The sequence below is a fragment of the Cognatishimia sp. 1_MG-2023 genome (genome assembly GCF_030548175.1).
GTDB lineage: Bacteria > Pseudomonadota > Alphaproteobacteria > Rhodobacterales > Rhodobacteraceae > Cognatishimia.
In genome coordinates this window covers 1-227782 of record NZ_JAUORX010000005.1, presented here as the reverse complement: position 1 = coordinate 227782, position 227782 = coordinate 1, and the positions used below count along the sequence as shown (strand labels likewise).

Here is a 227782-nt window from a genome sequence, read left to right as displayed (position 1 = left end):
CAAATGACTTACCACACTCATCACCAAATGCGTCCATCATTCAATAACGCCGTCATTGCCGCGTTTCGCGCCTAACGAAACCTGTGGCCCAACTGAAACACATCTCGTTGATCTAAGACAAATCAATAAAACGCTCTGTCCATTTTTAGGGGAAGTATTAGTGCAACCGCAGATCAAGAATATTATGTGCACTAAGGTGAGAAATGATCAAAAAATTAAGTGGGTTAGCTGCGGTAACGCTCTGGACATGTTCCTTTACAGCTCCGGCACTTGCAGGGTCACTCAGTGATCCGATTGTCGAACCACCTCTGCCGTCGATCGTGGACAATGACTGGCAAGGCCTCCGTGCAGGTCTGACGTATAATGCAGAAGTTGACGGCGTCACTCGTGTCTTTTCCGAAGGGTTTCCATTCATCAACGGGCCAAACCAAGGGTTAAACGATTTTGGCGGCTTTGTGGGCTACGATCACCAGTTCCAAAACTTTGTTCTAGGCTTAGAGCTGCAAGCGGTCGCAGGTGAAAACCCGGTGCAAGGCAACCCAACACGCCTCCAGAGTGATCTGCAATCTCTTCGTGCCCGACTCGGCTATGCTACTGGTAAAACACTCTTTTATGGATCATTCGGCCTCGCCCGCAGCCAATTCGATGATGCAGGCTCCATGGTTGACATGGAAGGCAACGTTTACGGCTTAGGCGTCGAATACCTGATCACTGACAACACCTTCATCGGTCTAAGTGTCGATCACTACACGCTTTCAGGCGAAAACATTTTCTCTGCAAGCTCAGTTGAAAGCGAACAAACAGTCATTCAACTGCGTGTTGGTTTCACATTCTAAATTCTCGGCAGGCACGCGTCCCAACTGACGAGTGCCTGTTTCCAACGCTGCCAGCTTTGATAAGGTGAACCAACGATTCAATTCCGGGACCTTATCGTGACACAAGCTAACTCCGCCGACCTTATCAATGATCCAAAAGGTGGCATGCCGCGTTTGGTTGAAATCATGCGACGTTTACGCGATCCCCAAACAGGATGTCCGTGGGATATTGAACAAGATTTCAGCACGATTGCTCCCTACACAATCGAAGAAGCCTATGAAGTCGCCGACGCGATCGAGCGTTCTGCATGGGATGAGCTAAAGGGCGAATTGGGCGATTTACTGTTCCAGTCAGTCTTTCACGCGCAAATGGCGGATGAGCGCGGGCTGTTCAACATTGATGATGTCGCCAATACGATGTCCGACAAAATGGTCGCCCGGCATCCCCACGTATTTGGCGACGAAAGCCGCGATAAATCAGCCGATCAGCAAACCCGCGACTGGGAAACCATCAAAGCCGCCGAACGTGCCGGCAAAGAGCAAAAAGGGGCGCTAGACGGCGTCGCACTTGGTCTACCAGCACTCTTAAGGGCCCTTAAGCTTCAGAAACGCGCAGCGCGGGTTGGGTTTGATTGGCCAGACGTCTCGCATGTTCTGGACAAAATTGTCGAGGAATCACACGAGCTTGTCGAAGCCCGCGATACCCTGACCCAAGACGACATCGAAGACGAATTCGGTGACTTATTGTTTGTGATGGCCAATCTGGCACGCCACATGAACGTTGAGCCAGAGGCTGCGTTGCGTCGAACGAACGCGAAATTCACTCGACGATTTGAGCAAGTCGAAGCCAAGCTAGCTGCGCGGGGTAAACGACCAGAAGAGTCAGATCTAGCCGAAATGGATGCGCTTTGGGACGAAGTGAAAGCCGAGGAAAAGGCCCGGCGAAAAGTCGCAAATAATACCTGACTACAAAATTCAGGTATTGACCTGACTAAAAAAGTCAGATTAAACGCGACCATCGAAACAAGAAACGATTGGTCTTCCCATGTTCGCGAATTTCAAAAATTCCGTCTTCGCAGCCGCCGCTACGATCATCGCCCTGCCCGCCGTTGCCGAAGAGGTGAACGTTTATTCCTATCGTCAGCCAGAGCTTATTAAGCCGCTGACAGATGCTTTCACTGCCGAAACTGGCATCAAGGTGAATGTAGCTTACCTGCAGAAGGGCATGATTGAACGCCTGAAAGCCGAAGGCGAACGTTCTCCAGCTGATGTTATCCTGACAGTCGACATCTCTCGTTTGGCAGGCGTTGTGAACGCTGGCTTCACACAAGCTGTTGAATCCGAAACACTAAACGCAAACGTACCAGCGCAATACCGTGATCCAGATGGTCACTGGTTTGGCCTGACAACACGCGCTCGGATTATCTACGCTTCCAAAGACCGCGTTGCTGATGGTGAAGTCACCACTTACGAAGACCTTGCTGATCCAAAATGGAACGGCCGTATCTGCACACGCTCCGGCACGCACGCTTATAACGTTGCGCTGACCTCTGCTGTTCTTGAGCATAATGGCGCTGAAGCGACTGGCGCTTGGCTAGAAGGTGTGAAAGCCAACCTAGCCCGTAAGCCACAAGGTAACGACCGCGCTCAGGTTAAAGCGATCTGGGCTGGCGAATGCGACATCTCAGTCGGTAACACATACTACATGGGTAAAATGCTGGCTGATGAAGAGCAAAAGGCTTGGGCGGACAGCGTTAACGTGATCTTCCCAACTTTCGAGAACGGCGGCACGCATGTGAACGTGTCTGGCGTTGCCATGGTGAAGTCAGCGCCGAACAAAGATGCGGCTTTGAAAATGATGGAATTCCTGACCTCGCCTGAGGCACAAGAAATCTATGCTAAGGCGAACTATGAATACCCAATCGCAGCAGGCACCGAAGCGGACCCGCTGGTTCAAGGTTGGGGTTCATTCGAAGCGGATGACGTTAACTTGATGACATTGGCAGCCAACCGCGATGCAGCGCTGAAATTGATCGAGACTGTCGACTTTGACGGCTAACTGATTGATAGAACACTTAAAGGGCGGGATGTGCATAGCACCCCGCCCTTTTTCTTTGGGACAAGGTGGATCCCTTTTCAATTCGGCGATGCTTTGCCGTAGGCCCGTCTTTCGCCTAGACATTCCATCGACCATTCCCCACTCTGCGCCAAGCAGGTTAGGACAGCGGAATGCCCCGGAAAATCATCATCGACACCGACCCAGGCCAAGACGACGCAGCGGCCATATTCCTCGCGCTGGCAAGCCCAGAAACGCTTGAGGTATTGGGGATCACGACCGTCGCCGGCAATGTGCCGCTTCCATTGACCCAAAAGAATGCGCGGATTGTCTGCGACTGGGCTGGAAAGCCTGACACCAAGGTCTTTGCCGGATGCGACGCGCCAATGAAGCGGCCACTGGTCACGGCAGAGCACGTGCATGGCAAGACCGGCCTTGATGGCCCCGATCCCCTGCCCGCGCCTGTTATGCCTTTGCAAGATCAACATGCTGTTGATTTCATTATCGACACGCTCCGTGCAGAGCCGGCTGGCACCGTGACGCTTTGCACGCTTGGTCCGCTCACGAATATTGGTACGGCCTTTTCGCGTGCGCCGGACATCATCGAGCGTGTCCAAGAGATCGTTATGATGGGCGGCGCTTATTTTGAGGTCGGGAACATCACGCCGGCAGCAGAGTTCAACATCTACGTCGATCCTGATGCTGCGGATATTGTGTTTCGCTCAGAGCGTCCTTTGACTGTCATGCCGTTAGATGTAACGCACAAGGCATTGACGACGAAACCGCGTGTCGAGGCGATGCGTTCGCTTGGCACGCCTGCCGGAACAGCCATGGCCGAGATGCTTGATTTCTTTGAGCGGTTTGACGTTGAAAAATACGGCTCTGAAGGCGCGCCATTGCATGACCCTTGTGTGATTGCCTATCTACTACAACCCGACCTATTCACAGGCCGGCACGTGAACGTACAAATCGAAACGCAATCTGAGCTGACGCTTGGCATGACCGTGGCAGATTATTGGGGTGTGACGGATCACAAACCCAACGCTATGTTCATGCAAGACATCAATGCAGACGCGTTCTTTAACCTTTTGACCGAAAGACTGGCCCGCTTATGAGCACCGCACTTCATCTTGCGAAACCGCAGGATCTTCCTAAGCTGATGCCGCTTGTCGCTGCGTTTCATGCCGAGATGGGTATTGAAAGCGAAGAGACCACTGTTGAACGCGCATTGATCCCCTTGCTCGAAGGATCGCCCTATGGCGCGGTGTATTTGATGGGGCCAACAAAGGCACCGATTGGTTACATGGCACTGACCTTTAGTTGGTCAATTGAATTTGGCGGTATGGATGGCTTTGTTGACGAGTTGTTTGTGCGCCCCGGTGTGCGTGGTCGTGGGATGGCAACAGATGCGTTGATTTCCATGCGGAACCTGTTGAAGTCAGCTGATGTTCGCGCGCTGCACCTGGAAGTGGATCGTGGGAATGAACCTGTTCAACGGTTGTACTCACGCGCGCATTTCAAGCTGCGGGATCAGTACGCTCTTATGACATTGCGTATGTGAGGAATAAGTCGCTCATGACCTTATCTATCCCCTTTGACAACAGCTACGCCCGCTTGCCAGAGCAGTTGTTTTCCCGCCAAGACCCAACCGAAGTTGGCGCGCCAAAGTTCATCGCCTTTAACGCTGGGCTGGCCGATCAGCTTGGGATTTCGGGGTATGAGGATAACGGCGAATTGGCCCGCGTCTTTGCGGGCAATGAGGTGCCTAAAGGGGCCGACCCTATTGCGCAGCTCTATGCCGCGCATCAATTCGGGCAATGGAACCCGCAACTGGGGGATGGTCGCGCCATATTGTTGGGCGAAGTTGATGCAAAGATGGGTCGGCGTGACATTCAGCTAAAGGGATCAGGCCCCACGCCTTATTCGCGGAATGGGGATGGTCGCGCGTGGCTTGGTCCTGTGTTGCGCGAATATGTTGTGTCTGAAGCCATGCATGCGCTGGGCATTCCGACGACACGTGCGTTGGCCGCGATGGAAACGGGCGAGTCAGTCTTGCGCGAAACCGTATTGCCCGGAGCCGTTATCACACGCGTTGCATCCAGCCATATGCGGGTTGGGACGTTTCAGGTTATGTCCGCGCGTCGCGATACCGAGGGGCTGACGGCTTTATACGAATATGCGGTGGACCGGCATTACCCGTCTGCGAAAGACCCGTTGGAGTTTCTGAAGGCTGTGATGGATGCGCAGGCGGCCTTGATTGCGAAATGGATGTCTGTTGGATTTATCCATGGTGTGATGAACACCGATAACTGTGCCATTTCTGGCGAGACGATCGACTATGGCCCCTGCGCCTTTATGGATGAGTTTGATCCGATGCAGGTGTATTCCTCGATTGATCGCCGAGGGCGCTATGCCTATGGCAATCAGCCGGACATCATCGTTTGGAATATGGCGCAATTGGCGACGGCATTGGTGCCGTTGATGCCGGATATGGATGAGGCGATCCAGCTGTTTACGCAGGCCGTGCATAGCATGCCTGATGTGATCCAGTCCTATTGGACACAGGCGTTTGGCGCAAAGCTAGGGTTATCAATCCCTGACGCAAACGACGTTGAACTGATCAATGGGTTGTTGAAAATAATGGCGGCGCAAAAGGCCGATTTCACCAATACTTTCCGCACCTTATCCGCGGATAACGCGCGCGATCAGTTTACCAATCCTTTAGAATTTGATGCTTGGGCTGAAGGGTGGAAGCAGCGGATCGAACGCGAGCCGTCTGCCACAGAGACCATGAACGCGGCGAACCCTTGGGTTATTCCGCGCAATCATCAGATCGAGGCGATGATCCAATCTGCTGTTTCGGGTGATTATGCGAAGTTCCATGAAATGAACGCGCTTCTGGCAACGCCTTATACCGAGCAACCTGATGCTGTTGCATACACCCGGCCACCAGCAGAGGCCGAGCGCGTTCAGGCGACGTTTTGTGGGACTTAGAGCATAACAACCTAGATTGGTGATCTGCTGCGTGTTAGGCCTTGGCCAAACGCGCAATGGATTGAATGCTCATGAATTTTCTACAAATCACCTCTTTGCTGATTGTCCTTGCTGGGGCATTTGGCGCCATCAATTATCTGTTTCTGAAACTGCCATCCGCCATCGGTATTTTGGTAGTCGCCCTATTTGCGAGCTTCGCCATCCTAGGCGTAGATCTGATGGTGCCATCGTTGGGCATTGCGGATACCGCGCGTGGCGTAATCACGGGGATCGATTTTTCGGACGCCTTGCTAGAGGGCATGTTGGGACTGTTGCTGTTTGCAGGTGCGTTGCATGTGAAGCTGTCTGATTTGCGGGCGCAGTGGCATGTGGTGTTCTTGATGGCGACGCTTGGCATTGCCTTGTCGACAGCCGTTGTTGGGTTTGGCTTTAGCTGGATCACGGGCATGCCATTGATGATTGCTTTGGTGTTTGGATCACTGATTTCACCGACTGATCCGGTGGCCGTATTGGGTGTATTGCGCGAGGCGAACCTGCGTAAGTCATTGGAAACAAAGATTGCAGGTGAATCGCTATTCAACGATGGCGTTGGCTATGTGGTGTTCTTGGTTCTGGTGGGGCTTGCTTTCCCAAGTGACGATCACCATGCCTCTGGCGCGACGGGTGCGATTATGTTGTTCGTGCAAGAAGCGCTGGGCGGTGCTGTGTTGGGTGTCGTGCTCGGCTGGCTGACGTTCCGGGTGATGCGCCGCATTGACGACTATAGCCTAGAGGTGCTGCTGACGCTTGGGTTGGCCTTTGGTGGGTACGAGCTAGCGGTCGCGCTGCATGTGTCTGCGCCCATTATGGCGGTTTGTGCGGGGCTGTTGATTGGCGACATCGGTGCGAAACACGGGATGAGCCAAGAAACACGCATGTATGTAGATGCGTTTTGGAAGTTGATTGACGAAATCCTAAACGCAGTCTTGTTCTTAATGATCGGCTTTGAGGTCTTTGCGATTGCCTTTGACACAAGCTTCTTGGTGGCTGGCGTGGCATCGATTGCACTGGCGCTTTTGGCACGGCTGAGTGCTGTGGCCATCCCGGTTCTGTTGCTAAAACCGTTCCGTGACTTTAGCCAAGGTGTCATTCCGATCATGACTTGGGGTGGTCTAAAGGGCGGAATTTCCGTCGCTTTGGCGCTGTCCTTGCCGGATAGCGAATGGAAGCCAGTGATCTTGGCGGCGACCTATATCGTGGTGATCTTTTCAATCGTTGTTCAAGGCTTGACCGTTGCGCCCTTGGCCAACAAGGTGGGCCGTGAACCAGACCTGATGTAAGGCCACGTAATGACCGACTACCTTGTGTACGATGTGTTTTCCGCCAAAGCCTTTGGCGGGAACCAATTGGCTGTGATTCCTGATGCGACCGCCCTGCCCGAGTCTGATCTGCAAAAGATCGCGCGGGAGTTCAATTTTTCGGAAACGACGTTTGTGTATCCGCCAGAGGATGCGCACAACCAAGCCAAGGTGCGGATTTTTACACCGACGATGGAAATTCCGTTTGCGGGCCATCCGGTTGTGGGTACAGCCGTTGCATTGGCTGATCTGGGTGTATGCGCAGATGATGGCAACATGGTCTTGGAGCTGGGCGTGGGGCCACTGCCGTGCCATGCGGCGAATGGGAGTGCTCGTTTCACAACCGAAGTTCCGCTGGACGTTATTGCCACCCCGGATGTGGCACAGGTGGCTGCGGCGCTGGGGCTTTCGGTCGATGACATTAAAGTAGATGCGCATGTGCCGACCTTGGCGAGCGTTGGCCTGCCCTTCACGATCACAGAGCTACACTCGCGTGAGGCTTTGGCGCGGATCACAACGGATGTTTCGGGCTTCAGAGCGGGTGCGGCGCAATATCCAACGTCTTTGGACTTTGCCCAGTTTGCCTATTTCCGCGAAGGTCAGACGTTGCACGCCCGTATGTTCGCGCCATTGGACAACATCCCAGAAGACCCAGCAACGGGGTCGGCTTGCGCGGCACTTGGCGCATTATTGTCTAAGGTAGAAGGCGCTGATCAACAGCTATTAATTCGCCAAGGCGAAGATATGGGTCGCCTTAGCTTAATTGACCTCACCACACAGGGCGCAGCGGTCACCATTTCTGGTGCCGCTAAACGCGTGATGCAGGGAACCTTCGTCTATTAAGACGCTGCTGCTTTGGCTGGGCGTTTACCGCGCCCACCACCGCTGCGGCGTTGACCGCCGGGCTTGCCGCCACCGCCGCCGCCAGGACGACCACCACCTGGTTTGCCGCCACCGGAACCGAAACGACGACCGCCGCCTCCGCCACCTGGACGACCACCGCCGCGACGTGGGCTTTTGGATTTCTTGCCAGGTTCAGCCAAGTCCATCCATGGATTGCCAGAGGCAACTGGGATGTCCATTTTCATGACCTTCTGGATGGCTTTCAATTCATCGCACTCATCCGGTGCACAGAATGCAATCGCCGCGCCATCCATGCCCGCACGTGCTGTACGGCCAATACGGTGGACATAGTTGTCTGGAACATTCGGCAGATCGTAGTTGTAGACGTGACGTACGATTGGAATATCCAAGCCGCGTGCCGCTACATCTGTCGCGACCAAGATCATCGTCTCGCCCGTTTTGAAGGATTTGATCGCGCGCTCGCGCTGTCCTTGGCTTTTGTTACCGTGAACGGAACAGGCCGCAAAACCAGCTTTGTCGAGTGTTTTCATCAACCGCTCTGCACCGTGTTTGGTGCGCACGAAGACGATCGACGCTTCTTCGCGATGCTCTTTGAGCAGTTCCGTCAATAGGCTGGTTTTTTCAGCCTTGGCGATGAAGTGGATTGATTGTTTGATCTTATCCGCGGCTTTGCCCGGAGGCGATACTTGGATGCGGATCGGGTTCTTTAGGTAAGAATTCGCGATCTCTGACATCTGCTTTGGCATGGTAGCCGAAAACAGCATGGTCTGGCGATCTTCTGGCAAAACATCCGAAATGCGGCGTAGTGCGTGAATAAAGCCAAGGTCCAGCATCTGGTCTGCTTCGTCGAGCACCAAAAAATCGGTTTCTTCGAAATCAATTGCGTTGCGTTCGATCAGGTCGATCAAACGACCCGGTGTCGCAACAACAACGTCTGTACCGCGGCTGATACGGGTGATTTGTGGGTTGATCGCAACGCCACCAACAACGAGGCCAACCTTAAACGGCATGCCTTCGGTCAGTTCTTTGAGCGCGGCCGCGATCTGATTGGCCAGCTCGCGTGTTGGCGCAAGGATCAATGCGCGCACGGAGCGTGGAGCCGGTTTTGTGCCGTAGCTTTGCAAGCGTGCGACCAGTGGCAGACCAAAGGCCAGTGTTTTACCGGTGCCGGTTTGGGCAAGACCCATCACGTCTTTGCCGTTCAATGCATGTGGGATTGCACGGTCTTGGATTGGTGTTGGTTGTTTTAGGCCCATCTTTTCGAGACGTGTCACCAAAACTTTGGGCAAGCCCAATTCGTCAAATTCTGCCATATCAATTCCTTTCGCGCCCGATTGGGCAATGGCGTGTAGCCGCCCATCGCGAAAGACATCGTATATGTCTCTGGCTCGACAGCTCGTGTCTGGCATGTGCCAGACAATCGTCTCGCCAATGGTTTTTCCATCGGCTGCCTGTTCTGCCTCAAGAACAAAAGTCAGGATGCGGGCATGTGCGCCCATTTCTAAGCTACGTCAAGTCCGAAATGCTGTGGAAATCTCTGAATAGGCAGTAGAAATACGTGCCCCACCCCTGTATTGAGGAAGGCCAGAGCGTTTTGAGGCTAGCATGACCGATACCATCACTTCACGTTGCGAAGCCAAAGGGCTCCGAATGACAGAACAGCGCCGGACCATTGCAGCTGTTTTGCAAGAATCCAGTGATCACCCTGATGTCGAAGAGCTATATGCCCGCGCGAGCGCGCGCGATTCAGGGATTTCTTTGGCGACGGTTTATCGCACCGTGAAGCTTTTTGAAGAGGCAGGCATTCTGGATAAGCTGGAATTTGGTGATGGACGTGCGCGCTACGAAGATGCGCAACGCGAGCATCATGATCACCTGATTGATATTCATACGGGTGCCGTGATTGAATTCATGGACCCTGATATTGAAAAGCTGCAGGAAAAGATCGCCGAAAAGCTGGGGTTTCGTCTGGTGGGGCACAAACTGGAACTTTACGGCGTACCGATCAAACGGAAAGATTAATGCCTGATCGCGACGTGCCCTAAGTGCAGAGCCTAACGAAGCCCTGCGATTGATCTGTTATGGGTTGATTTGCGGGAATTTCACCCAGAACGTTGCACCACCATCTTCATTGTTAAAGTAGCCAATTGCGCCGCCCATGCCCTCGGTCATCTGTTTACAGATCGACAGACCCAGTCCAGTGCTTTTGAAATTACGCTTTTCGCCAGACTTTGCTTGGGTGAAACGTTGGAACATGCGTCCCTCAAGCTCCGGAGGTACGCCGTTTCCGTGATCGCGTACAGAGAACTGGATTTCACCGTCTTTGATTTCTAGCCCTAGCTCAATTGCTGTTTCCGCAGGCGAGAATTTTGCCGCGTTGGACAATAGGTTGGCTAGGATCTGTTGCAACCTATTCACATCAGCATTGATCCAAATAGGGTCGTCTGTTTCCGGTAAATGCTGAACGATCTTTTGGCCGTCTTGAAGGTAGCCTTGCATCGACAGCACCGCATCAGAAGAGGCTTCGCGGGCATCAAGATGTGTTAGCTCGTAGGACAGTTCACCGCTTTCAAGCGATTTGAAATCCAGCAGTTCATTGACCAGATGCAGCAACCGGTTGGAATTGCGCTGTGCCAATTGTAGCAGATTGCTGATTGGTCCCGGTAATTCACCGATCTTTCCGCTGTTCGCCATTTTCAGCGCGCCAAGTACGGATGTCAGCGGGGTTCGCAGCTCGTGGCTGATCATTGCGACGAATTCGTCTTTTGCCTTTTCTTCGTCCATCTGTTCTGTGACGTCGATGTGCACACCAGACAGTCGCGATGGTTTTCCATCCTCATCATATTCAGAAATACCAGCATCCGACTTTAGCCAGACCCAGTGCCCTTCTTCGTGACGAACGCGAAAAATAGCTTTGCTGCGGGGTGCTTTGCCTTCGAACAAGGCTTTGTCAGCGGCGCGTACGCGATCCAAGTCTTCTGGGTGGATACGGCTTAGCCATTCTTTCTGCGGCGCGATTGGCGCGTCCGGGGAAAGACCTAACATTGTTTTCCATGCCGGTGAAACTTGCGACGTTTCGCTTTTAAGATCCAGATCGAAAACACCGATCCCAGCGTCTTCTAACACAGTATTTGCTGCGATCATTTTTTTGTTTTCTGTGGCCAGCTTTGTTACTTGCGTCAAGCTGTCCTCCGTCCCTGTAAAAATACTCATCATTCGCTGCACCGATTAATAAACAAAAAAATAAATTACGCCAGTAAAACGCGGTAATCACGCCGGTTAAGAAGGAATTTTGGCAAAATTAAGGACAGTTAAAAACAAATATTTAACTGAATTCTCGCCTAGATTGAACGCAATCTCCCTAAAGTATTGCAGAAATTTTCGAATGTTTGCCCTAACGTAGGAAAAAAGACCATGTTAGCGATAACATACACCGTTTACTTTTCACATTACATCGTTATGAAAAGCGCAACTGAATGCTGACTTAAGGACAGTCTTATGAGCACCATCATTGATATTCACGCACGCGAAATTCTAGACAGCCGTGGTAATCCAACTGTTGAAGTAGACGTTACCCTAGAAGACGGCACCATGGGCCGCGCTGCGGTTCCGTCTGGCGCATCGACTGGCGCCTATGAAGCGGTAGAAAAACGCGACGGCGACAAGTCCCGCTATATGGGCAAAGGTGTTCTAGAAGCGGTTGCCGCTGTGAACGGTGAGATTGCAGAAAACCTGGTTGGTTTTGACGCGACAGAGCAAGAATCCATCGACGCTGCTATGATCGAACTAGACGGCACCGATAACAAAGGTCGTCTGGGCGCGAACGCAATCCTTGGCGTTTCTATGGCCGTTGCCAAAGCTGCGGCAGATTTCACTGGTCAGCCTTTGTATCGCTATATCGGTGGCACATCTGCACGAGTACTGCCTGTTCCAATGATGAACATCATCAACGGTGGCGAACACGCAGATAACCCAATCGACATCCAAGAATTCATGATCATGCCAGTGTCGGCAACGAACGTGAAAGAAGCGATCCGCATGGGCGCCGAAGTGTTCCACACGCTGAAAAAAGAGCTGTCTGCTGCAGGCCACAACACTGGTATCGGCGACGAAGGTGGTTTTGCACCTAACCTCGCAAGCACACGTGTCGCGCTTGATTTCGTTATGACCTCTATCGAAAAAGCGGGTTACAAGCCTGGCGAAGACATCTTCCTCGCGCTCGATTGTGCCGCGACCGAGTATTACAAAGACGGCAAATACGAGATGAAAGGCGAAGGCATTTCGCTGACATCTGAAGAAAACGTCGAATACTTGGCGAAACTGACCGAAGATTATCCAATCATCTCCATCGAAGATGGCTGTGACGAAGATGACTGGGACGGTTGGAAAATGCTGACCGACAAAATCGGCGACAAGGTTCAATTGGTTGGCGACGATCTGTTTGTGACCAACCCTGCCCGCCTGTCCACAGGTATCGAAAAAGGCTCTGCCAACGCGATGCTCGTCAAAGTGAACCAAATCGGTTCCTTGTCCGAGACTTTGAAAGCCGTTGATATGGCGCACCGCGCTGGTTTCAAAAATGTCATGTCGCACCGTTCCGGTGAAACAGAAGACGCGACTATTGCTGACTTGGCTGTCGCAACGAACTGCGGCCAAATCAAAACCGGTTCTTTGTCACGTTCTGACCGTTTGGCAAAATACAATCAGTTGATCCGCATCGAAGAGATGCTGGGTGAATCAGCAGAGTACGCAGGTAAGTCTATCCTGAAGTAAGGCTTTCCTGAGCTATTCGAAAAGGCGGCCCAATTGGGTCGCCTTTTTCGATTCTACTGTTAGGGATGTTGGTTAATTTGGCGTGCTAAGAATACCGCCGCCGACCAAGGCACTGACGCCCGTCGTGGATGGGCAGGATGTGGGCAGCCCCCGCGCGACACGTGCCGCTAGGTAGGCAAAGGCCTGCGCCTCTAGCATATCGCCGTCCAGCTCTACCTCTTCGATTGGCACAACGGGGCAATCTAAGGATACGCGCAGCATTTCCATCATGACGGGGTTTTGACGGCCGCCACCGGTTACCAGAACCTGTGTGGGCATTGACGGGCAATGCTCCATCCCTTTGGCGACGGCTGCTGCACTCATGGCGGTTAAGGTGGCGGCGGAATCTGCATCAGACAGTTCCTTGACCAAAGAAATCATCTCTGAAAAATCGTTTCTGTCTAAGGACTTCGGAGGCATTCTTGAGAAATATTGCTCTGCAAGAAACAGCTCTAGCGCGCCGGTTTCAACGTTTCCACGCAGAGCAACTGCGCCATCTTTATCATAGGCCTGCCCTAGACGTTCACGCATCAGATCATTGATGGGCGCGTTGGCGGGTCCAGTATCAAACGCCAGCAATGCACCGGGGTCTTCTGGTGCGGATTTCGTGGGATCAACCCACGTCAAATTGCCAACACCGCCAAGGTTTAGGAAAACGACAGGCTGTGTCGCCTGCATCCATTTCGCACAGGCAAAGTGGTAAAATGGTGCAAGCGGCGCGCCCTCGCCGCCCATTTGTACATCAGCAGACCGGAAGTCCCAGACCACGGGAACACCAAGCGCCTTTGCCAATGCTTCACCGTCACCAACCTGCAGCGTTCCGCGACCACGAGGTTCGTGCGCTAGGGTTTGGCCGTGAAATCCAATCAGATCGCAGTCTTTGATTACGCTGAGTGCATCTATATGCGCCGCTTGTATGACTTCGGTCGCGGCCTCTACTTCTGGGCCTGCCCATTTGCCTAGGGCTGCTGTTAGAACGTACTGTTCTTCTTCGGAATAAGGGCGAAAATGGCTTTCGCCGAAATGTTCGATGGATGTGCCATCCGTTGTTAAAACAGCCACATCCACCCCGTCTAAAGACGTGCCAGACATCGCGCCCGCTATCTTTAGGGGGCCATTGCTCAATTTGGCCTTCATCATGGCCTTTTCCTTTACCTCAAGCCTGTTATACACAGCCAACACATCATACGAGACGGATACTATGACCTACCACCCCAAATCGGAATTCATTGCAGTGATGATGGAACGCGGCTTTTTGGCCGATTGTACCGATTATCAAGGCCTAGACGACGCATTGGTTCAGGGTGTGGTGCCGGGATATATCGGCTTTGATGCAACGGCTAAGTCCTTGCACGTAGGCAGTTTAATCCAAATCATGATGCTGCGCTGGTTGCAAAAAACCGGTCACAAGCCAATCACCTTGATGGGTGGCGGCACGACGAAAGTTGGCGATCCTTCTTTCCGTGCAGATGAACGCCCTTTACTGACCGATGATCAGATCAACGACAACATCAGCGGCATTCAGCAGGTTTTTGCGAAATACATCGACTACGGCGATGGCGAAACGGATGCGTTGATGCTGAACAACGCGGAATGGTTGGACGGGTTGAACTACCTGGAATTCCTGCGCGATATTGGGCGGCATTTCTCTGTGAACCGGATGCTTTCGTTTGAAAGCGTTAAGTCGCGGCTGGATCGTGAGCAATCGCTGAGCTTTCTTGAGTTCAACTACATGATCTTGCAAGCCTATGATTTCCTTGAGCTAAACCGCCGTTACGGTTGCTTGGTTCAGTTTGGTGGCAGCGATCAGTGGGGCAATATCGTTAACGGTATTGACCTGACGCGTCGTGTGATTGACCAGCAGATCTTTGGCCTGACATCACCGTTGCTGACGACCAGCGATGGTAAAAAGATGGGTAAATCTGCGGATGGCGCGGTTTGGTTGAATGCGGATATGCGCAGCCCTTATGAATTCTGGCAGTTCTGGCGTAATACAACCGATGCCGATGTTGGCCGGTTCTTGAAGCTGTACACCGAAATGCCGGTTGACGAATGCAACCGTTTGGGGGCGCTTGAAGGGTCTGAGATCAATGAAGCTAAAGCAATTTTAGCTAATGAAGTCACAACCTTATGCCACGGTGCTGAAGCTGCGGCTGCAGCGGCGGCGACTGCAAAAGAAGTGTTTGAAAAAGGTGGTGTTGGGGATGATTTGCCAACGCTTTCTTTGAGCGCTGAAGAGATCGGCGATGGTATTTCGATTGTGCAGTTGATCGTGAAATCTGGTCTTGCGAAGTCTGGTAAAGAAGCGAAACGCTTGATCGCCGAAAATGGCGCAAAGCTGGATGACCAGCCGTTGACCGAAGCTGGCAAGGTGTTTGATGCGGCAGCTTTGGCGTCACCTATCAAGCTAAGCGCGGGTAAAAAACGACATGCGCTGGTTAAGCTAGACAGCTGATTTAAAACAGCTATTTTGATGAGTTGATGTAAAGGGAGTGCGAATTTCGCGCTCCTTTTTTTATTTGGAACGTCGCGTCTTTGTGGACAGGATGGGCCTCTAGCCAGTATTTGAACGTATGTTCATAAATGCCGTCGGAGAGACAAAATGAAGATTTCGGAAACTGCTACAATCATCACTGGTGCGGCTTCAGGTTTGGGGGAAGCGACGGCTCGGGCCTTTGCGGCGGCTGGTGCGAAGGTTACGATTTTGGATCGTGATGTGGCGCGTGGGACGGCGGTTGCAGAGGAAATTGGCGGCTATTTCGCCGAGACGGATGTGACAGATGAAGATTCTGTTAAGGCCGCGATTGCCCTTGCGCAGGAGAAGATGGGAAAGCTTAACGCGGCGATCAATTGCGCAGGTATTGCGCCAGCAGCGACCACGATTGGCAAGAAAGGCCCCCACCCTTTGGACCTGTTCCAAAAAACTATTGATATCAACCTGATAGGCTCGTTCAACGTTGGACGTTTGGCCGCGGATGCGATGCAGGATAACGAGCCTGATGAAGACGGCGCGCGCGGTGTGATTATTAACACGGCGTCGATTGCAGCTATGGATGGCCAGCGTGGTCAAGCGGCCTATGCAGCATCTAAAGGCGGGATTGTTGGGCTGTCCTTGCCGATGTCGCGGGATTTGGCGCGTGCGGGGATTCGGGTGATGGCGATTGCGCCGGGGATCTTTTTGACGCCTATGCTGATTGGCCTTGGCCAAGAGGTGATTGATGGGCTGTCAAAAGACGTAACCTTTCCTAAACGCTTAGGAAATCCGGCTGAATACGCGAAACTGGCGCAATTTATCGTGGAATGCGGCTATCTGAATGGTGAAGTGATCCGCTTGGATGGCGCGCTGCGGATGCAGTAAACGAATCGTACGTTTCGGTAGGTTCAGACCTCGAAACGTACAATTCGAAAATTTTAGCTATTTTTTGCCGAGATCGCTTATGCGGTCTCGGCTTTTTCTTCGAGCATCAGCCATTCTTCTTCGGCTTCAGCGATCGCGTTGTGACGTTCGATCAGCGCATCTGTCGCCTTTTGGAATTTCACCGGTTCTTTGGTGAACATCTCTGGGTCGGACATGAACTCTTCGAGTTTTGCGACTTCGGCGTTCAGACGTTCGATGACGGTTGGCAATTCTTCGAGGCGTTTTTGTTCGGTGAAGGTGAGGCCCGACTCGGTTGGTTTCTCGGCCTTAACCTTTTCCTTCTTAGATTTGGATTTGCCGCCCGGCTTAATATCTGTGTCTTTTGGCTGCCGCTGTGCGCGGTAGTCAGACCAGCCGCCTGCATAAACAATCGCCTGACCGTCGCCTTCCATAGCGATGGTTGTTGTCGCCACCCGGTCCAGAAAGTCGCGGTCGTGGCTGACAAGAAGAACAGTGCCGTCGTAATCGTCTAGCAGCTCTTGGAGCAGGTCCAGGGTTTCGACATCTAGATCGTTGGTCGGTTCATCCATCACCAACAGGTTGCTTTCCTTGGCCATCAGTTTGGCCAGCAGCAAACGCGCCTTTTCCCCACCAGAGAGCGAGCGCACGGGGGCGCGGGCTTGGCGCTCGTCGAACAGGAATTCTTTGAGGTAGCCAACAACATGCTTGGGGTTGCCACGCACCATGACCTGATCGGCTTTGCCAGAGACGCGCATGTCAGGATCGCCGGTCAACGAATCCCATAGGGTCATTTCCGGATCAAGGGCAGCACGGCTTTGATCAAAGATTGCGGGCAGCAGATTCGTGCCCAAAGTCACGGTACCTGTATCGGGCGCTTCTTGGCCCATTAGCATTTTGATGAGGGTCGTTTTACCCACGCCATTGGGTCCAACAAAGGCGATGCGATCACCGCGTTGGATCAGAATGTCGAGGTTTTCGACGATGGTCTTTTCGTCAAAGGCTTTGGAGATTCCTTTGACTTCGATCACCTTGCGGCCAGACTTTGGACCTGCTTGGAAATCCATTGCGGCAGAGCCTTGGCGTTTGATCTGTGAGGCACGTTGATCGCGAAGTTCACCGAGCGCGCGGACGCGGCCCTGGTTGCGTTTACGACGGGCAGAAATGCCTTCGACGGCCCAGCGTGCCTCTGCTTTGATCTTGCGATCAAGCTTGTGGCGCTGCATGTCTTCTTCTTCCCAAATCTTATCGCGCCATTGTTCGAACCCATCAAAGCCGGTTTCTTGGCGACGCGTCATTCCTCTGTCAATCCAAAGGGTTGCGCGGGTAAGTTCACGTAAGAATGCACGGTCATGCGAGATCAGAACAAAGCCTGCGCGGGTGGATTTGAGTTCGTTTTCAAGCCATGCGATCGCCTCGATGTCGAGGTGGTTTGTCGGCTCGTCCAGCAGCATCAATTCCGGCGCTTCGGCCATCAATTTGGCCAAGGCTGCACGGCGACGTTCGCCGCCAGATGCGGTTTCAACAGATCGGGCGGGATCGAATTTTAGGCCTTCGCCTGCACGTTCCACTTTGTAGGATTCGCCCGGATCAAGGTTGGATAGGGCAAAATCACCCAGAGTGGCAAAGCCCGCCATGTCTGGGTCTTGCTCCATGTAGCCCACGGCGACGCCGGGTGGGATGACGATGTCACCTTTATCGGCCTCCACCAAGCCCGCCATGACTTTCATCAGGGTGGATTTACCGGAACCGTTGCGCCCAACGAGGGCAACGCGGTCACCCGGTTGCACCACGAGATCGAGGTTGTTGAAGATCGGATCTCCGCCGAAAGTCAGCGAGATGTCGTTCATTTGTAATAAAGGTATACGTGCCATGGGGCTGGGCTACTTTGCAGCGCCCTGCCCGTCAAGCGGCGAATCCTACGAAGACATGGCGCGCAGCAATCGTTTGCGGGCCGGAGGAATCGCTTTGATTTCCAGACCTGTGAAAACGTGCAGCGTGTTCATCTGGTCATCGACAACTGCATGATCGCTAACCCAGCCGCCCATCATCAGATAAGTGCGTAGGAGTGGCGGCATTTTGGTCTGGGCTTTTTTCAGGTCTGGCTTGCGACGCAAGCGCTTTGCGAATTGAAATACATTCGGTGCTTTGACCCGTGGCACCCAGCGTCTGGGTGCTAGATGGCGGTCGCGCAGCACGGCGAAGGCATCAAGGTATGGGTCCGCATCGGTGCCTTTGAAAGAAGAGCATCCGAACAGCATTTCTACATTGTTATCATCAACATAGCCGGTCATTGCGGCCCATGCGACGCGCAGGATATCTGGATCATTCCAGTCTGGATGGATGCAGAAACGACCCATTTCGACCATGGAGCCTTTGAAGGCCTCTAAGGCCGAGAGTTCGTAGAATTGGGCGGAATAGCTGCGGGTGATGTCGTTGCCATCAGCCAGTGGAAGCATGCGGAAGCAGCAAACCAGCGCACCGGTTTTGCGTTCTTCGACTAAGATATGCGCGCAGATGGCGTCAAAGTCATCTGCATCCAGCTCGCCGGATGCGCCGCCATGAAAGGCCAAGTGCCGCAAGGATTGCGCGGCGAGAATGTCGCTATCGTTTTCTGCCAAGCGGGCGACGTAGCGCCCTTTTTTTAAGCCAACCATATGTCACCTCGTCGGTATTGGTGCCCCTTCGATATAGGGCACCATTCGTGACATCCTAGTGACAAAGCTATTGCAGAATGCTTCCGGCATCAAAGTTGCCGATGTTTCCAAGCAACTGACGGATGAAGGAAACGTTGTTCAAACCGTTATCTGTGACGCGGCGTGACAGGGTGACAACGCGGCCATCCTCTAGGCCGAAGCGCTCGATGTTGGTCACTGTGCCGCTGTTATCAAAGGTGACAGCCACAAGCTGGCGTTCGACTTCTTCGGGGCGGAACGGGCCAAATGTTTTGACGCGGCTGCGGACGTAGTAAAAGCCGCCGTCCTCTAGAACACCGCCGGCTGTAGGAGCGCCGATAGATTCGGCGACGCTGTCGCGGGTGTCTACGCCGACGATGACATTTGCCAAGTCATCCTCGCTCGGCACATAGCCATGATTGCGATATTGTGCGGCACAACCTGCTGCAAATATACAGAGTGCCAAAGCTGTCGCTTTGAGTGGTTTCATTCTAAGTTCCATCCCTGCCCTCTTGCTTTGGCACGCTTTGCCTTTTAACGGCTTACAAAATGAAGGCTCAAGGTTCAAGAATGGAAGGCAAAATGCGTCATGACAGGTAAACTCTCTGGCAAAACACTCTTTCGCGTGGCCGATCTATCGCAGAATCAAGCGACAAAGTTCCAAATCGAACCTGATTCTGAGATTCTGACTCGGATCGCGGACGACTTGAATTTGCTTGGTTTGAAGAAATTACGGTTCAGCGGACAGATTAAAGCCTCTGGAAAACGAGACTGGAAAGTCACGGGTCAATTGGGGGCAACTGTTGTGCAGCCCTGTGTTGTGACTTTGGAGCCGGTCACGAGTCGTGTGGAAAGCCAAGTAAGCTTGTTGTTCAAACACGACTACGAAGAACCCAATGACGAAGAGTTCGAATTAACGGACGAAGAAAACACCGAAGCTTTGGGTGAAGAAATCAACGTCGAAGACGTGATGCAAGAAGCGCTGGCGTTGGCTTTGCCGCTCTATCCACGCAGCGAAGATGCAAATTTAGAAAATTCGGCCTATACAGAGCCGGGAAAAAAGGCGATGACAGACGAAGATGCGCGACCTTTTGCTGGGCTCGCCAGTCTGCGGGATAAGCTTGCAGGTGGTGACGATAAATAAAGACTTGCGCTGCGCGGAATTACGTCTATTTTCGCGCGCTCATTGGAATTTAGCGTTGGACTTGGCCGCGTGATGCGCGTAAAGCCTCGGAACGCAGTGGAAATCGGGCGAAAGCCCCAGTAAATCGAAGGTTGCGACATGGCTGTCCAGCAGAATAAAGTATCGAAATCGCGCCGCAACAACCGCCGTGCACATGACGCGCTGGTTGCCGGTAACCCAAACGAGTGCACCAACTGTGGTGAACTGAAACGCCCGCACCACGTGTGCGCGTCTTGCGGCCACTATGACGACCGTGAAGTCGTTGCTATGGCTGACGAAGTTGAGCTGGACGAAGACGCAGCATAAGTAAATCGGAACGCGCCCGCATGACCGTTATGAGCGATACCGCCGAAACGGGTGCCGGGCGCACCATCATCTCTGTAGATGCTATGGGTGGTGATCGTGGGCCAGCAACTGTTGTTGCTGGCATTTCGCGTTCCGCCAAGAAGAATCCAAATATTGGTTTTATCCTGCATGGGCCTAAGCCCCAGTTGGAAAAACTTGTGGCGCGTAAAAAGAACCTTGCGGGCCGTGTAGAGATTCGCGACGCCGAGGGCGTTGTGACGATGGATGACAAACCTAGCCAAGTGATCCGGACCGGTAAGTCGACATCTATGTGGTCGGCCATTGAATCCGTGCGCAATGGTGATGCGGATGTTTGTGTTTCCTGTGGGAATACTGGCGCATTGATGATGCTGTCGGTTGTCCGCTTGCGGAAATTACCCGGTGTGAACCGCCCTGCCATTGCGGTGCTTTGGCCATCCAGAAGCGCGCAAGGGTTTAACATCATGCTGGATGTCGGCGCGGATATTCGCGCGGATGAGCATGATTTGATGCAATATGCGCTAATGGGCGCCTCTTATGCTCGAAACGGCATGGGATTAAAGCGCCCACGTATTGGTCTTTTGAATGTCGGTACCGAAGAACATAAGGGACGCGCGGAGCTAAAAGCCGCGCATGAGCTTATTACGGAGAATGCTGAGGCTGCGAAGTTTGAATTTGTTGGCTTTGTCGAAGGCGGCGATATTCCAAAAGATGTGGCCGATGTGATCGTGACCGATGGGTTCACTGGCAACATCGCGCTGAAAACCGGTGAAGGCACAGCAAGCCTGATCGGAAGCCTTTTGAAAGAGGCCTTTAAGTTTTCGCCACTGTCACGATTGGCGGCCATTTTGGCCTATACGTCACTGCGTCGTCTGAATAAGCGCATTGATCCACGTCGTGTAAATGGCGGTGTTTTCCTAGGCTTGAACGGCACTGTGGTGAAATCTCATGGCAGCTCTGACGCGACTGGCGTCGCTGCGGCGGTCAAATTGGCCTTTAAACTATCCCAATCCGGGTTTTCCGAAAAACTCGCGGCGCGGGTTGCATCCGCTGTGCAAGTGCAGCAGGATACGTCAACCCATGGGGAAAAGAACGGATAATAATCATGACACTACGCGCCGTCGTAAAAGGCGTAGGCCACTACCTACCCGAGCGCATCGTCCCCAACTCTGAATTCGAGAAAACTCTCGATACATCAGATGAATGGATAAAATCACGCTCTGGTATTGAACGCCGCCATTTTGCGGCGGACGGTGAAACCACATCAAACCTGGCGACGAAGGCGGCCTTGGCGGCTTTGGCGGATTCTGGGCTTGTTGCGGATGACATCGACGCGATGATTGTGGCGACCTCGACGGCGGATCTGACCTTCCCATCCGCGGCGACGATGGTTCAGGCACAATTGGGCATGAACAAGGGCTTTGCCTTTGACGTTCAGGCGGTTTGTGCGGGGTTCGTTTACGCCTTGTCTAATGCGAACGCATTGATTGTATCCGGTCAGGCGAAACGCGTGTTGGTGATTGGTGCTGAAACCTTTTCGCGCATCATGGATTGGACTGATCGTGGCACCTGTGTGCTGTTTGGGGATGGCGCTGGTGCGCTGATCCTTGAGGCGCAGGAAGGCACGGGCGATAAAACGGATCGTGGGATTCTGTCGACTGATCTAAATTCTGACGGTCGTTACAAAGATATTCTTTATGTGGATGGCGGGGTTTCCAGCCAAAACACTGGATTTTTGCGTATGCAGGGCAAAGAAGTGTTCCGGCATGCGGTGGAAAAACTGGCCGCCACAGCACATACCGCGATGGATAAAGCGCAGATTTCTGCAGAAGAAGTCGATTGGGTTGTGCCGCATCAGGCCAACATCCGTATCATCAAAGGCACCGCCAAAAAGATGAATGTGCCCATGGATCGGGTCATTGTGACCGTCCAAGATCACGGCAATACATCGGCGGCGTCAATCCCATTGGCGCTGTCTGTTGGCAAATCAGAAGGCAAAATCAAACCGGGCGATGTGGTTGTTACAGAGGCAATTGGCGGCGGTTTGGCATGGGGATCGGTGGTTCTTCGCTGGTAATTTGCCAAAATGGCAGAAGAATTGACGGTAAACCATTGATTTCATGCCATTGATATTGACTCGGAAAAATTCTTGCCTCTATGTTTGTTCAAACAAATTTAGGGGGAAGCTATGTCTGACAAAACATTAACGAGAATGGATCTAAGTGAGGCCGTTTTCCGTGAGGTTGGACTTTCCCGAAATGACTCTGCTCAATTGGTCGAAAGTGTACTGGCGCATATGTCAGACTCTTTGGTCAAAGGTGAGCAAGTTAAGATTTCATCATTTGGTACATTCAGCGTGCGCGAAAAAGCGGCGCGTGTGGGTCGTAACCCAAAGACTGGCCAAGAAGTGCCAATCAACCCACGTCGTGTTTTGACGTTCCGCCCATCGCATCTGATGAAAGATCGCGTTGCTGCTGGAAACAAGAAATAAACAAGGCGTAGAGTATGCCCAAGTCCAAGGATGCCTTTCGCACAATCAGCGAAGTTGCCGAGTGGTTAGACACTCAGCCGCATGTGCTACGGTTTTGGGAGAGTAAATTCACGCAAGTGCGCCCCGTCAAACGGGCCGGTGGACGCCGTTATTACCGACCAGCAGACATGGTGTTGTTGGGCGGTATTAAGTCGTTGTTGCACGATGATGGGATGACCATCAAAGGCGTGCAAAAACTGCTGCGTGAAAAGGGTATCAAAGAGATTAGTGCCCTATCGCGCGCATTGGACGATGATTTGGACACTGCCATTGATATGGACGCTGGCGCGGTTGAGGCTCCGGTCGCCGAGGTGGTTGATCACCCCGCCGTGCAAACACCTACGGAAGTGGATGCGTCTCCTGTTGAGGACGCTGTAATCGCTGAAGCTCCGCCTGAAGAGCCAACGGCTGAGGTGGAGGACCCTGCCCCTGTTGTTGAGGATCAGGTTGCTGCGCAAGTGGACGCGCCTGCAATAGCTGCGGAACCTGCGCGCAAGGTGCCGAAAAAGCCGTTGATTGAAGAAGCAGATGCTTGGGAAACACGCCGCCGGTTGTTGGCGCGGTTGACTGAAATAGACCATGTTCCATCGGATCAACTTGCTAATGTTGCGCAGTCTTTGGCCCAGTTGTCAGCACTGCAAGCAAAGTCGAAAGAGGCCCACGCCTCGTGATCAGAATTTCGGATTTTGGGACTTGCTCCTGCGAAAGAATGCGTTATGAACGACGCCATCGGCGGGCTATAGCGCAGCCTGGTAGCGCGTCCGTCTGGGGGACGGAAGGTCGCAGGTTCGAGTCCTGCTAGCCCGACCATTAAAAAACGCCTGGGCGTCGTTTCGCCCGGGCGTTTTGTACATCTGGGGGAAGTTATGACTGGTGTATTGCCAAGCCAAACCATTGAAACCATGCTTATAAGTGGCGAAATCACGCCAGATGTTGCGCCGGTAGAGGGGCAAGTTCAGCCTGCGAGTCTTGACCTGCGTTTGGGCACTGTTGCCTATCGCGTGCGTGCATCGTTCCTTGCAGGAGACGGCAATTCGGTTGCTGATCGCTTGGCAGAATTTGAAATGCATCGGATTGATTTGAGCGAAGGTGCCGTCCTGGAAAAGGGCTGCGTTTACGTGGTGCCTCTGATGGAATCCTTAGCGCTTGCACCGGATGTAAACGCGGTAGCGAACGCCAAAAGCTCGACCGGGCGATTGGACTTGCTGACACGCACGATCACAGATGGCGGCACTGAATTTGATCGTATTCCGGCGGGGTATCACGGGCCGCTTTATGCTGAAATCTGCCCCCGCTCTTTTTCTGTCCTCGTTCGTCCGGGTATGCGCCTGAACCAAATCCGGTTCCGTAAGGGGCAAAGCATTTTGACCGACTCGGAACTGACAGCCGTGCATTCCGAAACACCTTTGGTGGATGGTGACGCGGTGATTGACGACGGTCTTGGCTTCTCCGTCGATCTGCGTCCTGCAGATGGTGATCTAGTTGGCTATCGCGCCAAACCCCATACGGGTGTGATTGATCTGGACCGGATCGGGGAATATGACCCAGCTGAATATTGGGAAGAGGTTCGCAGCCAAGACGGGCAGATCATTCTGGACCCCGGCGCGTTCTATATTCTGGTCAGCCGCGAAGCCGTGACAATCCCACCGCAATATGCGGCTGAAATGGCGCCGTATTTGGCAATGGTTGGGGAATTCCGCGTGCATTACGCGGGCTTCTTTGATCCGGGCTTTGGCTTTGCAGATGCAGGCGGTGCTGGATCACGGGGCGTGCTAGAAGTGCGCTGCCACGAGGCGCCGTTTGTTTTGGAGCATGGACAAGTTGTAGGCCGGTTGGTTTATGAAAAGATGGCCGCCCTACCCGAGCAGCTGTATGGCGTCGGCATTGCATCGAACTATCAAGGTCAGGGTTTGAAGCTGTCTAAGCATTTCAAAGCACCTGCCTAACCCAATCGTTTAATTGGTTCGGATTAAAACTTGGAGACGCGGCGCATAAAACGCATTGCTTGGCGTGCGCGTTTTCCATCAGCTTTTGGGCTGGGACGATTGCCTTTGGCCGATAGTTTTTCAGCACCTGCTTGAACGCCGCTATTCACCACTTTGCGGATCACTTGGCGTACAATCATGTTGATCAGTCGGTTCATGTTCATCGGTGTTCTCCATCCGTTAGGCTGCGCCTATCAGACAAATGCGCCGAATTCATGGCAGGCTTTATCAATCCTCAAACAGTTCGGATTGCCCCTCGTCGGTTTCTTCGGCCAAATCTTCGTCTTCGCTGACGGATGGCATGGTGCCGGGAGGCAGACGATTTTCAAGCAGCCCAGCCGCGCGCAGCTCTTTAAGACCTGGCAGATCGCGGGCGCTTTCTAGGGCGAAGTGATCAAGGAACTCTTGGGTCACAACAAAGGTGACGGGACGCCCCGGTGTCATCTTACGACGGCCGAAGCGAATCCATTCCATTTCTAGAAGTTGATCCACGGTGCCACGACTGACAGACACGCCACGAATTTCTTCGATTTCAGCGCGAGTGACAGGTTGGTGGTAGGCAATAATCGCGAGGGTTTCAATTGCTGCTCTGGATAGCTTACGCGTCTCAACCTGTTCTTTTTGCATCAAAAAACCAAGGTCAGGCGCTGTACGAATAGCATAAGCATCGCCCACTTTATTGACCCGAACACCGCGTCCTTCGTAGCGTTTGCGCAGGTGAACCATGGCCTCGGCGGCGTCAGCACCGTGGGGCATGCGTTCATTTAACTCGCGAAGTGTCATGGGTTCCGCCGAGGCGAAAAGCAAGGCTTCGATCATGCGTTCTTGTTCACCGATTGGCGGCGCTTCGAACAGGCTTTGCTCTTCCTCTTCGGTGGCCTCAACGGGATCGGTCACGGGGTCCGTGGCGGTTTCTTCAGCCATTGTCCCTCTCTCTGCTGCGTAGGTGAATGGGTTCAAATATGCCCGATTGACGAATTTCGACTTTGCCCTCTTTGGCGAGTTCTAAGGAGGCGGCAAAGGTGGCTGCCGTGGCAGAGCGGCGTTTCTTGGGGTCTTTTTCCCAGCCGTCTGGCAGATAGCTGATAATGTCGGTCCAACTGCCGGCATAACCGATCAGGCCGCGCATACGTTCCAAAGCTTGCTCCATCGTCCAGATCGAATCGCGATCTAGGATAAAGGGGCGGAATTCGTCTTTGGTGCGTAGACGGGCGTAGCCCTGCATCAGGTCAAGCAAGTTTGCGGTATAGGTCACAACGCGGGTTTTTGTGATGTCTTCGGGAATGCCACGTTTGAAGAAATTGCGCCCAAGTTGATCGCGCCCCATCAATTTTGCCGCGCAATCACGCATGGCCTGTAGGCGTTCAAGCTGAAAAGCCAGATGTGCGGCTAGTTCTTCGCCCGATGGGCCCTCTTCTTCGGGGTCGGGTGGAAGGAGCAGGCGCGATTTTAGAAATGCGAGCCACGCGGCCATCACAAGATAATCGGCGGCCAATTCAAGGCGAAGCTGCTTGGCTTTTTCGACAAAGGCTAGGTATTGGCGGGACAATTGCAGGATAGAGATTTTGCGCAGGTCGACCTTTTGCGTGCGCGATAACGTCAGCAATAGATCAAGCGGGCCTTCGAACCCATCGACATCAACGATCAGCGCTTCGGCGGCCAGACGTTCGGCCACTGCGTCGCGTTTGGATTGTTCGATGAAATCGTCTGCCATGCCCTACCCGTTTAACAGGGTTTCAAGCTCGGCTTTCAGAGCGTCTATGTCAACCGTGTTGGGGGTTTTACGCGCATCAAGAACGGCTTGGGCGCGTTCTAGTCCCTTGCCGGACAAGGTTCCGCTGGCGGCGACCACATCCTGCATCTCTGCCATATCGCCGTTGCAATGCAGGACAACATCACAGCCTGCCGCGATTGAGGCAGCGGAGCGTTGGGTCATGTTGCCCTCTAGCGCTTGCATCGAGATGTCGTCGGTCATGATCAAACCGTCAAAGCCGATGTCATTGCGGATGAGCCCCATCATTTTGGGTGAAATCGTTGCAGGATCAGGGTCAATGGCTTCGTAGACCAGATGCGCTGTCATCCCCATGGCAAGGTCGTTTAGAGCGGTGAACGGCGCGAAATCAGTGGAGAGCTCTTTTGAAGAGGCGCTGACGCGGGGCAGCTCTAGGTGGCTGTCTTGTTGCGCGCGACCGTGGCCGGGAATGTGTTTAAGGACGGGCAGCACGCCGCCATCCATCAGGCCATCGGTAACGGCGCGGCCGATTTCGATGACGTCATTGGGCGCAAATCCGTAGCAGCGGTTTTGCAGGAATGGATGCGTGTCAGCGGTGGCGACATCGACCAAAGGTGCGCAATTGCTGTCGATGCCTAGTGCGATCAGCTCGTGCGCCTGAATGCGCGAACGCAGATACATGGACCGCGCGGCGTTAGTGCCGGCCTGTTTGATTTGATAAAGCGGCGGCAGCCATTCTACGGCCAAAGGTGGGCGCAGGCGCTGAACGCGACCGCCCTCTTGGTCGATTAGGATTGGGGCGTGGTGGCCAACACAGCTGCGCAGGTCATCGCAAAGGGTGCGAATTTGATCGGCGTTGTCGATGTTTCGGCTAAAAAGGATAAAGGCGAATGGCTGTACGTCTGTGAAAAACGCCCGTTCACCAGGCGTTAGAACAAGACCTTCGCAGCCAAGGATCGTTGCACTAAGTTGGCTCACCGGGTGACGACCGGGATGCAATCGGCGTTCTCTGCCTTGAGCGCAGAACATAGACGGCGCGCATCGCTTAGGTCAGCGAACCCTTGGGCGCGCAGGCGATAGAAGGTACGGCCACCACTGGTTGCCTTTTGAACAACGCGCTGTTTGTCACCTAGATAATCGCCGAATTTCGCTTGTAGTTTTGTCCATTCAGAACGGGCTACATCCGCACTTGGGAATGCACCAAGCTGTACAAGACGTGTGCCAGCGGGGATCGCATCAGGGGACACTTCGGTTGGAGCCGCTGCTATCGGTGTTGCGGCTGCAAGTTGAAGCGTACGTTGCTTTAGGCCCGCTGGGCGCACCTTTGGACGTAACGATTTTCCAATGCCGCCTTTGACGATGACAGGCTTTGGTTGCGCGGCAGGTTTATTTTCAAGCGGCGCTAAAGGATCAGCGCTTGCAACCAGTTGATCGACCAACCCTTGAATATCACCGGATTTCAACGGCTCGGGTGCCGTAATTGGTTCTGGGGCAGCGGCTACCTCGGCTGGGGCTTCGATTGATCGGCTCGGGACATCGGATGCATTGACGGCAGCAAGTGAAACGGGCGCGTCATCACCGGTTAGCTCGATAGGAGGTGGAGCAAGGACCAAACGGTCTGCCGGAGCTGCTGCAGTACCTTGTGCGGCAACGCTGTTTACAGCCAGACCTTGGTGGGCTGCTTGCGAGCCACCGGGATCAACGGGTTGTTCCCGCATTGGGCCCTCGATTGCGCGGACCACCGGTACACCGGTTACATCGCGCACCAAAAGCTTGTAGCCCCAAACGCCAGCGCCAAGGATCAAAGCTAGGGACACTGCAGCCCCTGCCCAATTGGCCATTGCGCCAGCGGCTTTGCGTGGGTCGACCGCCTGTTGCGATCCATTCATTGGGAGTTCAGCCATGCTCGCCTCTCTCTACCGGCGAGTGATCACCGGGGTTGTCTTGCCTATGCCTCAACCCCGGCGATGTGCTTGTTTTAACGCATCTCTTGCGCTGGGGTTACACCCAGAATACCAAGACCAGCAGAAATAACAATGGCGGTGGCACGCCCAAGGGCGATTTTCGCTTGTGTTGCTGCAGCGTTGTCTTCTTGGACAAAGCGAAGTTCTGGTTTGTCTTTGCCTGTGTGGTAGAGGCTGTGCAAATCTCCAGCCAATTCATAGAGATAGAAGGCCACACGATGCGGTTCGTTTGTACGGCCTGCGATTTCAATCAGACGTGGCCATTCCGCGACTTTGCGGGCAAGCGTCAACTCTGCCGGGTCGGAAAGATCAGACAGGTCAGCACCGGCGATTGTGGCGTCTGACACGTCAATGCCAGCCTCAGACGCTTTGCGGATCGCAGAACATACGCGGGCATGCGCATATTGCACGTAGAAGACCGGGTTGTCTTTGGATTGCTCCAGTACTTTGGCAAAGTCAAAGTCCAGTGGTGCGTCGTTTTTCCGGGTTAGCATCACAAAGCGCGTGACGTCTGCGCCCACCTGTTCGACCACATCGCGCAGGGTGACGAAAGTCCCTGCCCGCTTGGACATTTTGAACGGTTCGCCGTTTTTGTACAGCTTCACAAGCTGTGTCAGTTTGATGTCGATTGCCGTATTACCATCGGACAGCGCAGATACAGCGGCTTTCATCCGTTTGACATAACCACCGTGGTCAGCACCAAAGATGTCGATCAGCAGGTCATAGCCGCGCTGAACTTTGTCAAAATGGTAGGCGATGTCAGGTGCGAAATAAGTCCAAGAGCCATCGGATTTTTTAACCGGACGATCCACGTCATCGCCGTGATCGGTGGATTTGAATAGCGTTTGTTCGCGTGGCTCCCAATCTTCGGGCTTTTTGCCTTTTGGTGGCTCTAGAACGCCCTCGTAGATCAGGCCTTTGGATTCCAAAGATTCAATCGCACCTTCGATCAGGCCAGTGCCATATAGCGCCTTTTCAGAAAAGAACTTGTCCATCTTGATGCCAAGCTGAGCTAGATCTTCGCGGATCAGGTCCATCATCTTTTCAGTGGAGAACAAACGGATTTCAGCCAGCCAGACGGATTCGTCTTTGCCAACGTAGGCGTCGCCTACTTTGTCTTTTAGGTCTTGGCCAACGGGGATTAGATAGTCGCCCGGATATGTGCCATCCTCAAACGCCACTTCTTGGCCGTGTGCCTCGAGGTAACGCAAGTAGACAGAGCGCGCCAAAACGTCGACCTGTGCGCCACCGTCGTTGATGTAATATTCGCGTGTGACGTCATAGCCTGCGAAATCCAGCAAAGAGGCCAGCGCATCACCAAAGACCGCGCCGCGGGTGTGACCCACGTGCAAAGGACCCGTTGGATTTGCTGAGACGTATTCTACGTTAACCCGCTTGCCCTGCCCCATGTTGGAGCGGCCAAAGCCTGCGCCTGTTTTCAAAACGGATGTGACCAGATCACGCCAAAGAACCGGTGCTAAACGCAGGTTCAGAAACCCCGGTCCTGCGACTTCGGCGGTTTCAACGCGTGCGTCATCAGCAAGTTTTGCCGCCAGAGCAACCGCAATATCGCGCGGCTTCATTTTGGCAGGCTTGGCCAATACCATTGCGGCGTTGGTCGCCATATCGCCATGGGCGGCATCACGCGGTGGTTCAACCGCAACATTAGTGAAATCCAGACCCTCTGGCAGTGCGCCATCGGCCTGCATCGCAGTCAGCTGTTCAATCACCAGCTCGCGGATCTCGGAAAACAGGTTCATTGCTTTGTCCTTATGCTTTGCAGGCGGTTTACCACCGCCAGCGCGCAGGTCAATGCAATGCGGGCCGAATGGGGACATGAACCCCTGACAACTGTGCTATGGCCGCCTCAGCGAGGAAGGAAATTGCGTTGGCCATATCTTGGGCGGATGCACCGGCGACTGGGCGCAAGACGTTGAACTGCACGCCATGAGGCTCCCATTGATCGCCAAGCACCTGCGCCATACGGCATAGGCCTGCTTCGGCAACTTGATAGGCTACAGGATCTTCAGGCGCTGCCGTTGGGATAACGGAAATCACGCTGCCTTTTGCGGCGCGCAGCCCTTGGCCAAGCCCCTCGATCAAGGCCAAGCTTGGTCCGATCATGCAATCGCTACCTTCACGTAATCCGATTGGCAGCAAGTCAATTAGCAGATGGAGAGGCTCTGCGCCCCAGATGCGACCAATATCAGTAAACTGCTGTGAAGATTTTTGTGTCACGGGAAGTGGTTCAAATCTGCCGGGGCAACGAGCCGCCATTTCCAGCAAATCATCCGCATCATGATCCAGCAAAATCACCCGAGCATTCGCCCGCTCAAAGGCCGGCAACAGACGCCAGCCTAAATCTGTGGTTGCGCCAGCCACAAAGATGATTTTTCCGTCAAAACCTTGCATGGGGGGGGCCATACAAGATTCATTCGCATTCGAACAGAAAATTGCGACAGACCCAGCAATAAAAGGGATTACAGGGGCAATTTCTCGCCGAGCAGCCTTTCGAATTCTGTCAAAGCGTAACGGTCTGTCATACCGGCGATATAGTCAGAAACTTTTCGTGCAATAGCTGTTTCATCTGGAAGTTGTCGGATGTCGTCCTGCCAATTGGCAGGCAACAGATCTGTGCGTTCCATGAATAATGGAAAGAGCGCCTCGACCACGCGAGTGACTTGGGCGCGTTTTTCCATGACCGATGGGGCGCGATACATGCGAGTGAACAGGAATTTCCGAATGACATTCAACTGCTCTAAAACGTCGTCTGAAAACGCAATGACCGGCGCACCATTGTGACGAACGTCTTGCACAGATTTAACACCGCTGTTGGCAATCAAATCGCGGGAAGTGTCAATCACGTCCCCAACCATAACACCAAAGACCCGGCGCAATGCCTCGTGGCGGCGACGGTTTTGGCTGAGGCCGGGATAGGCCTGATCGACTTTGGCAAAAGCCTGATCAACGATGGGCAGTTGTTCGATGTCTGCCTCGGTAAAGAGACCGGCGCGCAAACCGTCGTGCAAATCATGGTTATTATAGGCAATGTCGTCTGCCAAAGCAGCGACCTGCGCCTCGGCGCTGGCGTGTGTTTCAAGCTCTAGATCATGGATTTCGTTGTATTCAGCTAAGGCGAATGGGATTTCTCCCACCACTGGACCGTTGTGTTTAGCGATGCCTTCTAGGCATTCCCACGTTAGGTTCAGCCCATCAAATTCCGCGTAATGACGTTCTAACGAGGTTACGATCTTGACCGCCTGCGCGTTGTGGTCAAAGCCACCATAGGGCTGCATCAAGGCGTGCAACGCATCCTCGCCGGTATGGCCAAAGGGTGTGTGGCCAAGGTCATGGGCTAATGCGATGGCTTCGGTGATTTCTTGGTTAAGCCTCAGCGCACCGGATATTGTACGCGCGACTTGGGCGACTTCGATCGAATGAGTCAAACGTGTGCGATAATAATCGCCCTCGTGCTCTACAAAAACTTGGGTTTTATGTTTCAGCCGCCGAAAGGCGCTGGAGTGAATGATCCGGTCGCGATCCCGTTGAAAACAAGAGCGAAAGGCGCTTTCTTCTTCGGGAACGCGGCGTCCGCGTGCGGTCAGGTGATCCGAGGCAAAAGACGCCGTCATAATTCTTATCCTTGTGGCCAAGCCCATGGCTTCATATATTGCACTCTGCGTAGAACAACCACTGGGCGCAACCGCCCAAATGCCTGTCAGGAGTGACAAAATGCAGCTTCCACCTAAAGTGACCGACCGTGCGTTTGATCGTTTGGCCGAAATTGGTGCGGGTGACCAGGGCCAAGCCCTGCGCGTTGCTGTTGAAGGCGGCGGATGTTCCGGGTTTCAATACGAGATCAAATTGGATGCCCCGGCTGATGATGATCTGGTGCTAGAAGGCAACGGGCAAAAGGTTGTTGTCGACAGTGTATCACTGCCGTTTCTATCAAATGCGGTAATTGATTTCACCGAAGAATTGATTGGCGCACGCTTTGTGATTGAGAACCCAAATGCCACAGCTTCTTGCGGATGCGGCACGAGCTTCTCAATGTAAGTCATTCAGTTTTCGGCGTAATCTGCAAAGCTACGCATTAAAGCTTCGGTTTGGGCATGGAAGGTTTTTGGCTGCAGGAATGCGAGGATTTTGTAGAACCCGCTGACCTTCATCTGCATATCCACTCGCCAATTGGTGGTGCCATATCCCGTATCGGTAAAACTGTTCTTTGAAATGCTAGCCGATTGGCTGGAAACATAAGATACGCAGTACATATCTGGTAGTTCCTTGGCCAGAATAGTTTCCACCATATCAAATTCTTGCTCACCTACCTGAAACGTAAGCCGCGTTGTCGCGCCGATTGTGCCCGGCTCGCCATCAATTGGCACATAGGCTTTGAACCCCGTTTGCCATCTTTTGCGGTTCTCATGAGAGGTCAGCAATTCGACGACACGGTCGCGGTGCAGTTTCAGTTCCATTTCGACAGAGTATTTCATGTATGCACCTGAATTCGGGTTGAGCGTACCCACTGATAACGCCATAGTCGCCGCATGAAAATCGCGACGTTCAATATTAACGGGATCAAAGCCCGTATCAATGCCCTTCCCCAGTGGTTGGACGAGGCACAGCCCGATGTGGTTGTGTTGCAGGAAATCAAATCGGTGGACGAGGCGTTCCCCCGTGAGATCATTGAGGATCGAGGCTATCAGCTCGAAACCCATGGTCAGAAAAGCTTTAACGGCGTTGCGATCCTATCGAAATTCCCGCTGGAAGATGTGGTGCGTGGCTTACCCGGTGACGAGAGCGATGAACAAGCGCGCTGGATTGAGGCGACTGTAATGGCCGACACACCGATCCGCGTGTGTGGTCTGTATCTGCCGAATGGCAATCCGGTTCCGGGGCCTAAGTATGATTATAAACTCGCGTGGATGGAGCGGATGCACAAACATGCGAAAACTCTGCTATCACGTGAAGAACCCTTTCTAATGGCCGGGGACTACAACATTATTCCCCAAGACGAAGACGCGCGCCGACCAGAAGCGTGGCAAGAAGATGCGCTGGCCCGCCCAGAAAGCCGCGCGGCCTATCGTCGGCTCTTGAACCTAGGTTTCACAGAGGCGTTCCGAGCCCGCACCCATGGTCCAGAGCATTATTCATTTTGGGATTATCAAGCGGGCGCATGGAACCGTGACGACGGCATTCGCATCGACCACTTCCTATTGTCCCCTCAATGCGCAGATCTGTTGCTGGATTGCCAGATCGACAAAGAAATCCGTGGCCGTGAAAAGCCGAGTGATCATGTTCCTGTATGGGTGGAACTGGCGGTTTAAGTGCGTAGGATGTGAGGGGTCGTTAGAGCGAAGCCTTCACTCCGCCGTCACATCATGCCGGTAGATCCAATCAAATTGCCCCATCATTTTTGACGGTACAACCTTGCCTAAAGCCCGCATCCCAGAATGTGCAACTGTGCGCAATAAGGGATTGGAAAGATGGTATTTTTTGGCATTTCCATTTGCCGTTTCCACGACCTTTGACACACGATCAAACCGACGAGATTGATACATAGCAAGGCCAGCCTCGATACTGTCGCAGCGTGCTAGGCTATCGGCTAGAACCCAAGCGTCCTCAATCGCCATGACGGCGCCTTGCGCCATGAAGGGCAGAGTTGGATGCGCGGCATCGCCAAGCAATGCAACGTTTTCGCCGACCCAGTGTTTGGCCACTGGATGGCGGAAAAGCCCCCAAAGGCCAACAGACGTTGCACCTGCCATCAGTTTGGGAACATCACCTCCAAAGTCAGCGAACACCTGCTGCATGTTTGCGGGGTCGTCTTTAAACGCCCAGCCCTCTTCAGCCCATTCGTGGCGTTCTTGGACAGCCACCAGATTAACCAGCTTTCCCTCACGTAGCGGATAGCTGACGACGTGGCGTTTTGGCCCCATGTGAACGCGGGCGGCGCTTGGGTGATTTACAGAGTTAGGGACCGTCGTGCGCCACGCCACTTGTTGAGTGAAAAACGGTGCTGACGATCCATTTAGCGCCTTTCGCGCAACGGAATGCAGGCCATCGGCTGCAATAATAAGGTCCGCATGCAAGTTCGCGTGCTGCGCGAGCGATACCTGCGGACGGTCACCAGGTGTAACACCGCAAGCCTTTTGCAAAAGTCGGATTGAAACACCAGCGTCACGGCAAGATTTGGCCAATACATCAATTAAATCAGCACGATGCACGAAGTAGTAAAGCTGATCCTCTGCCAGCAGTGACAAATCCAAGCGCGTAACCAAATCAGCGCGTTTATAGTCGCGCAATTCGACGGCTTGGGCTTGAACCGCGCGCTCTGCGATTTCTGCGCCCAAACCAAGCGCGCGCAGGACGCACATGCCATTGGGGCTGATCTGCAGCCCAGCTCCGATTTCGTTGATCGCTTCGGATTGTTCCAGAACAGTGACCTGTGCACCACGCTGCGCCAAGCCAAGGGCCGCAGTTAAACCACCGATCCCGCCACCAACAACACCAATTTCCATGCCTAAAAGACTCATGCCACCCTTTTGAAACGAAAAACGCCGAGGCGAAAGCCCCGGCGATTTATTATCTTGGATTGTTCAGCGCGATTAGTCGTCGCGGTGAACCTTTTCGCGGCGCTCGTGACGCTCTTGTGCTTCTAGTGTCATGGTGGCGATAGGACGCGCATCCAGACGTTTCAGCGAGATCGGATCACCTGTTACTTCGCAGTACCCGAATTCACCTTCGTCGATACGGCGCAGTGCTGAGTCGATTTTGGAAACCAGTTTGCGTTGGCGATCACGTGTCCGCAGTTCTAGCGCACGATCTGTTTCTTCGCTCGCACGATCAGCAATGTCTGGGATGTTGCGGGTGTTATCCTGCAACCCTTCGATTGTGTCGCGTGTTTCAGCCAAAAGCTCTAGCTTCCAAGCGTTTAGCTTACGTCGAAAGTACTCTTTTTGCCGATCATTCATAAACGGCTCGTCGTCTGCGGGACGATAGTCATCCGGCAGGAAAACTTCTGCTTTCATTTCCGCTCCCTCTTTGTGGGATTGCCTCAGTTGTAATTCACTTACACAACCCACCCCTACGAGCGTGCGTGTATCTTAGTGATAACAGATTGTCACTACCTCTAACGTCGCATTGCGGTGAAATTCCGTTCACGTTAGGTTGCAATTAAGGCAACGCGCAAACTGGAATACAGATGAAATTTGAAGGCACCGAAACCTATGTGGCAACCGCCGATCTAACGATTGCGGTGAACGCAGCGGTCACACTTGAGCGCCCTTTGTTGGTCAAGGGCGAGCCAGGCACAGGCAAAACTGAGCTGGCAAAACAGGTGGCAGCGGGTCTTGGCCTGCGCATGATTGAGTGGAATGTGAAATCCACCACTAAGGCCCAGCAAGGTCTTTACGAATATGATGCAGTTAGCCGGTTGCGCGACAGCCAGTTGGGCGATGAACGTGTACATGACGTCAAAAACTACATCCGCAAAGGTAAGCTTTGGGAGGCCTTTGAAGCCGGTGAGAAAGTGGTGCTGTTGATTGATGAAATCGACAAAGCAGATATCGAATTCCCAAATGACCTGCTGCAGGAACTCGATAAGATGGAGTTCTATGTTTACGAGACTGGTGAAACCGTAAAAGCGAAACATCGCCCGATCATCATTATTACATCGAACAATGAAAAAGAGCTGCCGGATGCCTTTTTGCGGCGTTGTTTCTTTCACTACATTAGCTTCCCTGATGCAGACACGATGCGCGCGATTGTCAAAGTGCACCACCCAGCGATCAAAGATGCGCTGCTGACAGCGGCTTTAACCGAATTCTACGACATTCGCGAAACGCGTGGCCTCAAGAAAAAACCATCGACGTCCGAGGTGATTGATTGGCTCAAGCTTTTGCTGGCCGAAGATCTAACGCCTGAGGATTTAAAGCGCGAAGGCGCGAACCTGTTGCCAAAGCTGCATGGCGCATTGCTTAAGAATGAACAGGATGTGCATTTGTTTGAACGTTTGGCCTTTATGGCGCGTTCTGGCCGGTGATCATTACGTCCCTTAAAAAGGTGACATGGGCCGCAAGCCTAGCGCTTGCCGCCTGTAGTGCGCCATCGCTTGACGAACCAGCCCATCCAACGCGCGCCAAGGTCGCCGAAACCAGCTTGCCGCCGGTCAAAAGTTTTCGGGCAGCTCGCGGTACTGCGCCGACACGTTCCAATGGCGATATTGCGAGGGATTTCCTTGATCTAAGCTTTGCCTTGGAAAGCGGACGTGACATTCCGCTGCTGACGCGATTTGAAGCGCCTATCACGGTAAAACTAGAAGGTCGGCAAACCACAACATTGCGCAACGACTTGTCGCAACTTCTGGGTCGCCTTCGAACCGAAGCGGGATTGGACATTCGTCTGATCAACCAAGGCCGGGCGAATATCACAATTCAATCCGTTGCAAAGCGAGACATTCGCCGCGCCCTGCCCCACGCGGCCTGTTTCGTAGTGCCCAATGTCAGCAGCTTGGCAGACTATCGTCGTGCCCGTGGTTCGGTACGCACAGATTGGGCATCGCTACAAAAGCGCGAGCAATTGGCGATCTTTTTGCCCTATGACACCAGCCCCCAGGATGTGCGCGACTGTTTGCACGAAGAGTTGGCGCAGGCACTTGGGCCGTTGAATGACCTTTATCGGTTGGATGACAGCGTCTTTAACGATGACAACTTTCATGCAGTTTTGACGGGTTTTGATATGCTCGTCCTGCGCGCCTACTACGATCCGGCGCTGCAAAACGGAATGACGCGCAATCAGGTGGCTGCACGTCTGCCAAGCATTCTGAGCCGATTGAACCCACAAGGCGATGGGCGTCCTTCCTCGCAACGGTCTGGCACGCCGCGTGCATGGATCAATGCCATTCAAAACGCACTTGGCCCAACAGGTAACAATGCAAGGCGACTTGGTGAAGCTACGCGCGCCATTCAAATCGCGCAATCACAGGGCTGGACCGATCACCGTCGCGGCTTTAGCCATTTTGCATTGGCTCGGCTGTTGCAATCACAGGACGGGCTGACAGCCAATCAACACTACCGAGCGGCGGACCTCTATTTTGGCCAAAGTGCGCCAAACGGCCCGCATCGCAGCATCGTTTCAACGCAGCTTGCGGCCTATGAATTGGCACAAGGCAAACCACGCGAAGCCCTGCGTATTATTGACGCAAATATCGAAACCGCCCGTCGGTTTGAAAATGCTGTGCAACTTGCATCACTTTTAATGCTGCGATCCGAAGCGCTTGCGACACTAGGTCGATTGCCCGAAGCACAGGCTGCGCGGGTGGACAGTTTGGGCTGGGCGCGATACGGGTTCGGCCCAGATTGGGCTGTGCGCGCCAAGCTACGCGAAGTGGCGATGCTGAACCCAAATAACAGGAGTTTTTGAGCAAAATGATCGTGATCATTCCCGCCCTATTGGGTGCCCTCATTGGCGCATTCACAGCCAAACGTCGCAACGGTAAATTTGCAGACATTCTGCAATACGCCGTGGGCTACGCCATCGCCTTCGCTCTGGTTGGCGTCGTAGCAACGGTTACGCTTGATAAATTGTATTCTGTGCGGTGACCTAACCCATGTTTCAGCCGTTGTTTGAAAATCTTAGGACAGCTGGTGTTCCAGTTAGTCTGCGGGAATACCTAAGTTTTCTAGCAGCTTTGAAAACAGGTTTGGCGACCTATGACACCGAGGCATTCTATTACCTGGCCCGTGTGTCCATGGTCAAAGATGAACGCAATCTCGACAAATTCGATCGCGCCTTTGCTGCGACCTTCGAAGGGTTAGAGGCTATTTCAGCACAAGACGTTTTGGATGCGGTCGACATCCCCGAAGAATGGCTGCGCAAGATGGCAGAAAAGCATCTGTCCGCCGAAGAAAAAGCCGAAATCGAGGCGATGGGCGGCTTTGACAAGCTGATGGAAACGCTGAAAGAGCGGCTAAAAGAACAACAAAGCCGCCATCAGGGTGGCAACAAGTGGATTGGCACCGCTGGTACCTCGCCCTTTGGGGCCTATGGGTACAATCCCGAAGGCGTCCGAATTGGCCAGAAAGAAAGCCGCCATCGACGGGCAGTGAAAGTCTGGGATAAGCGCGAGTTTCGTAATCTTGATGACAGCGTTGAACTGGGCACTCGCAACATCAAAGTCGCGCTGAAACGCTTGCGCCGCTGGGCGCGTGATGGTGCGGCGGATGAGCTTGATCTGGACGGCACTATTCGCGCCACCGCAGAAAACGGCTATCTTGATGTGAAAACCCGCCCCGAGCGGCGCAATGCTGTCAAAGTGCTGTTGTTCTTGGATGTTGGCGGATCAATGGACCCGCATATTCAGGTGGTCGAAGAGTTGTTCTCTGCGGCCCGTGCTGAATTCAAACATCTGAAATATTTCTACTTCCACAACTGCCTGTATGAAGGTGTGTGGCGCGACAACAACCGCCGGTGGGATCAACAGATCGACACGATGGATGTGCTGCGCACCTATGGGTCAGATTACAAATGCATCTTTGTTGGGGATGCTTCGATGTCGCCCTACGAAATCGCATATCCGGGTGGCGCGAATGAGCACTGGAACAAGGAAGCCGGCCAAACCTGGTTGGAACGCGCGCGTGAACAGTGGCCTTCGCATCTTTGGATCAATCCGGTGCCCCAGCAACATTGGGACTATACCCACTCTATTGGCATGATCCGCGAGATATTCGAGGATCGTATGGTACCTATGACTTTGGCCGGTTTGGGCGACGGAATGCGCGACCTGACGCGTTGAACCCTTGTGTTCTGGTGGGACTTCCCATCAGATACCCAAAGCCGAATTTAGAAAGTGACTCTGCATGCTAAAACTTCTGAAAGCCCATCCGATCGCTGGACCGGGCTTTTTGCTGGCATTGGCGTTGACGCTATTCTTTGCCGGTCGATTGGTTTTGGACATGGTCTATTGGGCAGATCCAGCGCATCGCAATCAGACGCCTCAGGCATGGATGACACCACGCTATATCGCCCATTCTTGGGGTATGGACCCCAAAGAACTGGGGCGTGCGTTAAACATGCCTAAACCTAGCAAAGAACGCCCAACATTGACCTATATTGCCGAGATACGTGGCGTACCCGTTGAACAAGTGTTGGCAGAGGTCGAAGCGATACTCGCTCAAGGCGCTGAGGAGCGGCAGCGCAAATGACAGATTGGATGATCAGCGCGCTTGCCGATTACGGTGTAATCCTGTTGTTCCTGACGACGTTCCTAAGCTGCTTGGCCATGCCTGTTCCCGCATCCCTATTAATGCTGTCAGGTGGCGCCTTTGTAGCAACGGGCGACTTACCTATGATGTCTTCTGTTTTGTCCGCTCTCTGTGGTGCCATTGCCGGCGATTTTGCCGGCTATCAATTAGCCTCACGCGGACGCACCCAGCTTGAAAACTTCATGACCCAGTCCCCAAAACGGGCCAATGTCATGGCTAGAGCCGACAGCTTTCTGACAAACTGGGGCGGCATGGGTATCTTTCTCAGCCGCTGGCTGTTCTCCCCGCTTGGCCCGTACATGAACTTTGCCAGCGGCGTGGCCGCTGTACCGGTTTGGAAATTCGCATTGTTTGGAATTCTGGGCGAATGCGTTTGGGTAAGCCTCTATGTAGGGCTTGGCTATGTCTTTGCTGACAATTTATCGATGGCATCTGACTTGGCTGGTGATGTTTTGGGGCTATTGGCCGCCATATGCGTGATGCTGGGATTTGGCATTTGGTTAGTGAAACACAATCGAAAACGCGCAATTGCCCCGGCAAATTAATCAGCGAATTGATACGGCTGCTTAGGAACCCCATATACAAATCATGTTGCGATTTACCCCCATCATCCTCGCCATTGTTTACGGCCTGATCATGTACCGTTTTTCAGCGTGGCGCACCGCGCGCATGTTGGATGAACAATCCACCGAGCTTGCAGATCCAACGCTTAAAAAGCTAATTGATCGCATGGCGGCGTCGCTAGAATTGCCGCGTATCAAAGTACATATCTATGAGATTGAACCTGTAAACGGCCTTGCGGCACCTGACGGGCGTATCTTTATCACCAGAGGATTCTACAACCGGTATACGCAGGGCGATGTTTCTGGCGAAGAACTGGCCAGCGTTATTGCGCACGAATTGGGTCACGTGGCCCTTGGCCATTCACGCCGTCGTATGATCGACTTTTCCGGTCAGAACGCCCTGCGCACCGCCCTTGCGATGATCCTGACGCGGTTTATTCCGGGAATTGGCGGTTGGATTGCCAATGGGCTGACACGGCTGTTAGCGGCACGTTTGTCGCGGTCTGACGAATATGAGGCTGATGAATACGCAGCCGCTTTGCTGACCAAAGCCGGGATCGGTACGGCCCCACAGAAATCGCTGTTCACCAAGCTCGAGGCACTGACTGCGGCCAACAAGGGCACGATGCCCGCGTGGTTGCTAAGCCATCCCAAAACGGAACAGCGCATTCTAGCCATTGAAAAACTGGAAACCAAATGGGGCGTCAGCGAATAGGCTTAGCGCAGCGCTTTGGCCAGGCGCGGCAGGCGCGCCTTTTTCAACAGCGGGCGCATTTCCCAAGTTTCACCTGAAAGACGCGATGCCTCGGCACGCACAGCTTCGGCGACGCCTGTTACCAGATCAGGTTGATCCACCCAGAATTGCCAGAGCAATTCATCCGGTGCGATGCGCTTTAGACCCTCTTCGGCCAAAGTGTTTTTAGGGAAATCTTTGGCGTTCAGCGTGACAATCGCATCGGCATGACCGTCGATCGCGGCAGCCAATACATGCACATCTGCGGCATCCGGCAAATACAACCGTGCCTCTAAAGAGGGACGCCAAACCACCTCGGCCTTGGGCCATGCGGCGCGTAGCAAGGCCACCTCTGCCCGCGCTTGCACCTCACCCGTTGGGCCAATCTTGCGAGCAGCCCGCGCCCATTCCTCAAGAATGCGCGCAGACCACAGGGGTTCAAACAATCCGGCTTTGGCGACACCCAACAGCATCTCTCGCATCACAGTTGGATAGATGACGCAGGTGTCGAGCAAGAGCTTCATAGGCGGAACGTCAGCGCCTTTAGGTAACCACTTTCAGCCAGTTGCGGCATCAAGGGGTGATCTGGCCCAGCAAACCCTGTGTGGATCAACTGACCACGACGCCCTGCCCGCCCAATGCCGCGTGCAGATGAGTTGCGGAACAATGTCAGCTCTGCCGCATGAGAACAGGAACAAAGCACCAGATAGCCGCCCTCGGCAACCAAAGGTGCCGCCAAACGTGCCACGCGTTCATAGGCGCGCAGACCTTTGTCCAGCGCTTGTTTGTTTGGTGCAAATGCTGGTGGGTCACAGACCACAACGTCAAACTTCTCGCCTTCTTCAGCCAAGGCTTCGAGCGTCATAAACGCGTCACCCTTTCGGGTTGCGAATTTTTCGCCAAAACCAGCCGCAGCAGCACCTTGTTCTGCCAAGGCCAATGCCGGAGCAGAGCCATCAACTGCCAACGCAGAGTCTGCGCCACCCGCCAAAGCTGCCAATGAAAAGCCGCCAACGTGTGAAAACACATCCAAAACACGTGCGCCTTTGGATAGGCGCGCGGTAAATTCATGGTTAGGACGTTGGTCAAAGAACAGGCCGGTTTTCTGACCACCGGTCAGATCCGCCATATAAGTTGCGCCGTTCATCAAAACAGGAACAGGTTCGGACGGTGCAGCACCCAAAAGAACGGAACTTTCTTCGTCTAGCCCTTCAAGCACACGCGCACGGCCACCGCCGTTTTTCAGAACATTGGTAACGCCAGTAACTTCTGCCAATGCGGCTGTCAGCGCAGGCAGCAATGCCTCGACCCAGGCGGCGTTAGGCTGAATAACACATGTATCGCCAAAGCGGTCAATGATCACACCCGGTAGCCCATCTGTTTCAGCATGCACCAAACGATAGAACGGCGCATCATAGAGGCGCGCGCGCATATCAAGCGCTTTGGTCAACCGGGTTGCAAACCACGCCTGATCAATCTGTGCATCAACGGAGCGGTCAAGCATCCGGCAGATGATCTTGCTGTTCGGGTTCACCGCAACCAGCCCCATGGGCCGCCGTTCGCTATCTTCTAGAATAGCCAAGGTGCCCGCAGCCAAAGCTTTGGTGCGGCGGTCGGTGACGAGCTCATTTTCATAGACCCAAGGAAAGCCGTGGCGGATCGCTCGGGCGTTGGCTTTGGGCATGAGGCGGACAATTGGTAAATCTGACATATCGCCCTCCTAATGCCATAACCGAGCCAAGGGAAGTCCGATTAACGGTTGCGACGTCGACCAGTACGTCTTTGCGGACCATCTGATGCCAGTTTGCTAACGCCCTCTAGCAGAACCATCGTCATCGGATGAGTTGGATGGGCCGTTTGGTATTGGTCCAAAAGGGCTTGGATCGAAGCAACGCCTGCCTCTCCCTCTTGCAAATCCATCGCCCAGTCAAAGAAAATAGACCGGCACTGCACTGTATCAATCCCTTCGATACGATAGGATTCTCGGATCAATCCGCGTGGATCATGTACTGATGTTTCAGTCATCTGAATGTCCTTTCACAGGGCGGGCCAGCGCGGTTTCAATCACCTGCGCCGCCTCTGCTGCTGTTTTAGCCAACAATGTCTCTAGGTCCGAAAATGTTTCGGCCCCCATCTCTCGTAACAAGAATTCCTGACCACCAACGCCAATCGTCGCGGGGTCAATTGTTTGCTCCCCCAACAGCCGCGATGCGACCTGCAGACCGTGATAACGTTGATACGCCGTGCGTAGCGCTTCTGTTTCCGACACCGCAAACCACCCAAGCGCCGCGCCGGCCTCTAACAGAGCATAGATGTCACGTTTTGACGTACCAGCCAGTAGACCCGCGGCCTGCGCTGTCAGTTCAATGTCTTGCATCCGCCCTGCGCCGATCTTTGCATCCCACACGCCATTGGGGGACTTTGCACTGGCAATCCGTTCCCGCATTTCGGCAACATCTTTCCGCGTCTTCCCTTCGTCAGAGTCGCGCGCCAGCAGGGATTGGCGAAATCGTTCTACCGCGTCCATCAAACCGGCGTCACCAGCCACAGGCCGCGCGCGCGTCAGGGCCAAATGCTCCCACGTCCAAGCACTGTTTTCTTGGTAATCCGTGAAAGACGCCAAAGATGTTGCCACAGGTCCTTTTGTGCCTGATGGACGCAATCGCATGTCTACCTCGTACAGCCGCCCTTCTGCCATCGGTGCAGTGACTGCTGTTACCATGGCTTGGGTCAGCCGCGAATAATATTGCCGCGCGCCCAATGGTCTACGCCCGTCAGACATCTCCACTCCGGCCGCGTCGTAGATCACAATCAGATCCAGATCAGACCCAGCATTCAACTGCCCTGCCCCAAGTGATCCCATAGCCAATACCATCGCGCCGCGTCCGGGCATTGGCCCGTGTTTTTCAGCAAAGACCTGTGCCACCTCTGGCCAAAGCGCGGACAGCACCGCCTCTGCCAATTCTGCGTATTGCACGCCAGCCTCTTCCGCCGAAATCACACCGCGTAGATGATGCACCCCTACTCGGAAATGCCATTCCTTTGTCCAACGACGTGTCAAATCCAGCTTACGTTCATAATCTGGTTCAGCCGCCAATTGGACCGTCAATTCAGCACGCAAGGCATCCACGGCTGGCCAATCAGCAAAGAACGCGCCACCGATAACCCCATCCAATACCGCCGAATTCCGCGACAAATACTTTGCCAAGGCGGGCGAGGTTCCGACAATATCAATCAGCAAATCTACCAATTGCGGGTTCGCATCAAACAATGAAAAAACCTGAACACCGGCTGGCAAACCTGCCAAAAACCCATCGAGCGCAACCAAGGCCTCGGACGGACGCGCCGTCTTGGCCAAACGCCCCAACAGCTCTGGCCGCAAGCGATCAAAAATCTCATTGGCACGAGACGACCGCAAGGCTGGATAGGTTTTCCACCGCTTTAGTATCTCGTTGTCAAATTCATATGTCTGTTCAATCGGCTGGACCGCATCGGGTGCAAAGAAATCCTCGGTCAGTGCGTGCACTTCGTTTAATCGTTCTGTAACATCCGCCCGAAGCTCAGCCAGATCGCGCCCCATCAAGCAAGCGATGCGCTGCATGCCTTCGTCTGACTTTGGAAAATCATGCGTCTGCGCGTCATTGATCATCTGAATGCGATGTTCCAACTCGCGATGCGCCCGGTAATGACCCGTTAGCTTTTCAGCAGCCTCTGTTGGCACCCACCCCTTTTCTGCCAATAGCGCCAAGGATGCTACGGTTTCACGCCCGCGCAATTCCCGATCACGCCCGCCAGCAATCAACTGACGCGTCTGGGTGAAAAATTCGATCTCGCGAATACCACCTCGGCCCAGCTTGATGTTATGGCCGGGCAACGACAGCTTACCACCCAACCCCTTATGCTCACGAATGCGCAGGCGCATATCATGGGCGTCTTGGATCGCGGCAAAGTCCAGATGCTTGCGCCAAACGAAGGGCCGCAGGGCTTTCAGGAAACGTTCCCCAGCCTGTACATCACCCGCCGCAGGCCGCGCTTTGATATAGGCTGCACGCTCCCACGTACGGCCAAGGCTTTCATAATACCGCTCCGCCGCCTCCATCGCGAGGCAAACAGGTGTCACAGATGGATCAGGTCGCAACCTCAGATCGGTTCTAAAAACATAACCGTCGCCCGTCAGGTCGTTCAACATGGACATCGCGCGGCGCGTTGCTCGCACCAAAGAAGATCGCGCATCATAGAAGTCCGCAGAGTCATAACGCGTTTCATCAAACAGGCAGATCAAATCAATATCGCTTGAATAATTCAGCTCATGCGCGCCCATTTTGCCCATGGCCAAACACACCATGCCGCCCGCATCCGAAATGTCATCTTCGGTCATTCCGGGCAGCTTACCGCGCGCGATTTCCTTACCAACCATGGCCTTCACGGCCAGATCGGTCGCCAAATCGGCAAAATCGGTTAACGCACCAGTCACCGTTTCAAGCGGCCAAACTCCGGCAACATCCGCCAAGGCCGTTAACAACGCCACGCGTCGTTTCCCTTGCCGTAATGCTGCAGGCAATTGATCAACCGGCTCTGCACGCAGCTCTTTGAACAGCGTAACAATCGCCTCTTCCGGCGCATCCAACGCCGGTGGCAACCAGTCTTTTTCTTTCTCAATCAGCTGTTTAAGATAAAAGCTGCTACCGCCCGCCCCTAAAACCAGTTTCCCAAGATCACCGGACAAGCTAGGCACAGCATCAAGGGCGTCTTGCCCTCGATCAGGATCAAAGGGGCGCGGCAATCGGGTGATACGTTGGGTAAATGTCATGGCCTGACCATGCAGGTTGGCGCATAGCGGGTCAATATATGCACTTCCAGATCAACCTGAATTCGACGCATGAACATCATGCAAATGAATGCATTATCACGAATTGGTAGAACATTGATTTAATGAGGAGAATGGTGGGTCGTGAGAGGCTCGAACTCCCGACATCTTCGGTGTAAACGAAGCGCTCTACCAACTGAGCTAACGACCCGGTTTGGCTGTATTACTCTGGCTCATTAGGGACTGCAAGAGACCGCAGCAGAAAATTCGACTGAAAATCAATTTTTTTGACGCCTCCCCGCAACATACATGGAACAAAACAGCGCTATCACTGCAAAAAAAATTTGACAAACCCCTCGCTAAATCCAATGAAACCTCACCAAATCAACGAAATTCATCGGGGGACATCATGAAAACAACATTTGCAGCATTGGCGCTTATGGCGGTCAGCGTAACGTCTGTTCAGGCAGGCGGCATGTCAGATCCAGTTATCGAAGCACCAATCATCACAGCATCAGCGGAATCAAGCACTCTGTCCAGCAGCGCTGTCATGGGCATTCTGGTTGCTTCTATCCTTTGGGCCGCTTTGGATTGATCGTCTTAGGCATTTCCCACAAAAAAGGCGCCTTGAATTAATCAAAGCGCCTTTTTCTATTCTAGGTCCGTCACTTAATGCGCGACAGCACCCGCTGACTTATCCGTCTTTAGCGCGGCGGCAGCTGCAGCTTCTTCAGCGGCCTCATCCCATTCAACCGGCTCAGGCTTTGAGATCAAAGCGCGTTCCAGAACTTCGGATACGTGGGTCACAGGAATAATTTCCAAACCCTCTTTCACGTTATTCGGAATTTCCGCGAGGTCTTTTTCATTTTCCTCAGGGATGAATACAATTTTGATTCCACCGCGTAGCGCCGCCAGCAGCTTCTCTTTCAGACCACCAATCGGCATTGCATTACCACGAAGCGATACTTCGCCCGTCATCGCGATGTCTTTACGGATCGGAATACCTGTCAGCACAGACACAATGGACGTAACCATCGCCAAACCAGCAGATGGACCATCCTTTGGCGTCGCACCATCAGGAACGTGTACGTGAATGTCCCACTTTTCGAACATCGGTGGTTTCACACCAATTTCCGGAGCGATCGACCGTACATAAGAGGCCGCCGCATCAATGGATTCTTTCATCACATCGCCCAGCTTACCTGTCGTTTTCATCCGCCCTTTGCCGGGCAGCTTCAACGCTTCGATGTGCAGCAAATCGCCACCAACGCTGGTATAAGCCAAACCGGTCACAACACCGACCTGATCTTTGCTTTCCGCCAGACCATACCGGTATTTCTTAACGCCCAAGAACTCATCAAGATTGTCCGCCGAAACCGTCACTGATTCCGCTTCGTTTTTCACAATCTTAGTAATCGCTTTACGCGCCACTTTGCCGATCTCACGCTCAAGGTTCCGCACGCCCGCTTCGCGGGTATAAGTACGGATCATTTCCTCAACCGCATCTGGCTCCAGCGTGAATTCCTTGGCTTTCAAACCGTGGTTCTTCACCTGTTTCGGCACAAGGTGACGATGGGCAATCTCGGCCTTTTCGTCCTCTGTGTAGCCAGCCAGTGGAATGATCTCCATCCGGTCCAATAGTGGTCCCGGCATGTTGTAGCTGTTGGATGTGGTCAAGAACATCACATCAGACAGATCATATTCCACCTCAAGGTAGTGATCGACAAAGGTGTTGTTCTGTTCCGGATCAAGCACCTCCAGCATCGCTGATGCCGGGTCACCACGGAAGTCCTGCCCCATCTTGTCGATTTCATCGAGCAAAATCAGCGGGTTCGTGGTTTTCGCTTTTTTCAGCGCCTGAATGATCTTACCCGGCATAGAACCGATGTATGTCCGGCGGTGACCACGAATTTCTGACTCGTCACGCACGCCACCCAGAGAAATCCGAATGAACTCACGCCCAGTCGCCTTGGCAACAGATTTGCCCAGCGATGTCTTACCAACACCCGGAGGGCCAACAAGACACAGGATCGGTCCCTTCAGCTTGGCAGACCGTTTCTGAACCGCCAAATACTCAACAATACGCTCTTTGACCTTATCCAGACCAAAGTGATCTTCGTCCAGCACAGCCTGCGCTTTGTTCAGGTCTTTTTTAACGCGTGATTTGTTGCCCCATGGAATGGACAGCATCCAATCCAAATAGTTGCGCACAACTGTGGCTTCTGCAGACATAGGCGACATGTTCTTAAGCTTTTTCAGCTCGGCATCAGCCTTTTCTTTGGCTTCTTTGGACAGTTTGGTCGCGGCAATGCGATCTTCCAGCTCTTGGATTTCACCAGAACCGTCTTCGCCATCTCCCAATTCCTTCTGAATGGCCTTCATCTGCTCATTCAGGTAATACTCGCGCTGGGTCTTCTCCATCTGCGATTTCACGCGGGTTTTGATCTTTTTCTCAACCTGCAACACAGACATTTCGCCCTGCATCAGGCCATAGACCTTTTCCAGACGTTCAGACACAGACAGCGTTTCCAAAAGCTCTTGCTTTTGGTCCACTTCAACACCCAGATGCCCGGCAACCAAATCCGCAAGACGTGCGGGTTCTTCGGTTTCAGAAACTGCGCTCAGCGCTTCATCAGGGATGTTTTTCTTAACCTTGGCGTAACGCTCAAACTCATCACCAACGGTGCGCAACAACGCCTCGATTGTGGTCGCGTCGCCCGGAATTTCGCTTAGGTATTCGGCAGTTGCCTCAAAGAAATTGTCATTCTCAAGGAAATCATTGATCTGCACCCGCGCCTGACCTTCGACCAGAACCTTAACGGTGCCATCAGGCAGCTTCAGCAGCTGCAAAACATTCGCCAGCACGCCAGTGCAGTAAATGCTTTCCGCCTCTGGATCGTCCTCTGCTGGGTCGATCTGGCTGGCAAGTAGGATTTGTTTATCGTCCTGCATCACCTCTTCGAGGGCGCGAACAGATTTTTCCCGGCCCACAAACAGCGGCACAATCATATGTGGAAACACCACAATGTCGCGCAGCGGCAATACAGGGTAGGATGAATTGAGTGGCTCTTGCATACTCGGTCCTTATTCTCTGGCAAGACAAGCTGGCCCCGCTATGCGGCAACGCTTGCTGTCTCCTCTTTCGAGTTTTCTATCTGGTACGGCTCGGCAAGGGTTTCAACCCAAGCGCCTCTTGGTTGGGAACCAGAATGCCCGCAGACGCCGAGGGACACAAGGCGAGAATTCGGACAATTCACCCGGTTTTAATGATTGATTGTGGGTTTAGGCGAATTTCAGCACGAAGCCCTCAAAGCGGCTCAATATCGCCCTGCGCACGCCCCTCGTGGAAATCCTTTTCCCACGCTTCAAATGTACCCGCCGCAATCGCGTTACGCATGCCGTCCATAATATCTTGGAAATACTGCAGGTTATGCCATGTCAGTAACATGCCAGAAATCATCTCGTTAGAACGGAACACATGGTGCAAATAGGCGCGCGAATAATTTGAACACGCCGGGCAAGTACATGCCGCATCCAATTGACGCGGATCATCCGCGTGGCGCGCATTTTTGATATTCACCACACCTTTGCGTGTAAACGCCTGCCCTGTCCGACCAGAGCGTGACGGTAATACACAGTCCATCATGTCGATGCCGCGCTTAACTGCGCCCACAATATCATCCGGCTTGCCAACGCCCATAAGGTAGCGCGGCTTATCCACGGGTAACATGTCCGGTGCATAATCAAGGCAATCAAACATTGCCTCTTGGCCCTCGCCGACGGCCAGACCGCCGACAGCATAGCCATCAAATCCGATCTCACGCAGCGCATTCGCGCTTTCTTCGCGAAAGTCTTTTTCCAGGCCACCCTGCACAATGCCGAACAACGCGTGTCCCGGACGATCGCCAAAGGCCTCTTTGGATCGTTCAGCCCACCGCATCGACAGGCGCATCGATTCCGCGATCCTGTCACGATCCGCAGGCAAGGCTGGGCATTCGTCAAAACACATCACGATGTCAGAGCCCAATAGCTTTTGGATTTCCATCGACCGTTCTGGCGTCAGCTCATGCTTTGACCCATCAATGTGGGATTTAAACGTCACGCCTTTTTCGGTCAGCTTGCGCAACCCGGCCAATGACATCACCTGAAACCCGCCGCTATCCGTCAGAATAGGACGCTCCCAATTCATGAACTTATGCAAGCCACCCAAGCGATCAATCCGCTCTGCCGTGGGGCGCAGCATCAAATGATAGGTATTCCCCAACAGAATATCCGCGCCGGTCGAACGCACGCTTTCAGGCATCATCGCCTTAACAGTAGCCGCCGTGCCCACAGGCATAAACGCCGGCGTGCGAATTTCGCCCCGCGGCGTATTGATCACCCCGGTACGCGCTTTGCCATCGGTTGCGTTTAATTCAAATGAAATACGGCTTGTCATCGGGAACCCTTTTTAACTTTGCGCTTTCCTTACGCTGCCTTATCAAACTTGTAAAACAGCTCGTAATGAACCACCTAAGAGCCATAACATTTTCAACGAGGATCACATGCCCGAAGATTTCATATTTGACCTAATTTCCCAAAACATCGTGCTGCTTTTGGCAGCTGTCTTTGTCATTGTCGTTATTTTCAAAGGCATTCGCATTGTGCCGCAATCCGAAAAACATGTGGTCGAACGCTTTGGTCGTTTGAAAGCCGTGCTTGGGCCAGGCATCAACTTTGTTGTGCCGTTTCTGGATGTTGTCCGCCACCAAATTTCGATCCTCGAACGCCAACTGCCCACTGCCAGCCAAGACGCGATCACCAAAGACAACGTATTGGTACAAGTGGATACCTCTGTCTTCTATCGCATCACCGAACCTGAAAAGACGGTTTATCGTATTCGCGATGTAGATGGCGCGATCTCAACCACAGTCGCTGGTATCGTGCGTGCTGAAATCGGTAAGATGGACCTAGACGAGGTCCAATCCAACCGCGCGGCCCTGATCGCAACTATCAAGAACCTCGTCGAAGACGCGGTAGACAACTGGGGCATCGAAGTCACCCGAGCCGAAATCCTTGACGTGAACCTAGACCAAGCCACCCGCGATGCGATGCTGCAACAGCTCAACGCCGAACGCGCCCGCCGCGCCCAAGTGACAGAGGCCGAAGGCGCCAAACGCTCTGTCGAGTTGCACGCAGACGCAGAACTCTATGAGGCCGAGCAAAAAGCCAAAGCCCGCCGCATCAGCGCTGATGCCGAAGCTTATGCGACCCAAGTGGTCGCTTTGGCCATCAAGGAAAACGGCATCGAAGCTGCGCAATACCAAGTGGCCCTGAAACAGGTCGAGGCGTTGAATGCACTGGGCAATGGTGAAGGCAAGCAAACCATCGTCCTGCCAGCCGCTGCGCTCGAGGCCTTTGGCGATGCCTTCAAATTGTTGAAAGGCGGCTCATAATGGCGGATTTGATCACAACATGGTGGCTCTGGCTGGCCGCCGCCCTGATCCTCGGCATCCTGGAAATGGTCCTGCCGGGGTTCATATTTCTCGGCTTCGCCATTGGCGCGGCATTGGTTGGCCTTGCCATGCTGGGCCCACTGACTCTGCTCAGCCCATCAGCGATCTTCTTGATCTTCGCGATCTTATCGCTGGCCTCATGGCTTGTCCTACGCCGCATCTTTTCGCTGCCCAAAGGCCAAGTAAAAACCTTTGATCACGACATCAACGACTAGCTATAAACGAAATCAGCGCAGCACATTAGGTGTGCTGCGCTGACCAAAACATGTTAGAATAACAATGGGTTGTTAGAACTGTTTTCTAAACCCAAACATTATCCCCGTTTCACTATGACCTGCGATATTGCCCCGATTTTCTGCGTGGGCAAGGGTAATCCCCATTGTCCCGTTTCGTGACACAGGGCGGTCATAGGACACACTCAACCGTACTTCGCGCTGGTCTGGTACCAAGCTAATTGGAACGCTGCGCTGCATGATGCCGCCATCCGCCGAGAAGACAGGCAGAGAGATTGACGTTGACCCAGTGGTCACAGCCGCCGGCAAAGACAGCGAGATATTGAAGTTGTCGTCCCGCACCAATGCGTTCCGGCGTGCAATCGACAATGAGGCCGCGCTCATCAACACATTCGCAGATTGGCCCAATTCTGAGTTTTCACGACCAGATGCGATGCCCGCTTCAAACGTGATCGCGGACAATGGCGAGATATCCGCTGACAGGGCCATACCCGCCGAGAAAATAGACGTATCCGTGCCCCCATTCCAATCAGACAGCAATCCGGCGGTATCGTTGCCAAATGCTGCACTCACTTCTAAGGCTGCACCGTCAAAAGAATAAACACGGCTTAGCCCAACGCCAAACGTCTCTGAATCCGCGGCACCGTCTTGATACAGGGCAAGGCTATAGCTTGCGTCAGACACCTCAAAGTTCATGTCGCGCCCGCTGCCAAAGAACGCAGCACCACTCCGATTGATCCCCGGAGCATCCTCAAAATTAAAGATGTCGCGCTTTGAAAAGAGCGGTGCAACGGAACGCTGTCCAACCAATGACGCAGCTCTAACTGCAAACGGCGCTGACAAGGCATCGCGGCTGACCACTTGAACGTCGTTCAACGCTCTGGAAACCGCATCTCCACTTGCCCCACCTGAAACGATCATTGGATCATCCATCGTAAGAACGGCGCCACTCCCTGTTGTGACGATGGGCTGTCCAATAGGTAACAACGCGGCAGCAACGTCCAAAAACCCGTGCCCCCATTCAGTGCTGTAATCGTGGTTAAATCCATCCACCAACTCGACAGACCCAGCCGAAACAAATCCCGAGAAACTATTGTCCGCAGACGCCAGAAGCCGAATGCGCAGCTCTTGATGGGTCATCGTTGGAAAAGCTTCCGCCAGCAACGCGAGTGCGCCTGCCACTGTAGGTGACGAAAAGGACGTCCCCGTGTCAAACGCATAACTACTATTGGTGTCGGATGTCGCGCCGGTCCAGCTACCATCCGCGGCAATACACCAGGCGGCAGCCTCTAGGCAGGCACCCGATATGCGCTGGGCAGAAACAATATCGTCATTTTCCATGACAGGTACACCGTTTACAACGGCAAGCCAGCTTTCCTCGATACCAGACACAAGAAGAGGAAGCCCAGCGAACAATCCGATGTTGGTTATGCTCATGTCATTGTCGACAGCAAAGATAACAATCCCATCTGCTTGGGCATAGTCACGGAGCGCGTTTAGATAGGTATTCCCACTCGTGGTACCGAAATACGCGTTATAATTTGTCGTATTGGCGTCAAAGCCATTAATGCCCCAGGAATTGTTCAATGCGACGGCACCAGCAACGCGCGCCGCATTCGCTGTCGCAGTGAGCTGCGCGTTTGTATTGAAACTGCCTAGGATCAGGTCAGCACCCGGAGCAACCCCAATCATGTCGGCGGAGTTCCCGGCAGCAATGGATGCAACGGACGTCCCATGATCATCTAAAAAGATGCCAGAGCCCGTTGTCACAGACTTGCCTGCAAAAGCCTCGTGGCTGGTGCGGAACCCAGAATCTGAAATCGCGATCACTTCGCCTGCACCGGTTAATCCGGCCGCATGTGCGTAATGCACCCCCGCATGCTGCAAAGGGCTCGCGTTATCCAAAGACACATCATTTCGATCAAAACGCCCATTGCCGTTTTCATCAATATAGAACCCATCCGGGGCCTCTTGCAGCAGGTAACGATCATCTTGGGTGATCAGCCGATTTGCCGCCCCGCGAACCGTATCCAAACTATCCAGAAAGGAGGCCAGCAGCGTTTCACTCGACGTAAACGGCAAGTTTATGGTGCCTGAGCCGCTAGAGGCCCAAAAATCAGGTTCTTCGCCCCCGCACGCAGCCAAAATTGCAGGAAGCAGGATTAAAACGGGTAATTTATGCGTCTTACGGGTCACGCGTTTCTTTCTGATACATGCGTTTGTTGCCCCAAGTAATGGCATCAGTCTGTCGTGGAATTCCAGAACAACCCTACATGGAATCGAATTTAACTGTTCCCGTGTGACCATTCTTCTTCACTTAACTGCATGCCCTCTGTCGCGAACAAGAGCTTGAAAGCCTTTCCAAATTCACCCTGCCCTCGCCTTCGAACAGCCAGCTTCAGCAAAGCTTTCACCCTTTCAGCAATGCCGCCTCCCTCTGGACGTTACGACGAACATTCCCTATATCAACGCTCAGGAATAAGCAGGATAGCAAATGACTCAGGAATCCACGCCAATCGAGGGCACGCCACTCATCGCCCCCTCCAGCATTGATCACCCCCTGCACGAAGCTGCAGTCGAGGCCTGCCGGAGCGTGTTTGACCCCGAAATTCCCGTCAACATCTTTGATCTTGGCCTGATCTACACGATCACCATCAATGACGATGCCGAAGTCAGCGTTATCATGACCCTTACCGCACCGGGCTGTCCTGTTGCTGGTGAAATGCCGGGCTGGGTTCAAGAAGCAATCTCAGGCGTACCGGGTGTTAAAACCGTCGAAGTCGAACTTGTATGGGAGCCACCCTGGGGCATGGAAATGATGTCCGACGAGGCACGCCTAGAACTGGGCTTCATGTAAGCGTTAAGGTTCTGACATCTAACTGAAACAGAACCATCAAATCACTGTCGCAGATATGTGAAAACCTCCGTGCATCTTTACACACGGAGACGAAACATGTTTCGCAATTTTATCATTAGCGCTTTGGCGTTTGTTCCGGCGGCTGCTATGGCCGCCGAAGTCGAATTGGGCCCACGTCCCTATTACCTGATCGACCAAATGGCCGACGGCACGCTCAAAAGCAAATTGCAGTCTTGCCAAAACATGGAATTCAAACAATCTGAATTCTCTATCGGCCACCGTGGCGCGCCGATGATGTTCCCTGAACATACCGTAGAATCCAACGTAGCTGCGGCGCGTATGGGCGCTGGCATTTTGGAATGTGACGTTACATTCACTAAAGACAAAAAACTGGTATGCCGCCACGCGCAGAATGACCTGCACACAACAACCAACATTCTGGCAACTGATCTGGCCGCAAACTGCACCGCCGGATTTACTGCTGCAAACGGCGACAACAAAGCCTCCGCAGAATGCCGCACATCAGACATCACACTTGCAGAGTTCAAATCTCTGAACGCCAAGATGGATGCAGCAAACGCAAAAGCGACGTCTGTTGCAGAATACTTGGACGGCACCGCGGGCTGGCGCACAGACCTTTACGCGACCAATGGAACAGTCATGACTCATGCGGAATCCATCGCATTGTTCAAAGACCTTGGCGCCAAATTCACACCAGAGCTTAAATCCCCATCTGTTGAGATGCCCTTTGATGGCTTTACCCAAGAAGACTACGCTCAAGCTTTGATCAACGAATACAAAGCCGCAGGCATCCCAGCCTCTGACGTTTTCGCACAATCCTTCAACTTGGATGACGTGCTGTATTGGATCAAAGCAGAGCCTGAGTTCGGCAAACAAGCTGTCTTCCTAGACGACAGCTATAATGACGAAAGTTTTGACCATAACGACCCATCCACATTCCGCCGTTCTATGGCTGATCTAAAAGCAATGGGTGTTAACTACATCGCACCACCAATGTGGATGTTGGTGACAACAGAGAACGACAAGATTGTCCCATCTGCCTATGCCACCGAAGCCAAAGCTGCAGGCCTAAACCTGATCACATGGACGCTAGAACGCTCTGGCCCATTGGCAAATGGCGGCGGTTGGTATTTCCAGTCGGTCAAAGACACCACCAACAACGACTCCATGTATTTCGAACTACTCGATGTGCTTGCACAGGACGTGGGCATCAAAGGTATGTTCTCTGACTGGCCAGCGACGGTCACCTATTATGCAAACTGCATGGGCACCCCGAACTCTTAACGCTTCTAATCTAAATACTGTTTACAACGGCCCCAATTCTATTTGGGGCCGTTTTCGTTGCTCCTTCGCAACTATTTTTGGGTGCATAACCCATTTCGCACCTAAAAAGGGGTGCATAACCCAATTCGCACCCAATTTAAGTTGCGTTTTGCATTTCGCACCCCATTATAGGTGCACATGAGACATGACACACACAAAGCCACAGTTCTCACCGGAGATCTGGTTAAATCCTCTGCGCTGACCAAAGCGCAAATGGATCACGCATTTCGCACGCTACAAGACACGGCCCAAGACATGGCCGTTTGGCATGAAGCCTCTCTTCAATTTTCCCGCCACCGAGGCGATGGTTGGCAAGTTATTCTCAACAAACCGCAATACGCACTACGTACAGCACTCATTTTCACAGCAAAGCTCAAATCACTCGGACCTGAGTTTAACACCTACATCGGAATAGCAACTGGCGAACTTCAACACGCCAACACACCCGACCTAAACGACCGAAACGATACAGTTTTCATCCAATCCGGCCGAGCACTCGAAACACTAAAATCGATGACAAGCTTTGCCCCCAAACTTGCTTTTTCTGAACCAGGCGCAGAGGCCGCAGCAACAGTACTCGCAGATTTCATCGCCGAAGACTGGACGCCAGCACAAGCAGAAACCATGGCACAAATGTTAGCACCAAATGCCAATCTAAGCTTCACTGATCTAGCCAAAATATTAAACAAATCCCGCCAGGTTGTAACGCGAACATTAAACGCAGCGGGCTACCAAAGCCTGTACCTAGCGCTTCACCTTCTGGAAAAACAAAATGATTGAAACCTTCGTCGCTCTCTTTGCCGCCCATGTGCTGGCCGACTATGTGTTTCAATCAACCAAAGTTGCGCAGAATAAGCATAAGTTCACCTATCTGGCCTATCACGGTCTCATCGTTTTCGCGACGGCCACCGCCCTCACCGGAACCTTCGGCGCGCCGGTTGTCATCCTGACCGCACTGCATATCGCAACCGACGCCATCAAGGCCCGCCGTCCTAACACCATCAACGCCCATCTAGGCGATCAACTGATCCACCTGGCAACCCTCGCCATCATCGCCTACGCAGCCCCAACCCTTTGGGCGACAGGCCTCTGGGCCACGGCACCCGAATGGCTGCCCCACGCTCTGCTCCTGACCTCTGGTGCCATCTTTGCCACCCGTGCTGGCGGCTTTGCGGTTGGCATCCTGATGTCGCAATACGGATCGGATTTTTCCAAAGACTCTTTGCCCGGCGGCGGCGCAATGATCGGTTTTCTGGAACGCGGCCTGATCTACGTGTTGGTTCTGGCAGGTCTGCCTATCGGCATCGGCTTTCTGGTTGCTGCAAAATCCGTCCTAAGGTTCGAGACCCCAAAAGAAGGCTCCACTGCAGAAAACCGCAAACGCTCAGAATATGTTATCATCGGAACACTTGCTTCTTTTGGATGGGCCATTTTGGTCAGCCTCGCTGTTGTTTTACTGCTATCGCAGCTAACAGACCTTGGCATTGCCCTACCAAAACCCTAAGTAAGCATCAAAGGAGAACGCGATGTTTGGTATTCCGGGCAAGCAGGCTGTGTCGATCACACCGAAAGCCGCAGCACAAATTGTCAAACTGATGGACCGCGAGGGCCATGAGGGGCTACGCATTGGCGTCAAAAAAGGCGGCTGTGCGGGTATGGAATACACCATGGAATACGTCGACGCGCGCGATCCGATGGACGAAGTTGTCGAAGAAAACGGTGCCCGCGTTATGATCGCCCCGATGGCACAGATGTTCCTTTTCGGCACAGAAATCGACTACGAAGTCTCGCTGCTCGAAGCTGGGTTCAAATTCAAGAACCCCAACGTGACCGAAGCCTGCGGTTGTGGTGAATCCATCAAATTCGAAGGCATGTGAGCGAAAACTTTAGTAAATAGCCTCAACAAGCCCAAGCTGTTACCGCCAACGGCTTGACGCACAGCACCATACCCCGCAAAAGAATTCCGAGAGATGGATTAATATTTGAGGGGGCCACATGCGCCGTAAACTTGCCGCTGGTAACTGGAAGATGAATGGCGTCACCGCCAATCTGACCGAACTTTCCGCCATGAAAGAGGCCGCTGACACAAAACAAACCGATGTTTTGATCTGCACCCCTGCTCCGCTTATCTCACGCGCCTCTGTCACAGCCGAGGGCAGCAATATCGCCATCGGCGGCCAAGACTGCCACGCAAACGCCTCTGGTGCACACACCGGCGATGTCTCCGCCGAAATGCTGGTAGATGCAGGTGCGGATTACGTCATCACTGGCCACTCTGAACGCCGCGTAGATCACGGCGAAACCGACGCCATCGTCGCCGCCAAATCCACAGCCGCCTATGACAACGACCTTGTCGCCGTCATCTGCTTGGGCGAAAGCCTTCAAGAACGCGAAAGCGGCAAAACACTGGACGTCATTGGCACACAGCTCAAAGGCTCCACTCCAGACGCAGCCACCGCTGAAAACACCGTCATCGCCTACGAACCCGTTTGGGCCATCGGCACCGGCAAAGTGCCAACACTCGACCAAATCGCCGAAGTCCACGATTTCATCCGTGCAGGTCTAACCGAACGCTTCGGCGACGAAGGCAACGGTATGCGCATCCTCTACGGCGGCTCTGTCAAACCCAGCAACGCGGCCGAAATCTTCGCAGTCTCAAACGTCGACGGCGCACTCGTTGGCGGCGCAAGCCTAAAGGCCGATGATTTCAACGCAATCATCACCGCGCTCGACGCCAGCTAAACCTATACCACATAAACAAAATAGCGCGCCTTAACGGGCGCGTTTTTACGAATACACCAGCAAAGCTCCTACTCAGGCAAGTGGCACACCGCTTCGATGTTATTGCCATCTGGGTCGAGCACAAAAGCCCCGTAATAGTTTTCATGGTAATGCACCCGCAGCCCAGGCTCACCGTTATCTCGACCACCTGCATCAATCGCTGCCTTGTAAAAAGCCCTTACCGCCTCACGATTTTTTGCCTTAAAGGCAAAGTGAACCGGCGGTGTCTGTGCGCCACCGTCATTCAGCCAAAAGCAGGGTGTCTCGATACCAAAGCCACCAACTTTTTCACCATTCGTCTGTTCAACCGGCACCATAAACAACAGCGATGCCCCTAAAGGTGCCAACGCTTTTTCGTAGAACACTTTGGACACTTCAAAATCCGAAACGCTAATTCCCGAATGATCAATCACGGTTTCACTCCAAATAGGTCAGGCACGGCGATAACAACCACGGCAAATGCACCCGCAGTCTTTAGGGGCGCGCTCTAAAACACCACATTCATCATGAACATCGACACTATCAAGAACAACACCGTCATGATGCCGCCGCTCTTTACGAAATCAATCACCTTATAGCCCGCAGGTCCCATGATCAGCGCGTTCACTTGGTGAGTTGGGATCAAGAAGCTGTTGGATGTGCTGATCGCCACCGTCAATGCAAAGATCGCCGGGTCGCCGCCCGCTGCCAAGGCAATAGAAACTGCCAAGGGCACCAGCAGCACCGTCGCGCCGACGTTGGACATCACCAGTGTGAATATCGTCGCCAATATCGCCACCCCGGTTTGCAGCGCCCACAAGGGCCAGCCATCCAGCAGCGACAAAATCTGATGCGCAATCCATTCCGCCGTTCCGGTACTTTGCACCGCCTGCCCTAATGGGATCAAACTGGCCAATAAGAACACCGTCGACCAACTGACCGCCTCATAGGCCTCGTCGATGTCCAACACTTTGGTCAAGATCATCCCAATCGCGCCCGTCAGCAAACACAGTGACAACCGCACATCGCTAAATAGGATCAACGCCAAAGCCACCAAAAAGAACAGCATCGCCCAACCCAATTTTCTGGGCCGCAGCTCTTCGCGCGGGAAATCCTGCGTCACAACCACGAAATCTCGGTTGCGGGTCATACGGGCCAAAGATTCCCAAGTGATATGAACAACCAGCGTATCCCCGGCCTTAAACGGTACCTCGGCAATAGCTGTCGGGGCATGCTCTTCGGTTTCGATATAGCTTAGCGTTTCTTCGTCCCGGTGGATCGCCAACATCGAGGCGCCATAGGTTTTACGAAACATGATTTCATGCGCCGTTTTGCCAATCAAACCAGACCCCGGAGGAATAACCAATTCCGCCACACCAGAGGTCGTCGGCGCGTAATCTTCGGCGAAAACCTCTAAATCCTTCTGCAAGGTAAAGTCTTCGTTCAATACCATCGACCGGATTTCTTTGACCGGCCCAAGCACAGCCAACCGGCAAGGTGTTTCAATCTGCGTAGTGATCAAAGGGGCAAACCACCTCTGTCCACTGACCGCCGATCCAATCACATAGACATGATACTGCTGCATCAGATCATCAAACGTCAGCTTCTGACAAGGGTGCCGCGCAGGTATCTCAATCTCAACAATATCAGTGTCTAACCCATAGATATTGCGCAGATATTCTTTCAATGATTGCGCTGATGTCCCATCGCCCTGCTTATCGCCCTTTGGCAAAACCCAACGACCAAAAACCACGAAATAGATAATTCCCGTGATCACCAAACACACACCAATTGGCGTCACAGAAAACAGCCCAAAGGGCTGCATTTTCTGACCTTCCGGCAACATGACATTTGCAGCCAGGATCAAATCATTCAACAAAATCAATGGCGAAGACCCGACCATCGTCATCGTGCCGCCCAAAATTGCACAGAACCCCATCGGCATCAAAAGCCGTGACAGGGGAATCTCTGTCCGCACAGAAATGCGGCTGACCACCGGCAGGAACAAGGCCGCAGCCCCCACGTTCTGCATAAACGATGAAATAACCCCAACCGTGCCAGAGATAATTGGAATGATCCGCCCCTCTGTCGAACCGCCCCGCCGTAAGATCACAGCAGCGACTTTGCCCATAAGGCCGGTTTTGTCCAAACCCGCGCCAATAATCATCACTGCGATGATCGAAATCACCGCATTAGATGCAAAGCCATCAAACAAATGGCTGACATCCGCAACATTCTGGGTGGCAGGAAATTGTGAAATCAAACCCAGCAAAACCATCACCAATACGGCTGCCAAATCAATTCGAACGATTTCAGAAACAAATAAGAATACAGTAAATGCCAGTAAACCAAGAACAACTGACATCTCGAGTGTCAAACTAACAGAGTCCAATGCGCGCCTCCCTTTGTAATTTTATTGCACGCAACAACCCGACCGCGCAACATAATCAACAAACTTTACCAATTGATAAAGAAAACCCGCTTTGGGCTTGCATTGATTAAGCCCCGACGAAATGGTGCCCATATGAAGACTTTGCACCAATCCCCGACCGATCCGAGTTTCGTTCAGAACCCCTATTCCTTCTATGATCAGGCACGCGCAGATGGCCCGGTTCATGTCTGGAAAGACTACGGCATGCCCGCTGCATTTTCATACGCTACGGTCTCTATGCTGCTAAAAGATCGCCGTTTGGGCCGCGAAGTCCCCCCAGAACTTGCCAAAGAACCGGCACCACACACACGTCCGTTCTATGCGGTCGAAGCGCACTCGATGCTCGAACTCGAACCGCCACGTCATACCCGCCTACGGGGCCTCGTCATGCGTGCTTTCACATCACGCCGCATTCAAACGCTTGGCCCAGACATCCACAGCCTCAGTCACGAACTTTGCAATAACATTCCCTCAGAACCATTTGATCTATTAGAAACTTTTGCAACAAAGCTACCGGTGATTATCATCGCACGCCTGCTTGGCGTGCCCGAATCCATGAGTGACGACCTACTGAAATGGTCCAACGCCATGGTCACCATGTACCAGGCCTCGCGCACCCATCAGGACGAACTCGCCGCCGCTCAGGCCTCTCAAGACTTCGCTGATTTTATCCGCAGCTATGTCGATGAAAAACGCCAGACCCCCGCGGACGACCTGCTCAGCGAATTGATCGCCGCCGAGGACGACGGTGAAAAACTGTCAACAGACGAGCTGATCTCAACCTGCATCCTGCTCCTGAATGCAGGTCACGAAGCCACGGTTCACACCATCGGAAACAGCGTCAAAACCCTACTCGAAACGGGCACCGATCTTGCCTGCCTCACGCCAGATCGCGTGCAAAACACAGTCGAGGAACTGATCCGCTTTGATCCGCCTCTGCACATGTTCACCCGCTTTGCCTATGAAGAGGTCGAAGTCGCAGGTCACACCCTGCAACCCGGTGATCAAATCGCGCTTTTGCTGGGGGCCGCCAACCGCGACCCTTCCACATGGGAAGACCCGCATGTCTTTAATCCAAACCGCCCCATCAAAACCAACACCGCCTTTGGCGCGGGCCGTCATTTCTGCATTGGCGCACCACTTGCCCGTCTAGAGTTGCAAATCGCCCTACCCATTCTGTTTGAGCGTTTTCCAAACCTGAAAATGGCAGAGCCCCCCGTTTACGCGAATAAATACCACTTTCACGGGCTAGAGCGCTTGCTGGTCACGCCATAACTCACCCCAAGGTGAACCAAACTTGATTGGCGATTAAGCCGCTTCGCCGCCATGATGCCTTCAACCCGCGATCAACGGGCGCAGCAACCACTGCGCCCCAAGGTTGCCTTTGGAAACATCATCCTCAAGAGGATCTTTATGGCTCTGGCTTCTCAATCGTTTCGCCTCTTTTTAGCGGCAGCAACCCTAACAACGCTCTCCCTAACGGCACCTACATCCGCCACAGCCCAATCTGCATCACCCCTACCCGACTACGTGATTGCAGAATTTGGTACACCGCCAGCCATCCCAACGGGCGCCCTACCAAAAGACCTATCAGACGCCATCCAAACCGCCTTGGTTGATAGCGTCACCCAAAGCACATGGGGCCGCGACCAAACTCTCGCCTTACAAACAATTGCGCAATCCAAAGACCCGCGCATCGCGTGGATCATCGCCGATCTCATGCGCTTCGTCTCGGGCTCGCAAATCAACGACGCCCTCTCTGAAGTCGCGGCCATCCTCTTGGATATCGACCCACCCAGCCGAAACCAATGGGGCGTGATCACCGATCAACTGATCGCATGGGACATCCCAGAGCCACCCAACTACCTGAAATCCAAAGGCGCCATTTTCACCAGCGTCGTCCCCGGCTGGAAAAAGATCTTTGTCAAAGGTGACATAGATTGGCGCCACGTCTCTTGGGGCGGCGTTCTGATTGATGACCGCCCTTTTGATCGCACAGACGAAGCCTGCAATTGCATCCCCGCCGCCGACAACCCCGAAGTCACCACTGCCGCCGAAGCCACATGGTTAGATGACGACGACATTGTCTTTGGCATAGAGGTCAACGGAGAATACCGTGCCTACCCCCGCCAGATCATGGAAGTCCGCGAGATGGTCAACGACACCCTTGGCGGCCGCGATCTTGGCATCCCCTATTGCACCCTTTGCGGCGCAGCTCAGGCCTATTTCACAGATCAACTCCCCAAGGGCATCAAACGCCCCATCCTGCGCACATCCGGCCTGCTGATCCGATCCAACAAAGTCATGTATGACGTGCGCACCTACTCTGTCTTTGACACCTTCTTAGGCAAGGCCGTCACCGGCAAACTGGCCCGCAAGGGCCTGCAGCTAGAACAAGCCTCGGTGATCACAACCGATTGGGGCACATGGAAAAAAGAACACCCAGAAACAACAGTCCTCGCCGAACACCTCGCCCTTGGCCGTGACTTTGATTTCCGCAATGGCCGTGACGCCGGTGGCCCGATTTTCCCAGTCGGCGACGTCGACCCACGCCTTCCCGTCCACGAAGACATCATTGGCATCACCACCGCCTCGGGCAAACCCATCGCCTTTCAGCGCAGCAAGGCCATCCTTGCCCTAAGCCGCGGCCAATCCGTCACCTTTGAAAACATCCACCTCAAGCTCGACGCAGGTGGCATCAAAGCCGTCGACGCCAATGGCAAAGACCTCGGCAGCCACCAAGCCTTCTGGTTCGCATGGTCACAGTTTCATCCAAAGACAGAACTTTGGGCGGGGTGATCAAGCTCGATCAAAGCAAACTATTTGCCACCAAGGGCAACTTTGACCGGTTTGCGAATAACCGGTCGAATAGTCACTTGCGCCCCACGTAACCGATGCTGCAATTCCGCGCAGCGGAGCCCTTTTCCATCGGCAACGCACGTACATCCCTAAATCCAGCACCTCGCAGCCAGCCTAATGCGCGCGATATACCCACTTGATGTGTCCGCCAAAGCAGTTGAACAAATGCACCAAAGGCAGAGCGTCGGGTCATTGAACAGATCAGCAACCCACCGGGTTTGAGTACCCTATAAAGCTCGTCAAAGCCGGTTTCGGGAATCGCGAGGTGCTCAACAACATGCGCCACCAAAACGACATCAAAGCAATCGTCATCATAGGGCAAATCTGTGATGTCGGCGATGGCCAAGGTTTTCTCAATATTCTTAAATTGCAGGTGTTTTGACGCCACTCGCAACATCTCCTCAGAAATGTCGACACCATCCAATTGAAAACCTCGGCCAAGCTCAGCATGAAACGCCGATGTCATAGCACCTGTCCCAATACCCGCATCCAAAACCCTCAAAGAGTGCCTGTCCAGCCGGTATCTTTGTTGACTCAAAACGCGGCAGATCAAATGGCGGTAGGCCCCTTCAAAACCAAAGCGTTCGATGGTCTTTTGCCAAGACGCAGAACGTTCATCATAGTGTTTTGCCAGCTCTCGACTTTTGAAAGGCGTGCGACCGAGTGAAAAGTGCCAACTTCTAAAAGAAAACGAAACCACTGGCACACTTGCTTGCACGCCACCTTGTTTAGGCACACACTCAGGACACACGATCATGCTCCTGAATTTGGTCTAGCATGTTCTTCGTGTCCCAGCGCAATGCAATCACAAAAATTGCAATCAACGTACAAATCACAACAGTCGCGAAAAAATAGTCATCCAAATCCGTTGGCGGCGACATCAGCATTCCTGCCAAAACCGAAGGGACCGAAACCAAATTGTACCAACGCGCAAAGATCGGACGCAAAAGCTGCGACAGCAGGCTACCCAATAAAAACAATTCGACACCGAAAGCCGCGTAAAACAACACTTCCTCAGTGACAACGTTTCCATTCACATAGCCTGTCAAAATCTCATTGGCAGCACTCGCCGTTGTCAATTCATGTACATCCCGAAACAGCACATTCAAAATTGCAAACATCCATAGCAGTGACAGTGTCTTTCCCAAACTTTTGGGGTGTTCAACGATAAACATCGCTCTCTCCATTCCATTCGCAGGAATTCTCGCTTATCGAATAGATGAATGAAATTGACGAAATTCGTCGATCTACTATACGTAAATCCATGAACTGGAATGCGATCTCTTTTGATTGGAACCACATCCGTGCGTTTCTAGCCACTGTCGAAACGGGCTCTCTGTCTGCTGCCGCACGCGTTTTAGAACAAACGCAGCCAACCATCAGCAGGCAAATTTCTTCCCTCGAAGAGACCCTTCAACTTACCTTATTTGAACGCGGTACGCGCGTCATGGAATTAACCGATGCAGGTTCCGAATTACTTGCCCATGTGCGCGGCATGGCCGAAGCCGCAACGCAAATCTCACGCGTGGCTTCAGGTCAAAGTCAGTTGATAGAGGGCATTGTTCGGATCACGTCCAGCGACGCCATGGCAGCATATGCGTTACCAAATTGCATTGTGTCGCTCAGAAAAGAATATCCCGGAATCTGCGTTGATCTGGTTCCGTCAAATGAACTAAGCGATCTCATTCGACGTGAGGCTGACATCGCCATACGACACACCCGTCCCGAACAGCCGGACCTTGTTGGTAAGCGACTGAAAGATATTGAAATATCCCTTTTTGCATCAAAGGAATACCTCAAGTCCTTGGGAGATGTTAAATCGCTTTCTGATTTCGAAGATGCCAACTTTATTGGTTACGAAAACCAAGAACGGCTTGTCCCCCAAATCAACGCAATGGGTATTCCCATAACCAAGAACAACTTTGGCATCGTTACCACAAACGGCAGCGCTATTTACGAACTTGTACGCGAAGGTGCGGGCATCGCATTTTTACCGACAAATGTCGCCGAAGGGCGCTTAGGTCTTCAACGAATTTTGCCGGATGCACCTGCATTCAAAATGGAAACCTGGCTGGTAACCCATCGCGAAATTCGAACAAGTCGCCGTATCCGTCTCACCTTTGATCACATTGCCAAAGAGTTATCCAAAGACAATTGGTCAGGTCTAGTAGCAAAACACTAACGGGAATTATGCCCTACTCAGCCACACCCAATGGCAACAGCGTTGTCGATTTAATCTCTTCCATCGACAACAACGCAGTCACGTTGTGCACGCGCACCTCTGAAATCAGCGCTTGATAGAACACATCATAAGCCCGCGCGTTCGCCACGCGGACTTTCAGGATGTAATCAATATCGCCCGCCAATCGGTGGGCCTCTTGGACTTCAGGGCGATCTTGCAGCGCTTTTAGGAAACGTGCCTGCCAATCAGCCTCATGCGCACTTGTACGGATCAAGACAAAGAAACACGCTTCAAAACCAAGGGCCTCGGCATCCAGCAAAGCCGTTGTTTGCTTGATGATTCCACCTTCGCGCAGCTTACGAATACGATTCCAAACCGGGGTCTTAGAACTGCCCACACGACGGGCAATTTCGTCCAAAGACAGCGCCGCATCCCGTTGCAGCTCATCAAGGATTTTCCGATCCATGTCGTCTATTCGCAACGCCATCCCAATTCCCTCAGCATTTTAGAACATTTCACCCTCACGACCGTCAAGGCAGAACATTTGTTTCTATTTATCGCAGCATCTAGCGCAATAGGGGAATAATTTCCTATATTGCAGTCGAAGTCAAACACCAAAGGCATGGCCCAATGAAACACTTTCCCGTCTTCTTGTCTGTTTCCGGACAGCACATCGCCCTTTCGGGTGGTGGTGAGGCGGCCGTGGCCAAGCTGCGTTTGCTGCTGAAAACAGAAGCCTCCCTGACCGTTTTCGCAGCCAACGCCGTGCCTGAGATCCACAGCTGGGCTGCACAGGGAAAGCTGACACTGATCAACCGCCCTCTTCAATCTGGCGACCTAACGAACGAAGTTCTTTTCTACGCCGCAGACGAAGACGACGCAGAAGACGCCCGCACCTCTGCAATCGCACGTGACGCTGGCGTATTGGCCAATATAGTCGACAACCTGCAAGACAGCCAGTTCATCACTCCGGCGATTGTAGACCGTGATCCAGTGACCGTCGCCATCGGCACCGAAGGCGCAGCACCCGTTTTGGCCCGCGCCATCAAAGCTGACCTCGAAGAGCGCCTGTCACCAAACCTCGGCATGCTTGCCCGCGTAGGCAAATCCTTTCGCAAAGCCGCAGAGGCTCTGCCATGGGGCCGCGCACGCCGTACCTTCTGGGCTGATTACTATTTCAAATCCGGTCCACGTGTTGAAACCAAAGGCGAAGTCGCGGCAGAACAAGCACTGGACGAACTCCTATTCTCCCACCTCGCCGCAGAGACTTCCCAAGGCCACGTTGCTTTCGTTGGCGCAGGCCCCGGCGATCCAGAGCTGCTGACCCTAAAGGCCCGCAAAGCGTTGGATACCGCAGACGTTGTTATCTATGATCGCCTCGTTGCCCCAGAAATCCTAGAGCTCGCCCGCCGCGAAGCGCAGTTGATTGACGCTGGCAAAACACCTTTCGGTCAACAAACCCCACAAGAGGTCATCAACGAGCTGATCGTCACCCACGCGCAAAAAGGCCATCAGGTCGTGCGTTTGAAATCTGGCGATCCAACCGTTTTTGGCCGTTTAGACGAAGAACTCGACGCCTGCGCCGCCGCGGGCGTGGCATCACACGTTGTGCCAGGCATCACAGCCGCATCTGCCGCTGTCGCGTCCATCGGTCAAAGCCTCACAAAACGTGGCCGCAACTCTGGCGTTCGTTTCCTGACAGGCCACGACGTTGCAGGTTTCGCCGATCACGACTGGCGCGATCTGGCCAAACCCGGCCAAGTAGCAGCCATCTATATGGGCAAAAAAGCCGCCCGCTTTATCCAAGGTCGCTTGATCATGCATGACGCAGATCCAGCAACCCCCGTCACCGTGGTGGAAAACGCATCCCGCGCCAATCAGCGCGTCATTGCCTCCACCATCGCAACCCTACCAACTGATCTGGCAGATGCAGACCTTGCTGGCCCGGCCCTTACTTTCGTTGGCCTGACCCCACGCGCTGCAACCGCCACACTTACCAAGTTTCAACAACAGGAGCTCGCCTGATATGGCCCGCGCTTTCACACCAAAAGTCATCACTGCAAACCACCTGCTCGAAGGTGATGTGATCTATATGACAGACACAGGTGAATGGACCCGTGAGCTGTGTAACGCTGTTCTTCTGACAGACGAAGCCGACGCAGACCTGCGCCTGCTCGAAGCACAACAACAAGTCGACGAAGTTGTCGGCGTGTATTTGGCGGATGCCAAAACTGACGACAACGGCAACCCAACCCCAACCCACTTCCGCGAAGAGTTCCGCCGCACCGGCCCAAGCAACTACTTCCACGGCAAACAGGCAGAGGCATAATCATGTATCAGTACAACGACTTTGACAGCGCCTTTTTGGCCGAACGCAACGTTCAATTCCGCGCACAGGTAGCACGCCGCATCGACGGCTCCCTGACAGAGGATGAATTCAAGCCATTGCGCCTGATGAACGGCCTATACCTGCAATTGCACGCCTACATGCTGCGCGTCGCGATCCCATACGGCACACTGTCTTCTGCTCAAATGGACAAACTCGCGCTGCTGGCGGAAAAATGGGACAAGGGCTACGGCCACTTCACCACGCGTCAGAACATCCAGTACAACTGGCCAAAACTGAACGACGTGCCAGATATGCTTGATGCCTTGGCAGAAGTGAACCTGCACGCGATCCAAACGTCTGGTAACACCATCCGAAACGTGACCGCTGACCACTTTGCCGGCGCTGCCGCTGACGAAGTTGCAGACCCGCGCCCAGTGGCTGAATTGATCCGTCAGTGGTCCACAGATCACCCTGAATTCCAGGCTCTGCCACGTAAGTTCAAAATCGCCGTCTCTGGCGCGATTGAAAACGACCGTGCGGTGATCAAAGCCCACGACATCGGTCTCTACATCGTGAAAAACGACGCAGGCGAAATCGGTTACCAAATCGTTGTCGGTGGCGGCCTTGGCCGGACCCCAATGATCGGTAAGACTCTGAAAGAATTCGTCAAACAAGAAGACCTGCTGTCCTACCTCGAAGCAACAGTTTCCGTTTGGAACCTGTTGGGCCGTCGTGACAACAAATACAAAGCGCGTATCAAAATCACTGTGCACGAGCACGGCATCGAAGAGATCCGCCAGCGTGTCGAAGACCGTTTCCAACTGATCCGCCCAACCTTCGGTGGCTTTGACGTTGAACTCTTGAAAGAGATCGAAACCTTCTTTGCCAACCCAACGTTCAAGTCAGCTTCCACTGACACATACACAGCTGCCTATGACGCAGACCCATTGTTCCGCAGCTGGGCTGACGCCAACTTGGCAACGCATAAGAATGCAGACTATTCCATCGTCACCATCTCGCTGAAAAAACACGGCGATACTCCGGGTGATGCCTCTGCAGATCAAATGCGCGCAATGGCAGAACTCGCGCGCCTATACGGCCACGACGAGCTGCGCATCAGCCACGAGCAAAACGTGATCCTGCCACACGTCCACAAATCTGACCTGCCAGCGATCTACGCCGCGCTTAAAGAGCACGAGTTGCACACAGCCAACATCGGCCTGATCTCTGACATCATCGCCTGCCCCGGCATGGACTATTGCGCGCTGGCAACTGCCCGCTCGATTCCAGTGGCCCAACAGATCGCGACACGTTTTGATGAACTGAAGCTAGAGCACGAAATTGGTCACCTACAGATCAAAATCTCAGGCTGCATCAACGCCTGTGGCCACCACCACGTGGGTCACATTGGTATCCTAGGCCTCGACCGGGCTGGCGTCGAAAACTACCAGATTACTCTGGGTGGCGACGCAACCAACTCTGCGGCCGTTGGCCAACGCGTTGGACCGGGCTTTGCCTATGATGAGATCGTTCCTGCCATCGAACGCACCGTTCAAGGTTACTTGGAACTACGCGAAGACGAAAACGAGACCTTCATCCAGACGTTTAACCGCGTCGGCATGGCCCCCTTCAAAGCGTTCATCTACCCAGAGGCACAGGCTAATGCCGCATGATATCGTAACAGATCAAAGTGCTGTTACGCCTTTAAACCTAGGTGGATCGGACAAACCCGATCCGCTGAAGGAAAAGGTCGCAGCCTTGAATGGGCGCTACAAGCACCACTCGGCAACCGCCGTACTGGAACGCGCACTCAAAGATCCCGACGTCGGCAAGCTGACCATGGTCAGCTCGTTCGGCGCCGAAAGCGTGGCCCTGCTTCACCTCGTTTCGATGGTGGACCGCAATGTCCCGGTAATCTTCGTTGATACAGAAATGCTCTTTGCGGAAACGCTGGAATACCAACTGGAAATCGCAGAGCGCCTGAACCTGACGAACATGCAGATCATCCGCGCCAGCGACGCGACCCTGAATGCCGAAGACCCCGATGGCACGCTTCACCAGCGTGACACCGATGCTTGCTGCGCCCTGCGCAAAACCCGTCCTCTGCAAAAAGCCCTGCGTGGCTATGACGGATGGATCACAGGCCGCAAACGCTTTCAGGCAGGCACACGTGCGCAGTTGGAGTTCTTCGAAGTCGAAGATTTCACAGGCCGCATCAAAGTGAACCCACTGGCCTATTGGGCGCCCGAAGATGTGCGCGCCTATATGGAAGAAAACCGCCTGCCCAAGCATCCGCTTGTGGCCAAAGGCTACCCGTCTATCGGCTGTGCCCCTTGCACAAGCCCGGTAAAACCGGGAGAAGACCCTCGTTCCGGCCGTTGGCGCGGACAAGAAAAAACCGAATGCGGCATCCATTTTGATAACGGTAAAATGGTGCGCAAAGGAGTGAACGCATGACTGTACTCGTCAACGATACCGGCTTTGTAGCTGATGATTGGACCAAAGGCTTTGTCGCCGAATTCGAAACCGAGGCCGCAAATGATGTGGTATCCCTCGACCTCGCGTCCGATGCCAACCCAACCGCACTGTCCAACCTGTTGGGCGGCGTCGAAATGATCCGCATCGACTTCCCAAACTCGCACGACGGCCGTGGCTTCACCATCGCCCGCCAATTGCGCCTGATGGGATTCAAAGGCCGCCTGCGCGCCAAAGGTCAAGTTTTAGCTGATCAATACGCTATGGCCCGCCGCTCTGGCTTTGACGAAGTTGAAATTCCTGACGACCTCGCCGCACGCCAGCCCGAGGATCAATGGCTCGCCCGTGCCAACTGGCAAGCCCACGACTATCAATCGCGCCTACGCGCCAAAGCCTCTTCCTAAAGGACCAGTTGCGATCTGGTCATGCCGGTCATGACCAAATTGGCCCTTTTTTACTGAATAGAAACTGTTAAATGGAGGGCGGGTAATCCCGCCCGTTGTTGATGATATGAACGAGCAAACCGCAGTGACCGAAGCCACCGCCGTCCCGGCGACCAAAAAACCCGCCCTGCCCGACGCGCAGACCGTGACCCAAGTGAAACATTGGACAGACCGTCTGTTCTCTTTCCGCGTGACACGTCCGGCGTCCTTGCGTTTCCGCTCTGGCGAATTCGTCATGATCGGCCTAATGGGTGACGTGAACGAAAAGACCGGCAAGCAGAAACCACTCCTGCGCGCCTATTCCATCGCCTCCCCATCTTGGGACGAGGAAATGGAATTCTACTCGATCAAAGTCCAAGACGGCCCGCTGACATCCAAACTGCAGCACATCAAAGTCGGCGACGAAATCATCATGCGTCCAAAGCCAGTCGGCACATTGGTGCACGACGCGCTGGTCCCGGGTAAACGCATCTGGTTCTTTGCAACTGGCACAGGCTTTGCACCATTCGCCTCCCTGCTGCGCGAGCCAGAAACATACGAAAAATTCGATGAGGTCATCATCACGCACACCTGCCGCGAAGCAGGCGAACTGACATATGGCGCCGAACTGATCGAAAGCCTGAAACACGACGAGCTTCTAAACGAAGTCATCGGCGAAGGGTTCTGGAAGAAAATCAAATACTACCCAACTACAACCCGCGAAGAGAGCCCAAAAATGGGCCGCATCACAGACCTCATGCGGTCTGGCGAAGCCTTCAAAGACTTGGGTGTAGAGCCCCTGAACCCAGACACAGACCGCGCAATGATTTGCGGCAACATGGCATTCAACCTAGAACTCAAAGACCTGTTCGAGAACACCTACAACCTAGAAGAAGGCGCGAACTCCAAGCCTGCGCACTACGTTGTTGAAAAAGCGTTCCTCGACTAAATAGCTGACATACAAACAACAAAAGCCGCTCTCATCCGAGGGCGGCTTTTTACGTTGTAGGCCAATGTGAACTCAGGCCCCGCCTGTCAAATCCTCTGCAAGCATCAGGGCATTGTTGTCAGGATCATAAAAAGTGGCGGTCTTAACCATCCCCTCAACCACATCAGTTTCCCCATCAAATTTAACGCCCGCCTGCTCTAACGCCTTACGCGCGCTATCCAGATCAAGAATGCCAAAAACCGGTACACTATTGCCTGGCACTGGCTCTGTATGCTCCCCAAGCCCAAGAGTGACTCCAGCAGTCTTAGTTTGTAATTCGGACCACCCAGCTTCGTCCGCATGATAAAGCGTTTCAAATCCCAACATATCCTCAAACCACTTGGCGCTGGCATGTCGATCTTTCACCGACATCGCTATTGTAATGGTATTTTCTAACGAAATAACGGACATAGGCTTCCCCCAAGAATAAAAATATAGTAACTATACTTTATGTACATTGCGTCATTTGTCAACATCACCTCTCGGGCTTGGGCGATCCCAATCTTATCAAGCCTGCACGAAGGCATTCCCGGACGGCAAGCACCACTGCTAAACGCAACCGGCGCAAGCCGAACTGCGTTTGCTCAAAGCATGGATCACCTCATCGAAATTGGCCTCATGGAGCGAAACCCAGGCCACGGCCATCCGCTCAGACCCGAATTCAGACTGACACAATCCGGAAAAGCGGCTGCGAAAATCGCAAATAAAGTTCACTGTGCTGTTGAAAAGAATGACCATGACTTGCTGCGTCGCTCATGGACCTTGCCTGTGTTGGTCTCGCTTCAAACACCAAACCACTTCTCAGACATCAAACGCAAACTTCTAACAATCACAGATCGCGCTTTGTCTCATTCCTTAAAATCGCTGGAAGAACGAGAATGGGTGCACCGGGTCGTAGATGAATACGACCGCCCTCCGCGCCCAATCTACAGTGCAATAAACACAGGGGGATTGATAACCGAAATTGCCGCACCCGAAATTCGGTTTGAGCGGCACTAGGCCTTACCCCCTCTTCGCGCAACGCCGTCCGAAAGCGTTTCTGTAGCGGCTCTAACGTCCCTGCTCACTAATCATTTGCAAGCTCAGGCAGATACGCGTTGGATCGGCTCGGCCGTTCCTTTACGCTGATATATGATCCACTCAGCAATTCCTGAGTTCACAATAACTCCGGCAGCAGAAGCAATCACAAAAGAAGTTTCAAAAGGCAGCCCAAAAAGCAGTTCTGCCAGCTCAATAAAAATGCGCGCTGTAGAGACGGACAAGGCAATTGCATAGGCACGCATCATAAAGTCTCTGTGGCGCGCGGTCCGACGGCTGCGGATTGCTTTAACTGCGATCCCCATAAACGCACACATTGAGAACACTAATACGAACGTCACAACTTGTGTGAGTACCCCACCAAGCGCCGGAAAGACGATAACCATCCAAAGAACACCAACGCCACTCACGATCCCAGAGATACAGAAAACTCTCCCAAGAAAACGATGAAATGCTCGGTAACGCCTGCGCAACGTATCCGAAAATTGCAAAGGCGCAACAAAGAGCATCAGGAAACCGGGAATGAGATGAACCGCAGTCGTAAGCGGGTGATCGGAATACCGAACATTCACCCAATCTTGCAGCTGGGTGTCCGAAAACAGAAATATCATTCTATCAACGGTTCCAAACAATACCGGACACGAAACAAGGTATAGCAATAAGAGCGTCAGTAACTGTCGAGGCATTCTCTTCATCAGTTTCCCAAAAGCTTAATGCGGGCTTTCGCCTACCCCTCTTCGCGCAACGCCGTCCGCAAGCGTTTCTCTAACTGTCCTAACTTTTCGGCTGACTTGATCATTTGCACGCGAAGGCTGCGCATTTCGATCATCAGGTCGGTCATATCACCAGAAATCGGTTCTGTGCCGGCCGGCTGATCCAACCCGTCACCTTCGCCCGTTAGCAACCAGCCCAAAGAAACCCCCAGAATGCCTGACAGCATCTGCAACCGATTGGCCCTTGGCTCGCTTAGGTCATTCTCCCAAGCCACCAACGTCGCCGTCTTAACACCCAGATTTTTGGCCAAGGCTTTCTGTGTCAGACCCGCACTTTCTCGCGCGCCAGCCAACCGATCCCCGAATGTTGCTTCTGCTTCGCTGAACCATCCTGCATCATCGGTCATACCGTCATCCTTTTTGTCTATTACCAAATACTTAACGGTACTGTTGCATAGCTCTTAAAGAGATACCACCAGTTGAGCGGCGGCAGGTTAGCACATGTATAGATGCGACACGCGAGGCGCAAAAAGGAATCGTACGTTTCAGCGTGCTAAGTGTACGAAACTCACATTCGTTGTTTCTTACACCTGCGTTCGCCGCCTTAACCAAAATCAACATCTAGTAGCAGTCCCCCGCGATTTGGGACAAAAAAACCGCGCTCTCGCAAGAGAACGCGGCAGATCCGAAACTAAATTCGAATTTATTTAAGCGGATTAAAGACCCAATGCAGATTTCGCCGCATCCAAAGCAGATTTCAAAAGCTCAGGATTGTCGCCTGCTTTTTCAATCGCTGCTTTCAACGCAGTTTTCTGAATCGCACCTAGCTCAGAACCGTCGATCAGCTCACCAACTTTTTCCAAGTTGAACCCTTCAGGTGTCAACAGATCCAATGCGGATACACCCTCAGAAGCCATCTCAGTTGCAGTTTCTGCCGCTGCCTCAGTTGTTGCTTCTACCGCTGTTTCAGCTGCAGTTTCAGTCGCGCCTTCAACAGCATCGGTTGCCATTTCAGTTGCACCTTCGGCTGCGTCTTTTGCCATTTCGGTCGCGCCTTCAGTCACGTCCTTGGCCATTTCTGTTGTGCCTTCAACGGCGTCAGTTGCCATTTCAGTTGCGCCTTCGGTCACGTCTTTTGCCATTTCGGCTGTACCTTCAGCGGCGTCTGTCGCCATTTCTGTCGCAGTTTCAGTAACTTCTGCAGCACCTTCTACAACGTCAGTTGCAGCTTCGGTGGTCGCTTCCATCGCGTCGCCTGCTTTTTCCATTGCGCCTTCAACGGCACCTTCGGCTTTTTCCATCGCGCCTTCTACAACGCCCTCAGCTTTTTCCATGACGCCTTCGACAGCGCCTTCAGCCTTTTCCATCACGCTGTCTGCTGCGCCTTCAACAGCTTCCATAACGCCTTCGGCTTTTTCTTCGACTTTTTCCATCGCTTCAGCTGCCTCTTCGACAACTTCTTCAGCAACTGGCGCAGGTGCAGTCACTTCGGCCGCGGCCTCAGTTTCCATGGCGTCTTCGCCACCTTTAGAACCAAACTGCATGTACGCTACGACAGCCACGGCTGCTGCAACAACGACCCAAATTAGATTTTTCATGGATCTTCTCCTACGTAATTTGTTACCCCGCAAAGGCGGGTCTGTGTTGATGGTTCACCAAATGACTGGGTATTTGTCTCACCTCAAGGGGGAAAGTCGCCTAAATTGGCTCACAACCGCCGATTAACCGCTTGAATAGGCACAATCCCGCATATAGTTTGCGTCGCACAAAGGCTCAATTATCGAAGGATCAAAACCATAGCCCGCAGACCACACAACGCGCCTCCGCAGCGCGAAACAGGCCCTCGCATCAACGATCGCATTCGTGCACCAGAAATTCGTTTGATCGGCGCAGAAGGCGAAAACCACGGAGTCGTTACTCCGGCTAAAGCGATGTCGCTGGCCGCTGAAGTAGAGCTCGACTTAGTTGAAATCTCTCCTAACGCAACGCCCCCTGTCTGTAAAATTATGGACTATGGTAAGTTCAAATACGAAACTCAGAAACGTGAATCTGAGGCGCGTAAGAAACAAACCACGATCCAGGTGAAAGAGGTGAAATTCCGCCCTAACACCGATAAACACGACTACGAAGTTAAGATGCGCAGCGTCTATAAGTTCCTAGAAAAGGGCGACAAAGTTAAAGTCACCCTGCGTTTCAGGGGCCGCGAGATGGCGCACCAAAACCTTGGTCGTGAACTTCTGATCCGCGTTTCCGAGGATACGAAGGAACACGGCAAGGTCGAAAGCATGCCCAAAATGGAAGGCCGCCAGATGATCATGATGATCGGCCCACTTCCTAAATAACTGCTTTCGCAAGTTAAGACATTCATAACCCTCGGCTGAACGCCGGGGGTTTTTCGTTTCTACCTAAGCAACGTTCTATCTAAGCAACGTCGCGGTCCCCAGCACACCAGGCCACCCAATCGCGCAGATCAAACACAAGCGAGATAAAGTTGGTCACCAGCAGCACAATCAGCATCAACTGATATGTACCGTCTGCCCCATTCTCAAGCAACGTAAGGCAAATCAGAAACACAAGCGGTGTCCAAAATATCAAATGAGGCAACGCCATTAGGCTGCTAAAGCCCCGATCACGCAGCAGAATCCCTAGATTAGGCAACAGTCCTGCGAGGGCTAGGGCTGCGATCCAGTGTGAACTCATTCCCTGCCCAAAAAAGAACAGCGGAATAATGTTCACTGGCACCAGCCAACAACTCATCCAAAGTTGAACCCAAACAGGAAGCCTTCGAAAACTTCTCCAAATTTCCTCAACCATCAAATCACCTCTAGGTAGAGTGTAATTCATTTCATTGCCTTAAGCGAGATTTTTCACCTCATTAACCCAACCGGTTGACTGAAGGCGCGCGCAATGTTATTCACCCATATGGTTGAATTAAAAGATGACATCCAACTCAACGACATACTAAAGGCCGCCAGTGATCCTACACGCCGGGCCCTGCTGACGCTGCTCGCTCAGCACGGACCATCTCGCGTGACTGCGCTGGCACAGCACTTTGATATGAGCCTCAACTCCGTTTCCAAACACATCAAAGTGTTGGAACGGGCGGGTCTTGTTCTGCGTCGCACAGAGTGGCGCGAGCATATTATCGAAGTGCAGATCGAGCCCCTACGTTTGATCGACCTTTGGTTTTCAGAGTTGCGGTCCATCTGGGCCATGCGCCTTGAAGCGCTGGATGAGATACTCACAAAGGAGACTGCCAATGACGACTGAAACCCGCTCAGACCTACGCCTGTCCACGGACCGCGTAATCGCCGCCCCTGTTGAGAAAGTGTTTAATGCTTGGCTCGACCCAGAGATGCTTGCTCGTTTTATGCGCCCCGGTCCCGATATGACGGTACCAAGCGCCAAGTCAGATGCCCGCGAAGGCGGTCAATTTGAAATTATCATGCGTGCAGGTGATCAAGATATTCAACACCAAGGCATATACAAAAAAATCGCGCGCCACAGCCAGATTGTTTTTACGTGGGAAAGCGCATTCTCACCGGCTGACAGCGAAGTCACATTAGATCTGCGCCCCGAAGGGGACGGCACCCATATCACCCTAACCCACGTCACATTCTACGACGAAGAAAAGCGCGACAACCACTTGGGCGGATGGAAAAACATCTTGGAAGCCCTTTCTGAAGCTGTCGGATAAAAAAGGAACGAGAAATGGAAACGATGACCACGGACCCATTGAATTGGACGGCTGTTATTGTCGGCACAATCGCCGCTTTCCTGTTCGGTTGGCTGTATTACAGCCCTAAAATGCTTGGAAAAACTTGGGCTTTGGGCTCTAGGATCAGCCCGGAACCGCCGGAAACGATGCCCTGGATGGCTATGATCCTGCAGCTTATAGCTTTGTTTGTATTGGCCTTAGTCGTCGGAATGACGGCGCAAACCCACGCACTGACGACAGCAATTGTTGCGATCCTTGCAGGGGCAACTTTGGTCATGGCGCAAGATGCGTTTAGTCAAAAATCAACAGCCGCCATCATGATCGACGGTGGGTTTGTCGTATTCGCGGGCGCCATCATGATTGTGTGCCAAGGCGTTTTCTAAGCTTACATTCAGCGAGCCGGCACGTCTCGGCTCGCTGAAACCGCAGCTTATTTACAAGAACATATTGAATCCCTCTGGATCGCATCGCCTATCTTGTGTAATCGGCATGCATGACCCAAAGCCTCACAATTGCCCGCCCTGACGACTGGCACCTGCACCTGCGCGACGGCGCGATGATGCAAGCTGTGCTGCCTGAAACTGCTCGACATTTTGCGCGTGGTATTATCATGCCCAACTTGGTCCCACCGGTTGTGACCGGTGACCAAGCTGCTGCATATCGAGAGCGTATTTTGGCCGCCCTGCCCGAGGGTATGCAATTTGACCCGCTGATGGTTCTGTATCTTACCGAAAACACAGATCCAGAAGATGTCGCCGCAGCCCATGCCAGCGGTTTAGTCAAAGCGGTAAAGCTTTATCCAGCCGGCGCGACCACCAACTCGGCTTCCGGCGTACAGAACTTTGACAACGTCCGCCCGGTGCTTGAGAAAATGGCAGAGATCGGTCTGCCGCTTTGTGTGCATGGCGAAGTCACAGACGCAGAGATTGATATTTTCGACCGTGAAGCGGTGTTTATTGATCGCGTTCTTGACCCAATCCGCCAAGCAACACCCGGCCTAAAGGTTGTGATGGAGCACATCACAACATCCAACGGCGTGGACTATGTCAAAGCCAACGACAAAGATCTTGGTGCCACGATCACAACCCACCACTTGATCATCAACCGCAACCACATCCTCGTGGGCGGGATCAAACCGCATTACTACTGCTTGCCTGTCGCCAAACGCGAAGAGCACCGCCTTGCACTGCGTGCAGCGGCGACATCTGGCGATGCGCGGTACTTCTTGGGTACAGACTCTGCCCCGCATACCGACCCGCTGAAAGAAAACAGCTGCGGCTGTGCGGGTTGCTTTACCGCGACCAACACGATGTCTCTGCTGGCGCATGTGTTCGAAGAAGAAAACGCGCTGCAAAACCTCGAAGGCTTCGCATCAAAGAACGGACCAGCGTTTTACGGCTTGCCCGTTAACAGCGATACGCTGACACTTACTAAATCTAGTACAGCGACCCAGTTCCCAGAAAAAATCGAATCCCAAGACGGCCCCGTAACCGTTTTTGATCCCGGTTTTCCGGTTTTTTGGACCGCAACCTAACCCCTTCATCTTTCTATAAATACTCCCGCCGGAGGCTCCCTCCGCTGCTGCCAACGACACCGCCAAAGGATAAACGCCATGATCCCAACCAGCTACCCAAGCCGCGAAGAAATCGCCCGCCTGACAGCGCGCATGCTTTTGGAAATCAAGGCCGTTAACTTCAACACGCTAGAGCCCTATATCTTGGCATCAGGCCTTCCGAGCCCAAGCTACATTGATTGCCGCAAGTTGATCTCATATCCACGTATTCGCAGCACATTGATGGATTTCCTAACAGTCACCACAATGCGCAACGCGGGTTTTGAGGCGTTTGACAACATTGCGGGTGGCGAAACCGCAGGCATTCCTTTTGCAGCACTTGTCGCCGAACGTATGGCGCTGCCAATGACATACGTGCGCAAAAAGCCAAAAGGCTATGGCCGTAATGCACGTATCGAAGGCGCGATGAGCGAAGGCGAACGTGTATTGCTGGTTGAAGACCTAACAACAGACGGTGGCTCAAAACTGTCGTTCGTGGACGCAATCCGTGAAACCGGAGCGACCTGTGGCCATACCGCTGTGATTTTCTACTACGACATCTTCCCAGAAACGAAAAAGACGCTGGGCGACCACGGTGTTGAACTGCATTACCTTTGCACATGGTGGGATGTCTTGGCTGAAGCCCGTGCGCAAAATGCCTTTGATGAGGCGACGTTAAGCGAAGTAGAGACATTCTTGAAAGACCCACGCGCTTGGCAAGAAGCCAACAAACGCGACTAACCCTGTGGACAGCCTGTGAATAAAACCGCCCGGATATGTGATTCGGGCGGGGTCTCGCATTACACATTTGGCGATTAGCGCCGTTTGTGCCACTATATCTAGGCGCCGCGTAAAAACGCTCTACCAGAGTCGATTTTTGTCCACAGGGTTATCCAAGGGTTATCAACCAACCTTTCCCGATATTCCCACGGCCAAAAATTCGCTAGAACCTGTTCTGGTGGGGGCACGCGGATAAAAACAAGACCCGCGAATGTACCGGGGGAGCAGTATGAACGAGCTTACAACAATAAATCCGGGTGCCCTCGAGGCCCAGGCAGCAGAACAAGACGGCGATATCATGCCGCATTCCATCGAGGCTGAACAACAGCTTCTGGGTGCGATCCTGACCAACAACGACATCTTTGACCGTGTTGCGTCGGTCATCAACTCTTCGCATTTTTACGATCCGGTTCACGCCCGCATCTACGAAGTCGCGGCCGCGCGGATTGCTAAAAACAACCTAGCCTCGCCCGTTACACTGAAAGCTTTCTTAGAAGATGACGATGGCCTGAAGGAACTTGGTGGCCCTGCCTATCTGGCACGTCTCGCCGGCGCGGCTATTTCTGCCTATGCGGCAAAAGACTATGCGCAGATGATCTACGACATGGCGATCCGCCGTGAATTGATCGGGCTTGGTCAAACCATCGCTGACCGTGCCACAAAGATGGACGTCACCGAAGAACCGCGCGAGCAAATCGTTCAAGCGGAACAAGCGCTTTATAAGCTTTCCGAGCAAGGCAAGACCGACAGCGGATTTGTTTCCTTCCTTAAGGCTGTGACCGAAGCGGTTCAAACGGCGAACGCAGCGTATCAGAGGGATGGTGGCTTGGCCGGTGTTTCGACTGGGCTAGTTGATTTGGATTCGAAACTTGGCGGTTTGCACCCTTCTGACCTTTTGATCCTAGCGGGTCGTCCGTCGATGGGGAAAACCTCGTTGGCAACAAACATCGCGTTTAACGTGGCCAAAGCCTATAAAAAAGGCATCCGTCCAGATGGCACAGAAGGTGCCGTCGAAGGCGGCATTGTTGGGTTCTATTCTTTGGAAATGAGCTCCGAACAGCTGGCAGCGCGTATTTTGTCTGAAGCGTCGGAAGTACCATCGCAGCAAATTCGTCGCGGCGATATGACCGAACAAGAATTCCGCCGCTTTGTTGACGCCGCCAAAGCTTTAGAGGCCTGCCCGCTTTATATTGATGACACGCCTGCCCTGCCGATAGCACAGCTTGCGGCACGTGCGCGACGCCTTAAGCGGACGCATGGTCTGGATGTCTTGATCATCGACTACTTGCAGCTTTGCCGTGGTACCGCCGAAAACCGTGTCCAAGAGATTGGCGAAATCTCAATGGGTATGAAGGCAATCGCGAAAGAGCTGAACATCCCAGTGATCGCGCTCTCCCAGCTGTCGCGTACGGTCGAAAGTCGCGATGATAAACGCCCACAACTGTCAGACCTTCGTGAATCCGGTTCCATCGAGCAGGATGCCGATGTGGTAATGTTCGTATTCCGAGAAGAATATTACAAAGAACGGGAAAAACCCGGCGAACATGACCTAGAGCGCATGGCCGCATGGCAAGAAGAGATGGAACGTTTACACGCGCGCGCCGAAGTTATTATTGGTAAGCAGCGTCACGGGCCAATTGGGACTGTGGACCTATCGTTCGAAGCTCAATTCACGCGCTTTGGCAACCTTGTGAAGCCTTGGCAGCAAGATCAAGGTTACGAATGACGGACCGCCCTCGGTTAATTCTGCACATTGGCTCGCAAAAGACGGGCACGACAACGTTGCAGGGTTTTCTGAAAACGCAAACAGAGCCTCTTGCCGAGGCTGGTCTGCATTATGTGCAGGCTGGTCGAACGAATATAGCGCATAACTCGGTCATCCCATCGATCCGCAAAGGTCATGGCGAGGCAGTCGGCGAAGACATTTTAGCTGAACTTTCGCAAAACAGAGACAAGACATGCTTCATTTCGTCAGAGATGTTTTTCCGACCTGACATCGCACGTTTTTTTGCCAAACACCTGCCAGCAGCCTTGCGGATCAAAAGCAAAGTGATCGTATATCTGCGCCGCCAGGACAAATACGCAGAGGCCATGTACAAGCAGCGCGTTAAGAATGGACGTTATCAAGGTACCCCAGAAGAATACGCAGCCGGTTTGACCCATTTAGACTATGGGCAAATCCTATCTCATTTTGGGGCAACTTTCGGTTCGCGGAACTTAATTGTGCGACCTTTTGAACGGGCCCTTTTCCCAGGCGGTGATGTGCTGCAAGACTTTGCGCAACACTCAGGTATTCCAGCGGATTTAGCGGCAAATTACAGCTACCCAAGCGCCAATGGGACACTGTCAAAGGAAGTGTCAGAACAACTGGGTGCACTAAAGCGACGTAATCCTGAAATTAACACGCGCGAAGTCATCCGCCATATTCTGCGCAACAGGCCCGAGGGGGCTATTCGTACGTCTGATTGCCTAGATTTAGAAACACGTCGCCGTATCATGCAAGCAAATGCCTCCAGAAACGAAGAGCTACGCGCTACTTACTGCCCAGAGCTACCTGCCCTTTTTGACCTGTCTGATCTATCGGCAGATGATGCCTATCCGATCCCAGATAAGGAAGACGTATCATTGCGATCGCAACTAGCGACAGCCGCAATTGAGGCCGCTGTTGCGGATTTAGAGACATAGACGCCCCTTTTGGCGTGATGTTACGCCCTACCAAATCCGTGCGCTCACATAGCTTTTCGCACAGAGCAAAGTGTGGCGATAACCGCACCTCTTTTCAAACATGACAAAATCACTTGACCTGACCGGCGCGTAGCTTCAACTAACGCCCATGGCTACTGCAACACTCTCAATTGACCTCGCAGCGCTTGTCCGAAACTGGAAAGCGCTAGATGCAAAATCATCGTCTGAAACCGCCGCTGTCGTAAAGGCAGACGGGTACGGTTTAGGTGTCCAGCGCGTCGGGCGAAGCCTAGCAAACGCTGGCGTACGCAAGTTTTTTGTCGCGGCAACCGAAGAAGGTGCTGACTTACGCGCCGCACTTGGACCCGGACCAGAAATCAACATTTTCTCTGGGCACATGTCTGGCGATACAGACATGATCCATGATCTGCAATTGACGCCGATGATCAACTCAATTGATCAATTGCTGCGTCATGTAGAAAGCCTGCCGGGGCATGATTTTGGTATCCAAATTGACACCGGTATGAACCGTCTTGGAATGGAACCGGCGGAATGGGCTGCTTTGCGCGATGTCGCGGAGAAACAGAAACCAAGCCTTGTGATGTCACATTTGGCCTGTGCCGACGAACCAGATCATCCGATGAACGCGCAGCAACTCAAAGTGTTCAAGGAGGTAACCGCAGGTCTTGATGCGCCAAGAAGCTTGGCCGCGACTGGTGGCATATTACTTGGGCCGGATTATCACTTCGATGTCACGCGGCCCGGTGTTGGGCTTTATGGTGGTTTTCCATTCGCCGATGCAGAACCAGTTGCCCAAGTCGCGATCCCTGTCATTCAATGCCGTGATCTAGAAGTCGGCGAAACCGTTGGGTATTCAAATACTTGGACAGCGCAACGACCGACGCGTGTTGCAACAATCGCCGCTGGCTATGCCGATGGTTTGTTGCGCGCAATGGGGAGCGATATGCAGGTCTACCACGGCAGCACCGCCTGCCCTGTGATTGGACGCATTTCGATGGACATGATCGGTGTCGACATCACCGACCTAGGCGAAGATCCGCGCGAACTAGGTATTTTAACAGCAGATCAAACTGTGGATGTTTTAGCGGACGCTGCAGGCACCATCGGCTATGAAATTTTGACGTCGTTAGGCAACCGTTACAACAGGCGCTATATTTCATGATCCTTTTGACGCCACTCGCACATCTTGGACGCGCAACATTGGCATTGTTTGCGATGACAGGGCGCGTGTGCATTTTCGCCCTAGAAGGCATCAGCCACATGTTCCGCCCGCCCTTTTACTGGCGTGAATTCTTTACCGCACTGATGCAAATTGGCTGGCTGTCACTACCCGTGGTTGGCTTAACCGCCTTCTTTACCGGCGGCGCGTTGGCATTGCAGATTTTTGCGGGTGGCGCACGGTTTAGCGCCGAAGCGGTTGTGCCTCAGATTGTAGCCATCGGTATGGTGCGCGAGTTGGGGCCTGTGTTGGTTGGCCTGATGATTGCGGCCCGTGTCACGTCGTCTATCGCGGCTGAAATTGCCACAATGAAAGTGACCGAACAAATTGACGCGCTTGTCACCTTGTCAACGCATCCAATGAAATACTTGACTGCACCACGTGTATTAGCTGCATTGATTGTTGTGCCTATCCTCGTCGGCATTGGTGATATTATTGGTATTTTTGGCGGGTTTATCGTTGGGACGCAGCAGCTTGGGTTCAACCCTGCAAGCTACATCAAGAATACAGTCGATTTCCTTGAAGTGTCTGACATTGTAAGCTCGCTCATCAAGGGCTGCGCCTTTGGGGGCATTGCCGCGACGATGGGCTGCTACTTTGGCATGCAATCGGGCCGTGGCGCGCAAGGTGTCGGACAGGCGACGAAATCTTCGGTCCAAGCTGCAGCGGTGTTGATCCTTGCGGCGAATTTCCTTCTGACATCGGTGTTTTTCTCATCATGATCACACTTAAAGACGTCCACAAAAGCTTTGGTCCTAAACAGGTCCTTCGAGGTATTAACCTAGAAATTCCTAAGGGTGAAAGCATGGTCATTATCGGTGGCTCGGGCACCGGTAAATCCGTGATGCTTAAGTCAGTTCTTGGCCTTGTCGCGCCTGATCAAGGGCAGATTCTTGTGGCCGATCAAGACGTCACAAAAGCTGACCGAGATGCATTTTTAGCACGTTTTGGGATGCTTTTTCAGGGTGGTGCCTTATTTGACAGTCTGACTGTCTGGCAAAACGTTGCTTTTCGATTGCTGCGTGGTTCGTTAAAGCGCCCGAAATCCGAAGCCCGGGACATCGCCATAGAGAAATTGCGCCGGGTCGGGCTGACACCGGATGTGGCTGACCTTTTCCCCTCTGAGTTATCTGGCGGTATGCAAAAACGTGTCGGCCTAGCCCGTGCCATTGCAGCAGAGCCTGAAATTATCTTTTTCGATGAGCCAACGACGGGCCTAGACCCAATTATGTCTGGCGTTATCAATGACTTGATCCGAGAAATTGTTGTTGAGATGGGCGCGACGGCGATGACAATTACCCATGATATGACAAGCGTACGGGCCATAGCCGATAAGGTTGCGATGCTACACGACGGGGTCATAAAGTGGACAGGCGCGGTGTCTGATATGGACGCGAGCGGCGATCCATTTTTGGATCAATTTATTCATGGACGCGCCGAAGGCCCTATCGCCGCCGTGCGCTAAATTTGGCAGCAGATTCGCCCTAACAATTGGTTAACTTTCGACTGTTTCCTCACGTAAAACAAAGCCCCAAAACGCCATCCAATTGTTTCTGAAAGAAAATTTCCTTGCCAGAAACGCCCCTTAGATGAGACTATGGGGTCTGAGGGATGAAATATGAGTAACGGTTTTAGCAAGTTTTTGCTGGATGTTTTGAGGGTCGTTCAAACATCCGCATTGTTTACACTTCTCGCGTTGGCTTTAGCTACGGTCACCTATTCGGTCGTGGCGTTGGTGGGGCTTTGGCCGTGGCTGACGTTAGACATCAAGTTTGGAGATGTGCCGGTTGAAAACGCAGGCATGATCTTTCAACTTGGCGTGACGGCAATGATCCTTGGATTATGCGCTTTCCTGCCAACTCATTCGCGCATCATGCAATTGGAACGGTCACACCGTAAATTCTCGATGAATATGCAGGATGTGGCGCGGGCCTATCAGATCAGCCATCAATCAGATCGCGATGGGGCGTTTACGCTATCCAAAGAATTCGATGCCGTTCGCGAGCGCCTTTTGCACCTTCGCGATCACCCAGACCTCGGCCACCTTGAACCGGAGATTTTGGAAATCGCTGCTCAAATGAGTTTTCAGTCGCGCGACCTCGCCCGCATATATTCTGATGAAAAAATTCAGCGGGCTAGGAGTTTCCTTGATCAACGCCAATCAGAGGTCGACGTGATGGCCGAACGGATCGACGTTGCGCAAAGCACCTGCAATGATTTGAAACGTTGGTTAGAAGACGTCGAGGCAGAAGAGCGTGTCGCGCAGGTCCAAATTGAACGGCTTGAAGCGGATTTATTGGAGCTGTTGCCAAGTCTTGGATACGAGTTCGATGCTGATCCCAACGTGGTTAAATTGGCACCGACGACGACCACTAAAGTGCCCAGCCAACGTGATCGCAAAGCGCCGCGGCCCCAATAAATCGAAATTTGTCATTGAAACGGCAATCTTGCCCAGTGAATTTATCGCAACGATAACTTAGGTAACGCAGACAAAATCTTTTTCAGGATAGAAAATGCTGCGTTACGCCAATCTCTTACTCTTGATCCTATTTCCACTTAGTTGGTTCGCCCCCCTGCTACGCGCAGGGCTATTGCCACTTTTCGGGCTATCCGAAATCTCTGTTATTTCTGGCCTACAATCCCTTTGGGGTTCGGACCCGTTATTAGCTTTGCTGGTAACGTTCTTTGCCATCTTTGCCCCCATGCTAAAAACAATCGGGCTTGCGCTCATTCACTTTGGGTATCTTCGACGCAAAGTGCTGACGGTATTGGAATTCCTAGGTAAACTGGCAATGGCTGACATCTTCTTGATCGCGCTTTATGTGGTGATTGTTAAGGGAGTTGGCATCGCTACCGTGCAAACAGCTTGGGGTTTATATGTCTTTACTGGATGCATTTTAGCCTCAATCGCGATTAGTCATTTGACGCACAAGCGATAAGGGGGCAAAACGAGAACATGGCAAAATCAAAAACAACGTTCTCATGCACGGCTTGCGGGTCAGTTTTCAATAAATGGTCCGGTCGCTGCGACGGCTGCGGGGAATGGAATACCATCTCCGAGGACACGCCGTTATCGGCCGGCCCCGCTGCGGCCTCTTTGGGCAGTTCCAAAGGCAGATCTGTCATGTTGACCGACCTGCAAACTGAAGAAGACCCACCCCAACGAACTTTGTCCGGCATGTCTGAACTGGATCAGGTGCTTGGTGGCGGTCTTGTCCCAGCGTCTGCGATTTTGGTCGGCGGTGATCCGGGGATTGGTAAATCGACCTTGTTACTTCAAGCCGCCGCGCAATTCGCGCGCCAGGGTCTAAAGACCATTTACGTGTCAGGCGAAGAAGCTTCGGCCCAGGTCCGTATGCGTGCCCAACGATTAGAACTTACAGATGCTCCGGTACAACTTGCTGCGGAAACCAATCTGCGCGACATCCTGACGACGCTTGATAATGAGAAACCACAACTGGCGATTATCGATTCGATTCAAACGATGTGGTCGGACAGCGTTGGCTCTGCCCCCGGTTCTGTTAGCCAAGTACGTGCTGCAGCCCATGAGCTGACGTCATTTGCCAAACGCAAGAACATGTCGGTCATCATTGTCGGCCACGTTACCAAGGACGGCCAGATCGCCGGTCCACGTGTTGTCGAACATATGGTCGATACGGTTTTGTATTTTGAAGGAGAACGCGGCCACCAGTTCCGTGTCCTGCGCGCCGTGAAAAACCGGTTTGGCGCGGCAGATGAGATCGGCGTTTTCGAAATGACGGGCCGTGGCCTATCCCAAGTTACCAACCCATCTGCGCTATTCCTGTCCGAAAGAGGCACCCCTGCCCCCGGCTCTGTAGTTTTTGCTGGCATCGAAGGAACCCGGCCAGTCTTGGTTGAACTTCAAGCTCTCGTCGCGCCAAGCCCCCATGCGCAACCGCGACGCGCGGTTGTTGGTTGGGACAACAGCAGGCTTGCGATGATTCTCGCTGTGCTCGAAGCACGCTGTGGAATCCCGTTTACTGGGCTTGATGTGTATCTAAACGTCGCTGGTGGCATGAAAATCAATGAACCGGCTGCAGATTTAGCCGTTGCCGCGGCACTTCTCTCTGCGCGTGAAGACGCGAGTATCCCTGCAGACACTGTCGTATTTGGCGAAATTTCACTATCTGGCGCGCTTCGGCCCGTCAGTCAGACAGAAAACAGGTTGAAAGAAGCCCAAAAACTTGGTTTCACGTCTGCAATAGCCCCGAAGGGTGGCAAATCTCCAACAGTGTCAGGCATGGCATTAAATCAACTTGGTGATTTGACCCAATTCGTGGGAGACATATTTGGCGCAGGATAGCGCCAGCGAAGAGGGACAGGACAAACCCATGGACGGTTTTACTATTATCGACGGCGTCGTAGCTGGCGTCATTATCCTATCGGCCTTGCTGGCCTATTCGCGCGGTTTGGTGCGCGAGGGCATGGCAATTGTCGGTTGGATCGCCGCCGCAGTCTTGGCATTTCTCTTTGCACCACAGGTCGAGCCACTGGTGAAAGAAGTGCCAGTTGTTGGTCAGTATCTTGCAGATAGTTGTGAGCTGGCAATTATCGCGGCGTTTGCTGCCGTGTTTGCAGCCGCGTTGGTGGTTGTATCCCTGTTCACACCGCTGTTTTCATCGCTCATCCAACGATCCGCACTAGGTGGATTGGACCAAGGCCTAGGGTTCTTGTTCGGCGTATTGCGCGGCATCCTATTGGTCGCGATCGCTTTCTTTGTGTATGAAACCGTTGTCACGAGCCAAGACATTGCCATGGTCGACGATAGCCGTTCCGCAACAGTCTTTGCCCGCGTCACTGGTCACATCGAAGACCGTGACCCAGCACAGGCACTGGGTTGGATCACAGCACAATACGAAGAGTTGGTTGCCAACTGCGGTCAGTAAAGACAGCGACATTCGAATTTGAAACCCGGCCATTGCGCCGGGTTTTTTAATTGTGTTTCCTGATTACACTCTTTCCCGCAGATGCTTTGTGTTAGTTTCGTGACATATTGGGCGCGACCCTCTAAGAGGGGCGCAAGCAAGCTTTTAGGATTCGGAGCCAGATCTTGGTCAGCCAAATTACGCATTCTAACAACATGGGTACTTTGCCTATGCATTGTGTGGAATCGTCCAGTGCACATTCGATCAATGTCTCAACCAGCCCGTGCCATATGTCGAAGCGTCGCGCGTATAATCGTGCGAACACCCAACCGATCTTCAACCGCTCTCCAACGCGCCTTTCTTCTGGCGCGTTTTTTTGTGTGCCTTTGGTAGCTGATTTGATGCATCATTTCGCATCGTTATCGAGCCAAACACTCACTTTAGAAGCAGGGCGCGTGTTATGATCTTGCAAGATTCATCTCATAACGTGCTACACTTTGGCCACGTTGCGCCCGTTGGTGCAACCAAACCAGAGCCAGGCACAACCGAAACTGAACAACAGTACACCTGTGGAATTGGAGCCATTCTATGTGCGGGATTCTAGGCATCTCAAACCGGAATAACGATGTCTTTGCGGAGCTTTATGACGGTCTGCTTATGTTGCAGCATCGTGGACAAGATGCCTCAGGCATCGTCACATATAATGGTGAGTTCTTTCGCGAACTAAAAGCCAAAGGCCTTGTCAAAGATGTATTTGGCCCTGACGAAGCAAAGAACTTGGTCGGCAAGACCGGCATCGGACATGTGCGTTACCCAACGGCTGGTTCGCTAAGTGCATCCGAAGCACAACCATTCTTTGTGAACGCGCCTTACGGGATCTATCTGGTTCACAACGGCAACATCACAAACACTGCTGAGCAACGCCAGAAAGTAACGGCTAAATACAGCCGTCACCTTCGGACAACATCAGATTCCGAAATCATGCTGAACGTTCTGGCAGATAAGATTTCTGACAGCATCAAAGTGAACGGCACATCTGATCCAATCCGCAACCTGTTTGCAGGTGTCAAAATGATGATGGAGCGCGTTCAAGGCGCCTACTCTGTTATTACGATGATTGCCGGTGTTGGTATGATGGCGTTCCGTGACCCACATGGCATCCGCCCGCTTTCCGTTGCAAAACGCGAAGTCGACGGCGAAGGTGACGAGTTTGCGTTCGCCTCAGAAGACGTTGCATTTGGCATCAATGGTTTCGAAAAGCTGCGTGACGTTAAGCCGGGCGAAGCAATCTTGATCGACCTAGACGGCAAGATGCACACATTCCAAGCTGCCGAAGGCAAGCTGACGCCATGCATCTTTGAATATGTCTATCTGGCGCGTCCAGATTCCATGTTGGACGAGATTTCTGTCTACAAAAGCCAGATCCGCATGGGCCAAACCTTGGCCAAGCAAATCCAGGACGCAAACCTAGAAATCGACAGCATTATCCCTGTTCCTGATTCCGCGCGCCCTGTTGCACTAGAAGTCGCGAACTCTACCGGTATCCGCTATCGCGAAGGTTTGGTGAAGAACCGCTATGTGGGCCGTACCTTCATCATGCCAGGTCAAGAAGAGCGCCAAAAATCTGTGCGCCGCAAGCTGAACGCTGTTCCGCTGGAATTCGAAGGCAAAAACGTTTTGTTGATTGATGACTCCATCGTACGTGGCAACACAATCAAGAAAATCGTTCAGATGTGCCGCGATGCGGGCGCTAAAAAAGTTTACGTCGCAAGTGCTTCTCCACCGGTGAAATATCCAAACGTGTATGGCATCGACATGCCAACCAAACACGAGTTGATTGCACATGGTCGTACCGTTGAGGAAATTCGCCAAGAGCTTGGTGCAGACGCATTGTTCTATCAAAAGCTTGACGATCTGATCTGGGCCGCGCGTGAAGGCAACAAAGACATCGACGCCTTTGACTGCTCTTGCTTTGACGGCAAATACATTACCGGGAGCGTCACCAAAGAATATCTGGATTCATTAGAATCCAGCAATCGCGTTTCGCAAAAGATCAAAGAGTTCCCAGACGCTGGCAAACGTCCTGCTGACGCGCGGGTTGCCGCTTCGGGATAATAACGATGGCCGCAAACAAGAACCCCGTTCGATTTCGGCCTCACCATTTTCTCTGCGCCTTGGGGTTTCAAGGCGCAGGGTATTCCCCAGCTTTCACTGCAAACATGAGCGACATTGTGAATGGTCAGCTGCGTTCTAAGAACGGCGAGCAGACGCGTATCACAGTAACCTTTGTTGCGGATAGCATCTGTACCCCCTGCCCTGAACGGCGCGGACTGGGGTGCGTAAAGATTAACACCATCAGGCAATTAGATGAACGACACGCCAAGGCGCTTAGTCTGCGTGATGGCGAATGCGTCACTTGGGGTGAGGCGCTAGAACGGATCAAGTCAAACGTTGCTCCAGGCCAACTCAGTTCTCTCTGTCAGAACTGCCAGTGGCTATCACTAGGCGCCTGCGAAGCTGCCTTGTCACGGTTACATGCGGCAGATACACCCTTGGACAAAGACGCCTCTTGACGACAAAGAGCCGTCCGTTCAAAGGATGCATATGACTGAGAAACTTGCCCTTGTGACCGGTGCCTCTCGTGGCCTTGGTTTTGCTTTCGCCGAGGCCCTAGCGCCCGAATACCACGTTGTTGCCGTAGGCCGTACAGTTGGTGGCCTCGAAGATTTGGATGATCGTATTAAGGCAAAGGGTGGCCAAGCGACACTCGCGCCAATGGACATCACCAATGTCGATGCAATGGCGCAGCTTTGCCGTTCTGTTTTTGATCGTTGGGGCAAGGTTGACGTTTGGATTCACACGGCAGTACATGGCGCCCCTTTGACGCCAGCATCCTTTATTGATCAAAAGGATTGGACCAAGTCGGTTGCCAATAACGTGACAGCCGTTGGCCAATTGATCCCATATCTGACACCCTTGTTGGGTTCAGAAGGACAGGCCGTATTCTTTGACGATCCACGCGGCGGCGAAAAGTTCTTTGGATCTTATGGTGCGACTAAAGCGGCACAGATTGCGTTGGCCAGCAGCTGGCAAAAAGAAACCCAGGCCACAGGTCCAAAGGTGTCTATTCTAACGCCCAATGGCATGCCAACGGGCACACGCGCGCGCTTCTTCCCCGGTGAAGACCGCGAGACATTGGCCAACCCTCATGACGAGGCAAAGCGTCTGCTGGCCGAACTTCGTCTGTAAAACACGCAGGAACGATACAATTTTGCGGCAATTGCCTTGATTTCCCGCTGGGCGCTTGCTGCAAGCATTTTCCTCACTTAGAGAGAGAAAAACACTGGGGGCACAGCGTCAATGCGTATTCTAATTACCAACGATGACGGCATCAACGCGCCGGGCCTTATTGTTCTCGAAGCAATTGCTAACGAACTCGCGGGTCCCGATGGTGAAGTTTGGATTGTAGCCCCCGCCTTTGAACAATCCGGCGTTGGTCATTGCATCAGCTACACCCACCCTACGATGATTGCGAAAATGGGCGAACGCCGCTTTGCAGCCGAAGGTAGCCCAGCAGATTGTGTTCTTGCAGGGCTCTATGACGTCATGAAAGACGCGCGACCTGATTTGGTTCTATCCGGTATCAATCGCGGAAATAACTCTGCAGAAAACACGCTATACTCAGGCACTATTGGTGCCGCTATGGAAGCTGCCCTGCAAGGCATTCCTGCCGTTGCGCTTTCGCAGTATTATGGACCAGACAATGCCAATTTGGACGACCCGTTTGAGGCCGCAGCCCGGCATGGCGTATCTGTATTGAAGAAACTGTTGGCCCAACCAGCCGATGCTGATGCGCCATATAGCGTCTTTTATAACGTGAACTTCCCACCGGTTCCTGCTGATGCAGTAAAAGGCACTCGCGCTGTTGCACAAGGACGCCGCGTCGCAACGAACTTTTCAGTCGAAGCGCAGATCAGCCCAGCAGGCCGTCGTTTCCTTTGGGCTCGTACAGGCGACCAACGTGCAGAAACTGCGGCGAATACAGATGCAAATGCCAATCTCTCGGGGTATATCTCAGTCACTCCGATGCGCGCGGACCTAACGGCGCATGATGCCCTTGAGAGCTTGAAAGCAATCGAATGACCGACACAGTCGCCGAACGTAAAATGCAATTCATGTATGCCCTGCGCAGCAAGGGCATTACGGACACACGCGTTTTGACGGCGATGGAAAAAGTCGACCGTGGCCTGTTTGTCAAAGGTCTTTTCGCTGATCGCGCATACGAAGATACGCCCTTGCCCATTGCCTGTGGTCAGACGATCAGCCAACCTTCGGTTGTTGGCCTGATGACACAGGCCTTGAATGTCACATCCCGCGACAAAGTCCTCGAGGTTGGCACAGGCTCTGGATACCAATCAGCCATTCTTAGTCATCTTGCGCGGCGTGTTTATACGGTTGAACGACATCGCCGCCTTGTGTCTGGCGCACAGAAGGTATTCGAAGACCTTGATCTAACCAATGTCACTGCATTTTTGTCTGACGGCAGTTTTGGCTGGCCGGAACAAGCCCCCTTTGATCGCATCATCGTCACGGCCGCCGCCGAAGACGCACCGGGTCCCCTTTTGGCGCAGCTTAAGGTCGGTGGGATAATGGTTTTGCCAGTTGGGCAGTCTGACACCGTCCAAAGCATGATCCGAGTTGTCCGCAGTGAAAGCGGATTTGACTACGAAGAACTGCGCCCCGTGCGTTTTGTACCCCTTGTCGAAGGCTTGGCACGTGACAACTAAGCGTATTTTTGCCTATATGACCGCGTAATTTGTGTGGGCACAGCCTTATTCAACGTTGTCCCTTAGCATGTAACCCGTAAAAGAGGCTCCAATAGAAAAATCCGGAGCTCCACGAGGATATCGAGATGACAGTTTCCCTGCGTTCGCTCAGAACCGTCGCAATGGCGGTTTCAACCACGGCTATATTGGCCGGCTGTGACACGCCATTTGACTTTGATTTCCGCGACGGTTTTGGACAGAAACTGGACACGTCCAGCGCAGCCAAAGGCGCAATCGCGCCGCGACCACAGCCAGACAACCGCGGCATCATTTCCTACCCCAACTACCAAGTCGCCGTCGCGCGCCGCGGTGACACATTGGAAGATGTTGCGAACCGCATCGGCTTAGATGCTGGTGAGTTGGCGGAATACAACGCGATCAGACGCGATGACGCGCTGCGTGCTGGCGAGATCGTCGCATTGCCACGCCGCGTATCAGAGCCGTCAGAGGCCACTGGCGGTGCTGGGCAGATTGTGTCCCCATCCAACGTGGACATCACGTCATTGGCCGGTTCAGCGATCGACAACGCAGCACCCGCTGTTGAAACAGAGACACTAGAAGCCTCGGCAGCACCAATCCCTGAAAACGCTCAGGTCGGTTTTGAGCCCATCCGCCACACTGTACAACGCGGCGAGACAGCCTTTACGATTTCACGGCTCTACAACATCCCAGTGCGTTCGCTTGCCGAATGGAATGGGTTGGGATCGGACTTCACAATCCGCGAAAACCAAATCCTGCTGATTCCACCGGCACAACCGTTGGCACCATCCAGCAGCCCCCTCCCGCAGGCTCCAGTCGCGGCAACTGCTACAACCGCTCCGGGCGAAGGCTCTCCGACACCAACGCCCCCAAGCGCGACAAAGCCTTTGCCAAAGGAAACGGTTATCGCAGCAGCTGACAAGCCAAAGGCGCCTGATCTGTCGGCTTCACAAACCAAACCCGCCAATAGCGCAAAAATGTCTTACCCTGTGAACGGCAAGATTATCCGCGCATATTCAAAGGGTAAAAACAACGGGATCGACATTTCTGGTACGGCCGGAGGTCCAGTCGTTGCGGCAACTGAAGGTACAGTCGCTGCAATCACCACCGATGCTGATGACGTTAAGATCGTGGTTGTTCGTCATGCCAACAATATCATGACCGTTTACTATAACGTTGATAACATTGCGGTTTCAAAAGGCACTGCCGTCAAGCGCGGTCAAAAGATCGCCCAACTGCCAGCCAAAGATTCCTATGTGCATTTTGAAGTTCGCAAAGGGTTCGACAGCGTCGACCCAATGCCATACCTCAAGTAATCACAAAAAAACGCGGCTCACTGAGCCGCGTTTTTCTTATGTCTGTTTCAGGCTAACGCCTTGGCGCCCTGCTAAATCAACGAAGTATTGCCAAGCAACCCGACCTGATCGCGCTCCACGCGTTGCCTGCCATTCGATGGATTCTGCACGCATCGTATCTGCGTCAATCGTCACCCCATAGGCCGCGCAATACCCTCTGATCATCTCCAGGTATTCATCTTGGCTACATGGGTGGAACCCAAGCCACAGACCAAACCGATCAGACAACGATACTTTCTCTTCGACCGCTTCTGACGGATTGATCGCAGAGGAACGTTCATTTTCAATCATATCCCGCGGCATCAGATGCCGCCGGTTTGACGTTGCATAAAACACTACATTATCCGGACGGCCTTCGATGCCGCCATCTAATACAGCCTTTAAGCTCTTGTAGTGCTGATCATCATGCGAAAATGAAAGGTCATCGCAGAACAGCAGAAACCGCTCCTCACGCCCTCTGAGAAGGTTCAGTAAGCGTGATACGCTAGGCAGGTCTTCACGTTGCAACTCAACGATCTTCAGGCCTAGCCCCTGTTGTAGAACAGCTGCGTGCACAGACTTCACCAAGGATGATTTCCCCATCCCACGCGCGCCCCAAAGCAAGGCGTTGTTCGCAGGTAGGCCTTTGGCAAATTGCACAGTGTTTTCCATCAGCGTATCGCGTGAACGATTAACACCAATCAACAACTCAAGCCCCACGCGGTTCACTTCCCGCACGGGCTCCAAACGATCTGGATCAACATGCCAAACGAATGCGTCTGCACTTTCAAAATCCGGAGACGCCAAAGGCGCTGGAGACATCCGCTCCAGCGCCTCGGCAATACGCTTTAGTACTTTATTTGCCATTATTTTCCGGGTCTTCTTCAATATCAGCGAGGTCTTCGGCTTCCTCGTCATCATAAAAACCTTCTTCGCGCAGCTTAGCTTCGCGCTTTTTGTCGACGCGGCTGACTAGAAAGATTGAAATCTCGTAAAGGCCGTAAACCACAACAAACAAGATCAACTGAGTGATGACATCCGGCGGTGTCACAAGTGCGGCCAGCAACAGAATGCCAACAACCGCGTACTTACGAACATTGCCCAGACCTTCGGCATTCACCAAACCAGCCTTTCCCATAAGGGTTAGCAACACAGGCAACTGAAAACACAGGCCAAAGGCAACGATCATTTTCAACGTAATATCAAGGGTTTCGTTCACCTTACCGTTGAAAACAATATCAATACCACTGTCTTTCACAGCTGTCCCAGCCGCAGGAACGTCCCCGTTCCCAACCAAGGCGGCCAGGTAGGATGGCAAGTCTGCAAACCCCAAGAAAAACGCCATTGCCAGCGGCACAACAACCAGATGCGCAAACGACGCACCCAATAGAAACAGCGCGGGTGATGCAATCAAGAACGGCAGAAATGCATTCTTTTCGTTCTTATAAAGCCCCGGAGCAACAAAGCGCCAAAGCTGATAGCCAATGACCGGGAACGACAAGGCAAGACCGCCCACCATCGAAATACGGATCAGGGTAAAGAAATACTCTTGCGGCGCAGTGTACTGCATAACAGGATTTGGATTACCCAATTCCCGCATGGTGTTTTCAATCGGGATCAGCAGAAAATCCAATATCTGCCCACCAAAAGTGAAACACACGATCATCCCAACCAAAAAAGCCATCACGGCACGGATTAGTCGTGTCCGAAGCTCAGCCAAATGCTCGATCAATGGCGCCGAGCTATCTTCAATCTCTTCAGTATGGCTCATGCAGGATCTTTCGGTTCATCTATTTTTGCAGCTTCGGCATCCAAACGATCCTGAGCTTTCTGCGCAGTCGCAGCTTGGATCTTTTTCGCAGCTTCAGCACGGTCAGCCGCCAGTGGTTTAACATCTTTGTCACCATCAAGATCAAGCTTGGTTGCCGACTTTGCAGCATCCTTCACTGAATCTGTCGCGGCTTTCAATGGGTTACCAATAGAGTTCAACCCATCGGTCGCGCTCTTGAAACCCTGTGCTGCGTCTTTGACACCCGCTTCGTCAGCAGCTTGGTTCATGGCCGACGAAAACTCGCGCGCCATGCCCTTTGCTTTGCCAACAAAGCGCCCGACTTGCTGGAATAGCACCGGCAGGTCTTTTGGCCCGACAACAATCAGGGCGACAATGCCGATCACTAATAGTTCGGTCCAGCCCAGATCAAACATGGCTTAGACCTTGTCTTTGTCGTCAGCTGGGGTCACGTCTTTGGCTGCGTCAGCAACTTCAGCCGCTTCTTCTTCGAGTTCTTTTGTGCCTTCGTTCACGCCTTTTTTGAACGAGGTAATGCCCTTACCTACTTCGCCCATCAAAGAGCTGATTTTGCCGCGGCCAAAAAGTACCAAAACGACAACTGCAATCAAAAGAAGGCCTGGTAGGCCGATATTGTTCAACATGGTTTTCTCCCCAATTCGACGCACCAAAAGGCCGTCCTTGTCTGTCACGATTATAAGTAAGCCGTTGTTGCTGGCACTAAAAGGAACAAACCGGGGTTAATTTCACGAATTAACTGGAAATCCGATAGGTTTTTGACATTATTCTGTCAGGAGACAGTTTTCTGTCAGGTGCAAACCACCATTCTCTAAGGAATCGATCATGAAACGCAGTAAGCGCTTAGCGGTCTTGATGGAAATTCTAAAGGACGGCACAGTCCATAGAGCCGAAGATTTGGCTTTGAAAACAAAGGTCTCTGTCAGAACGATCTACAGAGACATGGAAACCATGATCGCCAGTGGTGTCCCGATAGAAGGTGAACGTGGTCTGGGTTACATGGCCAAAGCAGTCATCACCCTGCCCCCTTTGAACCTCACGCATGAAGAATTAGAGGCGCTGCATCTTGGCCTCGTCGCCATTTCTACATCAATGGATGCAGAACTCGGCGCTGCGGCCACCTCTCTATCCGCAAAGCTCGAAGATGCTCTGCCAGAAACCAGCGATGGACCATCTGAAAGCTTCGGCTTTGCGGTATATCCGTTCGAAGACGGCGCCATAGGACTGGCACACCTAAACACATTGCGTGCCGCTGTGCGTGCGCGTCAGCGCCTACGGATCAGCCTGGCAGGCCAGCCCGCTCAGGATTTGAGGCCGCTAAAAATTGACTACTGGGGGCGCATGTGGACATTGATTGCCTATAGCGAAACACAGAACAGATTTGCTACCATTCGCGTCGATTTGATCACCGATATATCCGTTTTACCCGGGTTATTTGTGGATGAACCCGGGATGAGGCTTGCGGATTACATGGCGCTAAATTCAGCTACCAAGACCCTTTAAAAGATTTCGCTAGCAGATTGAATTTCTTTCGAAATTCACTCGTTCCTAACGCACCATCAGCCACCAAGCTTGGTGAAGCCAAAACTTGTTTCAATATAGGTGCCGCCAACCAAGTGCTGCGTAAAACCGATGCCACATCCGGGTTCAAACGGCCCAGCATCCGGCGAGCAGATGTTAGACCGGTTAAAGCGTCGTTAGCCAAGGCAACAAGCGCCTCTGGCCGCCCATCAACCAATGGAACACGCTGCTGTTCTTCAAGCTTTGGAATGGCCTGAAACCACCGCGCAAGGCCATCGGCATAGGCAATCTGACGAACGGCTGCCTCATCCGCTTCCCCAACCAAAGCAACGGCCGTGACCAATAGATTGCCCGCGGTATCATCCAAGTAGCGTTTATAATGCGCTTCGTTTTCAAATGGGTCTTTATAAATATCCCAGCGGCGTGCCTCTATCAGGCGATCCAGCAAACTAACATCTCGCCCCGATAAGATGGACGCAAGTGGTGTGACAACCTCGTGTCGGCGCACTGCACCGCCCTTTTCGATTTCTTCAAGCGCATCTCGCCACCACTGCAAACGCATTTCAGCGATCATCGTTTCTTGCGTGACCCACGGTGCACGCGCGACTTCGACGTTAAATGCGTAAAGCGGAAACAGCTTTTCACGCAGCGCGACAGTCGTCGACATGATGGCCTGAAACCGATCAGGATCGCCGCGCTGCACAAGTGAGGCGCAGGATGCAATATCTTGATTCATCGAATAAAATCCAATTAAACAGGCGTGACGCTATCGCGCACCAGCTTCCAAACAATGGCATCCTGAAGCGCTTCAAACGATGCATCGACTATGTTGGGCGATACACCAACAGTAGACCAACGACGGCCTTTGCTGTCCTCACTATCAATGATGACACGGGTCACGGCCTCTGTGCCGCCTTGAGTAATACGGACCTTAAAGTCGACCAAGTGAACGTCATCAATCGCCTGTTGATATGGACCCAAATCCTTGGCCAAGGCTTTGGACAATGCATTCACCGGACCACGATCAGACCCGCGTTCATCCATCGATTCACTGACAGACAGCTTCTTTTCGCCCCCGACTTTCACCACAACAACAGCTTCTGACAAGCTAACCATCTGATCCCGCTTGTTTTTACGGCGCTCGACAGTCACCTTGTATCGCTTCACTTCGAAATACGTGGGAAGCTGACCCAAAGCGCGGCGCGCCAAAAGTTCGAAACTGGCCTGCGCCGTGTCAAAGGAATAACCAAGAGCTTCCTTTTCCTTGATCTCATCCAAGATCAACGCCAGAGCTGGATCGCCCTTTTCGACATCAATTCCAGCTTCGCTCAAACGACGGCGCAAATTAGATTGCCCCGCTTGGTTCGACATTGGAATGATACGTTCATTGCCAACGATCAACGGATCGACATGTTCGTATGTCGACGGATCCTTTAAGATCGCGCTGGCGTGCAGGCCTGCTTTATGTGCAAAAGCGCTCGCCCCGACAAAGGCCGCTTGTTTGGTCGGCACCCGATTAAGAATATCATCTAGCATCCGGCTGATACGTGTCATGCCGCCCAGTGCCTCTAGGCTAACTCCAGTGTCGTACTGGCTGGCATAGGGTTCCTTAAGCAGCAGCATCGGGATCAGAGTTGTCAGGTTCGCATTTCCGCACCGCTCCCCTAACCCATTGAGAGTCCCTTGAATTTGCCGCGCACCTGCATCGACAGCAGCCAATGAATTGGCAACAGCATGCTCCGTGTCGTTGTGTGTGTGTATGCCAAGATGATCACCTGGGATTCCGGCAGTTATCACGGCCTTTGTCGCTTCATACACCTCGCTGGGGAGCGCGCCACCGTTGGTGTCACACAATACAATCCAACGCGCACCAGCGCTGTAGGCGGCTTTCACAGCCTCTACGGCGTATTCGGGGTTCGACTTAAATCCGTCAAAGAAGTGTTCTGCGTCAAACAAAGCTTCGCGCCCCTGTGCGACCAAATGCGCGACGGATTTAGCAATATTTTCGGTGTTTTCAGCTAACGTGATCCCAAGCGCTGTTTTCACATGGAATTCATGGGATTTCCCCACCAAGCAAACCGCTGGCGTATTGGCATTCAGAACCGCAGAAAGAACATCATCGTTCTCTGCTGACATGCCAGCGCGCTTTGTCATGCCGAAAGCTGTGAAAGTCGCGCGTAATCGGGGGCGGCTTTCGAAAAACTCGCTATCCGTTGGGTTCGCACCTGGCCAGCCACCTTCGATATAGTCGATGCCCAGTTGATCCAAGGCTTCGGCGATCTGTTGCTTTTCAGACGTCGCAAATTGCACGCCTTGGGTTTGTTGCCCGTCCCGCAGGGTTGTGTCGTAAAGATAAAGACGTTCTTTTTGGCGATCCAAGGTCATTTGAGCGCCTCCAGCTTTGCTTCATCAAAGTTGCTTGCCGGAACGAGTTCAACACCTGCTTTACTCATTCGGACCTCAACACCCGCATCAATCAGGGCGTTTTTCAGTTCATCAACGGCAGAGAAGTCTTTGGTTTCCATCGCTTTTTCCCGAACAGTAGCCAACCGATCAGCAAACACTGACAAATCAACACTTGGCGCTGCGGCCCAAGCTGGGATTGCTTCGTTAAGCAGCCCAAGAAACTGCAGCCCAGCCTTTAAAGCAGATGTATCATTTGCAGATGCAAACCCGTGCAAAATGGTCAAAGCTTTAGAGGTGTTCAGATCATCTGCCAGCGCTTCGATAAGAGTTTCAGGCGTTTCCGCATCTGCCGCATCGTCTGCCAAGGCATACCATTTGCGCAGTGTTGCTTTTGCCTCTTCGGCCTTCTTTTCCGTCCAATCCATGGGTTTGCCATAGTGGGTAGACAGAAATACAAAGCGGATCACCTCACCCGGAATACCCTTGTCTAGCAAGTCGCGCACGGTAAAAAAATTGCCCAGAGATTTGGACATCTTCTTACCTTCGACTTGCAACATTTCATTGTGAATCCAAAGACTTGCGAACTGACCTTCAGGGTGTGCACAGCAGCTTTGCGCTATTTCATTTTCATGGTGTGGGAACATTAAGTCGTTGCCACCACCATGAATGTCAAAGCTATCGCCCAACAGATCATAAGCCATTGCAGAGCATTCGATGTGCCAGCCCGGGCGGCCGTGGCTCCAAGGGCTTTCCCAGCCAGGTTGATCATCTGTGGACGGTTTCCACAGGACAAAATCCATTGGATTGCGTTTGTAGGGGGCCACTTCTACGCGGGCGCCGGCGATCATGTCATCGACGGAACGTCCTGATAATGCACCATATTCTTTGTAACTTTCGACCGAAAACAGCACATGCCCTTCGGCGGCATAGGCGTGGCCTTTGGCGATCAAACCCTCGATCATTTCGACCATTTGCGGAATATATTGCGTGGCGCGCGGCATGTGGTCGGGCTCTATCGCGCCAAGTTCTGCCATGTCGTCAAGGAACCAAGCTGTTGTTTCTGCTGTGATTTCTGCGATTTCACGACCACTTTCGGCTGCGCGCGCGTTGATTTTGTCATCCACATCCGTGAAGTTGCGCGCATAGGTTACATGCGCGTCGCCGTAGACATGGCGCAACAGACGATTGAGGATATCAAACACAACAACAGGCCGTGCATTTCCAAGATGGGCGCGATCATAAACCGTTGGGCCACAAACATACATCCGCACGTTTTGCGCATCAATCGGCGTAAACACCTGTTTTTGACGGTTTTTTGAGTTATGTAGCTTGATCGTCGTCATGGCTCGTCCTTACACGGCAGTACTGCTGCGGACTTATCAACTTCACGACATTTTTGAAATAGAAGAACAGCCCGCTTGAAATTTTCAGCAGGTAATGCAGCAAATAATGATGTTTTGTGCGTTGTTCATGTGAGCGACCTTAGAAAGTCGCTCACTTTGGGTCAAGGAAATCCTTGGCCAAAATCGCGGCGAGAGACCAGAAAGGCCGCGATCAAAAGGTTAACGGTAGCTGACGACCTCGAATTCAATGCCGTCTGGGCCATCAAAATAAAAGCGTTCTCCGGGTTCATAATCGGCATGATTGTGTGGCTTAAACCCGGAATTAATCACGCGATTTTCTATGGCTTTTAAATCATCGACAACCACGCCAATGTGGTTCAATCCAGATACGGTGGTGTATGAATTATCACATTTATTCAGCGCCTTATCAGGCGAATATAATGCAAGATATGTATCATCTTCACCGATGTGAACGGTGTATCCATTATCCTTTGCGACCCCTTCCCAACGGATTTTCCAATCAAACAAATCTTGCAAGATAGATGCCGTTCCTTTGGGGTCAGATACGGTGACATTTAAATGTTCGAGGCGCATGACTGCTCTCCTTTGTTATTGAAAACGTGATGACTTATTTCTAATCTCTCAAGTATACTTTAACTCAATAGGAAAATTTCATTGCCTGTCAGACAGATAAGACATCGCGGCTTAAGTATTGGTCAAATATCGGAACGAACCGGGCTCGCGCCGTCGGCTATTCGATTCTATGAAGAGGAAGGGCTGGTTTCGCCGTTCCGAACGGATGGCGGCCAGCGGCAATATGAACGCGCTGATATTCGGCGGTTGTCGTTTGTTATGATTGCGCAACAGCTTGGATACCCCATTAAGGAAATCCAGCAAAGCCTTGAAAAACTTCCAGAAAATCGAACACCGACTAAAGCGGATTGGGCGCGATTGTCTAAGGGGTTTCGCAAGGATTTGGACGCGAAGATCACGCAAATGCAGGCGTTACGCGATAAGTTGGATGGCTGTATTGGCTGCGGCTGCCTGTCGCTAAGTGCGTGTAAGCTTTATAATCCTAAGGATCGCATCCACAAAAAAGGTGCCGGTCCGCGGTTTTTGATGGGGGATACTTTGGACGAAGATTAACGTGGCGCGCGGCATCTTCACCATCGCTTAATGTGAAATTCGTGCGTTTCGATGTCTGAAACGTACGATTCCTTTTCGTATAATTCCCTAAACGAAAAACGGGGGGCAATTGCCCCCCAGTTTCGCCACTCAAACTCACTTTAGTTTACCGCTCGTCAATTTTTTGCCTGCGGTCTGAGTGTCGTTTCAGAGCAAGCGCACTCGCTCTGGAATGTCGTGGCGGGATATACCCCCCGCCGGGGGTGCCGAAAGGACCGTTTCGGGCCCTTCCCAAATTTCGTTAACTACAACCTGAGGTTCCACCGCAAGTATTGCACTTCATGCATGTTCCGTTACGCACAAGCGTGTAATTTCCGCAATCTCCGCATGGATCACCTTCGTAACCTTGCATCTTGGCTTTGGTGCGTTGATCCAAGGATGTTGCGCCGGTTGTCACAGTTGTTGCCGCGACGGCGACAGTTGCGTCAGAAATTTCTGGGACCAACGTTTGCAACGCGAGCTCTGGATCAGCACCACCGTTTAGAACCAAGAGTTCTTGTGGCATCCGTTTGCGTAGGTAGCCGGTTGACGAAATCTGTTTCAAAACTTCCAGAGATTTATTCGCAGCATTTTCGCTGAGTTCTTGGACGTTAGAGACGCCCTCTTCTTCTCCGCGACCCAAATCGTCGAAGGCTGCGCCCTCTGGCTTAACATGTGCCAAATCTGTTCGATCTAGATAAGAAACTGCGAGTTCTCGGAAGATATAATCCAGGATACTTGTCGCATTTTTGATAGAGTCATTTCCTTGCACCATGCCCGCAGGCTCAAATTTGGTGAAGGTAAAGGCATCTACGAACTCTTCGAGGGGCACGCCATATTGTAGGCCGACCGATACTGCGATGGCGAAGTTGTTCATCATCGCGCGGAAGCCTGCGCCCTCTTTATGCATGTCGATAAAGATTTCGCCGAGGTTGCCGTCTTCGTATTCGCCGGTGCGCAAATAGACTTTGTGACCACCAACCACGGCTTTTTGCGTATAGCCTTTGCGGCGCTCCGGCATTTTCTCGCGGTGGGATTTGACCAGCTCTTTAACGATGACCTTTTCGATGATCTTTTCGGCAATGACCTGCGCTTTTTGCTGTGGATTGCCAGTTTCTAGGATTTCTTCGGCCTCTTCATCATCTTCGACCAAGGCTGCAGCCAGAGGTTGAGAGAGTTTGGAACCATCGCGATAGAGCGCGTTGGCTTTAACGCCCAAGGACCAAGAAAGTTCGTAGGCTTTTTGGCAATCTTCGATGGTTGCGTCGTTTGCCATGTTGATGGTTTTGGAAATCGCGCCGGAAATGAACGACTGGGCCGCAGCCATCATGGTGATGTGGCTGTTCACGGACAGATAGCGTTTGCCTTTTTTGCCGCATGGGTTCGCGCAGTCAAAGATCGAGAGATGTTCGTCTTTGAGATGTGGCGCGCCTTCTAGGGTCATGGTGCCACAAACGTGGTCATTGACGGCGTCGATGTCAGCTTTGGTGAAACCAAGATGCGACAGCAGGTTGAATTCTGGGTCGGCGAGTTTCTCGGCTGGAATGCCAAGGGGGCCGGTGCAGAATTCTTCGCCCAACGTGAAGTGGTTAAAGACAAAGCGGATATCAAAGGCGGTGCCAAGGGCGGCTTCGACTTTGTTTAGCTCTGCCTCGGTGAATCCGTGTTGGATCAACGTTGTTGGGTTGATCGCTGGGGCGTTGCCCAATGAACCGTGGCCCACCGCGTAGGCGATGATTTCTTCGATTTCTGAGGATTTGTAGCCCAGTTTTTCGAGTGCTGCGGGTACGGATTGGTTGATGATCTTGAAATATCCGCCGCCTGCGAGCTTTTTAAACTTCACGAGGGCGAAATCAGGTTCGATGCCTGTTGTGTCGCAATCCATCACAAGGCCGATGGTGCCGGTTGGGGCAATCACAGAGACCTGCGCGTTGCGGTAGCCGTGTTTTTCGCCGAGTTCGAGCGCCTCGTCCCAGCAGGCCATGGCGAGCTTGCCCAATGTGGCGTCTGGAATGTTGGCTAGATCAAGCGGAACCGGTTTGACGGCGAGATCTTCGTAGCCGTTGCTGGCACTATAGGCTGCATTGCGGTGATTGCGGATGACGCGCAGCATGTGCTCTGCGTTTTTCGCGTGCCCCGGAAATGCGCCGAGTTCGCCAGCCATTTCAGCGGATGTTGCGTAGGAAACGCCCGTTAGAACCGCGGTGAGTGCGGCGCAGAGTGCCCTGCCCTCGTCTGAATCGTAGCTGTAACCCATGTTCATCAGCAGACCGCCGATGTTTGCGTAGCCAAGGCCGAGCGTGCGGAAGTCATAGGAACGTTGGGCGATTTCCTTGGATGGGAATTGCGCCATCATCACGGAGATTTCGAGCGTGACTGTCCAGAGTCGGGATGCGTGTACGTAATCTTCGGCTTGGAATTGACCGTCTTTGAGGAAGGTCAGCAGGTTCATCGAGGCCAAGTTACAGGCTGTGTCATCGAGGAACATGTATTCGGAACAAGGGTTTGATCCACGAATAGCGCCGTCTTCGGGGCATGTGTGCCATGCGTTGACGGTGTCATGAAATTGGATGCCTGGATCGGCGCAGGCCCATGCGGCGTGGCCGACTTGTTCCCAAAGGTCGCGGGCTTTGATGGTTTTGGCGACTTTGCCGTCGGTGCGGCGGATCAGTTCCCAATCTTTGTCTTCGCGTACCGCTTTTAGGAAAGCATCTGTGACGCGGATAGAGTTGTTGGAGTTCTGACCCGACACCGAGGCGTAGGCTTCACTGTCCCAATCAGTGTCGTAGGTGGGAAATTCGATGCTGGCATAACCTTGCTTGGCGTAGTCCAGCACGCGCTTCACATAAGTCTCTGGGATTGCGGACTTTTTGGCACCACGAATAGCCGACTTAAGCTGCTCGTTCTTTTTTGGGTCGACCGCGTCTTCGGTGCTGCCGTCCCATGCACGAATGGCGCTGAAGATGTCATTCAGCTTCTCTTCGTGCATCTTAGAGCCTGCCACGATGGAGGCTACTTTCTGCTCTTCCTTCACTTTCCAATTGATGAATTCTTCGATGTCCGGGTGGTCGGCATCACAGATCACCATTTTGGCTGCTCGACGGGTTGTCCCGCCTGATTTGATCGCGCCAGCGGCACGATCCCCGATCTTTAGGAATCCCATGAGGCCGGAGGAGTTGCCGCCGCCTGATAAGGATTCGCCCTCTGCTCTGAGGGATGAAAAGTTTGTTCCGGTGCCCGAGCCATATTTGAACAGCCGCGCCTCGCGGACCCAGAGGTCCATGATGCCGCCTTCGTTTACCAAGTCGTCAGAAACGGATTGGATAAAGCAGGCGTGGGGCTGTGGGTGCTCGTAGGAGGATTTTGATTTGGTCAGCTTGCCGGTTTTGTAGTCCACATAGTGGTGGCCCTGGGCTGGGCCGTCGATTCCATAGGCCCAGTGAAGGCCTGTATTGAACCATTGTGGAGAGTTCGGTGCGGCGCGTTGGGTGGCCAGCATGTGGCGCATTTCGTCGTAGTAGGCTTTGGCGTCTGCTTCGGTGGTGAAATAGCCACCTTTCCAGCCCCAATAGGTCCATGCACCGGCGAGACGGTCAAAGACCTGTTTTGCGCTGGTCTCACCGCCCATCTCTGCGCCTTCGGCGGGTACAGAGCGCCAGAGGAATTCTGGGACGTCTTTTTCTTTGACCTTCTTAAGCCGCGAAGGAACGCCAGCTTTGCGGAAATACTTTTGGGCGATGACGTCAGAGGCGACTTGGCTCCAACTTGAGGGAATCTCTACCTCGTCTAACTTAAAGACGATGGAACCGTCTGGGTTTCGAATCTCGGATGTGGTTTTAATAAAATCCAAGGAAGCATAAGCGCCCTGCTCGGCTTTGGTAAATTTTCTCTCGATCTTCATGTTTGCCCCTGAAGTCCAGCGTGTCTTAAATTTCGTGCGGATGGGGCCAGATATATATGTGCTGCGGTAGACAAAACTTCACCGTGCGGTTGCATTAACGGCAAACGCTGGCACCAGGTACAGGCCCGGATGTTATTGTTTCGTTTAGTCCCCCGCGGCAGGTTGCGCACTATATATGGTGGCTCGCCGATCCGCCCCCACAATCTGGCGTATCAACACGCGTTCGGTCAACTTCTTTATTTTAGAAACTTATGGAATTTCCCGTTGACCCTTGGCTTTGAAAAATCCCGTAGGTTGAGTTGCTCCGATTCCTACAAAGGTCGGGGCAAAGTTCATCCACAGGCATTGCATCAAGGGTCTGGTGGAAACCGTTCTAATACCAACGTTTTTTTGAAAACGTCGAAGATCATCCACAGGTTTTCCACAAGATGTAGATATTAAAGGGCAGTTAACACAGCATATGTGACATTTTTTTAGGCATTTCCAAGAATTCATCAAAGGACATGCCAGAATCGCGTATCGGTCTCAATTAAGAGACCGATGCGATGTACCAAATTTTATTTGGAAGTTGGTCGGGGCGGCGAGATTCGAACTCACGACCCCCTGTACCCAAAACAGGTGCGCTACCAGGCTGCGCTACGCCCCGACCGTGAGAGGGTGTTTAGTCTTAGCGTCGCGGAATGAAAAGAGGAAAATGCGGGTTTGTGAAACTTTTTTAACCCGCTTCGCGACAAGCCCATGCTGCATTGGGTTGGAGCACTGCTGGATGCTTTAATTGCGTGCCTTTTTCGATGCCAAGTGCCTTGGCGAGGCCACCATTAATTTCCAAAACATAGCGAGATGGCGCTGTACTGGGCAGCGGAGTCAGGTCTTGGGGACGTGCGGAGTGGTGAATATTAACCACAACACCCATTTCATCGAGAAAAATGATATCCAATGGAATCAATGTGTTCTTCATCCAGAACGCGAGATCGTCGGTTCGGTGGTACACAAAGAGCATGCCACTGCTACTTGGCATATGGCTGCGGCCCATCAGGCCCTTGCTGCGCGAGACCGCGTTATCCGCGACTTCGACAGTAAAGCGCGCCTGACCCCAGTCCCCCCGTAGGTGAACGGTGTCTCTTCTGCAGTCTGCACTTGCAATTGAGGCGCATAAAACGCTCAACGCCGCACCTGCTAGATTTGCGAGAATGCGGCGTTTGAAGGTCATGCTATTATTCCTCTGGTTCGGCACTTTCCCAGGAGCAAACCTGAGTGGCCATGAGGCCGCGGCGTCCGTCTATCACACGGATAGCAAGCGCCTCCCCTGGCTGCAACTCTGCCAAACCATGACGGCGCAACACTTCGACGTGAATAAAGACGTCATCATCGCGGCCAAATATGTTGGCGAATCCAAACCCCTTGCCTTTGTCGAACCATTTCACCCGAGCGGGCTGTAATTGCAGATTGGCAATCTCTGCTTCATCCAAATCCTGGAAATCTGCGAGAGCGACGTTCATTTGTGATTCTGGTGGCTCGATCCTAACAATCTCGACTGCTTGCACACCGCGTTCTGTCTCTTGGACGACGAGTTCGATAGCGGCCCCATCCGCGACTGAACTTTGTCCATAGTTACGTAACACGTTGGCATGCAACAAGATGTCTGCCCCGCCGTCATTAGAGACGACGAATCCAAACCCCTTAACAGGATCAAACCACTTCACCTGCCCATGTATCTTTTGGGCAGCTAACTTATCCATTCTTCATGCCTTACTTTGGTAACCCCATCCCCGGAGCTTTTTTTGTTTTGCGACAATTTCCCGCGCACAGCAAGAAAAAAATCGTAAGCGTTTCATAGACTTGCATTTTACGTGACGCGAACGTCAAGGGTTCAAACGTATAGTTTCCCAAGCTTCAGAAGGGTTTGTGCGTCGCCAGACGAAGCGATCATGCAGGCGATAGTCGCCATCGGCCCAAAACTCGATTTCGGTGGGCACGATGCGAAAACCACCCCAAAACGGAGGTCTGGAGGGCGCTACACCGTGAGTAGCAGTGATCTTTGCCACCTTTGCCATGAGTTTAGCACGAGATTCGAGTGGTTGCGACTGATCACTGGCCCAAGCGCCTAAACGGCTTTTGAGAGAGCGAGAGGCATAGTATTCGTCCGCTTGAGGCCCCTCTTCGCGTGTGACTGTTCCGCGTACACGCACTTGGCGGCGCAAAGATTTCCAATGCATGACAAAGGCAGCTTTGCCCCCTTGGGTGATTTCCTGCGCTTTGGCGGAGCCATAGTTGGTATAAAAGACGAAAGCTGCATCTTCGATGTCTTTCAGAAGAACCATGCGGGCATTTGGCATGCCATCTGCGTCTACCGTCGACAAAGCGATGGCATTGGGATCGTTTGGTTCGGTTTTCTCAGCCTCGGCCAACCAGGAGCGGGTTATCTGGAAGGGATCATCGCCTGCGAAAATTCCGGTTCTTTCGTACATGGTGTCTCTCCGATGCCATTGCGGGCTTATGGTGGCGCTCACTGCACTTGATGCAGGTGGGCCGATCGCCTAAAGGTGCCTTTAAAGGGAATAAGGGACGGAGTTGTCCAAATGTCAAATAATCTAATGGCTGGAAAACGTGGTTTGATCATGGGCTTGGCCAATGACAAATCCATTGCTTGGGGTATTGCAAAGGCTTGTGCCGATGCGGGCGCAGAGCTTGCGTTCTCTTATATGGGAGATGCGTTCAAGAAACGTGTTGTGCCACTGGCAGAACAGTTGAATGTCGACACGCTGATTGATTGCGATGTGTCTGATCCGGATTCTGTTGCTGCGGCGTTCGCCGTGATCGAAGAGAAATGGGGCAAGTTGGACTTTATCGTTCACGCCATTGGTTTCTCGGACAAGAACGAGCTGCGTGGCCGTTACGTGGACACAAGCCGCGATAACTTCCTGATGACGATGGATGTGTCCTGCTACAGCTTCACCACTGTCATGCAGCATGCTGAAAAGCTGATGAAAGATGGCGGTTCTGCGCTGACGCTGACCTATTACGGTGCGGAGCAAGTTATGCCGCATTACAACGTGATGGGTGTTGCGAAGGCGGCGTTGGAAGCCTCTGTTAAGTATCTGGCCGAAGATCTGGGCAAAGACGGTATTCGCGTGAACGCGATTTCTGCGGGCCCAATCAAGACTTTGGCGGCATCTGGTATTGGCGATTTCCGTTACATCATGAAATGGAACGAGTTGAACTCTCCGCTGCGTCGTAACGTGACCATCGAAGATGTGGGCAACTCTGCTTTGTATCTACTGTCTGACTTGGGTTCTGGTGTGACAGGTGAAAACCTGCACGTAGACGCAGGTTACCATGTTGTTGGCATGAAGGCGGTTGATGCGCCTGATATCGATGTTGTGACAGGTAAGAAGTGACACTAACTACATTTTTGGCGTCCTGGCTTTTATGCCTGGCCGCCGCAATGACACCCGGGCCGGCAGTTTTAATGTCGGCTCGTATTGGTTTACGCGAAGGTCTTGCGACAGGCGCTGCTTTGGCGGCGGGTATTGGTGCGGGTGCGGTGTTTTGGGCGACGACCGCTTTGTTTGGTCTGTCGATCCTGTTTGACTACGCGCCTGCCCTATTGATTGCCATGAAATGGCTGGGTGCGCTGTATCTTTGCTATTTGGCTTATAAGATGTGGCGCCATGCGGATGAACCGATGGAAGCGGCGGATACTTCTGTTGCGCCACGCAGTAAATTTGGGGCCTTTAAGCTGGGTGTATTTACGCAGCTTTCAAATCCCAAGGGCCCGATCTTTTTTGGTGCTGTATTTGCGGGAACCGTGCCGGATACTGCACCGTTGTGGATGCTCTGTGCCCTCTTGGTCTTGATATTCATCGGCGAAATGCTTTGGAATATCGCCGTTGTCCGTATTTTCTCGTTTGAGAAAACCCGCAAGGGCTATACCAATTTAAAAGGCGTCTTTGACAGAGTCTTTGGCGGCGCATTGGCCGTTTTGGGATTAAAGATCGCCGCGACTTAATTTGCGGAAGAGTACCCCATGGAATTGACCCATATTATTGCGTTTAACCTGACCTTACTGGCGGCCATCGCCAGCCCCGGCCCTGCGATGTTGTTTTCCGTGCGCGCCACACTCACTGGCGGATTGCGCCAAGGGATCACGACCGGTGTCGGGCTGGGTGTGATGGCGGCATGTTGGACAACTTTGGCACTTTTGGGATTGGACGGCATCTTTGCGGTGTTTCCTTGGGCCTATTTGGCGATGAAAATTGCGGGTGCTATCTATTTGATTTGGATCGCTGTTGGCATGTGGCGCAATGCGCGGACGCCGCTGGATACCAATGGTGATGCCATGCCGCGGCGGCAGGCCTTTTTGAATGGGATGGCGGTTAATTTGGCCAATCCTAAGTCGGTTCTTTTTGCTTCTGCAGTGCTTTTGGTGATTTTCCCGCGTGATATTACGTTGGCTGAAAAAGCCTTTGTTGTTGCAAACCATCTTGCGGTCGAGCTGATTTGCTATACAGGTTTTGCCCTCTTGCTCTCGACTGCGCCTGCACGCGATGGGTATCTGCGACTGAAGCCGGTTCTGGACCGGATCGCCGCAGCCGTGTTGGGCGCACTGGGGTTACGTTTGCTGCTTGACCGTTCTTAACGAAAGGACATCCGATGAATGATCGTCTGCCCCACGAAAAGGGCTTTCACATCAGTTGGGATCAAATCCACCGTGATTCCCGTGCTTTGGCTTGGCGTTTGGACGGGCAAGGCCCCGATGACGGAGCTTGGAAGGCCATTGTTGCCATCACACGTGGCGGCATGGCCCCGGCGATGATTATCGCACGTGAATTAGATGTGCGGGTGGTCGATACCATCAGCGTGAAATCCTATTCCAACCAAGACCGCGGCGAAGCGAAGGTTTTGAAATCCCCTGACGCTGAAATCATGGGCGCAGATGGCGAAGGCGTACTGATCATCGACGATCTGGTTGATAGCGGCAAAACGCTGGAACTGGTGCGCCAGATGTATCCAAAAGCGCATTTTGCGACTGTCTATGCAAAACCTAAGGGCCGCGCGCAGGTAGATAGTTTTATTACCGAAGTGTCGCAGGACACCTGGATCTTCTTCCCTTGGGATATGGCCTTGCAGTATGTGCAGCCCTATCGCGGGTCTGATTGATTCCGCTCCTCGTTCACTTTCGATTGGTTTGATATGACATTGACGTCGCGCACGGCTGCTACTTTTTCGCCTCCGGTCATGGAAGCGCGGCGGTGGTTAGATGGGGTACAGTTTACCCCGGAAACTCCACTGTTGAATGTCAGCCAAGCTGCGCCGTTGGACCCTCCGCCACAGGCGTTGCGGGCCCATATTGCTGAGGTTGCTTTGCATGATGACACAGCGCATTTGTACGGTGCTGTGTTGGGTGACGATGCTTTACGACAAGAGATCGCCAGCCAGTGGTCAGCCGCTTATGGCGGTGTAATTGTACCCGAGCAGGTTGGGATTACGGCGGGTTGCAATCAGGCATTTGCTGCGACCATAGCTAGCCTAGCTGGCGAAGGCGATGAGGTTATTCTGCCAACTCCATGGTATTTCAATCACAAAATGTGGTTGGATATGCAGGGGGTAACGGCGGTTGCTTTGTCTGTTGGTGATGGCATGCTGCCCTCTGTAGAAGGGGCTGCCGCGCTGATCACCGAGCGCACGCGCGCGATTGTGTTGGTTAGCCCAAATAACCCAACCGGTGTAGAATATCCGCCAGAGCTGCTGCGAGGGTTTTATGAATTGGCCCAAGCACATGGCATCCGGTTGATCGTGGATGAAACCTATCGCGACTTTGATTCTAGGGTCGGCGCGCCGCATGATTTGTTTGGTGATGACGATTGGTCAGATGCGCTGGTGCATCTGTATTCCTTTTCCAAAGCCTACCGACTGACCGGACATCGCGTTGGTGCGATTGTTGGCGGGGTCGGTTTTATGGCCGAGGTAGAAAAGTTTCTGGATACGGTTGCGATTTGCCCAAATCGATTGGGTCAGCGGGCCGCGCTGTGGGGCATGCAAAACCTTGGGGATTGGCTGGCCAAAGAGCGGCTGGACATCCTAGACCGACGCGCAGCGATTACGGATAACCTGCACAAGTTGACTGACAAAGGTTGGCGTCTGCTTGGGCTTGGGGCTTATTTTGCTTATTTTGAGCATCCGTTTGAGATGGCCTCGGATGAGTTGGCCTGTGATCTGGTGAAGCAAGCGCGTGTGTTGGTGCTGCCGGGCACAATGTTTATGCCTGACGCGGATCAAGACGGGAAAAAACAGCTGCGCATCGCCTTTGCGAATGTGACCCGCCCAGAGATTGGCGCGCTGTTTGACCGTTTGGCAGCCTACCAGCCGAACTGACCAACACAGCCACGCATCCACGAATTCCGAGAGTGAAACCCCAAGAAAATGGCTGCGGATTGCGCAGACCGCTTGGTCACGGCTGTGCGAAGGGTGCCCTTCCCCCTTGCTCCCCTTCTTGAGGCGTCGTAGACATCCGCAACTAAGAATTTTGCGCCAGCTAGGGGGCCCCATGTCCGAGAAGAAATCGATTTCAAAAACCTTGATGTGGATCCTAATGGGCCTGTTGATCTTTGGCCTTGGTGGTTTTGGGATCACCAACCTTGGTGGCGCTGTGCAAACGGTTGGGTCCGTCAGTGGCAAACCCATTGATGTGAATGAATATTATCGCGCTGTGCAGCAAGAATTGTCTGCCATTCAGCAGCAGGCTGGCCAGCGGATTACCTTTGCTCAAGCGCAGCAATTTGGCCTAGATCAGCAAGTTTTGGGCCGCTTGGTCACAGAACGTGCCTTGGATGGCGAAGCAGAGCGTCTTGGATTGTCGATGGGGGATGAAAACCTGCGTGATCAAATCCTAACCATTCCTGCGTTTCAGAACCTAAGTGGCGCGTTTGATCGTGAATCTTATCGGTTTGCTTTGCAAAACTCTGGCCTGACGGAAACAGAATTTGAAAACTCTCTGCGCGAAGATGCGGCGCGGACCTTGCTGCAAAGCGCGGTTATTGGCGGCATTGAGATGCCAGAGAGCTATGCAGATGCATTGGTGGCCTATTTGGGTGAGCGTCGTAGCTTTTCCATTGCGACATTGACAGAGGCCAATCTGGACGCAGAGATCGCAGCACCTGATGAAGCGGCTTTGCGTGCCTATTACGATGCCAATATTGATGCGTTCATGCAGCCAGCGACACGGGACATCACCTATGTCTGGATCACTCCGGCCATGTTGCTGGATACTGTCGACGTAGACGAAGAAGCCCTACGCAAAGAGTATGAGGCGCGGGACGCTGAATTTAATCAGCCAGAGCGCCGTTTGGTTGAGCGTTTGGTGTTTGGCACCTCTGAAGACGCTACTGCGGCTCTGGCGCAGGTTACTGGTGGTGAGACATCCTTTGAAGCATTGGTCGAGGCACGTGGCCTGACGCTGCAAGATGTGGATATGGGTGACGTTACCCAAGAGTCTTTGGTCGACAACGGCGCGTTGATCTTTGGTGCGGAAAGCGGCGATGTGGTTGGTCCGGCGCAAACGGATCTTGGTCCGGCGTTGTTCCGTGTAAATGCTGTTTTGGCGGCACAGTCTGTTTCCTTTGACGAAGCCGAGCCGATGTTGCGTGATGCGCTGGCGATGGATCGTGCGCGTCGTGTGATTGATGCTCAGATCAATGAAGTTGATGACCTACTGGCAGGCGGTGCGTCACTGGAAGAAGTAGCAGAGGAATCTGATCTGGTACTGGGGTCTGTGAATTTCCACGCCAACTCTGAAGGTGAGATTGCGGGCTATGACGACTTCCGTCGTGTTGCGCAGATCGTGACTGCAGAAGATTTCCCCGAGGTCGAGCAACTGGACGACGGCGGTATCTTTGCCCTGCGTTTGGATGGCACCACTGAAGCGGCCCCTACCCCATTTGACGATGCAAAAGCAGAGGTCGAAGCGGCATGGCGTGCAGCAGAAGTGCAAACCGCGTTGAAAGCACAGGCAGAGGCGCTGACTGAGAAAATGGCGGCGGGTGCAGACATTGTGACGCTTGGTTTGAATGTTGTGCAGGAAAGCGAATTGACCCGTGGCGACTTTGTTCCGAATACGCCTGCTGGCATGATGGACATCGTGTTTGATATGACCGCGGGCGAAGTGCGCAGCCTACCAGGTGATGCGCAGTATTTGATTGTTGAGCTTGATAGCATTGATGCGGCTGACCTTGAGTCGACTGAAAATGCATCCATCCGCAATGTGGTGTCTCAGCAAGTTTCTCAGGCATTGGCACAAGATATTTTCAACGCCTATTCCAACCATATCCGCAGCACGTCGGATATTGAAATTGACCAACACGCGCTGGCAGCTGTCAACGCGCAACTACAGTAAACAAAGGGCTCACTTGTGGCTTTGATCCCGTCTTTTGACACGTTCAGCGCGGCCTATGAGGCTGGCGAGAACCAAGTTGTTTACACCCGTTTGGCGGCTGACTTGGACACACCTGTGTCTTTGATGCTGAAGCTGACAGGTGCGAAACGCGATGCATTTATGTTGGAATCTGTGACTGGTGGGGAAACCCGCGGTCGCTATTCCATCATTGGGATGAAGCCTGATCTTGTCTGGCAATGCCATGGTGAAAAGAGTCGGATCAATCGCCAAGCACGGTTTGATACCGACACCTTTGAAACGCAATCAGGAGAGCCATTGGCGAACCTGCGTGCGTTGATCGAAGAAAGCAAGATCGACTTGCCTGCTGATCTGCCTCAGGCGTCGGCTGGTCTGTTTGGTTTCTTGGGTTATGACATGATCCGTTTGGTCGAGCATCTGCCGAATGTGAACCCGGACCCGTTGGGCTTGCCGGATGCCTGCCTGTTGCGGCCTTCGGTTGTGGCTGTGTTGGACGGTGTCAAAGGCGAAGTAACTGTGGTGTCCCCTGCTTGGGTCACTGAGGGTCTGTCTGCGCGCGCGGCCTATGCACAAGCGGCAGAACGCGTGATGGATGCGGTGCGTGACCTGGAACGTGCGATGCCACAAGCGGCGCGCGAGATGGGTGATGCAGTAGATGTGGGTGATCCGGTTAGCAACTTTACCAAGTCGGGCTACAAAGAGGCTGTTGAAAAGGCCAAGGATTACATCCGTGCGGGTGATATTTTTCAGGTGGTGCCATCGCAACGCTGGACGCATGATTTCCCGCAGCCTCCGTTTGCATTGTATCGTTCTTTGCGCCGGACGAACCCATCGCCGTTCATGTTCTATTTCAACTTTGGCGGATACCAAGTTGTTGGTGCGTCGCCAGAAATTCTGGTGCGGGTGTTTGGCAATGAGGTGACTATTCGTCCAATCGCTGGCACGCGCCCAAGGGGTGCGACGCCAGAAGAAGATCGTGCGAATGAAGCGGATTTGTTGGCGGATAAGAAAGAGCTGGCAGAGCATTTGATGTTGCTAGACCTTGGTCGCAATGACACAGGCAAGGTCTCTAAGATTGGCACTGTGAAGCCAACAGAGGAATTCATCATCGAACGCTACAGCCATGTGATGCATATCGTATCCAACGTGGTGGGTGAACTGGCCGATGACCAAGATGCGTTAAGCGCCTTCTTCTCTGGCATGCCAGCGGGCACGGTTTCTGGTGCGCCTAAGGTGCGCGCGATGGAAATCATCGACGAGCTGGAGCCGGAAAAACGTGGTGTCTATGGCGGTGGTGTTGGTTATTTTAGTGCCGGTGGCGACATGGACATGTGTATCGCCCTGCGCACGGCGATTGTGAAAGATCAAAAGCTATACATCCAAGCCGGTGGTGGCGTTGTTTATGACAGCGACCCAGAGGCGGAGTATATGGAAACCGTTCATAAATCGAACGCAATCAGGCGCGCCGCAGAAGACGCCGCGCGGTTTGATGAAACCGGTAACGACTAAAGCAAAAGGCCCGAACATTGGTTCGGGCCTTTTTTGTTTCTAATCGGTTGGTTCAACGCGCAGTCAGCTTAAAGCCCAACGTTTCGCCCCACATCATATGGCTTGAGCTACAGACAAATCCGTTCTTGCGGTATTGCCGCAGGGCTTGTCTGGCCTCGTCAAAGGCGACTGCGTAGTCACCGGGTTCGCCAGCGATTGTTTCCATCTTGGGATTCAGCAAAATGATGATTGTTTTGTTTGTGATGCGGCAAAATTCATCGACCACTTTCATCCAATCTTTGGGGTGGCAGTAGTGTTCGATGGCTTGCATGCACATTAGAACGTCAAAGGATTTATCCTCGAACGGGTACGGGGTTTTGCCACCATCAAAGAGCGCCATCGGGATGTCGATGGACTCGATGATCTTGCGGTAGGGCCAATCAGCCAGCTCTTCGCCCTCTTCTGGCAGTGCGATGCCAAAGTCATCCACCTTTGGGGTAAAGGACGAGTCATTCAGATTGCGAAACAACGCGCTGCCGTGACCCTTGCTGCGCAAGAGGTTGACGTAGTCATTGCCCATCACCTCGTGCCCAAAGTGGCGGAGCACCTCAAGCATGCCGCCATGTGCGGTCGACATTTCAAGAACGCGCTGCGAGGGGCTGTCGTGATGCATTAGTTCCGGTAGGAACAGCTGCGTACGGTTCCAGCATCTTTGGATGTTCGAAGAGCGACGTTTGTATTTACGTTGAATGCCGCGCGTCAGACGCTCGTCAAACTCATCAACGTTATACTCGCCTTCTAGCGCCTGCGGTATAGGATCGCCGACAAGGTCAAGATAGTCGCCGCCTACGCGCAACTTGCGTACTTCGCGTTTTAATTTTTGGACTTCTTTCGGGGTGTCTTCCAGCTCAATTACAGATTGCTTCACAGCGTATTATTCCAACTTTTTCGTCTAATAACCAAGGCAGCTGGCGACGAGCAGATATCAAAAGGTTAACGTGAGGTTAAAAAATTATCCACAGGTAATTGTGGATATCTGGTCCCAACGTGAGACTTTACGCAAGTTTTTTTATGACGTGGTATTCAGTTGGGGAATATTGTGTCGCTGAAGTCACATTTTGCGACAAGTCGGGCCTTAGGCGGGACTAGAATTCTTTGGCTCAAACGATTGAAAATCAACCTGTTTGTCCAGATACACCGCCTGAGCTGCGTAGCCTTTGCCATTGGTATGAAGACCGTCATTTACGTTTAAGCCAGCGAGGTATTCAACATCCTTTGACAGGTGTTGAAACACCGAAATGTAGGTAACCCCGCAAGACAGACAAAGGTCTCTCATCGTCGCATCATGGGCGGCGATGTCTGTGTTTTTGAAATAGTAATCCTGCCCTGCAACTTCGGAGAAGAAAGGTAGTTTGGCTTCGGCGACAGGTGGAGGGCCAACGACGATCACTGGCGCGATGTCTTTGAGGGATAATACCAGCTTTTCGTAGCGACGAAGAGCTGGTGCTATTTCGATAAATGCGTCGCCCACAGCATTACGTGGTAGCTCGTTCAACGGACATCCCAGTACAATGACGCCTTGGTCGTAGCTGGTGATGCGGGCTGTGATTTCGGGGACAGCGCGGCGTTCAATTTGAACGACCGTCTGTCCACGGATGCCAAGGTTGTAGGATACAACGCGCCCCTGCTTTACCGCGCTTAATCGCCCGGGCCAACCGAGGCCAGTAGGATCGCCCATGCCCTCGGTCGTTGAGGCGCCGATAAAACAGATGCGTTTCATTTCGTTTCGTCGCTTACTGTTGCTGCAAGATGGCAGAGACCGGAGCGATTGCGACAGTACTTGCGCGATCTTGTAGTGCCCAGCTGGCCAGAGCAGAGATCGTTTCAGGACGCAGGCGGCCCATCATGACAACACCATTTGACTGACGGGCTTTAAAGGCAGCCTGGTCAAGGAAGCGACGAATAACAACTTCGGTCTGGCCACTGCCGTCAAAGTCGCGGAAGACGGTGATGGATGGCACCCCTTCGCGGGCGGCAAGCTTTTGGGCTGTGTTCAAACCTTTTGGCTGCATCACAAGGCCATGGCCGCTGGCCAATGTATATGCGATGACTTGTTCAGCAACGGCGCGGTTTTCTTGCAGACCACCGTTGAGGCCTTCGAAAATGCCGACGGCTTCGGGAACGGCGGACAATTGGGCAGCAACGTTCACCTCGACATCAGTTGGCGCGGACCCTGTGGGCAGGTTGATGGCGGCAAAGACTTCGATCCCTTTTTCGCGGTAGTCCGCCATGCGGCGCGCTGCATCTGGTGCCTGTGCATTGACGGCCACGCTGATGGGCAGCGGGAAGTCGGCGATGGTTGAAGCGTCAATCGTGGTTGATGAATCATCAATCAGCACAATCGACATCAGCGGTTTATCCGCGTCAACATCGACGGCTTGTGCGTAGGCGATCAGTGGCGATGACTTTTGCATGTCTTCTGTCGCATCCGCTGTCGTGTCGCCCGCTTCTGTCGCTGTGTCGCCACCAATGCTTGGCAGACGGCTGGATTTCCGCTGTGCAAATGCGGTGTTTAGATCAGAGGCTGGCTTTAGCCGTGAACCAGCTGGCTGTGGTTCTGCGGGTGCCGGAGGCGTGTCCACCGCGGTTTGGGGCTGTTGTGCTGGCGCATCGGTTTGGGGTGTATCAGCGTCCTGCGCTGCAGGTGCTACTGGTGCAGGCGTGGGCTGAGGCGCGGTAAAGGCGCCTGTGTCAGGGGACGCCGGGCTTTGCGGTTGGGTTGGATCAACAGAGATCGATGGCTCTGAATCCGAACCGGGCACTTCGATGGCGCGGGCTTGTGGGGATGGCAATACGGGTGAGTCGCTTTGCACTGTCACTGCCGCCTGCCCTTCGGCGGCGGGTGTTGCTTGTGATTCTGCGACATCAGAGGGTTGTGGTTTTGGGGCTGACGACCGGTCTGCACTTGGTGCAGCATCCACGTCCTGCGCGGGTGCAGGGGCTTGGGCCGTTGAATCGGCTTGGACCGGTGCATCTGTCATAGATGGGTTTTCAAGGCCTTCGTTGCCCGGTGTAGCCGGTTGAACAGCAGCAGATTGCGGCGTGGTTGTTGGAGATACCGTTGCAGGTAATGGAGATAACAACGAAACGATGGCCGCGACCATCAATCCAAGTACTCCGCCAAAGAACAAACCTGTAATAATTCCGCGCAACATTGCTTTAACCCTCAGATTCAACACATCCCTGTGTTTTTCGACTTCTTTTTTCGGTTGGCGGCTGCCCCCGCCCCTTGACCCTTTGGGCCAAGCCTGTCCATGTATACCGCGACCATGGGCTGGGTTAATACCCTGTTCTTACTCTGACTTAAAAATGTGTGATGCTATGCTGCTTTTGATCGATAATTACGACAGCTTTACCTACAACCTGGTGCATTATCTGGGTGAACTTGGCGCTGACGTGAAGGTCTGGCGGAACGATGCGCTGAACACGCAAGAGGCGATGGCCATGAAACCCGAGGGGATTCTGTTGTCGCCCGGCCCTTGTACGCCTGACGATGCGGGCATTTGTTTGGCGCTGGTTGAGGCTGCGGCAGAAACCAAGACACCGTTGATGGGTGTTTGCCTTGGGCACCAATCCATTGGACAGGCGTTTGGCGGTAATGTTGTACGCTGTAACGAGATTGTTCATGGCAAGATGGGCACGATGCATCACCACAACAAAGGTTTGTTCAAAGGGCTACCAACGCCGTTTGAAGCGACACGCTATCATTCACTGATTGTGGAACGCGAAACGCTGCCTGATTGCCTTGAGATCACGGCAGAGCTGGAAGATGGCACAATCATGGGGCTGCAACACAAAGAATTGCCGATTCAGGGGTGTCAGTTCCACCCGGAATCCATTGCCTCTGAGCATGGGCACGCAATGTTGCAGAACTTTCTTGATTTGATGAAGGTGAAAGCATGAGTGAGGCGCTTAAACCCCTGATCCATGCAGCAGCCGAAGGGCCGTTGACTCGTGCCCAGGCCGAGGCTGCGTTTGAAGTTTTGTTTAATGGTGAGGCTACACCTAGCCAAATCGGCGGTTTGTTGATGGCGCTGCGTACGCGTGGTGAAACCGTTGATGAATATGCGGCGGCCGCCGCTGTGATGCGTGCAAAATGCGTGCCAGTTAAGGCCCCTGCCGGTGTGATAGATATTGTTGGAACCGGTGGTTCTGGAAAACACACTCTGAATATCTCGACCGCGTCGATTTTCACGGTCGCGGGTGCAGGTGTGCCGGTTGCCAAACACGGCAATCGCAAAGCCAGCTCTAAATCCGGCACGGCTGACGTGCAAAGCGAGCTTGGTATCAACGTGATGGTCGGTGCAGATGTTGTTGAGCAGGCGTTAAACGAATGCGGCGTGGCTTTTATGATGGCCCCCATGCACCACCCTGCGATCAAACATGTGATGCCAACGCGATTGGAGTTGGGCACACGGACAATTTTCAACATTCTTGGCCCGCTGACAAACCCGGCAGGTGCCAAGCGCCAGTTAACAGGTGCGTTTTCACGTGATCTGATCCGGCCGATGGCGGAAACTTTGGGGCAACTTGGGTCTGAACGGGCTTGGCTGGTTCATGGCTCTGACGGGACAGATGAGTTGACGATCACCGGTACCAGCTATGTGTCGGCGCTAGAGACGGATGGCACTGTGCGCGATTTTGAATTGCATCCCGAAGAGGCAGGTCTGCCTGTTCATGCGTTTGAAGAAACAGTTGGCGGCACGCCGGAATACAATGCGAATGCATTGCGGGCTTTGCTGGACGGAGCAGAAGGCGCTTATCGTGATGCGGTCTTGTTGAATTCGGCTGCGGCATTGGTGATTGCAGACAAGGCATCTGATCTGAAGCAAGGCGTTGCACTGGCCCGTGAAAGCATCGATTCTGGTGCAGCTAAATCCAAGTTGGATGCGCTGGCGCAGATCACATCACAGGCGGCGGGATGACAGCTACGCCTGTCCCGTCTACTTGGGCGCATTTGCCGTTTTTCACTGAGGTCTTTCCAAGAATTCAGGCTGCATTGGCCATAGACACGCGTTCCATTTTGCCACCTGCTCCTGTACGGTTTGCAGCCTTGGAGCATGTGGCACCAAAAGACGTGCGCGTCGTGATCATGGGACAAGACCCCTACCCGACACCCGGCCATGCGCATGGGTTATCGTTTTCAGTGGAACCAGAGGTGCGCCCACTGCCCCGCAGCCTTGGGAATATCTACAAAGAGATGATCGACGATATTGGCACGGCGCCGCTGACTGGCGATTTGCGTGGATGGGCGAAACAAGGCGTGTTGTTGTTGAACACTGTGCTAACGGTGCCTGCCAATGACGCGAACGGGCACAAAGCATTGGGCTGGCAAGAATTGGCAAACCAAGTGCTGGATCACGTCTCGCGTCAGCCAACGGCTTTTGTTCTTTGGGGAAAACAGGCGCAATCGCTTGCCAAGCATATTCACTCGGGTGATCATTTGATGATAGAAACCGCCCATCCGTCACCGCTTTCGGCGCGGCGGGGCTTTTTCGGCTCGCGCCCGTTTTCACGTATCAATACCTGGCTGGAACAAACCGGCCGTGCACAAATCGACTGGACCGCATCATGACCGCAACCGTTCTGGATAAAATCAAAGCCTATAAGCTTGAGGAAGTCGCTGCTGACAAAGCCGCGAAACCCTATGCAGAGGTTGAGGCCGAAGCCAAAGCCGCAAGCCCAACACGTGGGTTTGCAGATGCGCTGTTTAAGGCGACGCGCGAAGGGTATGGTTTGATTGCCGAGGTCAAAAAAGCCAGCCCATCCAAAGGGTTGATCCGCGAGGATTTCAATCCTCCGGCATTGGCGAAAGCCTATGAAGATGGTGGCGCGACCTGTTTGTCTGTATTGACCGACACGCCATCGTTTCAAGGTGCGAAGGAATTCTTGGTACAAGCACGCGAGGCAACATCCCTGCCCGCCCTGCGCAAGGATTTCATGTATGACACTTATCAAGTCGCCGAGGCACGTGCCTTGGGTGCGGATTGTATTCTGATCATTATGGCCTCTGTTTCGGATGCTCAGGCTCAGGAACTGGAAGCGGCTGCATTTGAATGGGGCATGGACGTGCTGTTGGAAGTGCATGATGCCGAAGAATTGGAACGCGCGTCCGCCTTGAAATCTCCGCTGATGGGGATCAACAACCGGAACCTCAAGACTTTTGAAACCACTTTGGACACCACTCGGACCCTATCAAAGATGGTGCCGGCGGATCGCATGATTGTATGCGAAAGCGGATTGTTCACACCAGAAGACCTGTCTGACATGGCGCGCTATGGTGCGCGGACCTTCCTGATTGGCGAAAGCCTGATGCGGCAGGACGATGTGACGGCAGCGACAAAGGCCATCCTCGCGAACCCATTGATGCCGGGTGGCATGTAATGGCGGGCGCTGGCGATACGCATAAAAGCGGGTTGACGCATTTTGATGCCAAGGGCGAGGCCCATATGGTGGATGTCAGCGACAAGGCCGTGACCAGCCGTATCGCGACGGCTGAGGGCCACGTTAGGATGGCGCAGGAAACCTTTGATATTATTGCAGAAGGTCGCGCCAAAAAGGGTGACGTTCTGGCCGTGGCGCAATTGGCGGGCATTATGGGGGCAAAGCAATGCTCAACCTTAATTCCGCTGTGCCATCCGTTGCCGATCACTAAGGTCTCTGTCGATTTGACCATGGATGCGGCCCTACCGGGCGTGCACATTGAAGCCACCGTTAAGACAACCGGCCAGACCGGTGTTGAAATGGAAGCGCTGACGGCTGTGAATGTGGCTGCGTTGACCGTCTATGACATGACAAAGGCCGTCGATAAAGAAATGGAAATCGGCGGTATTCGTGTGATCTTGAAAGACGGCGGTAAATCCGGACGGTTTGAAGTAAAATGATCCCAGTTTCCGAAGCGCTTGATCATCTTTTTTCCCTCGCCCAGCCCTTGGGTGTGGAAACCGTGCCTTTGGTGCGGGCGAATGGCCGCGTGTTGGCGGCGGATGTACAGGCGCGGCGGGATCAGCCGCCGTTTGCTGGCTCTGCGATGGATGGCTATGCCGTGCGTGATGCGGATGTAGCATCGGGTGAAGTGCTGACTGTGATTGGCGAAAGCGCGGCGGGGCATCGGTTTAAGGGCCATGTCGCAGCGGGCCAAGCGGTGCGGATTTTCACGGGTGCGCCAGTGCCACAAGGTGCTGATCGCGTGGTGATCCAAGAGGACGTGACCCGCGACGGAGACAGCATCACCTTGGGTGCGAATTTGGACGCTGGGTTCCATATCCGTGACAAAGGCATTGATTTTCAAGATGGGCAGGTTGTTTCTGCCCCACGGCTTTTGCGACCCGCTGATATTGCGCTAATGGCTGCGATGAATGTGCCAGAGGTTGTTGTTGCAAAGCGGCCCGATGTAGCGATTTTATCCACGGGTGATGAATTGGTGATGCCGGGCGAAACGCCCTCGGAAGATCAGATCATCGCGTCAAATAGCTTTGGCTTGCATGCTATGTTGCAGGATTTGGGCGCGAACCCACGGTTACTGCCCATTGCGCGCGACAATCGTGCCAGCCTAGAGACCGCTTTTGAGTTGTCCTCTGACGCCGATTTGGTTTTGACGATTGGCGGTGCGTCTGTTGGTGATCATGATTTGGTCGGGCATGTCGCTGGCGAATTGGGCATGCAGCGTAGCTTTTACAAAATTGCGATGCGCCCTGGTAAGCCGTTGATGGCTGGGCGTTTGGCGACAGGTGCGATGATGGTTGGGTTTCCCGGCAATCCGGTGTCTGCGATGGTGTGTGGGCAGATTTTCTTGGCCCCCGTTATTCGCGCGATGTTGGGGCTTGGTCATGCTGCTACGCCGGAGTTCACCGCAGAATTGGCCGCCGACATTCCAGCGAATGGCCCCAGAGAGCATTACATGCGTGGCCGGTTGGAAAATGGTCGTGTGACGGTCTTTGAACGGCAAGATAGCTCATTGTTGTCGCTACTGGCCGAGGCCAATGTTTTGGTTATTCGCCCCCCAAAAGATGGGCCACGCGTGGCGGGTGACGCGATGCGTTGCATCGCAATTTAAGTAGTTTAAATGGGGAACAAACCCCAAACGCTTGACACAAAACAAGAACAAGCATAGAACAAAGCCAAACCATTGGTGGAGGCGAGCATATGCTGACCAAGAAACAACGCGACCTTTTAGAGTTTATTCACAAACGTTTACAGCGGGATGGTGTTCCACCCAGCTTTGATGAAATGAAAGATGCGCTGGATCTACGGTCTAAGTCGGGCATTCACCGCCTTATCACCGCTCTGGAAGAGCGTGGATTTATCCGGCGTTTGGCGCATCGCGCACGTGCCATTGAAATTGTGAAATTGCCAGATGGCGGCCCCGCCTCCAGCGGCTTTCAGCCACGGGTGATTGAGGGTGATAAATCCGACGCGCCACAGCAGCCAGCGAACGACCAACCGAATGCATTTGATTTGCCTGTTATGGGTCAGATTGCTGCTGGTGTGCCGATCGAAGCGATTAGCCATGTGCATCACCACGTTGCAGTGCCAGGTCAGATGCTGAAATCGGGTGGGCAGCATTATGCATTAGAGGTTAAAGGCGACTCGATGATTGATGCGGGGATCAACAACGGTGACGTTGTGATCATTCGCGAAAGTCAGACCGCCGATAATGGTGACATCGTTGTGGCCTTGGTAGAAGAACAAGAAGCCACGTTGAAGAAATACAATCGCAATGGTGGTTCGATTGAGCTGATCGCGGCGAACCCGGCATATGAAACGCGTGTATTGCCAGCAGATAAAGTGCGTGTTCAGGGCCGCTTGGTCGGGCTGATCCGCAACTATTGATCTGAGGGCGCGGGTACATTCCATAGGCGTTGCCCGCGCCGTTCATTGGCAGTGACGGTTTTGTAACCCTCATCGGTTTCCCAAATAGCAATGGCACCAGTGTGTTTTAGGGTTTCGGGCGAAATAACTTGGCACGGAACAGTTTGTTCTAACGGCTGGGTCGTCACCAACAGGTCGTTTGGGCTGCATGAGGTAAAATCCTTTGCAGCCTTTTTTGTGGGCAAATGCCATAAGACACCGGATTGAAGCGGTATGCTGAGGGCAGCGTTTTCGGTTTGTGGCCAACGCTGATAAGCCTCTGCTTGGTCTGCAGCGTCTCCGTCGTTTTCTAGCCAGATGGATGCAATGAACCCTTGCCCTTTGGGCTTGCTAAGGGCGCGGCCCTTTTCAGTTAGGACACCGACCAACTTAGCATCATCGGAAATCAAAATGGTGGGCCGGTCTGAATGGGCCCACATCCAGCCCGCCGCACATATTGGTAAAAGGCCGAGCCAGCGCAGCGATCCTTTCCAAATAAAGAGCGCCAGCCCACCAACCGCCACCAATGGCAAGACGATTGCCATTGGTGTTTGAACCGGGATACGCGCGCCCTCCAACGATGTGACACGTTCTGCAATAAATAGAATCCAGCGTAGCCCCTGCCCCATGACCTCTAGCCCGATCCATTCTAATCCAATGGGCGCAAGGACGACTGACAAGACGGCCGACGGAATGACAACCATTCCCATCGCTGGCACGGCCAGTAGATTGGCCAGCAAACCATATGCAGAAAATTGATTAAAATGAGCGGCAGCAAAGGGTGCAGTTGCCGCCCCAGCAACTGCAGAAGACAAAACAAACGTAAGGAACCTGCGCAGCCACTTTGAACCGATGCCTTGTAACCGATCGCGCAAAGCCTCGAACACGGCAACCAATGCCGAAGTCGCAGCAAATGACATGTGAAAGCCTGCCGATAACAAACTGGCCGGGTTCAGCAGTAGGACGATCATTGCCGCAATAGCGACTGCCCGTAGTGTCAAAGCTCGACGATCCGTCGCCACAGCCCCAAGTGCAACAACCGCCATGATAAAAGCGCGTTGCGTGGCAATGTTCCCGCCTGACAAAACCAGATACAAACCGGCGCATAGAATTGCGGCAATAGCCGCGAGTTTCTTGATCGGCCAGCGATGTGCGATCCACGGCACGCAGCTAAGGCCAAAGCGCAGCGTTCCGAAAACAAAGGCCGCGAGTAGCCCCAAATGCAGACCAGAAATGGCTAATAAATGCGCGAGATTTGAAATGCGTAGCGTGTTCAACGTGCTTTGACTAAGCCCGCTACGATCCCCTGTGGTGACTGCGCTGGCAAAGCCACCAATTTCTCCGCCCAGATAGGTGGCGATAGTTTGCGACAGCCTGTGCCGCATCCCTGCTATTGAGCTATCGTTCGGCGGTTCGATTTCGAGCGCTGGTATCCGCACGTAACCAACCGCGCCCAGTTGTTGGAAAAACGCGTGGCGCTGAAAATCAAATCCATTTGGTTCCGCTGGTCCCGATGGCGGCAAGAGATGCCCCGTGAGGCCAACATATTGATGCGGTCGCGGGATCAGCCATTCCTGGCGCCCATGCAGGGAAACCCGAATACGGTTTGGGGTTTGCGCCGGGGTCATGCCTTTGAGAAGGACTTTATCTAATGTCAGCCGCAAGACATCGCTTGAGGAGCGGTCGATCACAATGACACGCCCATAGATTGGGCCGTAATACCGGTGATCTAAGGTAGGTGCCGCGCTCAGATGCGCTTGCAGTAATGCAGCCAAGAAACCGCCACTGATTAAGAATATCGCAACTGGAAAGAATGCATAGGTATTGCGCCGAAGGCAGGCGAGCCCAAGGGCCGCAAGGGCAATAAGTGAGAGAACGGTGAGGCTAAATAAAGTTGGTTCAGATTTTAAGGAAAAGTAGCAAGCAATCCCAAACCCGAGACACACCGGCACCCACGGGATCAGGTAACCGCGTTGTGCTTGAACCTGTGTTTTGAGCTGGGCAAGAATGGGCAACCCTTGTCCTCATTCAGAGGGGCAGATAGACAGGTCACAAAACTATCCCAATCTTGGTTACTGAAAGGTTAAGCCCGTCATGTCCGGCACGGTCGTCACTCGTTTTGCTCCTTCGCCTACGGGCTTTCTTCACATTGGCGGTGCGCGCACAGCCCTTTTTAACTGGCTGTATGCACGCGGAAATGGCGGTAAATTCCTGCTGCGGATCGAAGACACAGATCGCGAACGGTCAACGCCCGAAGCCACTGCAGCAATCCTTCAAGGTATGGAATGGCTGGGGTTGGACCATGATGGCGAGGTTTATAGCCAATTCGAAAGTGCGGATCGCCATGCAGCCGTCGCCAATCAATTGCTGGCCGAAGGCAAAGCGTACAAGTGTTTTGCCACACAAGATGAAATTGCGGCATTTCGCGAAGCAGCCCGTGCAGAAGGCAAATCAACGCTGTATCGATCCCCTTGGCGGGATGCGGATGCGTCGACACACCCGGATGCGCCATTTGTTGTGCGGATCAAAGCGCCACAAGACGGCGAAACAGTTATTCGCGATCAGGTTCAGGGTGATGTAACCATCAAGAATGATCAGCTGGATGACATGATCCTACTGCGGTCTGATGGGTCGCCGGTCTATATGCTGGCTGTTGTTGTGGATGACCATGATATGGGCGTGACCCATGTGATCCGCGGTGATGACCACCTAAACAATGCAGCGCGCCAGATGACTATTTATAACGCGATGGGTTGGGACGTGCCAGTTTGGGCGCATATTCCCCTGATTTTCGGTGGTGATGGTAAGAAACTGTCAAAACGCCACGGCGCGACAGGCGCACAAGAGTATCAAGCGATGGGGTACCCGGCTGCTGGGATGCGGAATTATTTGGCGCGTTTGGGCTGGAGCCATGGAGATGACGAATTCTTTACCGATGCCCAAGCCAAAGAGTGGTTCGATTTTGATGGGATTGGCAAAGCCCCAGCCAGATTTGACTTCAAAAAGCTGGAAAACCTTTGTGGTCAACACATTGCGCAATCGGACGATGCCGCGCTGCTGCAAGAACTTCAGGGCTATTTGCAATCTAATGGCGAGCAAACCTTAGGTGAGGCCACTACAGTATTACTACGTAACGGAATGTACTGCTTGAAAGATCGCGCAAAGACATTCCCGGAACTTATTGAAAAGGCACAGTTTATCTTTGCCAATCGCCCCATTGCGCCAGATGCGAAGGCTTCAAAAAATCTTGATGATGTATCCCGTGGTATACTGAATGAATTGACGCCGCAGCTGCAAAATGCTAGCTGGTCGCGAGACGGGCTTGAGGCAGTCACTAATTCTTTCGCGCAAGAGAAAGATATCAAATTCGGCAAAATGGCGGGCCCTCTTCGGGCGGCGCTTGCAGGCCGAGCAGTGACCCCAAGCGTATTTGACATGATGCTGGTTCTGGGCCGCGAAGAAACAATTGCTCGGCTTCAGGACGCATCAGAGCCAACATAAGGCTAAGGCGGTAACCCGACCTTAAGTCTTGTAAGACAGATAAAACGCTCGGGGCGCTCGCGCCCGGGGCCATAAGAGGAAGGGAAACCTATGACCGACAGCACGAAATCCGCGACACTCTCGATTGATGGTGTGTCCTACGATCTGCCGATCTTTTCACCAACCGCCGGTCCTGATGTCGTTGATATCCGCAAGCTTTATGCACAAGCTGGTGTTTTCACATATGACCCGGGCTTCACCTCCACTGCGTCTTGTGACTCGACCATCACATTCATTGATGGCGGTAAAGGTGAGCTCCTGCACCGCGGTTATCCAATTGATCAACTGGCTGGCAAATCGCATTATCTCGAAGTTTGCTATCTGTTGCTTTACGGTGAACTGCCAAGCGCCGCAGAGCTGGAAGATTTTGAAAGCCGCGTAACCAACCACACGATGATTCACGAGCAAATGGTGAACTTCTTCCGTGGTTTCCGTCGTGATGCGCACCCAATGGCGATTATCACTGGCGTTGTTGGCGCGATGTCTGCGTTCTACCATGACTCCACCGACATCACCGATCCTTGGCAGCGCGAAGTTGCGTCTATTCGCCTGATCGCGAAGATGCCAACGATTGTCGCGATGGCGTATAAGTACACAATTGGTCAGCCGTTTGTGCACCCACGCAATGATCTGGACTACGCGTCCAACTTCTTGCGCATGTGCTTTGCTGTGCCTGCCGAAGATTACGAAGTGAACCCGATCCTAGCACGCGCTATGGACCGTATCTTTACACTTCATGCGGACCACGAGCAGAACGCCTCTACTTCGACTGTACGCTTGGCCTCCTCTTCTGGTGCGAACCCATTTGCGTGTATCGCTGCTGGTGTCGCTTGCCTTTGGGGTCCGGCACACGGTGGTGCAAACCAAGCATGCCTAGAAATGCTGCGTGAAATTGGAACCGTTGATCGTATTCCAGAATTCATTGCACGCGCAAAAGACAAGAACGATCCGTTCCGTCTGATGGGCTTTGGTCACCGTGTTTACAAAAACACCGACCCACGTGCGACAGTTCTAAAACAATCTGCTGACGAAGTGCTTGAGCTTCTGGGTGTTGAAAACAACCCGCTATTGCAAGTTGCAAAAGAGCTAGAGCAAACTGCCTTGAACGATCCATACTTCGTCGAGAAGAAACTTTTCCCGAACGTGGACTTCTATTCTGGCATCATCCTAGAAGCGATGGGTTTCCCAACGTCTATGTTCACACCGATCTTTGCTCTGTCCCGTACAGTAGGCTGGATTTCGCAGTGGAAAGAGATGATCAGCGATCCAACAATGAAAATTGGTCGCCCTCGTCAGCTGTACACGGGCGAAACGCTGCGTGATTACACAGACATCGAAAACCGCTAAGCTTTACGCCAAGCGCTAGTTTTGTTGACGCCTCCGATCCAATGATCGGGGGCGTTTTTTATTGTTTTCGATTTTAGATCAGGGAAAGTAAAATTCTGCCCTATTCAGAAAAATTCATTGACCTAACACACAGATTTCGTTGATTTTCCCAATATTGCTTTATTCAATTTTGGTGCCTTAATGGAATTTTTATTACTCCTGTTTTTCCCTGCGCTTTTCCTTCTAGACACTGGCAGTGGTTCTGATGAGACCTCCGGTGGTGAAGCCCCTTCATCTGGGCCATCAGAGCAAGAAGAAGTCGAGGGTACTTCTGAAGATGACCGCATTTATTCTGGCAATGACGACGAACTCATCTTTGGTTTCGACGGCCACGATACAATTGCGGGCGGCGGCGGTGACGACACCATTCATGGCGGCGACGGTGGGGATCTGATTTTCGGAGAATCTGGTGACGACGAACTACACGGTGGAGCAGACCGTGACTTGATATTCGGCGATGAAGGCGACGACCTAATGCGCGGTGGCAGCCAAAACGATATTTTCGTTGGCGGCGAAGGAAACGACACTGCCCTTGGTGGTTTGCACCACGACACCTTTGTTGGATACAACTTTTCTGAGCTGGGTGAGGCTATCTCTGAGCCCACTCAAGATACAGTTATCCAATTCGCTCGAGCCGATCAGCCGGACACATCTGGGGCTGATACCTTCTATGGCGGTTATGGTGATGACCTTTTCCTTTTAGGAGGAAATGACACTGCTACCGGCGGCGAAGGTGACGATACATTCTTTGTCCCTCACAATCTTGAAGGCATTGCCACAATCACCGATTTTACGCCCGGTGAAGACGTTGTTGTCGTGTCGCACCCAGTCGGTGAAAGCGACGAAATCGAAATTTCTGCCGATTCTCAAGGCAATGCCCTGATCACTCTAAACGGCGAGACCCTAGTTGTTCTAAATGACATGGCGGGTGAGGTTTCAATGACTGACATTAATCTCATCGAACGCAGCGCATAACAACGTAGAATATAGCTACGCGGGCAACGCGTTATCTAGGAACAGAAGAGCCGATGCCCCCTAAGTGGCATCGGCTTTTCGCTGAAATAAATCAACTGAAAGTAGTATTACCGTCCCTCATACTTGGCTGGACGCTTTTCAAGGAAAGCTACAACGCCTTCTTGGAAATCGCGGGTCTTGCCGCAGGCGCCTTGCAGTTTGGCTTCGTGGGCCAATTGCGTATCTAGATTGTTGTCCCAGCTTGCGCGCATCGCGTCTTTGATACGGGAATAGGCAGCCGTTGGCCCATTGGCCAAATGCGCAGCGCGGGATTTCCAATGGGCGTCAAACGCGTCATCTGCGACATGCTCCCAGATCATGCCCCATTCGTCGGCTTGCTTTGCTGAAATCTTATCTGCGAACAATGCAGCGCCCATAGCTTTGGCCATGCCCATCTGGCGCGGCAACATGTAAGTGCCGCCCGCGTCTGGCATAAGGCCAATGCGTGCAAAGGCTTGAATGAAGTAGGCACTTTCTGTTGCAATAACAACGTCAGCCGCCAAGGCGAGGTTCGCCCCTGCCCCAGCTGCAGCGCCGTTCACAGCGGCAATCACTGGGATTGGGCAATCCAGGATCGCGCGGATCATAGGTGTGTATTCGTCACGCAGGGTTCGCTCTAAATCCAAAGTGGCCGCGTTGCCGCCGTCTCCTAGATCTTGCCCCGAACAGAATGCGCTGCCTGCGCCCGTTAGCACAACAACACGAATACCCTGTGTGTGCCCATGCAACGATATATCGCGCACGGCATGAGTGATCTCTGCGCGCATCTGTGCGTTCAGCGCGTTCATCTTTTCTGGACGGTTCAGGGTGATGGTTCCGACACCGTCTGTCACATCCAATGTTATTGCTTGATAGTCCATAAGAGCCTCGCCTCTGTTTGCGCTCAAGATAAGCGTGGCGCAGCCCTTGTGAAGAGCAACCAGACGTCAATCTTGCAGAATTTCATCCAAACGCGATTTTTCTTCATCGGTTAGCGGAACTTCACCCTGTTTAGGAGCAGTTGATCGACGCCTTAGGTAAATCCCCCCCATGCCAAGGGCGAATATTAACATTGCAGGTCCGGACGCCCAAAGCACAAGGTTACTGCCACCAGTCTGTGGATTCAGCAGAACATACTCGCCATAGCGCGCGACGATGAATTCGATCACTTCAGGGTCGCTATCCCCAGCAACCAAGCGTTCGCGGACCAAAAGACGAAGGTCCCTTGCGATGTCCGCGTTGCTTTCGTCGATGTTTTCATTGCGGCACACAAGGCAACGCAAATCCTTAGAGATCAGCCGCGCACGGGTTTCCAAAATTTGGTTCGGTAGAACTTCGTCTGGCTGAACCGCCAAAGCAGGTGCCGCAAGCATCAACATGATAAAAACAAGACGCTTCATTCTGCGGCCACTCCTGCTTTGCCCGTTTTATGTGCGCCAGCCGCCACGCGATAGCGTCGGTCGGTCAAGCTAAAGACACCGCCAAAGGCCATCATCAAACAGCCCAGCCAAATCCAATTGGTCAGCGGTTTGATATAAGTGCGCATCGTGAATCCACCGTCATTCTGTGCCTCGCCAATCACCACATACACATCGCGCATAACGCGGTAATCAATGGCCGCTTCTGTCGTTGGCATTGCGGCCACAGGGTAGACGCGTTTCTCTGGTGTCAAAGTCGCGACGAATGCGCCATTTTTGGTGACGCGCACTTGGCCCATAGTGGACAGGTAGTTCGGGCCCTCGACGTCATCCACGGATTGTAGGGTCAGCTCATAGCTGCCAACATCAAACGGCTGGTTCAAATAGGCCACGCGAATGTCTTCTTGTTCCCACGCGGTTAGGCCAGACACTCCCAAAATGGTAACGCCAAGCCCGGCATGAGCAAACGCTTTGCCCCAGTCAGCACCGGGAAGTCTTAACATGCGCTTAAAGCGGCCCATAAGCGCGCCACGTCCTGTTCGGCTGAAGATGTCTACAACCGCACCAAAAACGACCCATGCGCCAAGGAACATACCAATTGGGCCCAGCAGGCTTTTGCCCGATTGCATTGTCCAGACCAGACCAGCCAAAGCCACGGCCAAACCGAAGGCAGGCCAAACCACTTTGGTTGCACGCCCCAACTTGGCACGTTTCCATGGCAGCATCGCCCCAATCGGCAGGATCGCACCCAGCGCGACCATAAAGGGCGTGAAGGCCATATTGAAAAATGGCGCACCCACGCTGAGTTTTCGGTCAAAGAACAGCTCTGCGATCAACGGCCAGATGGTGCCGATGAACACGACAAAGCAGGCGACGGCCAGTAGGATGTTATTTAGCAGCAGCGCGCTTTCACGGCTGACCATGCTAAAGACGCCTTTGGCCTCTAACGCCCCTGCCCGTGCGGCGAACAGCATCAAGGCCCCGCCCATAAAGATCGCTAAGATGGCGAGGATAAACACACCGCGCTCTGGATCGTTGGCAAAAGCATGCACAGAAGTAATGACGCCGGAGCGTACGATGAACGTCCCTATCAACGAAAAGCCAAAGGCGAGGATCGCCAAGAGGATCGTCCAGCTTTTCAGGCTTTCGCGCTTTTCAACAACGATAGCGGAATGCAGCAAAGCCGCTGCCAAAAGCCAAGGCATAAAGGACGCGTTTTCGACGGGATCCCAGAACCAGAAACCGCCCCAGCCCAATTCGTAATAGGCCCACCAAGAGCCAAGCGCGATGCCGATGGTTAGGAAAATCCATGCGGCCAACGTCCAAGGACGCACCCAGCGCCCCCAAGCGGCGTCAACGCGGCCTTCGATCAGTGCAGCAACCGCAAAGCTAAAGGCCAGCGAAAGCCCCACGTAGCCGAGGTATAGGAACGGCGGATGAAACGCGAGACCCGGGTCTTGCAACAACGGGTTCAAGCCTTGGCCATTAAACGGAACTTCTTCCATCCGAATGAATGGGTTTGAAGTCAGCAGAATAAAGGCAAAGAAGGCCACAGCAATTGAGGATTGCACCGCCAAAGCTCGGGCGCGTAAACCGGGTGGTAGGTTGCCACCAAACCAAGCCAGGCACGCGCCAAACAGCGTCAGGATCAGCACCCAAAGCAACATCGACCCTTCGTGGTTTCCCCAAACACCGCTGACCTTATACAGCATCGGTTTAAGCGTGTGCGAGTTGGCATAAACCAAGCGCACCGAAAAATCTGACACCACAAATGCATGGGTCAGCGCGCCAAAGGCAAACAGCGTCAACATGAATTGCGCGGTGGCCGCAGGCTCGGCCAGGGCCATCCAGCCCGGCCAGCGCTTATGCGCACCAACAAGAGGAACAATCGCCTGCACCACGGCGGTGAGGGCAGCAAGAATTAGGGCGAAGTGGCCAAGCTCTGTAATCATGCGTTTGGTATACGCCTGCGAGTCAGGCAGGCCAATTCAATTCGGCGTGCCTGATGTGCTCGTTTTGTCGCGGCTGTTAGCGGGTAGAGTGGTGCCAATCGGTCAGTGCGGGATTAGTATCCTCTGGTTGCGACTGATCAGAAACTCGAAGTAAAGCTGAGGATTGAGTCAAAGAATTCGCCATATAGCGTTGAAATTCCTGCCCTTTCTTCTGGTGCCGCGCCCCAAAGTAAAAGCTAACAACAACCCCAAGCAACCACCAAAGCGGTTCCGGCACCAAAGCAATCCCCTGCATACGGGCAGCGAACCAGATCGGGTCAACCATGGCAGAAATAAACAACCCCAAACATCCCAACGCCATCATCGGACGCGGCAGTCGGTTGACCGCATCCATCACCCGATCAAACAACCCGCGTTGCCCGGGCAAGAATTCATCGCCAAATTGCGCGAGGGCCGCCGTGTGACGCAGATGATCCCGCGCCGCGCCCGACTCAGCATTTTCGCGAAACACCTCTGCTGTCTCCCGCACCACATTGCGCCCATTGCCAAAGACAAAATCCAATAGCGTCGCGATCATCCCCATGTCGCCACCCGTGCTTTAAATTCTCGATCACTCAGATGATACCGCGCGGACATAAACGCCTCTGCCCGTTTGATCCAACCGCCCTTGCCCCCCGCCCGGCTGCGCGCATATTTGCGCGAGGCTGGGCGACGGTCGGCTAATTTGAAATAGAAATTGCGGCGGGCAATCGCATAGGCGTCCACGAAATGATTGGGGGCAAGGCTTGCCGCAGCTTCGGCTGCTTGTACAGTTTGCGGACCAATCGCGCCGTCAATCGTCACCTCTTGCCCCATCTGGCACAAAAGCCGTTGCAGGATTTTGACCGCATTGCGCCCCGCATTCACATACATATCAAATACAGATGGCTGAATGGCTGCTGGCAAATTCGCGATACCGGGCGCGCGATAGTAGTGATCCAGAAACAGCGACACCGCTTGTTTGCGGCTAACACGACGCACATCAGCCGCGTCCACATCACCATCACCGTCCAAATCCAAGCCCAATTGGCGCAGCGTGCCAATCGTGACGCCAAATTTCGTTGCCCCACCCGGATCGTCTGGATCATTCACATAGCCGCCCTCTCGATCCACAATCTCTTTAGCAATTTGTTCAACATTCAGCATTTGCCACCTCGCGTTACTGTTGGCGCAAACCGTGGCGGACAAGCTGTTAAGGCGCTGCAACCACTCCGAACGGAGCGGATGCAACACGGCCCCAAACGAAAAGACCCGAAAGCAAGGCTTCCGGGTCTCTTACAAATTCAAATGTTAGTAACTCTTAGCTACCAGGCTCAACATAAACACCCTGTTCTTTCAGGGCATCTATTACTTCCTTTGGCATATAAGTTTCGTCATGTTTGGCAAGGATTTCAGAGGCTTCAAAGACACCGTTCACATACCGGCCGGTGCCGACCATCCCTTGGTTTTCCTCAAACAAATCAGGCAACACCCCGGTAAAGGCCACAGCAACGGTTTCACCTCCATCTGTCACACGAAAGGTCACGGTTTTACCTTCACTGCGCACCAATGAACCTTCTTCGACCAAACCGCCAATTCGAAACACTTCGTTTGGCGCAGGTGGTTCAGCAATCACTTGTGACGGAGAGCGGAAGAAGTTGATGCCATCGCGCATCGCATAGCCGATCAATGCCGTCGACAACGCCAACGCCACCGCGGCCACGATGATCACTTGAATGCGTCTTTTCTTCTTCAGGCCCTTCATGCGCCCTCTCCTAAATTAGGGGAAACAAGGGGCCAGCATCAGGCCGGTTGTTTCCTCGATACCCAGCATCAGGTTCGCGTTTTGCAACGCCTGCCCACTGGACCCTTTGGTCAGGTTATCCAAGGCTGCGACAACAATCGCCCGCCCTTCGATCCGATCCGCTGTCACACCGATGTGGCAAAAGTTGCTGCCACGCACATGCCGCGTGCTTGGCGCTTGGCCAAACGGCAACATCTGGATGAACGGTTCATCTTTATACGCGGCCGCCAGAGTGTCATGGATCACCTGCGCATCACCTTGCACATAAACCGTCGCCAGAATACCCCGGTTCGCGGGAATGAGATGCGGCGTGAACTGCACCTTAACTGGGCGACCAGCGATCAAGCTGAACTCTTGGTCAAACTCACCAAGATGCCGATGCGTGCCACCCAAAGCATAAGGGTGATACCCCTCGCTCAGCTCCGCGTGTAATAGATTCTCCTTCAGCGACCGTCCTGCGCCAGACACTGCACATTTCAGATCAAGAATGATCTGATCCAGATCAATCACACCCGCCTCAATCAACGGACGCAATGCATATTGGCCCGTCGCCGCGTTACAGCCCGTGCCCGCCACCAAACGCGCGGATTTGATGTCGTCACGATAGAATTCTGTAAGGCCGTAAACCGCTTCGGCTTGTTGCTCTAGCGCGTCATGCTGGCCACCGTACCATTTCACGTATTCTTCTGGATCACGCAGACGGAAATCCGCGGATAAATCAACGATCTTCACGGTCTTTGGCAAATCCCGAATGACACGTTGGCTGGTCGCATGTGGGAGGCCACAGAAAACCAGATCAACATTATCAAAATCAATTTGGTCGATCTTGATCAGATCCGGCAAATTCAGATGACGCAAATGTGGAAACACATCAGCCATGGCCATGCCGGCCTTTGAATTCGCGCCTAAGGCGACGATTTCCATGGAGGGATGTGTGGCGATTAAACGAACAAGTTCCGCACCTGTGTAGCCACTGGCACCAAGAATTGCGATCTTATGGGTCATGTCAGACCTTTCTAGCAGTGCCCCTCACAAGGGGCCTAGGCCATACCGGCCTGAAAACAGTCATAGGGGTTTTAGGGATGTCGCGGGCTTACATCAAGCCGAGATGAATTCGACCCGTCGTCGCAAGAACTGCGTTGCCCGATCAGATACGGTTTTCGGATCACCGGTCGTAAGGAACATGCTTTCCGTCCCAGTCCCAAGCATCTTTGGATGACGCTCTAAATAGTCACCAAGGCTGTCCGCCACCAAATTCGCTTGGCTGTACACTTTAACATCTTCGCCCAAGGCAGCCTGAAACGTATCTTCCATCCATGGGTAATGGGTGCAACCAAGAATTGCCGCTTCGGGGTTTGGCATTTTGCGCTTCAAGGCATCGACATGGCTGCGCACCAAAGCTTCGGCAAGGATCGCATCACCGTCTTCGATGGCATCAACAACACCACCACAGGCCTGCGCCTCGACATCAACACCAATTGCACGGAACGCCAACTCCCGTTGAAACGCGCGGCTGGACACGGTGGCGGGCGTCGCAAACAAAGCCACATGCTTCACGGCCACCTCGCGCGGCGGGCTATTATCGCCCCACTGACGTTCTGTCATGGCCTCGATCAAAGGCACAAAAACACCAAGCACACGCTTGTCATCTGGCAACCAGCTTTCTTGCATCCGGCGCAGCGCGGCCGCACTTGCGGTGTTACACGCCAAGATCACCAAATCACAGCCCGCTTCCCACAAGCGCTCAACAGACTTGGTCGTCAGGTTGAAAATATCATCCGCATCTCGAACCCCATAAGGTGCATGCGCATTATCGCCGAAATAGACGGTTGGAACATCCGGCAGACGTTTGCTGACTGCGTCATACACAGTCAATCCACCCAAACCACTATCAAAAATCCCGACGGCCATAGCGCTTACCTTTGCCTAATGAGACTTTTTGTCCCGGTATTTCTCTTCAAATTCAAAACCATATGACGTGGAGTCAAGTGGTGTCGGTGATAAAGCATAAGTTTCGCGTCTTAGGAAGTCCATGAGGCGTTTTGTATCTTTGGCGCGTGCTTTCAGCTCTGATTGATCAATCGGTTTCCCCACAACAATCCTCACCGGCGTATTCACACGCTTCCGAAACTCTCGGATCAAGAACCCCATACGCAAGGTATAATGTAGGTGACTGGCCACCTGAAACAACCGCGTGGTCGTTCCGTCAAAAAAGATCGGCACGACCTGTGCATCGGTCTTGGCGACCATGCGTGCCGTGAATCCACGCCAGGCGGGATCAAGTGGCGCGCCAAAGGGCGTGGCCGCTGTGCTAACCGTTCCACCGGGAAAGATACCAATAGCCCCGCCATCGCGCAGGTAATCCACTGCCACTTTGCGCGTCTGCAAATTAAGCTTCATCGCGGCTTTGGTTTCCTCAAAGCTGATCGGCAAGATGATGCGGTTCAAATCCTCGGCTTTGCGAAACACCTGATGCGCCAAAATACGGAAATCACCACGCAATTCGCTTAAGATATGCCCCATGATCAACCCATCCATGATCCCATAAGGATGGTTGGCGATCAGTAACAATGGCCCGTCTCGCGGAATATCCGCCAAGTCGCCACCAATGACCTCTAGCTTTAGGCCATAGCGATTCACCATCACGTCCCAAAAATCGCGCCCCTGCCCGACTTCGATCTCATAGCCTTTGGCCCGTTTGATCAAATTGACCCGACCTGTCGTATTCTCAAGAAAACGGATCATAGTGCGGCCTGCCGCAGTTGTCGCCGAATGGGCATAGCTGATGTCGCGGACAATCGCGCGCTGTGACGTCATGGGTCGGCTCCGGTTTCCTACAGCTAGATAGGCATGCTGCAAAAAAAGACACAGCCCCGAGTTCAGGGCTGCGTCGTATTTGTCATAACGTTGTGGTCAGAAGGTCACTCTGCCGCGTGAGGCAACTCTGTAGGTGTCCGAAGCGCTGCCAACAGCTCTTCGCGACGCTTCGCAGCCTTTGCTTCATTCGCTTCCTTCACCGGCCCATAACCACGAATTTGCGTTGGCAATTCCGCCAAGGCGACAGCAGCGTCATGCGCCTCAGCACCCTGAGTTGGCAAAATCTGCGCCATATCCGCTTCGTATTGCGCAATCAAAGCACGCTCCATTTTGCGTTCTGCGGTTTTGCCAAAGATGTCAAACGCCGTTCCACGCAGCCCCTTCATCCTGGCAAGAATGCCAAACCACCGCAGCATGCCCTCGCCAAATTCACGTTTCATGGGGCGACCACCGGGGCCCATTTTGGAAATGATCGGCGGTGCCAAATTAAAGGTCATCTTGAAATCACCGTCAAACTGTTCTGCCGCTTTTGCCCGCGTTTCCAGATGCATACGTGCCACCTCGTATTCATCTTTGTAGGCCAACAGCTTGTGATACCCAATCGCAACTGCCTCTTTCAGACGCGCATCTTGAATGCCATCCACCAGCTTGCGGTATTTTTTCGCCAGCCCCTGACCTTGGTATTTCACCAAATGATCCGCCCGAAAGGCAATCTTTTCCTCTAAGGACTTCGGCAGCTCCGCAACACTTGGCGCCAGCATCTTTTGCGCCTCTTCCGGATACAAGGCCGCCCACCGACCCAACTCAAAAGCCCGTAGGTTCTCATCCACCTTGGCACCATTCAACGTAATCGCATGCATAATAGCATCACGGCTAACTGGGATCTGACCTAGCTGCCAAGACGCCCCAAAGATCATCATGTTGGAATAGATGGAATCTCCCATTGTGATCCGCGCCAGATCAGAAGCATCAAACAACATCACGCCATCCCGCAGACGCGCTTGCAGTTGCAACGCCAAGCGGTCGCCGGGAATGGTAAAGTCAGTATTCCGAGTGAACTCACCAGTAATGATCTCGTGGCTATTCACCACAGCCCCCGTGCGCCCGGCAGAGGTCAGCCCAAGGGTCTTTGCCCCAGCACTGACCACCAGATCACCACCGATCAACGCGTCACATTCCCCGGTCGCCACACGAATGGCGCTGATGTCGTCCGGCGTTTCCGCAAGCCGACAATGGATATGCACCGCACCGCCCTTTTGCGCCAAACCGGCCATTTCCATCATGCCAGCTGCTTTGCCATCAATCTGCGCAGCCTGAGCTAGAACCGCACCGATGGTCACAATCCCTGTGCCACCAACACCTGTCATAACAACGTTATGCGTGCCTTGAATGACCTTTATCTCTGGTTCTGGCATATCCGGCAGCTCTAAACTGGCAGAGGCCTCTTTCTTGATCGTAGCCCCCTGCAAGGTCACGAACGACGGGCAGAACCCATTCACACAGCTAAAGTCTTTGTTACAGCTCGACTGATCAATCCCACGCTTTCGGCCAAGCTCTGTTTCAACCGGAACGATCGACACACAGTTGGATTGCACACCGCAATCACCACAGCCCTCGCAAACATCTGTATTGATGAAAACGCGTTTATCTGGGTCCGGAAAGGCACCGCGCTTGCGACGGCGGCGCTTTTCATTTGCGCAGGTTTGCACGTAAACAATCGCCGATACACCCTTGATAGTCTTCATTTTATCCTGAACGGCCATAAACTCGGCACGTTCATGAACCATCAAACCTGACGGGAATTGCTTTAGGTCAATGTCCTCTTTTTCGTCATAGACCAGCGCGATGTTCTTTACTCCCATCGCCTGCAATTCGCGAGTGATTTGCGGCGCATCAATACCGCCATCAATCGGCTGACCACCGGTCATAGCCACCGCGTCATTGTAGAGGATTTTGTAGGTAATATTTGTCCCCGCCGCCAAAGCTGCCCGGATCGCCAAAGACCCAGAATGCGTATAGGTCCCATCCCCCAAGTTCTGGAAAATATGATCGCGCTTGGAAAAGGGCGCTTCGCCAACCCAATTCACGCCTTCTCCACCCATTTGAGTAAACCCGACAGAGTTTCGATCCATCCACTGCACCATATAGTGACAACCAATACCCGCCCCACCGCGACTGCCATCCGGCACGCGCGTTGACGTATTATGCGGACAGCCCGAACAATAATGCGGCACACGACTTGCCAAGTCCTCGGCATTATCCGCCTTTTGCGCAGCATCCAGCGTAGATAGCCCCGCCTTCACAGCATCCGTGCCACGGCCCTCTTCAATCAGAATACCGCCAATTTTCTGCGCAATCATAATCGGATCGAGTGCCCCGCGCGTTGGGAACAGCTCTTCGTCATGCATGCGCCCCGCGCCGCCTTTGTACCACCCATACACACGGCGACCACGGCGGTCATCAAAGATGGCTTCTTTAACCTGAACCTCAATCAGCTTGCGCTTTTCTTCAACGATAACAATCAGATCAAGCCCCTCGGCCCATTCGTGAAAGCTCTTCATATCCAATGGGAAGGTTTGACCAATCTTATAGGTCGTCACACCCAGACGCTCAGCCTCGGCCTCATCAATACCCAGCAGTGACATCGCATGCGACAGATCGAGCCAATTCTTACCCGCAGCCACAAAACCGATCTTTGCACCGGATTTCCCCCAAACGCGTTTATCCATCTTGTTGGCACGCGAGAAGGCCTCGGCCGCGAACCGCTTGTGATCAATCATGCGCGTTTCTTGGTCATGTGGCGTATCCGGCGTGCGGATATTCAAACCGCCAACGGGCATCTCAAACTCTGGCGTGACCAAGTTGACCCGATCAATGCTGCCATCAATCACAGCCGTCGCTTCGATTGTGTCTTTCATGGTCTTCAAACCAACCCAAACACCTGCAAACCGCGACAACGCCAAGCCATACAGCCCGTAATCAATGATCTCTTGCACACCCGCTGGTGACACAACCGGCATATAGGCATCCACAAGCGCCCATTCCGATTGGTGCAACACGGTTGAGCTTTCGCCAGTGTGGTCATCCCCCAGCGCCATCAACACACCACCATGCTTTGACGTCCCCGCCATATTCGCATGGCGCATCACGTCGCCTGTACGGTCCACACCTGGCCCTTTGCCGTACCAGAGACCAAACACACCATCGTATTTGCCCTCGCCCCGCATCTCTGCCTGCTGCGTGCCCCACAATGCTGTAGCGGCGAGGTCTTCGTTCAAACCCGACTGAAACGACACATCCGCGGGTTCCAGATGAGGTTTCGCACGTGTCATGACGCTATCCACCGCGCCAAGCGGTGACCCGCGATACCCAGACACATAGCCCGCAGTGTTCAATCCCGCAGCGGTATCACGCGCTTTTTGGGTCAACATCAGGCGAACCAACGCCTGTGTCCCGTTTAATAAAACCTGATCTTTGGAAAGGTCGAACTTATCGTTCAACGATACCTTTTGGATGCTCATCTGGCGTCTCCCCTCGCGGCTCGATGATAAAATTAGTATAGCTGAATATTGGGTCACAATTACTGACCCAAACAAGGGAATTTTGCGACACTCCAAATTAAACGTCGCGTCACATGTTTCGTTTTTTCTTAGATTCTTGTATGGCGCTAACAGGTTAGCGAAAGTTGCGGATATGGACTGGGATAAGCTAAGAATCTTTCACGCGGTTGCCGACGCTGGTAGCCTCACACACGCGGGTGACACCCTTCATTTGTCACAATCCGCGGTGTCTCGGCAGGTGCGCGCCCTCGAAGAGAGCCTGAACACCATTCTTTTTCACCGGCATGCACGTGGACTGATTCTCACAGAACAAGGCGAGTTGCTCTTTGATGCAACGCGCGCAATGTCCAAACGTTTGGATGCTGCCTCTGCTCGAATCCGCGACAGCGAAGAAGAAGTCTTTGGCGAACTACGCGTCACGACCACTTTGGGGTTTGGCACACTGTGGCTCGCTCCTCGCCTGCACAAACTTTATGAAATGTACCCTGATTTGAACATCGACCTGATGCTCGAAGAAAAGGTGCTTGATTTACCGATGCGCGAAGCCGATGCCGCCATCCGCATGAAAGAGCCAAGTCAAGCAGACCTCATCCGTAAACGCCTTATGAGCGTACGAATGAGGTTATATGCGACCCAAGAGTACCTAAATAGGAACGGCGTTCCTGAAAGTCAGACGGATTTATCGACTCATCGCTTGATTTGCCAACGGACTGACGCAACCCAAGTTGGGGCAAGTTCGGCCCTGACCCAATCCATTTTGACCAATGACATACCGTCGCGGTTAATGGTGAATAACTATTTTGGCGTGTTGCAAGCCGTACTACATGACCTTGGAATCGGCATTCTTCCTGACTACGTGGTCGAGGAATCCCCAGATCTTGTGCGCGTTCTTCCAGACATTGAAAGCGCTGAAGTGCCCGTTTATTTAGCCTACCCAGAAGAATTGCGGCACTCTAAGCGGATTCAAGCCTTCCGTGACTTTGTACAGGAAGAGATCAAAATCCACCGCAAACACCTGAAAGAACAAGGAAAATCATAAGCTATGCACAAATTGCATAGCGGCTTTGCCGCACTTGCGGCCTAGATTTTCTTGAAAGTTTTCAATTTGCTTACTATTTGATCTCTCGAAGACGGTGATTGCTTATACGCTCATCATCTTCAACCTCCCTGTTGGACTTCGGCCGAGCTTATTGCTCGGCCTTTTTTTTGCCTGCTTAAAATTCACAGAAGCAGGGTGCGTAGCCCCCCTTCCCCAAACCGCCCCAATCTATTAAGAGACGGCCAACGCGGAACCCCTAAGGGAATCTAGAGACATGCAAGATCCAGAAATCACCCAAGACGTCATCGCAGCTCATGGCTTTACGCCAGACGAATACGCTGAGGTGATCAACATTCTGGGACGTGAACCAAACTTCACAGAAATGGGTATCTTTTCGGCGATGTGGAACGAGCATTGTTCCTACAAGTCCTCCAAAAAATGGCTCCGCACTCTCCCAACCGAAGGTCCACAGGTTATCTGTGGCCCAGGCGAAAACGCGGGTATCGTTGATATTGGCGATGGTCAGGCCGTGGTCTTCAAAATGGAAAGCCACAACCACCCGTCCTACATCGAACCTTACCAAGGTGCGGCAACCGGCGTTGGCGGCATTCTGCGCGATGTCTTTACAATGGGTGCACGCCCAATCGCTGCGATGAATTCCTTGTCCTTCGGCGAAACCTCCCACCCGAAAACCAAGCAATTGGTCAACGGTGTGGTCGAAGGTGTCGGCGGATACGGCAACTGCTTTGGTGTTCCAACCGTTGGCGGCGAAGTACGCTTCCACCCAGCTTACAATGGAAACTGCCTCGTGAACGCCTTTGCCGCAGGCTTGGCCGACACTGATAAAATCTTCTACTCCGCCGCTTCCGGTGTGGGCATGCCTGTTGTCTACCTTGGCGCGAAAACCGGCCGTGATGGCGTTGGCGGCGCGACTATGGCGTCAGCGGAATTTGACGACACAATCGAAGAGAAACGCCCAACCGTTCAGGTCGGCGACCCCTTCACCGAAAAACGCCTGATGGAAGCCACACTAGAGCTGATGCAAACCGGCGCCGTGATTTCCATCCAAGATATGGGCGCTGCGGGCCTGACCTGCTCTGCCGTTGAAATGGGTGACAAAGGTGGCCTTGGCGTTAAGCTAAACCTCGAAGACGTGCCTCAGCGCGAAGAGAACATGACAGCTTACGAAATGATGCTGTCTGAATCCCAAGAGCGCATGTTGATGGTTCTCAACCCAGAACTCGAAGCAGAAGCGCGCGCCGTTTTCGTGAAATGGGATCTGGACTTCGCAATCGTTGGCGAAACAATGGCCGAAGACCGCTTCTTGATCATGCACAACGGCGAAGTCAAAGCCGACCTGCCACTGTCTAAATTGTCCTCCACAGCACCTGAGTACGACCGCCCATGGGTGGAAACACCAAAAGCTGACGATCTGGCAGATGTTCCAGAGATTGACGCGATTGACGGCCTAAAAGCCCTGATCTCCTCTCCAAACTACGCGGGCAAACAGTGGGTCTATGATCAATACGACTCCATGGTTATGGCGGATACAGCACGCGGCCCGGGCAAAGGCTCTGGTCTTCTGCGTGTCCACGGTACCGACAAAAAGCTGGCCTTCACCTCTGACGTGACCCCACGCTATGTCAAAGCCAACCCAGTCGAAGGAGGCAAACAAGCCGTTGCCGAAGCTTACCGCAACCTAACAGCTGTTGGCGCGCGCCCATTGGCAACAACCGACAACATGAACTTTGGTAACCCAGAGAAACCAGAGATCATGGGCCAATTCGTTGGCGCCATAAAAGGTATCGGCGAAGCGGTCAAAGCGTTGGACATGCCAATCGTTTCCGGCAACGTATCTTTGTATAACGAAACCGACGGTAAAGGCATTCTGCCAACGCCAACCATCGGCGCTGTTGGTCTTGTGGCCGCTGGCGAAGAAGCCATCGAAGGTGACGTACGCGAAGGCCATGTTGCCCTATTGATCGGCGACACCGAAGGCCACCTAGGCCAATCCGCCCTACTGGCCGAAGTCTTCAACCGCGAAGAAGGTGATGCGCCAAAGGTCGATCTGGCCGCTGAAAAGCGCAACGGTGACTTCATCCGCGACAACCGCGACCTGATCAAAGTCTGCACAGACTTGGCAGATGGCGGCCTTGCATTGGCAGCCTTCGAACTGGCCGAAGCCGCAGGCGTTGGTGTTGTGCTTGACGCATCAGATACACCAACCCTCTTTGGCGAAGATCAGGCGCGTTACCTTGTGGCCTGCAACTTTGACCAAGCAGAGGCTCTGATGGCACGCGCAGGTTCTGCCGGCGTTCCAATCCACTCTGTTGGTAAATTCACAGGCGACACCGTTCGCTTTGGTAAATCCGAAGCACCACTTGGCGATCTTGCCGCGATTTTCCGCAGCAGCTTCGCCGACGCGGTGGCCTAACATGTCGGGGAAAGTTTCTTCTTTCCCAGACTTGAAACCGGATTGCACAAAATGTGCCGCGCTTTGTTGCGCGGCATATCCATTTGATGACGATGAAGATTTCGGCCTGCAAAAACAAGTCGATACCCCCTGCCCAAACCTGTCCAATAGTTGCTTTGACTGCACCATTCACAACAACCTGACCAAACAAGGGTTTCGCGGCTGCGTCGCCTATTCCTGCGCAGGTGCCGGGCAACGTGTCACCCAAGAGCTATTTGATGGGGAAACGTGGCGCGATGATCCTGATCTGCTGACACACATGACCTACGCGCTCCGTGTTCTGCGCCCCATTCACGAAGCCCTGCTCCTACTCGAAGAAGCACAAAACCTACCAATTCCCGAAACGGCCAAAGCGCCGGGTTTGACACTGATGGCAGCACTTTGCCCCGAAAACCCGAAATCCATTTACGACTTTGAAGAGCCAGACCTGCAAGAAGCACTCATGGATGTACCCGATTACCTGCAATCCCTTGCGTCATATATGTAATCTCACTTGCGGCAATTCGCATGCGCTCCTATCCTAACGAAAAAGCCGCGCAGTCTCTCAGTTCCAGTTGTTTCATTTTGGTGTCACCCGATGCTTCGTAATTTGTTTTTCATGATCGGCGCCCACAAAACCGCCAGCACACACTTCCAACGCTCAATGGTTGCCAATGCTGATGTATTAGCGCCCTACGATGTCTCAATTGTGCCGCCCGTGCCGATTGGCACCAACCTCTTTCCCATCAAAAACCTGCTGCGCGATAAGGTCGACGCCAAGCTGCTACAGGCCGCGGGCGAACGGTTTCTGGAAACACATGGCAAAGACGCCAAATCCATCATGCTGATGAATGAAAACATTCCCGGCACGCTGGGGGCCAATATGCTGCTTGCCGGTGATCAGCTCTACAAATTCGGCCCCAAGCGCCTCAAGCGGCTTCTCACGCTCTTTCCCGGCCATCACCACGTGATTGGCCTCGCCATTCGCAACCCGGCAACCTTTGTGGTGTCCGCATGGCAAGAGCACCTCAAGGGCCAGCAGTTTCACAGCTTTGATGACTACGTAAAAGGCATCAACCTAAACGCCCTAAGCTGGGTCAACTACATCGAACGCATGCGCGACGCGGTAGAAACCGACCTCCCCTTCGTTGTTTGGCGCTATGAAGACTACGCAGAGGTCCGCAATCAGATTGTAGAGCTGTTTGCAGCCCCAGAAGCCGCCGAAAAAATCACCTGGCTCGAAGAGACCAGCAACCAAGGTCTCTCGGCCAATGCACTCGATTTCCTCAAAGCCGTCGGGCTCGTCAATAAAAAGAACCGCGCGGACGCTATGGAAATGTTCCCGCGCGGACCAGACGCGCCGCCCTACAGCCCCTTCACGGTCAACCAAACCGCTGAATTGACTGCACTTTATAATGAACAATGGTCCATAATTCAGCGCATGCCCGGCGTTCACGCCCTTACGGTCTAATACGCGCTGGCCCTTGCGCTTGGTCCGTGCCGCACATAAATTCAGAAAAAATATCAAGGACCGCACAAATGCCCATCACCGCTTTCGAAATCGAGCAACTCATTCGCGACGCTTTTCCTGACGCCAAGGTCATCGTCCAAGGTGACGACGGCGCGCATTTCGCGGCCGAGGTCGTTGATGAAAGCTTCCGCGGTAAGAACCGTGTGCAACAACAACGCGCCGTATACGCGGCCCTCAAGGGTAAAATGGATGGCTCCAACGGCGAGCTACATGCACTCGCCCTGACCACCAAAATACCGGAATAACAAATTCGGCGGTCTCCCGCCTCATCCAAAGGATATCGCAATGAGCGACGCTAATACCCGTATCGAAGAAACCGTAAAATCCAACGACGTTGTGCTTTTCATGAAAGGCACAAAAGAGATGCCACAGTGTGGCTTCTCCAGCCGCGTTGCAGGCGTTTTGAACTACATGGGCGTTGAATATGCTGATGTGAACGTTCTGGCTGACGAAGAAATCCGTCAAGGAATCAAAGACTATTCTGACTGGCCAACAATCCCACAGCTTTACATCAAAGGTGAATTTGTTGGCGGTTGCGACATCATCACAGAGATGACGCTATCTGGCGAGCTGGACACAGCATTCGACGACAACGGCGTCGCATACAACAAAGAAATGGCCGACAAAATTCGCGAAGCGAACGGCTAAACTGTTATAAATTCAGTGAATTACCAAAGGCGGTCTCTTACGAGACCGCCTTTTCTTCTACTGTGCTTGCCAAAGATTCTGCGCGTGCTGCAAGCTCTGCAAGGCTGTCTTTGACAGAACTCGGCACCACAGGAACCTCAACCTTCTCAGGGGCTGGTGCTGGCGCATTCTTTAGCTTTTCCAATTCAGCCGTCTGATCGGCAACCTTGGTTTCAAGCTCGCGCATACGATCTTCCATGCCTGCGGATTTATCCGCCAACATCAGACCAGCCATCAAAAGCATACGTGTTTCTGGGATACGGCCAATCTGGCTTGCCAAGACGCGCGCTTCGTCGTCCAACATCTTTGCTGCAGACTGTAGGAAATGCTGTTCACCCTCTTGGCAAGCAACTTCAAAAGAACGACCACCAATGCTGATTTCGACTTCTGGCATCAGACTGTCTCCTCTAGCTCATTCAGGCTTTCTGGTTCACCCAACATCGGTTGCAATGTCTTTAGGACCACATCAACTTCGGCACGCTCAAGCTCTTGCGCGGCCAACAATGCATCCAATTCCACCTGCAACGACTGATTGATCAAAGTGGCATCCACCACCATATCCGCCGCGGCCTGCCGCAGAGCAATTGTGTTTGTCCGCATCAACTTGTTAGACCGACGCATCCGCACCAGACGGCTGTTCAACCCTTCCCAAGCTTCGCGTTCCGCCGCTGCGGCCATGCGCATCCGGTCCAACTCTGCTTCGTGGGCCTGTTTCAGCGCGGCAATCTCGGCCATCACATCCACATTGTCATCTTTTGCAATGCCCAAATCTTGGACAACAGAGGCCGCCGCAAGCTTGGTTTCCAACGCAGCCTTCGCACCGCGTTCCTCTTCAAGTGCAGCTTTCAGAGTGGCAATTTCACCAGACCGATCTTCGACCGGCGCGGCAGTCTCGCTGCTGCCGGCATCATTGCCAAACTGATCAAGACCCTGTGCGATCCTGTCCAGGGCGGCGGACAACCTATTTTCAAGATCTGCAATCTCGCTCATGCCCCTCGTCCTTTCATCCCTCGTAACTATCAATACTGCGCAACAACGAATCGCGCGCGCGTTCGACTTTTAGCGAGTTTAACCAAAGGTCCGGGAAATTGCGCCCCCTTTAACATCAATCACTTGCGGGATGCGCTTAATCCTGCCGGCAAGGCAATCCTTGATCTTATGCAGAACCCTGTTATTGAGCGCTAAACCACACGATAAATCAAAGGACGATGCCCGTGGATCTCGCCGCTCTGAAAGCTAAAAATCCTGACCACTGGATGAAAGCCACCGCAATTCGCGCCCTCGCGCTTGATGCCGTTGCTGCCGCCAACTCCGGCCACACTGGTATGCCAATCGGCATGGCGGATGTTGCGACCGTACTCTTTGAAAAACATCTGAAATTTGACGCGTCTAACCCACAGTGGCCTGACCGCGATCGTTTCATTTTGTCAGCGGGCCATGGCTCTATGCTGATCTATGCTCTGCTCCACCTCGCAGGCGACAAACAAGTCACGCTGGACCAGATCAAAAACTTCCGCCAGCTTGGCGCGTTGACGGCCGGTCACCCAGAAAACTTCCTTCTGGACGCCGTTGAAACAACAACCGGCCCATTGGGGCAAGGTATTGCCAACTCCATCGGTTTCGCGATTGCCGAAGAAATGCAGCGCGCGCAATTCGGCAAAAAGATCGTCGATCACCACACCTATGTGATTGCAGGCGACGGTTGCTTGATGGAAGGCATCAGCCAAGAGGCCATCGGCATCGCCGGTCGTCACCAGCTGGGCAAGCTTGTTGTCTTCTGGGACAACAACAACATCACCATCGACGGCACCGTTGATCTGTCTGATCGCACCAACCAAGTTCAGCGTTTCAAAGCGTCCGGCTGGCACGTTCAAGAAATCGACGGCCACGATCCAGAACAGATCGACGCCGCGATCGAAGCTGCGAAAAAGTCCAAAAAACCATCCATGATCGCCTGCAAAACCCACATCGCTCTGGGCCACGCAGCACAAGATACGTCCAAAGGCCACGGCGCTCTGACAGATCCAGAGCAGCTGAAAGCCGCAAAAGACAACTGGGGCTGGTCCTACGGTTCCTTTGAAATCCCTGCTGACATCAAAGCACAATGGGAAGCCATCGGTTCCCGCGGTGCCGCAGATCGCGCAGCATGGGAAGGTCGCTTCGCAGAAGTTTCCAGCCAGAAACAAGCCAAGTTCAACCGTGCCTACGCACTTGAAGCACCAAAGAAACTGTCAGCGGCGATCAAAGCCCTGAAAAAGCAGATTTCCGAAGAGCAGCCAAAAGTTGCGACACGTAAGTCCTCTGAAATGGCGCTTCAGGTCATCAACAACGTGATGCATGAAACCGTTGGCGGCTCTGCTGACCTAACAGGTTCCAACAACACCAAAACAGATGACCTTGGCATGTTCGACACGGGCAACCGTGGCGGCCGCTACATCTATTGGGGCATCCGCGAGCACGGCATGGCCGCTGCAATGAACGGTATGAACCTACACGGCGGTATGCGCGCATACGGCGGTACATTCATGGCCTTCACAGACTATGCCCGCCCATCCATGCGTCTTGCGGCCCTGATGAAAATCCCAACGGTCTTTGTCATGACACACGATTCCATCGGTGTTGGCGAAGATGGCCCAACCCACCAGCCGGTAGAGCATGTTGCGATTTCTCGCTCCACGCCAAACACCTACGTATTCCGCCCAGCGGATACCGTGGAAACAGCCGAAGCTTGGGAAATTGCGGTCACAACCAAAACAACCCCATCCGTCATGGCCCTCACCCGCCAAGGTCTTCCGACCCTGCGCACAGAGCACAAACTGAAGAACCTGACCGAACAAGGCGCCTACGTCTTGGCTGACGCCGAAGGCAAACGCCAAGCGATCCTGATCGCAACCGGTTCCGAAGTCGAAGTGGCGATGAAAGCCCGTGACATCCTGCAAGCCGAAGGCATCGGTACACGCGTTGTATCCATGCCATGCATGGAGCTCTTTGCAGAGCAGGACGAAAGCTACCGCCGCAAGGTTCTACCAGCGGGCCCAGTGCGCGTCGGTATCGAAGCAGGCGTACGCCAAGGTTGGGATCAATGGTTGCTCGGCGAGCGCGGCAAAAACGGCAAAGCCGCATTTGTCGGCATGGACAGCTTCGGCGCATCCGCGCCGGCAGGTCAGCTCTTTGAGAAATTCGGCATCACCGCGGAAAACGTGGCCCAAAACGTCAAAGATATGCTCTAAGCCTCAGGCAACACTGCATAAAAAGGGCGGCCTCATGGGCCGCCCTTTTCAATTCTAGCGATCTAATTCAGGTTATTTTCCCAAACGATCCTTCAACGCGTCGTTTACCATGGGCGTCACAAACTTGCTGACATTCCCATCCAACCGCGCTATCTCTTTCACCAGCTTTGACGCAATCGCCTGATGCTGTGCATCCGCCATCAAGAACACAGTCTCGATGCTGGAATCCAACGCCCTGTTCATTCCAACCATCTGATATTCATATTCGAAATCAGTCACAGCTCGTAGACCGCGAACAATCACCTGCGCGTCTACTTCTTTCGCACAGTCGATCAGCAAGTTTTCAAAGGGATGCGCAATAATCTCAGTGCCCGTCTCAGCAGACAGCGTCTCGCATTCCGCCTCAATCATGGCCACCCGCTCTTCCAAATTGAACAACGGTCCTTTGTCACGATTGATGGCAACACCAATGACCAATCTGTCGACCAAAACAGATGCGCGACGAATAATATCGATGTGACCCAATGTAATCGGGTCGAATGTACCGGGGTAAAGGCCAATGCGCATCGCTAGTCTCCGAATTTCTATTGCGCGCACGCAACAATATTGCGTACCAAATTGCAAGAGAACAACTGTCGCATAGGAAAACGACGGGGCGTTAATGCCCCATAATCATGCCTTCTAATGCATCTTTTTCCATGGCGAGTTCCGTTAGCCGTGCCTTCACAACATCGCCAAGGGTGATCAGACCCAGCAATTCGCCATTTTCCACAACCGGCATATGGCGGAACCGCCCTTCGGTCATCTTTTCCATAACCATAACCGCATCATCGCTTAGGGTGCAGGTCACCAACTTAGAGGTCATCAGATCATCGACCTTATCGCTCATGCAGGCAGCCCCACGAGAGCCTAGCTCACGCACAATATCACGTTCAGAAACGATGCCATCCGCCGTTTTCCCAGTCTTAGAAACGACCACTGTACCAATTCTGCGGTCGGCAAGAATTTTGGCCGCTTCCTGTACCAGCGTTCCTGGCTGGACCGTCACGACACCTTCGTCACCTTTTTCCTTCAGAATTTGCTGTACGAGCATAGATGGATAACTCCGTAAATAAATTTCATATACCTCAGCGTCGTCGCAACAAATGCAAAAGTCAAGTCAGCGCCTCAAGCCGCATCACCTCTTTGCGCAATCCGTTACAAAGTGCTTCAGCAAAACGATTTAATCGCTCTAACCGCTTGTCATCCTCATGACGAACCAAGTAAAATGCGCGCGACAGGCTGACTTGTTCCTGCAGGATGCGCTTTACGCCGGGAACGGACGGTAATGCGAAATCGTGAACAATTCCCAAACCTCCCCCTTGCCGCACCCAATTCATTTGAACAGATACCGAATTGGATCCAAGATTAGGTTTCTCCAAACCAATCTCCTTAAGATAATCCAATTCTTTGTCAAAAATCATATCGGGAATATACCCGACGATCCGATGATTTTGCAGGTCTCGCACTGATTGGATCGGTTCATATTTCGCCAGATATTCCTCAGATCCAGCTAAACTTAAGTGATAATCAGCAATTTTCTGCACCATCAACCGCCCAGCCGTCGGCGGGCTAACAGCCACAACAAAATCCGCCTCGCGCTTTGACAGGCTAATCAAACGCGGCAAGGCGACAATCTGTATTTCAAGCTCTGGGTTCTCTTCGCCAATCTGGGCGCAAACCTGCGGTAACAGAAAATTCGCAGCCCCGTCTGGTGCCCCAATCCGTATCTGCCCAGTCAGCCCCCCAGTTGTCCCACTCATTTCCTCAGCGGCCATTTCCATGGATTGCTCTGCACGCAGCGCATGCACCATCAACCGCTGCCCCATATCCGTCAGCGCATAACCTGCCTGAGACTTCTGAAACAAAGGCGTCGCATAAGCATCTTCAAGCCGCGCCACGCGTCGCCCGACCGTTGCCGGGTCAATCTTTAGCCGTGCCGCTGCCTTCGATAGGCTCTCATCCCGCGCTACAGCCAAAAACACGCGCAAGTCATCCCATTGAGGTGTCACGACAATCTCCATCATGCAAAAATGCAAAACCACTTTGGCATATTACCGCTGTTACCGGCGTTTTTGCAAGATTAGACTGCCCTTAACATTGTCACCGGAGAATCCCATGCAAGAGCTGACTCACTACATCAACGGCGAACACGTCAAAGGCACATCTGGCCGTTTCGCTGATGTCTTCAACCCAGCAACGGGCGAAGTCCAAGCCAAAGTTCCTTTGGCCAGCAAAGAAGAAATGGACAAAGCCGTCGAAATCGCCGCAGAGGCACAAGTCGGCTGGGCCAAAGTAAACCCACAGCGCCGCGCACGTGTGCTTATGGCTTTCGTTGGCCTGCTAAACCGCGACATGGACAAACTGGCTGAAGCCCTGTCTCGCGAGCACGGCAAAACCATCCCAGACGCCAAAGGCGACGTACAGCGTGGCCTCGAAGTGGCAGAATACTGCATCGGCGCCCCTGAACTGCTCAAAGGTGACTTCACCGACAGCGCGGGCCCAGGCATCGACATGTACTCCATGCGCCAAGCGCTTGGCGTAACTGCGGGCATCACACCATTCAACTTCCCAGCCATGATCCCAATGTGGATGTTTGCACCCGCAATCGCCTGCGGCAACGCTTTCATCCTCAAACCATCAGAGCGTGATCCATCCGTCCCTCTGATGCTCGCGGAACTAATGGAAGAAGCAGGCCTGCCAAAAGGCGTTCTGCAGGTTGTGAATGGCGACAAAGAAGCCGTTGATGCGATCCTCTATAACGACACAATCCAATCCGTTGGCTTCGTCGGCTCAACCCCAATCGCAGAATACATCTACGGCACAGGCTGTGCCCAAGGTAAACGCGTTCAGTGCTTTGGCGGCGCGAAAAACCACATGATCATCATGCCAGACGCAGATCTTGACCTGGCAGCAGACGCGCTGATTGGCGCAGGTTACGGCGCTGCAGGCGAACGCTGCATGGCGATCTCTGTCGCTGTTCCAGTGGGCAAAGAAACAGCGGATCGTTTGATCGAAAAGCTGATCCCGCGCGTTGAAACGCTGAAAGTTGGCCCATACACATCTGGCGACGACGTGGACTACGGTCCTGTTGTAACCGGCGCGGCAAAAGCCAACATCGAACGTCTGGTACAAACCGGCGTAGATCAAGGCGCCTCTTTGGTCGTCGACGGTCGTAACTTTAGCCTACAAGGTTACGAAGATGGGTTCTTTGTTGGCCCAAGCTTGTTTGACAACGTCACAACAGACATGGACATCTACAAGCAAGAAATCTTTGGCCCAGTTCTGTCCACAGTCCGTGCGGAAACATATGATGAGGCTCTGGCCTACGCGATGGACCATGAATACGGCAACGGCACTGCGATCTATACACGCGATGGCGACACCGCACGTGATTTCGCAAACCGGATCAACATCGGCATGATCGGTATCAACGTTCCAATCCCTGTGCCTTTGGCCTACCACACATTTGGTGGCTGGAAGAAATCCGCCTTTGGTGACCTGAACCAGCACGGCCCAGATGCGTTTAAGTTCTATACGCGCACCAAAACGATCACATCGCGCTGGCCATCTGGCATCAAAGAAGGTGGCGAGTTCAACTTCAAACCTATGGACTAATATCCGCAGGTCTTGAGCTGCTAACAAATTAGGAAACCCGCCATTCACGGCGGGTTTTTTCATTATTTATAACAACAATAGGTTGAAATGCGTTCTTAAGAACCGAATACTAAAAAGACACGTAGATTCGCTAACATATTGAGCAACATCAAAAATTAACGAAATATACACCACTCAAGATTGTATTTCATAGAATGCCAACCGAAACCATTCCCCTCCCAGATGAAAACATCTTATTTGTAAGGTGTTTTGGTCAAATTGAGCCTCATGACATCATTGGATGGCATGTAGATGACCGCATTTCTCCGGATACGGACAACAGATTGGTCATCCTTGTAGACCTATCCGAAGTCTCCGGCACGGATATGACATTTGAACACGTCAACGCCACCCACGGAAAACTGGCGCGCCACTATAAAACACGGGGCCTTCTTCTTCACTTGGTGCTCTACGCTCCCGAAGATCTCGCCTTTGGCATGACCCGTATCATGCAGTCTTTGGCGGCCATGACCGACCACGTCAAAGTTGATGTCTTCCGCGATGCCAACGAATTGCCAAGCTTCCTGCCCGATACCAAACGGGCGTTCACCTGCATTCGCGCACAGGCACAAAGACAGCTTTCCGCAGCGACCACATAAAACCGATCCGGGCCTACTTGCTTGCATCCCCCTGAAATTGCGGCCTTACTTGCATAAAAAGTAAGCGGAAATTTCGCGGTGGAGGAACAATGCCCTTAAAAGCACCTGATTTCACAATCGGTATCGAAGAAGAATACCTGCTTGTCGATAAAGACAGCCTTGATCTCGCCCCCGCTCCCGCCGCCCTAATGGAAGAATGCCAGTCAGAACTCGAAGGGCAAGTGTCACCTGAATTTCTAGACTGTCAGATTGAAATCGGAACCCGCGTCTGCGCCACCGTATCTGACGCCCGCGAAGATCTAAAACGCCTCCGCAGCACTGTCGCCCGCGTTGCCGCCAAACACAACTTGGCCCCTATCGCTGCCTCGTGCCACCCCTTCAGCGATTGGCGCGACCAAAAACATACGAACAAAGATCGGTACAACACCCTGCAATCCACGCTTGGCGGCGTGGCCCGCCGGATGCTGATCTGCGGCATGCATGTTCATGTTGGCATCCAAAGCCGTGAAACGCGCATCGATATCATGAACCAGCTGAGTTATTTCCTACCGCATTTACTGGCGCTCTCTGGATCATCTCCGTTCTGGCAAGGCGATGACACCGGCCTAAGCTGTTACCGCCTGACCGTCTTTGACAACCTCCCGCGCACCGGCCTTCCCCAGATCATGGACAGCTGGAGCCAATGGGAACGGTCTGTCGAAGCGCTCAAAATGATCGGTGTGATCGAGGATTCTTCAAAAATCTGGTGGGACTTGCGCCCCTCCAGCAAATATCCAACCCTCGAAACCCGCATTTGCGACGTATCCCCACGGCTTGAAACAACGCTCACCTTAGCGGCGCTCAATCAAGCATTGGCGCGCATGCTCTACCGTCTTCAAACCCAAAACCAACGTTGGCGGATGTATGATCGTTTCTTGATCCAAGAAAACCGATGGCGCGCCCAACGCTATGGCACCTCTGAAGGCTTAATCGACTTTGGCAAACGTAAGATTGTCCCCTTCGAGGAACTGACACGCGAGCTTATTGAACTCACCCAAGAGGACGCCGAATTTCTACAATCCACTGCAGAGATCGAAAACAGCCTAACCATCGCACAAAAAGGCAATAGCTCGGAGCAACAACGACGGGTTCTCAACGACTCGCTCGCCGCTGGTAAAGACAAAGCCGAAGCCATGCGCGATGTCGTCCGATTCTTAACCGAAGAATTTCACGCCGATCTTTAAAACAAACTGGGCGTGCAAGCGCCCAGTCGACCGAACGACGCGACGTTCCAAGGTATTTTTAGCACTGACACAATTCAGAAAGACTCCTATTATTAAACAACTGTTCAATTGTTGACTGGGAGACGCCCTCATGGACTTCGCGCTAACCGAAGAGCAAACTCTGATTTTCGATATGGCCAAGAGCTTTGGCGAGGAACATATCGCCCCCTATGCGCTGCAATGGGAACGCGATGGCACCATCCCAAAAGACCTATGGCCTAAGCTCGCAGAGCTCGGTTTCGGCGGTCTCTACGTCTCCGAAGAATACGGTGGCTCCGGACTTTCCCGCACCGACGCTGCGCTGGTCTTCGAAGCACTCGCAATGTCCTGCCCGGCCGTTGGCTCATTCCTATCGATCCACAACATGTGCGGCGGCATGCTCGACAAATTCGGGTCCGAAGAACTGAAACAAAAATACCTGCCAGCCCTCTGCTCCATGGAGAAAATCTTCTCCTATTGCCTGACCGAACCGGGTTCCGGCTCAGACGCCGCCGCCCTGAAAACCCGCGCCGAAAAAACCAACGACGGCTACGTGCTGAACGGCTCCAAAGCCTTCATTTCTGGCGGTTCCTACTCTGACGCCTACATCGTCATGTGTCGCACTGGCGAAGATGGCCCCAAAGGCATCTCAACTGTTGTCATCGAAGACGGCACTCCCGGCCTAAGCTTTGGCGCGCTAGAACACAAAATGGGCTGGAAAGCACAACCAACCACAACCGTTCAAATGGACGACTGCAATGTCCCGCTTGAAAACCTAGTTGGCGACGAAGGCCGCGGCTTTTCATACGCCATGGCAGGCCTTGATGGCGGTCGCCTCAACATCTCTGCCGGTGCCCTAGGTGGCGCGCAACAAGCGCTTGATCAAACCGTGCAATACATGTCCGAACGCAAAGCCTTTGGCAAAACCATCGACCAATTCCAAGCGCTTCAATTCCGCCTAGCGGAATATGAAACCAAGCTCCAAGCCGCCCGCGTTTTCCTGCGCCAAGCCGCTTGGAAACTGGATAACAAAGATCACGAGGCCACCAAATTCTGCGCCATGGCCAAACTTTTTGTCACCGACGCCGCATTTGACGTCGCCAACGGTTGCCTGCAGCTCCACGGCGGCTACGGTTACCTCGCCGATTACGGCATCGAGAAAATCGTACGCGATCTACGCGTTCACCAAATCCTCGAAGGCACCAACGAGGTCATGCGCCTGATCGTCTCTCGTCAAGTCATCAACGCCTAACCAATAGGATAGCGGACATGAGCGACATCAACATTCGCAAGATCGGTCGCGCTGGCCGGATCACGTTCACCCGGCCCAAGGCGCTAAACGCCCTGTCCTACAAGATGGCCCTCGCTGTCGAAGACGCACTGGACAACTGGGCAATAGACCCAGAGGTCGAAGTTGTTGTTATCGACGCAGAGGGAGAAAAAGCCTTCTGCGCCGGTGGCGACATTGCCGAACTCTATGACACAGGCACCAAAGGTGACTTTGCTTACGGGCAAAAGTTCTGGGCAGACGAATACCGCATGAACGCCAAGGTGAGTTATTTCCCGAAGCCCATCGTGTCCTTCATGCAGGGGTTCACCATGGGCGGCGGCGTCGGCGTTGGTTGCCATGCCTCAAATCGCATTGTCGGCGACAGCAGCCAAATTGCTATGCCAGAGGTCGGCATCGGCCTCGTCCCCGACGTGGGCGGCAGCTACATCTTAGCCAATGCGCCCGGCCATCTTGGCGAATACCTCGGTCTCACGGCCAGCCGCATGGGCGCGGCTGACGCCATCCTTGCCGGTTTCGCCGACAGCTACATTCCAGAAAGCGAATGGCCTGCTCTGATCGCACAGCTTGAAACAACAGCCGACCCAAGCCTGATCGCATCAACCGCACAAACCCCGCCAACGGGAACGCTTGCCGCAAACCTCGACCAGATCAACGCGATCTTTGACGAAACGCGTCTTGCCAACATCCTGACGACACTGCGTAACGACACCAGCGACTTCGCGGCCAAAACGCTAAAATCTCTCTCGCGCAATTCCCCACTCGCCATGGGCTGCGCTCTTGATTTGATCCGCAGAAACCGCGATGCAAAAGACATCCGCACAGCGCTACAAAACGAATACCGCTACACATATCGCGCGACCGAACACAGCGATTTCCTAGAAGGCATTCGCGCCGCTATCATCGACAAAGACCGCAACCCGCAATGGCGCCACCGCCTTGACGACCCGCTGGCACAGCACGTCGCCAAGATGATGCTGCCATTGGGTGACGCAGAACTATCGTTTCAAAAGGGAGACTAAGCCATGAAAATCGGATTTATCGGCCTTGGCAATATGGGTGGCCCAATGGCCGCAAACCTCGCCAAAGCTGGCCACGAGGTCGCGGGCTTTGACATGGCCAAAGTCGCAATCGACGGCGTAACTCTCGTGAACTCTGGAGCCGAAGCCGCCGCCGACGCAGATGTCGTCATCACCATGCTACCCAACGGTCAAATCCTACGCGCCGTGGCCAATGACATCATCCCCGCCATGAAACCAAGCGCCGCCTTTATCGATTGTTCAACAGTAGACGTCGACAGCGCCCGCGCCGTCGCTGATCAAGCCATTGCCGCTGGCTTATTGCCAGTCGACGCACCCGTCTCTGGCGGCATTGGCGGTGCAGCCGGTGGCACGCTGACATTCATGGCCGGCGGTAGCGCCGAAGCCTTCGCCAAAGCCGACCCACTCTTTGACATCATGGGGCAAAAGGCGGTGCATTGCGGCGACAGCGGCGCAGGCCAAGCCGCCAAAATCTGCAACAACATGATCCTCGGCGTCACCATGATCGCGACATGCGAGGCCTTCGCCCTCGCCGACAAACTTGGCCTGGACCGTCAGAAAATGTTCGATGTTGTCAGCACCTCATCCGGCTACAGCTGGACCATGAACGCCTACTGCCCCGCCCCCGGCGTTGGCCCTCAAAGCCCCGCAGACAATGGCTACCAACCCGGCTTTGCCTCGGACCTCATGCTCAAAGATCTACGTCTTTCGCAACAGGCCGCAGATTCTGCCAATGCCGACACACCCATGGGCCAACTCGCCCAAGACCTCTATGCGCAATTCGTGGAAACCGAAGATGGCGCAGGCACCGATTTCTCTGCCATGCTGCCGCGTTTCGAAAAACGGGACCGCGGTTGATCTAGATCATATTCCCCCATTGGAATATAATATAGTAAACATCTGACGCTCTTTAGAATAGGACATCAGATGTTTACTAAAAACCTTGGAACATTCGACCGTGCAGCCCGCCTCATCATTGGCGTTCTGCTGATCATCGGCGCCCTCATGGGCTATGGCGCATGGATGTGGATCGGCGTGATCCCACTCTTCACCGGCCTGATCAACAACTGCCCGCTTTACAGCATTCTAGGCATCTCCACCTGCAAACGGTCCGGCTAACCACCTTTACCGGGATACCGATCCGCCGCTCGATGTGGTTGCCTCTGTAAACGCAGCGCCCCCTTTGATGCGGATCGACGCCCCAGAACTCGCCGCCGCCTGCGCGGTCTTGGTCACATGCGCCCGCAAACTTGCGCCGCTTGAGGCCTCTAAATCAGCCGTCTCACATTTCAATCCATCGACAACCAACGATGCACCAGACGAGCTATCGGCCGTCAGATCGCCGCAAACCCCATCGGCGCGCAAACTTGACCCACTGCTGCTTTTCAAACGCACGTCACCGCCAGAAATCCCGTCAACCTTCAGCGTTGATCCACTTGAAGAATGCGCAGTTAACCCATTAATATCCTGACCTTTTACCAGAACTCGACTTCCCGAGGACGCGTGCACATCTGACAACTCAGGCATAGTCACCCAAACCTCAAACTCATCCCGACGTCCCGGGGACAACAGGCTAAATCCTTGACGGCGTTCAATCTCTAACGCACCACCGCGCACTTTCATTTTCAACCGGCGCAAATTCCCGCGATGCGCCTCTGCCGAAACAGCAAAATCCGCGCCCGTCGTGACATTCACCGTCACACCTTCGCTCGCCGAGATCTCATCAAACCCCGAAAAGTCAAAGCTCTCAGGCTCCGCAAAACCCGGCATCGCTACCAATGAAACCACTGTTGCAGCCGCTAAAACACGCATCGTCTTCCCCTCATTCTTGGATAGACAACAGGTATGTTAATATCATTCACATACAAGACTCAGCGCGCATATATTTCACCCAATTCGCCCTAACCCTGCCCAGCCATGGCAAAAAATACTTGCCGCGTTGCCTCATCCGCCGGGAAAAACATCTCGATCCGCAACTCAGCCATCGCAATGTCATCCGTCGCGCCAAACTGCGAAATCGTGGAAAACAACGACAACACCGCGTCCCCCACTCGGTACCGCGCCGGGATCACCGCGGGCCTCACGCCATCCGCATCCCCATCCCCATCCAACGCCACCGCGTCGTGCAGCCGTGATATAGCCGCTTCCAGCACCGAATCACGCCCAAAATGCGCCAACTCTGTGCGCAATCGCGCCAAAGACAACCGCTCCACCTCTGCCAAATTCTCAATCGACCCGCGCAACACAGCGTTGTCAAAAAACGCATCCAACATGCTGTCGCCCACCGAAATCCCAGCCGCTTGAAACATCATTTGCGCTGGCGCATTCATCTCAACCAAATGCCAATGCCGATCCAACGCAATCGCCGGATACGGCGTATGCTGGGCCAGCATCCACCCCATCGCCTCTTGCAACGGCGCCATCTCCGCCTCAGACAAGGCGCGACTCTCAAACGCCCCCGCCATCCCCGCCGCCGTCAAAAGTTGATTACGCGCCCCACGGGGCATCTCCAACTCATCACACAAGCGCAAGACCATGCCCCGACTGGGCCGCGACCGTCCAGTCTCTAGAAACGAGATATGCCGCGAAGACACCCCCGCCGACAGAGCCAACTCCATCTGGCTCATACGACGCAATTGCCGCCATTCCTTAAGCTGCCCGCCAAATCCGTCCTGCATGTATCTCTCCCGGTGCCCCCACAAGCATACCGCAAAACATCACGGTTTCACTTACCTCTCAGGTAATTGCTTTGAATACGCGCCCTTTGCAGGATGCCCCAAACCAAACAGGAGACCACCATGCAACACACCACCGCCGTCAAAGCCCTTAAAGGCGCGTCCATCTTCACCATCGTCATGGGCGCCGCCGCCGTACTTGCCGTCATCACCGGCATCACACAGCCCTTCACCTTCTTCTTTGACGCGATGTACCTGCCTCTGGACGGCCAGCAATCCCTCGGCTCAGATACAGAGCTCGTCCTCGCCGCAATCGCAGGCGGCATTATGATCGGTTTTGGCGTTATGGCCCTGCAAATCACCAATCACATCTATACCAATGACCCCGCCCTCGGCGGCCACATCCTGCGCCTCGGCCTAATCACATGGTACCTCACCGACAGCACCGCCTCCTACGCCGCAGGTGCATGGATCAACGTGCTGCTCAACACACCTTTCCTACTGCTCTTCCTCGTGCCAATACAACTCAACAAAACGGCCAGCACAGCCCAAAACGCCTGATGCTTTTGACTTCATCTTTCCAAAAATACTCTGGGGTGAGCCCGCAGGGCGAGGGGCAAAGCCCCTCTTCCTCCACTCAATCACGCAGGTTTACTCGGCCGCAACGCGCTTAACGTTCAGCATATCTTTCAAATAATACCCGGTATGGCTGGCCTCGACCTTGGCCACCTGCTCTGGCGTGCCCTTGGCCACAACCTGACCTCCGCCATCGCCGCCTTCTGGACCAATATCAATCAGGTGATCCGCCGTCTTGATCACATCCAAATTGTGTTCAATCACAACAACCGTATTGCCTTGATCAACCAGTTCATGCAGCACTTCCAACAACTTACGAACATCTTCAAAATGCAGACCCGTCGTCGGTTCATCTAGAATATACAACGTCCGACCCGTGGACCGCTTCGCCAATTCCTTAGACAATTTCACCCGCTGCGCCTCGCCACCAGACAGCGTTGTCGCCTGTTGGCCCACTTTGATATAGCCAAGCCCAACCCGCGCCAGCGCGTCCATCTTGTCACGAATAGACGGCACCGCCTTAAAGAACTCTTGTGCGTCTTCGACAGTCATATCCAGCACGTCGGCAATTGACTTGCCTTTGAACTTAATCTCTAGGGTCTCGCGGTTATACCGCGCACCTTCACAGGTTTCGCATTGAACATAGACATCGGGCAAAAAGTGCATCTCAATCTTGATAACACCATCACCTTGGCAAGCCTCACACCGTCCACCTTTGACGTTAAAGCTAAACCGCCCCGGCTTATAACCGCGCGTTTTGGCTTCTGGCAGACCGGCAAACCAATCCCGAATAGGCGTGAACGCCCCGGTATAAGTCGCAGGGTTTGATCGCGGCGTACGCCCAATTGGCCGTTGGTCGATGTCGATCACCTTATCCAGATGCTCAAGCCCCTTGATGGTCTCACAAGGCGCCGGCGTCTGCCGCGCACCATTCAGGCGCATAGATGCTGTCTTAAACAACGTCTCAATCGTCAGCGTGGATTTCCCGCCGCCCGACACGCCGGTCACACAAACAAATTTGCCCAATGGGAAATCCGCCGTGACCTTTTGCAAGTTGTTCCCGGTCGCCTTCACAACCGTCACCTTCTTGCCATTGCCCTTACGCCGCTGCGCGGGCACAGGAATTTCACGCACCCCAGACAAGTATTGCCCCGTCACAGAGCCCGCATCCGCAATGATCTCCGCAGGCGTGCCCTTGGCCACAACCTGACCACCATGCACCCCGGCCCCCGGCCCGATGTCAAAGACATAATCCGCCTCGCGGATCGCCTCTTCGTCGTGCTCAACAACAATCACCGTATTGCCCTGATCGCGCAGGTTCTTCAGCGTCAGCAACAGCCGGTCATTATCCCGTTGATGCAGACCAATCGACGGCTCGTCCAACACATAGAGAACCCCGGTCAAACCTGACCCAATTTGAGACGCCAGTCGAATACGCTGGCTCTCGCCACCGGACAACGTGCCAGAGTTCCGCGACAGCGACAGATATTCCAAACCCACGTTGTTCAAGAACCCAAGCCGCTCGCGAATTTCCTTCACAATCGCCCGCGCAATCTCGTTTTTCTGCACAGACAGCGTGGCTGGCACCTCTTCGATCCAGGCCAACGCCTCTCTGATCGACAGCTGCACCACCTGCCCCACATGATCGCCCGCAATCTTCACCGCCAGCGCCTCATCCCGCAAACGGAACCCACCACAGGCCCCGCAAGGCCGGTTGTTCTGATAGCGTTCAAACTCTTCGCGGATCCAATTTGAATCCGTCTCACGATAGCGCCGCTCCATATTTGGAATGACACCCTCAAAGACCCGCGTCACCGTGTAAACGCGCCCGCCTTCGTCATAGCGGAACTCAATCTCTTCTTCGCCAGAGCCATACAGAAACACCTGCTGCACATGTTTCGGCAACTTTTTCCACGCGATGTTCTTGTCAAACTCGTAATGTTTCGCAATCGCTTCAATGGTTTGCAGGAAATACGGCGACTTCCCCTTCCGCCAAGGCGCCAACGCCCCGTCATAAACCTTCAACGTCTCATCCGGCACAACCAGCCGCTCGTCAAAGAACAGCTCTTTGCCCAAACCATCACAAGTCGGGCACGCCCCAAACGGCGCGTTAAACGAAAACAGCCGCGGCTCGATCTCGGGGATCGTGAACCCACTCACCGGACAGGCAAACCGTTCCGAGAACGTGATCCGCTCCGGCTCGCCCTCTTTCGGCGCGGTCTCTAGGATCGCAATCCCATCCGCCAAATCCAACGCCGTCCGCAAGCTGTCCGCCAACCGCGTCTCTAGCCCCTCACGCACAACGATCCGGTCCACGACCACATCAATGTCATGGCGGAATTTCTTATCCAAGGTCGGCGCATCATCCAGCTCATAGAACTCGCCATCCACCTTCACACGTTGAAAGCCTGACTTGCGCAGCTCTAGGAATTCTTTCTTATACTCGCCCTTCCGATCCCGCACGATCGGCGCCAGCAAATAGCCCCGCGTCCCCTCCTCAAGGGCCATCACGCGATCAACCATATCCTGCACCTGTTGTGCCTCAATCGGCAGGCCTGTCGCAGGGGAATACGGCGTGCCCACACGGGCAAACAACAAACGCATATAGTCGTAAATCTCGGTCACCGTCCCCACAGTCGAGCGCGGGTTCTTAGACGTCGTCTTTTGCTCAATCGAAATCGCCGGAGACAAGCCACTGATGTGATCCACATCCGGCTTTTCCATCATATCCAGGAACTGACGCGCATAGGCCGACAAGCTCTCGACATACCGCCGCTGCCCTTCCGCATAAATCGTGTCAAACGCCAGCGAAGACTTACCCGAACCCGAAAGCCCCGTAATCACCACCAGCTGATCGCGCGGAATATCCACATCAATCGACTTCAAATTATGCTCACGCGCACCGCGTACTTCGATATTCTTTAACTCAGCCATATGGCCCCCCGGACTCAACCCCCTACAGATAGTGCAGCGAGATTGAGTCTCCAATAGCAAAAAGTGAACAAAATGTGAACATTCTAAATTCTAAGCAAGCAAGCGACGGTCACGCGCATCCTGCTGACAGAATCCGTCACCATGCAATCAAAGGTGCAAACACAATCCGAGAAAATAGCCAATCACCCGCCCAATTGCGGACGCATCGCCTGATAAATAACCGCCGTCGCCGTATTCGCCAAATTCAGCGACCGCACCAGTGGGCTCAACATTGGCAGGTTGAAAATCCGGTCGTCATGCCCTTCCAGAACTTCTGGTGTTAACCCTCTGGATTCGTTGCCAAAGATCAAATACCCATCCGGCTTATACTCTGGGTCATAAACACTGCGCGCACCGTGTTCCTCAAAGAAATACAGGCTATCTTCCGCAGGTTGGCGCACCTCTAGGAAATGCTCCCAGCTGTCATATTCGCTTAGGTTCACGTGCTTCCAATAATCCGTCCCCGCCCGACGCACGGATTTCTCGTCCAACGAAAATCCATAGGGCCTGATCAAAATCAACTCGAGGTTCAACGCCACACAGGTCCGCCCAATCGCGCCGGTGTTATACGGAATTTCCGGGGCCACCAGAACGATCTTCAAACAAGGGTCAGCCATGGACAAATGCGCCTTCTAAATCACAGGCGCAAAATCCGCCTGTTGCCAGACTGCTGTTACCCCAACTGCCCCCTCAAAAACAACGCGCGTTTTTCACCCACCCAAAACCATCACAACAACCGTCGCCCGCTCTACATAATCGCTATGCTGTGCCGCCTCTTTCAAATCCGCCCTAGCCTGCCCTCGTCGCGCGGCTGGCATCGCGTCAAGCAGCACCTGCGTGACCGGTCCCTCAAACTGCTCAGACCGCATCGCCGTTTCATGCTCTGCAATCCACGCTTTGACCTTTCCCCGCCGCCGATCATAACTGGCATTCTCGATCGCCGCGCTGATCGCATTCACCGGCAATAACACCGGATTGCCCAAATGGTTCGGCGCCGAACAAGACGCCATCCCAACACAGGCACACAGACCAAAAACACGAAAACCCTTAATCAGCAGATAAGACATCGTTCGATCATAACGCATTCTGCACAAAATCGCGACGCCGTAGGGTGGGTTTTCAACCCACCACACCCGAATTATCGAATCGTACGTTTCAGGCGTTCAAACGTACGAATTTCCAGATTTACCAAACGTGCACTCGACGTCCATCAGACGCGCAACAGCTAAGCTTTGCGCGCCAAGGCCCAGGCCACAACCGGGCAATTCGGATCGTTTTCGAGGCTGTCTTTGTCCTCGTCATAAACCGGCGGCCAATCTTCTTCCAGATTGCGTTTCATCGCCTCGCGATTGCCCCACTGCGCTGCTTTCACATCATTTTCTGGGAAACCACCTTCGATCAAAAGGTTCTGCAACCCCCGTGCCGACCAACGCGAGCAATCAACAGGCGACGGATTATGCGGCATGAAAAACGGCACGGCCAACCAAAAGTATCCACCGGGCCGCAGCATTTCTAAAACATTCTGCACAGCCGCATACGGACGGTCCAAATGTTGCCAAACCTGATTTGCTAAAATCATGTCATATTTTAACACTTCACCATCCGCATATTTCACCGGACCTTTGCAAATATCATGACCCGGATAGCGGTATTGCACATAGGATTTCGAGTTGAGGTTCTTGCCCCAATGCCCTGAAATCTCAGCAACATCCATGTTTTCAATACCCGCGTCCCGCAAAATACGACGGCTGCGGCGGTTCATCATCACCCGGTTTAGACTGGTCATGCTCAATTAACCTTTAGACTAGATATGGATCGCCCGATCAAAGGCGTCCAAAACACTTTCGTGCATCATCTCACTTAATGTCGGATGCGGAAAGACCGTTTCCATCAACTCTGCTTCGGTCGTTTCCAACGTGCGACCAACAACATAACCTTGGATCATCTCCGTCACTTCCGCCCCAACCATATGCGCACCAAGCAACTCGCCGGTTTTTGCGTCAAAGATCGTTTTCACCATGCCCTCTGGTTCACCCAGAGCAATGGCTTTCCCATTGCCAATAAAGGGAAAACGCCCAACTCTGATCTCATAACCGGCCTCTTTGGCCTTGGCTTCGGTAAACCCAACAGACGCGACCTGCGGATGACAATAAGTACAGCCTGCAATGCTTTCTGGCTTCACCGGATGCGGTTTCTGACCCGCAATCAATTCCGCAACCATAACACCTTCGTGGCTTGCTTTGTGAGCCAACCAAGGTGCACCCGCAATATCGCCAATCGCATAGACGCCCTCAGCACCTGTACGGCAATGCTCATCCGTAACCACATGAGTTCTATCAATTTTTACGCCCAGCCCCTCAAGGCCAAGCCCCTCGACATTGCCCACAATCCCGACGGCAGAGATCACAGTGTCAAACTCTTGCTTCTCAACTTTGCCGCCCACTTCGATATGCGCGGTGACTTTGCCTTTGCCACGATCCAGCTTTTTCACCATGGCTTTTTCCATGATCTTCATGCCTTGCTTGGCAAAGGATTTTTTTGCAAAGGCCGAAATTTCTGCATCTTCAACAGGCAAGATGCGATCCATGACTTCGACTACAGTCGTTTCAGCACCTAAAGTGTTGTAAAAACTTGCAAATTCAATGCCAATCGCGCCAGATCCAATGACTAAAAGTTTCTTCGGCATACGTGGCGGTTGTAATGCGGTTTTGTATGTCCAAACCAAATCACCATCCGCCTCAAGCCCCGGCAATTCCCGTGCCCGCGCACCCGTCGCAACAATAATATGCTTAGACGTCAGGGTTTCCGTGCCTTTATCGGTCTTTACTGTCACCTGCCCTTTGGCCGGCAAAGTCGCTTCGCCCATAAAGGTGGTGACCTTGTTTTTCTTCATCAAATGCCCAATGCCGCCACTCAGCTGCTTGGCCACACCACGCGAACGTTTCACAACCGCATCAAGGTCATAGGAAATATTGTCAGCGCTCAACCCGTAGTCTTTGGCGTGGTTCATCAAGTGAAACACTTCAGAGGACCGCAAAAGCGCTTTCGTCGGGATACACCCCCAGTTCAAACAAATGCCGCCCATATGTTCGCGTTCTACAATTGCGACATTCAGACCAAGCTGCGCGCCTCGTATCGCTGCGACATAGCCCCCTGGTCCTGCTCCGATCACGATCATATCAAAGGATTTGGCGGCCATGGGTTCCCTCCGTCAAGGTTGTTTCCCATGACCTTACGGCGCTTGTCACGAAGTGCAATCGGGTTTTCCAGTAAGACGCCTTATAAAATAAAAAAACCCGCGTGAACTACGCGGGTTTCTCGTAACAAATTTGCGATTACGCTGCTGCGTTTTGCAATTCTCTAACGGTAGATCCGTAACCACCTGCATCCAGATAGGTTTGCTCAACTTCGGTAGAGCGTCGGCCCAACGTCGCATTTCGTGTTGGAAAGCGCCCAAACTGGCGAATAACCGCACGGTGCGCCCGCGCATGAAGCAATTGGTTCTCGCCCCCTTGCGGCAAACGTTCTTTGATCAAACGGACACAACGATCCTGATCACAAAGGTTTTCGGAATGCATCAATGGCATGTAAAAGAACATGCGCGCAGGCTCATCAATTTTCATATCCCAGCGGTTCTTGATGGCAGATTTTGCAGCAGCCAGTGCCCGCCGGTCGGACGCAAAGCTCTTAGCATCTTCCCGAAACATATTGCGCGAGAACTGGTCCATCAAAATCACATAGGCCAACGATCCGCTCGCATAGGTGAGCCATTGTCCAAGCCCGCCTTGCATAGCTTTGCGCCATGTCGGCTCAAATTTAGTTCGTACCATCTGATCTAGATCGTCGTCAGCGACATACCAATCTCTTGGCTCCACTTCATCCAACCAAAAGTTCAGTATCTCCTCAGGCCCTGCCATAGCCCTGCTCCCTTTGAGAAATAAAATTCGTTACAAAAACGTTACGCAGGTCATAGCCCTAAACAAAAGTCAAAAAATGCTGCAAACTCGACATTTACCTCTCATTCTCCGGTTCTATGGCATCTGCCGCTACTTGTTGGTCATGTTCTTGCGCAACTTCCCAAGCCACCGGTGTTGAGGCCAGCGATACAGGCGTATACGTTCCCGTTTCTTCGACATTTGGTGCTGGGCGAATTGTCATACGGTAAGCGGCATAAACACAAAGCACTGTCATCAAAAAACACTGGAACATGAAATAGGCGGACGCGCCGTATGCCGTCATGAGCCAACCCATAACAATTGGGCCTGCAATGGCGCCTAAGCCATTCACAAAGAGCATCCCGCCAGAAGTTCCAGCCATTTCGTCCGATGACACGAAGTCGTTCGTATAGGCCACAAGCAATGAATACAGAGGGTTCACAGTACCACCGAGAATGAGCGCAGACAGCAGCAGCATTTCAAAACGCGTGCCATAGGCTAGCCCCAAGGCCCCTCCAAAAACGCTGACGCCACCAACGATCAAAATCAACAGACGGCGGTCCATGCGATCAGATATCCAACCAATCGGGTACTGGATCAAAGTCGCACCGACATAGAAAGAAGCGACAAACATGGAAATCTGATTAATCGTCAAATCAATCATAGTTCCAAAAACCGCAGACATACCAAACTGCGCCGCGAACATGCCGCCCAGTAAGAAAACCCCAACAAACCCAAGAGGTGACGTATTAAAAAGCTCTTTCAGACTCACCGAGCTAGAGCTTTCAAAAGCAGGTGTTGGTGAGACGGAAAGCAGAATGGGCGCAAAAGAAATAGAAACTAGAATTGATGGAATGATGAACAAAACAAAGCCTGACGGATCGCCAAGCACAAGAATGCCCTGAGCGGCGACAAGCCCGACCATTTGAACGATCATATAAAGAGACAGTGCTTTTCCACGGTTTTCATTGGTGGCGGCATTGTTCAGCCAGCTTTCGGCCGTGACATACACACCAGAAAAGCCAAATCCGATTACAATGCGTGCAATCACCCAAACCCAAGGCTCTGTAATTGTCGGGAATAGAACCAATACTGCAGAGATAAACGAACCAAGCGCCGCAAAAACCCGCACATGGCCCACACGCCGGATCATTTCGGGGGTCAATCGTGAACCACCCAGAAACCCGACAAAATAGGCTGACATGACAAAGGACATTTCAGCGGTCGAGAAGCCCTCGATTTCGCCCCGCACGCCGAGCAGAGTGCCCTGCATGCCGTTGCCAACCATCAGCAACAATAATCCCAACAATAGCGCCCAAGCGCCTGACACGAACTGGCCCATTTGCAGTCTCCTTTGTTCGCACGCACCTAGCTTAGGCGAGATGGGTGTAAATCCCCAAACGCGACAAAAATAGAACGAAAGTGACGTTTTTTGATTATGGGATCAGCAGCGATGAGTCGCCGTAAGAGAAAAACCGATATTCGTTTTTGATGGCATGCTCATAAATGCGTTTCACACGCTCCTGCCCCATTAGCGCAGAAACAAGCATCATCAAGGTGGATTTGGGCAGGTGAAAATTGGTCATCAGCGCATCCGCGACATGAAAATCAAAACCCGGATAGATAAAGATGTCAGTTTCACCTTCCCACGGCTCGACCTCACCGGAACGCGCCGCGCTTTCGATCAAACGCAAAGCGGTTGTACCAACCGGAATAACGCGACCACCTGCGGCTTTCGTCGCAGCGATCTCTTGAGCAGCGGACTCGCTCACGCGACCCCATTCAGAATGCATCTTATGTGTTAGCACGTCATCGACTTTTACCGGCAAAAACGTACCTGCCCCCACATGCAAAGTGACATGCGTAAACTGAACACCTTTGTCACGGAGCTTTCCGAGCAGATCCTCATCAAAATGCAAGCTCGCTGTCGGGGCAGCAACCGCACCAGAATGGCGGGCAAAGACCGTTTGGTAATCGGTTTTATCTTGATCATCTGCCGCGCGTTTTGCTGCGATATAGGGCGGCAATGGCATCGCACCCGCCGCGTTCAAGGCCTTATCAAATGCATCCCCTTTGGCATCGAATTGCAAAACAGCTTGGCCTTCTGATTTCTCAATCAAGGTTGCTGAAAAGTCATCGGCAAAGACAATCACTTCGCCTTCTTTAACTTTCTTGAGCGGCTTTAACAAAGCTGACCATTGGCCATCTGCTTTGGGGTCCAGCAAGGTGACTTCGATTTTAGCGGTTGTATCGCCCTGCGCGCTTTGACGGCTGCGGTAGCCAGTTAATCGCGCTGGGATAACCTTGGTATCGTTCAGAACAAGCCGGTCGCCCGCCTGAAAGTAATCTACCAAATCAATCACGCGCCCATCTGTGATTTGATCTTGCTGCGCCACCAAAAGGCGGGCTGAGGTGCGCGGAGACGCCGGGCGCGTAGCGATCAATGCCTCTGGCAGATCGAAGTCAAAATCGGAAAGTTGCATAGCGGCGGCGTCCTGCTGCGTAAGAGAAGATCAGTTCTGCACCGCTTCAGAGGAATCATCAGATGTCTTAGGCTGCGGGCGGCGGAAAATGTCGCGTAATATGCCCGGCGTCAAGACCGACAAAGGGTTCACGCGCACTGTCGGATTATCTGATGATCCTGAAAGCCGATAGTTAAAGCCAAACAGGCCTTCGCCTTTGCGCGCAATCGGCCTGCCTACCACGTTCAATAGGTAAATCGGAGAGATCACGCCCTGCATATCAAAACGGCTGTTCACAAGGTCATAGACGCCATCCATGGATAGCCCCATCGACGTCCCAACGGCACTGCCCTGCGAAAGCACGACCTGCGACGGTGTCAGACGGAACCGCGCTTCAACTTCAGTAAAGGCGATGCCATCGCCACCAAGTTGTTCCAACAATCCAATCACACTGATCGCGTTTAATAGCTCTGCCATTGCAGGCGCATCTTTGATCCGCACGTTTCGCGCAATCAACTGACCGTCGTAATTGCCCGGCGCACCGATAGGGCGAAGCGTTAGATCCAATGTGCCACCGCGCGTCTGTTCGACAACACCGGCAGAGCGCAGCGTTCCTCCAGCGTCATTTGATTGAATGCGGACAGCGCTACGATTGCCCTGCGGAACAACCACCCCGGTGATCTGCGCGCCATTGTTTACAGCGGCTTGAAATTTGCCGTTAAACCCACCAACCGTTGAAAAGTCACCGTTGAATTTTGTCAGTGTGATGCCTTCGGAGATCGTAAGCCGATCTAGGTTAGCCTGAATGCGGGTACCATTGGCCGATGGGCCACCTGAACCGCCACCGTTTGTTGCCGTTGGCGTTTTGCGCATATCCAGCGATCCACCCACAAGACGTACTTCTGGCGAAGCAGCGCCGCGGCCAATTAGGTTCACACCACCCCGATACCAAGACCCAGCTCGAACGTCTGAAAGACGCACAACATCAAGCGCCCCATTCGGTTTCAATGTGATGTCGCCTTTGGCGGATAACCCAGGTGCTTCAAGCACCAAGTTAGTCACTTGAAGCGGCTTTGTCAGACGGCCATCTACACGCAGGTTGCCTTTTTGACGTGCCCCTTTACCCCATCCGATCGCGGCCAATCCAAGCCTTGTTCCAATCAAATCAGACTGCACAGAAAATGTAGGCGGTTGGTCTTTTTGCAGTTCCAACTCAAACGAGCCTTTGGACACGCCACTGACCATGTCCCGCGATAAACCGATCCCGAATTCATCAATGAACCGTTCGCTCAGCTCAATAGTACCGCGCACCTGACTTTTGCCACCGTTATTCGCCGTGAGCGCCGTTTTAAACTGCGCATCAAACGGCACACCCCCGATACGTCCGGGGCCAAATATCTCTAATGCATCATTATCGACAGACACATAAAGCAGCGGAGCAGCAACAACTTTTTCAGGCGTAAAATGCGATGTTCTAACATCGGTCAGCTCTGCGGTTGCGTTAAACTGCACGTCTTCAGCCTTAAGCTTTTTCACCAACTTAAGTTTCAAATCACCCTGAACCCGGGCCTGCCCATCCGCAAGATCCGTCGGCAGTTTTGCTTTTGACAAGAAGTTCAGCGGCTTGTGGTCCAGCAACGTTAAAGTAGCTGTCACAGTGCCAGACGTGCTTAAGCCAACCTCAGCTGGTGTGGATTTCGCACCGACATTTGGAATAACAAACGTCGTTCCAGAAATATCCATTGCGCCGCCTTTACCGGGCGACACCACACCTTCGTGTGCGATGACACTAAAGCGATCGTTAAACAGAACAGCCTGCCCCTTGCCATTTTCCACAACAGGGAGAGTTTTGGCATACCGCACGGTCGCGTCGTCAAAGTGAAAATCTACATATACGTCGGGCTTTTTTTGTGGCTTGGAACGGATCGCAAAATTAATATCCGTTAAACGCCCTTGATGAATGTTCTCGTCAATCCAGGTTCTTGTTTTTGCGGCCGCCCTTTCAGGCCACCATGCCACAACACGACGCGCATCCAACGCATCCATGTGGCCGTTTAATGCAACGTTCCAATCGTTTTCCGTGGCCGAAAGATTACCGTCCAAAATCAACGAGTGCCCCTGATCCTGAATAAGCACTTCGCCAAAGTTAACTTCGAACGGATCGAACTTTAGTCGAAAATCCGCGCTCACCCGATCAAGTGATACAGGTGCATCAAATAAGTCCGCCGGGTTACCGGACAATTCGGTCAGTTGGAATTGCGCAACAAGACTGTCAGGTAATCCAGTCTCAAGCCCGACAAGATGCGCTTTGCCTTCCGCGCGCGCGTTTCCCCATGCACTCACGATAGAGAGTTCATCAAATTGCAGCGTATTGGTTTCCGGAAGATACGTGAAAAAGCTTCGCGCAGATTGGAACGGCACAGCTTTTACTGCGTCACGTGGCTGAAATACCCCTTCTTGGATTTCCAAGCTGGCAAACAAGGGTCCAAGGTTCCCTTGATCATCAATTGCGACGCGCAGCGCACCTGAAATGGGTGCACGCAGTAGGTCAAGCCAGGCCAATGCCGGAGACTGAGATGAAATATCTTCGGAAGCCACATCATCGACATTCACATCGAACTGCGCAGCTAATGAACCAATCTCACTTTGGTAATTGAATTCAAGCGTAGAAACGAAATCGCGCCCACCCAGTAACGCCAAGTTAGACGACAGCTGCAAATCATCGCCTTTACGCGACAATTTCATCTGCCCCCCATCCACGGTCCAGGCCCGGTTGGCACGTAGATCATCAAATTGAATGGTAACCGCATCAATTTCGACAGATGTCAGGTGTTCAAACTGCGACAGGCTAAGCCATTCATCAATCTGCTGGACCAAAGTATCCAAAGACGTGGCCTCTGCAGCTGCCTCTCCCATGGGCCCACCCACGGCTACGCCAACGTCCCCAGCCTCATTTCGGCGTGCATTTAGAAACACACCACTCACACGAATGTCTCGTGGAGCGACTTGACGCCTCAGCAGGCGACGGTAGGACAGTGTCGTTTCAGCCTCGGAAAATTCGAGGGTGGGTCCACCGTCCTTTGGCTTCACCAAAACGCGCTCTAGCCGAATATTTGGGTGCCAATCATTCGAGACCTGCACCGTGATCCGGTCAAAAGACACATCCGCATCTGGCAAGGCCTCTGAAAACCGGGTCGCTGCGATGTTTTTTAACCAAGGCGCCACATCAAAAGTGCGCCCAATCGAATAGGCAACCGCCCCCGTAATCAACAAAGCAAAGCAAACAACGACAGCCATGAAATATAGGCTGATCCGCATTCCGCGACGTGATTTTTTTACTTCAGAAGGTTCAGTCATATGGAACGCAGTAAATCCTGCTACCTTGGAGTCTTGTTGCGTTGTCCGGCGTAACATATAGCCATTAAAGAAAAACCCCAAGGAGATGTCATGCTAGAGATAGGCGATAACGCGCCCGCGTTCACTTTGCCAGAAACAGATGGGGCACCAATCACATTGAGTGATCTTAAGCCTAGTGCAGTTGTGCTGTTTTTCTACCCGCGCGACAATACCAAAGGCTGCACCGTCGAAGCCATTGATTTCAGCGCAGCATCAGACGCCTTCGATGCCGCAGGTGTGAAAGTCTTTGGCATTTCAAAAGACAGCCTTGCAAGCCACGGCAAATTCCGCGGCAAGCACGAACTAACAGTCCCCCTACTATCAGATGAAGAATCCGACGTTTGCGAACAATACGGCGTTTGGAAAGAAAAGAAGATGTACGGCAAGACCTTTATGGGGATTGAGCGCACGACAGTACTGATCGACAGCGAAGGCAAAGTTTCCAAAATCTGGCGCAAGGTCAAAGTACCCGGGCATGTCGAAGATGTACTTGCGGCGGCCCAAAACCTATGACGATGAAATCCCTGTCCCAAATGGCTGTCGATGTTCTAACGACGGCCGATGGCCGTGAAAAAACAGCACTGTCGCGCGACTATGCCAAAGCTTGGTTTGCGGCACGCGAGGCAGGTGATGCGATCTCTATCGGTTCAGCCAAGCCACCGATGCAACCGGCGCGCCCCGAAAAGCCTGAACTGCTTTCGCCGCGTGATGTGCCCCGACGACGCCCCGGAAGTATCCACGGGCAAATCGCTTTGCTTCATGCAGTGGCGCACATCGAACTCAACGCTGTGGACCTGCACTGGGACATCATTGCGCGGTTTGCAGAAGTTGAAATGCCTATTGGGTATTTCGACGATTGGGTCAAAGCCGCAGACGAAGAAAGCAAACATTTCAATTTGGTAAGTGATTGCCTCGAAGACCTTGGCAGCTTTTACGGTGCCCTTCCCGCCCACGCGGGCATGTGGCGCGCGGCCGAGGATACAGCCGAAGATTTCATGGGCCGATTAGCCGTTGTACCAATGGTTCTTGAGGCGCGTGGGCTTGATGTCACGCCGGGGATGATCGACGTATTCAAGCGTGCAAAACTAGATAAAGTCGTAGAAGCGCTTGAAATCATCTATGCCGAAGAAGTCGGACATGTTGCCTATGGCTCTAAGTGGTTTCACTTTCTTTGCGGCCGTCACAACCTTGATCCCAAAGAAGTATTCCACGAACTCGTTCGAAAATACTTCCGCGGCGGAACGAAGCCTCCGTTCAACGAAGAGAAGCGCGCAGAGGCTGGGTTACCGCCAGACTTCTACTGGCCACTCGCAGATGAAATACCCGCAAAACGTGTAAGCGACGGCAAATAAACGCCGATTTCGGTGCGAAAACTGCCACTTCCCTCCATATCTCTGGAAATTCCTTGCCCAAAAGCCGAGCGCTGGTTAAGGAAATTCCGGCGTCGAAGGGGACAATTTGCGGCGCGCCGATTGGGAATAATAAGGGACGGGCCGTGAGAACACGTCTGGTGATCAAAATTCATGCGATCTTGGAAAGACATTTTCCGGAACGCAGACTCTTTCTTCGGTCTGACACGGACACGCGATTTATTCGCCTGCGTCCAGGCACTCAGATTGTCGCATTTGCCGGATTCGGTTTCCTCGTCGCTTGGTCCATTATCGCGACTGCTGTCTTAGTTATGGATAGCATTGGCTCGGGTAATTTCCGTGAACAAGCAAAGCGCGATCAGGAAACGTATCAGTTACGTTTGAACGAAATTTCCAACGAACGCGATGCGCGATCTTCTGAAGCATTGGCGGCACAAAGCCGGTTTAACGCAGCGCTCGATCAGATTTCGTTGATGCAGTCGCAACTGCTGGCCTCTGAAACCCGCCGCCGTGAGCTGGAAACTGGGATCGACGTGATCCAAACCACCCTCCGCCGCACGATGAAGCAGCGCGAAGAAGCGCGAACCAACTTGGCAAACGCCCAAGCCTCTGGTTCTGGCGAAGCAACAGTTGCGATTGCGGGCGACATCAACACTGATGGCGTTGAAAGCCTTGTTATTGCGCTGTCCGAAACCGCAAAAGAGCGCGACCACGTCTTTGAGCAAGCACAGCAGGCTGTCCAGCATGCCGAAGACATGGAACTTGAGCTGAAACTGCTTGAGGAAAAGAACGACCAAATCTTCCGTCAACTCGAAGACGCGATGACCGTTTCTGTTGAACCCTTAGAAAAGATGTTCTCGCAAGCTGGCCTGTCGACCAAGTCTTTACTTGATGAAGTACGTCGCGGCTACAGCGGTCAGGGCGGTCCATTAACGCCTCTTTCAATCTCTACCTCTGGCGGGGCACTTTCGGCGGATGCTTTGCGGGCGAATAAATTGCTGAACGATCTAGATCGTTTGAACATGTACCGCATTGCTGCACAGACCGTACCCTTCGCTAACCCGGTGAAAACTTCTGTCCGCTACACAAGTGGCTTTGGCATGCGGTGGGGGCGGATGCACAAGGGTGCCGACTTTGCGGGGCCACATGGCACAAACATCTATTCTACGGCCGACGGAAAGATCACCCATGCCGGTTGGTCGTCTGGTTATGGACGGCTGATCAAGATCCAACATGCGAATGGAATCGAGACGCGCTATGCCCATTTGGCGAAAATCCGCGTAAATGTCGGTCAAAGGGTCTCGCGTGGGGAACATATTGGTGATATGGGCAATTCTGGGCGGTCTACTGGGACGCATCTGCATTATGAGGTGCGTGTTAATGGTAAGGCCGTCAACCCGATGACTTTTATTAAGGCTGCACGAGATGTTTTCTAAAAGCAAAATCAACGAGCCCGGCGCCAAGGCCGAAGCCACAGAAAAACCGGCTGCTCCACAAGCTGCCCCTATTCCGGCAGCCCCTAAAGGAGCAGATATGAAATCCACCGCCCCTAAGGCGAAACCACCGGCATCCATCTTGTCCGCAGACTTGCACGTTCAGGGCAACATGAAGACAACTGGTGACATTCAGGTTGAAGGCACTGTCGAAGGCGACATCCGTGCGCACCTGCTAACTATCGGAGAAACCGCAACAATCAAAGGCGAAGTGATGGCCGATGACGTTGTGATCAACGGCCGTATCGTTGGCCGTGTCCGTGGTTTGAAAGTCCGCCTGACATCGACTGCACGTGTCGAAGGTGACATCATCCACAAGACCATCGCGATCGAAAGCGGTGCGCATTTTGAAGGTTCTGTACAGCGCCAAGACGACCCGCTGTCCGGCAAATCAAAGACCCCTGTTGAACAAGGCTAAGCCTGTTCCAGACCCAATTTTGAAAGGCACCGCATCGCGGTGCCTTTTTCATTTGTGACCCCACCGTACGCTGTGGATATTAACCACGGGTTAGCCGTTCCCTACCCTGCCGCACTGTGGGATTTGATTTCGTAAATGTGGAAATTCGTACGTTTGGAGGGCTGAAACGTACGATTCGGGGGGGCTGTGTTATGATGCATCGGTTTCGTTCAGTATTTTAGCTACACCACCAAGCCAAACTAATTTGAAGCGATTTTCTCGACAACGCAACGAACAATCGCAATAGTTGCGCCGAACAAAAAATAGCTCCATAAAAGTGTGATTAGAACTTAGACATACAAAAACTTCAAACAAAGTAACGCTATTTGCATGATGGGCATCTAATACGAATTTACTCGTTGCTCCAAAACGGAAAACATAATGTTTAACAGTTTCGCCCGCCTCGCACTAACGGCAACTGCGATAGCGCCGGTAGGATTTACATATTCCTTTGTTGCTCTTTTCAACAATGCTTGGGCAACATTCTTCTGGCTGGCAGGTGGCTCAACTGCACTGGTTTTTATTTGCTTAGCCATCTTGCAATCAACCCGTTCAACAAGAGCTCCTGCTGCCGAAAAGCACATCATTACAACTGTTGAACCTGCTGACCGAGAAAACATGGCAATTATGTTGCTCTACTTAATGCCACTTTTCACAGCAGACTTTGAAACATTAAATTGGGTCATGTGGATCCCAACAATTATTATTTTCGCGTTTATCGCTGTGACCAGCCACAGCTATTTTTTCAACCCCCTGCTAGGTGCTTTCAAATGGCATTTCTACCGGGTTGGAACACCGCAAAATGTGACCAGCATTCTCATTACAAAACGAACAATCCGCCAAGGGAACATCACCATTCGTGGAATTGAACTTGGAACCTATGTAATATTCGAAACGGAGTAGATATGTGTAGAACCCTTTTCGCACTTTGTCGCGAGAAAAACAAAAATGTAGTACGGCGCGTACCGTTGGAAAGAGGAGTTCAGGACGAAGTTGAACAGATGTTTGAGGCTCAAGAGCGTCAGTTTTTTGATGGAAAAGACGAACCTATCGAATTTAATGGCGACTGGAAACCAGATGGAAACGAACTTCTAAGTATTCGAGATCCAGCTCTTCTTGGGCAAATAAACGAAACTAGAGTGAATGGTGCGGGTGCATACCCTCTAGTAGATATTCTAGATTATGCATCTGCAGGAATTAAAGCGCTTTTTATGCATTCTCGCCTATTCGAAGATCACATTCTTGTCCAAAAATTTCAAACATCCCAGTATTTGCAGCGAAAGAGTTTAACTTTAACATTTAACGCCAATATATTTGGTAAACTTAATGAACATGGTTTTTCGTTAGGAGAAAAACTGAGCGCTGTTATCAAATCAGAAACGGTAATGTTTGAGAGTTTTCCGGTTCTAAGAAGCTTTTTAACGGTACAGGAGCACTTTGAAGCGGCAACGGCGCATGAAATTGACGAATTTGCGAAAAACTCTGCATTTTCAATTGAAAACAAAGCCTTATTCGACAGTCATATGGACGAGCGTTGCCGAAAACTTATACGCGGCATCAAAAAATCCAGAGTTTTACAAAACCATAACGCTTCCGACATTATTTCGCGAGCAGCATCGGTTGGCTTAAATATAAATGAGGTAGAAGGGCGGATCGTACTCCCAACTGAGAAACGAGACCTCAAGGTCGTACTAAGTTTTCTGGAAGAAAGCGTCTATAAAGGCATCTTTTCCGCCGATACTTTCGTCACAAACTCCAAACGTTCAATTAACTAACGTTTCAAATATATCCGCCTTGATACCAACAGCAAAAACGCCACCCCATCAGGTGGCGTTTTCCGTTTCATCCGCCTCCCAGCATCCGCTCCCCGTCTGGCCAGAACACGTGATAGGCGAAGGCGACTATGACGCCGCAAGCAGGGCGAAATGCCTTGTGGTGGTGTGTCGCCGTCGACTTCAAAGTAAAGACGGGTTCACGCGCAATCAAAGTGCTGTCTAACGTCTGCAACACAAAGAGCGCGCCTGAACCAGACGCGCTCTTTCTTAGTCAAATCCAACCTGGATCAGTTGTCGCCGTGTAGATCCAACCGACGCTCTTCCAGAACCTTCAGAACATCCATGAACTGATCTGGGAATGCGAGGAAGCGCGGGAACTCACGTTTGGCAACTTCGGTCACACCTGGGTGTGCGGCCAGTTCCAAGTTTTGATGGAATGGATCATCGAGCATGTCATAGTAGGTCTGAATGAATGCCTTGGCTTCCGGCGTTTCATAGACGTCTTTTGACACGTGACGGTTCGCTGCAAGCTCTTGAAGATCAGCCGCAAACTGGGTCTGAACCTTAACATCCGTGATGCAGGTCAAAACCTTCATCGCGCCTTCAACGTTCTGCCCACCGCCACTAAGCGCATAGCTTTCAACGGCCCCTTCTGTGGCAGACGGGATGTTTTCGTCAATCACAGGGAATGGGAAAATGCCGTAGTCCACGGTGGCAACCTGACCGGCGTCTTTAAACAGACCCGCAGTCCATGGCCCCATCAATTCCATCGCTGCGTCGCCAGAGATGATCTTTTTGCCCATTTCACGCCAGCCTGCGCTGGAGATGTTATCGTTGAAATAGCCGCGTTTCACCAAAACAGACCACAGCTCCATCGCGTGGATCACTTTCGGATCAAGGTAGCTCTCGTCGCCAACCATCAGGCGCTTGCGGAAATCAGATCCGGCTGTGCGCAGCACGAAGTAGTCAAACCAGAAGAGAGGTTCCCAGCCGCCCTGTGCTCCTAATGCAAATGGGGTGACACCGGCTGCATCCAGTTTTTCAGCCGCAGCCAAAAGCGCATCCCACGTTTCTGGTACCTCAATGCCATGTTCTTGGAACACAGTGCGATTGTACCAGAAGGTTGTTGGCAGCATGGAATAAGGTACGGAATAGACATTGCCATCTGGTTCGGTTGCAACGGATTGAACGCCCGGCCAGATCTCGTCTTTCACAGCATCCCAATTTTCGCCGAGATTGACAATTTTACCGTTCTCAGCTTGGAACTGTACACGTCCGCCCGGCCAAGTGCCGTAGATTTCAGGTGGGTTGTTGCTGGCCAGTTGAACGGGCAAAAGAACTTCGTACTGCGCATAAGGGATAAAGATCTCTTCGATCTCATACCCGAACTTTTCGCCACAGGTTTCAAACATTGCAAGCCGTGGATCACGGTTGTGCGGATCTGCGTGCATATGCATGACACGAATGGTGTTATTCGATTCCTGTGCAATAGCTGGCGTGGCCACTGTGGACAGTAAAATAGGCATGGCAATGGCGGCCGAGAAACCGGCCTTCAAAAAGTTTTTCATAATTCTCCTCCCAGTTGAATTATTGCACCGACGCCCCTACGCGTCGTTATGATCAGCGCTGCGCTGCTGTGGTGTCCTGTTTTGACAGGCCGGTGCTCCTTTTTGCGCATTAGGGGTTAGGGGGGATTATAGGTTCATAATATCAATATGAGTCAAGTATTAATATTTTAGAACACACAGATATATTTTACGAAGTTAAAACAATGGCTTGGGAATTTTACTTTTTGCTATCCAAGTCTGCTTGACCATAACGCCACCTTTTAGGCGTTCAAAACGACGGGCTTGGTACGATGAAGATGCCCCGCTAAAAGGCCTTGCAGTGACCTTCATAGAGCTTCAACGAAAAACGCCGCCCGATGTGGGCGGCGCTTTTACTAAGCTCTGAGAGGATCATCTATTTCCGAGCATCCATTCCCCGTCTGGCCAGAACGCATGATAGGCAAAGGCGAACATGACGTCGTGGGGCAGATCGTTGCCCTGCCCGTCTTTGACGCGGATGGAGCCGACGTCGCGGGATTTGGCGATGTTGCCGCCGTCAAGCGCTGAGGCTTGGCCGGGTTTCCATGAGATGGTCACGCCTGCTTCGGTGACTTCGGGGGTCGCTTCGAAACGTTCAAGCGGCCATGCGCGGTCGCCGACGCGGACCACGCGGGCGAGTGGGGAAATGCCGTGGGGTGGGTTCTCGCCATTGTACAAGAACGGTTTGCGGGATGTGTCGTAGCCGCGATACGGGTTGGCGCCGTAGCTGCGGTTGTAGCCGGGTTCATCCATGACAAGGCCTGCTGGGTTGCGGGATTTGAACTCGGCCCAGCTTTCCATCCATGTGGGTAATGTGGTGAGCTCAACGCCATTGAGTTGGCCCACGATCCCCTGCCCGATGGCTTGTTGCCACCAAGTTTCGGTTTCGCGGTCATACATCACCATATCGGAATTGCGCAGTTTGCCAGAGACGCCAAAGGTCAGCACGCCTGCGGATGTGCGGCGGTCAAAGGTGATGCCGGAGTTGCAGAGCGGACAGAAGGTGACGGCGACGGGGGTGTTGCCGACCTTGTCGTTCACGATCTCATGCCATGTCAAATAGCGGATGGGATAGGCGCGTGGGGTTTGGCCGTCTATTTCTAGGGTAATGACGGGCTCACGGTCGCCGATGCGAGATTCATCGCTGGCGTTGATAAAGCTAGGATCGCTGAGGGCGGGAATGCCGTCTTTGGGCGGGCCACCGGACATGATCTCGGACCAGTTGGAGATTGAGGTGTTGTTGAAATCCGTGGTGGGCCATTCACGGGCCCAAGATTTTGGATTGGCGGAGGCGGCTGTCACCGAAAGGCACAGCGCGGTGGCCAGAAAGAGTTTTTGAAAGGACATGGGTGCGCTCCATTTTTCATTGGAAAAAGGATGCGCTGGCGCGGGGCGTTTGAATAGCCCCGCACACGGTGTTGTGACCAAGTCTTACTCGGTGACTGTGACCGTTTTCATAACGTCTGGCTGGCCTTTGATGGCGCCGGAGCGTTGATCGCCGCGTTTGATGGCATCAACCACATCCATGCCTTCGGTGACTTTTCCGACAACGGTGTATTGGCCGTTCAGGAAGTAACCTGCATCAAACATGATGAAGAACTGGCTGTTGGCGGAATTTGGGTTCTGGCTGCGCGCCATGCCCACAACGCCTGCGTCAAACGGCAGGTCCGAGAATTCGGCTGGTAGGTCTGGGAAAGCAGAACCGCCAGTGCCTGCGCGGCGCATGTCGCTGCCCATGGTGCCGTGTTCGACATCACCGGTTTGCGCCATGAAGCCATCAATCACGCGGTGGAAGACCACGTTATCGTATGCGCCCTGCTCTGCCAGTTTGGCAATGCGTTCGGCGTGCTTTGGGGCCACGTCTTCGAACAGGTCGATTTTGATGGTGCCGTTTGCACCCTCGCCTTCGACTTGCACTTGGATGCCAGTGGCAAGCGCAGGGCTTGCCACCAAAGATGCGATGATTGCGAGATTACGCAACATCTGCTGCAACTTTCACGGAAACCATACGGTCAGGGTTCGCAGGTGGCTCGCCTTTTACGATGGCGTCAACATGTTCCATGCCAGAGATCACACGGCCATAAACGGTGTATTGGCCGTTCAGGAAGTGGTTGTCTTTGAAGTTGATGAAGAACTGAGAGTTCGCAGAATCTGGGTTTTGGGAGCGTGCTGCGCCCAATGTGCCGCGGTCGTGTGGCAGTTTGGAGAACTCAGCTTTGACGTTTGGCAGGTTTGATCCACCTGTGCCTGCGGCACGTAGGTTGAAGTCGTTTTCCATGTTACCGTTGGCCACGTCGCCTGTTTGCGCCATGAAGCCGTCGATTACGCGGTGGAAGCAAACGTTGTCGTACTGACCGGAACGCGCGAGTTCCTTCATGCGCTCAGAGTGCAAAGGTGCAACGTCTGGCAAAAGTTCGATGGCAACGGTGCCGTCTTTGAGTTCCATCAGGATTGTGTTTTCGGGATCTTTATAGTCGGCCATTTGGCGCTCCTGTTGTCTAATTTGAGGGCAAGTTAATCATGGAGCGCCGGAATGCCAAGGCCAGCATTGACCTATGGGGCGATTGCTTTAGAGAACTAGGCAACAAAGACCTTTAGGAGACCGGCAAATGGCTTGGAAAACTCTGGATGATATGGACCTAGGCGGCAAACGCGTTCTGGTTCGTGTGGATATCAATGTACCGATGGACAATGGCGTGGTGACGGATGCCACCCGGATTGAGCGCATCGTGCCAACAATCAAAGACATTCTGGCAGCTGGTGGTTCCCCTATTCTGTTGGCGCATTTTGGTCGTCCAAAGGGTAAACCAGTTCCTGAAATGTCGTTGAAACCTTTGGTGCCAGCTTTGGAAGCGGCCTTTGGTGTTGCGGTGACATTCATTGAACGCCCAAGCCACGATGAGATTTTCGGCCTGCCGCAAGATGCAGTTGTGTTGATCGAAAACACGCGTTTCTCGCCTATGGAAGAAGCCAATGATCCGCAAATGTCGGGTTTCTTGTCTACTTTGGGTGACATCTACTGTAACGATGCGTTTTCCGCGGCACACCGTGCGCATGCGTCGACCGCGGGTGTGGCTGAATTGATGCCTGCGTGTGCGGGTCGTTTGATGCAAGCCGAATTGTCCGCCCTAGAAGGCGCATTGGCAACGCCGCAACGCCCTGTTGTGGCTGTGGTTGGCGGCGCAAAAGTGTCTTCTAAACTGGAATTGCTGGGCAACTTGGTTGCGAAGGTTGATCACTTGGTGATTGGCGGCGGCATGGCAAATACCTTCCTTGCAGCGCAGGGTATCAATGTTGGCAAATCACTTTGCGAGCATGACATGACAGACACTGCGCTTGAGATTTTGGAAAAAGCCAAGGCTGCGAATTGCGAAGTTATTTTACCAACGGACATCGTGGTCTCTGCTGAATTCAAAGCAGGTGCGGCGAATGAAACCGTTGCTGCGGACGCCTGCCCTGAAGACAAGATGATCCTGGATGCTGGCCCGGCAACCGTTGCGAAAATCGCGAGCGTGTTTGACGGCGCAAAGACATTGATCTGGAACGGCCCATTGGGCGCGTTTGAGATTGAACCGTTTAACGCAGCCACAGATGCGGCAGCGGCGAAGGCTGCGGAATTGTCCAAAGCGGGCAAGTTGATCTCTGTTGCGGGGGGTGGTGACACGGTTGCAGCGCTGAATGGCGCGGATGCGGCGAAGGATTTCACCTATATCTCCACCGCTGGCGGCGCGTTCCTAGAGTGGATGGAAGGCAAAACTTTGCCCGGCGTTGCGGCACTGGATCAATAATATGATTATTTCGCGGGAAATATTCATCTCTCGCGGAATGTTAGCGTTACACACATTGCAAGGAGAGTTTCGGTCGCTTATTAGCAAGGCGACTCCGAAACTCTCCGAAACTCCCTTATTTTCAAGGTAGACTTTATATGTCCAAACAATCTCAGACTGACCTCATCCGCGCAGGCAAAGGTTTTATTGCAGCGCTTGACCAATCTGGTGGCTCAACGCCCAAAGCGTTGCGTATGTATGGCGTGGACGAGAGCGCGTATAACAATGATGACGAAATGTTCGGTCTGATCCATCAAATGCGTGCACGGATTGCCCAAGCCCCCGCCTTTACCGGTGAAAAAGTGGTTGGCGCGATCCTGTTTGAACGCACTATGGACAGCGAGATGCAAGGCAAGCCAACAGCGACCTACCTTTGGGAAGATCGCGGCGTTGTGCCATTCTTGAAGATCGACAAAGGTTTGGCGGATGAAACCAATGGCGTTCGTTTGATGAACCCAAACCCCGGCTTGGACGCGCTTTTGGACAAAGCCGTTGCAAAGGGTATTTTCGGCACAAAAATGCGTTCTGTCATTGATGCGGCAAACCCTGCGGGCATCAAAGAAAACGTGGCACAGCAATTTGAAGTGGCAAAACAGATCATCGCAAAAGGTCTAGTGCCAATCGTTGAGCCAGAAGTGACTATCACCATTGCAGATAAAGCCGAAGCAGAAGACATTCTGGTTGCTGAGATCAAAGCGCAGTTGGACGCCCTGTCTGACGATCAAAACGTGATGCTAAAGCTGACGCTGCCTGAGAAAGCAAACCAGTATCAGGCGCTTGTGGATCACCCACGTGTGCTGCGTGCGGTTGCTTTGTCTGGTGGCTACTCTCGTGAGCAAGCCAACGACATGCTGTCCAAAAACTGCGGTATGATCGCATCCTTCTCTCGTGCGTTGACCGAGGGTCTAAGCGCGCAGCAAAGCGATGACGAGTTCAACACAACAATCGCGGCGACAATTGACTGCATTTATGAAGCATCCATCGCGGGCTAAGCCCCTTGGATGTTGAGAGTTTTGATCCCGTCGGTGAAAACCGGCGGGATTTTTTTATGTACCGTTTAAGTGCCCGTGAGACGCGCCAGAATGGCTTGAGTGTTGAACGACCCTAACGCGCCCGCAGTTGTGCCGCGGTGTTCGCTGAGGCGTGAGCCAATATAAGCCTCTGCTATCTCGTTTGGTGCATTTTCTAGCAGGCTGGCACCAGTCATGAGTGTTGCGAGGCTTTCGGTGAACCAGCGTGCCTCTGCCTCGTCCGGGACGGTAAGCCAGCGTTTGCGGTGAATGCCAAGGGCTGCATCAAAGTAGCGGTCGCGGCCTTTCATACCATCCAGTTGCGCATCAATTGCGGCTTGGGCGGTGCGGTCTTTGCGCAGGGTTCGTAATACGTCGAGGCAGATGACGTTCCCTGCCCCTTCCCAGATGCCATTTAGCGGGGCCTCTCGGTAAAGCATGGGCAGTGGCGTGTCTTCGATGTAGCCAAGGCCGCCTATGATTTCCATCGCCTCGGACACCACATGCACGCAGCGTTTGTTGTTGAGGTATTTGGCAAGCGCCACGCCGACACGGGCCAGCGATGTGCTGGTATCATCCGCGCGATCAAAGGCGGCGGCCATAGACATTGACAGCGCCAAGGCGCCCTCTGCATCCAGCGCCAGATCGGCAAGGACGGATTGCATGAGGGGCTGATCGATCAGCGCATGACCAAAAGCTCGGCGGGATTGCGCCCAATGGCTGACCTCTGACAAAGCGGCGCGCATCAGGCCTGCGGGGGCGATCGAAGCATCAAGTCGGCTGTGTTGCACCATATCCATAATGGTTTTGATGCCCTCGCCCTCTTCGCCGATTTTGCCAGCGAGGGCGTCGTCGAATTCGATTTCGGCGGTGGCATTGGCGTGATTGCCCAGTTTGTTTTTGAGCCGTTGTAGATGAATACCGTTGCGTTCGCCATCTAGCCAACGTGGGACAAGGAAACAGGTCAAACCGCCGGGGGCTTGGGCCAAGGTCAGAAAGCCATCAGACATGGGGGCCGAACAAAACCATTTGTGGCCAAAGATGCGATATAGCTCATCATCTGGCTCTGCGCGGCTGGAGGTGCGGCGCAGATCACTGCCTGCTTGTTTCTCTGTCATGGCCATACCAAGCGTCGCGCCAAGCTTTTCATTGACCGGCATAACACGCGGATCATATTGCGCGCTTTGCAGTTTTGGTGCCCACAATTGGGCCATGGGCGGGTCTTTGGCCAACACGGGCTGTGCGGCGTAAGTCATTGTTAAGGGGCAACAACACCCCGGTTCCAATTGGCTGAGCAGATAGACGTGCGCTGCATGGGTGGCATGGCCCCCGCTATCTGCAATCCAAGCAGAATTCGCGTATCCGGCTTTGGTCGCGACTTGCATGACCTGGTGGTATCCGGTGTTAAAATGCACCTCGTCCAGACGGCGGCCCGCCGCGTCGTAGGTTACAAGCCTAGGTGGATCACGGCGCGCATCGGCGGCAGCGGTGTGCAGCACATCGTCCGCGTAGATCGCGCCGGTTTGGGCAAGGTTGGACGTATCGGCGCCATTGGCCTTTGCGTAGGTTTGCAGCGCGGGGTCACGCGCCCATAGGTCGTGCGGCGGGGCTTTTCCCGGCTGGTTGGTTACGTCATGAGTATCAAGATCGGCACGTGGCGGAAGCTTGGGCATGAGAACTCCTCCTGCAACTAGGCTAACGCAGTGGCGACACAAATCAATCAGAGTCTTTTTGGTAACAGTTTGAGTCTAAGGGCAAAAAAACGAATCGCATTTCATTTTAGGGATTCACATAGCGAATCGCCTATGGCATAACGATATCAGAGGGTCGCAAAGGCCCCACTTTACTGAGGCAGACATGGCAGTCACAAAATCCCGCCCGGCCGTTGGAGTCGCCCTGTTCTACGGGGTTGCGTTCAGCTTAGCAGTTTATTTCACCTTTGCCGCTGTGCAGGGGGATTATGGATTGTTTCGTCGGGCGGAGATTTCTGCTGAAACACAAGTCCTAGAACGCGAATTGGCTGCGATGAAAGTCGACGTCGCGCGTATGGAAAACCTAACCCGCCGTCTCTCTGATGACTATCTGGATGTTGACCTATTGGATCAGCAAGCCCGGAGCGTTTTAGGCATGCTGCGCGCGGATGAGATGGTTATTCGTTAAGGTTAACGCCCTTGTTATTCTGGATGTTGAGGGCTGATTTTCGGACGAAATAGTCGTCGCGAGAATTCATATGCAGAATTATCGATACAAACATGTGCATGTTAAACGACAACAACATTCCATCCGAACGCCATTTTCAAGCTTACTTAGAGTTTGCCAGTCTGGGCTTAAGGGCGCAGGCTAAAACTGCTGTAAAGGCGCTTATCAGGTCTTTACCTTCTCAAAATGAAAAAGAGACTTGGGTACTGAAGCATTTCGACGAATTGAGAGCCTTAGTTCGCGTGCGTGGGCGAATTCAGCATGATATTTATCTGCAAATTGTATTCCCAGCAATTCGAGCTAGCTTTGAAAAGGGCGATCCGGAAGCAATGTTTATGCTCGCCATAACTTGGGAAAATGTCGCCGAAACTCCAGATGCCAAAGACATCGCCACTGCTTTAGGGCCAATAGAATTACTCAAACGCGCAAGCGCGTGCGAACCGGAGAACAAGCTATTCAAACAGACTCTACTCGAAGAACTAGTAAGTTCATTTGAGTATATAGACCACGAGTGGCCGGCTGGACTTCTTCTAGATCACAGTAATCTTCAAGGTGAATTGCTTGAACTCAAGAATGAGCTAAAGCTGGCTCGAAATCTAGATCATGAAAAGCGTTATACCAAGCGCCTCAACGAATTCTCGTCTAACGTCGATGCGTATTGGGAGCGTATTAACTCAAAAGAAACCGGTCACTAGAGGTTCGAAGCAACCATTCGCACATCTATTGCTAGGCTGTTCTGGAAACGACCACCCACCCCAAAGCTAATACATCTTGCCGAAATCGCACCACCTCAAAGATACGCCCATCCCCACCCAAATTTCACTTTTCCTCTGGATAACCTGCGCGACCCGTGGTTTCATGGTTTGGCCTATAGTTTAAGGCTAAACTAAAATGCTTTGCGAAAGGACCTGTTAGAGGTTTGATGCGAAGTGTTCTGGAATAATGGATGTTGTAGGTGTTTCGAAATCAAGTTGCGCGCCAACTTAATCTCTGAACACTGGAAATCATGCGGGGAGGTCTGCACCTAATGGCTGCGAAAAAAGCTGCGAAGAAGCCAAATGTCAGTGGCGATGAGCTGACTGAATTTTACAAAGAAATGCTCTTGATCCGACGCTTTGAAGAAAAAGCGGGTCAATTGTACGGAATGGGGCTGATTGGCGGCTTTTGTCACCTGTATATCGGACAAGAAGCGGTTGTTGTCGGCCTTGAGGCTGCGGCGGAGGAAGGCGACAAGCGTGTCACCTCGTACCGCGATCACGGGCATATGTTGGCCTGTGGCATGGACCCAAATGGCGTGATGGCAGAGCTGACGGGCCGCGAAGGCGGTTACTCCAAAGGCAAAGGCGGCTCTATGCATATGTTCAGCAAAGAGAAGCATTTCTATGGGGGCCACGGGATTGTGGCGGCTCAGGTGCCGATTGGTGCGGGACTGGCGTTTGCGGATAAATACAAAGGCAATGGGCGTGTGACCTTTACCTATTTCGGTGATGGTGCGGCGAACCAAGGTCAGGTTTATGAGACGTTTAACATGGCGGCCCTTTGGGACCTGCCGGTGGTCTTTGTGATCGAGAACAACCAATATGCGATGGGGACTGCGCAGGCGCGGTCGACCTCTTCGGCAGATATTTACACACGCGGCGAAGCCTTTGGGATTAAAGGCGAAGTTGTGGATGGCATGGATGTTTTGGCCGTAAAAGAAGCGGGCGAAAAGGCTGTGGCGCACTGCCGGGCTGGCAAGGGTCCGTATATCCTTGAGGTAAAGACCTATCGCTATCGTGGGCATTCGATGTCAGACCCAGCAAAGTACCGCACGCGCGAAGAAGTACAGAAAGTCCGGTCAGAGCGTGACCCGATTGAGCGCGTGCGTGAGATGCTTTTGGAAGGCAAACACGCCACAGAAGACGACCTGAAGGCCATCGATAAAGAGATCAAAGCCGTGGTGAACGAGAGCGCCGAATTTTCAAAGAACAGCCCACTGCCCGCTGAAAGCGAGCTGTGGACGGATATTTTGGCGTAAGGAGAGAGAACGATGGCTATTGAAATTCTAATGCCCGCCCTGTCGCCAACGATGGAAGAAGGCACATTGGCCAAATGGCTGGTGAAGGAAGGTGATGAAGTGTCCTCTGGTGACATCATCGCAGAGATTGAAACCGACAAAGCGACGATGGAATTTGAAGCGGTGGACGAAGGTACCATCGGTCAGATTTTGGTCGCTGAAGGGTCAGAGAACGTGGCTGTGAACACCGCGATTGCTGTGTTGTTGGCTGAGGGCGAAGAGGCAGGCGCGACCCCTGCTCCGGCAGCAGCCAGCGCCGCACCTGCCCCGGCACAGGCCGAGGCGCCGGTTGCTGCGAGCGTGACGGCAGAGCCTGTGCCTGTGATGAACGTCGAACCTGATTGGCCTGAAGGCACCGAGGTGCGGTCTACGACTGTTCGGGAAGCCTTGCGTGACGCGATGGCCGAAGAGATGAAAGGTGACGAAGACGTCTATTTGATGGGCGAAGAGGTTGCTGAGTATCAGGGTGCGTATAAGATTTCCCAAGGTCTGCTGGATGAGTTCGGTAGTAAACGGGTGATTGATACGCCGATCACAGAGCATGGTTTTGCGGGTATCGCGGTGGGGTCTGCCTTTGCAGGCTTGAAGCCAATCGTTGAATTCATGACCTTTAACTTCGCGATGCAAGCGATTGATCACATTATCAATTCGGCAGCTAAGACATTGTATATGTCTGGTGGTCAGATGGGTTGCCCGATTGTGTTCCGTGGCCCGAATGGTGCGGCAGCGCGTGTGGGTGCGCAGCACTCACAGGACTACGCGGCGTGGTATGCGCAGATCCCTGGGTTGAAGGTGGTCATGCCCTATTCGGCGAGTGACGCAAAGGGGCTATTGAAGAGCGCTATTCGTGACCCGAACCCGGTGATCTTCTTGGAAAACGAAATCCTATATGGTCAGTCCTTTGACGTGCCTGTCATGGATGACTTTACGGTTCCAATCGGTAAAGCCCGCGTGTGGCGCCAAGGGGATGATGTGACCATCGTCAGCTTTGGTATTGGCATGAAATACGCATTGGAGGCGGCGGATAAGCTGGCCGAAGATGGTATTTCGGCGGAAGTGATTGATCTGCGTAGTTTGCGCCCGATTGATTATGATACGGTGCTGGCATCGGTGATGAAGACCAACCGCTGCGTGACTGTTGAAGAAGGCTGGCCGGTTGGCTCTATCGGCAACCATCTGTCGGCGACGATCATGGAAAAGGCATTCGACTATCTGGATGCACCGGTGATCAACTGCACAGGCAAAGACGTTCCGATGCCCTATGCGGCGAACCTTGAAAAGCTGGCACTGCTGACAACCGACGAAGTGATCGCGGCTGTTAAGCAAGTGACATATCGGTAAGGAGAAAGATCATGGCTGTAGAAATCTTAATGCCTGCGCTGTCTCCTACGATGGAAGAAGGCACGCTGGCGAAATGGCTGGTGAAAGAGGGTGATGAAGTTGCGTCAGGTGACATCATTGCCGAAATTGAAACTGACAAAGCGACAATGGAGTTTGAAGCCGTTGATGAAGGGACAATGGGGCCTTTGTTGGTGGCTGAGGGCACCGAGGGCGTGAAAGTGAACACGCCGATTGCCATGTTGCTTGAAGATGGCGAAGAGGCCGGTGCGGTTCCGGCACCCTCTGCTGCACCTACCGCTCCAGCACCGGCGGAAGCGGCAGCACCTGTTGCTGCGGCACCCGTTGTGGCGGCCCCTGCCCCAGCAAGCCCTGCGCGAGCTGATGGTGGGCGTGTGTTCGCCTCTCCTTTGGCGCGGCGGATTGCGGCGGACAAGGGCGTTGATCTGGCATCGATCAAAGGTACGGGGCCAAAGGGGCGTATTGTTAAAGCGGATGTTCTATCGGCGGACGCGACACCTGCGGCTGTTGCAGCCCCTGCTGCGGCAAGTGCGGCGCCTGCTGCTGCTTCGGCACCAGAGATGGCCTCTGGCCCGTCGGCGGATATGGTTGCGCGGATGTATGAAGGGCGTGACTTTGAAGAGGTCACATTGGATGGCATGCGCAAGACAATTGCAGCACGTCTGACAGAAGCCAAACAAAGCATCCCGCATTTCTATCTGCGCCGTGACATTCAATTGGATGCGCTGTTGGCCTTCCGCTCGCAGTTGAACAAACAGTTGGCGGATCGTGGTGTGAAACTGTCGGTGAATGATTTCATCATCAAAGCCGTCGCTTTGGCGTTGCAGGCGGTGCCTGCTGCGAATGCGGTTTGGGCCGGTGATCGTGTGCTGCAGATGAAAGCAAGCGATGTTGCTGTGGCCGTTGCGATTGAGGGTGGCTTGTTTACCCCCGTCCTGCAAGACGCTGAAATGAAGTCCCTTTCTGCGCTTTCCGCTCAGATGAAGGACTTGGCCGGTCGTGCACGTGAACGCAAGCTCGCGCCAAGTGAATATCAGGGCGGTAGCTTTGCGATCAGTAACTTGGGCATGTTTGGCATTGATAACTTCGACGCCATCGTGAACCCACCACATGCTGGGATTCTGGCCGTTGGCGCAGGGGTGAAGAAACCCGTTGTGAATGCTGATGGCGAGCTGTCTGTGGCGACGGTGATGTCTGTCACCATGTCAGTGGATCACCGGGTGATCGACGGCGCGGTTGGTGCGGATCTGCTGAAAGCCATCGTGGATAATCTGGAAAACCCAATGGCGATGCTGGCCTAAAACCCGCATCCATAAACGAAAAAAGGCCACTCAATTGAGTGGCCTTTTGCATGTCTGGTAGGACCATCAATCGAGGTGTGTTTGATCCATCGAGATCGCAGGCTGAGAGCAACCCGCGTCGCCCACAATTCGCGCGGGTACTCCGGCAACTGTTTTGCAGGCAGGGACTTCTTCGAGCACGACAGAACCTGCGGCGATCCGCGAGCAATTGCCAACCTTGATGTTGCCAAGCACTTTTGCGCCAGCGCCGATCAGAACGCCGTCACCGATTTTTGGGTGGCGGTCCTCTTCTTCTTTGCCGGTACCGCCTAGCGTCACCGAATGCAGCATCGACACGTTGTCACCAACCACAGCTGTTTCACCGATCACGATGGAATGGGCGTGGTCGATCATGATACCTTTGCCGATTTTCGCGGCTGGGTGAATGTCGATGCCAAAGACCTCAGAGCTGCGCATCTGGAAAAAATACGCCATGTCTTTGCGGCCTTCGCGCCATAGCCAATTGCCAACCCGGTAGGATTGAACCGCTTGGAAGCCTTTGAAAAACAGCATCGGCTGAATGAAACGGTGGCATGCTGGGTCACGATCATAGACCGCAGTGATGTCAGCACGCGCTGACATCGCGATGGACGGATCGCTATTATACGCCTCGTCACAGATTTCACGAATAAGCTGTTCGGACATCTCTGCCGACGCCAGCTTTAGCGAAATACGATAGCTTAGCGCCTGTTCAACCGACTTGTGGTGCAAGATCGATGAATGGATCAATCCGCCCAATAGCGGTTCGTCTTTCAGAGCCTCGTTGCCCTCGCGCAAAATCTGCGTCCAGACTGGGTCGAGTTCTTTGATGAAGGGGCTTCGTTCTGCCATGCAACCATTCCTCTTTCATGCACTATACATCACTTAGGGATTTCAGAGCAAATTCAAGGTTGTTGTGGACAAGATCACAGGTGTGAATGCAAGAGCAAGTGGTAGAAACAGGGATAAATTTCCATAATTTCAAAACGATTTAGGAGAACGGCTTTGCTCAGCGCAGGATTTTTTGAAGCTGCGCCAAGCTTGTAAAGCCGTCAGAACCTCTGCCAAAGCGCTGCAAAACTCCGCGTGATCAAGAGAATGACTTGTTAAGGCATCCGGGCAATGCGCCGTCGCATGTGCCATCAAACTGCCGTTGCCCCAATCCGGATGAAGCCGCGCAAACCGTTTGCGATATTTGTCTGCGGCATCCGCTTGAAACAGCCACGTTTGGCAGGTCGCACCGCGTTTATCTGGCGCAACCTGCATCAACGCCCGCGAGAATGCGAGCGCATCTCCGATGAGAACCGGACGCATGTCAGAGGCCGATGGTTGTTTGGGCAAATGGCCCAGCCCCATAGCGAGCGGAAACCTGCGCCACTTTGATGTCGAGCAACCCGCTTAGGCCATCGTTGTTTTGATCTGGCTGACTGTAGGTCCAATTGGGCGTGTCTGTCATGACCGACCGAACCAGCTGACCATTTTGCCAGAACTCTAGTTGATAGGATTCAGCCTCTTCGCCCAATGGCACCTCTGGTACATCCCAACTATCGCCGTCCTGCCTTGTGCGCCTGATCCACCGAATATCCAAATCACCATTGGCACGCAGATCACTGCGCAAATGAACTGGCGCATAGGGGCGCAATCCATTGCCCACAAAGGCCAGCGTTTGTTCCACATAGCTGCTGTCATCAAAGGGCTTTTGCGCCGGGCCAACGCGATATGTCCGCTCTATCCCCCGCATAGCTCTGGTCAGTTCAATTTGCTGAGAACGCGCATTGATCAACACAAACCAACTGCCAACTGGCCATTCTTGGGTGGCCAGCGCATCGGTCCCGGCCTGACCACGCAGCCTGTTTGATAGCTCATAGATACCTGCCCCAACCAAGTCTGCGGTTTGGAATTGGATCACCTCCCAATTGCCCGCTGAGCCATCGCCAATCACCGCAAGATTGGCACCGTTCAACACCGCCTCTTCGCTGACACTGGACAATTGCCCACTGATCATCCGCACCCGCAGCCCAGCGCCACGGTCGAAAACACCGCTTTGGGCAACAGACAACGGCGTTTCCAGCAAACCAACCGTTGATCTGGCAGACAGCAATGTATTCAATTGGTACGGGCCATCCCCCAAGGCGTCATAGACCGCAACGCTCCCCGGCCAATTGCGGGTGGCAATCGCGATATGTGGGCTGTGGGGCACCTCGTCACCGGACAACAGTGGCAAATCCATAAACAGCGGATGCACAGGAGCTGCTGCCGCAAACGACGCGAGGCTGCTAGGGGTCGGATCAATCTCTGCCGGTTCATACAAACTGGGCTCAATACGTGTCGCGTCAACTTGCAGGGCCTCACCCTGCTCCACCCTATCAATCCGGTAAGTCTCTGCCGTTTCGCCCTCTGATGGCACAGACAGAACATCCCCCGCGCCCAGCGCAATCTGCGACGGTGGTAAGGCAAAGCGAATGCCATCTTGCCCGACACGCGCCTCTGCGAGCCAGCGTTCCGCGACTTGTCGTGCCTCACCACGGAGTAGCGACATATTCAATTCGGTCGAGGATGTTGATTGCGCTGTCTCATCTGACAGAATGGCTTCTTCCGACAGGCTTTCAAAATCGCCCAGCGCCTCGATGCCATTCACGCGAACGCGGCCCACGGTCTCTGCATCTGAATGGCGATGTCGCTCTATCCCGTTAGGCGTATCCTCTGTGACTGCAAGGGCATCCAGATCAAGCTGATGCGTGGCGCTTTTTCCCCGCATAATGAAATGCAGAACACCCCCATGTTCCACAGCATCAAACCCATAACGCAGCATCAAAGGCTGCAGGGCTTTGCGTGGCTCTAGAACATCATCAACCGCATACCCGCGTACAACGCCATGAAGCTTTGAAACATCAAACGGACCTACACTAGCCTCTTCACAGATTTCGCGAACCACAGAGGCCAAGCTCCGATGCGTTGTACGTCCAGAGATCCAGTGCCCCCGATCATAGTTCCGCCCATCACTCCACAACGCCTCGTTCTGGGGAAACCTTGGAAAAGGTCGCGTATCCCATGCCCAAACAAAGGCACGTGACATATCAATCATCGGGGCCTTGTATTCCTCAGAGGTTGGATTGTTCTCTTCCTCCCCCCAATAGTCATACATTGCCTTCAGATACTGAAGCTGAATGAACTCATCCCGTAGGCCGCTAGAATACTTGGGTAACGTGCTTTCCGATGACTTCGGATCAAGGAACTTGTTTGGCTCATTGGTGGCCTTGTCTATTGCCGCACACCCGAGTTCAGTAAACCATATCGGTTTCGATTGCGGCTCCCATGCAGTTGGGCTGGCCTGACGCTCCCCACCTATGCGCTCATGATGCGCATTGGACCACCAATTGCGGATGTCTTTGTACCGGTAAACCCAAGGCTCCCCATGTGCGCCATCCGTAATAGGCGTTCTGATCTGCGCGTCTTCGGCCTCTTGCGAATGGTAGTACCAGTCATACCCAGCACCGCCCTCTATGTTGGCCTTTAGATAATCGAGGTTATAGACATCCCCCCATGCGGCATCAGCATGCTCGTCCCCATCCCGCCAATCAGAAAGCGGCATGTAGTTATCAATACCGATAAAGTCGATCTGATCATCAGCCCACAACGGATCAAGGTGGAAATATCGGTCCCCCGTCCCGTCCTGTGGCTGGTAGCCAAAGTATTCACTCCAGTCCGCCGCATAGCCCAGCTTGACGTCTGGCCCCAGGATCGTCCGCACCCCTGCCGCCAAATCCCGTAACTGCGCGACAGCAACAAACACACCACCTGCCCCACGTATCCACGTAAGGCTGCGCATCTCTGATCCAATGCAAAAGCTATCAACGCCACCAGCCGCAGCACATAGCGCCGCTTGATGCAGGATAAACCGACGATACCGCCACTCCTGTGGGCCGCTATACACAACCGCCCCATCCACAATGGCAAAGTCCGACGCGGACGCCGTCCCAAAAAACGCATCCACCTGAGCATCAGCCGCAGCCATCCCATCCGGGCTCCCCACCTGTCCCGGAGCCTTAGACAAGGTAATCCGCCCCCGCCACGGCAACACGGCCTGATCGTCTGCATCACTCCACGGGTCAGGCAACCCATTCCCGGCCAACTGATCCATCAGAATAAACGGGTAGTACATCACCGCCTTACCCATATCGTTCATATGCTGGATCGCTTGGATCACCGATTGATCCGAAGGGGTGCCGCCATAAACAGGCCGCCCATCCACCAAGGGCACCACATCCGCAGTCCCTCGCACCTGCCCAGCAACAGACCAAGGCATCGTCCCATCATACTCGGCCTTCTCCACCATAGGGCGCACAAGACAGTCTCCACAGCGCAGATCATTCCCAAACCAGCTGACAATCAACGAAACCGCCCCGCAATTGGGCAACTCTCCGTCCAAAGCATCCATTGCAGTCACAAAATCTGATTGCCCCGAAGGCGCATTCACATTCGCGGCCCACTGATCACCCGGACCATTCTGGTAATACACAGGCTCTGTCGCCAACGCATAATCCCCTGTCCCCGGTATCAACGCCACGGCCTGTGTCGCATAAGTCGGCTCTATATCGGCCTCCTCCTGTGACTTTGGCGAGGGGCGGCTAACTTCAAACGAAAACTGCGGCACGCGATTGCCAAAGGGCGCCAAATCCAAGTCTTCAAACACCACATAGGCCGTTCCGCGATAGGCAGGCACTTTGCCCGTGCCTTCAACTGCTTCGATCTTGGGATCAGGCAGTTGCGTGTCATCCCCCGGATACACACGCATCGTTAGATCAGAGGCTGACACCTCACGCCCATCCGCCCAAAGCCGCATAACGCCGGTGATCTCGCCCTCACACAGAGCCACGGCCAAAGACACCGTGTAGCTATAAGCACTCGTCGTAGGCGTACTTGGCCCGCCCTTACCGCCACCAGTCGTCGTCACATGCTCCTGATACTGCGTCGCCCAGATCACCTGACCGCCAACACGCATACGCCCATAGACTTTGGGCACTGCGCGTCCTTCGGCAGACCCGGTGATGCGATAGCGATCAATACGCCCCGTTTCGACGGCATCCGACCCTTTGCCCAAGATGCGCTGATCAATCGAACTGCCCACCAAGGCTCCAGCCAATCGCCCCACCGCAACAGCAGAGACCCCCGCCAGTGATCCCCCAATCGCGCCGCCAATTGCCGCGCCAGCCGCTGAAAACACCATGGTCGCCATCAGTTCGTCTCCTTCGAGGTAAGTTCAGGAAAAGCAAAGCGCGCCACAACACGGCGCGCCCAGGGTTGGCTTAACGGGCTTTCCACAACCGCATGACCGCCATAGGCATGGATAAACGTCGGCGAAGACCCCACGACGCCCTGAATGCCCAGATGTTTGGCCACAGCCCCACTCCGCATCCGAAACAACAGCACATCCCCTACAGCGACCTGATCCAAAGGCTTTGCCACCAGATGCCGCAAACCCGCCTGCCACAGCGCTTCATCACCCGCAGCTTCTGCCCAGTCGGGAGTATAGGCTGGCACCGCCTCAGGCTCGTTCTGATAGAGCCCGCGCCACACTCCACGGATCAACCCAAGGCAATCTGTCCCAGCCCCCAGTGCAGAGGCTTGATGCACATAAGGCGTCCCAATCCATTCCCGCGCCAAAGCAACAACCGCGTCCCCGCTCATGACCGCAAACTCCCACCAGAGTTCACACCATCCTGACGCGGCACGGTCGCAATCCAGCTATCGCCGGGAATGTCGGGAAATCCCTGAAAATTCACCTGATTGGAAAACTTAGCGCGGCAGGTCTCAAACCGCTTGTCACAGCCCGCTACCAGACGCAGCGCATCACCGGCTGCAATCTCTGCACGCAAAGGCGCCCACAACTCAATCACGCGCGTCTGACCGTCAAACTGATCGGACTTAATTGAAACGCTCAAGCCTTCGGCATTCCCACTCAGAACATCCAACCGCCCACGCGCAAACCAACCCGGGGCATAATCTGTTAGCCCCTCAAACCGAAACACCCGCCGGTCTTCGACATCCTGTACAGCCACTTCGGCAAAGAACCCGTCCTGCAGCACATCAAACCCACAGGCCCCATCACCCAAGATCGCACCACAAGGTTTCTGATACACACGCCCAATCGGTTGGTTCAGCGGCTCGGTCAGGCCGCGCAGCTCCACCTGAAACGCCCCACCTGCACGCACGATGTCACCTATCGAGCCGCGAAACACCACCATTCGCTCCGCCACATCAGCCCAGTTCACCATCCACGCGGTGACCTTCGCGCCGTCAAACCGACCGGCCTCAATATCCACCTCGGAAATAGCCGCATCGCTCAGCGCACCCATGGCCTCGGTATTATCCACCGACAGACCCGTGCTTTGCTCTAGCGACAAAGCCGTCAAACCGCTCCCAGCCCGAAACACTGTATCCGCAAAGGTCAAATCACAGTCATGATCCGTAAACCCAAGCGTGACCCCATCGGCGCGCACAATCTGCCAGCACCGCGCAACCGTGGTCAGTCCGCTTTGCATATGCGCCTGAAAATCTTCTGAAATCGCCATCAGACACGCACCTCCACCACAGGCACATTCGGCATATCGCCCGCCTGAAAGCTCGCAACGCTTGTTTGCACCCGATCCGTGTCAAACCGCACAGGGACGTCAAATTCAAAACCCGCGGTCACCTCTTCGTCCAAACCGGGCGGGTCTTCAAACGTCACCTCGCCCGTCGCCGTATCCACGGTGAAATGCACAGCCTCAAACCGCTCCGCATCCGCCACGCCCATCCGCACTGTTCCCAACACCGGCTTGGCAATCGGCCGCGCATAGCTGCCTTCGCCAGACCGATAGACCTTCACCAGCGGAAACACCCGCTGCACACCATCGCCAACCCCGATCACCTGATCGCGAAAATCCACATCCGCCGAGGCCTTGCCCGACTTAAAGTCCGACCAATCCTTCCAGCGAAACCCAAACAACTGCCCGCGCCGCGCCTCAAAGAACGAGATCAACGTTTCAATATCGTCCAGCGACCGCATCCCCACACCCGCATCATAGCGCCGCCGCGCATGCGCCCAGGGCGTATTGCGCTCTTCAAAGCCGTTGGTCAGCGTCACAATATCCGTGCGCCGCTCTGGTCCACCGATTGAACCAAAGCTTAAGTTCGCCGGAAAGCGTACCTCGTGAAATCCCATCAGAAACCCTCCTTACCGATTGCGTTGCCCCCGCGCCAAAGCGCGGCTCATCTGCGTGGCAATCTGCCCTTGCGAGCGTTGAAACCCCTGCACATCCGCCGTTTGGATGTTCATCACGATGTTGACCGGCCGCCCACCGCCACCGCGCACGCCCAGCTTGCCATCAGCCCCACGCGCCAAAGGCATGATCGCCTCTGGTCCCGCTTCGCCCATCAACCCCAGCCCACCGCGCATCGGAAAGGCCGTGGCCCCGCTGACGATCCCGCCATTGGCAAAGGGCATCACACGCCCCTGCGAAAAGGCCGCCCCGTTTTCAAAGGGCAAGATCCCCTGCATCAGCCCACCAACACCCTGCGCTATCAGCGATCCGAAATGATTGGTCACGGGTTTCACGGCCGCGTCATAGGCACTGTTCATCACACCGCTAAACACATGGCGCAGCGTGTCACTCAGGCTTTCGCCATCCCGCACCAATCCATCCACCGCGCTTTTCAATCCACGCGACACGCCCTTTTCGAACGTTCGAAAATCCCCGCCCGCCGTTTGCAAGCCGCCCCGCATGCGGCGCAACTCATCATCAAACACCGCCATCACCTGCGTCACTGCTTCGGCACTGCCCAGCACGTCAGACAGCTGTTCATCCAGCTCTTCAAAATCACTCATCTGTTTCGCCTTTCACCTCGTCGGGATAAGCCGTCAGCAAGTCCTCCAACTGCCGCCGGCTCATCGAAGCCGCCCCGCGCGCCTGCCCCAGCATCAACGCCAGTTCCGCCGGGGTCAGCGCCCAGAAATCGCGCGGCAACAACTGCAACCCATGCAGCCCCGCACGCATCAACCCCGACCAATCAATCTTGCTCACGCGGCACCATCGCCGGGCACTGTGAAGGCCAGCGCCAACAACTGCGCCGCCACACGCGTCGCCTCCAGCGGACCACCTGTGATGTCAGCCGCCAACACATCCTTTGGCGCGCCGTCCCAGCCACCGCCACGCAACCCCGCACAGATCAACGCCGACACATCCGCCGTGCGAAACCCACCCGTCTCAAACCGCGCAACCAGCGCCATCAGGCTGTCGGCCTCCAACTGCGCCTCAAGCTCTGCCAAAGCCCCCAAGGTCAGCTTCAGCACATGCCGCGTGCCATCCATCGTCAGCGCCACTTCGCCCGCCAAAGGATTCACCATAGCCTAGGCCGCCGCTGTAAACGACAGCGCCCCAGCCGAAGCCAACGCCAGCTCATAGGTCGCCTCGCCGTTATGCGAACCCGCGTAGTCCAACGCTGTCACCTGAAACGGCCCTTCGACCACGCCAAAATCCGGGATAACCACCTGAAACTCTGGAATTTCACCGTCAAAGAACAACTGTCGCGCCCGCTCATCCGTATCCGCATCCTTGAACACGCCAGAGCCTGAAATAGACGCTGATTTCACACCAGCCCCCGCCAGCAATTCGCGCCACCCGCCCTGACTTTCAAGCGAGGTCACATCCACGCTTTCTGCGTTGAAACTGATCCGCGTCGCTCGCAGCCCTGCCACCGTGACAAAGGTGCCGTCGCCCATCATGTCGACCTTCACCAAAAGGTCTTTTCCGTTCTGTGCCGCCATCTGCTTGGCCTCCTGTGTGTTAAATCACTGATCATCCACCCGCGCCGCAAAGCGCAGATCAATCCGTCGTAAATTGGCCGCGTCCTCACGGGTTGCCGTCGCCCGCTCAAACACCAGCGAGACAAGCTGCCCCCGCGCCAAACCCAAATCCGCATTGTGCAAAGCATCACTGACGGCCACCGCCACCGCCTTGGGTGTGGCAAACCCCGCCACATCCGACACGACAGACACCACAAAGCGATGCACCGCTCCGCCGCCGGATTTATCCGACCGATCCACCACTGTTTCCGGGCCCAAAGTCACATAGGTCGCCGGGATCACCCCGCTGGGCAGCTCGTCATAAACCGCATCGCCAATCAGCGCGTCCAAAGGCACGTCATCCACCAATTGCTGATACACCGCCGTCTGCAATGCGACCGCCACGCCATAGCTCATACCGCTGTCTCCTCTCGTGCTTTACAGGTCAGATACCGCCCATCCGTGCCGCGCTCGGCCACCGTTAGGATGCGAAACACCCGTGTTCCTTCACGAAACCGCTGCCCCGCCTTGGGTCGCGCATCCGCACCAAAGGGCATCGCACGAACCGTGATCCGATAATCCACCCGCGAAATCCCCACCGATTGCCGGTCCCGCGTGGTGCCACCACCTGCCAGAACCTCGGCCCAAAGCGTGCCCATCGGCTCCCAAGACGCCCGGAACCCGCCGCCACCATCTTTCACACTGGTTTCGCGCTCCAAGACCAAGGCGCGGTTCAGTTGCGGCACTCTCATACCGCGCTCCGCAAACTCAGCCGCAGCGGACGAAACCGCTCAATCAAGCTGGTCACACCAAACGGCATGCAGCCACCGCGCAACGCGGTATCATGGCGGTATTCATAGAAATGAGCGGCCAACATCATCACCGCCTGCTGCAAATCCGCAGGCACCTCGGCCCAAGTAGCGCCAAAACCAACAGTCGCCGAAATCTCGGCAAAGCCCTGCGTGGGAATGGCAGGCAAGCACGCCCCCATAGGCCGCAAGATCGGCGTATGCGTGTCGTTCTCCAACCGGACGTCCTCGTCAATGTCCTGCGCAACACCGCCACCATCGACCACCTGCACAACCTCAACCGACATCACCGGCGCCATGCTCAATCCATGCCCCACCAGCGCATCCCACTCCCGCACCCGCCATGTCACAGATCGCGCCAAGATCGCCTTGCCGGTTCGTGCCTCAATCGCCGCCAGGCTTGCCCGCAAAAACCCTTCCAGCACAGCGTCCTGCAACGTATCCTCGGCAAAACCGGTCCCCATCCGCAAATGCGCCCGCAGCTCTGCAATCGGCAACCGGGCCAAGGGCACCGGGGTGTCTTCCATCATCATCATGGACCTCTCCAAATTCAGGCTCCCCTCACGCCCCTCCAATCGCGGGCGTGCGCCACGCGTCACTCGGTGGGAGGGGAGCAGCCAGATAACGCATATCCAGCGCACGCCCTGACGAGGCGGCCCTTCGCCGCCCCGCCTTTCGCAATGCGCCCTTAGGACACCGCGAACCGCAAAAGTTTGATGGCTGCAAAGTCGCTTACATCGCCGCCCACGCGTTTTGTCGCGTAAAACAACACATGCGGCTTGGCCGAAAACGGATCACGCAACACACGTAGATCAGGACGTTCCGCAATGGTGTAACCCGCTGAGAAATCACCAAAAGCCACAGCATCCGCACCGCTGGCAATATCTGGCATGTCCTCAGCGATCAGCACTGGATAGCCCAACAGACGCGCAGGCTCACCCGCCGCTAAACCATCAGACCACAGGAACCGACCATCCGCGTCCTTCAGCTTGCGCACTGCGCCCGCCGTCTTGGAATTCATCACAAACGAGCCATTCGCGCGGTATTCTGCACCCAGCGCATAAACCAGATCAATCAGCGCTTCGCCGCCATTGAAACCACCATCCACACCGGTCGCCACATAGCCCAGGTTGCCCCAGCTCCAGCTGTCGTTGTCCACCGTCGAATGGGTCATCAAACCCGTCGGCTTATCCACGCCATCGCCATTGATAAACGCCGCAGCCTCAGCACGCGCAAACTTGTCGGCAATACGCCCTGCCAACCAGTTTTCCACATCAAACGCCGTGTCATCTAGCAAACGCTGCGATGCCTTCGGCAAAGCCGACAACTCGTGCAACGGAATGGAAATACGCTCAATCACCGGCGTGCTCGTTTCCGTGCTATCCGCCGTCTCCGTCGCCCAACCGGCACCCATTTCGGTGCTATCAATCAGCACGTCATAGGATGTCGCCTCGACCGTCACGACCGACGCCACAGCCCGCAAAGACGCGGTTGAGGACAGCACAGAACTCACGCTCTCCGTCGTCACCGGGTCCACCAAATAACCGCCATCGCCATTCACCGCCGAAGACAACGCCTTTTCCTCCAGCGCTAGCCCACGCAGCCCATCATCATCGCCGCTACGCAAATAGGCCGCCATGGCCTTCTGATGTGGGGCCTCAAGGTCGGCGGCACCCAATACCGGGCGCGCGGCCATCAAAGTCTTCCGATCAAGCATGTTCATTCGTTCATCCTGCTGCTGTAATTTAAGTTCAATATCCGCCCGGAACTCTTTGAAACCTTTTGCAAAACCCGCCACCGCAGATTTCACGCCCAAAACCCCAGACATATCTTCCCCGATCTGGGCCAACGGCCCAGTTCCTGTCTCACTCATTCTCAACCCTCTTTGGTTTTGACTGTTCAGGCCGCCCTAGGGCTGCGCCATCTCATGGCGCGCATCCTCAAAGATCGCCGCCAATTCCCGCAGCACAGCCTCTTGCGGATCATCCGCCTTGGCCGCCACCCGCGCACTAGGCAACATTGGGAAGGTCACCAGCGACACCTCCCAAAGGTCCAGTTCATTCAAGAGCCGCTGGCCCTTGTCATTCTTCGTAGCCTTCACCGTGCGATAACCAATCGACAGGCCATCAATTGCCCCCGCAGCGATCAACGCAGCCGCCTCGCGCCCCTTGGCCACGTCACTCAGCAAGCGGCCCTTCACATACAGGCCCCGCGCGTCCTCGCGTACCTCATCCCAGATGCCAATCGGCTGCGCTGGATCATGCTGCCACAGCATCTTCACCGATCGCCCCGCCGCGCCAAGCGCCGCCAACGACCGCGCATAGGCCCCCGGTTGCACCACATCACCGCCCTGATCCGCCGCCCCAAACAAAGACGCATAGCCTTCGATCACAGAGCCATCCACCACAGACAGCCCCTCGCCAAAGCGCGCAAACTTCCGTTCCAAATCCATAACCATCTCCCTCACACGCGGCCTAAGGCATCCCTTGCAACAACGACTGAAACGCCTGCGCCAAGATCACGCCAACCACGCCATAAACCGTCAACCAAAGCCGCTTTTCCAACCGCTCGATCAGCGCCTCAATCCGGTCCAACCGCTTGTTCAAACTCTCAAACTGCAATGTTGCCACCCGCTCATGGGCCTCCAACCGCAGGGCCGGCGCGCAATCAAACGGCTCAAACCCATAGCGCGCCCCGCGTTCCCCCTCAGCCATCATCCGCCCCCTCAGACAGTGCAGGCAGTCCCAACAACTGCCGCTTCTCAGCCACGGTCAAAAAATCCGCCGCCTGCACCCGCTGCCACTGCGCATCACGTTCCGCACTTAGTGCAGGTACCTGATCCAGATCCGGCTTCAACGTTAAGTTCTCACCGCTAAACCCTTGCAACCACTCAGACATCCGCGCCGTCACCCGTGTTGCCATCGGCAAAACCGTCAGCCGGAAAAACGCCCGATTGGCCTCTTGGTAATTGGCATAGGTCGCATCCCCCGGAATACCCAACAGCATCGGCGGCACCCCAAAGGCCAGCGCAACTTCGCGCGCCGCTGCCTCTTTGGTTTTCTGAAATTCCATATCACTTGGCGAAAACCCCATCGGTTTCCAATCCAACCCACCTTCTAGCAACATCGGCCGCCCCGCATTGCGCGCACCCTGATGATGGGCCTCCATCTCGCCAACAAGCCGATCATATTGGTCCGAGGTCAGGCTCCCCTGTCCCTCAGCTCCTTTATATACAATCGCCCCCGACGGCCGCGCTGCATTGTCCAACAAGGCTTTGGACCAACGCGAGGCCGCATTATGCACATCAATCGCTGTCGCCGCCGCCTGCAAAGGCGAGAACCCATAATGATCGTCCTGCGGATGGAAATTGCGGATATGACAAATCCGCGCCGCGCCTCTGACATCAAACCGATGTTTACGCGCCCCAACGCTATACTCATAAGCCACCGGCCAACCATCAGCCCCCGGCACAACCCGCATCCGATCACTGCGCAAAACATGCAGCTCCAGCGGCAAGCCATCTTCGCCGACAGCTTCCACATAAGCATCACCAGACAACAAGAGCTGCGCATAAAGCGCCTCTAGAAACTCCGCCCGCCCTTGGGCCAAATTCGGCCGCGTTACCAGCGACATAACCGGATGGCGCTCAAACCGCTGGCCCATGCCCTCTAACACCAAAGGCACCGCCGCCGTTGCCTCCGCAATCATCTTCACACAGCGAAACCCAACCGGATTTCCCGCAAACCCCGTGCGCGTCAATGACACGGTGTCTCGTGCCGACCAGGCCACACGCCCCGCCGAATGATAGGCAACCACAGGCCCTGCAGCACTCGCCTTTTGCTCTGGCACGTCCGCTGAACTGCGCTTTAGAAAATCAAACACCATCCGCTCCCTCGCTCTGATGAAACCCACTTTCCCCCAAACCGGTTAAAGCCACGCGACCCACCCGCGCGGCCCATGCGCAACACCGCCTCTTCACCTTTCTAAAAATACTCAAATCCACCGTCACAACGCGCGCAAACCCGGCCGTTGCCAACGCTCCGCTGGCAGCAAGATCACCTCATGCAAGGCCCACACCAATGCATCCACTCGGTCAGGCGATCCCTGCCCCTCAAAGCCCCGCGCCGACATCAGGCACATCTGATCCTCCAAATCACCCAGCCCCCGCCGATGCAAAACACGCCCCTGCTCATACAAAGCCGCCACAGGCTCCGCCCGCGCGACCTTGCCCCGCGTGGCCCGCACCGCCTTATAGGCCACCGTCGGATCCACCTGCCGCACCACCGTCTGCACCAGATCACCGCCCTGATTGACCTCCGCCACCAGCCGATCCGCCCCCCAGCGCCGCATCGCGTCCACTGCCGCCGTCGCCCAGCCCACCGGCGAGCGCCCCGCCACTGTCGCATCTTCCAGAACCACAGCCCGCCAATCCTGCGGCGGCCCCTGCAACACCGCACCAACCACCACAATCCCGCAGTCATCTGACCGATCCGTGCCCGTCACCGGCGGATCAACAGCCACCACAATCCGGTCAAGCGCCCCTGTATCCTCAACCAAACAGCCATCCAGCATGTCCCGAGACCACAACGCCCCTTCAACATCTGCCATCAACACGCCATCCAGCTCTTGCCGCCCCAAATGCGTTCCCGCATAGCGCGCCCGCACCTCTTGCAGAAAACTCTCCGCCAGATTGGCCCGGTTCGCCTCTGTCGCCGCATAGGTCTGCACCGTCCCATCCCGCGCCAACAGATCGCGCAGCACCGCCACATTGCGCGGCGTTGTCGTCACCACCTGCTGCGGATGATCCCCAAGCCGCAGCCCAAACTGCAACATGTCCCAGGTCTCCTCGGCCCGCTTCCATTTTGCCAATTCATCCACCCAAGCCGCATCAAACTGCGGCCCCCGCAGACTTTCTGGATCATGCGCCGAAAACACCTGCGCCACGGCCCCATTCGGCCACAACAACTGCCGCCGCCCCGCCTGCCACACAGGTTTCCGATCCGGCGGCGAACAGGCCAAAATCCCGCTCTCGCCAAACACCATCACATCCCGCACCTGATCCAGTGTCTCGCCAACCAAGGCCACCCGCCGCGCGCGCCCTTCATCCAAAGGCCGCGCCCCTTCGACCATCGACCGCACCCATTCCGCCCCAGCCCGCGTCTTGCCAGCCCCACGACCGCCAAGAACAACCCAAGTCTTCCAATCGCCCTCAGGCGGCAATTGATGCGCCATCGCCCAGAACTCGAACAAAAAAGGGAGAGCCAAAAGCTCTCCCGCATCCAATCCTTCTAAGAACTCATTTTGCGCGGCAACACCGGCGCAAGCGAGCCATTCTGCACCCGATTGTCTCCCGTGCCCGCGCAAGGTCCAGCGCGTAGTCGTAGACGACGCCATGGTCTCGTTTTCTGCGTTCATCAAATCGTGCCTCCGTTTCAATCGCCAGTTTGGCCCAAGCCCGGATGTCACTCAGCAACTTAGCCGAGTCCCTAATACGATCGGTCTCGCCCGACATGATGTCTCGTTCCATCAAAGCCAAATGCTGGCTCAAATGGGTGACGGTCTGCCGAACCTTCGCGATCTCTGCATCCAAAGCCGCAACGCCCTCTGGCGGGGTTTCATGTGTCATATGCTCTTTGCCTTCTCTTGTGGTCATTGCCCTCCACACGAGCGAAATGAAAAACGACCCAAAGGTTTCCCCCGGGCCGTGTGTCACGTCTTCCAGCATGTCACATATCTAGCAAAGACCGTGACGTATGTCAAGTTTTCGTTTATTTACAGATAGTTACCAAATAGACCTCACAAAACGCAACACCACAACACGTCTTAATTTAGCCCAAATACACAGCTAAAAAAACGCATATTTTCAATCCGGTATTCCGTCATGCAATTTCTCAAAACCTTTTGCCTCACGCTCCTTGTCGTCCCGATCCTGCTGCATTTCATTGCGCCAGACAGCCAACCAACAGCGCCCGCACGCCAAGGCCAGCTCACCCAAATCGACTATATCGCGCGCCTTGATCTGCGCAAAACATCCGCCACATACACAGCCCCAACCGATGTCGCGCAACAGTTCACCCTGTCCCAACCCGGCCAACCAGACCGCACATGGTTCGGCCGCGGCCCAACCATCGGCCAACCGCGCCCCGCCATCGTCCTGCTGCACGGCTCAGGCCGCCCCGGCCTCGCTATGATTGATATGTGGAAAGAGACAGCCGCCCGAAACCAACTCGTCCTGATCGCCCCCAACAGCAGCAATCCCCAATACTGGGATCACGGCCCCGATGGCACAGACTTCATGACCAACCTGCTAGAACAAGCCCAAGACCACTTCGCCATCGACCCAACGCAAATCTACCTGATGGGCCATTCCGCAGGCGGCCTTTTCGCCCAACAGCTCGCCCTAAGAAACACCGGCCAATGGCGCGCCATCACCACCCACGGCGCCGCAATAGACACCGCCAACGTCCACCCAACCAATTCCGACGCACCGCTCTTCATCTACAACGGCGACAAAGACCACCTCTTCCCCACAGCAGCCTCCACCGCAACAGCCCAAGCCCTCGCAGAAGCAGGCCTAGACACAACCCAAATCCAAATCCCCGACCACACCCACTGGTACTACAAAATCGGCCCCCAAATCGCACCAGACATGTGGAACCGGATGAAGGCGCCGGGCAAGTAGGCGTATGTAACGCTAAGGTCAGCAGTGCGGGACTTTTCGCCCTTCCGCCGCAGGCACACCAATGCCTGCTATGCAGATCTTTAATGCTCTGATAAAGATTGAACGAAGGACTGGCTCGCTCAGAGCTCGTCTTTGATGCCGAAGTTGATCTTCGCCTCTATCTTACCAATGATTCAAACAGTTTAACCTCCCGCAAAGGCAGGTCTATGGTCAAGAATCCAATCCCATTGGCGCAGGACAAAGCACCTCCGACAACGTCACTCAATCGTTCATTGACCCTTCCACTTCTCACACTCTACGGGCTGGGGGTTACTGTTGGCGCCGGGATTTACGTCCTGATTGGCGTCACTGCGGCACAAGCTGGCCCATATGCTTGGATCGCATTTTTGCTCGCGGCGAGTGTCGTCGGATTCACAGCCTTCTCCTATGCTGAACTCGCGACACGTTATCCGGTCAGTGCTGGCGAGTCCGCCTACGTAGATGCGGGCTTTGGCCGCGCGGATCTCGCTACTGCAATCGGTATTCTCGTTGCAATTTCAGGGTTGGTTTCGGCATCAGCCATCACGGTTGGGGCTTCCGGATACTTGGGCAGCCTGACAGGCGTGGAACCTTCCGCCCTCATCTTGGGAATCGTGACCACGATGGGATTACTGGCATGGTGGGGGATCACCCAATCTGTTGTCGTCGCAGGCATTGTCACAGTCATCGAAATTCTTGGCCTGATTGTTGTGATCGGCTGGAGCATGGCCATGACGGAAAGACTGGGCGTCTCTCCAAAAGACTTGATACCACCACTATGGGGCAGTCACTGGACCGGCATCATCAGCGCGACGGTGCTCGCCTTTTTTGCGTTCATCGGTTTCGAAGACATGGTGAATGTTGCAGAAGAGGTTGAAGAACCGCGCCGAACACTTCCTAAAGCGATCATCTACACGCTCGTCATTGCGACCATCCTCTACTTGGCCACTTGTGTCGCAGTGACAATGGCAGTCCCGATGGAGGCGCTTGCGGGGTCATCTGCGCCATTAGCCCTCGTCTTTGCTGATGCCCCAGAAGCAATGCAGATCAGCTTCACAGCCATTGCTGTCGTGGCAACGGTGAATGGGGTGTTGATCCAGATGATCATGGTGTCCCGCGTCATCTATGGCATGGCTGATCGCGGCCGGTTGCCCGCTGGTTTCGCGCGCCTATCGGTCCGCACACAAACACCCTCTGTCGCCACTGCATTTGTCGCAATCTGCATCCTCGGCCTCAGTCTGTTTCTGCCAATTGCACGCCTTGCAGAGTGGACATCACAAATCGTTCTAAGTGTGTTCGTATGTGTCAATTTAGCTCTGATTGCCATCAAGCACCGGGCCGAACCTGCGGATGATCATTTTTCGATACCACTGCTGGTCCCGGTATGCGGGACAATCATCAGCGGTATCTTGTTGGTCGTATCGCTATTCTGACAAAGGATGAGACCGCTTCATCAAAGTTGCGGATCACAATCAACCTAAATGCCGCCGTTCGCCGCATGACAGAAATTCAGGAAAAATGGGCTCTACCCTGACAGTCGCGACGCCCCCTAAACCAACAAAAAACGCCCCGCAAAGTGCGAGGCGTTTGTCGAATCGTACGTTTCAACCGGTGAAACGTACGAATTTCCACATTTACGAAATGTTACTGGCTCGACCGTTGCGCTTCGATTTTGCGCCACTCGGCCACGTTGCGATTGTGCTCTGCCAAGGTCGCCGCAAAGGCGTGACCGCCGGTACCATCAGCCACGAAGAAGATGAAATTCGTGGTGTCAGGATTGGCCACAGCCGCAAGGCTGGCACGGCCCGGATTGGCAATCGGTGTCGGCGGAAGACCCGGAATAACGTAAGTATTCCAAGGGGTTTCACGACGCAGCTCGCTTTGACGCAAGCCACGACCCAACACGCCTTCGCCTTTGGTGATGCCGTAAATTACGGTCGGGTCCGTCTGCAAACGCATGCCTTGGTTCAAACGGTTGGTGAACACACTCGCCACCTGACCACGTTCCTCGGCAATCCCTGTCTCTTTCTCAACGATAGAGGCAAGGATCAGCATTTCTTCTGGTGATTTCAACGGGATAGACGGATCACGCGCTTCCCAAGCTGCTGCCAAAAGCACCTCTTGCGCGTCGGTCATGCGTTTGATCACATCCGCACGGCTGTCACCTTCGCGTACTTCGTAGCTATCCGGTGCTAGCGATCCCTCTGCAGGCACCTCTACTTCACCGCTCAGAAGATCAATTTTGCTAAGCGCATCAACAACTTGCCAGCTGGTCACACCCTCAGCCATCGCGATCCGGTAACGGGTATCAGACTGCTGACGCACATCCAAAAATTCCGCCGGTGCTTCGCCTTCGGATGGGTTGAACGACACAACCTCAACAAAGCGATTACTCGCCGCATCCATTTCCCGAACCTGAACAACAGACCGCGTTACACCAACGCGATAAACAACCTCGGTCCCACAGGTCGACGCGCCGCCACGAGTCACAATATCTGCAATCTCAGACATCGACGCACCCGGTTGAACAAGGAAAGCTCCGGCTTTTAGCAAGCCAGATTTTTCCGTGTAATCTGCCCCAATGCGGAACAAGGAACCGTTGCTTACAGCACCGGTTTCTTCAAGGTTTTCAGACACTTTGCGCATGGTCGATCCGGGTGCGACGCGCACACAGATCGCCTCAGCCAAGGGCCCTCGGTTTGTGTATTGGCTCTTGCCCCAAAGGACGACGCCGCCAAAAAGAAACACCGCGACAATCAACAGAGTAATCGCGTTCGAAGCGATGCTTCGCCACATGACTTAGACCTTTCCGAAGACCACAGAGGCGTTCGTACCACCAAAGCCAAAAGAGTTAGACAGGGCGATGTTAATCTCCCGTTCCACCTTTGCATTCGGTGCCAAGTCCACTTTGGTCTCGACCGCTGGGTTATCAAGGTTAATGGTCGGAGGAGCAACTTGATCACGGATCGCCAAGATCGAGAAGATCGCCTCAATCGCGCCAGCCGCACCCAAAAGGTGCCCTGTTGCGGATTTGGTCGAACTCATAGTCACTTTGCTTGCCGCATCGCCCATCATCCGCTCTACCGCGCCCAACTCGATGGTATCCGCCATCGTAGATGTGCCGTGAGCATTGATGTAGTCCACGTCAGCAGGCGTTAGGCCCGCGTTCTTCAAAGCTGCGCGCATAGAGCGCTCGCCGCCCTCTCCGTTCTCAGATGGCGCTGTGATGTGGTATGCGTCACCAGACAGGCCGTAGCCAAGAACCTCGGCATAGATTTTCGCGCCACGGGCTTTCGCGTGTTCGTATTCCTCAAGAATAACAACACCCGCGCCTTCGCCCATAACAAAACCATCACGGTCCGCGTCATAAGGACGGCTTGCCGCTTGTGGATCGTCTGCACGTTTCGTGGACAATGCCTTACAAGCGTTAAAGCCCGCGATACCAATTTCAGAAATCGCAGCTTCGGCGCCACCAGCAACCATAACATCCGCATCGCCAGCTTTGATCAAACGGGACGCATCACCAATCGCGTGCGCACCAGTTGAACAAGCTGTAACAACCGCGTGGTTTGGACCTTTGAAACCATAGCGGATCGACACCTGACCAGAGATCAGGTTGATCAACGCACCTGGAATAAAGAACGGAGAAACACGACGCGGGCCGCGCTCTTTCAGCAAGACTGCTGTTTCGGCGATAGAGTTCAGACCACCAATGCCGGAACCGATCATAACACCGGTCCGCTCTAGGCTTTCGTCGTCTTCTGGCATCCAACCGGAATCTTTTACCGCTTGTTCAGCAGCAGCAATGCCATAAAGGATAAAGTCATCAACCTTGCGGCGTTCTTTTGGTTCCATCCAATCATCCGCATTGAATGACCCGTCGGAACCATCGCCCAAAGGCACTTCGCAGGCATACTTTGTTGCCACACGTTCGGCATCAAATCGAGTGATCGGCCCTGCCCCAGACTTTCCGTCTAGAATACGAGACCAGCTTTCTTCGACACCGCAAGCCAACGGAGTAACCAGTCCAAGACCGGTAATTACAACACGACGCATGATGCTGCCCCTTTTCCTCTAATCTTTGAATGCTCTTACCAAGCCACACCCCTTAGGGGCAAGAGTGCCTGAGCGAATAGCTCGGCATTCTTTCGCCTTTACGGCTATTAACTCGCGCAATCAGACTTAACCAAAAAGAAAAGCCCCCCGCAAACGCGAGGGGCTCATAACTGTCAAACGACAAAAAAGCTTAGGAAGCTTCAGTGATGAATTTCACTGCGTCGCCGAAAGATTGAATAGTTTCAGCTGCGTCATCAGGGATCTCGATGCCGAACTCTTCTTCGAAGGCCATAACCAATTCAACTGTGTCCAGGGAGTCTGCGCCCAGGTCGTCGATGAAGGAAGCTGCTTCGACTACTTTGTCTTCTTCAACACCTAGGTGCTCAACAACGATCTTTTTTACGCGGTCTGCGACGTCGCTCATATCAATTCCTCATTCGTATGGCCTAAGGCCAGTGGTCTACCCGCAGTAAGCGCGGAATGTGTATGCCCGATTGGGCGGCTATCGTTCCGGCTCCACCGGATACTCCGGCGTGCCAGAAGGCTCACCCGGAAAACTGCGCCGCCTATAGCACATGTTCTATGTAAGGCAAACGCTTTCGCAATGTAATCACAAAGGTGCTTGGGGGAATTTTCCCCCATTAAAAGCACCACTGCAATCACAACATGGCCATGCCACCATTAACGTGCAAGGTCGACCCCGTCACGTAACCTGCTTCGTCGCTTGCCAAATAAAGAACGGCTGCTGCGATTTCCGCTGGTGTACCCATGCGATTAGATGGGATCTGCTTGTTGATCGCCTCTTTCTGATCATCGTTCAGCTTGTCAGTCATCGCCGTTGCGATAAAGCCCGGCGCCACAGCATTTGCGGTGATTCCACGGCTAGCAACCTCGTAGGCAATTGATTTGGTCATGCCGACCATACCGGCCTTAGAGGCCGCATAGTTTGCCTGACCCGGGTTACCAGTGGCCCCAACAATAGAGCTGATATTGATGATCCGACCCCAACGCGCTTTCATCATTGGGCGCATTACGGCACGGCACAGGCGCATCGCAGATGTTAGATTAACATCAAGGACTTGCTGCCATTCTTCGTCAGACATACGCATAAAGATCTGGTCTTTGGTGATGCCGGCGTTGTTCACCAAGATGTCTAGGCTGCCCATCGCTTCGATGGCGGCCTTTGGCAAAGCGGCAACCGCTTCGGCGTCACCCAAGTTGCACGGTAGAACATGCGCGCGCTCGCCCAGTTCCGCAGCCAAAGCCTCGAGCGGCTCAACCCGCGTTCCTGAAAGACCAACGGTCGCGCCAGCTGCATGCAGCGCTTTGGCGATCTCGCCACCAATGCCACCAGACGCGCCGGTGACCAGCGCCGCTTTTCCTGTCAAATCAAACATAGTTTCTCCTGAAATTCTTTATCAGCGGCGCTTAGGCCAGCTTTTCTACTGCGGCTTTGACGTCGTCAGCGGTACCAACGGCTGTGCATGCGATCGAACGTTCGATACGACGCACCATGCCGGACAATGCTTTGCCCGCGCCAATTTCATAGATTTCGGTCACGCCTTCGCCAGCCATCCAAGCCACAGATTCGCGCCAACGCACAGAACCTGTCACCTGCTCAACCAAAAGCGAGCGGATCGTTGTAGGGTCAGAAATCGCCTGCGCACGCACGTTTGCCACCAAAGGCACGATTGGGCGGTTGATCTCAACCTTATCCAGCGCCTCGGCCATAACTTCGGCAGCTGGCTGCATCAAGGCGCAATGGAAAGGCGCGCTTACCGGCAAAAGAACTGCGCGTTTTGCGCCCTTTTCCTTGGCGATATCAAGCGCGCGCTCAACAGCCGCCTTGTGACCAGAGACAACCACCTGCCCCGGATCATTGTCATTTGCCGCCTGGCACACTTCGCCCTGCGCGGCCTCTTCTGCAACTGCGGTCGCTGTCGCAAAATCCAGGCCCAATAAAGCAGCCATCGCGCCAACACCTACAGGCACAGCCGCTTGCATCGCTTCGCCACGAATACGCAAAAGGCGCGCAGTATCAGCAACACTGATCGCACCGGCCGCGGCCAAAGCGGAATATTCGCCCAGCGAATGCCCTGCTACGAAAGAGGCCGCTTCCATTGAAACACCTTCAGCTTCCAAAGCACGAACTGCGGCCAAGGATGTCGCCATCAACGCAGGCTGTGCGTTCTGTGTTAGCGTCAGCGCGTCTTGCTCGCCTTCCCAGATCAGCGTGCTGAGCTTTTCGCCCAACGCGTCATCAACTTCATCAAAAATAGCTTTTGCGGCTGGATAGGCCTCGGCCAATGCTTTGCCCATGCCAATAGTCTGTGCGCCCTGTCCCGGAAAAACGAATGCTCGGCTCATGAAAGCCCCCTTTTCTTAGCGTTTCACCCGAAATAGCGCGCCCTGTGCATAGGTGCAACGCCCTTGCGCCTGAGCGCACCATAGTTTGGCTGATGAACGCTTGCTCCAATGGTGCACCCGTCTATCCTGATGGTCACCACAAAAGCAGGACATCCAGATGCCCCTTCGAAATACCTCGACCCACTATGGCGGACTGACCAAGACCTTTCATTGGCTCACAGCGCTTCTGATTCTAACGGCCTTTCCCGTTGGCTACTTTGCGCATTCAGCGCCCTTTGCAACCGGCGAAGAGCTGGCCTTTAAGGCCACTTTGTTTTCACTACACAAGACAATCGGCCTTGCCGCATTTTTCACGGCCTTGCTACGTATCCTTTGGGCGTTGTCCCAAAAACGGCCTGGGCTCCTGAATGCGGACCACAAATTAGAAGCCACAGCCGCAGAAACCGCACATTGGTTGCTATATGGCTCCATGCTTTTGGTACCACTGTCTGGTTGGATTCATCACGCAACCACCGAAGGGTTCGCGCCAATTTGGTGGCCTTTCGGCCAAAACCTGCCCCTCGTGCCAAAATCGGAATCCTTGGCGCAAATCACGTCGGGCTTGCACTTTGTTCTGATGATTGTGCTGGCGCTGACAATTCTGGCCCATGTCGGCGGCGCCCTAAAACACTTTGTCATTGATCGCGATAAGACCCTGCAGCGCATGCTGCCCGGCACGCCCGACGTCCCGAACCTGCCCGACCAATCCCACGGCCCACGTCCATTCGCATTAGCCTTGATCATATGGGTGGTTGCACTCTTCATTGGGTCAAGCCAGGGCTATTTCACCCCCACGACCACAACAACCAACACCGAAACCCTTGCTGCGGTACAATCCGACTGGCAGGCGCAATCGGGGAAAATCGCGATAGAAATCAGCCAGTTTGGCAATCCCGTCAGTGGCAGCTTCGAAGACTGGACCGCCCAAATCTCTTTTGACGAAGACGCCGTTGATGGAAAACATGGTTCCGTTGAGGTGGTGATCAACATCGGATCGTTGACGCTTGGCTCGGTCACTCAACAAGCTATGGGCGCCGATTACTTTAACACTGCGGAATTCCCCACAGCCACTTTCGCCGCCGACATCCTACCGGCTGACGAAGGGTACCTCGCCGAAGGCACCTTAACGCTGCGCGGAAAAACAATCCCTGTGACACTGCCCTTCTATTTGGAAACGAGACAAGAGGATGCCACCATGTCTGGCGAGGTCACGCTGAACCGACAGGATTTTGGGATCGGCGACAATCAACCAGACGAAAGCTCTCTTGGGTTTTCGGTATTGGTGCTGGTGGAACTAACCGCGACCCGTCAATAATCTCTTACCGTACAAAAAAGCCCCCGAAGCAGAACTTCGGGGGCTTTTTCTATGTATCGAGTCTAGCTTAACTTAGCTGTCAGCCTTCATCGCTTCGATAGAGATCGTAACCGGAACTTCGTCGCCCACGAACGGCGCGAATTGACCCAAGTTGTATTCTGAACGAACCAAAGTTGTCGTCGCATCAAAGCCAGCCCATGGCTTGCCTGCCATTGGGTGATCGCCTGCTTGGTTCAGCTTAGCGTCTAGAACAACAGATTTGGTCACTTCGTTCAAAGTCAGGTCACCTGTGATAAGCGCAGTGTTTTCGCCAGTCACTTCGATGCTTGTAGATACGAAGGTTACCATTTCGTCGTCAGTCGCACCAAAGAAGTCTGGGGACATAAAGTGACCAAAGCGTTCTTCCCAACCGGTGATCATTGATTTCACTGGCATAGAAACAGAAACAGAAGACGCTGCTGGGTCTTCTTGGTCAAACATGATTTCGCCTTCGAAACCAGAGAACATGCCGTAGGTCGTGGAATAGCCAAGGTGGTTATACGAGAAAACGATTTGGCTGTGGCTTGCATCCAGAACATATTTTTCAGCGTCTGCGGATGCGATAGTTGCGGCAGCCATCAGGCCTGCGGCTAGAACAAAAGATTTCATTGGGATAGCTCCGTAAATGTTGTGTGGTCGCAACATGAACTGATGCCAGTTAATAGCAATCCCACCCACAAAACAGACCCTGTGCACAGCCGCACAGAAACGGAAGCAAAGTGTTAAGACGTTGTGATTACGGCGATTATGACAACGTTTGCTTCATTTCTATGGGGGCGGCCAAAGTTAAGCTCAAGAGCTTGTTATTTGCCTTGTCCCGCAAGCAAACCAATTGCCCCCGAACTTCAACAGAACGCGCGGCATCACCTTCGAACTCTTGCAAAAGATCACCCGAAGCGTCCTGTGCTTTCATTTTCCAAGTATTATCGCTTTTTTCGAACTGTAAAATGCGCAGGTCACCAATCCGGGCAAACCCAGCGGTCAACAATCCGGCAAGAAACAAAGAAAGCCCCATCAGTGATTTGATAAATGCTAGTCCTTCAACCTCAAACCCAGGGAAGGTCATGATCGAAATACCTGCGACACACAGCACTGCAGCGAATCCAAGTATGCTCAAACGCTTCAAAAACTCTGCGATTTTCTGGACAAACTGACTCGGACCCTGCTCAATAATACTGAAGTTCATCTTTGAGAGTTCCTCTATGGGTTGCATCACAGCCAAACCTTGTCCGGAAAAGCGGCACAAATGGGGCGAACCCACCGTGAAATAAGGCAGAAACAGTTTGTTTCTAATTTCAAACAGGCTTGTTTAAAGTCTCAAATCCGTTATACAGCGCCATCCTTTTTGCGAATATTTAGAACCGCGCAGTCTCTCGTGGGTAGGGTGCAAAAAGGTAAACCGCCCTACTCTTTGAAATGCGCTTGAATGAAAATGGAGAGCACATGCCACTGTATGAGCATGTATTCATCTCGCGTCAGGACTTGTCCAACACGCAAGCTGAAGGTCTTATCGAACATTTTGGTACAGTATTGTCTGACAACGGCGGTTCGCTCGTTGAACATGAATACTGGGGCGTCAAAACAATGGCGTACAAGATCAACAAAAACCGCAAGGGCCACTACGCCTTCTTGAAAACCGATGCACCAGCAACGGCCATTCAAGAGATGGAACGCCTGATGCGCCTGCATGATGACGTTATGCGTGTTCTGACCATCAAGGTCGACGAGCACCCAGAAGGTCCATCTGTACAAATGCAAAAACGTGACGACCGTGGCGATCGCCGCGAGCGCCGCAACTGATAGCGTGAAGAAAGGACTGTAACCCATGGCTGCAAAACCATTTTTCCGCCGTCGCAAGGTCTGCCCATTCTCTGGTGAGAATGCGCCTAAGATCGACTATAAAGATACGAAACTTCTTCAGCGCTACATCTCTGAGCGTGGCAAGATCGTTCCGTCTCGGATCACCGCGGTTTCCGCGAAAAAGCAACGTGAATTGGCTCGCGCAATCAAACGCGCTCGCTTCCTCGCATTGCTGCCCTACGCTGTGAAATAAGGAGAGACTGATATGCAAGTTATCCTTCTGGAACGTGTGGCCAAGCTTGGTCAAATGGGCGAAGTTGTTGATGTAAAGTCTGGCTTTGCACGCAACTATTTGTTGCCTCAAGGTAAAGCTCTTACCGCTTCTGCGTCCAACGTGGCACACTTCGAAGCGCAAAAAGCTCAGCTTGAAGCACACAACTTGGAAACCAAGAAAGAAGCAGAAGCAATGGGTGAGAAGCTGGCTGGCCAGCAGTTCATCGTGATTCGCTCTGCATCTGACTCTGGTGCTCTTTATGGTTCCGTTACTCCACGTGACGCAGCCGAAGTAGCTACCGAAGCTGGCTTCACAGTAGACCGCAAACAGGTTTCCTTGATCGCACCGATCAAAGATCTGGGCCTACACGAAGTTGCCGTGCGCCTGCACCCTGAAGTTACTGTAGAGATCGTCATGAACGTGGCGCGCTCTGAGGAAGAAGCGGAGCTACAAGCTTCCGGTAAATCCATTCAGGAACTGGCAGCTGAAGAAGAAGCTGCTGCAGATTTCGAAATCGCTGAATTGTTCGACGATATCGGTTCTGCTGCGAATGACGACGAAGACGTTGCAGCACCAGCTGCAGAAGACGAGTCTGAGTCCTAAGTCGCTCAAGCGAATGCGGGTCGCGCCTACTGGGCGCGACTTGTTTACAAGCCATTGCTGAAAAATTCAGCAATAAGACTACTTTAAGGCGAAGAATTTGCCCCGGCGCCCCATTTAGGGCAGAAAGGTTTGTAATAGTAAATGTCGCCTCGGGGCGGAATGCGTGTTTTGGCATCCGGCTCGTACCAGTAGTTAGAACCCACAGGTGAGTTATGAATAAGATCGATGTTTTGGTTGGGAAACGCATTAGGGCCCGTCGTCACGCGATGGGAATCAGCCAAACGGAACTCGGAGACGCCATCGGCGTTAAGTTCCAACAGATCCAAAAATACGAAACCGGTGCAAATCGCGTCAGCGCTTCCCGTCTTTGGGCGGTTGCAGAAAAGTTAGGCGTAGACGTCGTTTATTTTTTTGAGGGCATTCGTCGTTCCGAAGAAGATGCCGGCATCGAAGTCGATCCGATTGACAAAATGGAATTCCTCTCTGATCGTGATGCTATCGAGATGATGGAACTTTACCGCCAATTGCCACAAAGTCAGCGCAGTGCGGTTTTGGCGTTTATGCGGTCCATGGCAATGGATGCAGGCCGTGGCAACTTGAGCGTTGCAAATTCGTAAGACACCGATCAATTGAACGGTGTTGATTGAGGAGAGGAAAGCAATTGGATCTTATTGATCTAAACGCAATGCCAGAGACAGAGGCACGCTTTCCAGCGTTCATTGATGACCTGTGCGATAAGCTTGAACTCGATTACGCCTCTTACGTCGCGATGCCTCCCCTGTCCGGAGACGTCAGATACTATGCAAACTATTCAGATGACTGGGCAGATCACTACGCACAAAATAACCTGCATTGTGTTGATCCAGTAATTCACAAATCAGTAAACAGTATTGCGCCTGTCGACTGGCAAAGGTTCGATCGGGATCAGAACTTTAATCTCGTATTCAACCCTGGTCGCGAATTCGGCATTCCTAATGTTGGTATTTCGGTTCCAATCCGCGGCCCCTACGGTGAAGTTGGCCTACTCAGCGTCTCTCGAAACTGTGAAAAATCAGTTTGGTCAAAACTAAAACGTAAAATCATGGGCGATTTACAGGTTGCTGCCGTGCACATGCACGACAATGTTATGCAATCAGGCATTCTTCCAAATGTCCTAAGCCGCCCTGCCCTGTCGTCCCGTGAAAAAGAAATCCTACAATGGGCTGCGGCAGGTAAAAGCCAACAAGACATCGGGGATATACTCTGTATCTCTCATCGTACCGTCGAAGTGCACCTTCGAAGTGGGCGTTCTAAACTAAATGCCCTGACAACGGCCCAAGCTGTTGGGCGTGCGATCAGTCACGGACTGATTTATCCCGGATAACCAGCCGAGATAACCTTGCCTAAAACAGGCCTGATCTGTAGGTACACAAACGCTTGATCTGACATTTTTCGATCAATCATCAAACAAAAATCAAATTAAATTTACTAAAATTGAAAAATTACGGGAATCCCCTAATAGCGATTTTTCCTGTCATGGATAACGATGGGTAAAAATCAACCACTGGTAGGGGATGACCATGATACTTGTTATCGACGCACTCAACGAAGCCAAGTTTTCTAAAATTTTAGATGAAGTTTACAAACTTCGCGCCCGAGTCTTCTCAGGCCGCCTTGGTTGGGAAGTGGCCGTAGAAGATGGTCGTGAAATTGATCAATACGACAAATTAAACCCTGCCCACATCGTTTGTTTGGATGATGATGGTGAAGTCGTAGGCTGTATGCGCTTACTGCAAACCACCGGCCCACACATGCTGGCCGACATCTTTTTCGAGCTTCTTGATGGCGAGGCGCCATTGCGCTCTGCTCAAATCTGGGAAGCTACACGTTTTTGCATCGACACTGACAAACTGAAAGGCCGCGAAAACCGCAACTCGATTTCTCACTATACATCAGAATTGATGCTTGGTTGTTTCGAATACGCTCAATCATCTGGTATTCTAGATATCGTTGCTGTGATCGACCCTGTCATGAACCGCGTCATGAAGCGGTCAGGCAATGCACCATACGATTATATCGGCAGCACCAAGCCAATGGGCGTAGTCAGCGCCATGACAGCCCTGATGGACTGTACAGACGAACGAATCCAATCCATTCGGAATTTCGCTGGTATCACGCATGATATTTTCGCAGACGAGGACAAAGCGCTAGCGCTCTTCAACAAGGGCGCCAAAGCAAAGGCAATAGCCAACGATATCGCCCTAGAGCCCAAGCATGCCCCACTCGCGCCAGCCGCACAAAAGTCGGACCTTCAGCAGTATTGCTTTGAACAGCTATCAAAAGCCAATTCTGAGAAAGAAATCGCAGCCGCGCTCGATCTGCTGAAACTTTTGTCTGAAAAGATCGGCACAGATGATGTGTCAGAACTCCAGCGGATCACCAGAGACTTGCCACAACGTACATTTACGGCAACGTCTCTCACCGAGATGGAAGAACTTCGGCCAATCTAAATCTAAGGAATTCCGCTCGTTCATCCCCCGAGCGGGTTGCGTAAATATCCCTACGCAACTTTAGGGGGCTGCCCATAACTCCAGGCAGCCCCTTCCCAATTTCAAAAGACCTTTTCTATCAAGACTTTTATAAAGACTTTTCAAAGTGTGAGTGTGAAACTATTTCAGAACGAAAAAGGGCTGCCCAATCAGGCAGCCCTTTCTTTTTTCCGAAACTGTGGAGGAGATTACTCTTCGTCCAGAGCCTCAACCGCTTTTTGCAGATCATCTTTGCTGACTTCTTTGTCAGAGATCTGAGCCAGTTCGAATACATAGTCGACAACTTTGTCTTCAAACAATGGCGCACGCAGCTGCTGCTGCATTTGCTGGTTTTGCTGAATGAACTCAAAGAACTGACGTTCTTGGCCAGGGTACTGACGCGCTTGGTTCATGATCGCTTGTGTCATTTCAGCGTCAGTCACTTCAACTTCTGCTTTCTGACCCAACTCAGCCAACAACAGGCCTAGGCGAACGCGACGCTCTGCCAATGTGTTGTGCTCGTCTGTTGGTGTGATCTCTGGGTGATCATGACCTTCGACTTCTGGGTTTTCTTCGTGCCACAGCTGGTGCGCAATTTGACCAGCTTCTGCTTCAACCAAGGAAGGAGGCAGATCAAAAGAAACCAGTTTGTCCAATGCGTCAAGCAAGCCGCGCTTTTGAACCTGACGGGACGCGCCCGCGTATTCTGCTTCCAGACGCTCAGCGATCTGACCTTTCAGACCATCCAGGTCTTCTGCGCCGAATTTCTTCGCCAGCTCGTCGTTCAGCTCAGCTGCAACAGGCTCTTTAACCGCTTTGATGGTGCAAGAGAACACAGCCTCTTTACCCGCAAGGTGCTCTGCTTGGTAATCGTCAGGGAAGGAAACAGTAACGTCCTTCTCTTCTTCGTTCTTCACGCCAACCAGCTGCTCTTCGAAACCAGGAATGAACTGGTTAGAACCCAGAACCAATGGGAAGTCGTCGCCGGAACCGCCTTCAAACGCTTCGCCGTCGATCTTGCCAACGAAATCCATGGTGACTTGGTCGCCATCTTTCGCTTTGGTGCCTTTTTTGCGGTCTTTAAAGTCTTGTGCAGTTTCTGCGAGGTTCGCCAAAGCTTCCTCAACATCTGCGTCAGACGCTTTAACAACCAGTTTCTCCAAAGAGATAGACTTCAGATCAACTTCAGGAATCTCTGGCAGAGCTTCGTAAGACATTTCAACGTTTACGTCGTCGCCTTCTTTCCACTCTTCGCCGTTTTTCATTTCGACTTTTGGCTGCAATGCAGGGCGGTCGCCGGACTTTTCAAAGTGCTCGTTCATTGCACCATCAACGGCTTCTTGCATTGCTTCGCCGAGCAAACGCTGACCAAACTGCTTTTTCAGCAGCGCCATAGGCACTTTGCCTTTACGGAAGCCTTTCATTTCGACTTCTGGCTGTGCTTCAACAAGCTTTTCGTTCACTTTGTTGTCCAGCTCGGCCGCCGTCACAGTGATGTCGTAGCCCCGTTTCAGGCCTTCGTTCAGGGTCTCGGTGACCTGCATGGTATCGTCCTTCTTTTCAACAGTCGCGCGGGTTACGATGACACCGCTCAAAATCTAAATAATGCTGCCTGCGGTCCTTATAGATGGACAATCGCAAACACAAGACCATTCAGCCCATTCTGACCCTCTCCAGACGCAACAATTCAACGCAAAATCACAAGGCCCGCCCTCTTAGGGGCAGGCCTCTTGTTTATAGGTATCCTTCTTGAATAAACCGCCGCGCTGCAAGCTTGCCCATCACGCGGCTTCCCCAAGCGGTCACATGCGTCCCATCCTCGATATATCCGGGCGGATGTGTAACCGTATGCGCCATAGGCTGCGCCGCGGCATGACCACTGTCTTGATCCATGTTTTCATAGGTTTGAACAAACCGCTCTGTATGAATACTCGCCGCATCCGGCGGCGGCCCAAGCAACATCCAAGGCACCTGCCCCGACCCCGTATCAGCCTCACCCGCCGCGCGCATCGCCGCAAAAGCGGGCGGATAGGCGCTGTCCATCGTTGCACTCAGATCCCCCTGCCCCTGCGCCCAAAGCCAACCGGCGATCTTCGATCCCGCAGGCAAGCGACTCATACCCAAATTCACCAAATCAACGGCATTCTGATAGGCATCCACCGCTTGGCCCACGCCATCAGGGTTCCAATCGGCATCAGCCCCAATCAAGCGCGTGGAGGAATAAGCCGCGCAAATGATCACCAAATTATGTGTATCTGGCACAAACGGCATGACCTCTTGCGCAAAAGCAATCGCAGGTGAAACGCCCGAAGACATGCTTTTGAACAGCAACGGCGCATTCATCGAATGCAATTCCCCACGCGTTGCCCCATAACCGCCATCGCTATAGCCCGGAATGCACAGACACCGCGGCCCTGGCCAATAATCCAGCGCAGGATCAATACCAAAAGCATTGTAAGAGCATTCCATCAACGACTGCCCCGCCGCCACAATCACATAGGCAGGCCGCGTCAAAACATCCGCCATGTCATAGGCTTGAAACCGCGTCAGCCGTCCAGAACTGGCCGTGCCCATGAACATATCAAGCCCGCCTTGCGCGACTGCATTTGGGAACTTCCACGTCTGCATCCCCCCACGCGTGCGCAACACTTCGGGCGCATAATAGGGCGACAACATCCGCGCGCGATGATTTCCCACCAGATCCTCAACCACAGAATGCGCCCAAATCTCCCCATCATAGGTTCGGTCGTCCGTCACCCGGGATCCCGCACCGATGCTCACACTGCCCTCACCAAAGGTCACATCGCCAACGGCTGTCACCAAATGGCTGGTGTCTTTCAACGTAGCATTCCGGATCGGCAACAGCCCCGGCTGCACAAAAGACCGCGCCCGCTGGCCGCGCCCCGCTTCAATTCCAATCGAGGTGCCCAAATCAATCATGGTCACACCACATAGGCTTTGATGCCCGCCGCCGTCGTCCCCGAGGCATGCACACGCGCCACATTTAATCCAAGCTCGGAGAAATCCGGCACCTGAACCGTTACAGGCCCATCACCATTCAACGGCGTCACCGTCAACGCGCCCCCCGTTTCCACATAAAGCTTCACCGCAGGCACCGGCAAATCTGCCGCATCATTTGGCACAACATCAACCATCCCGCCAAAGGTGCCATCCAACGCGCGATTCATTTTCAAGGTTTCATCGTAAATCTTCATTCAGCCAGTCCCTCTGCACTGTTTGCATCAGGAACCATGACTTAAACACCAGCCATCAACAGAAACTAACCAAACGGTACGATCCGTTCAGACTCTGTTAAGCTTCGTATTTTCAAGAAGTTAAGTGGTGCGGGTGAAGGGACTCGAACCCCCACGCCTCGCGGCGCCAGAACCTAAATCTGGTGCGTCTACCAATTCCGCCACACCCGCACTTAAACCAAATCAGTAGCCACCGTTTGGTCCGGCGTTCCTAGCAAAGGTCGAAACAGGATGTAAGAGCAAAAATGCGATTTTTTCACATCTATTTTCACGGCCCCTAAAAACAACGCGTTTTCACTTTAATGAAACCACAACACCCTGCCCCAAATCCCATTTCAACGCCCAC

At 53.4% G+C, this 227782-nt stretch carries 235 protein-coding genes and 4 tRNA genes (1 of these 239 cut by a window edge); 126 read left to right on the top strand and 113 right to left on the bottom strand.

Features of this window, described 5'->3' with window-relative positions:
- The 9 genes from Q4544_RS10880 to Q4544_RS10840 all read left to right on the top strand — a co-directional run.
- On the top strand, positions 1-47 hold the end of the coding sequence (locus Q4544_RS10880; protein WP_303506159.1) for a hypothetical protein. The gene continues 253 nt to the left of window position 1, outside the view; the window shows 47 of its 300 coding nt (coding positions 254-300); its start codon lies beyond the left edge, outside the window; its stop codon occupies positions 45-47.
- 156 nt (positions 48-203) lie between these two features.
- Complete coding sequence (locus tag Q4544_RS10875; protein ID WP_303506158.1) at positions 204-836, top strand: outer membrane protein; 633 nt, start codon at positions 204-206, stop codon at positions 834-836.
- A gap of 144 nt (positions 837-980) precedes the next feature.
- The gene (gene mazG, locus Q4544_RS10870) at positions 981-1781 is read left to right on the top strand and encodes a nucleoside triphosphate pyrophosphohydrolase (protein ID WP_303506257.1); all 801 of its coding nucleotides are present in this window, start codon (positions 981-983) and stop codon (positions 1779-1781) included.
- A gap of 79 nt (positions 1782-1860) precedes the next feature.
- Positions 1861-2874 (top strand): Fe(3+) ABC transporter substrate-binding protein, encoded by a 1014-nt coding sequence (locus Q4544_RS10865; RefSeq protein ID WP_303506157.1) that lies wholly within the window; start codon positions 1861-1863, stop codon positions 2872-2874.
- Positions 2875-3044: 170 nt separating this feature from the next.
- Complete coding sequence (locus Q4544_RS10860; protein WP_303506156.1) at positions 3045-3986, top strand: nucleoside hydrolase; 942 nt, start codon at positions 3045-3047, stop codon at positions 3984-3986.
- Entirely contained in the window at positions 3983-4432 is a 450-nt protein-coding gene (locus Q4544_RS10855) for an N-acetyltransferase (RefSeq protein ID WP_303506154.1), read from the top strand. Before Q4544_RS10860 ends, Q4544_RS10855 begins: the two co-directional genes overlap by 4 nt.
- Positions 4433-4446: 14 nt before the next feature.
- Positions 4447-5865 carry a YdiU family protein gene (locus Q4544_RS10850; protein WP_303506152.1) on the top strand — a complete coding sequence of 473 codons (1419 nt, stop codon included), beginning with the start codon at positions 4447-4449 and terminating at the stop codon, positions 5863-5865.
- 71 nt (positions 5866-5936) lie between these two features.
- On the top strand, positions 5937-7184 hold the full coding sequence (locus Q4544_RS10845; RefSeq protein ID WP_303506150.1) for a sodium:proton antiporter: 1248 nt from the start codon (positions 5937-5939) through the stop codon (positions 7182-7184).
- Positions 7185-7193: 9 nt separating this feature from the next.
- Positions 7194-8045 (top strand): PhzF family phenazine biosynthesis protein, encoded by an 852-nt coding sequence (locus tag Q4544_RS10840; RefSeq protein WP_303506148.1) that lies wholly within the window; start codon positions 7194-7196, stop codon positions 8043-8045.
- On the opposite strand, the gene Q4544_RS10835 is transcribed toward Q4544_RS10840, so the two are convergent.
- Positions 8042-9379 carry a DEAD/DEAH box helicase gene (locus Q4544_RS10835; RefSeq protein ID WP_303506255.1) on the bottom strand — a complete coding sequence of 446 codons (1338 nt, stop codon included), beginning with the start codon at positions 9377-9379 and terminating at the stop codon, positions 8042-8044. The two genes, Q4544_RS10840 and Q4544_RS10835, sit on opposite strands and share 4 nt — an antisense overlap.
- A gap of 292 nt (positions 9380-9671) precedes the next feature.
- Here Q4544_RS10835 and Q4544_RS10830 point away from each other — a divergent pair, with 292 nt between their 5' ends.
- A complete protein-coding gene (locus Q4544_RS10830; RefSeq protein WP_303506146.1) occupies positions 9672-10088 on the top strand; it encodes a Fur family transcriptional regulator in 417 nt (138 codons plus the stop codon).
- A gap of 57 nt (positions 10089-10145) precedes the next feature.
- Here the strand turns inward: Q4544_RS10830 and Q4544_RS10825 are convergent, their stop codons facing one another.
- Positions 10146-11249, bottom strand: a complete 1104-nt coding sequence (locus Q4544_RS10825; RefSeq protein WP_303506144.1) for a PAS domain-containing sensor histidine kinase — start codon at positions 11247-11249, stop codon at positions 10146-10148.
- Between the two features lie 315 nt (positions 11250-11564).
- Here Q4544_RS10825 and eno point away from each other — a divergent pair, with 315 nt between their 5' ends.
- Positions 11565-12839 (top strand): phosphopyruvate hydratase, encoded by a 1275-nt coding sequence (eno, locus tag Q4544_RS10820; RefSeq protein ID WP_303506142.1) that lies wholly within the window; start codon positions 11565-11567, stop codon positions 12837-12839.
- Positions 12840-12911: 72 nt separating this feature from the next.
- Here eno and Q4544_RS10815 read toward each other — a convergent pair whose 3' ends face one another.
- Positions 12912-14018, bottom strand: coding sequence for an anhydro-N-acetylmuramic acid kinase (locus Q4544_RS10815; RefSeq protein ID WP_303506140.1), 1107 nt, complete (start codon positions 14016-14018; stop codon positions 12912-12914).
- A gap of 61 nt (positions 14019-14079) precedes the next feature.
- Here Q4544_RS10815 and tyrS point away from each other — a divergent pair, with 61 nt between their 5' ends.
- Together tyrS and Q4544_RS10805 are read left to right on the top strand one after the other, a co-directional pair.
- The gene (gene tyrS, locus Q4544_RS10810; protein WP_303506138.1) at positions 14080-15333 is read left to right on the top strand and encodes a tyrosine--tRNA ligase; all 1254 of its coding nucleotides are present in this window, start codon (positions 14080-14082) and stop codon (positions 15331-15333) included.
- Between the two features lie 147 nt (positions 15334-15480).
- Positions 15481-16236 carry an SDR family NAD(P)-dependent oxidoreductase gene (locus tag Q4544_RS10805; RefSeq protein WP_303506136.1) on the top strand — a complete coding sequence of 252 codons (756 nt, stop codon included), beginning with the start codon at positions 15481-15483 and terminating at the stop codon, positions 16234-16236.
- A gap of 77 nt (positions 16237-16313) precedes the next feature.
- Here the strand turns inward: Q4544_RS10805 and Q4544_RS10800 are convergent, their stop codons facing one another.
- From Q4544_RS10800 to Q4544_RS10790, 3 genes are all read right to left on the bottom strand, one after another.
- Positions 16314-18128 carry an ABC-F family ATP-binding cassette domain-containing protein gene (locus Q4544_RS10800; RefSeq protein ID WP_303506135.1) on the bottom strand — a complete coding sequence of 605 codons (1815 nt, stop codon included), beginning with the start codon at positions 18126-18128 and terminating at the stop codon, positions 16314-16316.
- Between the two features lie 45 nt (positions 18129-18173).
- Entirely contained in the window at positions 18174-18911 is a 738-nt protein-coding gene (locus Q4544_RS10795) for a GNAT family N-acetyltransferase (RefSeq protein WP_303506133.1), read from the bottom strand.
- Positions 18912-18978: 67 nt separating this feature from the next.
- Positions 18979-19419, bottom strand: coding sequence for an outer membrane protein assembly factor BamE (locus Q4544_RS10790; protein ID WP_303506131.1), 441 nt, complete (start codon positions 19417-19419; stop codon positions 18979-18981).
- A 99-nt stretch (positions 19420-19518) separates the two neighbouring features.
- On the opposite strand from Q4544_RS10790, the gene Q4544_RS10785 reads away from it, so the two are divergent.
- The 8 genes from Q4544_RS10785 (at position 19519) to Q4544_RS10750 (ending at position 24912) form a co-directional block, all read left to right on the top strand.
- Positions 19519-20073: a DUF177 domain-containing protein gene (locus Q4544_RS10785; protein WP_303506130.1), complete on the top strand. Its 555-nt coding sequence runs from the start codon at positions 19519-19521 to the stop codon at positions 20071-20073.
- Positions 20074-20211: 138 nt separating this feature from the next.
- Entirely contained in the window at positions 20212-20418 is a 207-nt protein-coding gene (gene rpmF, locus Q4544_RS10780) for a 50S ribosomal protein L32 (protein ID WP_303506128.1), read from the top strand.
- Positions 20419-20438: 20 nt separating this feature from the next.
- Complete coding sequence (plsX, locus tag Q4544_RS10775; protein ID WP_407063040.1) at positions 20439-21536, top strand: phosphate acyltransferase PlsX; 1098 nt, start codon at positions 20439-20441, stop codon at positions 21534-21536.
- 5 nt (positions 21537-21541) lie between these two features.
- A complete protein-coding gene (locus Q4544_RS10770) occupies positions 21542-22513 on the top strand; it encodes a beta-ketoacyl-ACP synthase III (protein WP_303506126.1) in 972 nt (323 codons plus the stop codon).
- 111 nt (positions 22514-22624) lie between these two features.
- Positions 22625-22927, top strand: a complete 303-nt coding sequence (gene ihfA, locus Q4544_RS10765) for an integration host factor subunit alpha (protein ID WP_303506124.1) — start codon at positions 22625-22627, stop codon at positions 22925-22927.
- 14 nt (positions 22928-22941) lie between these two features.
- Positions 22942-23637 carry a MerR family transcriptional regulator gene (locus Q4544_RS10760; RefSeq protein ID WP_303506122.1) on the top strand — a complete coding sequence of 232 codons (696 nt, stop codon included), beginning with the start codon at positions 22942-22944 and terminating at the stop codon, positions 23635-23637.
- A 62-nt stretch (positions 23638-23699) separates the two neighbouring features.
- Positions 23700-23776: transfer RNA gene (locus Q4544_RS10755), tRNA-Pro, on the top strand.
- Positions 23777-23832: 56 nt separating this feature from the next.
- Positions 23833-24912 (top strand): 2'-deoxycytidine 5'-triphosphate deaminase, encoded by a 1080-nt coding sequence (locus Q4544_RS10750; RefSeq protein WP_303506120.1) that lies wholly within the window; start codon positions 23833-23835, stop codon positions 24910-24912.
- Positions 24913-24935: 23 nt separating this feature from the next.
- Here the strand turns inward: Q4544_RS10750 and Q4544_RS10745 are convergent, their stop codons facing one another.
- The 8 genes from Q4544_RS10745 to Q4544_RS10710 form a co-directional block, all read right to left on the bottom strand.
- Positions 24936-25115, bottom strand: a complete 180-nt coding sequence (locus Q4544_RS10745; protein WP_303506118.1) for a hypothetical protein — start codon at positions 25113-25115, stop codon at positions 24936-24938.
- Between the two features lie 64 nt (positions 25116-25179).
- Entirely contained in the window at positions 25180-25875 is a 696-nt protein-coding gene (gene scpB, locus Q4544_RS10740) for an SMC-Scp complex subunit ScpB (protein WP_303506116.1), read from the bottom strand.
- Positions 25868-26665, bottom strand: a complete 798-nt coding sequence (locus Q4544_RS10735; RefSeq protein WP_303506115.1) for a ScpA family protein — start codon at positions 26663-26665, stop codon at positions 25868-25870. Before Q4544_RS10735 ends, scpB begins: the two co-directional genes overlap by 8 nt.
- A gap of 3 nt (positions 26666-26668) precedes the next feature.
- A complete protein-coding gene (locus tag Q4544_RS10730) occupies positions 26669-27661 on the bottom strand; it encodes a glycoside hydrolase family 3 N-terminal domain-containing protein (protein WP_303506113.1) in 993 nt (330 codons plus the stop codon).
- Positions 27658-28587: an SPOR domain-containing protein gene (locus Q4544_RS10725; protein WP_303506111.1), complete on the bottom strand. Its 930-nt coding sequence runs from the start codon at positions 28585-28587 to the stop codon at positions 27658-27660. Before Q4544_RS10725 ends, Q4544_RS10730 begins: the two co-directional genes overlap by 4 nt.
- Positions 28588-28661: 74 nt before the next feature.
- Positions 28662-30407: an arginine--tRNA ligase gene (argS, locus tag Q4544_RS10720; protein ID WP_303506251.1), complete on the bottom strand. Its 1746-nt coding sequence runs from the start codon at positions 30405-30407 to the stop codon at positions 28662-28664.
- Between the two features lie 49 nt (positions 30408-30456).
- The gene (locus Q4544_RS10715; RefSeq protein WP_303506110.1) at positions 30457-31059 is read right to left on the bottom strand and encodes a hypothetical protein; all 603 of its coding nucleotides are present in this window, start codon (positions 31057-31059) and stop codon (positions 30457-30459) included.
- Positions 31060-31127: 68 nt separating this feature from the next.
- Positions 31128-32279, bottom strand: a complete 1152-nt coding sequence (locus Q4544_RS10710) for a deoxyguanosinetriphosphate triphosphohydrolase (RefSeq protein ID WP_303506109.1) — start codon at positions 32277-32279, stop codon at positions 31128-31130.
- 100 nt (positions 32280-32379) lie between these two features.
- Here Q4544_RS10710 and Q4544_RS10705 point away from each other — a divergent pair, with 100 nt between their 5' ends.
- Positions 32380-32703 carry an iron-sulfur cluster assembly accessory protein gene (locus Q4544_RS10705; RefSeq protein ID WP_303506108.1) on the top strand — a complete coding sequence of 108 codons (324 nt, stop codon included), beginning with the start codon at positions 32380-32382 and terminating at the stop codon, positions 32701-32703.
- A 5-nt stretch (positions 32704-32708) separates the two neighbouring features.
- Here the strand turns inward: Q4544_RS10705 and Q4544_RS10700 are convergent, their stop codons facing one another.
- Complete coding sequence (locus Q4544_RS10700; RefSeq protein WP_303506107.1) at positions 32709-33185, bottom strand: SRPBCC family protein; 477 nt, start codon at positions 33183-33185, stop codon at positions 32709-32711.
- Positions 33186-33194: 9 nt separating this feature from the next.
- On the opposite strand from Q4544_RS10700, the gene xth reads away from it, so the two are divergent.
- Positions 33195-33974, top strand: coding sequence for an exodeoxyribonuclease III (gene xth, locus Q4544_RS10695; RefSeq protein ID WP_303506106.1), 780 nt, complete (start codon positions 33195-33197; stop codon positions 33972-33974).
- A 36-nt stretch (positions 33975-34010) separates the two neighbouring features.
- Here xth and Q4544_RS10690 read toward each other — a convergent pair whose 3' ends face one another.
- On the bottom strand, positions 34011-35183 hold the full coding sequence (locus Q4544_RS10690) for an FAD-dependent monooxygenase (RefSeq protein WP_303506105.1): 1173 nt from the start codon (positions 35181-35183) through the stop codon (positions 34011-34013).
- A 72-nt stretch (positions 35184-35255) separates the two neighbouring features.
- Positions 35256-35678: an RNA polymerase-binding protein DksA gene (dksA, locus tag Q4544_RS10685; RefSeq protein WP_303506104.1), complete on the bottom strand. Its 423-nt coding sequence runs from the start codon at positions 35676-35678 to the stop codon at positions 35256-35258.
- A gap of 173 nt (positions 35679-35851) precedes the next feature.
- On the opposite strand from dksA, the gene Q4544_RS10680 reads away from it, so the two are divergent.
- From Q4544_RS10680 to Q4544_RS10650, 7 genes are all read left to right on the top strand, one after another.
- Entirely contained in the window at positions 35852-36691 is an 840-nt protein-coding gene (locus Q4544_RS10680; RefSeq protein WP_303506103.1) for a MoxR family ATPase, read from the top strand.
- Entirely contained in the window at positions 36688-38070 is a 1383-nt protein-coding gene (locus tag Q4544_RS10675; RefSeq protein WP_303506102.1) for a DUF2927 domain-containing protein, read from the top strand. The genes Q4544_RS10680 and Q4544_RS10675 overlap by 4 nt, the downstream gene beginning before the upstream one ends.
- Before the next feature lie 5 nt (positions 38071-38075).
- Positions 38076-38249 (top strand): apolipoprotein acyltransferase, encoded by a 174-nt coding sequence (locus tag Q4544_RS10670; RefSeq protein WP_303506101.1) that lies wholly within the window; start codon positions 38076-38078, stop codon positions 38247-38249.
- An 8-nt stretch (positions 38250-38257) separates the two neighbouring features.
- Positions 38258-39442 carry a VWA domain-containing protein gene (locus Q4544_RS10665; RefSeq protein WP_303506099.1) on the top strand — a complete coding sequence of 395 codons (1185 nt, stop codon included), beginning with the start codon at positions 38258-38260 and terminating at the stop codon, positions 39440-39442.
- 64 nt (positions 39443-39506) lie between these two features.
- Positions 39507-39851 (top strand): hypothetical protein, encoded by a 345-nt coding sequence (locus Q4544_RS10660; protein WP_303506097.1) that lies wholly within the window; start codon positions 39507-39509, stop codon positions 39849-39851.
- Positions 39848-40456 carry a DedA family protein gene (locus Q4544_RS10655; RefSeq protein ID WP_303506095.1) on the top strand — a complete coding sequence of 203 codons (609 nt, stop codon included), beginning with the start codon at positions 39848-39850 and terminating at the stop codon, positions 40454-40456. Before Q4544_RS10660 ends, Q4544_RS10655 begins: the two co-directional genes overlap by 4 nt.
- 43 nt (positions 40457-40499) lie before the next feature.
- Positions 40500-41189 (top strand): M48 family metallopeptidase, encoded by a 690-nt coding sequence (locus Q4544_RS10650; RefSeq protein ID WP_303506093.1) that lies wholly within the window; start codon positions 40500-40502, stop codon positions 41187-41189.
- Positions 41190-41191: 2 nt separating this feature from the next.
- On the opposite strand, the gene Q4544_RS10645 is transcribed toward Q4544_RS10650, so the two are convergent.
- The 5 genes from Q4544_RS10645 to Q4544_RS10625 all read right to left on the bottom strand — a co-directional run bounded on the left by Q4544_RS10645 (position 41192) and on the right by Q4544_RS10625 (position 46225).
- Positions 41192-41731 (bottom strand): RSP_2648 family PIN domain-containing protein, encoded by a 540-nt coding sequence (locus Q4544_RS10645; RefSeq protein WP_303506091.1) that lies wholly within the window; start codon positions 41729-41731, stop codon positions 41192-41194.
- Positions 41728-42918, bottom strand: a complete 1191-nt coding sequence (locus Q4544_RS10640; RefSeq protein WP_303506089.1) for an RSP_2647 family RNA methyltransferase — start codon at positions 42916-42918, stop codon at positions 41728-41730. The genes Q4544_RS10645 and Q4544_RS10640 overlap by 4 nt, the downstream gene beginning before the upstream one ends.
- A gap of 41 nt (positions 42919-42959) precedes the next feature.
- Positions 42960-43232, bottom strand: a complete 273-nt coding sequence (locus Q4544_RS10635) for a hypothetical protein (protein WP_303506087.1) — start codon at positions 43230-43232, stop codon at positions 42960-42962.
- Complete coding sequence (locus Q4544_RS10630) at positions 43225-46017, bottom strand: glutamine-synthetase adenylyltransferase (RefSeq protein ID WP_303506083.1); 2793 nt, start codon at positions 46015-46017, stop codon at positions 43225-43227. The genes Q4544_RS10635 and Q4544_RS10630 overlap by 8 nt, the downstream gene beginning before the upstream one ends.
- Before the next feature lie 132 nt (positions 46018-46149).
- Positions 46150-46225 (bottom strand) — tRNA-Val (locus tag Q4544_RS10625).
- A gap of 198 nt (positions 46226-46423) precedes the next feature.
- Here Q4544_RS10625 and Q4544_RS10620 point away from each other — a divergent pair.
- On the top strand, positions 46424-46609 hold the full coding sequence (locus Q4544_RS10620) for a hypothetical protein (RefSeq protein ID WP_303506081.1): 186 nt from the start codon (positions 46424-46426) through the stop codon (positions 46607-46609).
- A gap of 74 nt (positions 46610-46683) precedes the next feature.
- Here Q4544_RS10620 and lon read toward each other — a convergent pair whose 3' ends face one another.
- A complete protein-coding gene (gene lon, locus Q4544_RS10615) occupies positions 46684-49089 on the bottom strand; it encodes an endopeptidase La (RefSeq protein WP_303506079.1) in 2406 nt (801 codons plus the stop codon).
- A gap of 232 nt (positions 49090-49321) precedes the next feature.
- Positions 49322-50452 (bottom strand): tRNA guanosine(34) transglycosylase Tgt, encoded by a 1131-nt coding sequence (gene tgt / locus Q4544_RS10610; RefSeq protein ID WP_303506077.1) that lies wholly within the window; start codon positions 50450-50452, stop codon positions 49322-49324.
- Positions 50453-50558: 106 nt separating this feature from the next.
- On the opposite strand from tgt, the gene Q4544_RS10605 reads away from it, so the two are divergent.
- A complete protein-coding gene (locus Q4544_RS10605) occupies positions 50559-51449 on the top strand; it encodes an SPFH domain-containing protein (RefSeq protein WP_303506075.1) in 891 nt (296 codons plus the stop codon).
- Positions 51449-51724 carry an NfeD family protein gene (locus Q4544_RS10600; RefSeq protein WP_303506073.1) on the top strand — a complete coding sequence of 92 codons (276 nt, stop codon included), beginning with the start codon at positions 51449-51451 and terminating at the stop codon, positions 51722-51724. Before Q4544_RS10605 ends, Q4544_RS10600 begins: the two co-directional genes overlap by 1 nt.
- A 72-nt stretch (positions 51725-51796) precedes the next feature.
- Here Q4544_RS10600 and Q4544_RS10595 read toward each other — a convergent pair whose 3' ends face one another.
- Positions 51797-53938: a S8 family peptidase gene (locus Q4544_RS10595; RefSeq protein WP_303506071.1), complete on the bottom strand. Its 2142-nt coding sequence runs from the start codon at positions 53936-53938 to the stop codon at positions 51797-51799.
- A gap of 298 nt (positions 53939-54236) precedes the next feature.
- Between Q4544_RS10595 and Q4544_RS10590 the strand changes: the two genes are divergently transcribed.
- The 6 genes from Q4544_RS10590 (at position 54237) to tpiA (ending at position 58685) form a co-directional block, all read left to right on the top strand.
- Positions 54237-54599, top strand: a complete 363-nt coding sequence (locus Q4544_RS10590; protein ID WP_303506069.1) for an SUF system Fe-S cluster assembly protein — start codon at positions 54237-54239, stop codon at positions 54597-54599.
- A gap of 96 nt (positions 54600-54695) precedes the next feature.
- Positions 54696-55904, top strand: a complete 1209-nt coding sequence (locus Q4544_RS10585) for a glycerophosphodiester phosphodiesterase family protein (protein WP_407063039.1) — start codon at positions 54696-54698, stop codon at positions 55902-55904.
- A 177-nt stretch (positions 55905-56081) separates the two neighbouring features.
- Positions 56082-56723, top strand: coding sequence for a hypothetical protein (locus Q4544_RS10580; protein WP_303506068.1), 642 nt, complete (start codon positions 56082-56084; stop codon positions 56721-56723).
- Positions 56716-57447, top strand: coding sequence for a DUF3307 domain-containing protein (locus tag Q4544_RS10575; protein WP_303506066.1), 732 nt, complete (start codon positions 56716-56718; stop codon positions 57445-57447). The genes Q4544_RS10580 and Q4544_RS10575 overlap by 8 nt, the downstream gene beginning before the upstream one ends.
- Positions 57448-57469: 22 nt before the next feature.
- Positions 57470-57820, top strand: a complete 351-nt coding sequence (locus Q4544_RS10570; protein WP_303506064.1) for an iron-sulfur cluster assembly accessory protein — start codon at positions 57470-57472, stop codon at positions 57818-57820.
- Between the two features lie 118 nt (positions 57821-57938).
- The gene (tpiA, locus tag Q4544_RS10565; RefSeq protein ID WP_303506061.1) at positions 57939-58685 is read left to right on the top strand and encodes a triose-phosphate isomerase; all 747 of its coding nucleotides are present in this window, start codon (positions 57939-57941) and stop codon (positions 58683-58685) included.
- 68 nt (positions 58686-58753) lie between these two features.
- On the opposite strand, the gene Q4544_RS10560 is transcribed toward tpiA, so the two are convergent.
- Positions 58754-59137: a VOC family protein gene (locus Q4544_RS10560; RefSeq protein ID WP_303506060.1), complete on the bottom strand. Its 384-nt coding sequence runs from the start codon at positions 59135-59137 to the stop codon at positions 58754-58756.
- 74 nt (positions 59138-59211) lie between these two features.
- Positions 59212-61095: an SLC13 family permease gene (locus Q4544_RS10555; RefSeq protein WP_303506058.1), complete on the bottom strand. Its 1884-nt coding sequence runs from the start codon at positions 61093-61095 to the stop codon at positions 59212-59214.
- 132 nt (positions 61096-61227) lie between these two features.
- Here Q4544_RS10555 and Q4544_RS10550 point away from each other — a divergent pair, with 132 nt between their 5' ends.
- Positions 61228-62409 (top strand): cytochrome P450, encoded by a 1182-nt coding sequence (locus tag Q4544_RS10550; protein ID WP_303506056.1) that lies wholly within the window; start codon positions 61228-61230, stop codon positions 62407-62409.
- A 138-nt stretch (positions 62410-62547) separates the two neighbouring features.
- Positions 62548-63933, top strand: coding sequence for a DUF3179 domain-containing (seleno)protein (locus Q4544_RS10545; RefSeq protein WP_303506054.1), 1386 nt, complete (start codon positions 62548-62550; stop codon positions 63931-63933).
- Between the two features lie 73 nt (positions 63934-64006).
- Here Q4544_RS10545 and Q4544_RS10540 read toward each other — a convergent pair whose 3' ends face one another.
- Both Q4544_RS10540 and Q4544_RS10535 read right to left on the bottom strand, forming a co-directional pair.
- The gene (locus Q4544_RS10540) at positions 64007-64750 is read right to left on the bottom strand and encodes a class I SAM-dependent methyltransferase (RefSeq protein WP_303506053.1); all 744 of its coding nucleotides are present in this window, start codon (positions 64748-64750) and stop codon (positions 64007-64009) included.
- Positions 64734-65168, bottom strand: coding sequence for a DUF6326 family protein (locus Q4544_RS10535; RefSeq protein ID WP_303506051.1), 435 nt, complete (start codon positions 65166-65168; stop codon positions 64734-64736). The genes Q4544_RS10540 and Q4544_RS10535 overlap by 17 nt, the downstream gene beginning before the upstream one ends.
- A gap of 44 nt (positions 65169-65212) precedes the next feature.
- On the opposite strand from Q4544_RS10535, the gene Q4544_RS10530 reads away from it, so the two are divergent.
- The gene (locus Q4544_RS10530) at positions 65213-66175 is read left to right on the top strand and encodes a LysR family transcriptional regulator (RefSeq protein ID WP_303506050.1); all 963 of its coding nucleotides are present in this window, start codon (positions 65213-65215) and stop codon (positions 66173-66175) included.
- A 13-nt stretch (positions 66176-66188) separates the two neighbouring features.
- Here the strand turns inward: Q4544_RS10530 and Q4544_RS10525 are convergent, their stop codons facing one another.
- On the bottom strand, positions 66189-66662 hold the full coding sequence (locus Q4544_RS10525) for an Lrp/AsnC family transcriptional regulator (RefSeq protein ID WP_303506049.1): 474 nt from the start codon (positions 66660-66662) through the stop codon (positions 66189-66191).
- 143 nt (positions 66663-66805) lie between these two features.
- Here Q4544_RS10525 and cysG point away from each other — a divergent pair, with 143 nt between their 5' ends.
- From cysG to Q4544_RS10495, 6 genes are all read left to right on the top strand, one after another.
- The gene (cysG, locus tag Q4544_RS10520) at positions 66806-68200 is read left to right on the top strand and encodes a siroheme synthase CysG (RefSeq protein ID WP_303506047.1); all 1395 of its coding nucleotides are present in this window, start codon (positions 66806-66808) and stop codon (positions 68198-68200) included.
- A gap of 1 nt (position 68201) precedes the next feature.
- Positions 68202-68504, top strand: coding sequence for a DUF2849 domain-containing protein (locus Q4544_RS10515; protein ID WP_303506045.1), 303 nt, complete (start codon positions 68202-68204; stop codon positions 68502-68504).
- A 2-nt stretch (positions 68505-68506) separates the two neighbouring features.
- On the top strand, positions 68507-70177 hold the full coding sequence (locus Q4544_RS10510; RefSeq protein WP_303506043.1) for a nitrite/sulfite reductase: 1671 nt from the start codon (positions 68507-68509) through the stop codon (positions 70175-70177).
- On the top strand, positions 70167-70961 hold the full coding sequence (locus tag Q4544_RS10505; RefSeq protein WP_303506041.1) for a phosphoadenylyl-sulfate reductase: 795 nt from the start codon (positions 70167-70169) through the stop codon (positions 70959-70961). Before Q4544_RS10510 ends, Q4544_RS10505 begins: the two co-directional genes overlap by 11 nt.
- Entirely contained in the window at positions 70958-71383 is a 426-nt protein-coding gene (locus Q4544_RS10500; protein WP_303506039.1) for a DUF934 domain-containing protein, read from the top strand. The genes Q4544_RS10505 and Q4544_RS10500 overlap by 4 nt, the downstream gene beginning before the upstream one ends.
- Before the next feature lie 106 nt (positions 71384-71489).
- Positions 71490-72350, top strand: coding sequence for a ferredoxin--NADP reductase (locus Q4544_RS10495; RefSeq protein WP_303506038.1), 861 nt, complete (start codon positions 71490-71492; stop codon positions 72348-72350).
- Positions 72351-72422: 72 nt separating this feature from the next.
- Here the strand turns inward: Q4544_RS10495 and Q4544_RS10490 are convergent, their stop codons facing one another.
- Positions 72423-72800 carry a VOC family protein gene (locus tag Q4544_RS10490; RefSeq protein WP_303506036.1) on the bottom strand — a complete coding sequence of 126 codons (378 nt, stop codon included), beginning with the start codon at positions 72798-72800 and terminating at the stop codon, positions 72423-72425.
- Between the two features lie 39 nt (positions 72801-72839).
- Between Q4544_RS10490 and Q4544_RS10485 the strand changes: the two genes are divergently transcribed.
- Entirely contained in the window at positions 72840-73388 is a 549-nt protein-coding gene (locus tag Q4544_RS10485; protein WP_303506034.1) for a helix-turn-helix domain-containing protein, read from the top strand.
- A gap of 83 nt (positions 73389-73471) precedes the next feature.
- Here Q4544_RS10485 and Q4544_RS10480 read toward each other — a convergent pair whose 3' ends face one another.
- The 3 genes from Q4544_RS10480 to Q4544_RS10470 form a co-directional block, all read right to left on the bottom strand.
- The gene (locus tag Q4544_RS10480) at positions 73472-74038 is read right to left on the bottom strand and encodes a DUF2306 domain-containing protein (protein ID WP_303506033.1); all 567 of its coding nucleotides are present in this window, start codon (positions 74036-74038) and stop codon (positions 73472-73474) included.
- Positions 74039-74154: 116 nt separating this feature from the next.
- Positions 74155-74547, bottom strand: coding sequence for a helix-turn-helix domain-containing protein (locus Q4544_RS10475; protein ID WP_303506031.1), 393 nt, complete (start codon positions 74545-74547; stop codon positions 74155-74157).
- Between the two features lie 309 nt (positions 74548-74856).
- Positions 74857-75738 (bottom strand): translation initiation factor 3, encoded by an 882-nt coding sequence (locus Q4544_RS10470; RefSeq protein ID WP_303506029.1) that lies wholly within the window; start codon positions 75736-75738, stop codon positions 74857-74859.
- Between the two features lie 198 nt (positions 75739-75936).
- Here Q4544_RS10470 and infC point away from each other — a divergent pair, with 198 nt between their 5' ends.
- Entirely contained in the window at positions 75937-76482 is a 546-nt protein-coding gene (gene infC, locus Q4544_RS10465) for a translation initiation factor IF-3 (protein ID WP_303506247.1), read from the top strand.
- A gap of 79 nt (positions 76483-76561) precedes the next feature.
- Here the strand turns inward: infC and Q4544_RS10460 are convergent, their stop codons facing one another.
- A complete protein-coding gene (locus Q4544_RS10460; RefSeq protein WP_303506027.1) occupies positions 76562-76840 on the bottom strand; it encodes a hypothetical protein in 279 nt (92 codons plus the stop codon).
- A 207-nt stretch (positions 76841-77047) separates the two neighbouring features.
- Between Q4544_RS10460 and Q4544_RS10455 the strand changes: the two genes are divergently transcribed.
- The 20 genes from Q4544_RS10455 (at position 77048) to Q4544_RS10360 (ending at position 95122) form a co-directional block, all read left to right on the top strand.
- Positions 77048-77410, top strand: coding sequence for a helix-turn-helix transcriptional regulator (locus tag Q4544_RS10455; protein WP_303506025.1), 363 nt, complete (start codon positions 77048-77050; stop codon positions 77408-77410).
- The gene (locus tag Q4544_RS10450; RefSeq protein WP_303506023.1) at positions 77400-77837 is read left to right on the top strand and encodes an SRPBCC domain-containing protein; all 438 of its coding nucleotides are present in this window, start codon (positions 77400-77402) and stop codon (positions 77835-77837) included. Before Q4544_RS10455 ends, Q4544_RS10450 begins: the two co-directional genes overlap by 11 nt.
- 14 nt (positions 77838-77851) lie before the next feature.
- Positions 77852-78241: a DUF1761 domain-containing protein gene (locus tag Q4544_RS10445; protein ID WP_303506021.1), complete on the top strand. Its 390-nt coding sequence runs from the start codon at positions 77852-77854 to the stop codon at positions 78239-78241.
- Positions 78242-78351: 110 nt separating this feature from the next.
- Positions 78352-79392 carry a dihydroorotase gene (gene pyrC, locus Q4544_RS10440; protein WP_303506019.1) on the top strand — a complete coding sequence of 347 codons (1041 nt, stop codon included), beginning with the start codon at positions 78352-78354 and terminating at the stop codon, positions 79390-79392.
- A 78-nt stretch (positions 79393-79470) separates the two neighbouring features.
- The gene (locus Q4544_RS10435; RefSeq protein ID WP_303506018.1) at positions 79471-80151 is read left to right on the top strand and encodes an orotate phosphoribosyltransferase; all 681 of its coding nucleotides are present in this window, start codon (positions 79471-79473) and stop codon (positions 80149-80151) included.
- Between the two features lie 268 nt (positions 80152-80419).
- Positions 80420-81916 carry a replicative DNA helicase gene (locus Q4544_RS10430; RefSeq protein ID WP_303506017.1) on the top strand — a complete coding sequence of 499 codons (1497 nt, stop codon included), beginning with the start codon at positions 80420-80422 and terminating at the stop codon, positions 81914-81916.
- Complete coding sequence (locus Q4544_RS10425; RefSeq protein WP_303506015.1) at positions 81913-82875, top strand: hypothetical protein; 963 nt, start codon at positions 81913-81915, stop codon at positions 82873-82875. Before Q4544_RS10430 ends, Q4544_RS10425 begins: the two co-directional genes overlap by 4 nt.
- A gap of 148 nt (positions 82876-83023) precedes the next feature.
- Entirely contained in the window at positions 83024-84058 is a 1035-nt protein-coding gene (gene alr / locus Q4544_RS10420) for an alanine racemase (protein WP_303506013.1), read from the top strand.
- Positions 84055-84837 carry an ABC transporter permease gene (locus tag Q4544_RS10415; protein ID WP_303506011.1) on the top strand — a complete coding sequence of 261 codons (783 nt, stop codon included), beginning with the start codon at positions 84055-84057 and terminating at the stop codon, positions 84835-84837. Before alr ends, Q4544_RS10415 begins: the two co-directional genes overlap by 4 nt.
- The gene (locus Q4544_RS10410; protein WP_303506009.1) at positions 84834-85580 is read left to right on the top strand and encodes an ABC transporter ATP-binding protein; all 747 of its coding nucleotides are present in this window, start codon (positions 84834-84836) and stop codon (positions 85578-85580) included. Before Q4544_RS10415 ends, Q4544_RS10410 begins: the two co-directional genes overlap by 4 nt.
- 153 nt (positions 85581-85733) lie before the next feature.
- Complete coding sequence (locus Q4544_RS10405; protein WP_303506007.1) at positions 85734-86534, top strand: DNA repair protein; 801 nt, start codon at positions 85734-85736, stop codon at positions 86532-86534.
- A 94-nt stretch (positions 86535-86628) separates the two neighbouring features.
- Positions 86629-87054: a paraquat-inducible protein A gene (locus Q4544_RS10400; protein WP_303506005.1), complete on the top strand. Its 426-nt coding sequence runs from the start codon at positions 86629-86631 to the stop codon at positions 87052-87054.
- 17 nt (positions 87055-87071) lie between these two features.
- Positions 87072-88439, top strand: a complete 1368-nt coding sequence (gene radA, locus Q4544_RS10395) for a DNA repair protein RadA (protein ID WP_303506003.1) — start codon at positions 87072-87074, stop codon at positions 88437-88439.
- Positions 88440-88467: 28 nt separating this feature from the next.
- Positions 88468-89022 (top strand): CvpA family protein, encoded by a 555-nt coding sequence (locus Q4544_RS10390; protein WP_303506001.1) that lies wholly within the window; start codon positions 88468-88470, stop codon positions 89020-89022.
- A 567-nt stretch (positions 89023-89589) separates the two neighbouring features.
- A complete protein-coding gene (purF, locus tag Q4544_RS10385; protein ID WP_303505999.1) occupies positions 89590-91116 on the top strand; it encodes an amidophosphoribosyltransferase in 1527 nt (508 codons plus the stop codon).
- A 5-nt stretch (positions 91117-91121) separates the two neighbouring features.
- Positions 91122-91574: a DUF1284 domain-containing protein gene (locus tag Q4544_RS10380; protein ID WP_303505996.1), complete on the top strand. Its 453-nt coding sequence runs from the start codon at positions 91122-91124 to the stop codon at positions 91572-91574.
- 31 nt (positions 91575-91605) lie between these two features.
- Positions 91606-92250, top strand: a complete 645-nt coding sequence (locus Q4544_RS10375) for an SDR family oxidoreductase (RefSeq protein WP_303505994.1) — start codon at positions 91606-91608, stop codon at positions 92248-92250.
- 111 nt (positions 92251-92361) lie between these two features.
- On the top strand, positions 92362-93144 hold the full coding sequence (surE, locus tag Q4544_RS10370) for a 5'/3'-nucleotidase SurE (protein ID WP_303505992.1): 783 nt from the start codon (positions 92362-92364) through the stop codon (positions 93142-93144).
- On the top strand, positions 93141-93788 hold the full coding sequence (locus tag Q4544_RS10365) for a protein-L-isoaspartate(D-aspartate) O-methyltransferase (RefSeq protein ID WP_303505990.1): 648 nt from the start codon (positions 93141-93143) through the stop codon (positions 93786-93788). The genes surE and Q4544_RS10365 overlap by 4 nt, the downstream gene beginning before the upstream one ends.
- A 125-nt stretch (positions 93789-93913) precedes the next feature.
- A complete protein-coding gene (locus Q4544_RS10360; protein WP_303505988.1) occupies positions 93914-95122 on the top strand; it encodes a LysM peptidoglycan-binding domain-containing protein in 1209 nt (402 codons plus the stop codon).
- Positions 95123-95158: 36 nt separating this feature from the next.
- Here Q4544_RS10360 and Q4544_RS10355 read toward each other — a convergent pair whose 3' ends face one another.
- The 4 genes from Q4544_RS10355 to Q4544_RS10340 are packed head-to-tail and all read right to left on the bottom strand — an operon-like array spanning position 95159 to position 97573.
- A complete protein-coding gene (locus Q4544_RS10355) occupies positions 95159-96007 on the bottom strand; it encodes an ATP-binding protein (protein ID WP_303505986.1) in 849 nt (282 codons plus the stop codon).
- Positions 95997-96911, bottom strand: a complete 915-nt coding sequence (locus Q4544_RS10350) for a twin-arginine translocase subunit TatC (RefSeq protein ID WP_303505984.1) — start codon at positions 96909-96911, stop codon at positions 95997-95999. The genes Q4544_RS10355 and Q4544_RS10350 overlap by 11 nt, the downstream gene beginning before the upstream one ends.
- Positions 96908-97345, bottom strand: a complete 438-nt coding sequence (tatB, locus tag Q4544_RS10345) for a Sec-independent protein translocase protein TatB (RefSeq protein ID WP_303505982.1) — start codon at positions 97343-97345, stop codon at positions 96908-96910. Before tatB ends, Q4544_RS10350 begins: the two co-directional genes overlap by 4 nt.
- Positions 97346-97348: 3 nt before the next feature.
- Complete coding sequence (locus tag Q4544_RS10340; RefSeq protein ID WP_303505980.1) at positions 97349-97573, bottom strand: twin-arginine translocase TatA/TatE family subunit; 225 nt, start codon at positions 97571-97573, stop codon at positions 97349-97351.
- Between the two features lie 199 nt (positions 97574-97772).
- Here Q4544_RS10340 and Q4544_RS10335 point away from each other — a divergent pair, with 199 nt between their 5' ends.
- The gene (locus Q4544_RS10335) at positions 97773-98450 is read left to right on the top strand and encodes a YafY family protein (RefSeq protein WP_303505979.1); all 678 of its coding nucleotides are present in this window, start codon (positions 97773-97775) and stop codon (positions 98448-98450) included.
- Here Q4544_RS10335 and Q4544_RS10330 read toward each other — a convergent pair.
- The 4 genes from Q4544_RS10330 to Q4544_RS10315 all read right to left on the bottom strand — a co-directional run bounded on the left by Q4544_RS10330 (position 98434) and on the right by Q4544_RS10315 (position 102811).
- Positions 98434-99204: a squalene/phytoene synthase family protein gene (locus tag Q4544_RS10330; RefSeq protein ID WP_303505977.1), complete on the bottom strand. Its 771-nt coding sequence runs from the start codon at positions 99202-99204 to the stop codon at positions 98434-98436. The genes Q4544_RS10335 and Q4544_RS10330 overlap by 17 nt on opposite strands.
- Before the next feature lie 14 nt (positions 99205-99218).
- Entirely contained in the window at positions 99219-100853 is a 1635-nt protein-coding gene (gene cimA / locus Q4544_RS10325; RefSeq protein ID WP_303505975.1) for a citramalate synthase, read from the bottom strand.
- On the bottom strand, positions 100850-102217 hold the full coding sequence (gene cysS / locus Q4544_RS10320) for a cysteine--tRNA ligase (RefSeq protein ID WP_303505973.1): 1368 nt from the start codon (positions 102215-102217) through the stop codon (positions 100850-100852). Before cysS ends, cimA begins: the two co-directional genes overlap by 4 nt.
- A gap of 219 nt (positions 102218-102436) precedes the next feature.
- On the bottom strand, positions 102437-102811 hold the full coding sequence (locus Q4544_RS10315) for a VOC family protein (protein WP_303505971.1): 375 nt from the start codon (positions 102809-102811) through the stop codon (positions 102437-102439).
- An 81-nt stretch (positions 102812-102892) separates the two neighbouring features.
- Between Q4544_RS10315 and soxR the strand changes: the two genes are divergently transcribed.
- Entirely contained in the window at positions 102893-103363 is a 471-nt protein-coding gene (gene soxR, locus Q4544_RS10310; protein WP_303505969.1) for a redox-sensitive transcriptional activator SoxR, read from the top strand.
- A 280-nt stretch (positions 103364-103643) separates the two neighbouring features.
- Here soxR and Q4544_RS10305 read toward each other — a convergent pair whose 3' ends face one another.
- The 5 genes from Q4544_RS10305 to pdxH all read right to left on the bottom strand — a co-directional run bounded on the left by Q4544_RS10305 (position 103644) and on the right by pdxH (position 109750).
- On the bottom strand, positions 103644-107282 hold the full coding sequence (locus tag Q4544_RS10305; protein ID WP_303505967.1) for a vitamin B12-dependent ribonucleotide reductase: 3639 nt from the start codon (positions 107280-107282) through the stop codon (positions 103644-103646).
- Positions 107283-107851: 569 nt separating this feature from the next.
- Positions 107852-107928: transfer RNA gene (locus tag Q4544_RS10300), tRNA-Pro, on the bottom strand.
- A gap of 69 nt (positions 107929-107997) precedes the next feature.
- Positions 107998-108492 (bottom strand): DUF192 domain-containing protein, encoded by a 495-nt coding sequence (locus tag Q4544_RS10295; RefSeq protein ID WP_303505965.1) that lies wholly within the window; start codon positions 108490-108492, stop codon positions 107998-108000.
- Between the two features lie 4 nt (positions 108493-108496).
- Entirely contained in the window at positions 108497-109021 is a 525-nt protein-coding gene (locus Q4544_RS10290) for a cold-shock protein (protein ID WP_303505963.1), read from the bottom strand.
- 123 nt (positions 109022-109144) lie between these two features.
- Positions 109145-109750, bottom strand: coding sequence for a pyridoxamine 5'-phosphate oxidase (gene pdxH / locus Q4544_RS10285; protein ID WP_303505961.1), 606 nt, complete (start codon positions 109748-109750; stop codon positions 109145-109147).
- A gap of 111 nt (positions 109751-109861) precedes the next feature.
- On the opposite strand from pdxH, the gene fabI reads away from it, so the two are divergent.
- The 7 genes from fabI to trpE all read left to right on the top strand — a co-directional run bounded on the left by fabI (position 109862) and on the right by trpE (position 117201).
- On the top strand, positions 109862-110680 hold the full coding sequence (gene fabI, locus Q4544_RS10280) for an enoyl-ACP reductase FabI (RefSeq protein WP_303505959.1): 819 nt from the start codon (positions 109862-109864) through the stop codon (positions 110678-110680).
- A 47-nt stretch (positions 110681-110727) separates the two neighbouring features.
- Positions 110728-111291, top strand: a complete 564-nt coding sequence (locus Q4544_RS10275; protein ID WP_368411266.1) for a LysE family translocator — start codon at positions 110728-110730, stop codon at positions 111289-111291.
- Positions 111292-111309: 18 nt separating this feature from the next.
- Entirely contained in the window at positions 111310-111921 is a 612-nt protein-coding gene (locus Q4544_RS10270; RefSeq protein WP_303505955.1) for a LysE family translocator, read from the top strand.
- A 14-nt stretch (positions 111922-111935) separates the two neighbouring features.
- A complete protein-coding gene (gene gpt, locus Q4544_RS10265) occupies positions 111936-112442 on the top strand; it encodes a xanthine phosphoribosyltransferase (RefSeq protein ID WP_303505954.1) in 507 nt (168 codons plus the stop codon).
- A 33-nt stretch (positions 112443-112475) separates the two neighbouring features.
- The gene (locus tag Q4544_RS10260) at positions 112476-113657 is read left to right on the top strand and encodes an aminotransferase (RefSeq protein ID WP_303505952.1); all 1182 of its coding nucleotides are present in this window, start codon (positions 112476-112478) and stop codon (positions 113655-113657) included.
- A 172-nt stretch (positions 113658-113829) separates the two neighbouring features.
- Positions 113830-115674, top strand: coding sequence for a peptidyl-prolyl cis-trans isomerase (locus Q4544_RS10255; RefSeq protein ID WP_303505950.1), 1845 nt, complete (start codon positions 113830-113832; stop codon positions 115672-115674).
- Positions 115675-115689: 15 nt separating this feature from the next.
- Positions 115690-117201 (top strand): anthranilate synthase component I, encoded by a 1512-nt coding sequence (trpE, locus tag Q4544_RS10250; RefSeq protein WP_303505948.1) that lies wholly within the window; start codon positions 115690-115692, stop codon positions 117199-117201.
- Between the two features lie 52 nt (positions 117202-117253).
- Here the strand turns inward: trpE and Q4544_RS10245 are convergent, their stop codons facing one another.
- The 3 genes from Q4544_RS10245 to Q4544_RS10235 all read right to left on the bottom strand — a co-directional run bounded on the left by Q4544_RS10245 (position 117254) and on the right by Q4544_RS10235 (position 120395).
- On the bottom strand, positions 117254-118108 hold the full coding sequence (locus Q4544_RS10245) for a class I SAM-dependent methyltransferase (protein WP_303505946.1): 855 nt from the start codon (positions 118106-118108) through the stop codon (positions 117254-117256).
- Between the two features lie 207 nt (positions 118109-118315).
- The gene (locus Q4544_RS10240; protein WP_303505944.1) at positions 118316-118960 is read right to left on the bottom strand and encodes a GDSL-type esterase/lipase family protein; all 645 of its coding nucleotides are present in this window, start codon (positions 118958-118960) and stop codon (positions 118316-118318) included.
- A gap of 13 nt (positions 118961-118973) precedes the next feature.
- Positions 118974-120395, bottom strand: coding sequence for a divergent polysaccharide deacetylase family protein (locus Q4544_RS10235; protein WP_303505943.1), 1422 nt, complete (start codon positions 120393-120395; stop codon positions 118974-118976).
- A gap of 166 nt (positions 120396-120561) precedes the next feature.
- Between Q4544_RS10235 and Q4544_RS10230 the strand changes: the two genes are divergently transcribed.
- The 7 genes from Q4544_RS10230 to lexA all read left to right on the top strand — a co-directional run bounded on the left by Q4544_RS10230 (position 120562) and on the right by lexA (position 126072).
- A complete protein-coding gene (locus tag Q4544_RS10230; RefSeq protein ID WP_303505941.1) occupies positions 120562-121143 on the top strand; it encodes an aminodeoxychorismate/anthranilate synthase component II in 582 nt (193 codons plus the stop codon).
- Entirely contained in the window at positions 121140-122165 is a 1026-nt protein-coding gene (trpD, locus tag Q4544_RS10225) for an anthranilate phosphoribosyltransferase (RefSeq protein ID WP_303505939.1), read from the top strand. Before Q4544_RS10230 ends, trpD begins: the two co-directional genes overlap by 4 nt.
- Positions 122162-122815 (top strand): uracil-DNA glycosylase, encoded by a 654-nt coding sequence (locus tag Q4544_RS10220; protein WP_303505937.1) that lies wholly within the window; start codon positions 122162-122164, stop codon positions 122813-122815. Before trpD ends, Q4544_RS10220 begins: the two co-directional genes overlap by 4 nt.
- Positions 122812-123624 (top strand): indole-3-glycerol phosphate synthase TrpC, encoded by an 813-nt coding sequence (gene trpC / locus Q4544_RS10215; protein ID WP_303505935.1) that lies wholly within the window; start codon positions 122812-122814, stop codon positions 123622-123624. Before Q4544_RS10220 ends, trpC begins: the two co-directional genes overlap by 4 nt.
- Entirely contained in the window at positions 123624-124124 is a 501-nt protein-coding gene (moaC, locus tag Q4544_RS10210) for a cyclic pyranopterin monophosphate synthase MoaC (RefSeq protein ID WP_303505933.1), read from the top strand. The genes trpC and moaC overlap by 1 nt, the downstream gene beginning before the upstream one ends.
- Entirely contained in the window at positions 124121-125296 is a 1176-nt protein-coding gene (gene glp / locus Q4544_RS10205) for a gephyrin-like molybdotransferase Glp (RefSeq protein ID WP_303505930.1), read from the top strand. The genes moaC and glp overlap by 4 nt, the downstream gene beginning before the upstream one ends.
- 89 nt (positions 125297-125385) lie before the next feature.
- Complete coding sequence (lexA, locus tag Q4544_RS10200; RefSeq protein ID WP_303505929.1) at positions 125386-126072, top strand: transcriptional repressor LexA; 687 nt, start codon at positions 125386-125388, stop codon at positions 126070-126072.
- Here the strand turns inward: lexA and Q4544_RS10195 are convergent.
- A complete protein-coding gene (locus Q4544_RS10195) occupies positions 126066-128105 on the bottom strand; it encodes a ComEC/Rec2 family competence protein (RefSeq protein WP_303505927.1) in 2040 nt (679 codons plus the stop codon). The two genes, lexA and Q4544_RS10195, sit on opposite strands and share 7 nt — an antisense overlap.
- A 79-nt stretch (positions 128106-128184) precedes the next feature.
- Between Q4544_RS10195 and gltX the strand changes: the two genes are divergently transcribed.
- The 3 genes from gltX (at position 128185) to Q4544_RS10180 (ending at position 131991) form a co-directional block, all read left to right on the top strand.
- Positions 128185-129591: a glutamate--tRNA ligase gene (gene gltX, locus Q4544_RS10190; RefSeq protein WP_303505925.1), complete on the top strand. Its 1407-nt coding sequence runs from the start codon at positions 128185-128187 to the stop codon at positions 129589-129591.
- Positions 129592-129681: 90 nt separating this feature from the next.
- Positions 129682-130977: a citrate synthase gene (gene gltA, locus Q4544_RS10185; protein WP_303505923.1), complete on the top strand. Its 1296-nt coding sequence runs from the start codon at positions 129682-129684 to the stop codon at positions 130975-130977.
- Positions 130978-131157: 180 nt separating this feature from the next.
- Positions 131158-131991, top strand: a complete 834-nt coding sequence (locus Q4544_RS10180; RefSeq protein ID WP_303505921.1) for a calcium-binding protein — start codon at positions 131158-131160, stop codon at positions 131989-131991.
- Positions 131992-132098: 107 nt separating this feature from the next.
- Here Q4544_RS10180 and Q4544_RS10175 read toward each other — a convergent pair whose 3' ends face one another.
- From Q4544_RS10175 to Q4544_RS10130, 10 genes are all read right to left on the bottom strand, one after another.
- On the bottom strand, positions 132099-132890 hold the full coding sequence (locus tag Q4544_RS10175; RefSeq protein WP_303505919.1) for an enoyl-CoA hydratase-related protein: 792 nt from the start codon (positions 132888-132890) through the stop codon (positions 132099-132101).
- Between the two features lie 66 nt (positions 132891-132956).
- Positions 132957-133409, bottom strand: a complete 453-nt coding sequence (locus Q4544_RS10170; RefSeq protein WP_303505917.1) for a cytochrome c-type biogenesis protein — start codon at positions 133407-133409, stop codon at positions 132957-132959.
- Positions 133406-135379: a heme lyase CcmF/NrfE family subunit gene (locus Q4544_RS10165; protein ID WP_303505915.1), complete on the bottom strand. Its 1974-nt coding sequence runs from the start codon at positions 135377-135379 to the stop codon at positions 133406-133408. Before Q4544_RS10165 ends, Q4544_RS10170 begins: the two co-directional genes overlap by 4 nt.
- Before the next feature lie 76 nt (positions 135380-135455).
- The gene (locus Q4544_RS10160) at positions 135456-135962 is read right to left on the bottom strand and encodes a holin family protein (RefSeq protein WP_303505913.1); all 507 of its coding nucleotides are present in this window, start codon (positions 135960-135962) and stop codon (positions 135456-135458) included.
- A complete protein-coding gene (locus Q4544_RS10155; RefSeq protein WP_303505911.1) occupies positions 135953-136564 on the bottom strand; it encodes a holin-associated N-acetylmuramidase in 612 nt (203 codons plus the stop codon). Before Q4544_RS10155 ends, Q4544_RS10160 begins: the two co-directional genes overlap by 10 nt.
- A 154-nt stretch (positions 136565-136718) precedes the next feature.
- Positions 136719-137162 (bottom strand): cytochrome c maturation protein CcmE, encoded by a 444-nt coding sequence (ccmE, locus tag Q4544_RS10150; protein WP_303505910.1) that lies wholly within the window; start codon positions 137160-137162, stop codon positions 136719-136721.
- Between the two features lie 15 nt (positions 137163-137177).
- Positions 137178-138206 (bottom strand): N-acetyl-gamma-glutamyl-phosphate reductase, encoded by a 1029-nt coding sequence (argC, locus tag Q4544_RS10145; RefSeq protein WP_303505909.1) that lies wholly within the window; start codon positions 138204-138206, stop codon positions 137178-137180.
- Positions 138207-138299: 93 nt separating this feature from the next.
- Positions 138300-139112 (bottom strand): glutamate racemase, encoded by an 813-nt coding sequence (locus Q4544_RS10140; RefSeq protein ID WP_303505908.1) that lies wholly within the window; start codon positions 139110-139112, stop codon positions 138300-138302.
- A 15-nt stretch (positions 139113-139127) separates the two neighbouring features.
- On the bottom strand, positions 139128-140018 hold the full coding sequence (locus Q4544_RS10135; protein ID WP_303505907.1) for a lysophospholipid acyltransferase family protein: 891 nt from the start codon (positions 140016-140018) through the stop codon (positions 139128-139130).
- 104 nt (positions 140019-140122) lie between these two features.
- Positions 140123-143539 (bottom strand): indolepyruvate ferredoxin oxidoreductase family protein, encoded by a 3417-nt coding sequence (locus tag Q4544_RS10130; protein ID WP_303505905.1) that lies wholly within the window; start codon positions 143537-143539, stop codon positions 140123-140125.
- A 172-nt stretch (positions 143540-143711) separates the two neighbouring features.
- On the opposite strand from Q4544_RS10130, the gene Q4544_RS10125 reads away from it, so the two are divergent.
- The 6 genes from Q4544_RS10125 to grxD all read left to right on the top strand — a co-directional run bounded on the left by Q4544_RS10125 (position 143712) and on the right by grxD (position 149248).
- Positions 143712-144617, top strand: a complete 906-nt coding sequence (locus Q4544_RS10125) for a LysR family transcriptional regulator (protein ID WP_303505904.1) — start codon at positions 143712-143714, stop codon at positions 144615-144617.
- A gap of 274 nt (positions 144618-144891) precedes the next feature.
- Positions 144892-147051, top strand: a complete 2160-nt coding sequence (gene purL, locus Q4544_RS10120) for a phosphoribosylformylglycinamidine synthase subunit PurL (protein WP_303505902.1) — start codon at positions 144892-144894, stop codon at positions 147049-147051.
- Position 147052: 1 nt separating this feature from the next.
- Complete coding sequence (locus tag Q4544_RS10115) at positions 147053-147577, top strand: hypothetical protein (RefSeq protein WP_303505900.1); 525 nt, start codon at positions 147053-147055, stop codon at positions 147575-147577.
- A gap of 90 nt (positions 147578-147667) precedes the next feature.
- Complete coding sequence (locus tag Q4544_RS10110) at positions 147668-148540, top strand: hypothetical protein (RefSeq protein WP_303505898.1); 873 nt, start codon at positions 147668-147670, stop codon at positions 148538-148540.
- A gap of 68 nt (positions 148541-148608) precedes the next feature.
- Positions 148609-148845 (top strand): BolA family protein, encoded by a 237-nt coding sequence (locus Q4544_RS10105; protein WP_303505896.1) that lies wholly within the window; start codon positions 148609-148611, stop codon positions 148843-148845.
- A 40-nt stretch (positions 148846-148885) separates the two neighbouring features.
- Positions 148886-149248: a Grx4 family monothiol glutaredoxin gene (grxD, locus tag Q4544_RS10100; protein WP_303505894.1), complete on the top strand. Its 363-nt coding sequence runs from the start codon at positions 148886-148888 to the stop codon at positions 149246-149248.
- Positions 149249-149285: 37 nt separating this feature from the next.
- Here the strand turns inward: grxD and Q4544_RS10095 are convergent, their stop codons facing one another.
- Together Q4544_RS10095 and Q4544_RS10090 are read right to left on the bottom strand one after the other, a co-directional pair.
- Complete coding sequence (locus Q4544_RS10095) at positions 149286-149681, bottom strand: cell division protein ZapA (protein WP_303505892.1); 396 nt, start codon at positions 149679-149681, stop codon at positions 149286-149288.
- Positions 149681-150277, bottom strand: coding sequence for a hypothetical protein (locus Q4544_RS10090; RefSeq protein ID WP_303505891.1), 597 nt, complete (start codon positions 150275-150277; stop codon positions 149681-149683). Before Q4544_RS10090 ends, Q4544_RS10095 begins: the two co-directional genes overlap by 1 nt.
- 224 nt (positions 150278-150501) lie before the next feature.
- On the opposite strand from Q4544_RS10090, the gene tkt reads away from it, so the two are divergent.
- Positions 150502-152517, top strand: a complete 2016-nt coding sequence (gene tkt, locus Q4544_RS10085) for a transketolase (protein ID WP_303505889.1) — start codon at positions 150502-150504, stop codon at positions 152515-152517.
- Positions 152518-152589: 72 nt separating this feature from the next.
- Here the strand turns inward: tkt and coaD are convergent, their stop codons facing one another.
- From coaD to Q4544_RS10070, 3 genes are all read right to left on the bottom strand, one after another.
- A complete protein-coding gene (gene coaD / locus Q4544_RS10080; protein WP_303505887.1) occupies positions 152590-153084 on the bottom strand; it encodes a pantetheine-phosphate adenylyltransferase in 495 nt (164 codons plus the stop codon).
- A gap of 91 nt (positions 153085-153175) precedes the next feature.
- Positions 153176-153610 carry a CBS domain-containing protein gene (locus Q4544_RS10075; RefSeq protein ID WP_303505885.1) on the bottom strand — a complete coding sequence of 145 codons (435 nt, stop codon included), beginning with the start codon at positions 153608-153610 and terminating at the stop codon, positions 153176-153178.
- Positions 153611-153671: 61 nt separating this feature from the next.
- A complete protein-coding gene (locus Q4544_RS10070; RefSeq protein WP_303505883.1) occupies positions 153672-154568 on the bottom strand; it encodes a LysR family transcriptional regulator in 897 nt (298 codons plus the stop codon).
- A 106-nt stretch (positions 154569-154674) separates the two neighbouring features.
- Here Q4544_RS10070 and Q4544_RS10065 point away from each other — a divergent pair, with 106 nt between their 5' ends.
- From Q4544_RS10065 to Q4544_RS10035, 7 genes are all read left to right on the top strand, one after another.
- Entirely contained in the window at positions 154675-156174 is a 1500-nt protein-coding gene (locus Q4544_RS10065; protein WP_303505881.1) for a CoA-acylating methylmalonate-semialdehyde dehydrogenase, read from the top strand.
- A gap of 323 nt (positions 156175-156497) precedes the next feature.
- Entirely contained in the window at positions 156498-156812 is a 315-nt protein-coding gene (locus tag Q4544_RS10060; RefSeq protein WP_303505879.1) for a hypothetical protein, read from the top strand.
- An 89-nt stretch (positions 156813-156901) separates the two neighbouring features.
- Entirely contained in the window at positions 156902-158035 is a 1134-nt protein-coding gene (locus Q4544_RS10055; protein WP_303505877.1) for a carboxylate-amine ligase, read from the top strand.
- A gap of 130 nt (positions 158036-158165) precedes the next feature.
- Positions 158166-159305, top strand: coding sequence for an acyl-CoA dehydrogenase family protein (locus tag Q4544_RS10050; protein WP_303505875.1), 1140 nt, complete (start codon positions 158166-158168; stop codon positions 159303-159305).
- Positions 159306-159322: 17 nt separating this feature from the next.
- A complete protein-coding gene (locus Q4544_RS10045) occupies positions 159323-160363 on the top strand; it encodes an enoyl-CoA hydratase/isomerase family protein (RefSeq protein WP_303505873.1) in 1041 nt (346 codons plus the stop codon).
- Positions 160364-160366: 3 nt separating this feature from the next.
- Positions 160367-161239, top strand: a complete 873-nt coding sequence (gene mmsB, locus Q4544_RS10040) for a 3-hydroxyisobutyrate dehydrogenase (RefSeq protein WP_303505871.1) — start codon at positions 160367-160369, stop codon at positions 161237-161239.
- Between the two features lie 69 nt (positions 161240-161308).
- A complete protein-coding gene (locus Q4544_RS10035) occupies positions 161309-161500 on the top strand; it encodes a DUF2892 domain-containing protein (protein ID WP_303505870.1) in 192 nt (63 codons plus the stop codon).
- Between the two features lie 6 nt (positions 161501-161506).
- On the opposite strand, the gene Q4544_RS10030 is transcribed toward Q4544_RS10035, so the two are convergent.
- Positions 161507-162193, bottom strand: a complete 687-nt coding sequence (locus Q4544_RS10030; RefSeq protein ID WP_303505869.1) for a GIN domain-containing protein — start codon at positions 162191-162193, stop codon at positions 161507-161509.
- A gap of 89 nt (positions 162194-162282) precedes the next feature.
- Entirely contained in the window at positions 162283-163059 is a 777-nt protein-coding gene (locus Q4544_RS10025) for a helix-turn-helix transcriptional regulator (RefSeq protein ID WP_303505867.1), read from the bottom strand.
- Between the two features lie 120 nt (positions 163060-163179).
- Between Q4544_RS10025 and Q4544_RS10020 the strand changes: the two genes are divergently transcribed.
- Positions 163180-163617: an excinuclease ABC subunit A gene (locus Q4544_RS10020; protein WP_303505865.1), complete on the top strand. Its 438-nt coding sequence runs from the start codon at positions 163180-163182 to the stop codon at positions 163615-163617.
- A 90-nt stretch (positions 163618-163707) separates the two neighbouring features.
- Here Q4544_RS10020 and uvrA read toward each other — a convergent pair whose 3' ends face one another.
- The 9 genes from uvrA to Q4544_RS09975 form a co-directional block, all read right to left on the bottom strand.
- Entirely contained in the window at positions 163708-166566 is a 2859-nt protein-coding gene (gene uvrA, locus Q4544_RS10015) for an excinuclease ABC subunit UvrA (protein ID WP_303505864.1), read from the bottom strand.
- Positions 166567-166748: 182 nt separating this feature from the next.
- A complete protein-coding gene (locus tag Q4544_RS10010) occupies positions 166749-167222 on the bottom strand; it encodes a tRNA (cytidine(34)-2'-O)-methyltransferase (RefSeq protein ID WP_303505862.1) in 474 nt (157 codons plus the stop codon).
- A 93-nt stretch (positions 167223-167315) separates the two neighbouring features.
- Positions 167316-167672 carry a hypothetical protein gene (locus Q4544_RS10005; RefSeq protein WP_303505860.1) on the bottom strand — a complete coding sequence of 119 codons (357 nt, stop codon included), beginning with the start codon at positions 167670-167672 and terminating at the stop codon, positions 167316-167318.
- Between the two features lie 158 nt (positions 167673-167830).
- Positions 167831-168391 carry a methyltransferase domain-containing protein gene (locus Q4544_RS10000; RefSeq protein WP_303505858.1) on the bottom strand — a complete coding sequence of 187 codons (561 nt, stop codon included), beginning with the start codon at positions 168389-168391 and terminating at the stop codon, positions 167831-167833.
- Positions 168392-168409: 18 nt separating this feature from the next.
- The gene (lpdA, locus tag Q4544_RS09995) at positions 168410-169804 is read right to left on the bottom strand and encodes a dihydrolipoyl dehydrogenase (protein ID WP_303505856.1); all 1395 of its coding nucleotides are present in this window, start codon (positions 169802-169804) and stop codon (positions 168410-168412) included.
- A gap of 136 nt (positions 169805-169940) precedes the next feature.
- Positions 169941-170522, bottom strand: coding sequence for a DUF924 family protein (locus Q4544_RS09990; RefSeq protein WP_303505854.1), 582 nt, complete (start codon positions 170520-170522; stop codon positions 169941-169943).
- Between the two features lie 94 nt (positions 170523-170616).
- Positions 170617-171882 (bottom strand): MFS transporter, encoded by a 1266-nt coding sequence (locus tag Q4544_RS09985; RefSeq protein WP_303505851.1) that lies wholly within the window; start codon positions 171880-171882, stop codon positions 170617-170619.
- Positions 171883-171976: 94 nt separating this feature from the next.
- A complete protein-coding gene (queA, locus tag Q4544_RS09980; protein ID WP_303505849.1) occupies positions 171977-173023 on the bottom strand; it encodes a tRNA preQ1(34) S-adenosylmethionine ribosyltransferase-isomerase QueA in 1047 nt (348 codons plus the stop codon).
- A gap of 30 nt (positions 173024-173053) precedes the next feature.
- Entirely contained in the window at positions 173054-176359 is a 3306-nt protein-coding gene (locus Q4544_RS09975) for a DUF3971 domain-containing protein (protein WP_303505847.1), read from the bottom strand.
- A 90-nt stretch (positions 176360-176449) separates the two neighbouring features.
- Between Q4544_RS09975 and bcp the strand changes: the two genes are divergently transcribed.
- From bcp to Q4544_RS09945, 6 genes are all read left to right on the top strand, one after another.
- Positions 176450-176911, top strand: coding sequence for a thioredoxin-dependent thiol peroxidase (gene bcp / locus Q4544_RS09970; protein ID WP_303505845.1), 462 nt, complete (start codon positions 176450-176452; stop codon positions 176909-176911).
- A gap of 2 nt (positions 176912-176913) precedes the next feature.
- A complete protein-coding gene (locus Q4544_RS09965; protein WP_407063043.1) occupies positions 176914-177750 on the top strand; it encodes a ferritin-like domain-containing protein in 837 nt (278 codons plus the stop codon).
- A gap of 143 nt (positions 177751-177893) precedes the next feature.
- Positions 177894-179204: a M23 family metallopeptidase gene (locus Q4544_RS09960; RefSeq protein ID WP_303505842.1), complete on the top strand. Its 1311-nt coding sequence runs from the start codon at positions 177894-177896 to the stop codon at positions 179202-179204.
- Positions 179194-179679, top strand: coding sequence for a polymer-forming cytoskeletal protein (locus tag Q4544_RS09955; RefSeq protein WP_303505840.1), 486 nt, complete (start codon positions 179194-179196; stop codon positions 179677-179679). Before Q4544_RS09960 ends, Q4544_RS09955 begins: the two co-directional genes overlap by 11 nt.
- A 420-nt stretch (positions 179680-180099) precedes the next feature.
- Complete coding sequence (locus tag Q4544_RS09950; RefSeq protein WP_303505838.1) at positions 180100-180621, top strand: hypothetical protein; 522 nt, start codon at positions 180100-180102, stop codon at positions 180619-180621.
- A gap of 2 nt (positions 180622-180623) precedes the next feature.
- Positions 180624-181493: a hypothetical protein gene (locus Q4544_RS09945; RefSeq protein ID WP_303505836.1), complete on the top strand. Its 870-nt coding sequence runs from the start codon at positions 180624-180626 to the stop codon at positions 181491-181493.
- A gap of 287 nt (positions 181494-181780) precedes the next feature.
- Here the strand turns inward: Q4544_RS09945 and Q4544_RS09940 are convergent, their stop codons facing one another.
- The 4 genes from Q4544_RS09940 to Q4544_RS09925 all read right to left on the bottom strand — a co-directional run bounded on the left by Q4544_RS09940 (position 181781) and on the right by Q4544_RS09925 (position 185561).
- Complete coding sequence (locus Q4544_RS09940) at positions 181781-183061, bottom strand: ABC transporter substrate-binding protein (protein WP_303505834.1); 1281 nt, start codon at positions 183059-183061, stop codon at positions 181781-181783.
- A 390-nt stretch (positions 183062-183451) separates the two neighbouring features.
- The gene (locus tag Q4544_RS09935) at positions 183452-184426 is read right to left on the bottom strand and encodes a DUF3179 domain-containing protein (RefSeq protein ID WP_303505832.1); all 975 of its coding nucleotides are present in this window, start codon (positions 184424-184426) and stop codon (positions 183452-183454) included.
- Positions 184427-184510: 84 nt separating this feature from the next.
- A complete protein-coding gene (locus Q4544_RS09930; protein ID WP_303505830.1) occupies positions 184511-185062 on the bottom strand; it encodes a peptidylprolyl isomerase in 552 nt (183 codons plus the stop codon).
- The gene (locus Q4544_RS09925) at positions 185052-185561 is read right to left on the bottom strand and encodes a peptidylprolyl isomerase (RefSeq protein WP_303505827.1); all 510 of its coding nucleotides are present in this window, start codon (positions 185559-185561) and stop codon (positions 185052-185054) included. The genes Q4544_RS09930 and Q4544_RS09925 overlap by 11 nt, the downstream gene beginning before the upstream one ends.
- 127 nt (positions 185562-185688) lie before the next feature.
- Between Q4544_RS09925 and Q4544_RS09920 the strand changes: the two genes are divergently transcribed.
- Positions 185689-186867 carry a phosphoglycerate kinase gene (locus Q4544_RS09920; protein ID WP_303505825.1) on the top strand — a complete coding sequence of 393 codons (1179 nt, stop codon included), beginning with the start codon at positions 185689-185691 and terminating at the stop codon, positions 186865-186867.
- 137 nt (positions 186868-187004) lie between these two features.
- Positions 187005-187898 (top strand): fructose bisphosphate aldolase, encoded by an 894-nt coding sequence (locus tag Q4544_RS09915; protein WP_303505823.1) that lies wholly within the window; start codon positions 187005-187007, stop codon positions 187896-187898.
- A 65-nt stretch (positions 187899-187963) separates the two neighbouring features.
- Here Q4544_RS09915 and Q4544_RS09910 read toward each other — a convergent pair whose 3' ends face one another.
- The gene (locus Q4544_RS09910; RefSeq protein WP_303505821.1) at positions 187964-189589 is read right to left on the bottom strand and encodes an acyl-CoA dehydrogenase family protein; all 1626 of its coding nucleotides are present in this window, start codon (positions 189587-189589) and stop codon (positions 187964-187966) included.
- A gap of 184 nt (positions 189590-189773) precedes the next feature.
- Between Q4544_RS09910 and Q4544_RS09905 the strand changes: the two genes are divergently transcribed.
- The 5 genes from Q4544_RS09905 to Q4544_RS09885 all read left to right on the top strand — a co-directional run bounded on the left by Q4544_RS09905 (position 189774) and on the right by Q4544_RS09885 (position 194831).
- A complete protein-coding gene (locus Q4544_RS09905; RefSeq protein ID WP_303505819.1) occupies positions 189774-190076 on the top strand; it encodes a septum formation initiator family protein in 303 nt (100 codons plus the stop codon).
- Positions 190077-190174: 98 nt separating this feature from the next.
- Complete coding sequence (locus tag Q4544_RS09900; RefSeq protein ID WP_303505817.1) at positions 190175-190810, top strand: hypothetical protein; 636 nt, start codon at positions 190175-190177, stop codon at positions 190808-190810.
- Between the two features lie 332 nt (positions 190811-191142).
- Complete coding sequence (pdhA, locus tag Q4544_RS09895; protein WP_303505815.1) at positions 191143-192132, top strand: pyruvate dehydrogenase (acetyl-transferring) E1 component subunit alpha; 990 nt, start codon at positions 191143-191145, stop codon at positions 192130-192132.
- 12 nt (positions 192133-192144) lie between these two features.
- On the top strand, positions 192145-193512 hold the full coding sequence (locus Q4544_RS09890) for a pyruvate dehydrogenase complex E1 component subunit beta (RefSeq protein ID WP_303505813.1): 1368 nt from the start codon (positions 192145-192147) through the stop codon (positions 193510-193512).
- Between the two features lie 11 nt (positions 193513-193523).
- Entirely contained in the window at positions 193524-194831 is a 1308-nt protein-coding gene (locus Q4544_RS09885; RefSeq protein ID WP_303505811.1) for a pyruvate dehydrogenase complex dihydrolipoamide acetyltransferase, read from the top strand.
- A 66-nt stretch (positions 194832-194897) separates the two neighbouring features.
- Here Q4544_RS09885 and cysE read toward each other — a convergent pair whose 3' ends face one another.
- From cysE to Q4544_RS09790, 19 genes are all read right to left on the bottom strand, one after another.
- Positions 194898-195701: a serine O-acetyltransferase gene (cysE, locus tag Q4544_RS09880; RefSeq protein ID WP_303505810.1), complete on the bottom strand. Its 804-nt coding sequence runs from the start codon at positions 195699-195701 to the stop codon at positions 194898-194900.
- Between the two features lie 129 nt (positions 195702-195830).
- Complete coding sequence (locus Q4544_RS09875) at positions 195831-196190, bottom strand: hypothetical protein (protein ID WP_303505808.1); 360 nt, start codon at positions 196188-196190, stop codon at positions 195831-195833.
- A complete protein-coding gene (locus Q4544_RS09870) occupies positions 196165-200085 on the bottom strand; it encodes a glycoside hydrolase/phage tail family protein (RefSeq protein WP_303505807.1) in 3921 nt (1306 codons plus the stop codon). The genes Q4544_RS09875 and Q4544_RS09870 overlap by 26 nt, the downstream gene beginning before the upstream one ends.
- On the bottom strand, positions 200085-200537 hold the full coding sequence (locus Q4544_RS09865) for an NlpC/P60 family protein (protein WP_303505806.1): 453 nt from the start codon (positions 200535-200537) through the stop codon (positions 200085-200087). The genes Q4544_RS09870 and Q4544_RS09865 overlap by 1 nt, the downstream gene beginning before the upstream one ends.
- Entirely contained in the window at positions 200534-201421 is an 888-nt protein-coding gene (locus Q4544_RS09860; RefSeq protein WP_303505805.1) for a DUF2163 domain-containing protein, read from the bottom strand. Before Q4544_RS09860 ends, Q4544_RS09865 begins: the two co-directional genes overlap by 4 nt.
- Positions 201421-202053, bottom strand: coding sequence for a DUF2460 domain-containing protein (locus Q4544_RS09855; protein ID WP_303505804.1), 633 nt, complete (start codon positions 202051-202053; stop codon positions 201421-201423). Before Q4544_RS09855 ends, Q4544_RS09860 begins: the two co-directional genes overlap by 1 nt.
- Positions 202054-202065: 12 nt before the next feature.
- On the bottom strand, positions 202066-202716 hold the full coding sequence (locus Q4544_RS09850; protein ID WP_303505803.1) for a phage tail tape measure protein: 651 nt from the start codon (positions 202714-202716) through the stop codon (positions 202066-202068).
- Entirely contained in the window at positions 202709-202912 is a 204-nt protein-coding gene (locus Q4544_RS09845; protein WP_303505802.1) for a rcc01693 family protein, read from the bottom strand. Before Q4544_RS09845 ends, Q4544_RS09850 begins: the two co-directional genes overlap by 8 nt.
- The gene (locus tag Q4544_RS09840) at positions 202909-203235 is read right to left on the bottom strand and encodes a gene transfer agent family protein (RefSeq protein WP_303505801.1); all 327 of its coding nucleotides are present in this window, start codon (positions 203233-203235) and stop codon (positions 202909-202911) included. The genes Q4544_RS09845 and Q4544_RS09840 overlap by 4 nt, the downstream gene beginning before the upstream one ends.
- 3 nt (positions 203236-203238) lie before the next feature.
- Positions 203239-203655, bottom strand: coding sequence for a phage major tail protein, TP901-1 family (locus Q4544_RS09835; RefSeq protein WP_303505800.1), 417 nt, complete (start codon positions 203653-203655; stop codon positions 203239-203241).
- A 24-nt stretch (positions 203656-203679) separates the two neighbouring features.
- Complete coding sequence (locus tag Q4544_RS09830) at positions 203680-204090, bottom strand: DUF3168 domain-containing protein (protein WP_303505799.1); 411 nt, start codon at positions 204088-204090, stop codon at positions 203680-203682.
- Complete coding sequence (locus tag Q4544_RS09825; protein ID WP_303505798.1) at positions 204087-204425, bottom strand: head-tail adaptor protein; 339 nt, start codon at positions 204423-204425, stop codon at positions 204087-204089. Before Q4544_RS09825 ends, Q4544_RS09830 begins: the two co-directional genes overlap by 4 nt.
- Entirely contained in the window at positions 204422-205018 is a 597-nt protein-coding gene (locus Q4544_RS09820; protein WP_303505796.1) for a head-tail connector protein, read from the bottom strand. Before Q4544_RS09820 ends, Q4544_RS09825 begins: the two co-directional genes overlap by 4 nt.
- A 152-nt stretch (positions 205019-205170) precedes the next feature.
- Positions 205171-206310, bottom strand: a complete 1140-nt coding sequence (locus tag Q4544_RS09815) for a phage major capsid protein (protein ID WP_407063042.1) — start codon at positions 206308-206310, stop codon at positions 205171-205173.
- An 81-nt stretch (positions 206311-206391) separates the two neighbouring features.
- A complete protein-coding gene (locus Q4544_RS09810; protein ID WP_303505792.1) occupies positions 206392-206934 on the bottom strand; it encodes an HK97 family phage prohead protease in 543 nt (180 codons plus the stop codon).
- A gap of 22 nt (positions 206935-206956) precedes the next feature.
- Positions 206957-207196, bottom strand: coding sequence for a hypothetical protein (locus tag Q4544_RS09805; RefSeq protein WP_303505790.1), 240 nt, complete (start codon positions 207194-207196; stop codon positions 206957-206959).
- Positions 207189-208367 carry a phage portal protein gene (locus Q4544_RS09800; protein ID WP_303505789.1) on the bottom strand — a complete coding sequence of 393 codons (1179 nt, stop codon included), beginning with the start codon at positions 208365-208367 and terminating at the stop codon, positions 207189-207191. The genes Q4544_RS09805 and Q4544_RS09800 overlap by 8 nt, the downstream gene beginning before the upstream one ends.
- A 120-nt stretch (positions 208368-208487) precedes the next feature.
- Positions 208488-209876 carry a DNA-packaging protein gene (locus tag Q4544_RS09795; protein ID WP_303506245.1) on the bottom strand — a complete coding sequence of 463 codons (1389 nt, stop codon included), beginning with the start codon at positions 209874-209876 and terminating at the stop codon, positions 208488-208490.
- The gene (locus Q4544_RS09790; protein WP_303505787.1) at positions 209779-210135 is read right to left on the bottom strand and encodes a hypothetical protein; all 357 of its coding nucleotides are present in this window, start codon (positions 210133-210135) and stop codon (positions 209779-209781) included. Before Q4544_RS09790 ends, Q4544_RS09795 begins: the two co-directional genes overlap by 98 nt.
- Before the next feature lie 228 nt (positions 210136-210363).
- On the opposite strand from Q4544_RS09790, the gene Q4544_RS09785 reads away from it, so the two are divergent.
- Entirely contained in the window at positions 210364-211164 is an 801-nt protein-coding gene (locus tag Q4544_RS09785; protein ID WP_303505785.1) for an alpha/beta fold hydrolase, read from the top strand.
- A 206-nt stretch (positions 211165-211370) separates the two neighbouring features.
- Positions 211371-212615: an APC family permease gene (locus Q4544_RS09780; protein ID WP_303505783.1), complete on the top strand. Its 1245-nt coding sequence runs from the start codon at positions 211371-211373 to the stop codon at positions 212613-212615.
- Between the two features lie 211 nt (positions 212616-212826).
- Here the strand turns inward: Q4544_RS09780 and mltG are convergent, their stop codons facing one another.
- The 5 genes from mltG to fabD all read right to left on the bottom strand — a co-directional run bounded on the left by mltG (position 212827) and on the right by fabD (position 217605).
- The gene (gene mltG / locus Q4544_RS09775; protein WP_303505781.1) at positions 212827-213978 is read right to left on the bottom strand and encodes an endolytic transglycosylase MltG; all 1152 of its coding nucleotides are present in this window, start codon (positions 213976-213978) and stop codon (positions 212827-212829) included.
- Positions 213979-213981: 3 nt separating this feature from the next.
- Positions 213982-215238, bottom strand: coding sequence for a beta-ketoacyl-ACP synthase II (gene fabF / locus Q4544_RS09770; RefSeq protein WP_303505780.1), 1257 nt, complete (start codon positions 215236-215238; stop codon positions 213982-213984).
- A 190-nt stretch (positions 215239-215428) separates the two neighbouring features.
- The gene (locus Q4544_RS09765; protein ID WP_303505779.1) at positions 215429-215662 is read right to left on the bottom strand and encodes an acyl carrier protein; all 234 of its coding nucleotides are present in this window, start codon (positions 215660-215662) and stop codon (positions 215429-215431) included.
- Between the two features lie 235 nt (positions 215663-215897).
- The gene (gene fabG, locus Q4544_RS09760) at positions 215898-216635 is read right to left on the bottom strand and encodes a 3-oxoacyl-[acyl-carrier-protein] reductase (RefSeq protein WP_303505778.1); all 738 of its coding nucleotides are present in this window, start codon (positions 216633-216635) and stop codon (positions 215898-215900) included.
- A gap of 31 nt (positions 216636-216666) precedes the next feature.
- Positions 216667-217605, bottom strand: coding sequence for an ACP S-malonyltransferase (fabD, locus tag Q4544_RS09755; protein WP_303505777.1), 939 nt, complete (start codon positions 217603-217605; stop codon positions 216667-216669).
- Positions 217606-217762: 157 nt separating this feature from the next.
- On the opposite strand from fabD, the gene Q4544_RS09750 reads away from it, so the two are divergent.
- A complete protein-coding gene (locus tag Q4544_RS09750) occupies positions 217763-218959 on the top strand; it encodes a cytochrome b/b6 domain-containing protein (protein WP_303505775.1) in 1197 nt (398 codons plus the stop codon).
- A gap of 72 nt (positions 218960-219031) precedes the next feature.
- On the opposite strand, the gene Q4544_RS09745 is transcribed toward Q4544_RS09750, so the two are convergent.
- Together Q4544_RS09745 and Q4544_RS09740 are read right to left on the bottom strand one after the other, a co-directional pair.
- The gene (locus tag Q4544_RS09745; protein WP_303505774.1) at positions 219032-219607 is read right to left on the bottom strand and encodes a YceI family protein; all 576 of its coding nucleotides are present in this window, start codon (positions 219605-219607) and stop codon (positions 219032-219034) included.
- A gap of 136 nt (positions 219608-219743) precedes the next feature.
- The gene (locus Q4544_RS09740) at positions 219744-220220 is read right to left on the bottom strand and encodes a hypothetical protein (protein WP_303505772.1); all 477 of its coding nucleotides are present in this window, start codon (positions 220218-220220) and stop codon (positions 219744-219746) included.
- Between the two features lie 221 nt (positions 220221-220441).
- On the opposite strand from Q4544_RS09740, the gene rpsF reads away from it, so the two are divergent.
- From rpsF to Q4544_RS09710, 6 genes are all read left to right on the top strand, one after another.
- The gene (gene rpsF / locus Q4544_RS09735) at positions 220442-220798 is read left to right on the top strand and encodes a 30S ribosomal protein S6 (protein WP_303505771.1); all 357 of its coding nucleotides are present in this window, start codon (positions 220442-220444) and stop codon (positions 220796-220798) included.
- A gap of 25 nt (positions 220799-220823) precedes the next feature.
- The gene (gene rpsR, locus Q4544_RS09730; RefSeq protein WP_009805008.1) at positions 220824-221051 is read left to right on the top strand and encodes a 30S ribosomal protein S18; all 228 of its coding nucleotides are present in this window, start codon (positions 220824-220826) and stop codon (positions 221049-221051) included.
- 12 nt (positions 221052-221063) lie between these two features.
- Positions 221064-221675 carry a 50S ribosomal protein L9 gene (rplI, locus tag Q4544_RS09725; protein ID WP_303505757.1) on the top strand — a complete coding sequence of 204 codons (612 nt, stop codon included), beginning with the start codon at positions 221064-221066 and terminating at the stop codon, positions 221673-221675.
- Between the two features lie 212 nt (positions 221676-221887).
- Entirely contained in the window at positions 221888-222292 is a 405-nt protein-coding gene (locus Q4544_RS09720) for a helix-turn-helix domain-containing protein (RefSeq protein ID WP_303505756.1), read from the top strand.
- Positions 222293-222336: 44 nt separating this feature from the next.
- Positions 222337-223038 carry a LuxR family transcriptional regulator gene (locus Q4544_RS09715; protein WP_303505755.1) on the top strand — a complete coding sequence of 234 codons (702 nt, stop codon included), beginning with the start codon at positions 222337-222339 and terminating at the stop codon, positions 223036-223038.
- Positions 223039-223234: 196 nt separating this feature from the next.
- A complete protein-coding gene (locus tag Q4544_RS09710; RefSeq protein ID WP_303505753.1) occupies positions 223235-224164 on the top strand; it encodes an acyl-homoserine-lactone synthase in 930 nt (309 codons plus the stop codon).
- Between the two features lie 227 nt (positions 224165-224391).
- Here the strand turns inward: Q4544_RS09710 and tig are convergent, their stop codons facing one another.
- The 4 genes from tig to Q4544_RS09690 all read right to left on the bottom strand — a co-directional run bounded on the left by tig (position 224392) and on the right by Q4544_RS09690 (position 227607).
- Positions 224392-225726: a trigger factor gene (gene tig, locus Q4544_RS09705; RefSeq protein ID WP_303505752.1), complete on the bottom strand. Its 1335-nt coding sequence runs from the start codon at positions 225724-225726 to the stop codon at positions 224392-224394.
- Positions 225727-225916: 190 nt separating this feature from the next.
- A complete protein-coding gene (locus tag Q4544_RS09700) occupies positions 225917-227122 on the bottom strand; it encodes a sialate O-acetylesterase (RefSeq protein ID WP_303506243.1) in 1206 nt (401 codons plus the stop codon).
- A gap of 2 nt (positions 227123-227124) precedes the next feature.
- On the bottom strand, positions 227125-227397 hold the full coding sequence (locus Q4544_RS09695; protein ID WP_303505749.1) for a hypothetical protein: 273 nt from the start codon (positions 227395-227397) through the stop codon (positions 227125-227127).
- A gap of 125 nt (positions 227398-227522) precedes the next feature.
- A tRNA-Leu gene (locus Q4544_RS09690) sits at positions 227523-227607 on the bottom strand.
- Between the last annotated feature and the right edge of the window lie 175 nt (positions 227608-227782).

Excerpts from the sequence above, each read along its gene's own strand:
- Q4544_RS10875 (WP_303506158.1), top strand. The coding sequence starts at position 204 with ATGATCAAAAAATTAAGTGGGTTAGCTGCGGTAACGCTCTGGACATGT.
- mazG (WP_303506257.1), top strand. The coding sequence starts at position 981 with ATGCCGCGTTTGGTTGAAATCATGCGACGTTTACGCGATCCCCAAACA.
- Q4544_RS10865 (WP_303506157.1), top strand. The coding sequence starts at position 1,861 with ATGTTCGCGAATTTCAAAAATTCCGTCTTCGCAGCCGCCGCTACGATC.
- Q4544_RS10860 (WP_303506156.1), top strand. The coding sequence starts at position 3,045 with ATGCCCCGGAAAATCATCATCGACACCGACCCAGGCCAAGACGACGCA.
- Q4544_RS10855 (WP_303506154.1), top strand. The coding sequence starts at position 3,983 with ATGAGCACCGCACTTCATCTTGCGAAACCGCAGGATCTTCCTAAGCTG.
- Q4544_RS10850 (WP_303506152.1), top strand. The coding sequence starts at position 4,447 with ATGACCTTATCTATCCCCTTTGACAACAGCTACGCCCGCTTGCCAGAG.
- Q4544_RS10845 (WP_303506150.1), top strand. The coding sequence starts at position 5,937 with ATGAATTTTCTACAAATCACCTCTTTGCTGATTGTCCTTGCTGGGGCA.
- Q4544_RS10840 (WP_303506148.1), top strand. The coding sequence starts at position 7,194 with ATGACCGACTACCTTGTGTACGATGTGTTTTCCGCCAAAGCCTTTGGC.
- Q4544_RS10835 (WP_303506255.1), bottom strand. The coding sequence starts at position 9,379 with ATGGCAGAATTTGACGAATTGGGCTTGCCCAAAGTTTTGGTGACACGT.
- Q4544_RS10830 (WP_303506146.1), top strand. The coding sequence starts at position 9,672 with ATGACCGATACCATCACTTCACGTTGCGAAGCCAAAGGGCTCCGAATG.
- eno (WP_303506142.1), top strand. The coding sequence starts at position 11,565 with ATGAGCACCATCATTGATATTCACGCACGCGAAATTCTAGACAGCCGT.
- Q4544_RS10815 (WP_303506140.1), bottom strand. The coding sequence starts at position 14,018 with ATGATGAAGGCCAAATTGAGCAATGGCCCCCTAAAGATAGCGGGCGCG.
- tyrS (WP_303506138.1), top strand. The coding sequence starts at position 14,080 with ATGACCTACCACCCCAAATCGGAATTCATTGCAGTGATGATGGAACGC.
- Q4544_RS10805 (WP_303506136.1), top strand. The coding sequence starts at position 15,481 with ATGAAGATTTCGGAAACTGCTACAATCATCACTGGTGCGGCTTCAGGT.
- Q4544_RS10800 (WP_303506135.1), bottom strand. The coding sequence starts at position 18,128 with ATGGCACGTATACCTTTATTACAAATGAACGACATCTCGCTGACTTTC.
- Q4544_RS10795 (WP_303506133.1), bottom strand. The coding sequence starts at position 18,911 with ATGGTTGGCTTAAAAAAAGGGCGCTACGTCGCCCGCTTGGCAGAAAAC.
- Q4544_RS10790 (WP_303506131.1), bottom strand. The coding sequence starts at position 19,419 with ATGAAACCACTCAAAGCGACAGCTTTGGCACTCTGTATATTTGCAGCA.
- Q4544_RS10785 (WP_303506130.1), top strand. The coding sequence starts at position 19,519 with ATGACAGGTAAACTCTCTGGCAAAACACTCTTTCGCGTGGCCGATCTA.
- rpmF (WP_303506128.1), top strand. The coding sequence starts at position 20,212 with ATGGCTGTCCAGCAGAATAAAGTATCGAAATCGCGCCGCAACAACCGC.
- plsX (WP_407063040.1), top strand. The coding sequence starts at position 20,439 with ATGACCGTTATGAGCGATACCGCCGAAACGGGTGCCGGGCGCACCATC.
- Q4544_RS10770 (WP_303506126.1), top strand. The coding sequence starts at position 21,542 with ATGACACTACGCGCCGTCGTAAAAGGCGTAGGCCACTACCTACCCGAG.
- ihfA (WP_303506124.1), top strand. The coding sequence starts at position 22,625 with ATGTCTGACAAAACATTAACGAGAATGGATCTAAGTGAGGCCGTTTTC.
- Q4544_RS10760 (WP_303506122.1), top strand. The coding sequence starts at position 22,942 with ATGCCCAAGTCCAAGGATGCCTTTCGCACAATCAGCGAAGTTGCCGAG.
- Q4544_RS10750 (WP_303506120.1), top strand. The coding sequence starts at position 23,833 with ATGACTGGTGTATTGCCAAGCCAAACCATTGAAACCATGCTTATAAGT.
- Q4544_RS10745 (WP_303506118.1), bottom strand. The coding sequence starts at position 25,115 with ATGAACATGAACCGACTGATCAACATGATTGTACGCCAAGTGATCCGC.
- scpB (WP_303506116.1), bottom strand. The coding sequence starts at position 25,875 with ATGGCTGAAGAAACCGCCACGGACCCCGTGACCGATCCCGTTGAGGCC.
- Q4544_RS10735 (WP_303506115.1), bottom strand. The coding sequence starts at position 26,665 with ATGGCAGACGATTTCATCGAACAATCCAAACGCGACGCAGTGGCCGAA.
- Q4544_RS10725 (WP_303506111.1), bottom strand. The coding sequence starts at position 28,587 with ATGGCTGAACTCCCAATGAATGGATCGCAACAGGCGGTCGACCCACGC.
- argS (WP_303506251.1), bottom strand. The coding sequence starts at position 30,407 with ATGAACCTGTTTTCCGAGATCCGCGAGCTGGTGATTGAACAGCTGACT.
- Q4544_RS10715 (WP_303506110.1), bottom strand. The coding sequence starts at position 31,059 with ATGCAAGGTTTTGACGGAAAAATCATCTTTGTGGCTGGCGCAACCACA.
- Q4544_RS10710 (WP_303506109.1), bottom strand. The coding sequence starts at position 32,279 with ATGACGGCGTCTTTTGCCTCGGATCACCTGACCGCACGCGGACGCCGC.
- Q4544_RS10705 (WP_303506108.1), top strand. The coding sequence starts at position 32,380 with ATGCAGCTTCCACCTAAAGTGACCGACCGTGCGTTTGATCGTTTGGCC.
- Q4544_RS10700 (WP_303506107.1), bottom strand. The coding sequence starts at position 33,185 with ATGGCGTTATCAGTGGGTACGCTCAACCCGAATTCAGGTGCATACATG.
- xth (WP_303506106.1), top strand. The coding sequence starts at position 33,195 with ATGAAAATCGCGACGTTCAATATTAACGGGATCAAAGCCCGTATCAAT.
- Q4544_RS10690 (WP_303506105.1), bottom strand. The coding sequence starts at position 35,183 with ATGAGTCTTTTAGGCATGGAAATTGGTGTTGTTGGTGGCGGGATCGGT.
- dksA (WP_303506104.1), bottom strand. The coding sequence starts at position 35,678 with ATGAAAGCAGAAGTTTTCCTGCCGGATGACTATCGTCCCGCAGACGAC.
- Q4544_RS10680 (WP_303506103.1), top strand. The coding sequence starts at position 35,852 with ATGAAATTTGAAGGCACCGAAACCTATGTGGCAACCGCCGATCTAACG.
- Q4544_RS10670 (WP_303506101.1), top strand. The coding sequence starts at position 38,076 with ATGATCGTGATCATTCCCGCCCTATTGGGTGCCCTCATTGGCGCATTC.
- Q4544_RS10665 (WP_303506099.1), top strand. The coding sequence starts at position 38,258 with ATGTTTCAGCCGTTGTTTGAAAATCTTAGGACAGCTGGTGTTCCAGTT.
- Q4544_RS10660 (WP_303506097.1), top strand. The coding sequence starts at position 39,507 with ATGCTAAAACTTCTGAAAGCCCATCCGATCGCTGGACCGGGCTTTTTG.
- Q4544_RS10655 (WP_303506095.1), top strand. The coding sequence starts at position 39,848 with ATGACAGATTGGATGATCAGCGCGCTTGCCGATTACGGTGTAATCCTG.
- Q4544_RS10650 (WP_303506093.1), top strand. The coding sequence starts at position 40,500 with ATGTTGCGATTTACCCCCATCATCCTCGCCATTGTTTACGGCCTGATC.
- Q4544_RS10645 (WP_303506091.1), bottom strand. The coding sequence starts at position 41,731 with ATGAAGCTCTTGCTCGACACCTGCGTCATCTATCCAACTGTGATGCGA.
- Q4544_RS10640 (WP_303506089.1), bottom strand. The coding sequence starts at position 42,918 with ATGTCAGATTTACCAATTGTCCGCCTCATGCCCAAAGCCAACGCCCGA.
- Q4544_RS10635 (WP_303506087.1), bottom strand. The coding sequence starts at position 43,232 with ATGACTGAAACATCAGTACATGATCCACGCGGATTGATCCGAGAATCC.
- Q4544_RS10630 (WP_303506083.1), bottom strand. The coding sequence starts at position 46,017 with ATGACATTTACCCAACGTATCACCCGATTGCCGCGCCCCTTTGATCCT.
- Q4544_RS10620 (WP_303506081.1), top strand. The coding sequence starts at position 46,424 with ATGAAAACAACATTTGCAGCATTGGCGCTTATGGCGGTCAGCGTAACG.
- lon (WP_303506079.1), bottom strand. The coding sequence starts at position 49,089 with ATGCAAGAGCCACTCAATTCATCCTACCCTGTATTGCCGCTGCGCGAC.
- tgt (WP_303506077.1), bottom strand. The coding sequence starts at position 50,452 with ATGACAAGCCGTATTTCATTTGAATTAAACGCAACCGATGGCAAAGCG.
- Q4544_RS10605 (WP_303506075.1), top strand. The coding sequence starts at position 50,559 with ATGCCCGAAGATTTCATATTTGACCTAATTTCCCAAAACATCGTGCTG.
- Q4544_RS10600 (WP_303506073.1), top strand. The coding sequence starts at position 51,449 with ATGGCGGATTTGATCACAACATGGTGGCTCTGGCTGGCCGCCGCCCTG.
- Q4544_RS10590 (WP_303506069.1), top strand. The coding sequence starts at position 54,237 with ATGACTCAGGAATCCACGCCAATCGAGGGCACGCCACTCATCGCCCCC.
- Q4544_RS10585 (WP_407063039.1), top strand. The coding sequence starts at position 54,696 with ATGTTTCGCAATTTTATCATTAGCGCTTTGGCGTTTGTTCCGGCGGCT.
- Q4544_RS10580 (WP_303506068.1), top strand. The coding sequence starts at position 56,082 with ATGAGACATGACACACACAAAGCCACAGTTCTCACCGGAGATCTGGTT.
- Q4544_RS10575 (WP_303506066.1), top strand. The coding sequence starts at position 56,716 with ATGATTGAAACCTTCGTCGCTCTCTTTGCCGCCCATGTGCTGGCCGAC.
- Q4544_RS10570 (WP_303506064.1), top strand. The coding sequence starts at position 57,470 with ATGTTTGGTATTCCGGGCAAGCAGGCTGTGTCGATCACACCGAAAGCC.
- tpiA (WP_303506061.1), top strand. The coding sequence starts at position 57,939 with ATGCGCCGTAAACTTGCCGCTGGTAACTGGAAGATGAATGGCGTCACC.
- Q4544_RS10550 (WP_303506056.1), top strand. The coding sequence starts at position 61,228 with ATGAAGACTTTGCACCAATCCCCGACCGATCCGAGTTTCGTTCAGAAC.
- Q4544_RS10545 (WP_303506054.1), top strand. The coding sequence starts at position 62,548 with ATGGCTCTGGCTTCTCAATCGTTTCGCCTCTTTTTAGCGGCAGCAACC.
- Q4544_RS10540 (WP_303506053.1), bottom strand. The coding sequence starts at position 64,750 with ATGATCGTGTGTCCTGAGTGTGTGCCTAAACAAGGTGGCGTGCAAGCA.
- Q4544_RS10535 (WP_303506051.1), bottom strand. The coding sequence starts at position 65,168 with ATGTTTATCGTTGAACACCCCAAAAGTTTGGGAAAGACACTGTCACTG.
- Q4544_RS10530 (WP_303506050.1), top strand. The coding sequence starts at position 65,213 with ATGAATGAAATTGACGAAATTCGTCGATCTACTATACGTAAATCCATG.
- Q4544_RS10525 (WP_303506049.1), bottom strand. The coding sequence starts at position 66,662 with ATGGCGTTGCGAATAGACGACATGGATCGGAAAATCCTTGATGAGCTG.
- cysG (WP_303506047.1), top strand. The coding sequence starts at position 66,806 with ATGAAACACTTTCCCGTCTTCTTGTCTGTTTCCGGACAGCACATCGCC.
- Q4544_RS10515 (WP_303506045.1), top strand. The coding sequence starts at position 68,202 with ATGGCCCGCGCTTTCACACCAAAAGTCATCACTGCAAACCACCTGCTC.
- Q4544_RS10510 (WP_303506043.1), top strand. The coding sequence starts at position 68,507 with ATGTATCAGTACAACGACTTTGACAGCGCCTTTTTGGCCGAACGCAAC.
- Q4544_RS10505 (WP_303506041.1), top strand. The coding sequence starts at position 70,167 with ATGCCGCATGATATCGTAACAGATCAAAGTGCTGTTACGCCTTTAAAC.
- Q4544_RS10500 (WP_303506039.1), top strand. The coding sequence starts at position 70,958 with ATGACTGTACTCGTCAACGATACCGGCTTTGTAGCTGATGATTGGACC.
- Q4544_RS10495 (WP_303506038.1), top strand. The coding sequence starts at position 71,490 with ATGAACGAGCAAACCGCAGTGACCGAAGCCACCGCCGTCCCGGCGACC.
- Q4544_RS10490 (WP_303506036.1), bottom strand. The coding sequence starts at position 72,800 with ATGTCCGTTATTTCGTTAGAAAATACCATTACAATAGCGATGTCGGTG.
- Q4544_RS10485 (WP_303506034.1), top strand. The coding sequence starts at position 72,840 with ATGTACATTGCGTCATTTGTCAACATCACCTCTCGGGCTTGGGCGATC.
- Q4544_RS10480 (WP_303506033.1), bottom strand. The coding sequence starts at position 74,038 with ATGATATTTCTGTTTTCGGACACCCAGCTGCAAGATTGGGTGAATGTT.
- Q4544_RS10475 (WP_303506031.1), bottom strand. The coding sequence starts at position 74,547 with ATGACCGATGATGCAGGATGGTTCAGCGAAGCAGAAGCAACATTCGGG.
- Q4544_RS10470 (WP_303506029.1), bottom strand. The coding sequence starts at position 75,738 with ATGAAAAATCTAATTTGGGTCGTTGTTGCAGCAGCCGTGGCTGTCGTA.
- Q4544_RS10460 (WP_303506027.1), bottom strand. The coding sequence starts at position 76,840 with ATGAGTTCACACTGGATCGCAGCCCTAGCCCTCGCAGGACTGTTGCCT.
- Q4544_RS10455 (WP_303506025.1), top strand. The coding sequence starts at position 77,048 with ATGTTATTCACCCATATGGTTGAATTAAAAGATGACATCCAACTCAAC.
- Q4544_RS10450 (WP_303506023.1), top strand. The coding sequence starts at position 77,400 with ATGACGACTGAAACCCGCTCAGACCTACGCCTGTCCACGGACCGCGTA.
- Q4544_RS10445 (WP_303506021.1), top strand. The coding sequence starts at position 77,852 with ATGGAAACGATGACCACGGACCCATTGAATTGGACGGCTGTTATTGTC.
- pyrC (WP_303506019.1), top strand. The coding sequence starts at position 78,352 with ATGACCCAAAGCCTCACAATTGCCCGCCCTGACGACTGGCACCTGCAC.
- Q4544_RS10435 (WP_303506018.1), top strand. The coding sequence starts at position 79,471 with ATGATCCCAACCAGCTACCCAAGCCGCGAAGAAATCGCCCGCCTGACA.
- Q4544_RS10430 (WP_303506017.1), top strand. The coding sequence starts at position 80,420 with ATGAACGAGCTTACAACAATAAATCCGGGTGCCCTCGAGGCCCAGGCA.
- Q4544_RS10425 (WP_303506015.1), top strand. The coding sequence starts at position 81,913 with ATGACGGACCGCCCTCGGTTAATTCTGCACATTGGCTCGCAAAAGACG.
- alr (WP_303506013.1), top strand. The coding sequence starts at position 83,024 with ATGGCTACTGCAACACTCTCAATTGACCTCGCAGCGCTTGTCCGAAAC.
- Q4544_RS10415 (WP_303506011.1), top strand. The coding sequence starts at position 84,055 with ATGATCCTTTTGACGCCACTCGCACATCTTGGACGCGCAACATTGGCA.
- Q4544_RS10410 (WP_303506009.1), top strand. The coding sequence starts at position 84,834 with ATGATCACACTTAAAGACGTCCACAAAAGCTTTGGTCCTAAACAGGTC.
- Q4544_RS10405 (WP_303506007.1), top strand. The coding sequence starts at position 85,734 with ATGAGTAACGGTTTTAGCAAGTTTTTGCTGGATGTTTTGAGGGTCGTT.
- Q4544_RS10400 (WP_303506005.1), top strand. The coding sequence starts at position 86,629 with ATGCTGCGTTACGCCAATCTCTTACTCTTGATCCTATTTCCACTTAGT.
- radA (WP_303506003.1), top strand. The coding sequence starts at position 87,072 with ATGGCAAAATCAAAAACAACGTTCTCATGCACGGCTTGCGGGTCAGTT.
- Q4544_RS10390 (WP_303506001.1), top strand. The coding sequence starts at position 88,468 with ATGGACGGTTTTACTATTATCGACGGCGTCGTAGCTGGCGTCATTATC.
- purF (WP_303505999.1), top strand. The coding sequence starts at position 89,590 with ATGTGCGGGATTCTAGGCATCTCAAACCGGAATAACGATGTCTTTGCG.
- Q4544_RS10380 (WP_303505996.1), top strand. The coding sequence starts at position 91,122 with ATGGCCGCAAACAAGAACCCCGTTCGATTTCGGCCTCACCATTTTCTC.
- Q4544_RS10375 (WP_303505994.1), top strand. The coding sequence starts at position 91,606 with ATGACTGAGAAACTTGCCCTTGTGACCGGTGCCTCTCGTGGCCTTGGT.
- surE (WP_303505992.1), top strand. The coding sequence starts at position 92,362 with ATGCGTATTCTAATTACCAACGATGACGGCATCAACGCGCCGGGCCTT.
- Q4544_RS10365 (WP_303505990.1), top strand. The coding sequence starts at position 93,141 with ATGACCGACACAGTCGCCGAACGTAAAATGCAATTCATGTATGCCCTG.
- Q4544_RS10360 (WP_303505988.1), top strand. The coding sequence starts at position 93,914 with ATGACAGTTTCCCTGCGTTCGCTCAGAACCGTCGCAATGGCGGTTTCA.
- Q4544_RS10355 (WP_303505986.1), bottom strand. The coding sequence starts at position 96,007 with ATGGCAAATAAAGTACTAAAGCGTATTGCCGAGGCGCTGGAGCGGATG.
- Q4544_RS10350 (WP_303505984.1), bottom strand. The coding sequence starts at position 96,911 with ATGAGCCATACTGAAGAGATTGAAGATAGCTCGGCGCCATTGATCGAG.
- tatB (WP_303505982.1), bottom strand. The coding sequence starts at position 97,345 with ATGTTTGATCTGGGCTGGACCGAACTATTAGTGATCGGCATTGTCGCC.
- Q4544_RS10340 (WP_303505980.1), bottom strand. The coding sequence starts at position 97,573 with ATGTTGAACAATATCGGCCTACCAGGCCTTCTTTTGATTGCAGTTGTC.
- Q4544_RS10335 (WP_303505979.1), top strand. The coding sequence starts at position 97,773 with ATGAAACGCAGTAAGCGCTTAGCGGTCTTGATGGAAATTCTAAAGGAC.
- Q4544_RS10330 (WP_303505977.1), bottom strand. The coding sequence starts at position 99,204 with ATGAATCAAGATATTGCATCCTGCGCCTCACTTGTGCAGCGCGGCGAT.
- cimA (WP_303505975.1), bottom strand. The coding sequence starts at position 100,853 with ATGACCTTGGATCGCCAAAAAGAACGTCTTTATCTTTACGACACAACC.
- cysS (WP_303505973.1), bottom strand. The coding sequence starts at position 102,217 with ATGACGACGATCAAGCTACATAACTCAAAAAACCGTCAAAAACAGGTG.
- Q4544_RS10315 (WP_303505971.1), bottom strand. The coding sequence starts at position 102,811 with ATGCGCCTCGAACATTTAAATGTCACCGTATCTGACCCCAAAGGAACG.
- Q4544_RS10305 (WP_303505967.1), bottom strand. The coding sequence starts at position 107,282 with ATGAAGATCGAGAGAAAATTTACCAAAGCCGAGCAGGGCGCTTATGCT.
- Q4544_RS10295 (WP_303505965.1), bottom strand. The coding sequence starts at position 108,492 with ATGACCTTCAAACGCCGCATTCTCGCAAATCTAGCAGGTGCGGCGTTG.
- Q4544_RS10290 (WP_303505963.1), bottom strand. The coding sequence starts at position 109,021 with ATGGATAAGTTAGCTGCCCAAAAGATACATGGGCAGGTGAAGTGGTTT.
- pdxH (WP_303505961.1), bottom strand. The coding sequence starts at position 109,750 with ATGTACGAAAGAACCGGAATTTTCGCAGGCGATGATCCCTTCCAGATA.
- fabI (WP_303505959.1), top strand. The coding sequence starts at position 109,862 with ATGTCAAATAATCTAATGGCTGGAAAACGTGGTTTGATCATGGGCTTG.
- Q4544_RS10275 (WP_368411266.1), top strand. The coding sequence starts at position 110,728 with ATGACACCCGGGCCGGCAGTTTTAATGTCGGCTCGTATTGGTTTACGC.
- Q4544_RS10270 (WP_303505955.1), top strand. The coding sequence starts at position 111,310 with ATGGAATTGACCCATATTATTGCGTTTAACCTGACCTTACTGGCGGCC.
- gpt (WP_303505954.1), top strand. The coding sequence starts at position 111,936 with ATGAATGATCGTCTGCCCCACGAAAAGGGCTTTCACATCAGTTGGGAT.
- Q4544_RS10260 (WP_303505952.1), top strand. The coding sequence starts at position 112,476 with ATGACATTGACGTCGCGCACGGCTGCTACTTTTTCGCCTCCGGTCATG.
- Q4544_RS10255 (WP_303505950.1), top strand. The coding sequence starts at position 113,830 with ATGTCCGAGAAGAAATCGATTTCAAAAACCTTGATGTGGATCCTAATG.
- Q4544_RS10240 (WP_303505944.1), bottom strand. The coding sequence starts at position 118,960 with ATGAAACGCATCTGTTTTATCGGCGCCTCAACGACCGAGGGCATGGGC.
- Q4544_RS10235 (WP_303505943.1), bottom strand. The coding sequence starts at position 120,395 with ATGTTGCGCGGAATTATTACAGGTTTGTTCTTTGGCGGAGTACTTGGA.
- Q4544_RS10230 (WP_303505941.1), top strand. The coding sequence starts at position 120,562 with ATGCTGCTTTTGATCGATAATTACGACAGCTTTACCTACAACCTGGTG.
- trpD (WP_303505939.1), top strand. The coding sequence starts at position 121,140 with ATGAGTGAGGCGCTTAAACCCCTGATCCATGCAGCAGCCGAAGGGCCG.
- Q4544_RS10220 (WP_303505937.1), top strand. The coding sequence starts at position 122,162 with ATGACAGCTACGCCTGTCCCGTCTACTTGGGCGCATTTGCCGTTTTTC.
- trpC (WP_303505935.1), top strand. The coding sequence starts at position 122,812 with ATGACCGCAACCGTTCTGGATAAAATCAAAGCCTATAAGCTTGAGGAA.
- moaC (WP_303505933.1), top strand. The coding sequence starts at position 123,624 with ATGGCGGGCGCTGGCGATACGCATAAAAGCGGGTTGACGCATTTTGAT.
- glp (WP_303505930.1), top strand. The coding sequence starts at position 124,121 with ATGATCCCAGTTTCCGAAGCGCTTGATCATCTTTTTTCCCTCGCCCAG.
- lexA (WP_303505929.1), top strand. The coding sequence starts at position 125,386 with ATGCTGACCAAGAAACAACGCGACCTTTTAGAGTTTATTCACAAACGT.
- gltX (WP_303505925.1), top strand. The coding sequence starts at position 128,185 with ATGTCCGGCACGGTCGTCACTCGTTTTGCTCCTTCGCCTACGGGCTTT.
- gltA (WP_303505923.1), top strand. The coding sequence starts at position 129,682 with ATGACCGACAGCACGAAATCCGCGACACTCTCGATTGATGGTGTGTCC.
- Q4544_RS10180 (WP_303505921.1), top strand. The coding sequence starts at position 131,158 with ATGGAATTTTTATTACTCCTGTTTTTCCCTGCGCTTTTCCTTCTAGAC.
- Q4544_RS10175 (WP_303505919.1), bottom strand. The coding sequence starts at position 132,890 with ATGGACTATCAAGCAATAACATTGGATGTGACAGACGGTGTCGGAACC.
- Q4544_RS10170 (WP_303505917.1), bottom strand. The coding sequence starts at position 133,409 with ATGAAGCGTCTTGTTTTTATCATGTTGATGCTTGCGGCACCTGCTTTG.
- Q4544_RS10165 (WP_303505915.1), bottom strand. The coding sequence starts at position 135,379 with ATGATTACAGAGCTTGGCCACTTCGCCCTAATTCTTGCTGCCCTCACC.
- Q4544_RS10160 (WP_303505913.1), bottom strand. The coding sequence starts at position 135,962 with ATGGGGATGATCGCGACGCTATTGGATTTTGTCTTTGGCAATGGGCGC.
- Q4544_RS10155 (WP_303505911.1), bottom strand. The coding sequence starts at position 136,564 with ATGCTGAATGTTGAACAAATTGCTAAAGAGATTGTGGATCGAGAGGGC.
- ccmE (WP_303505910.1), bottom strand. The coding sequence starts at position 137,162 with ATGAAGGGCCTGAAGAAGAAAAGACGCATTCAAGTGATCATCGTGGCC.
- argC (WP_303505909.1), bottom strand. The coding sequence starts at position 138,206 with ATGACCCATAAGATCGCAATTCTTGGTGCCAGTGGCTACACAGGTGCG.
- Q4544_RS10140 (WP_303505908.1), bottom strand. The coding sequence starts at position 139,112 with ATGGCCGTCGGGATTTTTGATAGTGGTTTGGGTGGATTGACTGTGTAT.
- Q4544_RS10135 (WP_303505907.1), bottom strand. The coding sequence starts at position 140,018 with ATGACGTCACAGCGCGCGATTGTCCGCGACATCAGCTATGCCCATTCG.
- Q4544_RS10130 (WP_303505905.1), bottom strand. The coding sequence starts at position 143,539 with ATGAGCATCCAAAAGGTATCGTTGAACGATAAGTTCGACCTTTCCAAA.
- Q4544_RS10125 (WP_303505904.1), top strand. The coding sequence starts at position 143,712 with ATGGACTGGGATAAGCTAAGAATCTTTCACGCGGTTGCCGACGCTGGT.
- purL (WP_303505902.1), top strand. The coding sequence starts at position 144,892 with ATGCAAGATCCAGAAATCACCCAAGACGTCATCGCAGCTCATGGCTTT.
- Q4544_RS10115 (WP_303505900.1), top strand. The coding sequence starts at position 147,053 with ATGTCGGGGAAAGTTTCTTCTTTCCCAGACTTGAAACCGGATTGCACA.
- Q4544_RS10110 (WP_303505898.1), top strand. The coding sequence starts at position 147,668 with ATGCTTCGTAATTTGTTTTTCATGATCGGCGCCCACAAAACCGCCAGC.
- Q4544_RS10105 (WP_303505896.1), top strand. The coding sequence starts at position 148,609 with ATGCCCATCACCGCTTTCGAAATCGAGCAACTCATTCGCGACGCTTTT.
- grxD (WP_303505894.1), top strand. The coding sequence starts at position 148,886 with ATGAGCGACGCTAATACCCGTATCGAAGAAACCGTAAAATCCAACGAC.
- Q4544_RS10095 (WP_303505892.1), bottom strand. The coding sequence starts at position 149,681 with ATGCCAGAAGTCGAAATCAGCATTGGTGGTCGTTCTTTTGAAGTTGCT.
- Q4544_RS10090 (WP_303505891.1), bottom strand. The coding sequence starts at position 150,277 with ATGAGCGAGATTGCAGATCTTGAAAATAGGTTGTCCGCCGCCCTGGAC.
- coaD (WP_303505887.1), bottom strand. The coding sequence starts at position 153,084 with ATGCGCATTGGCCTTTACCCCGGTACATTCGACCCGATTACATTGGGT.
- Q4544_RS10075 (WP_303505885.1), bottom strand. The coding sequence starts at position 153,610 with ATGCTCGTACAGCAAATTCTGAAGGAAAAAGGTGACGAAGGTGTCGTG.
- Q4544_RS10065 (WP_303505881.1), top strand. The coding sequence starts at position 154,675 with ATGCAAGAGCTGACTCACTACATCAACGGCGAACACGTCAAAGGCACA.
- Q4544_RS10055 (WP_303505877.1), top strand. The coding sequence starts at position 156,902 with ATGCCCTTAAAAGCACCTGATTTCACAATCGGTATCGAAGAAGAATAC.
- Q4544_RS10050 (WP_303505875.1), top strand. The coding sequence starts at position 158,166 with ATGGACTTCGCGCTAACCGAAGAGCAAACTCTGATTTTCGATATGGCC.
- Q4544_RS10045 (WP_303505873.1), top strand. The coding sequence starts at position 159,323 with ATGAGCGACATCAACATTCGCAAGATCGGTCGCGCTGGCCGGATCACG.
- mmsB (WP_303505871.1), top strand. The coding sequence starts at position 160,367 with ATGAAAATCGGATTTATCGGCCTTGGCAATATGGGTGGCCCAATGGCC.
- Q4544_RS10035 (WP_303505870.1), top strand. The coding sequence starts at position 161,309 with ATGTTTACTAAAAACCTTGGAACATTCGACCGTGCAGCCCGCCTCATC.
- Q4544_RS10030 (WP_303505869.1), bottom strand. The coding sequence starts at position 162,193 with ATGCGTGTTTTAGCGGCTGCAACAGTGGTTTCATTGGTAGCGATGCCG.
- Q4544_RS10025 (WP_303505867.1), bottom strand. The coding sequence starts at position 163,059 with ATGCAGGACGGATTTGGCGGGCAGCTTAAGGAATGGCGGCAATTGCGT.
- Q4544_RS10020 (WP_303505865.1), top strand. The coding sequence starts at position 163,180 with ATGCAACACACCACCGCCGTCAAAGCCCTTAAAGGCGCGTCCATCTTC.
- uvrA (WP_303505864.1), bottom strand. The coding sequence starts at position 166,566 with ATGGCTGAGTTAAAGAATATCGAAGTACGCGGTGCGCGTGAGCATAAT.
- Q4544_RS10010 (WP_303505862.1), bottom strand. The coding sequence starts at position 167,222 with ATGGCTGACCCTTGTTTGAAGATCGTTCTGGTGGCCCCGGAAATTCCG.
- Q4544_RS10005 (WP_303505860.1), bottom strand. The coding sequence starts at position 167,672 with ATGTCTTATCTGCTGATTAAGGGTTTTCGTGTTTTTGGTCTGTGTGCC.
- Q4544_RS10000 (WP_303505858.1), bottom strand. The coding sequence starts at position 168,391 with ATGACCAGTCTAAACCGGGTGATGATGAACCGCCGCAGCCGTCGTATT.
- lpdA (WP_303505856.1), bottom strand. The coding sequence starts at position 169,804 with ATGGCCGCCAAATCCTTTGATATGATCGTGATCGGAGCAGGACCAGGG.
- Q4544_RS09990 (WP_303505854.1), bottom strand. The coding sequence starts at position 170,522 with ATGGCAGGGCCTGAGGAGATACTGAACTTTTGGTTGGATGAAGTGGAG.
- Q4544_RS09985 (WP_303505851.1), bottom strand. The coding sequence starts at position 171,882 with ATGGGCCAGTTCGTGTCAGGCGCTTGGGCGCTATTGTTGGGATTATTG.
- queA (WP_303505849.1), bottom strand. The coding sequence starts at position 173,023 with ATGCAACTTTCCGATTTTGACTTCGATCTGCCAGAGGCATTGATCGCT.
- Q4544_RS09975 (WP_303505847.1), bottom strand. The coding sequence starts at position 176,359 with ATGACTGAACCTTCTGAAGTAAAAAAATCACGTCGCGGAATGCGGATC.
- bcp (WP_303505845.1), top strand. The coding sequence starts at position 176,450 with ATGCTAGAGATAGGCGATAACGCGCCCGCGTTCACTTTGCCAGAAACA.
- Q4544_RS09965 (WP_407063043.1), top strand. The coding sequence starts at position 176,914 with ATGAAATCCCTGTCCCAAATGGCTGTCGATGTTCTAACGACGGCCGAT.
- Q4544_RS09955 (WP_303505840.1), top strand. The coding sequence starts at position 179,194 with ATGTTTTCTAAAAGCAAAATCAACGAGCCCGGCGCCAAGGCCGAAGCC.
- Q4544_RS09950 (WP_303505838.1), top strand. The coding sequence starts at position 180,100 with ATGTTTAACAGTTTCGCCCGCCTCGCACTAACGGCAACTGCGATAGCG.
- Q4544_RS09945 (WP_303505836.1), top strand. The coding sequence starts at position 180,624 with ATGTGTAGAACCCTTTTCGCACTTTGTCGCGAGAAAAACAAAAATGTA.
- Q4544_RS09940 (WP_303505834.1), bottom strand. The coding sequence starts at position 183,061 with ATGAAAAACTTTTTGAAGGCCGGTTTCTCGGCCGCCATTGCCATGCCT.
- Q4544_RS09935 (WP_303505832.1), bottom strand. The coding sequence starts at position 184,426 with ATGTCCTTTCAAAAACTCTTTCTGGCCACCGCGCTGTGCCTTTCGGTG.
- Q4544_RS09930 (WP_303505830.1), bottom strand. The coding sequence starts at position 185,062 with ATGTTGCGTAATCTCGCAATCATCGCATCTTTGGTGGCAAGCCCTGCG.
- Q4544_RS09925 (WP_303505827.1), bottom strand. The coding sequence starts at position 185,561 with ATGGCCGACTATAAAGATCCCGAAAACACAATCCTGATGGAACTCAAA.
- Q4544_RS09920 (WP_303505825.1), top strand. The coding sequence starts at position 185,689 with ATGGCTTGGAAAACTCTGGATGATATGGACCTAGGCGGCAAACGCGTT.
- Q4544_RS09915 (WP_303505823.1), top strand. The coding sequence starts at position 187,005 with ATGTCCAAACAATCTCAGACTGACCTCATCCGCGCAGGCAAAGGTTTT.
- Q4544_RS09910 (WP_303505821.1), bottom strand. The coding sequence starts at position 189,589 with ATGCCCAAGCTTCCGCCACGTGCCGATCTTGATACTCATGACGTAACC.
- Q4544_RS09905 (WP_303505819.1), top strand. The coding sequence starts at position 189,774 with ATGGCAGTCACAAAATCCCGCCCGGCCGTTGGAGTCGCCCTGTTCTAC.
- Q4544_RS09900 (WP_303505817.1), top strand. The coding sequence starts at position 190,175 with ATGTTAAACGACAACAACATTCCATCCGAACGCCATTTTCAAGCTTAC.
- pdhA (WP_303505815.1), top strand. The coding sequence starts at position 191,143 with ATGGCTGCGAAAAAAGCTGCGAAGAAGCCAAATGTCAGTGGCGATGAG.
- Q4544_RS09890 (WP_303505813.1), top strand. The coding sequence starts at position 192,145 with ATGGCTATTGAAATTCTAATGCCCGCCCTGTCGCCAACGATGGAAGAA.
- Q4544_RS09885 (WP_303505811.1), top strand. The coding sequence starts at position 193,524 with ATGGCTGTAGAAATCTTAATGCCTGCGCTGTCTCCTACGATGGAAGAA.
- cysE (WP_303505810.1), bottom strand. The coding sequence starts at position 195,701 with ATGGCAGAACGAAGCCCCTTCATCAAAGAACTCGACCCAGTCTGGACG.
- Q4544_RS09870 (WP_303505807.1), bottom strand. The coding sequence starts at position 200,085 with ATGGCGACCATGGTGTTTTCAGCGGCTGGCGCGGCAATTGGCGGCGCG.
- Q4544_RS09865 (WP_303505806.1), bottom strand. The coding sequence starts at position 200,537 with ATGAGCGGGGACGCGGTTGTTGCTTTGGCGCGGGAATGGATTGGGACG.
- Q4544_RS09860 (WP_303505805.1), bottom strand. The coding sequence starts at position 201,421 with ATGGCGATTTCAGAAGATTTTCAGGCGCATATGCAAAGCGGACTGACC.
- Q4544_RS09855 (WP_303505804.1), bottom strand. The coding sequence starts at position 202,053 with ATGGGATTTCACGAGGTACGCTTTCCGGCGAACTTAAGCTTTGGTTCA.
- Q4544_RS09850 (WP_303505803.1), bottom strand. The coding sequence starts at position 202,716 with ATGAGTGATTTTGAAGAGCTGGATGAACAGCTGTCTGACGTGCTGGGC.
- Q4544_RS09840 (WP_303505801.1), bottom strand. The coding sequence starts at position 203,235 with ATGGTGAATCCTTTGGCGGGCGAAGTGGCGCTGACGATGGATGGCACG.
- Q4544_RS09835 (WP_303505800.1), bottom strand. The coding sequence starts at position 203,655 with ATGGCGGCACAGAACGGAAAAGACCTTTTGGTGAAGGTCGACATGATG.
- Q4544_RS09830 (WP_303505799.1), bottom strand. The coding sequence starts at position 204,090 with ATGAGCTATGGCGTGGCGGTCGCATTGCAGACGGCGGTGTATCAGCAA.
- Q4544_RS09825 (WP_303505798.1), bottom strand. The coding sequence starts at position 204,425 with ATGAGAGTGCCGCAACTGAACCGCGCCTTGGTCTTGGAGCGCGAAACC.
- Q4544_RS09820 (WP_303505796.1), bottom strand. The coding sequence starts at position 205,018 with ATGATGATGATGGAAGACACCCCGGTGCCCTTGGCCCGGTTGCCGATT.
- Q4544_RS09815 (WP_407063042.1), bottom strand. The coding sequence starts at position 206,310 with ATGTCTGGGGTTTTGGGCGTGAAATCTGCGGTGGCGGGTTTTGCAAAA.
- Q4544_RS09810 (WP_303505792.1), bottom strand. The coding sequence starts at position 206,934 with ATGGATTTGGAACGGAAGTTTGCGCGCTTTGGCGAGGGGCTGTCTGTG.
- Q4544_RS09805 (WP_303505790.1), bottom strand. The coding sequence starts at position 207,196 with ATGGCTGAGGGGGAACGCGGGGCGCGCTATGGGTTTGAGCCGTTTGAT.
- Q4544_RS09800 (WP_303505789.1), bottom strand. The coding sequence starts at position 208,367 with ATGGTGTTTGATTTTCTAAAGCGCAGTTCAGCGGACGTGCCAGAGCAA.
- Q4544_RS09795 (WP_303506245.1), bottom strand. The coding sequence starts at position 209,876 with ATGGCGTCGTCTACGACTACGCGCTGGACCTTGCGCGGGCACGGGAGA.
- Q4544_RS09790 (WP_303505787.1), bottom strand. The coding sequence starts at position 210,135 with ATGACCACAAGAGAAGGCAAAGAGCATATGACACATGAAACCCCGCCA.
- Q4544_RS09785 (WP_303505785.1), top strand. The coding sequence starts at position 210,364 with ATGCAATTTCTCAAAACCTTTTGCCTCACGCTCCTTGTCGTCCCGATC.
- Q4544_RS09780 (WP_303505783.1), top strand. The coding sequence starts at position 211,371 with ATGGTCAAGAATCCAATCCCATTGGCGCAGGACAAAGCACCTCCGACA.
- mltG (WP_303505781.1), bottom strand. The coding sequence starts at position 213,978 with ATGTGGCGAAGCATCGCTTCGAACGCGATTACTCTGTTGATTGTCGCG.
- fabF (WP_303505780.1), bottom strand. The coding sequence starts at position 215,238 with ATGCGTCGTGTTGTAATTACCGGTCTTGGACTGGTTACTCCGTTGGCT.
- Q4544_RS09765 (WP_303505779.1), bottom strand. The coding sequence starts at position 215,662 with ATGAGCGACGTCGCAGACCGCGTAAAAAAGATCGTTGTTGAGCACCTA.
- fabG (WP_303505778.1), bottom strand. The coding sequence starts at position 216,635 with ATGTTTGATTTGACAGGAAAAGCGGCGCTGGTCACCGGCGCGTCTGGT.
- fabD (WP_303505777.1), bottom strand. The coding sequence starts at position 217,605 with ATGAGCCGAGCATTCGTTTTTCCGGGACAGGGCGCACAGACTATTGGC.
- Q4544_RS09750 (WP_303505775.1), top strand. The coding sequence starts at position 217,763 with ATGCCCCTTCGAAATACCTCGACCCACTATGGCGGACTGACCAAGACC.
- Q4544_RS09745 (WP_303505774.1), bottom strand. The coding sequence starts at position 219,607 with ATGAAATCTTTTGTTCTAGCCGCAGGCCTGATGGCTGCCGCAACTATC.
- rpsF (WP_303505771.1), top strand. The coding sequence starts at position 220,442 with ATGCCACTGTATGAGCATGTATTCATCTCGCGTCAGGACTTGTCCAAC.
- rpsR (WP_009805008.1), top strand. The coding sequence starts at position 220,824 with ATGGCTGCAAAACCATTTTTCCGCCGTCGCAAGGTCTGCCCATTCTCT.
- rplI (WP_303505757.1), top strand. The coding sequence starts at position 221,064 with ATGCAAGTTATCCTTCTGGAACGTGTGGCCAAGCTTGGTCAAATGGGC.
- Q4544_RS09720 (WP_303505756.1), top strand. The coding sequence starts at position 221,888 with ATGAATAAGATCGATGTTTTGGTTGGGAAACGCATTAGGGCCCGTCGT.
- Q4544_RS09710 (WP_303505753.1), top strand. The coding sequence starts at position 223,235 with ATGATACTTGTTATCGACGCACTCAACGAAGCCAAGTTTTCTAAAATT.
- tig (WP_303505752.1), bottom strand. The coding sequence starts at position 225,726 with ATGCAGGTCACCGAGACCCTGAACGAAGGCCTGAAACGGGGCTACGAC.
- Q4544_RS09700 (WP_303506243.1), bottom strand. The coding sequence starts at position 227,122 with ATGATTGATTTGGGCACCTCGATTGGAATTGAAGCGGGGCGCGGCCAG.
- Q4544_RS09695 (WP_303505749.1), bottom strand. The coding sequence starts at position 227,397 with ATGAAGATTTACGATGAAACCTTGAAAATGAATCGCGCGTTGGATGGC.